Origin of the sequence: Agromyces kandeliae (genome assembly GCF_009674665.1) — a bacterium.
GTDB classification, from domain to species: domain Bacteria; phylum Actinomycetota; class Actinomycetes; order Actinomycetales; family Microbacteriaceae; genus Agromyces; species Agromyces kandeliae.
Genome location: NZ_WKJD01000018.1, coordinates 1 through 224,776 on the forward strand (window position 1 = coordinate 1; position 224,776 = coordinate 224,776).

211 protein-coding genes and 3 pseudogenes (1 of these 214 cut by a window edge) are annotated in these 224,776 nt (G+C 71.4%); 136 read left to right on the forward strand and 78 right to left on the reverse strand.

What is annotated here, in order from left to right:
• From GJR97_RS18325 to GJR97_RS12800, 4 genes and pseudogenes are all read left to right on the forward strand, one after another.
• Nucleotides 1-84: pseudogene (locus GJR97_RS18325) on the forward strand (L-ribulose-5-phosphate 4-epimerase); the annotation flags it as partial.
• Nucleotides 81-1,688, forward strand: coding sequence for a xylulokinase (locus GJR97_RS12790; protein WP_407643601.1), 1,608 nt, complete (start codon nt 81-83; stop codon nt 1,686-1,688). The pseudogene GJR97_RS18325 and the gene GJR97_RS12790, both read left to right, overlap by 4 nt.
• 145 nt (nt 1,689-1,833) lie before the next feature.
• Nucleotides 1,834-3,357, forward strand: coding sequence for an L-arabinose isomerase (araA, locus tag GJR97_RS12795; RefSeq protein ID WP_154347065.1), 1,524 nt, complete (start codon nt 1,834-1,836; stop codon nt 3,355-3,357).
• An 11-nt stretch (nt 3,358-3,368) separates the two neighbouring features.
• The gene (locus tag GJR97_RS12800; RefSeq protein ID WP_324613470.1) at nt 3,369-4,448 is read left to right on the forward strand and encodes a LacI family DNA-binding transcriptional regulator; all 1,080 of its coding nucleotides are present in this window, start codon (nt 3,369-3,371) and stop codon (nt 4,446-4,448) included.
• A 427-nt stretch (nt 4,449-4,875) separates the two neighbouring features.
• On the opposite strand, the gene GJR97_RS12805 is transcribed toward GJR97_RS12800, so the two are convergent.
• Nucleotides 4,876-5,256, reverse strand: coding sequence for a glyoxalase superfamily protein (locus tag GJR97_RS12805; RefSeq protein WP_154347067.1), 381 nt, complete (start codon nt 5,254-5,256; stop codon nt 4,876-4,878).
• Between the two features lie 293 nt (nt 5,257-5,549).
• On the opposite strand from GJR97_RS12805, the gene GJR97_RS12810 reads away from it, so the two are divergent.
• Nucleotides 5,550-6,137, forward strand: coding sequence for an HhH-GPD-type base excision DNA repair protein (locus GJR97_RS12810; protein WP_154347069.1), 588 nt, complete (start codon nt 5,550-5,552; stop codon nt 6,135-6,137).
• A gap of 15 nt (nt 6,138-6,152) precedes the next feature.
• Nucleotides 6,153-6,209: pseudogene (locus tag GJR97_RS18575) on the forward strand (NADPH-dependent FMN reductase); the annotation flags it as partial.
• A 20-nt stretch (nt 6,210-6,229) separates the two neighbouring features.
• Here the strand turns inward: GJR97_RS18575 and GJR97_RS12820 are convergent.
• Both GJR97_RS12820 and GJR97_RS12825 read right to left on the reverse strand, forming a co-directional pair.
• Nucleotides 6,230-6,958 (reverse strand): hypothetical protein, encoded by a 729-nt coding sequence (locus GJR97_RS12820; protein WP_154347071.1) that lies wholly within the window; start codon nt 6,956-6,958, stop codon nt 6,230-6,232.
• A 69-nt stretch (nt 6,959-7,027) separates the two neighbouring features.
• Nucleotides 7,028-7,846: an alpha/beta fold hydrolase gene (locus GJR97_RS12825; protein WP_195760708.1), complete on the reverse strand. Its 819-nt coding sequence runs from the start codon at nt 7,844-7,846 to the stop codon at nt 7,028-7,030.
• Between the two features lie 684 nt (nt 7,847-8,530).
• Between GJR97_RS12825 and nrdH the strand changes: the two genes are divergently transcribed.
• From nrdH to GJR97_RS12895, 14 genes are all read left to right on the forward strand, one after another.
• Complete coding sequence (gene nrdH, locus GJR97_RS12830; protein WP_154347074.1) at nt 8,531-8,764, forward strand: glutaredoxin-like protein NrdH; 234 nt, start codon at nt 8,531-8,533, stop codon at nt 8,762-8,764.
• Between the two features lie 52 nt (nt 8,765-8,816).
• Nucleotides 8,817-9,245: a class Ib ribonucleoside-diphosphate reductase assembly flavoprotein NrdI gene (nrdI, locus tag GJR97_RS12835; RefSeq protein ID WP_154347076.1), complete on the forward strand. Its 429-nt coding sequence runs from the start codon at nt 8,817-8,819 to the stop codon at nt 9,243-9,245.
• Nucleotides 9,246-9,280: 35 nt separating this feature from the next.
• Complete coding sequence (gene nrdE / locus GJR97_RS12840) at nt 9,281-11,386, forward strand: class 1b ribonucleoside-diphosphate reductase subunit alpha (protein WP_154347078.1); 2,106 nt, start codon at nt 9,281-9,283, stop codon at nt 11,384-11,386.
• Nucleotides 11,387-11,432: 46 nt separating this feature from the next.
• Nucleotides 11,433-12,452: a class 1b ribonucleoside-diphosphate reductase subunit beta gene (nrdF, locus tag GJR97_RS12845; protein ID WP_154347080.1), complete on the forward strand. Its 1,020-nt coding sequence runs from the start codon at nt 11,433-11,435 to the stop codon at nt 12,450-12,452.
• A 352-nt stretch (nt 12,453-12,804) separates the two neighbouring features.
• Nucleotides 12,805-13,617, forward strand: coding sequence for a hypothetical protein (locus tag GJR97_RS12850; protein WP_154347082.1), 813 nt, complete (start codon nt 12,805-12,807; stop codon nt 13,615-13,617).
• Between the two features lie 360 nt (nt 13,618-13,977).
• Nucleotides 13,978-14,946, forward strand: a complete 969-nt coding sequence (locus GJR97_RS12855; protein WP_154347083.1) for a hypothetical protein — start codon at nt 13,978-13,980, stop codon at nt 14,944-14,946.
• 266 nt (nt 14,947-15,212) lie between these two features.
• Nucleotides 15,213-16,382: a DUF262 domain-containing protein gene (locus GJR97_RS12860; protein WP_154347085.1), complete on the forward strand. Its 1,170-nt coding sequence runs from the start codon at nt 15,213-15,215 to the stop codon at nt 16,380-16,382.
• Nucleotides 16,372-17,058, forward strand: a complete 687-nt coding sequence (locus GJR97_RS12865; protein ID WP_154347087.1) for an MAE_28990/MAE_18760 family HEPN-like nuclease — start codon at nt 16,372-16,374, stop codon at nt 17,056-17,058. The genes GJR97_RS12860 and GJR97_RS12865 overlap by 11 nt, the downstream gene beginning before the upstream one ends.
• A 621-nt stretch (nt 17,059-17,679) precedes the next feature.
• Entirely contained in the window at nt 17,680-18,510 is an 831-nt protein-coding gene (locus GJR97_RS12870; protein ID WP_324613471.1) for an FAD-binding oxidoreductase, read from the forward strand.
• 83 nt (nt 18,511-18,593) lie between these two features.
• Nucleotides 18,594-20,615 carry a sensor histidine kinase gene (locus tag GJR97_RS12875; protein WP_154347089.1) on the forward strand — a complete coding sequence of 674 codons (2,022 nt, stop codon included), beginning with the start codon at nt 18,594-18,596 and terminating at the stop codon, nt 20,613-20,615.
• Nucleotides 20,608-21,291 (forward strand): response regulator transcription factor, encoded by a 684-nt coding sequence (locus GJR97_RS12880; protein ID WP_154347091.1) that lies wholly within the window; start codon nt 20,608-20,610, stop codon nt 21,289-21,291. Before GJR97_RS12875 ends, GJR97_RS12880 begins: the two co-directional genes overlap by 8 nt.
• 170 nt (nt 21,292-21,461) lie before the next feature.
• Nucleotides 21,462-22,298, forward strand: coding sequence for a hypothetical protein (locus tag GJR97_RS12885; RefSeq protein ID WP_154347093.1), 837 nt, complete (start codon nt 21,462-21,464; stop codon nt 22,296-22,298).
• 200 nt (nt 22,299-22,498) lie between these two features.
• Nucleotides 22,499-23,890, forward strand: coding sequence for an FAD-binding oxidoreductase (locus GJR97_RS12890; protein ID WP_324613472.1), 1,392 nt, complete (start codon nt 22,499-22,501; stop codon nt 23,888-23,890).
• Entirely contained in the window at nt 23,887-25,257 is a 1,371-nt protein-coding gene (locus tag GJR97_RS12895; protein WP_154347098.1) for a class I SAM-dependent methyltransferase, read from the forward strand. The genes GJR97_RS12890 and GJR97_RS12895 overlap by 4 nt, the downstream gene beginning before the upstream one ends.
• 258 nt (nt 25,258-25,515) lie before the next feature.
• Here GJR97_RS12895 and GJR97_RS12900 read toward each other — a convergent pair whose 3' ends face one another.
• The 3 genes from GJR97_RS12900 to GJR97_RS12910 are packed head-to-tail and all read right to left on the reverse strand — an operon-like array spanning nt 25,516 to nt 28,314.
• Nucleotides 25,516-26,358, reverse strand: coding sequence for an alpha/beta fold hydrolase (locus GJR97_RS12900; RefSeq protein WP_154347100.1), 843 nt, complete (start codon nt 26,356-26,358; stop codon nt 25,516-25,518).
• A 4-nt stretch (nt 26,359-26,362) separates the two neighbouring features.
• Entirely contained in the window at nt 26,363-27,211 is an 849-nt protein-coding gene (locus GJR97_RS12905) for an alpha/beta fold hydrolase (RefSeq protein WP_154347102.1), read from the reverse strand.
• On the reverse strand, nt 27,208-28,314 hold the full coding sequence (locus GJR97_RS12910; RefSeq protein ID WP_154347104.1) for an alcohol dehydrogenase catalytic domain-containing protein: 1,107 nt from the start codon (nt 28,312-28,314) through the stop codon (nt 27,208-27,210). Before GJR97_RS12910 ends, GJR97_RS12905 begins: the two co-directional genes overlap by 4 nt.
• A gap of 117 nt (nt 28,315-28,431) precedes the next feature.
• Here GJR97_RS12910 and GJR97_RS12915 point away from each other — a divergent pair, with 117 nt between their 5' ends.
• On the forward strand, nt 28,432-30,171 hold the full coding sequence (locus GJR97_RS12915) for a helix-turn-helix domain-containing protein (protein WP_195760709.1): 1,740 nt from the start codon (nt 28,432-28,434) through the stop codon (nt 30,169-30,171).
• Nucleotides 30,172-30,281: 110 nt separating this feature from the next.
• On the opposite strand, the gene GJR97_RS12920 is transcribed toward GJR97_RS12915, so the two are convergent.
• The 3 genes from GJR97_RS12920 to GJR97_RS12930 all read right to left on the reverse strand — a co-directional run bounded on the left by GJR97_RS12920 (nt 30,282) and on the right by GJR97_RS12930 (nt 33,749).
• Entirely contained in the window at nt 30,282-31,307 is a 1,026-nt protein-coding gene (locus tag GJR97_RS12920) for an LLM class flavin-dependent oxidoreductase (RefSeq protein WP_154347108.1), read from the reverse strand.
• Complete coding sequence (locus tag GJR97_RS12925; protein ID WP_154347110.1) at nt 31,304-33,181, reverse strand: glycoside hydrolase family 15 protein; 1,878 nt, start codon at nt 33,179-33,181, stop codon at nt 31,304-31,306. The genes GJR97_RS12920 and GJR97_RS12925 overlap by 4 nt, the downstream gene beginning before the upstream one ends.
• 160 nt (nt 33,182-33,341) lie before the next feature.
• Complete coding sequence (locus GJR97_RS12930) at nt 33,342-33,749, reverse strand: VOC family protein (RefSeq protein ID WP_154347112.1); 408 nt, start codon at nt 33,747-33,749, stop codon at nt 33,342-33,344.
• A gap of 112 nt (nt 33,750-33,861) precedes the next feature.
• On the opposite strand from GJR97_RS12930, the gene GJR97_RS12935 reads away from it, so the two are divergent.
• The 10 genes from GJR97_RS12935 to GJR97_RS12980 all read left to right on the forward strand — a co-directional run bounded on the left by GJR97_RS12935 (nt 33,862) and on the right by GJR97_RS12980 (nt 43,883).
• Nucleotides 33,862-34,911: a C-terminal binding protein gene (locus tag GJR97_RS12935; protein ID WP_154347114.1), complete on the forward strand. Its 1,050-nt coding sequence runs from the start codon at nt 33,862-33,864 to the stop codon at nt 34,909-34,911.
• Nucleotides 34,908-35,315, forward strand: a complete 408-nt coding sequence (locus tag GJR97_RS12940) for a cupin domain-containing protein (protein ID WP_154347116.1) — start codon at nt 34,908-34,910, stop codon at nt 35,313-35,315. Before GJR97_RS12935 ends, GJR97_RS12940 begins: the two co-directional genes overlap by 4 nt.
• A 66-nt stretch (nt 35,316-35,381) precedes the next feature.
• Nucleotides 35,382-37,172: an ABC transporter permease gene (locus tag GJR97_RS12945; protein ID WP_154347118.1), complete on the forward strand. Its 1,791-nt coding sequence runs from the start codon at nt 35,382-35,384 to the stop codon at nt 37,170-37,172.
• On the forward strand, nt 37,169-38,302 hold the full coding sequence (locus tag GJR97_RS12950) for an ABC transporter ATP-binding protein (protein WP_154347120.1): 1,134 nt from the start codon (nt 37,169-37,171) through the stop codon (nt 38,300-38,302). Before GJR97_RS12945 ends, GJR97_RS12950 begins: the two co-directional genes overlap by 4 nt.
• Nucleotides 38,303-38,428: 126 nt before the next feature.
• The gene (locus GJR97_RS12955) at nt 38,429-39,526 is read left to right on the forward strand and encodes an extracellular solute-binding protein (RefSeq protein ID WP_154347122.1); all 1,098 of its coding nucleotides are present in this window, start codon (nt 38,429-38,431) and stop codon (nt 39,524-39,526) included.
• A gap of 110 nt (nt 39,527-39,636) precedes the next feature.
• Complete coding sequence (locus tag GJR97_RS12960; RefSeq protein ID WP_154347123.1) at nt 39,637-40,599, forward strand: 2-hydroxyacid dehydrogenase; 963 nt, start codon at nt 39,637-39,639, stop codon at nt 40,597-40,599.
• A gap of 54 nt (nt 40,600-40,653) precedes the next feature.
• Nucleotides 40,654-41,484: a 5-dehydro-4-deoxy-D-glucuronate isomerase gene (gene kduI, locus GJR97_RS12965; RefSeq protein ID WP_154347125.1), complete on the forward strand. Its 831-nt coding sequence runs from the start codon at nt 40,654-40,656 to the stop codon at nt 41,482-41,484.
• 77 nt (nt 41,485-41,561) lie between these two features.
• Complete coding sequence (locus tag GJR97_RS12970; protein ID WP_195760710.1) at nt 41,562-42,368, forward strand: IclR family transcriptional regulator; 807 nt, start codon at nt 41,562-41,564, stop codon at nt 42,366-42,368.
• On the forward strand, nt 42,365-43,132 hold the full coding sequence (locus GJR97_RS12975; protein ID WP_324613474.1) for an SDR family oxidoreductase: 768 nt from the start codon (nt 42,365-42,367) through the stop codon (nt 43,130-43,132). The genes GJR97_RS12970 and GJR97_RS12975 overlap by 4 nt, the downstream gene beginning before the upstream one ends.
• Before the next feature lie 70 nt (nt 43,133-43,202).
• On the forward strand, nt 43,203-43,883 hold the full coding sequence (locus GJR97_RS12980; RefSeq protein WP_154347129.1) for an SDR family NAD(P)-dependent oxidoreductase: 681 nt from the start codon (nt 43,203-43,205) through the stop codon (nt 43,881-43,883).
• 34 nt (nt 43,884-43,917) lie between these two features.
• On the opposite strand, the gene GJR97_RS12985 is transcribed toward GJR97_RS12980, so the two are convergent.
• Nucleotides 43,918-45,672, reverse strand: coding sequence for an L-aspartate oxidase (locus tag GJR97_RS12985; protein ID WP_154347131.1), 1,755 nt, complete (start codon nt 45,670-45,672; stop codon nt 43,918-43,920).
• Nucleotides 45,673-45,765: 93 nt separating this feature from the next.
• On the opposite strand from GJR97_RS12985, the gene GJR97_RS12990 reads away from it, so the two are divergent.
• Together GJR97_RS12990 and GJR97_RS12995 are read left to right on the forward strand one after the other, a co-directional pair.
• Nucleotides 45,766-46,692, forward strand: coding sequence for a LysR family transcriptional regulator (locus GJR97_RS12990; RefSeq protein WP_154347133.1), 927 nt, complete (start codon nt 45,766-45,768; stop codon nt 46,690-46,692).
• Between the two features lie 170 nt (nt 46,693-46,862).
• Nucleotides 46,863-47,657, forward strand: a complete 795-nt coding sequence (locus tag GJR97_RS12995; RefSeq protein WP_154347134.1) for a Pr6Pr family membrane protein — start codon at nt 46,863-46,865, stop codon at nt 47,655-47,657.
• Between the two features lie 76 nt (nt 47,658-47,733).
• On the opposite strand, the gene GJR97_RS13000 is transcribed toward GJR97_RS12995, so the two are convergent.
• The gene (locus GJR97_RS13000) at nt 47,734-48,060 is read right to left on the reverse strand and encodes a YciI family protein (RefSeq protein ID WP_195760711.1); all 327 of its coding nucleotides are present in this window, start codon (nt 48,058-48,060) and stop codon (nt 47,734-47,736) included.
• 437 nt (nt 48,061-48,497) lie between these two features.
• Here GJR97_RS13000 and GJR97_RS13005 point away from each other — a divergent pair, with 437 nt between their 5' ends.
• Nucleotides 48,498-50,675 carry a beta-glucosidase gene (locus tag GJR97_RS13005; RefSeq protein WP_324613475.1) on the forward strand — a complete coding sequence of 726 codons (2,178 nt, stop codon included), beginning with the start codon at nt 48,498-48,500 and terminating at the stop codon, nt 50,673-50,675.
• A 171-nt stretch (nt 50,676-50,846) separates the two neighbouring features.
• On the opposite strand, the gene GJR97_RS13010 is transcribed toward GJR97_RS13005, so the two are convergent.
• Together GJR97_RS13010 and GJR97_RS13015 are read right to left on the reverse strand one after the other, a co-directional pair.
• Nucleotides 50,847-53,528 carry an alpha-L-rhamnosidase gene (locus tag GJR97_RS13010; RefSeq protein ID WP_154347138.1) on the reverse strand — a complete coding sequence of 894 codons (2,682 nt, stop codon included), beginning with the start codon at nt 53,526-53,528 and terminating at the stop codon, nt 50,847-50,849.
• A 50-nt stretch (nt 53,529-53,578) separates the two neighbouring features.
• A complete protein-coding gene (locus tag GJR97_RS13015) occupies nt 53,579-54,604 on the reverse strand; it encodes a LacI family DNA-binding transcriptional regulator (RefSeq protein ID WP_154347139.1) in 1,026 nt (341 codons plus the stop codon).
• Between the two features lie 228 nt (nt 54,605-54,832).
• On the opposite strand from GJR97_RS13015, the gene GJR97_RS13020 reads away from it, so the two are divergent.
• From GJR97_RS13020 to GJR97_RS13035, 4 genes are all read left to right on the forward strand, one after another.
• Nucleotides 54,833-56,155, forward strand: coding sequence for an ABC transporter substrate-binding protein (locus GJR97_RS13020; protein ID WP_154347141.1), 1,323 nt, complete (start codon nt 54,833-54,835; stop codon nt 56,153-56,155).
• A gap of 65 nt (nt 56,156-56,220) precedes the next feature.
• The gene (locus GJR97_RS13025; RefSeq protein ID WP_154347143.1) at nt 56,221-57,156 is read left to right on the forward strand and encodes a carbohydrate ABC transporter permease; all 936 of its coding nucleotides are present in this window, start codon (nt 56,221-56,223) and stop codon (nt 57,154-57,156) included.
• A complete protein-coding gene (locus GJR97_RS13030) occupies nt 57,153-57,983 on the forward strand; it encodes a carbohydrate ABC transporter permease (RefSeq protein ID WP_154347145.1) in 831 nt (276 codons plus the stop codon). The genes GJR97_RS13025 and GJR97_RS13030 overlap by 4 nt, the downstream gene beginning before the upstream one ends.
• A 3-nt stretch (nt 57,984-57,986) precedes the next feature.
• Nucleotides 57,987-60,098: an alpha-L-rhamnosidase-related protein gene (locus GJR97_RS13035; protein WP_154347147.1), complete on the forward strand. Its 2,112-nt coding sequence runs from the start codon at nt 57,987-57,989 to the stop codon at nt 60,096-60,098.
• Nucleotides 60,099-60,140: 42 nt separating this feature from the next.
• On the opposite strand, the gene GJR97_RS13040 is transcribed toward GJR97_RS13035, so the two are convergent.
• Both GJR97_RS13040 and GJR97_RS17915 read right to left on the reverse strand, forming a co-directional pair.
• Complete coding sequence (locus tag GJR97_RS13040; RefSeq protein ID WP_154347149.1) at nt 60,141-61,223, reverse strand: lipocalin-like domain-containing protein; 1,083 nt, start codon at nt 61,221-61,223, stop codon at nt 60,141-60,143.
• Between the two features lie 170 nt (nt 61,224-61,393).
• Nucleotides 61,394-61,537, reverse strand: a complete 144-nt coding sequence (locus GJR97_RS17915; protein ID WP_195760712.1) for a hypothetical protein — start codon at nt 61,535-61,537, stop codon at nt 61,394-61,396.
• On the opposite strand from GJR97_RS17915, the gene GJR97_RS13045 reads away from it, so the two are divergent.
• Together GJR97_RS13045 and GJR97_RS18815 are read left to right on the forward strand one after the other, a co-directional pair.
• A complete protein-coding gene (locus GJR97_RS13045; RefSeq protein ID WP_195760713.1) occupies nt 61,536-62,855 on the forward strand; it encodes a sensor histidine kinase in 1,320 nt (439 codons plus the stop codon). The two genes, GJR97_RS17915 and GJR97_RS13045, sit on opposite strands and share 2 nt — an antisense overlap.
• Nucleotides 62,849-63,490, forward strand: coding sequence for a response regulator transcription factor (locus GJR97_RS18815; RefSeq protein WP_324613476.1), 642 nt, complete (start codon nt 62,849-62,851; stop codon nt 63,488-63,490). Before GJR97_RS13045 ends, GJR97_RS18815 begins: the two co-directional genes overlap by 7 nt.
• Before the next feature lie 75 nt (nt 63,491-63,565).
• Here the strand turns inward: GJR97_RS18815 and GJR97_RS13055 are convergent, their stop codons facing one another.
• The 3 genes from GJR97_RS13055 to GJR97_RS13065 form a co-directional block, all read right to left on the reverse strand.
• Entirely contained in the window at nt 63,566-65,080 is a 1,515-nt protein-coding gene (locus GJR97_RS13055) for a PxKF domain-containing protein (protein ID WP_154347153.1), read from the reverse strand.
• 166 nt (nt 65,081-65,246) lie between these two features.
• Nucleotides 65,247-66,224 (reverse strand): zinc-binding dehydrogenase, encoded by a 978-nt coding sequence (locus tag GJR97_RS13060; protein ID WP_154347155.1) that lies wholly within the window; start codon nt 66,222-66,224, stop codon nt 65,247-65,249.
• A gap of 80 nt (nt 66,225-66,304) precedes the next feature.
• Nucleotides 66,305-66,772: a MarR family winged helix-turn-helix transcriptional regulator gene (locus GJR97_RS13065; RefSeq protein ID WP_195760714.1), complete on the reverse strand. Its 468-nt coding sequence runs from the start codon at nt 66,770-66,772 to the stop codon at nt 66,305-66,307.
• A gap of 236 nt (nt 66,773-67,008) precedes the next feature.
• On the opposite strand from GJR97_RS13065, the gene GJR97_RS13070 reads away from it, so the two are divergent.
• Nucleotides 67,009-68,403, forward strand: a complete 1,395-nt coding sequence (locus tag GJR97_RS13070; RefSeq protein ID WP_154347157.1) for a pyridoxal phosphate-dependent decarboxylase family protein — start codon at nt 67,009-67,011, stop codon at nt 68,401-68,403.
• Nucleotides 68,404-68,427: 24 nt separating this feature from the next.
• Here the strand turns inward: GJR97_RS13070 and GJR97_RS13075 are convergent, their stop codons facing one another.
• A complete protein-coding gene (locus tag GJR97_RS13075) occupies nt 68,428-68,814 on the reverse strand; it encodes a PPOX class F420-dependent oxidoreductase (protein ID WP_154347159.1) in 387 nt (128 codons plus the stop codon).
• A gap of 145 nt (nt 68,815-68,959) precedes the next feature.
• Here GJR97_RS13075 and GJR97_RS13080 point away from each other — a divergent pair, with 145 nt between their 5' ends.
• The 3 genes from GJR97_RS13080 to GJR97_RS13090 are packed head-to-tail and all read left to right on the forward strand — an operon-like array spanning nt 68,960 to nt 71,719.
• Entirely contained in the window at nt 68,960-70,102 is a 1,143-nt protein-coding gene (locus GJR97_RS13080) for a 3-oxoacyl-[acyl-carrier-protein] synthase III C-terminal domain-containing protein (RefSeq protein WP_154347161.1), read from the forward strand.
• The gene (locus tag GJR97_RS13085; RefSeq protein WP_154347163.1) at nt 70,099-70,818 is read left to right on the forward strand and encodes an iron-containing redox enzyme family protein; all 720 of its coding nucleotides are present in this window, start codon (nt 70,099-70,101) and stop codon (nt 70,816-70,818) included. Before GJR97_RS13080 ends, GJR97_RS13085 begins: the two co-directional genes overlap by 4 nt.
• 19 nt (nt 70,819-70,837) lie before the next feature.
• Nucleotides 70,838-71,719, forward strand: a complete 882-nt coding sequence (locus GJR97_RS13090) for a DUF6999 family protein (RefSeq protein ID WP_324613477.1) — start codon at nt 70,838-70,840, stop codon at nt 71,717-71,719.
• A gap of 73 nt (nt 71,720-71,792) precedes the next feature.
• On the opposite strand, the gene GJR97_RS13095 is transcribed toward GJR97_RS13090, so the two are convergent.
• The 4 genes from GJR97_RS13095 to GJR97_RS13110 are packed head-to-tail and all read right to left on the reverse strand — an operon-like array spanning nt 71,793 to nt 74,105.
• Nucleotides 71,793-72,557 (reverse strand): ABC transporter permease, encoded by a 765-nt coding sequence (locus GJR97_RS13095; protein WP_154347165.1) that lies wholly within the window; start codon nt 72,555-72,557, stop codon nt 71,793-71,795.
• Nucleotides 72,554-73,384, reverse strand: coding sequence for an ABC transporter ATP-binding protein (locus GJR97_RS13100; RefSeq protein ID WP_154347167.1), 831 nt, complete (start codon nt 73,382-73,384; stop codon nt 72,554-72,556). The genes GJR97_RS13095 and GJR97_RS13100 overlap by 4 nt, the downstream gene beginning before the upstream one ends.
• Nucleotides 73,381-73,755, reverse strand: a complete 375-nt coding sequence (locus GJR97_RS13105; RefSeq protein WP_154347169.1) for a DUF1048 domain-containing protein — start codon at nt 73,753-73,755, stop codon at nt 73,381-73,383. The genes GJR97_RS13100 and GJR97_RS13105 overlap by 4 nt, the downstream gene beginning before the upstream one ends.
• Nucleotides 73,756-73,757: 2 nt before the next feature.
• Nucleotides 73,758-74,105 carry a PadR family transcriptional regulator gene (locus tag GJR97_RS13110; protein WP_154347171.1) on the reverse strand — a complete coding sequence of 116 codons (348 nt, stop codon included), beginning with the start codon at nt 74,103-74,105 and terminating at the stop codon, nt 73,758-73,760.
• A gap of 257 nt (nt 74,106-74,362) precedes the next feature.
• Here GJR97_RS13110 and GJR97_RS13115 point away from each other — a divergent pair, with 257 nt between their 5' ends.
• The 3 genes from GJR97_RS13115 to GJR97_RS13125 all read left to right on the forward strand — a co-directional run bounded on the left by GJR97_RS13115 (nt 74,363) and on the right by GJR97_RS13125 (nt 76,873).
• Nucleotides 74,363-75,271: a lytic transglycosylase domain-containing protein gene (locus tag GJR97_RS13115; RefSeq protein ID WP_154347173.1), complete on the forward strand. Its 909-nt coding sequence runs from the start codon at nt 74,363-74,365 to the stop codon at nt 75,269-75,271.
• Nucleotides 75,272-75,300: 29 nt separating this feature from the next.
• Complete coding sequence (locus GJR97_RS13120; protein WP_154347175.1) at nt 75,301-76,047, forward strand: formylglycine-generating enzyme family protein; 747 nt, start codon at nt 75,301-75,303, stop codon at nt 76,045-76,047.
• A 112-nt stretch (nt 76,048-76,159) separates the two neighbouring features.
• Nucleotides 76,160-76,873, forward strand: coding sequence for a nuclear transport factor 2 family protein (locus tag GJR97_RS13125; protein ID WP_229276278.1), 714 nt, complete (start codon nt 76,160-76,162; stop codon nt 76,871-76,873).
• 17 nt (nt 76,874-76,890) lie between these two features.
• Here the strand turns inward: GJR97_RS13125 and GJR97_RS13130 are convergent, their stop codons facing one another.
• Together GJR97_RS13130 and GJR97_RS13135 are read right to left on the reverse strand one after the other, a co-directional pair.
• Entirely contained in the window at nt 76,891-77,061 is a 171-nt protein-coding gene (locus GJR97_RS13130; RefSeq protein WP_154347177.1) for a hypothetical protein, read from the reverse strand.
• Between the two features lie 180 nt (nt 77,062-77,241).
• Nucleotides 77,242-78,222 carry an oxidoreductase gene (locus GJR97_RS13135; RefSeq protein WP_154347179.1) on the reverse strand — a complete coding sequence of 327 codons (981 nt, stop codon included), beginning with the start codon at nt 78,220-78,222 and terminating at the stop codon, nt 77,242-77,244.
• 46 nt (nt 78,223-78,268) lie between these two features.
• On the opposite strand from GJR97_RS13135, the gene GJR97_RS13140 reads away from it, so the two are divergent.
• The 5 genes from GJR97_RS13140 (at nt 78,269) to GJR97_RS13160 (ending at nt 82,981) form a co-directional block, all read left to right on the forward strand.
• Entirely contained in the window at nt 78,269-78,694 is a 426-nt protein-coding gene (locus tag GJR97_RS13140; RefSeq protein WP_154347180.1) for a MerR family transcriptional regulator, read from the forward strand.
• Nucleotides 78,695-78,839: 145 nt separating this feature from the next.
• Nucleotides 78,840-79,595 (forward strand): ABC transporter ATP-binding protein, encoded by a 756-nt coding sequence (locus tag GJR97_RS13145; RefSeq protein WP_154347182.1) that lies wholly within the window; start codon nt 78,840-78,842, stop codon nt 79,593-79,595.
• Nucleotides 79,592-80,893, forward strand: a complete 1,302-nt coding sequence (locus tag GJR97_RS18820; protein WP_324613478.1) for an ABC transporter permease — start codon at nt 79,592-79,594, stop codon at nt 80,891-80,893. The genes GJR97_RS13145 and GJR97_RS18820 overlap by 4 nt, the downstream gene beginning before the upstream one ends.
• Before the next feature lie 85 nt (nt 80,894-80,978).
• Nucleotides 80,979-82,289 (forward strand): sensor histidine kinase, encoded by a 1,311-nt coding sequence (locus GJR97_RS13155; protein WP_154347184.1) that lies wholly within the window; start codon nt 80,979-80,981, stop codon nt 82,287-82,289.
• Nucleotides 82,286-82,981 (forward strand): response regulator transcription factor, encoded by a 696-nt coding sequence (locus GJR97_RS13160; protein WP_154347186.1) that lies wholly within the window; start codon nt 82,286-82,288, stop codon nt 82,979-82,981. The genes GJR97_RS13155 and GJR97_RS13160 overlap by 4 nt, the downstream gene beginning before the upstream one ends.
• Before the next feature lie 13 nt (nt 82,982-82,994).
• Here the strand turns inward: GJR97_RS13160 and GJR97_RS13165 are convergent, their stop codons facing one another.
• A complete protein-coding gene (locus GJR97_RS13165) occupies nt 82,995-83,354 on the reverse strand; it encodes an iron chaperone (RefSeq protein ID WP_154347188.1) in 360 nt (119 codons plus the stop codon).
• A gap of 292 nt (nt 83,355-83,646) precedes the next feature.
• Between GJR97_RS13165 and GJR97_RS17920 the strand changes: the two genes are divergently transcribed.
• Nucleotides 83,647-84,309 carry a hypothetical protein gene (locus GJR97_RS17920; RefSeq protein ID WP_195760715.1) on the forward strand — a complete coding sequence of 221 codons (663 nt, stop codon included), beginning with the start codon at nt 83,647-83,649 and terminating at the stop codon, nt 84,307-84,309.
• Entirely contained in the window at nt 84,306-85,082 is a 777-nt protein-coding gene (locus GJR97_RS17925; RefSeq protein ID WP_195760716.1) for a PspA/IM30 family protein, read from the forward strand. Before GJR97_RS17920 ends, GJR97_RS17925 begins: the two co-directional genes overlap by 4 nt.
• A 20-nt stretch (nt 85,083-85,102) precedes the next feature.
• Here the strand turns inward: GJR97_RS17925 and GJR97_RS13175 are convergent, their stop codons facing one another.
• Nucleotides 85,103-85,795, reverse strand: a complete 693-nt coding sequence (locus tag GJR97_RS13175) for a YdeI/OmpD-associated family protein (RefSeq protein ID WP_154347190.1) — start codon at nt 85,793-85,795, stop codon at nt 85,103-85,105.
• A gap of 311 nt (nt 85,796-86,106) precedes the next feature.
• Between GJR97_RS13175 and GJR97_RS13180 the strand changes: the two genes are divergently transcribed.
• The 6 genes from GJR97_RS13180 to GJR97_RS13205 all read left to right on the forward strand — a co-directional run bounded on the left by GJR97_RS13180 (nt 86,107) and on the right by GJR97_RS13205 (nt 91,798).
• Complete coding sequence (locus tag GJR97_RS13180; RefSeq protein WP_154347192.1) at nt 86,107-88,545, forward strand: M14 family metallopeptidase; 2,439 nt, start codon at nt 86,107-86,109, stop codon at nt 88,543-88,545.
• A gap of 84 nt (nt 88,546-88,629) precedes the next feature.
• Entirely contained in the window at nt 88,630-88,959 is a 330-nt protein-coding gene (locus GJR97_RS13185) for a nuclear transport factor 2 family protein (protein WP_154347194.1), read from the forward strand.
• Nucleotides 88,960-89,015: 56 nt separating this feature from the next.
• Complete coding sequence (locus GJR97_RS18345) at nt 89,016-89,372, forward strand: three-helix bundle dimerization domain-containing protein (RefSeq protein WP_229276279.1); 357 nt, start codon at nt 89,016-89,018, stop codon at nt 89,370-89,372.
• Between the two features lie 114 nt (nt 89,373-89,486).
• The gene (locus tag GJR97_RS13195; RefSeq protein ID WP_154347196.1) at nt 89,487-89,987 is read left to right on the forward strand and encodes a bifunctional nuclease family protein; all 501 of its coding nucleotides are present in this window, start codon (nt 89,487-89,489) and stop codon (nt 89,985-89,987) included.
• Nucleotides 89,988-90,044: 57 nt separating this feature from the next.
• Nucleotides 90,045-90,950, forward strand: coding sequence for a potassium channel family protein (locus tag GJR97_RS13200; protein WP_154347198.1), 906 nt, complete (start codon nt 90,045-90,047; stop codon nt 90,948-90,950).
• Between the two features lie 47 nt (nt 90,951-90,997).
• Nucleotides 90,998-91,798 carry an alpha/beta fold hydrolase gene (locus tag GJR97_RS13205; RefSeq protein ID WP_154347200.1) on the forward strand — a complete coding sequence of 267 codons (801 nt, stop codon included), beginning with the start codon at nt 90,998-91,000 and terminating at the stop codon, nt 91,796-91,798.
• A gap of 18 nt (nt 91,799-91,816) precedes the next feature.
• Here GJR97_RS13205 and GJR97_RS13210 read toward each other — a convergent pair whose 3' ends face one another.
• The 3 genes from GJR97_RS13210 to GJR97_RS13220 all read right to left on the reverse strand — a co-directional run bounded on the left by GJR97_RS13210 (nt 91,817) and on the right by GJR97_RS13220 (nt 93,978).
• Nucleotides 91,817-92,161 carry a CHY zinc finger protein gene (locus GJR97_RS13210; protein WP_154347202.1) on the reverse strand — a complete coding sequence of 115 codons (345 nt, stop codon included), beginning with the start codon at nt 92,159-92,161 and terminating at the stop codon, nt 91,817-91,819.
• A gap of 7 nt (nt 92,162-92,168) precedes the next feature.
• Nucleotides 92,169-92,924: a DUF6518 family protein gene (locus GJR97_RS13215; RefSeq protein ID WP_154347204.1), complete on the reverse strand. Its 756-nt coding sequence runs from the start codon at nt 92,922-92,924 to the stop codon at nt 92,169-92,171.
• A 76-nt stretch (nt 92,925-93,000) separates the two neighbouring features.
• The gene (locus GJR97_RS13220; RefSeq protein ID WP_154347205.1) at nt 93,001-93,978 is read right to left on the reverse strand and encodes a calcium/sodium antiporter; all 978 of its coding nucleotides are present in this window, start codon (nt 93,976-93,978) and stop codon (nt 93,001-93,003) included.
• Between the two features lie 109 nt (nt 93,979-94,087).
• Here GJR97_RS13220 and GJR97_RS13225 point away from each other — a divergent pair, with 109 nt between their 5' ends.
• On the forward strand, nt 94,088-95,011 hold the full coding sequence (locus GJR97_RS13225; RefSeq protein ID WP_154347207.1) for an oxygenase MpaB family protein: 924 nt from the start codon (nt 94,088-94,090) through the stop codon (nt 95,009-95,011).
• A 22-nt stretch (nt 95,012-95,033) separates the two neighbouring features.
• Here the strand turns inward: GJR97_RS13225 and GJR97_RS13230 are convergent, their stop codons facing one another.
• The gene (locus GJR97_RS13230) at nt 95,034-97,025 is read right to left on the reverse strand and encodes an MDR family MFS transporter (protein ID WP_229276280.1); all 1,992 of its coding nucleotides are present in this window, start codon (nt 97,023-97,025) and stop codon (nt 95,034-95,036) included.
• Nucleotides 97,026-97,141: 116 nt separating this feature from the next.
• Between GJR97_RS13230 and GJR97_RS13235 the strand changes: the two genes are divergently transcribed.
• Nucleotides 97,142-98,983, forward strand: coding sequence for a gluzincin family metallopeptidase (locus tag GJR97_RS13235; RefSeq protein WP_154347209.1), 1,842 nt, complete (start codon nt 97,142-97,144; stop codon nt 98,981-98,983).
• A 3-nt stretch (nt 98,984-98,986) separates the two neighbouring features.
• Complete coding sequence (locus GJR97_RS13240; RefSeq protein WP_154347210.1) at nt 98,987-100,285, forward strand: ComEC/Rec2 family competence protein; 1,299 nt, start codon at nt 98,987-98,989, stop codon at nt 100,283-100,285.
• An 18-nt stretch (nt 100,286-100,303) separates the two neighbouring features.
• Here GJR97_RS13240 and GJR97_RS13245 read toward each other — a convergent pair whose 3' ends face one another.
• Nucleotides 100,304-101,347, reverse strand: coding sequence for a DUF2235 domain-containing protein (locus GJR97_RS13245; protein WP_154347212.1), 1,044 nt, complete (start codon nt 101,345-101,347; stop codon nt 100,304-100,306).
• 189 nt (nt 101,348-101,536) lie between these two features.
• Between GJR97_RS13245 and GJR97_RS13250 the strand changes: the two genes are divergently transcribed.
• Both GJR97_RS13250 and nhaA read left to right on the forward strand, forming a co-directional pair.
• Nucleotides 101,537-104,032, forward strand: a complete 2,496-nt coding sequence (locus tag GJR97_RS13250) for an FAD-dependent oxidoreductase (protein WP_154347214.1) — start codon at nt 101,537-101,539, stop codon at nt 104,030-104,032.
• Nucleotides 104,033-104,119: 87 nt separating this feature from the next.
• Entirely contained in the window at nt 104,120-105,985 is a 1,866-nt protein-coding gene (gene nhaA, locus GJR97_RS13255; protein WP_154347216.1) for a Na+/H+ antiporter NhaA, read from the forward strand.
• Between the two features lie 21 nt (nt 105,986-106,006).
• On the opposite strand, the gene GJR97_RS13260 is transcribed toward nhaA, so the two are convergent.
• A complete protein-coding gene (locus tag GJR97_RS13260; RefSeq protein ID WP_154347218.1) occupies nt 106,007-107,872 on the reverse strand; it encodes a YhgE/Pip domain-containing protein in 1,866 nt (621 codons plus the stop codon).
• A complete protein-coding gene (locus GJR97_RS13265; protein WP_195760717.1) occupies nt 107,869-110,742 on the reverse strand; it encodes an MMPL family transporter in 2,874 nt (957 codons plus the stop codon). The genes GJR97_RS13260 and GJR97_RS13265 overlap by 4 nt, the downstream gene beginning before the upstream one ends.
• Nucleotides 110,743-110,971: 229 nt before the next feature.
• Here GJR97_RS13265 and GJR97_RS13270 point away from each other — a divergent pair, with 229 nt between their 5' ends.
• Entirely contained in the window at nt 110,972-112,531 is a 1,560-nt protein-coding gene (locus GJR97_RS13270; protein ID WP_154347221.1) for a SulP family inorganic anion transporter, read from the forward strand.
• A 78-nt stretch (nt 112,532-112,609) separates the two neighbouring features.
• Here the strand turns inward: GJR97_RS13270 and GJR97_RS13275 are convergent, their stop codons facing one another.
• Entirely contained in the window at nt 112,610-113,929 is a 1,320-nt protein-coding gene (locus GJR97_RS13275) for an MFS transporter (protein WP_154347223.1), read from the reverse strand.
• A gap of 194 nt (nt 113,930-114,123) precedes the next feature.
• On the opposite strand from GJR97_RS13275, the gene GJR97_RS13280 reads away from it, so the two are divergent.
• Nucleotides 114,124-114,597 carry an NUDIX hydrolase gene (locus GJR97_RS13280; RefSeq protein ID WP_154347225.1) on the forward strand — a complete coding sequence of 158 codons (474 nt, stop codon included), beginning with the start codon at nt 114,124-114,126 and terminating at the stop codon, nt 114,595-114,597.
• Nucleotides 114,598-114,644: 47 nt separating this feature from the next.
• Here the strand turns inward: GJR97_RS13280 and GJR97_RS13285 are convergent, their stop codons facing one another.
• From GJR97_RS13285 to GJR97_RS13315, 7 genes are all read right to left on the reverse strand, one after another.
• A complete protein-coding gene (locus GJR97_RS13285) occupies nt 114,645-115,574 on the reverse strand; it encodes an ROK family protein (protein ID WP_154347227.1) in 930 nt (309 codons plus the stop codon).
• 51 nt (nt 115,575-115,625) lie between these two features.
• Complete coding sequence (locus GJR97_RS13290; protein ID WP_324613480.1) at nt 115,626-116,201, reverse strand: GNAT family N-acetyltransferase; 576 nt, start codon at nt 116,199-116,201, stop codon at nt 115,626-115,628.
• Nucleotides 116,202-116,203: 2 nt separating this feature from the next.
• Nucleotides 116,204-117,145 carry a hypothetical protein gene (locus GJR97_RS13295; protein WP_154347229.1) on the reverse strand — a complete coding sequence of 314 codons (942 nt, stop codon included), beginning with the start codon at nt 117,143-117,145 and terminating at the stop codon, nt 116,204-116,206.
• Nucleotides 117,146-117,218: 73 nt separating this feature from the next.
• Nucleotides 117,219-117,722, reverse strand: a complete 504-nt coding sequence (locus GJR97_RS13300; protein ID WP_154347231.1) for an ASCH domain-containing protein — start codon at nt 117,720-117,722, stop codon at nt 117,219-117,221.
• Nucleotides 117,719-119,170 (reverse strand): carboxylesterase family protein, encoded by a 1,452-nt coding sequence (locus GJR97_RS13305; RefSeq protein WP_154347233.1) that lies wholly within the window; start codon nt 119,168-119,170, stop codon nt 117,719-117,721. The genes GJR97_RS13300 and GJR97_RS13305 overlap by 4 nt, the downstream gene beginning before the upstream one ends.
• 127 nt (nt 119,171-119,297) lie before the next feature.
• Nucleotides 119,298-119,588, reverse strand: a complete 291-nt coding sequence (locus tag GJR97_RS13310) for a DUF4287 domain-containing protein (protein ID WP_154347235.1) — start codon at nt 119,586-119,588, stop codon at nt 119,298-119,300.
• 37 nt (nt 119,589-119,625) lie between these two features.
• Entirely contained in the window at nt 119,626-120,018 is a 393-nt protein-coding gene (locus GJR97_RS13315; RefSeq protein WP_229276281.1) for a cupin domain-containing protein, read from the reverse strand.
• Between the two features lie 120 nt (nt 120,019-120,138).
• Between GJR97_RS13315 and GJR97_RS13320 the strand changes: the two genes are divergently transcribed.
• The 5 genes from GJR97_RS13320 to GJR97_RS13340 all read left to right on the forward strand — a co-directional run bounded on the left by GJR97_RS13320 (nt 120,139) and on the right by GJR97_RS13340 (nt 126,286).
• Nucleotides 120,139-120,627 (forward strand): GNAT family N-acetyltransferase, encoded by a 489-nt coding sequence (locus GJR97_RS13320; protein WP_324613482.1) that lies wholly within the window; start codon nt 120,139-120,141, stop codon nt 120,625-120,627.
• A 10-nt stretch (nt 120,628-120,637) separates the two neighbouring features.
• Nucleotides 120,638-121,627, forward strand: a complete 990-nt coding sequence (locus GJR97_RS13325; protein WP_154347239.1) for a DUF5937 family protein — start codon at nt 120,638-120,640, stop codon at nt 121,625-121,627.
• Between the two features lie 96 nt (nt 121,628-121,723).
• On the forward strand, nt 121,724-124,444 hold the full coding sequence (locus tag GJR97_RS18825) for a LuxR C-terminal-related transcriptional regulator (RefSeq protein WP_324613498.1): 2,721 nt from the start codon (nt 121,724-121,726) through the stop codon (nt 124,442-124,444).
• A gap of 109 nt (nt 124,445-124,553) precedes the next feature.
• A complete protein-coding gene (locus GJR97_RS13335) occupies nt 124,554-125,378 on the forward strand; it encodes an alpha/beta fold hydrolase (protein WP_154347243.1) in 825 nt (274 codons plus the stop codon).
• A gap of 62 nt (nt 125,379-125,440) precedes the next feature.
• Nucleotides 125,441-126,286, forward strand: a complete 846-nt coding sequence (locus tag GJR97_RS13340) for an alpha/beta hydrolase (RefSeq protein WP_154347245.1) — start codon at nt 125,441-125,443, stop codon at nt 126,284-126,286.
• On the opposite strand, the gene GJR97_RS13345 is transcribed toward GJR97_RS13340, so the two are convergent.
• Nucleotides 126,287-127,795, reverse strand: a complete 1,509-nt coding sequence (locus tag GJR97_RS13345) for a multicopper oxidase family protein (RefSeq protein WP_229276282.1) — start codon at nt 127,793-127,795, stop codon at nt 126,287-126,289. It lies immediately after the preceding gene.
• Nucleotides 127,779-128,264 carry a hypothetical protein gene (locus GJR97_RS13350; protein ID WP_154347247.1) on the reverse strand — a complete coding sequence of 162 codons (486 nt, stop codon included), beginning with the start codon at nt 128,262-128,264 and terminating at the stop codon, nt 127,779-127,781. The genes GJR97_RS13345 and GJR97_RS13350 overlap by 17 nt, the downstream gene beginning before the upstream one ends.
• 198 nt (nt 128,265-128,462) lie before the next feature.
• Here GJR97_RS13350 and GJR97_RS18830 point away from each other — a divergent pair, with 198 nt between their 5' ends.
• Together GJR97_RS18830 and GJR97_RS13360 are read left to right on the forward strand one after the other, a co-directional pair.
• Nucleotides 128,463-130,580, forward strand: a complete 2,118-nt coding sequence (locus tag GJR97_RS18830; RefSeq protein ID WP_154347249.1) for a sensor histidine kinase — start codon at nt 128,463-128,465, stop codon at nt 130,578-130,580.
• Between the two features lie 31 nt (nt 130,581-130,611).
• A complete protein-coding gene (locus GJR97_RS13360; protein WP_154347250.1) occupies nt 130,612-131,292 on the forward strand; it encodes a response regulator transcription factor in 681 nt (226 codons plus the stop codon).
• 22 nt (nt 131,293-131,314) lie between these two features.
• Here the strand turns inward: GJR97_RS13360 and ectB are convergent, their stop codons facing one another.
• Together ectB and GJR97_RS13370 are read right to left on the reverse strand one after the other, a co-directional pair.
• Complete coding sequence (gene ectB, locus GJR97_RS13365) at nt 131,315-132,589, reverse strand: diaminobutyrate--2-oxoglutarate transaminase (RefSeq protein ID WP_154347252.1); 1,275 nt, start codon at nt 132,587-132,589, stop codon at nt 131,315-131,317.
• Nucleotides 132,590-132,678: 89 nt separating this feature from the next.
• Entirely contained in the window at nt 132,679-133,251 is a 573-nt protein-coding gene (locus GJR97_RS13370) for a TetR/AcrR family transcriptional regulator (RefSeq protein ID WP_154347254.1), read from the reverse strand.
• 137 nt (nt 133,252-133,388) lie between these two features.
• On the opposite strand from GJR97_RS13370, the gene GJR97_RS13375 reads away from it, so the two are divergent.
• Nucleotides 133,389-136,001, forward strand: coding sequence for an MMPL family transporter (locus tag GJR97_RS13375; RefSeq protein WP_154347256.1), 2,613 nt, complete (start codon nt 133,389-133,391; stop codon nt 135,999-136,001).
• 139 nt (nt 136,002-136,140) lie between these two features.
• On the opposite strand, the gene GJR97_RS13380 is transcribed toward GJR97_RS13375, so the two are convergent.
• Both GJR97_RS13380 and GJR97_RS13385 read right to left on the reverse strand, forming a co-directional pair.
• On the reverse strand, nt 136,141-137,082 hold the full coding sequence (locus GJR97_RS13380; protein WP_154347258.1) for a DUF1254 domain-containing protein: 942 nt from the start codon (nt 137,080-137,082) through the stop codon (nt 136,141-136,143).
• 202 nt (nt 137,083-137,284) lie between these two features.
• Nucleotides 137,285-137,956: a superoxide dismutase family protein gene (locus tag GJR97_RS13385; protein WP_154347259.1), complete on the reverse strand. Its 672-nt coding sequence runs from the start codon at nt 137,954-137,956 to the stop codon at nt 137,285-137,287.
• A 195-nt stretch (nt 137,957-138,151) separates the two neighbouring features.
• Between GJR97_RS13385 and GJR97_RS13390 the strand changes: the two genes are divergently transcribed.
• Both GJR97_RS13390 and GJR97_RS13395 read left to right on the forward strand, forming a co-directional pair.
• Nucleotides 138,152-138,655, forward strand: a complete 504-nt coding sequence (locus GJR97_RS13390) for an SRPBCC domain-containing protein (RefSeq protein WP_229276283.1) — start codon at nt 138,152-138,154, stop codon at nt 138,653-138,655.
• Nucleotides 138,652-138,969, forward strand: coding sequence for an ArsR/SmtB family transcription factor (locus GJR97_RS13395; protein WP_129233485.1), 318 nt, complete (start codon nt 138,652-138,654; stop codon nt 138,967-138,969). Before GJR97_RS13390 ends, GJR97_RS13395 begins: the two co-directional genes overlap by 4 nt.
• A gap of 69 nt (nt 138,970-139,038) precedes the next feature.
• Here GJR97_RS13395 and GJR97_RS13400 read toward each other — a convergent pair whose 3' ends face one another.
• Nucleotides 139,039-139,872, reverse strand: a complete 834-nt coding sequence (locus tag GJR97_RS13400) for an alpha/beta fold hydrolase (RefSeq protein ID WP_129233484.1) — start codon at nt 139,870-139,872, stop codon at nt 139,039-139,041.
• A 244-nt stretch (nt 139,873-140,116) separates the two neighbouring features.
• On the opposite strand from GJR97_RS13400, the gene GJR97_RS13405 reads away from it, so the two are divergent.
• Nucleotides 140,117-140,572 (forward strand): recombinase family protein, encoded by a 456-nt coding sequence (locus GJR97_RS13405; protein WP_195760718.1) that lies wholly within the window; start codon nt 140,117-140,119, stop codon nt 140,570-140,572.
• A 37-nt stretch (nt 140,573-140,609) separates the two neighbouring features.
• Here GJR97_RS13405 and GJR97_RS13410 read toward each other — a convergent pair whose 3' ends face one another.
• A complete protein-coding gene (locus GJR97_RS13410) occupies nt 140,610-141,365 on the reverse strand; it encodes a FadR/GntR family transcriptional regulator (RefSeq protein WP_154347265.1) in 756 nt (251 codons plus the stop codon).
• A gap of 139 nt (nt 141,366-141,504) precedes the next feature.
• Between GJR97_RS13410 and GJR97_RS13415 the strand changes: the two genes are divergently transcribed.
• Genes GJR97_RS13415 through GJR97_RS13465 form a run of 11 tightly spaced genes read left to right on the forward strand, consistent with a single transcriptional unit; the run spans nt 141,505 to nt 153,853 of the window.
• Nucleotides 141,505-142,875 (forward strand): ABC transporter substrate-binding protein, encoded by a 1,371-nt coding sequence (locus GJR97_RS13415; protein ID WP_195760719.1) that lies wholly within the window; start codon nt 141,505-141,507, stop codon nt 142,873-142,875.
• 1 nt (nt 142,876) lies between these two features.
• Nucleotides 142,877-143,821, forward strand: coding sequence for a carbohydrate ABC transporter permease (locus GJR97_RS13420; RefSeq protein WP_229276284.1), 945 nt, complete (start codon nt 142,877-142,879; stop codon nt 143,819-143,821).
• Nucleotides 143,814-144,719 carry a carbohydrate ABC transporter permease gene (locus GJR97_RS13425; RefSeq protein ID WP_324613483.1) on the forward strand — a complete coding sequence of 302 codons (906 nt, stop codon included), beginning with the start codon at nt 143,814-143,816 and terminating at the stop codon, nt 144,717-144,719. The genes GJR97_RS13420 and GJR97_RS13425 overlap by 8 nt, the downstream gene beginning before the upstream one ends.
• Nucleotides 144,720-144,727: 8 nt before the next feature.
• Complete coding sequence (locus GJR97_RS13430) at nt 144,728-145,879, forward strand: mandelate racemase/muconate lactonizing enzyme family protein (protein ID WP_154347269.1); 1,152 nt, start codon at nt 144,728-144,730, stop codon at nt 145,877-145,879.
• Between the two features lie 19 nt (nt 145,880-145,898).
• The gene (locus GJR97_RS13435) at nt 145,899-146,861 is read left to right on the forward strand and encodes an MBL fold metallo-hydrolase (RefSeq protein ID WP_154347271.1); all 963 of its coding nucleotides are present in this window, start codon (nt 145,899-145,901) and stop codon (nt 146,859-146,861) included.
• Nucleotides 146,858-147,961, forward strand: a complete 1,104-nt coding sequence (locus GJR97_RS13440; protein WP_154347273.1) for a Gfo/Idh/MocA family protein — start codon at nt 146,858-146,860, stop codon at nt 147,959-147,961. The genes GJR97_RS13435 and GJR97_RS13440 overlap by 4 nt, the downstream gene beginning before the upstream one ends.
• Entirely contained in the window at nt 147,958-149,190 is a 1,233-nt protein-coding gene (locus GJR97_RS13445) for a CaiB/BaiF CoA transferase family protein (RefSeq protein WP_324613484.1), read from the forward strand. The genes GJR97_RS13440 and GJR97_RS13445 overlap by 4 nt, the downstream gene beginning before the upstream one ends.
• Nucleotides 149,190-150,332 (forward strand): type 2 periplasmic-binding domain-containing protein, encoded by a 1,143-nt coding sequence (locus GJR97_RS13450; protein WP_154347275.1) that lies wholly within the window; start codon nt 149,190-149,192, stop codon nt 150,330-150,332. Before GJR97_RS13445 ends, GJR97_RS13450 begins: the two co-directional genes overlap by 1 nt.
• A complete protein-coding gene (locus GJR97_RS13455; protein ID WP_229276285.1) occupies nt 150,329-151,111 on the forward strand; it encodes an enoyl-CoA hydratase/isomerase family protein in 783 nt (260 codons plus the stop codon). Before GJR97_RS13450 ends, GJR97_RS13455 begins: the two co-directional genes overlap by 4 nt.
• A 41-nt stretch (nt 151,112-151,152) precedes the next feature.
• A complete protein-coding gene (locus GJR97_RS13460; protein ID WP_154347277.1) occupies nt 151,153-152,319 on the forward strand; it encodes a fumarylacetoacetate hydrolase family protein in 1,167 nt (388 codons plus the stop codon).
• A 31-nt stretch (nt 152,320-152,350) separates the two neighbouring features.
• On the forward strand, nt 152,351-153,853 hold the full coding sequence (locus GJR97_RS13465; protein ID WP_154347279.1) for an aldehyde dehydrogenase family protein: 1,503 nt from the start codon (nt 152,351-152,353) through the stop codon (nt 153,851-153,853).
• Nucleotides 153,854-153,899: 46 nt separating this feature from the next.
• On the opposite strand, the gene GJR97_RS13470 is transcribed toward GJR97_RS13465, so the two are convergent.
• Genes GJR97_RS13470 through GJR97_RS13485 form a run of 4 tightly spaced genes read right to left on the reverse strand, consistent with a single transcriptional unit; the run spans nt 153,900 to nt 157,277 of the window.
• Nucleotides 153,900-154,868, reverse strand: a complete 969-nt coding sequence (locus tag GJR97_RS13470) for a sugar kinase (RefSeq protein WP_154347281.1) — start codon at nt 154,866-154,868, stop codon at nt 153,900-153,902.
• Nucleotides 154,865-155,476 carry a bifunctional 4-hydroxy-2-oxoglutarate aldolase/2-dehydro-3-deoxy-phosphogluconate aldolase gene (gene eda / locus GJR97_RS13475; protein ID WP_154347283.1) on the reverse strand — a complete coding sequence of 204 codons (612 nt, stop codon included), beginning with the start codon at nt 155,474-155,476 and terminating at the stop codon, nt 154,865-154,867. Before eda ends, GJR97_RS13470 begins: the two co-directional genes overlap by 4 nt.
• Entirely contained in the window at nt 155,473-156,231 is a 759-nt protein-coding gene (locus GJR97_RS13480; RefSeq protein WP_154347285.1) for an SDR family oxidoreductase, read from the reverse strand. Before GJR97_RS13480 ends, eda begins: the two co-directional genes overlap by 4 nt.
• A complete protein-coding gene (locus tag GJR97_RS13485) occupies nt 156,228-157,277 on the reverse strand; it encodes a zinc-dependent alcohol dehydrogenase (RefSeq protein WP_154347287.1) in 1,050 nt (349 codons plus the stop codon). Before GJR97_RS13485 ends, GJR97_RS13480 begins: the two co-directional genes overlap by 4 nt.
• 148 nt (nt 157,278-157,425) lie before the next feature.
• On the opposite strand from GJR97_RS13485, the gene GJR97_RS13490 reads away from it, so the two are divergent.
• A complete protein-coding gene (locus GJR97_RS13490; protein WP_154347289.1) occupies nt 157,426-158,397 on the forward strand; it encodes an aldo/keto reductase in 972 nt (323 codons plus the stop codon).
• A gap of 4 nt (nt 158,398-158,401) precedes the next feature.
• On the opposite strand, the gene GJR97_RS13495 is transcribed toward GJR97_RS13490, so the two are convergent.
• Nucleotides 158,402-159,121, reverse strand: a complete 720-nt coding sequence (locus tag GJR97_RS13495; RefSeq protein WP_154347291.1) for a FadR/GntR family transcriptional regulator — start codon at nt 159,119-159,121, stop codon at nt 158,402-158,404.
• A gap of 65 nt (nt 159,122-159,186) precedes the next feature.
• On the opposite strand from GJR97_RS13495, the gene GJR97_RS13500 reads away from it, so the two are divergent.
• From GJR97_RS13500 to GJR97_RS13515, 4 genes are read left to right on the forward strand one after another with little or no spacing between them, the layout of a single operon-like run.
• The gene (locus tag GJR97_RS13500; RefSeq protein WP_154347293.1) at nt 159,187-160,050 is read left to right on the forward strand and encodes an amidohydrolase family protein; all 864 of its coding nucleotides are present in this window, start codon (nt 159,187-159,189) and stop codon (nt 160,048-160,050) included.
• A complete protein-coding gene (locus tag GJR97_RS13505) occupies nt 160,047-160,901 on the forward strand; it encodes a fumarylacetoacetate hydrolase family protein (RefSeq protein WP_154347295.1) in 855 nt (284 codons plus the stop codon). Before GJR97_RS13500 ends, GJR97_RS13505 begins: the two co-directional genes overlap by 4 nt.
• Nucleotides 160,898-161,665 carry an SDR family NAD(P)-dependent oxidoreductase gene (locus tag GJR97_RS13510; RefSeq protein ID WP_154347297.1) on the forward strand — a complete coding sequence of 256 codons (768 nt, stop codon included), beginning with the start codon at nt 160,898-160,900 and terminating at the stop codon, nt 161,663-161,665. Before GJR97_RS13505 ends, GJR97_RS13510 begins: the two co-directional genes overlap by 4 nt.
• Complete coding sequence (locus tag GJR97_RS13515) at nt 161,662-162,021, forward strand: L-rhamnose mutarotase (protein WP_154347299.1); 360 nt, start codon at nt 161,662-161,664, stop codon at nt 162,019-162,021. Before GJR97_RS13510 ends, GJR97_RS13515 begins: the two co-directional genes overlap by 4 nt.
• Before the next feature lie 60 nt (nt 162,022-162,081).
• Here GJR97_RS13515 and GJR97_RS13520 read toward each other — a convergent pair whose 3' ends face one another.
• Nucleotides 162,082-163,221: a trypsin-like serine peptidase gene (locus GJR97_RS13520; protein ID WP_154347301.1), complete on the reverse strand. Its 1,140-nt coding sequence runs from the start codon at nt 163,219-163,221 to the stop codon at nt 162,082-162,084.
• A gap of 202 nt (nt 163,222-163,423) precedes the next feature.
• Here GJR97_RS13520 and trxA point away from each other — a divergent pair, with 202 nt between their 5' ends.
• From trxA to GJR97_RS13535, 3 genes are all read left to right on the forward strand, one after another.
• Entirely contained in the window at nt 163,424-163,867 is a 444-nt protein-coding gene (gene trxA / locus GJR97_RS13525; RefSeq protein WP_154347302.1) for a thioredoxin, read from the forward strand.
• Nucleotides 163,868-163,993: 126 nt separating this feature from the next.
• Nucleotides 163,994-164,593, forward strand: coding sequence for a TetR/AcrR family transcriptional regulator (locus GJR97_RS13530; RefSeq protein WP_129235175.1), 600 nt, complete (start codon nt 163,994-163,996; stop codon nt 164,591-164,593).
• Nucleotides 164,593-166,710, forward strand: a complete 2,118-nt coding sequence (locus GJR97_RS13535; protein WP_154347304.1) for an alpha/beta hydrolase — start codon at nt 164,593-164,595, stop codon at nt 166,708-166,710. Before GJR97_RS13530 ends, GJR97_RS13535 begins: the two co-directional genes overlap by 1 nt.
• Before the next feature lie 27 nt (nt 166,711-166,737).
• Here the strand turns inward: GJR97_RS13535 and GJR97_RS13540 are convergent, their stop codons facing one another.
• Nucleotides 166,738-167,649, reverse strand: a complete 912-nt coding sequence (locus GJR97_RS13540; protein ID WP_154347306.1) for a LysR family transcriptional regulator — start codon at nt 167,647-167,649, stop codon at nt 166,738-166,740.
• 96 nt (nt 167,650-167,745) lie between these two features.
• Here GJR97_RS13540 and GJR97_RS13545 point away from each other — a divergent pair, with 96 nt between their 5' ends.
• Nucleotides 167,746-168,768 carry an MBL fold metallo-hydrolase gene (locus tag GJR97_RS13545; protein ID WP_154347308.1) on the forward strand — a complete coding sequence of 341 codons (1,023 nt, stop codon included), beginning with the start codon at nt 167,746-167,748 and terminating at the stop codon, nt 168,766-168,768.
• Between the two features lie 44 nt (nt 168,769-168,812).
• A complete protein-coding gene (locus tag GJR97_RS13550) occupies nt 168,813-170,174 on the forward strand; it encodes an MFS transporter (protein WP_154347311.1) in 1,362 nt (453 codons plus the stop codon).
• 6 nt (nt 170,175-170,180) lie between these two features.
• Here GJR97_RS13550 and GJR97_RS13555 read toward each other — a convergent pair whose 3' ends face one another.
• The 6 genes from GJR97_RS13555 to GJR97_RS13580 form a co-directional block, all read right to left on the reverse strand.
• Entirely contained in the window at nt 170,181-171,206 is a 1,026-nt protein-coding gene (locus GJR97_RS13555) for a CNNM domain-containing protein (protein ID WP_154347313.1), read from the reverse strand.
• On the reverse strand, nt 171,203-172,567 hold the full coding sequence (locus tag GJR97_RS13560) for a hemolysin family protein (RefSeq protein ID WP_324613487.1): 1,365 nt from the start codon (nt 172,565-172,567) through the stop codon (nt 171,203-171,205). The genes GJR97_RS13555 and GJR97_RS13560 overlap by 4 nt, the downstream gene beginning before the upstream one ends.
• Before the next feature lie 173 nt (nt 172,568-172,740).
• The gene (locus GJR97_RS13565) at nt 172,741-174,693 is read right to left on the reverse strand and encodes an acyl-CoA dehydrogenase family protein (protein WP_324613488.1); all 1,953 of its coding nucleotides are present in this window, start codon (nt 174,691-174,693) and stop codon (nt 172,741-172,743) included.
• 66 nt (nt 174,694-174,759) lie between these two features.
• Nucleotides 174,760-175,755 carry a carbohydrate kinase family protein gene (locus tag GJR97_RS13570; RefSeq protein ID WP_154347315.1) on the reverse strand — a complete coding sequence of 332 codons (996 nt, stop codon included), beginning with the start codon at nt 175,753-175,755 and terminating at the stop codon, nt 174,760-174,762.
• Complete coding sequence (locus tag GJR97_RS13575) at nt 175,731-176,057, reverse strand: hypothetical protein (RefSeq protein ID WP_154347317.1); 327 nt, start codon at nt 176,055-176,057, stop codon at nt 175,731-175,733. Before GJR97_RS13575 ends, GJR97_RS13570 begins: the two co-directional genes overlap by 25 nt.
• Nucleotides 176,057-176,965, reverse strand: coding sequence for an SIS domain-containing protein (locus GJR97_RS13580; protein ID WP_154347319.1), 909 nt, complete (start codon nt 176,963-176,965; stop codon nt 176,057-176,059). Before GJR97_RS13580 ends, GJR97_RS13575 begins: the two co-directional genes overlap by 1 nt.
• A 176-nt stretch (nt 176,966-177,141) precedes the next feature.
• Here GJR97_RS13580 and GJR97_RS13585 point away from each other — a divergent pair, with 176 nt between their 5' ends.
• From GJR97_RS13585 to GJR97_RS13620, 8 genes are read left to right on the forward strand one after another with little or no spacing between them, the layout of a single operon-like run.
• The gene (locus tag GJR97_RS13585) at nt 177,142-178,437 is read left to right on the forward strand and encodes an ABC transporter substrate-binding protein (RefSeq protein ID WP_324613489.1); all 1,296 of its coding nucleotides are present in this window, start codon (nt 177,142-177,144) and stop codon (nt 178,435-178,437) included.
• Nucleotides 178,437-179,378 (forward strand): carbohydrate ABC transporter permease, encoded by a 942-nt coding sequence (locus GJR97_RS13590; RefSeq protein ID WP_154347321.1) that lies wholly within the window; start codon nt 178,437-178,439, stop codon nt 179,376-179,378. Before GJR97_RS13585 ends, GJR97_RS13590 begins: the two co-directional genes overlap by 1 nt.
• 9 nt (nt 179,379-179,387) lie before the next feature.
• Nucleotides 179,388-180,299, forward strand: coding sequence for a carbohydrate ABC transporter permease (locus tag GJR97_RS13595; RefSeq protein WP_229276286.1), 912 nt, complete (start codon nt 179,388-179,390; stop codon nt 180,297-180,299).
• Entirely contained in the window at nt 180,296-181,303 is a 1,008-nt protein-coding gene (locus tag GJR97_RS13600) for a D-2-hydroxyacid dehydrogenase (protein WP_154347323.1), read from the forward strand. The genes GJR97_RS13595 and GJR97_RS13600 overlap by 4 nt, the downstream gene beginning before the upstream one ends.
• On the forward strand, nt 181,275-182,066 hold the full coding sequence (locus GJR97_RS13605) for a DeoR/GlpR family DNA-binding transcription regulator (protein ID WP_154347325.1): 792 nt from the start codon (nt 181,275-181,277) through the stop codon (nt 182,064-182,066). The genes GJR97_RS13600 and GJR97_RS13605 overlap by 29 nt, the downstream gene beginning before the upstream one ends.
• Nucleotides 182,060-182,917 (forward strand): class II fructose-bisphosphate aldolase, encoded by an 858-nt coding sequence (locus GJR97_RS13610; RefSeq protein ID WP_154347327.1) that lies wholly within the window; start codon nt 182,060-182,062, stop codon nt 182,915-182,917. The genes GJR97_RS13605 and GJR97_RS13610 overlap by 7 nt, the downstream gene beginning before the upstream one ends.
• On the forward strand, nt 182,908-183,288 hold the full coding sequence (locus GJR97_RS13615) for a hypothetical protein (RefSeq protein ID WP_154347329.1): 381 nt from the start codon (nt 182,908-182,910) through the stop codon (nt 183,286-183,288). Before GJR97_RS13610 ends, GJR97_RS13615 begins: the two co-directional genes overlap by 10 nt.
• Nucleotides 183,285-183,965: a polysaccharide deacetylase family protein gene (locus GJR97_RS13620; RefSeq protein ID WP_154347331.1), complete on the forward strand. Its 681-nt coding sequence runs from the start codon at nt 183,285-183,287 to the stop codon at nt 183,963-183,965. Before GJR97_RS13615 ends, GJR97_RS13620 begins: the two co-directional genes overlap by 4 nt.
• Before the next feature lie 42 nt (nt 183,966-184,007).
• Here GJR97_RS13620 and GJR97_RS13625 read toward each other — a convergent pair whose 3' ends face one another.
• Nucleotides 184,008-184,703 carry a hypothetical protein gene (locus GJR97_RS13625; protein ID WP_154347333.1) on the reverse strand — a complete coding sequence of 232 codons (696 nt, stop codon included), beginning with the start codon at nt 184,701-184,703 and terminating at the stop codon, nt 184,008-184,010.
• Between the two features lie 52 nt (nt 184,704-184,755).
• On the opposite strand from GJR97_RS13625, the gene GJR97_RS13630 reads away from it, so the two are divergent.
• From GJR97_RS13630 to GJR97_RS13650, 5 genes are read left to right on the forward strand one after another with little or no spacing between them, the layout of a single operon-like run.
• Nucleotides 184,756-185,595 (forward strand): fumarylacetoacetate hydrolase family protein, encoded by an 840-nt coding sequence (locus GJR97_RS13630; protein WP_154347335.1) that lies wholly within the window; start codon nt 184,756-184,758, stop codon nt 185,593-185,595.
• A gap of 27 nt (nt 185,596-185,622) precedes the next feature.
• Entirely contained in the window at nt 185,623-186,990 is a 1,368-nt protein-coding gene (locus tag GJR97_RS13635) for a family 4 glycosyl hydrolase (RefSeq protein WP_154347337.1), read from the forward strand.
• On the forward strand, nt 186,987-188,750 hold the full coding sequence (locus tag GJR97_RS13640) for an IlvD/Edd family dehydratase (protein WP_154347339.1): 1,764 nt from the start codon (nt 186,987-186,989) through the stop codon (nt 188,748-188,750). The genes GJR97_RS13635 and GJR97_RS13640 overlap by 4 nt, the downstream gene beginning before the upstream one ends.
• On the forward strand, nt 188,750-189,220 hold the full coding sequence (locus GJR97_RS13645; protein WP_154347341.1) for a Rossmann-fold NAD(P)-binding domain-containing protein: 471 nt from the start codon (nt 188,750-188,752) through the stop codon (nt 189,218-189,220). Before GJR97_RS13640 ends, GJR97_RS13645 begins: the two co-directional genes overlap by 1 nt.
• Nucleotides 189,217-190,110: a 1-phosphofructokinase family hexose kinase gene (locus GJR97_RS13650; RefSeq protein WP_154347343.1), complete on the forward strand. Its 894-nt coding sequence runs from the start codon at nt 189,217-189,219 to the stop codon at nt 190,108-190,110. The genes GJR97_RS13645 and GJR97_RS13650 overlap by 4 nt, the downstream gene beginning before the upstream one ends.
• Before the next feature lie 217 nt (nt 190,111-190,327).
• Here the strand turns inward: GJR97_RS13650 and GJR97_RS13655 are convergent, their stop codons facing one another.
• Nucleotides 190,328-191,002 (reverse strand): hypothetical protein, encoded by a 675-nt coding sequence (locus GJR97_RS13655; RefSeq protein ID WP_154347345.1) that lies wholly within the window; start codon nt 191,000-191,002, stop codon nt 190,328-190,330.
• A gap of 189 nt (nt 191,003-191,191) precedes the next feature.
• On the opposite strand from GJR97_RS13655, the gene GJR97_RS13660 reads away from it, so the two are divergent.
• Both GJR97_RS13660 and GJR97_RS13665 read left to right on the forward strand, forming a co-directional pair.
• Entirely contained in the window at nt 191,192-191,797 is a 606-nt protein-coding gene (locus GJR97_RS13660; RefSeq protein WP_154347347.1) for a carboxymuconolactone decarboxylase family protein, read from the forward strand.
• Nucleotides 191,798-191,807: 10 nt separating this feature from the next.
• Nucleotides 191,808-192,701 (forward strand): RNA polymerase sigma-70 factor, encoded by an 894-nt coding sequence (locus tag GJR97_RS13665; RefSeq protein WP_154347349.1) that lies wholly within the window; start codon nt 191,808-191,810, stop codon nt 192,699-192,701.
• A gap of 4 nt (nt 192,702-192,705) precedes the next feature.
• On the opposite strand, the gene GJR97_RS13670 is transcribed toward GJR97_RS13665, so the two are convergent.
• Nucleotides 192,706-193,434 carry a TetR/AcrR family transcriptional regulator gene (locus GJR97_RS13670; protein ID WP_154347351.1) on the reverse strand — a complete coding sequence of 243 codons (729 nt, stop codon included), beginning with the start codon at nt 193,432-193,434 and terminating at the stop codon, nt 192,706-192,708.
• Between the two features lie 102 nt (nt 193,435-193,536).
• On the opposite strand from GJR97_RS13670, the gene GJR97_RS13675 reads away from it, so the two are divergent.
• Nucleotides 193,537-194,538 (forward strand): NAD(P)-dependent alcohol dehydrogenase, encoded by a 1,002-nt coding sequence (locus GJR97_RS13675; protein WP_229276287.1) that lies wholly within the window; start codon nt 193,537-193,539, stop codon nt 194,536-194,538.
• A 3-nt stretch (nt 194,539-194,541) separates the two neighbouring features.
• Here the strand turns inward: GJR97_RS13675 and GJR97_RS13680 are convergent, their stop codons facing one another.
• Complete coding sequence (locus GJR97_RS13680) at nt 194,542-196,092, reverse strand: PucR family transcriptional regulator (protein WP_324613490.1); 1,551 nt, start codon at nt 196,090-196,092, stop codon at nt 194,542-194,544.
• A gap of 137 nt (nt 196,093-196,229) precedes the next feature.
• On the opposite strand from GJR97_RS13680, the gene lysA reads away from it, so the two are divergent.
• From lysA to GJR97_RS13700, 4 genes and pseudogenes are all read left to right on the forward strand, one after another.
• Nucleotides 196,230-197,540 (forward strand): diaminopimelate decarboxylase, encoded by a 1,311-nt coding sequence (gene lysA / locus GJR97_RS13685; protein WP_154347355.1) that lies wholly within the window; start codon nt 196,230-196,232, stop codon nt 197,538-197,540.
• Nucleotides 197,541-197,600: 60 nt separating this feature from the next.
• Nucleotides 197,601-198,473: pseudogene (locus GJR97_RS18355) on the forward strand (transporter substrate-binding domain-containing protein); the annotation flags it as partial.
• A 70-nt stretch (nt 198,474-198,543) separates the two neighbouring features.
• Nucleotides 198,544-199,518 (forward strand): amino acid ABC transporter permease, encoded by a 975-nt coding sequence (locus GJR97_RS13695; protein ID WP_324613491.1) that lies wholly within the window; start codon nt 198,544-198,546, stop codon nt 199,516-199,518.
• On the forward strand, nt 199,515-200,318 hold the full coding sequence (locus GJR97_RS13700) for an amino acid ABC transporter ATP-binding protein (protein WP_154347428.1): 804 nt from the start codon (nt 199,515-199,517) through the stop codon (nt 200,316-200,318). Before GJR97_RS13695 ends, GJR97_RS13700 begins: the two co-directional genes overlap by 4 nt.
• 67 nt (nt 200,319-200,385) lie before the next feature.
• On the opposite strand, the gene GJR97_RS13705 is transcribed toward GJR97_RS13700, so the two are convergent.
• The gene (locus GJR97_RS13705; RefSeq protein WP_154347357.1) at nt 200,386-200,838 is read right to left on the reverse strand and encodes an Lrp/AsnC family transcriptional regulator; all 453 of its coding nucleotides are present in this window, start codon (nt 200,836-200,838) and stop codon (nt 200,386-200,388) included.
• A gap of 82 nt (nt 200,839-200,920) precedes the next feature.
• On the opposite strand from GJR97_RS13705, the gene GJR97_RS13710 reads away from it, so the two are divergent.
• The gene (locus GJR97_RS13710; protein WP_154347359.1) at nt 200,921-201,562 is read left to right on the forward strand and encodes a LysE family translocator; all 642 of its coding nucleotides are present in this window, start codon (nt 200,921-200,923) and stop codon (nt 201,560-201,562) included.
• Here the strand turns inward: GJR97_RS13710 and GJR97_RS13715 are convergent.
• Nucleotides 201,549-202,421, reverse strand: coding sequence for an SDR family oxidoreductase (locus tag GJR97_RS13715; protein WP_154347361.1), 873 nt, complete (start codon nt 202,419-202,421; stop codon nt 201,549-201,551). The two genes, GJR97_RS13710 and GJR97_RS13715, sit on opposite strands and share 14 nt — an antisense overlap.
• A 127-nt stretch (nt 202,422-202,548) precedes the next feature.
• Entirely contained in the window at nt 202,549-203,793 is a 1,245-nt protein-coding gene (locus GJR97_RS13720) for a hypothetical protein (RefSeq protein ID WP_154347363.1), read from the reverse strand.
• A gap of 167 nt (nt 203,794-203,960) precedes the next feature.
• Here GJR97_RS13720 and GJR97_RS13725 point away from each other — a divergent pair, with 167 nt between their 5' ends.
• Both GJR97_RS13725 and GJR97_RS13730 read left to right on the forward strand, forming a co-directional pair.
• Nucleotides 203,961-204,383 (forward strand): hypothetical protein, encoded by a 423-nt coding sequence (locus GJR97_RS13725; RefSeq protein ID WP_195760720.1) that lies wholly within the window; start codon nt 203,961-203,963, stop codon nt 204,381-204,383.
• Nucleotides 204,384-204,459: 76 nt separating this feature from the next.
• A complete protein-coding gene (locus GJR97_RS13730) occupies nt 204,460-205,110 on the forward strand; it encodes a GyrI-like domain-containing protein (protein WP_154347365.1) in 651 nt (216 codons plus the stop codon).
• A 24-nt stretch (nt 205,111-205,134) separates the two neighbouring features.
• Here the strand turns inward: GJR97_RS13730 and GJR97_RS13735 are convergent, their stop codons facing one another.
• The gene (locus GJR97_RS13735; protein ID WP_154347366.1) at nt 205,135-206,169 is read right to left on the reverse strand and encodes an NADPH:quinone reductase; all 1,035 of its coding nucleotides are present in this window, start codon (nt 206,167-206,169) and stop codon (nt 205,135-205,137) included.
• Nucleotides 206,170-206,835: 666 nt separating this feature from the next.
• Between GJR97_RS13735 and GJR97_RS18360 the strand changes: the two genes are divergently transcribed.
• From GJR97_RS18360 to GJR97_RS13750, 3 genes are read left to right on the forward strand one after another with little or no spacing between them, the layout of a single operon-like run.
• Entirely contained in the window at nt 206,836-207,594 is a 759-nt protein-coding gene (locus GJR97_RS18360) for a glycosyltransferase (protein WP_229276288.1), read from the forward strand.
• Between the two features lie 39 nt (nt 207,595-207,633).
• Nucleotides 207,634-208,338, forward strand: a complete 705-nt coding sequence (gene budA, locus GJR97_RS13745) for an acetolactate decarboxylase (protein WP_324613492.1) — start codon at nt 207,634-207,636, stop codon at nt 208,336-208,338.
• Between the two features lie 20 nt (nt 208,339-208,358).
• Nucleotides 208,359-208,709: a metallopeptidase family protein gene (locus GJR97_RS13750; protein WP_154347367.1), complete on the forward strand. Its 351-nt coding sequence runs from the start codon at nt 208,359-208,361 to the stop codon at nt 208,707-208,709.
• A 39-nt stretch (nt 208,710-208,748) separates the two neighbouring features.
• Here GJR97_RS13750 and GJR97_RS13755 read toward each other — a convergent pair whose 3' ends face one another.
• Nucleotides 208,749-209,102, reverse strand: coding sequence for a Fe-S protein (locus GJR97_RS13755; RefSeq protein WP_154347368.1), 354 nt, complete (start codon nt 209,100-209,102; stop codon nt 208,749-208,751).
• 149 nt (nt 209,103-209,251) lie between these two features.
• On the opposite strand from GJR97_RS13755, the gene GJR97_RS13760 reads away from it, so the two are divergent.
• Complete coding sequence (locus tag GJR97_RS13760; protein WP_154347370.1) at nt 209,252-209,941, forward strand: SGNH/GDSL hydrolase family protein; 690 nt, start codon at nt 209,252-209,254, stop codon at nt 209,939-209,941.
• Nucleotides 209,942-209,960: 19 nt separating this feature from the next.
• Here GJR97_RS13760 and GJR97_RS13765 read toward each other — a convergent pair whose 3' ends face one another.
• Nucleotides 209,961-210,842, reverse strand: a complete 882-nt coding sequence (locus GJR97_RS13765; RefSeq protein ID WP_154347372.1) for a CPBP family intramembrane glutamic endopeptidase — start codon at nt 210,840-210,842, stop codon at nt 209,961-209,963.
• A 215-nt stretch (nt 210,843-211,057) separates the two neighbouring features.
• Here GJR97_RS13765 and GJR97_RS13770 point away from each other — a divergent pair, with 215 nt between their 5' ends.
• Nucleotides 211,058-212,788, forward strand: a complete 1,731-nt coding sequence (locus GJR97_RS13770) for a hypothetical protein (RefSeq protein WP_154347374.1) — start codon at nt 211,058-211,060, stop codon at nt 212,786-212,788.
• A gap of 37 nt (nt 212,789-212,825) precedes the next feature.
• On the opposite strand, the gene GJR97_RS13775 is transcribed toward GJR97_RS13770, so the two are convergent.
• Both GJR97_RS13775 and sigJ read right to left on the reverse strand, forming a co-directional pair.
• Nucleotides 212,826-213,266, reverse strand: a complete 441-nt coding sequence (locus GJR97_RS13775; RefSeq protein WP_154347376.1) for a VOC family protein — start codon at nt 213,264-213,266, stop codon at nt 212,826-212,828.
• 31 nt (nt 213,267-213,297) lie between these two features.
• Entirely contained in the window at nt 213,298-214,173 is an 876-nt protein-coding gene (gene sigJ, locus GJR97_RS13780) for an RNA polymerase sigma factor SigJ (protein ID WP_154347378.1), read from the reverse strand.
• 124 nt (nt 214,174-214,297) lie between these two features.
• Between sigJ and GJR97_RS13785 the strand changes: the two genes are divergently transcribed.
• On the forward strand, nt 214,298-214,720 hold the full coding sequence (locus tag GJR97_RS13785) for a nitroreductase family deazaflavin-dependent oxidoreductase (RefSeq protein ID WP_154347380.1): 423 nt from the start codon (nt 214,298-214,300) through the stop codon (nt 214,718-214,720).
• Nucleotides 214,721-214,795: 75 nt separating this feature from the next.
• Complete coding sequence (locus tag GJR97_RS13790) at nt 214,796-215,356, forward strand: dihydrofolate reductase family protein (RefSeq protein ID WP_195760721.1); 561 nt, start codon at nt 214,796-214,798, stop codon at nt 215,354-215,356.
• On the opposite strand, the gene GJR97_RS13795 is transcribed toward GJR97_RS13790, so the two are convergent.
• Nucleotides 215,353-216,375 (reverse strand): LacI family DNA-binding transcriptional regulator, encoded by a 1,023-nt coding sequence (locus GJR97_RS13795; RefSeq protein WP_154347384.1) that lies wholly within the window; start codon nt 216,373-216,375, stop codon nt 215,353-215,355. The genes GJR97_RS13790 and GJR97_RS13795 overlap by 4 nt on opposite strands.
• A 165-nt stretch (nt 216,376-216,540) precedes the next feature.
• Here GJR97_RS13795 and GJR97_RS13800 point away from each other — a divergent pair, with 165 nt between their 5' ends.
• The 7 genes from GJR97_RS13800 to GJR97_RS13830 all read left to right on the forward strand — a co-directional run bounded on the left by GJR97_RS13800 (nt 216,541) and on the right by GJR97_RS13830 (nt 222,965).
• Nucleotides 216,541-217,821: an ABC transporter substrate-binding protein gene (locus GJR97_RS13800; protein ID WP_154347386.1), complete on the forward strand. Its 1,281-nt coding sequence runs from the start codon at nt 216,541-216,543 to the stop codon at nt 217,819-217,821.
• Nucleotides 217,818-218,756 carry a carbohydrate ABC transporter permease gene (locus GJR97_RS13805; protein WP_154347388.1) on the forward strand — a complete coding sequence of 313 codons (939 nt, stop codon included), beginning with the start codon at nt 217,818-217,820 and terminating at the stop codon, nt 218,754-218,756. Before GJR97_RS13800 ends, GJR97_RS13805 begins: the two co-directional genes overlap by 4 nt.
• An 8-nt stretch (nt 218,757-218,764) precedes the next feature.
• Nucleotides 218,765-219,622 (forward strand): carbohydrate ABC transporter permease, encoded by an 858-nt coding sequence (locus GJR97_RS13810; RefSeq protein WP_229276306.1) that lies wholly within the window; start codon nt 218,765-218,767, stop codon nt 219,620-219,622.
• Between the two features lie 56 nt (nt 219,623-219,678).
• Nucleotides 219,679-220,584 carry a nucleoside hydrolase gene (locus GJR97_RS13815; protein ID WP_154347390.1) on the forward strand — a complete coding sequence of 302 codons (906 nt, stop codon included), beginning with the start codon at nt 219,679-219,681 and terminating at the stop codon, nt 220,582-220,584.
• On the forward strand, nt 220,581-221,426 hold the full coding sequence (locus GJR97_RS13820; protein WP_324613494.1) for a PfkB family carbohydrate kinase: 846 nt from the start codon (nt 220,581-220,583) through the stop codon (nt 221,424-221,426). Before GJR97_RS13815 ends, GJR97_RS13820 begins: the two co-directional genes overlap by 4 nt.
• Complete coding sequence (locus tag GJR97_RS13825) at nt 221,423-222,427, forward strand: nucleoside hydrolase (RefSeq protein WP_324613495.1); 1,005 nt, start codon at nt 221,423-221,425, stop codon at nt 222,425-222,427. Before GJR97_RS13820 ends, GJR97_RS13825 begins: the two co-directional genes overlap by 4 nt.
• A 169-nt stretch (nt 222,428-222,596) precedes the next feature.
• The gene (locus tag GJR97_RS13830; RefSeq protein WP_154347392.1) at nt 222,597-222,965 is read left to right on the forward strand and encodes a nuclear transport factor 2 family protein; all 369 of its coding nucleotides are present in this window, start codon (nt 222,597-222,599) and stop codon (nt 222,963-222,965) included.
• A gap of 25 nt (nt 222,966-222,990) precedes the next feature.
• On the opposite strand, the gene GJR97_RS13835 is transcribed toward GJR97_RS13830, so the two are convergent.
• Together GJR97_RS13835 and GJR97_RS13840 are read right to left on the reverse strand one after the other, a co-directional pair.
• Nucleotides 222,991-223,359 (reverse strand): cupin domain-containing protein, encoded by a 369-nt coding sequence (locus GJR97_RS13835; protein WP_154347393.1) that lies wholly within the window; start codon nt 223,357-223,359, stop codon nt 222,991-222,993.
• A gap of 114 nt (nt 223,360-223,473) precedes the next feature.
• A protein-coding gene (locus GJR97_RS13840; protein WP_154347431.1) for an exo-beta-d-1,3/1,6-glucosidase crosses the window boundary here: on the reverse strand, nt 223,474-224,776 show its 3' portion. Its footprint extends 992 nt past the window's final position; only the last 1,303 of its 2,295 coding nucleotides appear in the window; the start codon falls outside the window, past its right edge; the stop codon is at nt 223,474-223,476.

A 224,776-nucleotide genomic window follows, 5' to 3' on the forward strand; every position in this document is an offset into this window, starting at 1 on the left:
ATCCCCATCCCGCAGGACTCGATCGACCGGCTGTACGACCGGTACCAGAACGTCTACGGACAGAGTGGAGACGCACGACGATGAGCGAGACCATGACCACGGATGCCGCGCGCGCCGCGATCCTCGACGGGCGCACGTCGCTCGGCATCGAGTTCGGGTCGACCCGCATCAAGGCCTGCCTGGTCGGGCCCGACCCGACCGAGGTGCTCGCCGTCGGCAGCAACGAGTGGGAGAACCAGTTCTTGGACCGTCGCTGGACGTACTCGCTCGAGTCGGTCTGGGCGGGCCTGCAGTCGGCGTACGCCGACCTCATCGCCGACCTCGGGCGCCGGTACGACGTCGTGCCGGACACGTTCGGCGCGATCGGCGTCTCGGCGATGATGCACGGCTACCTCGCCTTCGACGCCGACGGCGAGCTGCTGGTGCCGTTCCGGACGTGGCGCAACACGTCGACGGGGCCCGCGTCCGCCGAGCTCAGCGAGCGGTTCGGCGTGAACATCCCGCTGCGCTGGTCGATCGCCCACCTGCACCAGGCGGTCCTCGACGAGGAGCCGCATGTGCCCGGGATCGCGACCATCACGACCCTCGCCGGGTACGTGCACTGGAAGCTCACCGGGCGCAACGTGCTCGGCGTCGGCGACGCGTCCGGCATGTTCCCCATCGACTCGGCGACGAACGACTACGACGCGCGACTCATCGGCATCTACGACGACCTCGTCGCCGACCGCGCGCCCGGCGTGAAGGTCGCGGACCTCCTGCCCGAGGTGCTGCCGGCCGGGCGGGTCGCCGGCGAGCTCACTGCCGGGGGCGCCGCGCTCCTCGACCCGACGGGCGCGCTGCGCGCCGGCATCCCGTTCTGCCCGCCCGAGGGCGACGCCGGCACCGGCATGGTGGCCACGAACGCGGTCGCCCCGCGCACCGGCAATGTCAGCGCCGGCACGAGCATCTTCGCGATGGTCGTGCTGGAGCATCCGCTGTCGACTGCGCACGACGAGCTCGACCTCGTCACGACGCCCGCCGGCGACCCGGTCGCGATGGTGCACTGCAACAACGGAGCGAGCGAGCTCGCCGCGTGGGCGGGCGTCTTCGGGCGGTTCGCCGCGGCCGCGGGCGTCGAGCTCGACGGCGATGCGGTGTTCGGCGCGCTGTTCCGCGAGGCGCTCGAGGGCGAGGCGGATGCCGGTGGCCTCATCGCATACAACCACCTCGCGGGCGAACCCATCGCGGGCCTCGAGGAGGGGCGGCCGATGGTCGTCCGCACGCCCGACAGCCGGTTGACCCTCGCGAACCTGATGCGCGCCCACATCTACGGCGTGTACGGCACGCTGGCGCTCGGCATGCGCGTGCTGCACGCCGAGGGCGTCGGCCTCGACCGCATGTTCGCCCACGGTGGCATCTTCCGCACGGCGGGGGTCGCGCAGCGGTTCCTCGCGGGCGCGCTCGACGCGCCGGTCGCCGTCGGCGAGACCGCCTCGGAGGGCGGCGCGTGGGGCATCGCGGTGCTCGCCGACTACCTCGGGCACGCCGACGAGGCCGACCTCGGCACCTACCTCGACCGGCGCGTCTTCGCCGGTGCGGCGATCGACGTCGCCGAGCCCGAACCGACGGATGTCGCCGGCTTCGCCGCCTACCTCGACCGCTACGCCGCCGGACTCGCCGCCGAGGCGGCCGCCGTCGAGGCGCTGTGACGGCGCCGGCGCCCGAGACATTCCGCCCGAGGCATCCACCGACCGGCGCCCCGGAAATCCCAGACACCGCAGACATCCCAGACACCGCAGACATCCCAGACACCCCAGACACCGAAGCACCCGGAACCACACGAAGGACACGCACATGACCCGCACGCCGCTCACCACCTCGCTCGACGGATACGAGGTCTGGTTCCTCACCGGAAGCCAGCACCTCTACGGCCCCGAGACCCTCGCGCAGGTCGCCGACCAGTCGCGCACCATCGCCGGGACGCTCGACGCGGCGTCCGACGTGCCCGTGAAGATCGTCTGGAAGCCCGTGCTCACCGACTCGGCCGCGATCAAGCAGATCGCGCTCGAGGCGAACGCCGCGCCGAACGTGATCGGCGTCGTCGCGTGGATGCACACCTTCAGCCCCGCGAAGATGTGGATCGCCGGCCTCGACGCGCTGCAGAAGCCGCTCGCGCACCTGCACACGCAGGCGAACGTCGAGCTGCCGTACGCCGACATCGACTTCGACTTCATGAACCTGAACCAGGCCGCGCACGGCGACCGCGAGTTCGGGTACATCCAGACACGGCTCGGCGTGCCGCGGAAGACGATCGTCGGCCACGCCTCCGACCCGCGCGTGCAGCGCGAGCTCGGCACGTGGCAGCGTGCGGCGGCCGGCCTCGCGGCATCCCGCGACCTGAAGCTCGCCCGCTTCGGCGACAACATGCGCTTCGTCGCGGTGACCGAGGGCGACAAGACCGAGGCCGAGCTGCGGTTCGGCGTGCAGGTGAACACGTGGGGCGTGAACGAGCTCGCGGACGCCGTGCACGCGGCATCCGACGCCGACATCGACGCGCTCGTCGCGGAGTACGAGGAGCTCTACGAGGTCGCACCCGAGCTGCGGAAGGGCGGCGAGCGGCACGAGTCGCTGCGCTACGGCGCGGCGATCGAGATCGGCCTGCGCTCGTTCCTCGAGGAGGGCGGCTTCGGCGCGTTCACCACGTCGTTCGAGGACCTGGGCGCGCTGCGCCAGTTGCCGGGCCTCGCCGTGCAGCGCCTGCAGGCCGAGGGCTACGGCTTCGGCGCCGAGGGCGACTGGAAGACGGCGATCCTCGTGCGCGTCGCGAACGTCATGGGGGCAGGACTGCCCGGCGGCGCGACCCTCATGGAGGACTACACCTACGACATGACGCCCGGCGACGAGCTGATCCTCGGCGCGCACATGCTCGAGGTCGCCCCGTCGATCACGACGGCCAAGCCGTCGCTCGAGATCCACCCGCTCGGCATCGGCGGCAAGGAGGACCCGGTGCGCCTGGTCTTCACGGCCGACCCCGGCCCGGCCGTCGTCGTCGCGATGTCGGACATGCGCGACCGGTTCCGCCTCACGGCGAACGTCGTCGAGAACGTGGCGCCGCGCGAGCCGCTGCCCAAGCTGCCCGTCGGGCGCGCGATCTGGAAGCCCGCCCCCGACTTCCAGACGTCGGCCGCCGCCTGGCTGACCGCCGGCGCCGCGCACCACACGGTCATGTCGACCGCGGTCGGCGTGGACGTCTTCCGCGACTTCGCCGAGATGGCGCGCGTCGAGCTCCTCGTCATCGACGAGGAGACGACGCAGCGCGGCTTCGAGCGCGAAGTACGGTGGAACCAGGCCTACTACCGACTGGCGCAGGGCCTCTGAAGGAGGACCACGTGACCGGTGCGGATGCCTCGGCGCGGGTCGGCGACGGCCCGGCCGAGGCGTCCGGCCCGGCCGAGGCGTCCGGCCCGTCGGGCGTGCCGACCATGTTCGACGTCGCACGGCACGCCGGCGTCTCGCACCAGACCGTGTCGCGCGTGCTCAACGACCTGCCCGGCGTGGCCGCCGCAACGCGGGTGCGCGTGCGGCAGGCCATCGCCGACCTCAACTACACGCCCTCGCCGACGGCCCGCGCGATGGCGCAGCGGCGCTCGGGCTCGATCGGCCTGATCCAGGCGGGGCGCCCCGACTACGGGCCCTCGAGCGCGGCGCTCGGGTTCAACGAGGCGGCCCGCGAGGCGGGGTACGCCGTCAGTCAGGCGAGCATGCGCACGCTCGACCCCGACGTGCTCACGCAGGCCGTGCACCGGCTCGTGCTGCAGCGCGTCGAGGCGATCGTGCTCATCTCGGGCGAGCGCGACGGCGTCGACGTGCTGCGCGGCATCGACGCGGGCGTGCCCGTCGTGGCCGTGGCATCCGAGATCGAACCCGGCATGCACCGCGTCTCGTTCGACCAGGCCGCGGGCGGCGGGCTCGCGACCGAGCACCTCATCGGGCTCGGGCATCGGCGCATCGCCCACGTGGCGGGCCCCACCGACTCGATGGATGCCGCCGAACGCCGCCGCGGCTACGCCGCCGCGCTCGAGGCCCACGGGCTCGAGGTGCGCGAACCGATCGCGGGGGACTGGCTCGCGGCATCCGGCCACGCGGCGGGACGCCGCCTGCTCGACGACGGGTGGGCGACCGCCGTGTTCGTCGGCAACGACCAGATGGCCCTCGGCCTGCTGCACGCCTGCCACGAGGCCGGCGTCGAGGTGCCGGGCGAGCTCAGCGTCGTCGGGTTCGACGACATCCCCGAGGCCGCGTTCTTCACGCCGCCGCTCACGACGATGCGGCAGGACTTCGACTCGCTCGGACGCGACATCATGGCGACCGTGGCCGACGTGCTGCGCGACGAGGCGGCCGCGCCCGACCGCACCTCGCGGGTGCCCGAGCTGGTCGTGCGGGCGAGCACGGCGGCGCCGCGCGGCTGACGGCGCCGCGCCGCTGGCGGCGCCCGGCGGCTGACGGCGCGCGGGCCTGACGGTGCGCGGACCGCTGACGGCGCGCGGGCCGCTGGCGGTGCGCGGGCCGCGCGCGGCGCGGACGGGCGCACGCCGCGCCCCCCTCCCCGTACTGCGCGCGCCGCACGGTGCGACGGCTCGAGTTCGCAGGATGAGCCGCGCCATGGGGGCGTCTGAGGTGACATCCGCGGCGTCTTCCTGCGAACTCTCGCGTGGAGGGCGCGAGAGCGTGCATCGGGTCGGCTCGGCGTGGGCGAGTTCGCAGGATGAGCCGCGCCATGGTGAGGCCAGGGGCGGCACGCGCCGGGTCATCCTGCGAATTCGTGGTCGGATTGCGCGTGGGCGCGTGGGCGCGCCGGCCCGTGCGTGCGGCGCCCACCACGGGGCATCCGTCGCCTCAGGCGGCCGAGTAGTCGGGCAGCTGCTGGAGCGTCCAGCGGTTGCCGTCGGGGTCGGCGAGCGAGATGAAGCGGCCCCACGCCTGCTCGTCGACGCCCTCGGCCTCGACGCCCTTGGCACGCAGGTCGGCGAGGACGGCGTCGGCGTCGGGGATGACGACCTGGATCGTGTCCTGCCGGCCGGGCTCGAGCGTCATGCCGAGACCCTCGCCGATCGCGATCGAGCACGCCGAGCCGGGCGGGGTGAGCTGCACGAAGCGGAGGTCGTCGCTCACGCGCTGGTCGTGGTCGGCGGTGAAGCCGAGCGTGTCGACGTAGAACTCCTTGGCGCGGTCGACGTCGGTGACGGGCACGAAGATCAGCTCGATCTTCCAGTCCATGGTGGTCCTCCCGTTCGGGCCGGGCGACGGATGCCCCGGCTGCTTCCGCCAGTGTCCCGCGCTTTCCGGTCAGGTGCTGTCCGGAATTGGGATGGATCTGAACGCGCGGCGTTCGGGTCGTCGGAGATTCGGCGCGGCGCGCCGCGCGCATCCGGCGTGTCGTCGGGAATCTCCGACGGCGTGATCGCATCCATGCGCGGGCGCGCGCGCGGGCGGGCGGGGCGCCAAGCCAAGCCAGGCCAGACCGGGCCGGGTCGGCCGCCGACCGGCGAGCCGCGGCCTGCGGTGGGAGGATGGAGCCCATGACCACGCTCAACATCACCGGGGATGCCGCTGCCGACGACCTGCTGGGCAGCGACGCGTTCGCGCTGCTCACGGGCATGCTGCTCGACCAGCAGGTCGCGATGGAGACGGCGTTCGCGGGGCCGGCGAAGATCCGCGACCGCGTCGGCACGATCGAGCCCGCGGCGATCGCCGCCGTCGAGCCCGAGCGGTTCGTCGAGGCGTTCAAGCAGCCTCCCGCAGTCCACCGGTATCCGGGCTCGATGGCCGGGCGCGTGCAGGCGCTCGCCGCCGCGGTGCGCGACGAGTGGGGCGGCGACGCCGCCGCGATCTGGACGCAGGGCGACCCCGACGGCCCCGAGGTGTTGAAGCGACTCAAGGCGCTGCCCGGGTTCGGCGAGCAGAAGGCGAAGATCTTCCTGGCGCTGCTCGGCAAGCAGTGCGGGCTCGAGGCGAGCGGATGGCGCGAGGCCGCCGGCCATTACGGCGACGAGGGGTCGTACGCCTCGGTGGCCGACATCGTCGACCCGGAGTCGCTCGCGAAGGTCCGCGCCACGAAGCAGGCCGCGAAGGCGGCGGCGAAGGCCGCGAAGCAGTAGCGCAGCGCGCGAGACGGCTACCTCTTCGTCACGCCCGAGTACAACCACTCGACCTCGGGTGCCCTGAAGAACGCGATACCGGTGCCACGGCATCACCCGGCGCGACTGGTATCACTCGGCAAGGGGGCGGCGTCCGACCGGGAGTGGACCGACCCGGCGCGGCGGATCATCTCCTCGATCAGTCGCAGGTACTCGTGCTCGGGCGCGGGCCGGATCCACCACGCACGGTCGTCCAGCGGGCTGAGGCCGAGCAGGAACGCGTGGCCGTGGACGTCCGCGGCGACGAGGATGGCGCGCTCCGAGACATCCGCGAACTCGGCACTGCCGACCCGGATCGACTCGACGCTCGCCCACGGCACGAACGCGACCCCGCCGGGTCCGCCCGCGGGCCGCTCGCGGAGCTCGAACCCGTCGGCATCGAGCGTGAGCAGTTGGAAGGCGCGTCCGGGCTTGCGGCGCTCCTCGCGGAGATCCCGCTCGTGTGCCTTCGATGCCGCGAAGCCGGCGGTGCTGCGGACCGCGACGGCGCTCGGATCACCTGCCTGCTCGCGCAAGGCCCGCAATCGCGGGCGCGCTTCACCGAGGACGACGGCCTGCCGGATCCAGATGACCACGGCGCCGATCGTGAGACCCCCGGCGGCGGCGACCACGCCGTCCGCCGCGCCGTTCGCGCTGCCGACGCCGAACGCGAGCGTGGACGCGCCGATGACGATCGCGACGATCAGGGCGAGCGCGGGCCGCCGGGCCGCGGGCAGGCCGGTCGCCGAGCGGCTCCGCAGGCGCGGGCTCGCGCCGAAGTGGTCGGGTCCGTGGGGGGTCACGCGCACACGCTATCGCGACGGGGGACTCGGTCGAACCCGTGTCCGGCTGAGCCGCCGGGCGCTCGCCCGTCAGCGCTCCACGTGCGCGTCGAGGAAGTCGGCGATCGCGCCGGCCATGCTCTCGGGCTGCCACGAGTGCTGCACGGCGGGCACGGTGCCGCGCTCGGCGTGCGGCATCGCGGCGACGATCGCGTCGGCGGCCGGCGCCATCCCGTTCGGGGCCTCCTCCTCGCCGACGAGCACGAGCGTGGGCGCCTGGATCGACCCGAGCAGCTCGGCGTGCGGCGCGGACTGCGCCCAGGCGAGGGACTCGGCATCCGCCTCGAGGCTCGGGCCGATGCGCACCATCAGGGGCCACGCCGGGGTGCCCTTGGCCTGCTCGAGCCAGTCGGGCGGCATGTCCTTCATGAAGTACTCGACGACCGCGTCGGGGTCGTCGCCCGCGACGCGCTCGCGGATGCCGTCGAGGAACTCCGCGCCCTCGTGCCCCTGTTCGGCGCCGATCGGCACCTCGAACGCGACGATCGCGGTCACGGGCAGCCCATGCGCTGCGGCCGCGAGCGCGATGGCCCCGCCGGAGGAGTTGCCGAAGAGGGCGACCCCCTCGCCGAGCTCGTGGATGCGCTGCAGCTCCGCGACGATGGCGCGCAGGTCGGCGAGCGTCTCGTGCAGGCCCATCGGCACGTCGTGCGCGCTCTCGCCACGACCGCGCCGGTCGTAGTTCACGACCGTGTAGCCGCGCTTGGCGAGGTGGGTCGCGAGCTGCTTCGTGGCCGGGTCGAACGCGCGGAACTGGAACGCGCCGCCGACCAGGACGACGGGCGGGCCCTCGCCCTCGCGGTCGTAGGCGATCGAGGCGCCGTCGTGCGAGATCACGGTGTGGGACATGCGGTCCTCCCTCGCAGGCCGGGCCTGCGTCGGTGGTGGGCTGCGTCGGTCTGGTCTGCCGTCGGACTGGTCTGCATCGGAGCGCGGCGGCGTCGGTGCGTCGGTCGAGTCCGTCGTCAGGCTAACCCGCGTGGCCGCACGCCGGTAGGGCCCCGCGGTGCGGGCGCGGGCCTCCCCGTGAAGTGGGGGCGGGCGGATGCCACGACGCGCCGTGTCATCCGTCGCGGGAATGTCGGTGGGTGGTGGCAGCATTACCAGCGGACGCCACCAGATGTTGTGGTCGGCGGGCCGATGAGGGCCAGATGTCGGGTCGGGGGAGCCGGTATGTCGCGTGAAGCCGTCGCCAGCGGGGGTCGTCGCGTCGTCGCCAGGGCGGTGCGGATGCCTCGTGCCGGCGTGGTGCGTGGGCGACACGCCGACGACACGCCCGACATCCACTCACAGGCCGGCTCTGCACAGATGAGCAGGCCTGTGGAGAACCGAATCGCGAACCGCGAGAATCCGCCGATCAGACCGGCATCGACCTGTTGATGAACGGTGGAGAACGCGGTGGAAAACTACACGGATGTAACTACATCATCTTGTGGTCGTGCAATTGCCCAGACACAAGATGTAGTATCGATGAGTCGAAGCAACACCGGGGGAACGGCTCCTCCAGGAGCCTGAGAAAGAGGGGTCACAGAGATGACGGTCACGGTCTACACCAAGCCTTCCTGCGTCCAGTGCAACGCCACGTACCGAGCCCTCGACAGCAAGGGCATCGAGTACGAGGTGCTCGACCTGTCACAGGACGAGACCGCCCTCGCCGCGGTCAAGGAACTCGGCTACCTGCAGGCCCCGGTCGTCATCACCGACGAAGGTCACTGGTCGGGCTTCCGACCCGACAAGATCGACGAGCTGGCCTCTCGGCTCGCGTAACGGCTCCCGGGCGCATCGACCGGGGGGTCGAGATGCACGACCTGGAGCAGTCATGACGAACCTCATCTACTTCTCGAGCGTGTCGGGCAACACCGCGCGCTTCATCGAGAAGCTCGACCGGCCGGCGGCGCGCATCCCGCTCCATGCGAAGGATGCCGCGCTCGTCGCCGACGAGCCGTACGTGCTCGTCGTCCCCACCTACGGTGGCGGCGACGGCAAGGGCGCGGTGCCCAAGCAGGTCATCAGGTTCCTGAACGACCCGCAGAACCGCGGCCTCATCCGCGGCGTCATCGCCGCTGGGAACACCAACTTCGGTGCGGCCTACGGGCTCGCGGGCGACATCATCGCCGCGAAGTGCCACGTGCCGCACCTCTACCGCTTCGAAGTATTCGGAACACCAGACGACGTTCGCGCCGTCGACGAGGGATTGGACGCATTTTGGTCAACGCAGCAGCAGGCGCCGCAGACGACAGTGGCGTAGCGGTCATCGACGCACCGCGCTCGAGCAACTCGGGGATGGACTACCACGCCCTGAACGCGATGCTGAACCTCTACAGCGCCGACGGGAAGATCCAGTTCGAGAAGGACAAGGAGGCGGCGCGGGAGTACTTCCTGCAGCACGTCAACCAGAACACGGTCTTCTTCCACTCGCTGAAGGAGCGCCTCGACTACCTCGTCGAGAAGGAGTACTACGAGCCCGAGACGCTCGGCATGTACTCGTTCGAGTTCATCCAGAAGCTCAACGACCTGGCGTACTCGAAGAAGTTCCGCTTCGAGACGTTCCTCGGCGCGTTCAAGTACTACACGAGCTACACGCTGAAGACCTTCGACGGCAAGCGGTACCTCGAGCGCTTCGAAGACCGGGTCGTCATGACCGCGCTCGGCCTCGCGCAGGGCGACGAGCAGCTCGCGACCGATCTCGTGGAGGAGATCATCGCGGGGCGCTTCCAGCCGGCGACGCCGACGTTCCTCAACACGGGCAAGGCGCAGCGCGGCGAGCTCGTCTCGTGCTTCCTGCTCCGCATCGAAGACAACATGGAGTCGATCTCCCGCGGCATCAACTCGTCGCTGCAGCTGTCGAAGCGCGGCGGCGGCGTGGCGCTCCTGCTCTCGAACATCCGCGAGTCGGGTGCGCCGATCAAGCAGATCGAGAACCAGTCGTCGGGCATCATCCCCGTGATGAAGCTCCTGGAGGACTCGTTCTCGTACGCCAACCAGCTCGGTGCACGCCAGGGCGCGGGTGCCGTGTACCTGTCGGCGCACCACCCCGACATCATGCGGTTCCTCGACACCAAGCGCGAGAACGCCGACGAGAAGATCCGCATCAAGACGCTCTCCCTCGGCGTCGTCGTGCCCGATATCACGTTCGAGCTCGCGAAGAACAACGAGGACATGTACCTCTTCTCGCCGTACGACGTCGAGCGCGTCTACGGCAAGCCGTTCGGCGACGTGCCGATCACCGAGAACTACCGCGCGATGGTCGACGACCCGCGCATCAAGAAGACGAAGATCAACGCGCGCGAGTTCTTCCAGACGATCGCCGAGATCCAGTTCGAGTCGGGCTACCCCTACATCGTGTTCGAGGACACGGTGAACAAGGCCAACCCGATCAAGGGCCGGATCAACATGTCGAACCTGTGCTCCGAGATCCTCCAGGTCAACACGCCGACGACCTACAACGAAGACCTGTCGTACGCCCAGATCGGCAAGGACATCTCGTGCAACCTCGGGTCGATGAACATCGCGCTGTCGATGGACTCGCCCGATCTTGGCAAGACGGTCGAGACGGCCATCCGCGGGCTCACCGCCGTCTCGAACATGTCGCACATCTCGTCGGTGCGGTCCGTCGAAGACGGCAACGACAAGTCGCACGCCATCGGCCTCGGCCAGATGAACCTGCACGGCTACCTCGCCCGCGAGCGCATCCACTACGGCAGCGAAGAGGGCATCGACTTCACGAACATCTACTTCTACACGGTGCTCTTCCACGCGCTGCGCGCGTCGAACCGGATCGCGATCGAGCGCGGCGAGGCCTTCGACGGCTTCGCCGAGTCGAAGTACGCGTCGGGCGAGTTCTTCGACAAGTACACGGATGCCGCGTGGGTGCCCCAGACGGCTCGGGTCATCGAGCTGTTCGCCGACGCCGGCGTGCACATCCCGACGCAGCACGACTGGCAGGAGCTGAAGGCCTCCATCCAGGAGCACGGCATCTACAACCAGAACCTGCAGGCGGTGCCGCCGACCGGCTCGATCTCGTACATCAACAACTCGACGTCGTCGATCCACCCGATCGCGTCGAAGATCGAGATCCGCAAGGAAGGCAAGCTCGGCCGCGTCTACTACCCGGCGCCGTTCATGACGAACGACAACCTCGAGTACTACGAGGACGCGTACGAGATCGGCTACGAGAAGGTCATCGACACCTACGCCGCGGCGACGCAGCACGTCGACCAGGGTCTCTCGCTCACGCTGTTCTTCAAGGACACCGCGACGACCCGCGACATCAACAAGGCCCAGATCTACGCGTGGCGCAAGGGCATCAAGACGATCTACTACATCCGGCTGCGTCAGCTCGCGCTCGAAGGAACGAACATGTCCGAGTGCGTCTCGTGCATGCTTTGATGAGCATTTCTCACATTACGGATGACTCGAGAAGAGGAATGAACGGATGACCCTCACCGACCCGGTGAACTCGGCGAAGAGCGACCCGGCGCACGCCGGCCCGGTCAAGCTGGTCGACCACGTCAACGCGATCAACTGGAACCGCATCCAGGACGACAAGGACCTCGAGGTCTGGAACCGCCTGGTCAACAACTTCTGGCTGCCCGAGAAGGTACCGCTGTCGAACGACGTGCAGTCGTGGAACACGCTGTCGCCCGACGAGCAGCAGACCACGATGCGGGTGTTCACGGGCCTCACGCTGCTCGACACCATCCAGGGCACGGTCGGCGCGGTCTCGCTCATTCCCGACTCGCTGACCCCGCACGAAGAGGCGGTGTACACGAACATCGCGTTCATGGAATCGGTGCACGCCAAGAGCTACTCGTCGATCTTCTCGACGCTGTGCTCGACCAAGGACATCGACGACGCGTTCCGCTGGTCGGTCGAGAACGAGCACCTGCAGAAGAAGGCCTCCATCGTCATGGAGTACTACCGCGGCGACGAGCCCCTGAAGCGCAAGGTCGCCTCGACGCTGCTCGAGTCGTTCCTCTTCTACTCGGGCTTCTACCTGCCCATGTATTGGTCGTCGCGGGCGAAGCTCACCAACACGGCCGACCTCATCCGCCTCATCATCCGCGACGAGGCCGTGCACGGCTACTACATCGGCTACAAGTTCCAGCGCGGACTCGAGCTGGTCGACCAGGCCAAGCGCGACGAGATCAAGGACTACACGTTCTCGCTGCTCTACGAGCTCTACGACAACGAGGTGCAGTACACGCAGAGCCTCTACGACGGCCTCGGCCTCACCGAGGACGTCAAGAAGTTCCTGCACTACAACGCCAACAAGGCCCTCATGAACCTCGGCTACGAGTCGATGTTCCCCTCCTCGGTCACCGACGTGAACCCGGCGATCCTCGCCTCGCTCTCGCCGAACGCCGACGAGAACCACGACTTCTTCTCGGGGTCGGGCTCGTCGTACGTGATCGGCAAGGCGGTCAACACGGAGGACGAGGACTGGGACTTCTAGTGCATTGTGAGACGTCACGATAGTTGACCCATTGGGTACATCGAGATTGCGCTAGTTGGGACTTCTTGATCCTTTGGAAGGTTCTCGAGTCAGCGGACGGCCGAAGCGAGATCACGGCTGGGGTGCTCGAAAGGGTCGCACGTCGGGGTGCGGGCGAACTCGCGAGTTGATGACCGAGCGCATGGAGCTCAGCGATGCTGAGCGCGGGAAGCGAACTGTCCGCTAGTCGACGGTCCGAAGTTGGCGACGCTCCGGCGAGCATGTGACAGGGCCTCTACTCGTCGACGGGGACGCGAGCGGTTGAGCCTCTCAATGCTGACGCGGCAGCCGCACTATTGATGGGATCGACTAAATGCGTACCTATTCCTCAACTCAAGACGAGCGACGCGCAGTGGCTGATTGCCTCACCGCTCTGGTGTCTGCGAGCAAGACAGTCCAGCGCGCAATGCGCGGGACGTCGCCGCGGGGAGTCATTGCGCTCGATCCGACAAGGGAGATCAACGCCGCGGTGCGCTTGATCGCGCTTCACCAGTCCGTGGCGACGGACCACTTGGCGTCCTTCGCCGGATTGCTGACACTCCCCGGTTCGCACGGGCCAAGTCTCGCGACGCTCGACCGAAGCCTCTTGGAAACTTGGGCGCGCGCCTGGTGGGTGATGGATGCTCCGACGTCAACGCGAGCCGAGTACCGTGCGAGAGCCATGGTCGTGGCGGAGCTCGAAGCCGGCGCGGCGCGAGGCATCCAGATGCTGTCCACGGAGCCTATTGGCGTCGCCATTCAGCGGGCGATGCGTGAGCGGGACGAAATCAGAGTCGTTGTACGTGAGAAGGTGCCTCGGCCCACAGCCCTCGCGAAGCAAATGCTGCAGCAGATCGGCTCACCCGCGGGGGAGGCCGCCGCCATCTACTCGCACCTGTCGGGTGTTGCTCATGGCGAATCGGTCTTCACGGAATCGCTGAGCGAGAGGCCCGGCGGACCGGACTTCCCAGAGATCGCCTTACCCAGTGACAACCTTGCGAAGTACTGCACGACTGTATTCGGGGTGACCGTCATCGGCACGTCGCAGCTGATCCGAGTTTGGCAGTTGCCCGCCGCGGTTGGTGACGCCTTCGCACAGGCGACAGCAGATGTCGCGAGCATGCTAAGGACAGCAGAAAGCGGATGAACTGAATCTGTCGCGGCGCCGGCCGTCATGCGGCTGGCGCTACGAGTACGTCCGCGCCACGTCCGGCCCGGCGCAGTCAGCTCGGTACCAGCGGCTAACGCTGGTGTAGACCCTGCCCCAGTTTCCCAATCCGCCAAATTCCACCATGTGCGCTCATCCGAACCGCCAAGGAGTCCAGCCGCGTGCGACCGTCGACCTGCGGCCAGCCGATCGCCTTCGCCCATGGGAACAGCGGGCCGATCACCGCTCGGACTCATCAGAGATGACATCGGGCGACACGACATCAAGACTCACCCACGAAGTCACTGCCTCCTTTAGCAACACGGTCTATCGCGGCCGTTGAATGCGAGAATCGGGCTCGTGGTTCGTCGCCTGATGCTCGACAACAATATCTGGACTTTTCTCGTCAACGCCGATGCCGTCGAGGCCCTGCAGCTCGAGGCTTGGAGCAGGCGCGTTGAAGTCGTAGTGCCACCGGCGATCGTGATCGAGGCTTTACAGGCCCATCCACAGTCTGAAGAGGGTCAGGAGGCGAAGCTTCGTCGCATAGCGGCGATGACTAGCGCAGCATGGGTGCGTCTCATGCCGGAGGCCTATAAGGAAGCAAATGAGGTTCGCGGCGAAGTCGAGCGCCTCCGCCCGGAGTGGATCAACCCGCGCCCTCGCCTCGCGAGTTGGAACCATCACAGGAAGGACTGGCAGTCGGGTTGGTGGGACTTCGTCCGCAAAACCCCGGAGGAAGCCGCACGAATCCACGGAGAGTTATCGGACGCTAGGGTGACGCGCGCTCGCGCAGACGCCCGTCAGGCGCGCGAGGAGGCGAGGGCCACGGGAACTACGTTCGAGCGCGTTTCGTTCGCCGAGGCAGTGATGCTCGTCGGCGAAGAGCCTGGCTGGAGCAGCGATCCCTTCGATGCCTGGCGTGGGGAAGCCATGAACCGTTGGTATGCCGCGCTCAAACAAAGTGGCCCCGACCATGACTGGCTTGCGCCGTGGCTCAATGAGCAAGCGAGCGATCGAGGCCATTGGACACGGTTCTGGACTCGTGAAGTGGACCGCGATCGCGTCCCGCTGAATTGGCTTCGGTGGGCCTTCGGACGTGTCCAATCGACCCTCTCCACCAACGACGGCACACCCGTCGACAATCAGATTGCTACCTATCTCCCCGAGGCAGATGTCTTCTTGACGGCAGACAAGCGGTTCGCGGCCTGCATTCGCGCTGTGGCTCCGCACTCGCCGGTGACGCTCGCCCGCGTGATCACCGTTCCCGCCAATCAGCCCGCCGTACATGAGACGTTCGCCCAGCTCGCTGACCTGGCCGACGCCTGACTCACGGTGCACGCTTCCCAATCCCCATCTCGGCGCCTCATCTCGATCCAGTCAACCCGCCGACTCTGAGATCCAACTCGTAAACGATATGGGCAGCAGCGCGAGGCTGGTTGTGGTCTGCGAAATAGATCCACCTTGTCGTTCCAAGTTCGCACTCCCAGGCGAAGTACCGGCATGGTGTGCGCCCGCCGCGCAGCGTTTCGCTCTCGGAGCTTCACTCCACTGCTCGGACCGCTAGATTCGAGGAACGCATCGGGAAGGACAACATGACCACGTCGGAATACGAAGCCGAGCACTCCGTCGCGGACGAAACAGCCCCGACCAATCCGTTGGACGGTCCCGACGACAGCGACGACACCGAGCAAGCGGAGCCACTGGCAATCGCACCCGACGAACGCAAGCTCGTGACCCAGCCCTACGACCTCGGCGTGCGTTCCATCCGTGAGGACATCAGGAGTGGGCGAATAAGCCTCAATATTGCGTATCAACGCAAGTATGTGTGGGACAGCGGTAAGGCGTCGCGTCTGATCGAGTCGCTGCTGCTAAATGTGCCAATTCCAGTCTGCTACTTCGCTGAGGATGAGGAAGGTGTCTACGAGGTCATAGACGGCCTGCAGCGGCTCACCACCATTCGGAAGTTCTTAGACGATGAATTTGCGCTTACTGGTGTATCGGTGCTTTCGGAACTCAACGGCGACAAGTTTTCTGATCTTGCTCCGAAGGATCAGCGCCGACTAGAAAGTCGAACAATTCGTTGCATCGTCATTACCGCTGACAGTCATCCCGACATCAAATTTGATGTGTTCGAACGCCTCAATACCGGCGCGGCAAGCCTAACTGCGCAGGAGCTCCGCAACTCTGTCTACCGCGGGCCTTTCAACAACTCCCTAAAAGCGCTCGCGCAGGAGTCCTACTTCACCGAGCTGCTTGGCAGCTTCAACAACAAGCGAATGGGTCATGAGGAACTCGTTCTGCGCTTCTTTGCCCTGGTCAATGGGATTGCGTCTTATCGTCCACCATTGCGTCAGTTGCTCAATCAGTATATGCGCACTCATCGAAAGGACCCTATCCTCGATGAGGAGGCTGACCGCTTCGAGAGTGTGTGTAGGACCGTCAAGGATGTATTCGGGGATCGCCCTTTCATGGCCCAAGGTTCTCAGAACCCCGTAAATAAGGCATTGTTTGATGCAGTCATGGTGTCGGTCGCCTATAGCGACCATCGCGCGCTGATTCAAAATCGTGAGTCGGCTCGTGCGGCTCTTGAACTCTTGTCGTCCGAGGAGCGGTTTCAGCTCTCTATTGGAAGGGCAACTGCTGACCGCTCGCGGGTCCTCTATCGCGTCGCCGCGCTCAGCGAACGCCTACGCGAGGCTGGCGTTCCGACGACGCTTTCGACCAATCTCCTAGAAGAAGGCTTGTCTCCTCGTGGCGCTTGACGTTTTCGCGGACGGCACCACCGAGGTTGAACTGTTGCGCCAATTGGCCATCGATGCCGAGAGGCAGGGATCCGCCGAACAGACGAATGCGCTGTGTCGCGCGGCCGTGGTTCTCGTGGTTAGCCATTTTGAGGCGTATCTGAAGACGCTCGCCGAGGAATACGTTGATGCAGTCGGTACAGGTGAAATCGCATCGAGCCGTCTCCCGCGCGGCTTGAGGGAGGTGCACACCTTGCCGAAGCTGGAATCCATCCTCGCGGCGCGCGATGACGAACAGCGGGCATCATTGCTCAAGCGCCTGGGCACCGTCGCAGCTCTTTGGAACGATAACGCCAAGCCTCCGAAAGGTGCTCTGCAGGCCACCACGTTCGCGAGATTAGTTACCAGCGCAAAAGCTTCGGTCATCAACGACATCTTCGCGCGTATGGGAAATGCGGGAAACGTGTGTGATGGCGATATCGAGATGGTTGACGATACCGGCGACGTTCAGACGGCGAGCGTTGAATTGAGCCTGCGCGACATCGTCGACTGCCGCAACGACATCGCGCACGGGAAAGCGGAGCGAAAACCCACGCCGGATGACGTCGGCCGCTATCTTCACTTCTTGCGGACCTTCGCGGAGCGGCTTCAACGGAAAGCTGCCGCGCTGTCAGTCCAAGTTGTCTCCTCTGAATAGCAGGGCCTGAGCATCTCACAGCGGACTACGCGACTACCTTCGGGCAGGCCTCAGGACGCAATGGATCTCGCTTGTCGGCTGTCGGCCGGTCAGGGATGCTGGATGACTCCGAACAGCTGGGCATCGGTGCGATTCGGGTACGGCTCCACCGAGGCGTTCGGTCGCGCGTTCCGACTGCGGCGGCGCCGGGCCGGGCGCCCAAACGGTGAACCCTGCGTAGGCAACCGCCGCTCGGGCTATTCCAGGATGGACATCCGCTACCGGCGGACGTCGCCGCAGCGAGGGACGAGCGGCACCAAGGTCTGAAAGCGCCCGGCGACACCGAATCGGCGGGACTGATGCTAGTGAGCGCGGATGTGGATCCAGACACACCGGGGTTCGTGCGCGGTCGCCCGGTCGTGAGAGGCGAAGGTGGAAGAAGGCTGGCGACGTGAGCAGCGACGGTTGCGAGTAGAGATTCCCGCCGAACCCATGGAAGCTGGCGCTTAGACTTCGCTGTCGCCTCCGACGATGTCGGAGGCGACGTGCACGAGTGCGGGTACCGCCCCCGCGGACTACCGTGAGGGTGTGTCCGCTCCTGCGACCGACGCGATTGACGCACGGGCCGCTCACGCTGACGGCGTGGAGCGCCTGCTGGCGAGCTACCGGGCGCTGCCCGCCACGGCGACGGTGCGGCTGGCCAAGCCGACGTCGAACCTGTTCCGGTCGCGCGACCGGGTCGAGGCGCGGGGCCTGGACACGTCGGGGCTGACGCAGGTCATCGCGGTCGACGCGGAGGCGCGGACCGCCGACGTGGGCGGCATGTGCACATTCGAGGATCTCGTCGCGGCGACGCTGCCGCACGGGTTGGCGCCGCTGGTCGTGCCGCAGCTGAAGACCATCACCCTCGGTGGCGCGGTGACGGGCCTCGGGATCGAGTCGACGTCGTTCCGCAACGGGCTGCCGCACGAGTCGGTGCTCGAGCTCGACATCCTCACCGGCGCCGGCGAGATCGTGACCGCGTCGCCTACGGAGCACGCCGACCTGTTCCGCGCGTTCCCGAACTCGTACGGCACGCTCGGCTACGCGGTGCGGCTGCGCATCGAGTTGGAGCCGGTCGAGCCGTTCGTCGCGCTCACGCATCTGCGGTTCCACGCCATCGCCGACCTCATCGCCGCGATGGACCGCATCGTCGAGACCGGCGCCCTCGACGACGGCACCCGCGTCGACTACCTCGACGGGGTCGTCTTCAGCGCCGAGGAGAGCTACCTGTGCGTGGGCGTGCAGACCGCGGCATCCGGCCCCACCAGCGACTACACCGGACAGCGCATCTTCTACCGCTCCATCCAGCACGCGGAAGGCGCGACGCACGACCGGCTCACCATCCACGACTACCTGTGGCGATGGGACACCGACTGGTTCTGGTGCTCGCAGGCGTTCGGCGCGCAGCATCCACTCGTTCGCCGGCTCTGACGGAAGTCGATTGCGGTATTCCGGAATCGCCCCTTCCAGACCACGGCATCGCCAGTTGCGCCGAAGTGCGGGACGATGGCGGCATGGAAGCCCGCCGCGTCCACGGCCTCTGGGCCGAGGCTTCGGTGGCAACGGGGCTCGTCGCCACCGTCGCCGGGTTCGCGCTCGCCTTGGCGGGATGGCCCGTGAGCCTGCCCTGGCTGGTCGCATCGTTGTGCTCCGTGGTGATCGCGGGAATCGCGCGGCTGCGCTATCGGGGCGATCGAGTCATCAGTTGGATCGTCATCGGCACGGGCCTCGGCGCCGTCGGCACGGGCATCGATGTCTTCACCGACCAGGCTCTGCAGCTGGGAGTTGAGGCGTCGGCGGCCTGGCTCCTGCTCGCGCGGCGAAGCCTCACCGTCGGGGTCCTCCTGCTGATGCTCGTCGCGCTCCGGATCTACCCGGACGGGCGGCCGTTGCCGTACACCGTCCCGGTGCTCTGGGCGACGGGTTCGCTCATGTACGCAACCGTCGCCCTGGTCACCTTCGGAGCGGAGAACCTGCCCCTGGAGTGGTTCGTGCAGGTCTCGGGCGAACCGAATCCGCTTCACGTCCTGCCGTTCGCGATCGGTGACCGCACGGTGCAGGTGATCCTCGGCGCGCTGTGGCTGCCGGCCCTGCTTGCGCCGGCGTTCCTGATCGTGCGCTACGTGACGAGCGGGCCCCGCATCCGCCGCCGCCTGCGCTGGCTGCTCCCGCCGTTCGCACTCATCGGGGTCGTCCTCGTCGTGAACCTCGTCCTGCGGGAGAACGCGGGCGCGGTGACCGTCGCCGTGTACGCGGTGTTCGTGTTCTACCCGCCACTCCTGACCGCCGCGGCCATCCTCGGGGTGATCGATCCCCGTCGGTTCGACCCGGACCGGCTCCTGCGGCGCGGGCTCGTCGCCGCCGTGCTGTGGATCGTGATCGCCGCCGTCTTCGTCGGGGCGGCGTCCATCATCGGCGTCACCGCGAGCGAGTACCTCACCGTGCCGTGGGCGGTGCTCCTGGCCGTCGTGGTCGCGACCCTCTTCGCGCCGACGCAGCGTGTTCTGGGGCGCGTCGCCGATCGATGGCTGTTCGGCGCACGGCCCGATCCCGCCGTCGCCATCGCGCGGCTCGGGAGGACGCTCGCCGAGACCTTCGACCTTGGCACGCTCCTGCCGCGCATGGCGACCGCGCTCGAAGAGGGACTCGGCATCGCGTGGGTGCGGGTCAGCATCACCGATGACGACGCGCCCGGCCGGGCCCCTGATGAGGCGCCGGTCTTCGTCGTTCCGGTGGTGCTCGACGGCGCCCACGTCGGTGACGTGCTGTGCGGACCCAAGCGAGCCGGAGCATGGTCGGCCGAGGACCGCGCCGTCGTCATGACCTTCGCGCAGCAGGCCGCGCTCGCGGTCGCGAACGTGCGCCTCACCCAGCGGCTCGCCGCGCAGGCGGCCGAGCTGTCGGCGTCGCGCACCCGCCTCGTCCACGCCCAGGAGGGCGAGCGGCGACGCATCGAGCGCAACATCCACGACGGCGTCCAGCAGGACCTCGTCGCGCTCATCGCGCTCGTCGGGCAGTTCGACACGGAACCCGCAGTCCAGCCGACCGCGATGGACCTGCTCCGCGACGGCCTGACCCGCGTGCTGGACGACATCCGCGACCTGGCCACGGGGATCCATCCGAGCGTGCTCACCGACCAGGGACTCCTCGGTGCCGTCGAGGCCCTCGCGGCGCGACATCCGATTCCCGTCACCGTCCGGGCGGATGCCGACCTGCGCACGGCACGATTCGATGAGGCGATCGAAGGCGCCGGCTACTTCATCGTCGCGGAGGCGCTCGCGAACAGCCTGAAGCACGCCGAGGCGCATCGGGTGGAGATCACGCTCAGTCGCAACGGCGCGCGCCTCGAGATCGCCATCGCGGATGACGGGATCGGCCCGGGTGGCGACCCGCTCGGCATCGGGCGTGGCCTCGCGGGCGTGCGCGATCGGATCGAAGCGCTCGGCGGGTCGCTGACCGTGGCACGCAATGGGGGCGGGGGCACCCTCGTGCGCGCCTCACTGGACGCACGGGAGGTCGAGTTCGAGGATGCCTGAACCGCTGCGTATCGCGATCGCCGAGGACCACTACCTCGTCCGCGAAGGGGTCCGCCACGCCGTGGAGAACGGCGGGCTCACGGTGATCGCCGCGGTCTCGACCGCGGTCGAGCTCGCCCAGGTGGTCGAGCGTGAGCGACCCGACGCCGTCGTGACCGACATCAGGATGCCTCCGCATCATCGCACCGAGGGCGTGGACGCCGCGCTCGCGATCCGCGCCGCGCACCCTGAGATCGGAGTCGTCGTGCTCTCGCAGCACAACGATCCCGCCTACGCGATGTCGCTGTTCCGGGAAGGCACGCGCGGGCTCGCGTACCTGCTCAAGGAACGGGTCGGGCGACCCGCGCAGCTGCTCGCGGCCATTCGTGAGGTCGTCGACGGCGGGTCGGTGGTGGACGCCGACGTCGTCGCGACCATGGTGGCGCATTCACGCCGGAACGCGGACTCGCCGCTGCTCGCCCTCACCGACCGCGAGCACGAGGTGCTCGCCCTCGTCGCGGGCGGTGCCAGCAACCGTGCGATCGCCGAGCGGCTGCACCTCAGCCAATCCTCGATCGAGAAGTACCTGGGCTCGATCTTCACGAAGCTCGGACTCGCCGACGAGCCTGATGTGCACCGCCGGGTCGCCGCGGTGCTCGCGTTCTTCGACGACCAGCGTCGCGCGCGGCCCATCTGAGCCAGGCCCGCTGGACACCCCGATCGGGGTTCCGGGATTCCGCAACGCATCATGCGAATCCCGGATGTCGCGACGGTCGTCGGCGCCCGTAGCGTCGACGGTGAGCCGAGGTCGAGATCCGGACGCACGCGGACACGGCCGATTGAGGTCGCACTGGACGGAGGCAGCTCATGGAGAACCGCAGCAGACGTGGGTGGTGGGTCGCGGTGGCGATCGTCGCGCTCACCGTGAGCGTGCTCTCGTTCGCGCAGTCGATCGGATACGCGATCGCGTCCGCGGCGGCGGGCGGGCCGGTCCGCTGGATGTGGATCGACCACGCCGGGCCGGCGGTGACGTCGTCCTTGATCGCCGTTGCGACACTCGCGATCGGAATCGCGGCCGTGTTCGCGAGCCGGCGCCGAACCGACGGCACGTCGTCGTTCGAGACGGAGTCGAAGGAAATGCCCGCGATGAACGACACCGTCGCCTCCAGATTCGCGTATGCCGCCGCAGTCTTCTTCGTCCTCGGGATGATCGCGATCATCGGCCTCGGCGTGCGGAACGAGTTCGAAGGTTCCCCGCCGCCGAGCGTGATCATCTACGTGTTCGCCGGACTGGCGTTCCACTTCGCCCTGCTGCCCGTGATCTCCGCCCTTCCCGCCCCGACATGGGCGAGGGCATCAGGCTACGTCTGGGTCGTCGTCGACAACATGATCCTGATGCTGACGCTCTACAGCGTGGGTACGGAGATCATCGATCCGCTTCGCTGGGGAATCCATCTCGCCGCTGCGACGTGGTTGCTCGGCGCGAGCTGGGCCCAACACGGCGTTTCCCGCTGGGTCGGCCTCCTCGCCGCGTTCGGCCTGGCGGGCTCCTCCCTCGGGGGCGCCTTCACCGAGTCCGCCGTGGTGCTGCTCAGAGTCGCTGGTCCGCTCATGGTCGTCTGGCTCATCCTCGCTGGGATCCGACTCGGCAAGTCGGCGGCACCGGTACCGGCACCGGTGCCGGAGGAGCGGACGCGCGTATAGGCGGTGCGGACGTGGGGCGGGAGAGCCATCGCACGGCCCATCGCCAGACGGCCTCGACGTACCGCATCCGGACCGACGGCCCCTGATCCGACGACGCACCGCCGGCCCCATCGGCGCCGATGGACGCAGCGGAGCGGGGGCGTCGGTCGCCGAGGGAACTCCGCATGCGGACAGCGGCCCCTGCGGACTACCGTGAGGGTGTGTCCGCTCCTGCGACCGACGCGACTGACGCACGAGCCGCTCACGCCGACGGCGTGGAGCGCCTGCTGGCGAGCTACCGGGCCCTTCGCCCGACGGCGACGGTGCGGCTGGCCAAGCCGACGTCGAACCTGTTCCGGTCGCGCGACCGAGTCGAGGCCCGGGGCCTGGACACGTCGGGGCTGACGCAGGTCATCGCGGTCGATGCGGAGGCGCGGACGGCCGACGTGGCCGGCATGTGCACCTACGAGGATCTCGTCGCGGCGACGCTGCCGCACGGGTTGGCACCGTTGGTGGTGCCGCAGTTGAAGACCATCACGCTCGGCGGCGCGGTGACGGGGCTCGGGATCGAGTCGACGTCGTTCCGCAGCGGGCTGCCGCACGAGTCGGTGCTCGAGCTCGACATCCTCACCGGCGCCGGCGAGGTCGTGACCGCGTCGCCGACGGAGCACGCCGACCTGTTCCACGCGTTCCCGAACTCGTACGGCACGCTCGGCTACGCGGTGCGCCTGCGCATCGAGCTGGAGCCAGTCGAGCCGTTCGTCGCGCTCACGCACCTGCGGTTCCATGCCATTCCCGACCTCATCCGCGCTATGAACCGCATCGTCGAGACCGGCGCCCTCGACGACGGAACCAGCGTCGACTACCTCGACGGGGTCGTCTTCAGTGCCGACGAGAGCTACCTCTGCGTGGGCGTGCAGACCGCGGCATCCGGCCCGACCAGCGACTACACCGGACAGCGCATCTTCTACCGCTCCATCCAGCACGCGGACGGTGCGACGCACGACCGGCTCACGATCCACGACTACCTGTGGCGGTGGGACACCGACTGGTTCTGGTGCTCGCAGGCGTTCGGCGCGCAGCATCCGCTCGTCCGCCGGCTCTGGCCGCGGCGCTACCGGCGCAGCAGCGCGTACTGGAAGCTCATGAGGCTCGAACGGCGGTACGACATCGGAAACCGCATCGAGCGGTTGCGCGGGCGTCCGCCGCGCGAGCGCGTCATCCAGGACGTCGAGATCCCGATCGAGCGGACCGCCGAGTTCCTCGACTGGTTCCTCGCCGAGGTGCCGATCGAGCCGATCTGGCTGTGCCCGCTGCGACCGCGCGACGACACCGACTGGCCGCTGTACCCGCTCGAGCCGCAGCGCACCTACGTGAACGTCGGCTTCTGGTCGACCGTGCCGGTCGGCGCCACCGAGGGCGCGACGAACCGGCTCATCGAGCGCAAGGTCAGCGAGCTCGACGGGCATAAGTCGCTGTACTCCGACGCCTTCTACCCGCGCGACGAGTTCGACGCGCTCTACGGCGGCGACGCCTACCGCGCCGCGAAGCGGCGGTACGACCCCGACTCACGGCTCCTCGACCTCTACGCGAAGGCGGTGCAACGACGATGACGACGTTCAAGGAGCGCGGGCCCGGGTCGGCGACGTCGGCGACGACGGCGGATGCCACGCCGGCGGATGCCTCGCCGAAGCCGGATGCCTCGGGCAGGCTCACCCTCGCCGAGATCCTCGAGCTCGTCGCCGGCGGGCAGCTCCCGCTGCGATTCACCGCCTATGACGGCAGCTCGGCGGGCCCGCCCGACGCCCCGATCGGCATCGAGCTGAAGACGCCGCGCGGCACGACCTACCTCGCCACCGGCCGCGGCGACCTCGGCCTCGCGCGCGCCTACATCGCCGGCGACCTCGAGATCCACGGCGTGCACCCGGGCGACCCCTACGAACTGCTCCGCGCGCTCGCCGACGAACTGGTGTTCCGGATGCCGCCGCCACGGGCCATCGCGCAGATCCTCCGTTCGATCGGCGTCGAGCACCTGAAGCCGATCGCGCCGCCGCCGGGGGAGGCGCCGCCCCGGTGGCGTCGCGTCGCCACGGGGCGCCGGCACAGCAAGGCCCGCGACGCCGAGGCCATCCACCACCACTACGACGTGTCGAACACCTTCTACGAATGGGTGCTCGGACCGTCGATGACCTACACCTGCGCGTGCTACCCGCGCCCCGAGGCATCCCTCGACGAAGCCCAGGAGAACAAGTACCGGCTCGTCTTCGAGAAGCTGCGGCTGACGCCGGGCGACCGGCTGCTCGACGTGGGCTGCGGGTGGGGCGGCATGGTGCGCTACGCGGCGCGCCGCGGCATCCGTGTCGTCGGCGTCACGCTGTCGGAGGAGCAGGCCACGTGGGCGCAGCGCGCCATCGCCGAGGAGGGCCTGGGCGAGCTCGCCGAGGTGCGCCACGGCGACTACCGCGACATCGCCGACACCGGGTTCGACGCGGTGTCGTCGATCGGGCTGCTCGAGCACATCGGGGTGCGCAACTACGCGAAGTACTTCCGCTTCCTACAGTCGCGGCTGCGCACCGGCGGGCTGCTGCTCAACCACTGCATCACCCGCCCCGACAACCGGTCCGAACCCTCGACCCACGGGTTCATCGACCGCTACGTCTTCCCCGACGGGGAGCTCACGGGATCCGGGCGCATCATCACCGAAGCGCAGGATGTCGGCCTCGAGGTGCTGCACGAGGAGAACCTGCGCCCGCACTACGCGCTGACCCTGCGCGACTGGTGCGCCAACCTCGTCGAGCACTGGGACGAGGCGGTCGACGAGGTCGGCCTGCCGACCGCGAAGGTGTGGGGGCTCTACATGGCCGGCTCGCGGCTCCAGTTCGAGCGCGGCGGCATCCAGCTGCATCAGGTGCTCGCGGTGAAGCCGGACGAGCGCGGGGGAGTGGGGGAGCTGCCGCTGCGGCCGTGGTGGACGGCGTAGGCTCAGGCCCGCCGGAGCCGGTTCGGCGGCGCAGGGCGCGCCTCGGGCGCACGTTACCCACCTCGACGAGGTGCGGCGCGAAGCGCTCCACCAGGCCGATGCTGCGGACGTGCTCGTGGCGACACTGCCCGAGGGGCGACACTCGCGGGCGAGCGACCGTCGGTCGGCGGTGCGGCCGGATGGACGACTGAATGAATGACCGTCGCGGCGCCGGCGACCACGGTCACCGGCGCCGCGTCATTCGCGGTGCGATGCCGCCTAGGCCGCCGCTACCTCGTCCACAGTGCCGAGCGACTCCGCCGGCGTGCGCCCCTCCACGACGTCGGCGAGCGCGCCGTTCCACTCCGGACGGTTCTCGATGAACGCGACGTGGCCGCTGTTCTCGAAGTAGGTCAGCGTCGAGTTCGGCAGGAGCCGGTGCGCCTCCTCCGACCAGCGCGGATCCCAGATGAGATCGTGGCGTCCTGTGAAGATCGCGACTGGCACCTCGATCTCGGGCAGGTGCGGGCGCATGTCGACGTCGATCAGCGCCTGGAAGCTCGTCAGGCCGACGAACGCCGGCACGCGCCATCCGGCCTGCACGAACATCTCCTCGGTGGCCTTGAGGTCCGTCCGGTGGAAGTTGTTGGCGTAGAGGCCGGCGATGGTCTCGGTGCGCGCGACGCGCACGGCGTCGATGAGGCCCTGCACGTCGCCCGGCGGTGTGCCGTACGGGGCGTCCGGTGCCTGCCAGAACCGGGGACCGCTGCCCGTGATGACGAGTCGCGCGAGCCGTTCGGGGTGCTCGTGCGCGTACTTGAGCCCGAGGTGGCCGCCCATCGACCAGCCGACGAGCGTGACGTCCTCGAGGTCGAGGCCGACGATGAGCGCGTGCAGGTCGCGGGCGTACAGGTCGTAGTCGTAGTCGCCCCACGGCTTGTCCGACTCGCCGTGCCCGCGCAGGTCGACCGTGATGCAGCGGTAGTCCGGGGCCAGGTCGAGCACCTGGTAGTCCCACGCATCGCCGCTGCCGGCCCAGCCGTGGACGAAGACGATCGGCTTGCCCGTTCCGCGGTCCTCGTAGGCGAGCCGCACTCCGGGCTCCACTTCGATGTTCGGCATGGTGCTACTCCTTCGTGTTTCCGGGGGGATCTTGGGTGGGGGAGAGGAATCGGCGGATCTCGTCGGCGACCAAAGCGGGCTCCTCGAGGTGCAGCAGGTGTCCGGCACCGGGGGCCTCGACGTACCGGCATGCCGGCGCGGATGCCGCGAGGGCGCGGCCGTTGGGCACGGGCACGACGCGATCGGCGTCGCCGTGCAGGACCAGGATCGGCACACCGAGCCGAGCGGTCGCGGAGCCGGCGGCGAGGAACCGCTCGCACGCCTCGTACTGCGCCAGCCAGACCGCCGTCGGCGTCGGGTGCGCGAGCCGCGCGCGGATCATCCGCTCGTAAGCGTCGGGGTTCGCCTCGGCCCAGCCCTCGCGATAGGAGAGCGGCATCGTGAGTCGCGCATACGACTCCGGTGGCTCGCCGACGGCATCCAGCCATGCAGCGCGGGTCGCATGCGGCACGGGCGTCGCGCCGTCACCGCCCGCGCTCGTGGCGATGAGGACGAGCCGGTCGACCAGTTCGGGATGGCGCGCCGTGAGCGTCTGCGCCACGTATCCGCCCATCGAGTACCCGCAGACGGCGACCCTCCCGCCGAGCGCATCGATCGCGTGCGCGGCATCGTCGACGAGCACGTCCATCGTGATCGGTTCGCTGCCGTCCGTCGATCGGCCGGTGCCGCGGTGGTCGAGCGACCAGAGTCCGATCTCGTCGTCGAGCTCCGCGCGGAGCGCCTCCGCCGCCCAGGAGGCGTAGCCCAGGCCGTGCAGCATCAGGATGTCGCGACGACCGCCCCGCCCTTCGAGATGCAGCGACGCCCCGTCACGGGTCGCGAGTCGGATCGCGGTGAGCTCGCCCGTGCTCATGCGGGCATCTCGATCAGCTGCCGGATGGCTCGGCCGCCCGCGAGCTCGTCCATCGCGTGGTTCACGTCGTCGAGCCGGATCCGCGACGAGATGAGCTCGTGCAGCGGCAGGCGGCCCTCGCGCCAAAGCTGTTCGAAGCGCGGGATGTCGCGTGCGGGGACGGCCGACCCGAGGTAGCTGCCCACGATCTCGCGTGCTCCGGCCACGATCGACAGCGGGGAGACCTCGGCGCGTGCGTCGCCCGCCGGGAGCCCGACCGAGACGGTGCGTCCGCCGATCGCCGTGATCGCGACCGCCGTCTCGAAGGCCCGTGCCGAGCCGGCGGCCTCGATGACGGCGTCGGCCTCGACCGTCCCGACCGCGTCACGCGGCTCGACCGCCGCGGCGGCACCGAGGTCGAGGGCCTTCCGACGCTTGGCCTCGACGGGGTCGACGCCGATGACTCGGACGCCCGGGATGCTGAGCGCGACGAGGAGGGCCGCCATCCCGACCCCGCCGAGGCCGACAACGGCGAGCGTCTGCCCGGCGACCGGTCGTGCGGCGTTCAGGACCGCGCCGCCGCCGGTGAGCACCGCGCAGCCGAGCAGCGCGGCGATGTCGGGCGGCACGTCGTCGCCGACGGGGACGACGGAGCGGCGGTCCACGACGGCGTGGGTCGCGAACGCGGACACCCCGAGGTGGTGGGTCACCGCGCCGTCCGCGCCCATGAGTCGTCGAGCCCCCGAGAGCAGCGTGCCCTCGGCGTTCGCGTGGGAGCCCGGGCTGCACGGAAGGCGGCCGTCGGTCGCGCACGCCGCACAGTCGCCGCAGCGTGGCAGGAACGCCATGACGACCCGCCCGCCGACGAGTTCCGCGCCGCTGTCATCGCCCGCGAGCAGCACCCGACCGGCGGCCTCGTGCCCGAGCAGCATCGGCAGCGGGCGCGGCCGGTTGCCGTCGACGACCGACAGGTCGGAATGGCAGATCCCGGCGGCCTCGATCCGGACGAGCACCTCGGTCGGGCCGGGAGGGTCGAGCTCGAGCTCCTGCACCTCGATCGGCCGGGACCGGTCGAACGGCGCAGGACTGCCTGATGCCGTCAGCACCGCTCCGCGAATCCTCATCGACCTGCCCTCCTCGATGCGTCCGAGTGTGGTCGACGCGCGGGTGATCCGAAATGTATGCCAGCACCATTTCCGTGGAGGATCATGTACGAGACATCCATATCGAGAGGAGTGCGCATGGAATCGCGACGGCCGACGATCAGCTCGACGCTCACCGAGATCGCGCGGGACATCGCCACGCTGCGCTCGCCGGACCTCTTGCTCACCTCCATAGTGCGTCGGGCGCGCCTCCTGCTCGGCACCGACCTTGCGTACGTCAGCCTCAATGACGCGGAGCGGACCGAGACGTTCATCCGGGCCACCGACGGGGTGCGCACCGAGGCCTACGCCGCGATCCGGATGCCGCTCGGCACCGGGGTTCTCGGACTCGCGGCCGGCGGCGTCATCGCCGAGACGCCCGACTACCTGCCCGACGAGGGCAAGACCCACCTGCCCGCCATCGACCGGACCGTGCAGGAGGAGGGCGTGCGCGCGATCGCCGGCGCACCGCTCCGGGTCGCGGGAAGGGTCGTCGGTGCGCTCATGACCGCCAACCGCACGCCCGGCGCGTTCACCGCGCGGCAGCGCGAGCACCTCGAGCAGATCGCGTCCCTCGCGGCGGCCGCGGTCGAACTCGTCACCGCGAAGGGGCGCGAGGCGGCCGCGAGCGAGGTCGCCGCCGAGGCGGTCCTGGAGCGGGACCGCGCGATCGCCGCCGACGCGCTGCGCCGGGAACTCGAGTCCAAGCTGGCCGACGCACTCGCGCAGCACCGGGACCTCGACCACGTGGTCGCGCTCGCCGCATCGATCGCCGGGGCCGAAGTGCGGGTGACGGATGCCGCGGGCCAGGACATCTCCTCCTCCGGCGGGCCCGCCGGGATCGCCGGGTCCGGCGGCCCGAGGGGCTCCGCCGGCGCGGCGGTGGAGGAACGCGCGCCGCTCATCGGCGATGCCGCGCCCGGCGCCGTTGTCGTCCGTCACGCGGCGGAGCCCGCCGTTCCCGGGCTCGTCGCCTCATCCGTCGCCCGCTTCGCGAGCCTCGCGCTGCTCTACGACCGCATGCTCGATGACGTCCGCCACTTCCACGAGGACGAGCTCGTCCGTGCGCTCATCGCCCCGTCCGGGCAGGACCGCGCGGGCCTCTCGCCCACGACCGTGCAACGCGCGCTCGGCGCCGACGGCGAGACCTGCATCGCCGTGCTGTCGCCCGCGAGCCCCGACGGGTCGGGGCTGCGCCGGCTGCTCTCGCAGGCGAGGGCGCTCACCCGGGACGGCCGGACCGCAGTCGCCGGACACCTCGGCCGGGTGACCGTCGTCGCTCGGGGGAGTGAGGCCGAACTGCGCGCCCGACTGGAATCCTCCGTCCGCGATGTCCCGTTCTTCGGTGGCATCGCGGCGGCGCGCGACCTGAGGGGCACGCCTGCCGCGCACGCTGAGGCGATCGCGCTCGCCGGGGCCATGCGCGCCCTCGCACGACCGGGCGTCCTCGCCGGTGCGCCCCAGGCGGGAGTCGCCGGACTGCTGTTCGGCGCGGGCGAGTCGGCCGCGGCAGCAGCGTTCCTCGACGCCTACCTCGGGCCCCTCCTCCGTGCACCGCGCGGCGAGGTGCTGCTCTCCACCGCGCTCGTCCACCTCGACGCCAACGGCTCGATCGCCCGCACCGCCGAGGTGCTCGACATCCACCCGAACACCGTCCGGCAACGTCTGGATCGCATCGACGAGGCGCTGGGGTCCGGATGGCGGACCGGCCCGGCCCGACTCGACGTGCACGTCGCGCTGCGACTCCGCAGCCTCGCCAGCCGAACGGATCCCGCTGCCGCCGTCGCGCGTGCCTCCAGCACCTCACCCGCGAGATCTGGGAGACAAGTCGGGTTGTGAGTGTCGTGTGCCACTGGGGCTGCGGGCTGCTGAAGACCAGGCTCTTCGGCCAGAACCCCTGATCTGCGAACGAGACGGCGACGAAGCTCGCCGCGCTTCGGTGAGGAGAGTCACCGCCACCCCAGCGCCGGCGCCACGTGCGTGAGGAGCGACTCGAGCACGTGCGCGTTGTAGTCGACGCCGAGCTGGTTGGGCACGGTGAGCAGCAGGGTGTCGGCGGCGGCGATCGCCTCGTCCTCGCGGAGCTGCTCGATGAGGGCATCGGGTTCGGCGGCGTAGCTGCGGCCGAAGACGGCGCGGAAGTCGTCGATGACGCCGAACTGGTCCGACTCGTCGCGCTGGCCGCCGCCGAAGTAGGCGCGGTCCATGTCGTTCACGATCGCGAAGATCGAGCGGCTCACCGAGACGCGCGGCTCGCGCTCGTGGCCGGCCTCGGCCCAGGCGGCGCGGAACGCCTCGATCTGCTTGCGCTGCTGCACGTGGAAGGGCTCGCCCGATTCATCCTCCTTGAGCGTCGAGCTCATGAGGTTCATGCCCTGCTCGGCCGCCCACACGGCGGTCGAGTCGGAGCCGGCGCCCCACCAGATGCGGTCGCGCAGGCCGGGCGACTGCGGCTGGATGCCGAGCGGACCCGGGTGCGGGTTCGCGAACATGGGGCGCGGATTGGGCTCGGCGAACCGGGCGCCGTCGATGACCTGAAGGAACACGCCGGTGTTGTTGCGGGCGACGTCGGCCATCGTCGAGCCCTCGGGCGCCTCGTAGCCGAAGTAGCGGTACCCGTCGATGACCTGCTCGGGTGATCCGCGCGACACCCCGAGCTGCAGTCGGCCGCCCGCGATGAGGTCGGCGGCTGCGGCATCCTCGGCCATGTACAGCGGGTTCTCGTAGCGCATGTCGATGACGCCCGTGCCGAGCTCGATGCGACTCGTCTTCGCACCCGCGGCCGCGAGCAGGGGGAACGGGCTGGCGAGCTGGTTCGCGTAGTGGTGCACGCGGAAGTACGCGCCGTCGGCCCCGACCTCCTCGGCCGCGACCGCCAGGTCGATCGACTGGAGCAGCACGTCGGACGCCGATCGCGTCTTCGAGCCGGGGGAGTTCGACCAGTGGCCGAACGAGAGGAAACCGATGCGCTTCATACACGTCTCCAACGTCTGGCGCGGCGGGGCATTCCGCGGGATGCCGGGCGAGTCGCGGCCCGCTCCTCTGCGAGCGAGATCGCCCAGGCCGCGTTGACGAGTCCGACGTGGCTGAACGCCTGCGGGAAGTTGCCGAGTTGCTCGCCGGTGCCGGAGTCGACCTCCTCGGCGAGCAGTCCGACGTCATTGATGTGGGCGATGGCGCGCTCGAACGCGTCGCGAGCCTCCGGCACGCGATCGTCGTCCGCGAGGACGCGCGCGAGCCAGAAGGTGCAGAGCAGGAAGCTTCCCTCGGTGCCGGGGAGGCGATCGACGTCCGGTCCCGCCAGGTAGCGGCGCACCAGGCCGTGATCGTCGATGAGGTGAGCGGTGATCGCATCGACGGTGGAGCGCACACGCGGATCGTCCGGCGGCAGGAGTCCGACGAGGGGGATCATGAGCGCCGAGGCGTCGAGGTGATCGGACCCGAAGGACTGCGTGAAGGCCCCCACCCGCGGGTTCCACCCGTCAGCGAGGATGGCGTCCCGGATGCGATCGGCGGTGCCGCGCCATCCGTCGACGCGGTCGTGCAGGCCGAGTCGGTCGGCCAGCGCGGCGGCGCGATCGAGGGCCACCCAGCACATGAGCTTGGAGAAGAGGTAGTGCCGAGGCGCGCCGCGGATCTCCCAGATCCCGTGGTCGGGTTCGTTCCAGTGCGCGGCGGCGGCATCCGCGAGCGAGGAGAGGAAGTCCCGCAGGTCGGGCGGGAACGGCGCGAGCTGGTCGGCGAGGAGCGCGGCGGCATCCAGCAGTTCGCCGTACACGTCGAGCTGCGGTTGGTTCCACGCACCGTTGCCGATGCGGACCGGGGCGCTGCCGCGCCATCCGGCCCAGTGCGGCACCGTGCGCTCGGTCAGGTCGCGTTCTCCGCCGACCCCGTACATGATCTGCAGGTGGCCCCGGGGGAGCGCCGCAGCGCCGGCCGAGGCGATGAAGCCGAAGAAGTCGTTCGCCTCGTGAGGGCACGCGGCGACCCACAGCGCCCGCATCGTGAAGCTCGCGTCGCGGACCCAGGAATAGCGGTAGTCCCAGTTGCGCGCTCCGCCGACGACCTCGGGCAGCGACGTCGTCGCCGCCGCGACGATCGCCCCCGTCGGCTGGTAGCTGAGCGCCTTCAGCACCCGACCCGAATGATGGACGAGGTCGCGCCACGGCCCCTGGTAGGTCTGGTGCAGGTCCGACCAGTCGCGCCAGGCCGTGACCGTGGTATCGATCGCGGTGATGATCCGGCCCGCCGCGTACGGCGGGGACGGCGGGCTGCCGGCGTCCTGGAACTGCATCGCGAGTGCGATCTCATCGCCGTCGTGCATCCGGAACCGCGCGGTGGCCGTGCCGCCGGCGATGACGCAGGGCACGGTCGTCGAGAGCGTCAGCGTCTCGCCGCCGCCGGTCGCGACCAGCCCGCCGGGCACCGGATCGAGGTGCGCCACGACCGTGCCGTAGCCGGGACGGGGACGGAATTCCATCTCGAGGTCGATCGATCCGCCGGTGCATCGCAGGACGCGGAGGAGGGTGTGCGGTGCATCGACGCCGATCCGGTGCGGATCGGCGGGGGCGGGCAGCTCGAGCGCCTCGACGAGCTCGACCGAGCCCGAACCGGTCCGGTAGGTGCTGCGGAGGACCATGCTGCCGTCCACGTAGGCACGCTCGACGGATGTCGGTTCCGCAGGCCGGATCCACCAGTGCCCACCGTCGTCGTCGAGGATCGACGCGAAGACCGACTCGCTGTCGAACCTGGGGAGGCACAGCCATGCGACGCATCCGTCGCTCGTGACCACCGCCGCGGAATGCCGGTCGGAGAGCAGCGCGTGCTGGCCGATGGGCAGGTCGCTCATCGCGGGCCTCCTCGCCTCGTCGCACCGTCAGGATACGCAGTGCTCGGGTTCCTCCGCCGAGCTCGCGTCGCGGACGCACCGCCACATCCGTGAGCCGCCGGTCGCGACGGCGACGGGTCGATGATGGTCGGTCAGGGTGGCCCGCGGCCGGGCGATCCGGTCAGCCTGCGACCGGCTCGCGCGGCGGGTTGAACATGAACTCGATGCGGATGCCGTTGTCCTCCTCGACGAACGATGCGTAGTAGCGCTCGTTGAAGCGGGGGTAGGTCTTCGGCGCGCGGACGGCCGTCCAGCCGGCGCCCATCGCGATCTCGTGGAGGCGGTCGACCTCGTCGCGGGAGTCGACGGCGAAGGCGAGGTGCTGCCAGCCGACCCGGCCGTGCCGGTGGGGGCCGGTACCTGGCTCGCGGGCCGGGAGGAGGACCAGCTCCTCGCGGCCCTTGTACCAGGAGACCCCGTTGTCGGCGTCGAGCCGCGTGCAGCCGAGGGCGGTCATCACCGGGTCGAACTGTGCGATCGAGCGAGGCAGGTCCTCGACGCTGATGCCGAGGTGGTCGAAGAGAGGCATCCGGCCAGCCTAGTGAGCGCCGCGCTCCGGCGACTCGTGGTCGTGGGGTGCGCCTCTTGCGCGCAGTCCAGAAAATGAAATACCATTCCAAAATCGCACGGAAGGATCGGGAATGGCGACGACAGCGGGGTACGACGGTGGGGCACCGATGCTCGAGGTGCTCGACTCCTCCTACGGCGGCATCGAACTCGAGGCCGCGGCCGCTGCCCGATTCGACGTCGATGTGCGCGATGCCCGCGACGCGGACGGCAGCCGGATCGGCGCAGGGCCCGCAGACGGCGTCCTCGTGCAGTACGGTCCGATCACCGGGGCGGACATGGACGCGAACCCGAGCTGGAAGGTGATCGGCCGGTACGGCGTGGGCGTCGACACGGTCGACGTGGCCGCCGCATCCGCCCGATCGATCTCCGTCGTCAACGTGCCCGACTACTGCGAGGAGGAGGTGGCGACGCACGCCGTCGCGCTGATCCTCAACGCCGCCCGTCGGATCTCGGCGGCAGACTCGCTCGTGCACCGCGGCGGATGGGCCGACTGGACCAGGCTGCGACCGATCGCGCCGCTCTCGACGGCGACGCTCTCGCTCATCGGCGTCGGCCGTATCGGGAGCGAGGTGATCCGGATGATGCGGCCGTTCGTCGGTCGGATCATCGCGCACGACCCGTACGCGAGCGCGCTCGACGACGTGGAGCTCGTGGATCTCGACACCGCACTCGCCGACGGGGACGTGGTGAGCCTGCACTGCCCGCTCACCTCGGACACGCATCACCTGATCGGTGCCGACTCCATCGCGCGCATGAAGCCGACCGCGACGCTCGTGAACGTCTCGCGAGGCGGCCTCGTCGACGGTGCCGCGCTCGCCGCGGCCCTGCGCGAAGGGCGACTCGCGGCTGCCGCCCTCGACGTGCTCGAGGCCGAGCCGCCCACGGCCGACGATCCCCTGCTCTCCGCACCGAACGCGATCATCACGAATCACCTCGCCTGGTACTCCGAGGCGTCGGAGGCGCGCCTGCGGGAGCGCCTCGCCGAGCGGTGCGCAGCCGTGCTGCGTGGCCGCGAGGTCCCCTCGCTCGTCAATCGCGCCGCACTCGCGGATCGAACGGGTTCCGCATCGTCGACGCCCGCGCCCTCGCTCGAACCGACCGCATCCATGGAGCACGCATGAACCGCGCCACCGACTACTCGCCCATCGACCTCCTCGCACTCGCCCTCGAGCCGACGGGGGCGCCCGCCCGGGTGCTCGCCGGCGATCCGAGGACCTCGGAACACGTGCTCGCCGCGCACGACGGGGTCGAGATCGGGGTGTGGGAGGTCACGCCGGGCGAATTCGCGTCAGTGAAGCCCGAGAGCGGCGAGGTCATGCAGTTCCTCACCGGTGAAGGCTCGATCGAGCACGACGACGGGGCCGTGACCGGCATCGCGCCTGGCGCGGTGCTGGTGCTCCAGCCCGGTTGGAGCGGGAAGTGGCGAGTCACCGCGACCGTGCGCAAGGTCTACACGATCTTCGATGCCCCGGTCGCGGATCCGTCCGGGGGTGCGGAAACGCACCGGAACATCGCCGACATCTGATCGAAATCCAATTTCGGTACGGTGTTTCAAAATCAACCGATCGAACAGAACGCGAGAGGAGCTGACATGACCGCGACCGACGCCACGACCCCGACGACACCCTTGGCGATCAACGCCGACCCGGTCGTCCGGCGACGCATCGGCGCGATCACCGCGCGCGTCGCACTGCTCGCACCGGTCGTCGCGATCTACCTTCTCTTCTTCGTCTGGCCCGTGTTCAGCGTACTGCTGCGATCGCTGAGTCCCGACGGACGCTTCGACGCAGCGGCGCCGGTGATCGACCTCTCGAACTACCAGAAGATCTTCGTCGACGACTTCCTGCTGCGCATCGAGTGGCGCACTGTGCTGCTTGCGGTGAACTCGACGCTGCTCACCGTCCTCCTCGCGTTCCCGACGGCGTACTTCATCTCGAGGCTCTCGAAGCGCACCGCTGCCCTGCTGCTCCTGCTCATCCTCGTGCCGTTCTGGGTCTCCATCGTCGTGCGCCTCTTCGCCGTCACGTCGATTCTCAGCCCCAACGGCATCGTCAACCAGTTGAGCCTCGCACTCGGCCTCGGCGAGACGTCCCTGCTGTACACCCAGGCCGGCACGCTGGTCGGCACGGTCATGTACCTGCTGCCGTACATGGTGCTCGTGCTCTACGCGGGCATGACCTCGGTCGACGACAACCTCGTGCTCGCCGCGCGCACCATGGGCGCCTCGTCGGTGCGCACCTTCTTCACCGTCTACCTCCCCATGGTGCGGGGGTCGATCGTGAGCGGTGCGCTGCTCGTCTTCATCCTCGGCCTCAGCTTCTTCCTCGTGCCGGCGATCCTCGGCGGCCCGCAGGAGCAGACCATCTCGGTCTACATCCAGCAGCAGATCGACGTGTACCAGTGGGGCATCGCGAGCGCGATGGGCATCCTCCTGCTCATCGCGACCATCATCTGCTACGTCGGCGTGGTCAGGGTCGCGGGCAGCTTCCAGCCCGGCGGGATCGGCTCGGCGCAGGCGAAGGGCGTCAGCACGTCGCTGCCGTTCCGTTGGTCGCCGTGGATGGCCGGGTCGGCCGTCGTGAGCGTCGTCACCATCGCGTTCCTCGTGATCCCCGTGCTCTTCGTGTTCCCGCTCGCCGTCGGCGAGACGGGCACCGTCGTCTTCCCGCCGCGCGGCTTCACGCTGCGCTGGTTCGGCGAGGTCTTCACGAGCCAGACCTGGCTCGGACCGATCACGCAGAGCCTCATCGTCGCGCTCGGCACCGCCGTGCTCTCGGTCGGGATGGCGCTCGTGCTCGCCCGCATCACGAGCCGCATGACCTCGACCACCGGCAAGGCCGTCATCGGCGGCCTCGCCTTCGCGCCCATCGTCACGCCCGCGATCCTCCTCGCGATCGGCATCTTCGACGTCGAGCTCAGGCTCGGCCTCACCGGCACCGTGATCGGGCTCGTCTTCGCACACACGATCATCGCGTTCCCCCTGAGCTACGCCCTGATCAGCGCGGCGATGGGTTCGGCCGACCGCGGGATCGAAGCGGCCGCCTGGACGCTCGGCGCCTCGCGCGCCCGCGCCTTCTGGACCATCGTCGTGCGCGGCATCATGCCGAGCGTCGTCGGCGCCTTCGCCATCGCGTTCGTCACCTCGTGGGACGAGGTCGTGCTCGCACTGTTCGTCCAGACCGGACCCACCAAGACCCTCCCCGTCACGATCTACAAGTACCTCGAGAGCGGGATCGTGCCCACCGTGCCGGCCGTGGCCTCACTGCTCGTGCTCGTCGTCGTGCTCATCGTCGTCGTGCGCAGCGTGCTGAACCGCGCGACCGCCGACCGCGCCGCCCGCCGAGGGACCGTACGGCCCCCAGCCCGACAGGAGAAGCCATGACCCTCTCGACGCTCCGCCGTGCGAACGGCCCCCACGCCGCCGCCGTGGGCGAACGCCGCGGCGAGGTCGTCGTGTCCGACATCGGCCTCGACTACAACGGCGTGCCGGCCCTCGCCGACACCGACCTCCACGTGCACGCCGGTGAGTTCTTCACCCTGCTCGGCCCCAGCGGCTCGGGGAAGACGACCCTGCTCCGCATCATCGCGGGACTGCTCGACCCGGCGCGCGGCACCCTCCACATCGATGGAACGGATGTCACGCGCACCCCCACCCAGAAGCGCGACATCGGGTTCGTGTTCCAGAACTACGCGCTGTTCCCGCACCTCACGGTCGCCGAGAACATCGAGTACGGCCTCAAGGTGCGAAAGCTCCCCGCCGCGAAGCGCGCGGCCCGCGTCGCCGAGATGATCGAGCTCGTCGCCCTGGGCGGCTACGCCGGCCGCTACCCGGCCCAGCTCAGCGGCGGGCAGCAGCAGCGAGTCGCGCTCGGCCGCGCCCTCGCGCAGAACCCGCGCGTGCTGTTGCTCGACGAGCCGCTCGGCGCGCTCGATCGCGGCCTCCGCGAGGAGCTCGGCGCCGAGGTGCGACGGATCCAGCAGGAGTCGAACACCACGGCCGTCTACGTCACGCACGACCAGGAGGAGGCGTTCATCCTCTCCGACCGCATGGGCGTCATGCGCGACGGGCGCATCGTGCAACTCGGCACCCCCGAGCAGCTCTACCGCGAACCGAAGGACCTCTTCGTCGCGAAGTTCCTCGGCAAGACGAACCTGTTCCCCGGGCGCCTCACCGGGCGCGACGGGGCATCCGCACTCGTGCGCGTCGGCGACCACGACCTCGCCGCCCGCGCGAACCCCGCCATCCAGGGCGAGGACGTCGTCTGCTCGGTGCGCCCCGAGCAGCTCGTCCTCGGCGCAGTCGGCGACCCGGCGCAGCCCGGCCTCGAACGGCTCGCCGCCGCGACCGTGACCGAGGTCCGGTTCCTCGGTCAGCGCCGCAGCATCCACCTCGACGCCGACGGCATCGCCTGCGCCGCCGACCTCGACCCCTCGGCCCCCGTGCCCGTCGCCGGCGAGCATGTCTCGCTGCTCGTGCGGCCCGGCGAGGTCGCGCTCGTCGCGGCCGAGTAGTGCGCGGTCGCGGCATCGGCCCGACCTGCGTCACGTCCGCACCACCGCACCACCACAGCACGCACCACCACCGCACCACCACAGCACGCACCACCAACCAGCACCACGAGACACCTAGGAGCAGCCATGAGTACCATCCGTCGTCACCGCCTCCTCCTCGCAGGAGCGGCGACCCTCGCCTCGGCGATCGCCCTCACCTCGTGCGCGTCGAGCGGCACCGGCGCCTCGTCGGAGGACGGCGCCCTCAGCGGCGACATCCTCTTCTACGACACCAGCGGCGGGCAGGTGTGGGAGGAGCTCGACGCGACCCTGTTCGCCGACTTCACCGCCGCCACCGGCGTCACCGTGACCGACGACTACAACGAAGCCGCGACGAAGTTCTTCGCCGCCGCCGAGGCCGGTCAGGTGCCGTGGAGCCTCGCGTTCCTGCCCACCGTGAACGATGCCGAGAAGGCCGCCGAGGAGGGGTACCTCGCCGAGATCGATACGTCGATCGTGCCCGTCGACCAGCTCGTCGAGGGCACGTACAGCGACTACGGCATCGAAGTCGGCACGTTCGGCATGGTCCTCACGTGGGACGACGAGGCGTACCCCGGCGAGAAGCCGTCGGAGATGGCCGACCTCTGGGACCTCGACACGTTCCCCGGCAAGCGATGCTTCTTCAACAACCCCCAGTACGGTTGGACCCTCGAGGCCGCGCTCCTCGCTGACGGCGTCGCTCCCGACGCGCTCTACCCGCTCGACGTCGACCGTGCCCTCGCCAAGCTCGACGAGATCAAGGACGACATCACCTGGTGGACGAGCGGCGCCCAGTCGATCGAGTCCTTCGAGAACGGCTCGTGCGACATCGGCATCCTCTGGGCGAACCGCGCGTTCGTCGCGGCGTCCGAGAACGGCTTCCCCGCGTCGATCACGTGGAACGAGGCCGGCTACTCGAACTCCGTCTGGGCGATCCCCGCCGACGCGCCGAACGCCGCTGCGGCACAGGAGCTCCTCGCGAACGTCATCGAGAACACCGACGGGCAGATCGCCTTCGCGAGCAAGGTGCCCACGCCGATCCCCGCGTCGGTCGTCGGCCTCGAGCCCGCCTCGTTCCCCTCGGACGTGCAGCAGTTCCTCCCCATCGGCGACAACGTGACCGACTCGATCCGCCAGGACATCGGCTACTACTCCGAGAACATCGACGCCGTGCTCGACCAGTTCAACCGCTGGGTCGGCGAGTGACCTCGTGACCCCGTGATCCCGAACCGAGCGGATGCTGCGGCCGGCCGGCCGGTCGGCCGCGGCATCCGCGCGGCGCACCACACGAACCACCCCGAGAAGGAGCCACCCGGATGCGCATCGTCTGCATCGACACCGAAGCCCAGTACCGCGAGATCATCGAACGCGACGTCGTGACACCCCTGCGCGCCGCAGGCCACGAGTTCGCCTGGATCGAGGGCGGGCGATTCGACCGGCCCGAGGAGGCGATCGCCGCAGCACAGGGCTTCGAGGCGCTCTACATCATCGGCGACCAGGGCCCGCTGCCCGCAGGGCTGCTGGAGCAGACGCCGTCGCTTGAGCTCGTGAGCTTCGTCGGCACCGGTGCGCGCCGGTTCGTGGACATGGCCGAGGCCGAGCGCGCCGGCGTCACCGTGACGAACGTGCCCGACTTCGCGAGCCAGAGCGTCGCCGAGCACGCCATCGCCCTCATGTTCGCGGTCGCGCGCCGCGTCGTCGAGGGCGACGGCATCGTGCGCTCGGGCGGCTGGGCGAAGCACCAGGGGCTCAAGCTCGCGGGCTCGCGCATCGGCGTCGTCGGCGCCGGCGCCATCGGCGGCCGCGTCATCCGCCTCGCGAAGGGGCTCGGCATGGAGCCGGTCTACTGGAGCCGCACAGTCGACCCCGACCGCAGCGCCGCCCTCGGCGCCGAGCAGGTGAGCCTCGAGGAGCTCTTCGAGACCTCGCGCGTCGTGTCGGTCCACCTGACGCACTCGCCCGAGACTGATCGGCTCGTGAGTCGCGGGCTGCTCGAGCGGATGCGAGACGACGCGATCTTCGTGAACACCGCGCGCGCCGAGGTCGTCGACGGCCGGGCGCTCGACGACCTGCTCGCCGCAGGGCGCATCTTCGGCGCCGGGATCGACGTGTTCACGGAGGAGCCGCCCGCGACCGACGGACTGCCCGCGATCGCGAGCAACGCCGTGCTCACCCCGCACATCGGCTTCCACACCGACGAGGCCGACGACGTGTTCCGCCTCGCCGCCGAGAACATCCTCGCGTTCGCCTCCGGCGAGCCGACGAACGTCATCCGCTAGCGCCACCTACCGGCGACACCCACCGAGCACCATCCATCGAGGGAGCAACATCGCATGCAGATCCGACACGCCTCACACCCCGACGACGTCGCAGCACTGTCCAAGGCCGCGCTGCGCGAGCGCTTCGTCGCCGATGCGCTCTTCGTGCCGGGCGAGCAGGTGCTCGTCTACACCCACGAGGACCGCATGGTCATCGGCGGCGTCATGCCGATCCCCGGTGCCCCCATCGAACTCGAGGCGCCCGCCGCGCTGCGCAGCGAACGATTCTGCGATCGGCGCGAGCTCGCGGTGGTGCAGATCGGCACGGCCGGCACGGTCACGGTCGACGGCGTCGAGTACGCACTCGAGCACCGCGACGTGCTCTACGTCGGCCAGGGATCCAGGAGCATCACGTTCGGCGCCACGAGTGCCGGCGAGGCCGCGTTCTACCTCGCCTCGGCGCTCTCCTTCAGCGGTCACCCGACGACGCTCGTCCGCCTGCAGGACGCGCTCACCACGCGGACCGGGGATGCCGCGACCGCGAATCGGCGCACCGTGCACAAGCACATCCACGCCGACGGGGTTCGCAGCGACCAGCTGGTCCTGGGCATCACCTCGCTCGAGCCCGGGAGCGTGTGGAACAGCATGCCGCCGCACACGCACGACCGTCGCACCGAGATCTACCTGTACTTCGGCCTGCCGGAGGGTCATCGCGTCCAGCACGTGATGGGCGAACCCGACGACACGCGCACCCTCGTGCTGTCGGATCGGGACGCGGTGATCTCGCCGAGCTGGTCGGTCCACTTCGGCTCCGGCACGACCGACTACGCGTTCGTCTGGGTCATGGCCGGCGAGAACCAGGCGTTCACCGACATGGACCAGGTCGCCGTCACGGCACTCGCATGAGACCGGTGGCCGCTACCGTAGGGGCCACCCCGCGACATCCGGTCGGCACCACAGAACCCACTCCGAGAGGAACCCCGATGGTCGACACGTCTGCGAGCCGGCGCGATGCCGGAGGCACGACTGGAACGCAAAGCGTTGACCGCGCGCTGCAGGTGCTGCTCCAGGTCGCGGAGAGTCCGCCGCCGGGTCTGACGCTCGCCGCCTGCAGCTCGATCCTCGGCTACTCCAAGCCGACGACGATGCGCATCCTGAGGACGCTCGAAGCGCGGCAGTTCCTCCGATTCGACGACGAGCTCGGCGTGTACACGCTCGGCCTCGCGACGGTCCAGCTCGGGGCGGAGTACCTGAACCGGCTCGACCTGCGCAGGGCGGCCCTTCCCTCGATGCGGGCCCTCGTCGAGGAGACGCAGGAGACCGCGCACCTCGGCGTGCTGAGCGGAACCGACGTCGTCTACATCGAGCTCGTCGACAGTCCGCACCCCGTGCGCGTCTTCAGCCGTGTCGGTACCGCAGTGCCCGCATATGCGACGGCGATCGGCAAGGCGATCCTGGCCTGGACTCCCGAGAGCACGCGGTCGGCCCACGTGCCGCAGCCGCTCGTGGCCCGCACGCCGTACACCATCGACTCCGAGGCGGCGCTCGAGGCCGATCTCGCCGAGACGCGCGAGCGCGGGTACGCGATCGACGATCAGGAGAATCGGGAGGGCATCCGAGGGTTCGCCGCCCCCGTCTTCGACTTCCAGGGCCGAGCGATCGCCGCGGTCAGCATCGCCGGCCCGGCGACCCGGGTCACGCCCGACGCCGCCGGGGACCTCGGTGCTCGCATCATCGAGACCGCGGGGGAGATCTCCGCGTCGATGGGGGCTCCCGGGAACGCGGCGTGAACGCAGGGGCGGTCTCGGAGCGGACGCCACGTCTCGCGGTCGTGACGGGTGCGAGCAGGGGCATCGGTCGTGCGATCGCGCTGCGACTCGCTCGAGACGGTGCCGACATCGTCGGGGCGGGTTCATCGATCGACGGACTCGCAGCCGTCGCCGCGGAGGTGCGCCGTCTCGGACGGCGGTTCCATCCGATGGCCGCGGACCTGGCGGATCCGGACGCCGCGCTCGACCTCGCCGCGCGCATCGAGGATCACCACGGCACGCCCGACGTGCTCGTGCAGGCTGCCGGCATCAATCGTCGGGCACCGGCAGTGGAGCACTCCACGCTGGACTGGGACGACGTCGTCGGAGTCAACCTGCGCTCGCCGTTCATCCTCGCGCGCGAGTTCGGCCGGGGGATGGTGCGGCGGGGGAGCGGGAGGATCGTCTTCGTCGCCTCGCTGCTCAGCTTCCAGGGTGGACTCACGGTGCCCGGCTACGCCGCGAGCAAGGGCGGGGTGGCGCAGCTCACGAAGGCGCTGGCGAACGAATGGGCCGCATCCGGCGTGAACGTCAACGCCATCGCCCCCGGCTACGTCGCGACCGACATGAACGACGCGCTGCAGGCCGACCCGGTGCGCCATCGGCAGATCTCGGAGCGGATCCCTGCGGGACGGTGGGCGCGCCCGGACGACATCGCCGGCGCGGTGGCCTTCCTCACGTCGCCTGACGCCGACTACGTGCACGGGGTCGTGCTGCCCGTCGACGGAGGGTGGCTCGCGCGCTGAGCGCCGCGATCCCGTGACAAGACTCACGGCGCCGATCGCCGGGACCGAACCGCCCGGTATCGTCACGGGCATGGATCTTCAGCTGCAGGGTCGTGTCGTGCTGGTGGTCGGCGGCGCAGGGTACATCGGATCTGCGATCGTCTCGCGCCTGCGCGAGGAAGGCGCCGAGGTCGTCGCGGCGTCGCGTCGCGACACCGCCGACCTGGTGATCGACGGCGGCGACGACGCATCCGTCACGGCCGGGTTCGCCCGCCTCCTGGAGGACTTCGGGCGCCTGGATGCGCTCGTCGTGACGGCGGCGCCGTCTGCCCGCACGCTCGACCAGTCGAAGAACTCGGATCCCGCCCAGGTTCTGGAGGGGGTCGACCGCAAGGCGATGACCTTCCTGCGCCTGGCGAACGCCGCGCTCGGGCCGATGCGGGAGGCCGGGTTCGGCCGGATCGTCGGCATCAGCGGCCAGAACGCCCTGCTGACCGGCAACGTCACCGGATCGGTGCGCAACGCCGCATTGACGATCGCCGCCAAGGGCCTCGCCGACGCGGCGGCCGGCACGGGCGTCACCGTGAACGTCGTCAGCCCGGGCATGGTGACGGACACGCCGTCGGCCGAGGTCCAGCTCGCACACGGCGGCGAGTCGAGCCCGGAGCAGATCGCCGACCTCGTCGCATTCCTGGTGTCGCCCCGTGCGGGAGCCATCTCGGGCGAGACGGTCAACATCGGGCACCGCGTGCTCGGCGTGACCCACCTCTAGGGACCGCAGGCCGCCGCAGGCCGCGACGGCCCGCCTACTCCACGAGCTTCCCCACCGTCGACACCTCGCGCTCCATGAGCGCCGCGATCACCTCCGGGATCGGCGGGATCGACTCGCGCGTCACGCCCGTCGACGGCGACCAGACGAGGTTGACCTGCAGGGCGGCATCCGTCTCGGGGAAGTCGGAGCGGTTGTGGCACCCGCGGGTCTCGCGTCGCTCGAGTGCGGCCTCGAGGGTCGCACGGGCGGCGAGCGCCGCCGACTTCAGGTCGAAGGCGTGGGCGAGGTCCTGGTAGCCGGCGAGGTCGGGGTGCACGCCGATGTCGGCCATGCGGGCCACGATCGCGTCCAGTTCGGCGAGGCCTGCGCGCAGGCCGGCTTCGTCGCGGACGACTCCGGCGTGCTCGGTCATGGTGTTGCGGATGGCACGCTGGAGCGCGCGCACGTTCTCCGGGCCATCCGCCGCGAGGAGCGCGTCGATCTCGATCCGGGCGGCGTCGACCGCCGACGCCGAGCGCTTCTGGGCCGACAGCCCGCGCGAGTAATCCGCGGCGGCCTGCCCGACGATGCGGCCGAACACGAGCAGCTCGATGAGCGAGTTGCCGCCGAGGCGGTTGGCGCCGTGCAGGCCGGAGGAGGCCTCACCGATCGCGTAGAGCCCTGGGACATCCGTACCGTGGTCGTCGGGGCGCACCCACACGCCGCCCATCGAGTAGTGGGCGGTGGGTGCGATCTCGATCGGCTCCGTGGTGATGTCGCGCATCTGCAGTTCGAGCATCGTCTGGTAGACGCGGGGGAGGCGCCGCATGATCGTCTCGCGGGGCAGGTGCGAGACGTCGAGCCAGACGCCGCCGTTGGGCGTGCCGCGGCCCTCCTTGATCTCGGTGTACGCGGCGAGGGCGACGCGGTCGCGGGTCGAGAGCTCCATGCGCTCCGGGTCGTAGTTCGCCATGAAGCGCTCGCCGAGGGCGTTGGTGAGGATGCCGCCCTCGCCGCGGGCCGCCTCGCTGATGAGGGTGCCCGCCGCGTTCTCGGGCTCGAGGATGCCGGAGGGGTGGAACTGCACGAGCTCGGGGTCGCGCACGCGGCCGCCCGCCTCGACGGCGAGGCGCCACGAGTCGCCCGTGTTCTCGTCGCGTCGCGACGACGTGCGCCGCCAGATGCGGTTGTGACCGCCTGCGGCGAGGATCACGGCGTCGGCGTGGATGAGGTAGCGCGTGCCGTCCTCGAGGTCGAAGCCGTAGGCGCCGAAGACCGCGCCGTCGTCGTTCACGAGGATGCGCGTGACGTAGACCGTGTCGAGGATCGGCACGTTCAGCTGCGCGGCGCGGTTGACGAGCGTGCGCTGGATCTCGAGGCCCGTGTAGTCGCCCGCGAATGCGGTGCGGCGGAAGGTGTGGGCGCCGAAGAAGCGCTGCGAGATGCGGCCGTCCTCCTCGCGGGCGAACGGCATGCCGTAGCGCTCGAGGTCCTGGATGCCGCGGGCCGCGCCCTTGGTCACGGTCTCGACCGTGCGCGGGTCGGCGAGGAGGTAGCTCTCCTTCAGGGTGTCGGCGGCGTGCTGCTGCCAGCTGTCGTCGGCGTCCATGGTGCCGAGGGCGGCGTTGATGCCGCCGGCAGCGAGCGAGGTGTGCGCGTCGGACTTCGCGCGCTTGCCGAGCGCGAGCACGTCGACGCCGGCCTCGGCGAGCTCGATGGCGGCGCGCAGGCCCGAGCCGCCCGTCCCGATGACGAGGACGGTCGTGGAGATCTGGCGCTCAGGGGCGGTGGTGGTGCCGGGGGAGGTCATGCGCTCAACGGTAGGTTCGAGACGATGATGCGTCCAATGCATCTTCCGTCTACTGACGATGCATCAGCGCTATTGAACCCGTAGGCTTCCGCCATGAACCTCGAGCAGCTCCGGTCGTTCGTCGAGGTCGCGCGGTTCGGCAACTTCACGCGCGCCGCCGAGGAGCTCTACCTCGCACAACCGTCGCTCAGCCGCCAGATCGCGGCGCTCGAGCAGGACCTCGGCGCCGAGCTCTTCCATCGCGCGCGCGGCGGCTCGACGCTCACCGTCGCGGGGGAATCGCTGCTGCCGCTCGCGAGGCGCATGCTCGCCGACGCCGAGTCGGTGCGACGCGAACTCGCCGAGCTCGCGGGCCTCGAGCGCGGCCGCGTGCGGCTCGGCGCGACGCCCACGCTCTGCATCAGCCTCGTCGCCGAGGTGCTGAGCACCTTCCACGCCGAGCACCCGGCCATCGAGCTGCACCTCTCGGAGCAGGGCTCGCGGCGCCTGCTCGACGAGCTCGCCGGCGGCGAGCTCGACCTCGCGCTCGTGACGACGACGGATGCCACGGCCCCGGGCCGATTCACCGTGACGCCGCTCCTCGTCGAGGAGCTCGTCGTCGTGTCATCCGCCGCCGCCCCGCCGGTCACGTCACGCGAGACGATCTCGCTCGCCGAGGTCGCCCGGTTGCCGCAGGTCGTCTTCAGCTCGACCTACGACCTGCGGGCCGCGACGGATGCCGCGTTCCGTGCCGCGTCGCTCGAACCCGAGGTCGTCCTGGAGGGCGCCGAGATGGACGCCGTGCTGCGATTCGTCGAGCGCGGGCTCGGCGTCGCGATCGTGCCCGCGCTCGTGCTCATCGACCGCCCCGGGCTTCGGGCGGTGCGGCTCGCCGAGCGCGCGCTTGACCGCACGATCAGCCTGGCGCGACCGGCGGATGTCGCGCCGACCGCGGCCGTCGAGGTCATGCGGCGGACGATCGCGGCGGAGGCGACGGCGTTCGCGGCGCGCGCGGGGGAGACGATGCGGTCGGCGCCCTGACCACCGCGCGCTCGATGGTTCGTGGCGCCCGTTTGGAGCTATCCCACTGCGATGCTCGACTTCCATCGAGATTTCCTCAATCTTTCCGTCAGAGTTTCCATGGCCGAACGCCGCGAGGCAGTACAACTTCCCCCAACCCGAACTCGACTGCAGTGGAACTGGGGGGTCTCATGCGTTGGGTATGGTTCAGGGTCGCCGCCGCGATCGTCGCGGGAACGGGCGTCCTCGCCGGACTTCTGGTGAACGTCGACCGCGCGATGCGCGACGGCCAGGATCTCGGGCTCGTGCTGGCGAACTACTTCAGCATGTTCACGATCGTGTCGTCGATCCTCAGCATCGTGGTGCTGTCGGTCGCGGCGCACTGGATGCGCCGGCATCCGGGCACCTCGCCCGAGCCGGCCGGCATCGCGCTGGCGATCGCCGCCGTCACCGGTCCGGTGATCCTGCTCGGCGTGGTGTTCAACGTGCTGCTCCGCGGCGCGCCGCCCGCCATCGCGGCGACCGACCCGCTCTGGGTCGCGAACCTGGATTCGTGGGCCACGGAGACCCTGCACGTCGTCCTGCCCGCGTACTTCGTGTTCGACCTGCTCTTCGCCTCCAGGCGGCGCGGGCTCCGGTGGGGATCGCTCGCGGTCATCGTCAGCTATCCGCTGGTCTGGACGATCTACACGATGCTGCGCGGGGAGCTCGTGCCGAACCCGGACGGGAGTGCGGAGTGGTGGTATCCGTACGGGTTCCTGGACCCGCACATCGCCGGGTACGGGTCGGCGTTCGGGTACATCGGCGGCATCCTGTTCGCGTTCCTGCTGCTCGGGGTCGCGATCATCGGCATCGGCCGGTCCCGTGAACGCTACGCCGCCACCCATCCGGGGGTGGCACGGCTCCGGATCGGTGCGCTTCCCGGCCAGGTCGTCGCCTGGTTCCGCCGTCTTCGTCACCGGCCGTCGGGTCCGTCGGCGGGGTGATCGCCGACCCGAGTCGGACACGGCGGATGCCGCGGGGCTGACCCCGCGGCACCCGCTGCCGATCGGCGATCGGCGGTCACATCCCGGGGATCTCGAGCGCCTCGAGCACCTCGATCGTGCCGACCTTCAGGTGCGGGTGGCCGTCCATGAGGGCGACGGCCGCGTCGGCATCCGCGGCCTCGACGATCGAGTAGCCGGCGACGTCCGACGACGAGTCGGATGCGCCCGACGAGGCCACGGCGCGGCCGTTGCCGAGGGGCGAGCCGAAGTCGGCCAAGGCACCGCCGACCTTCCCTGCCCAGGCCATCCACTCCTGCATCTCGGCCTGGCCCTCCTCGGGCGACTGCTGCATCTGCTCTTCCGCGCTGACGTCGGCCCGGTACAGCACGAGGTACTTCGCCATCTCCTCTTCCCCTTCGTCAGGAGCGCGACGCCGACCTCGTGACGAGCCTCGGCGCGCGCCATCGGGGCCGACGCTACTCCGGTGCCGGTCGTGCCGCATCCGCCGCGATGCCCTCGGTGCTCGGCCCGCACCTCGGCGTTCGATGCGTCGGCGTGGGCGCGCCCGCCCGCGGGTTCCGCGTCATACGCCAGTGCTGCCGGCGTCATCCCCTTGACATCCGGACGCCGCGCTTGACACTGTAGAACGGTCAACAAAGTGTAGATCGATCTACGGATCGATGCCTTCGAGGAAGAGGGAAATCCACCATGAAGTTGCCCATCACACCACGACGCGTGCGTGACCGTGAAACGAATCAACCGGAGAAGACGCGGGCGGTTCCCGCCTTCGCTCGGCGGCGCAGGGGGGTGGTGGCGGCGCTCGCGGCATCCGCTCTCGCCGTGCCCGCACTCTTCACGGTCGCCGCCCCGGCGGCCGCCGAGGAGGTCGACTGCGCGACCGTGCCGTGGATGGACGCGTCGCTGAGCGCGGACGAGCGGGCGACCGCGCTGCTCGACGCCAGCAGCCAGCACCAGAAGTACCGGTGGCTCGTGGAGCAGCCGGCGAACGACCCGACCCGCACGACGTGGAACCCCGCGTTCGCCGGCGAGGCGAACGTCGTGTACCCGGCACAGCTGCCGTGCACGCCCGTCGTCGTCTACGCCAACGGACCCGACGGCGTCTACCTCTCGGCGGGCACGACCGCGTGGCCCGGGCCCATCGCCGTGGCCGCGACCTGGAACCTCGAACTCGGCGAGGAGAAGGCGATCGCGCACGGCAGCGAGTCGTTCGACAAGCGCAGCGCCGTCATCCTCGGACCGGGCATCGCCTCGGGCCGGACCCCGCTCTCGGGCCGCGGCTCCGAGTACTTCGGCGAGGACCCCGTGCTCTCGGGCCTCATGGCCGCGGCGAACGTGCGCGGACTCGAGGACGGCAACCCCGACAAGCCGATCATCGCGAACCTGAAGCACTACGTCGCGAACGAGCAGGAGGAGGCCCGCCAGTCGAGCTCGTCGAACATGGACGAGCGCACGTTCAAGCAGATCTACGACCTGCCGTACGAGATCGCCGTCCGCAACAGCGACCCCGGCAGCCTCATGTGCTCCTACAACCAGGTCAACGGCGTGTACGCGTGCGAGAACGACATCCTCACCACGAGCCTGCGGCAGGACTACCCGTTCGAGGGCTACGTGATGAGCGACTTCGGGTCGGTGCACTCGACCGCCCCGTCGCTCAACGCCGGACTCGACCAGGAGCTCAACCGCCCGCGCTGGTTCAGCCCCGCGCGACTCGACGCCGCACTCGCCGCGGGTGAGATCACCCAGGAGCGGATCGACGAGGCCGCCTTCCGCGTCGTGCACTCCTACATCGCTGGCGGGCTCTTCGACCACCCGGTGCCCGCGACGCCCGTCGCGGACGTGTCGACGCCCGAGCACAAGGCGCTCGCCAAGGAGATCGCCGAGCAGAGCACCGTGCTGCTGAAGAACGAGGGCGTGCTGCCGCTCGCCGAGGGCGACCTCACGGTCGCCGTCATCGGCCAGACCGCCTCGACGACGCCGACCGGCGGCGTCAGCGCCAAGACCGGCTGCGCGTGGGACTTCCCGTTCGGTCCTCCCGGAAATCAAGCGCTGAACTGCAACGCGATCGTGGACCCGCTGACCGCGCTCACCGAGCGCGTCGGTGACGCCGGCGGTTCGGTGGTCTACGACAACGGTGCCGACCCGGCGCAGGCAGCGGATGTCGCGGCGGCGGCCGACGTCGCCCTCGTCTTCGGGTACTACACCATGGGCGAGACCAAGGACCTCTCCGACCTGCGACTCGACGGCAACGGCGACGCGCTGATCGAGGCCGTCGCCGCGGCGGCACCGAAGACCGTCGCCGTGCTCAATGCCGGCTCGGCGGTCGAGATGCCGTGGATCGACGACGTCGACGCCGTGTTCCACGCCTGGCACTCGGGCGAGCAGTTCGGCCCGGCGCTTGCCGAGCTCGTGTACGGCGACGTGAACCCGTCGGGCAAGCTCCCGATGACGTTCCCGGTCTCCGTCGAGGACACGCCGACGGCGCAGTCCGAGGCGCAGTACCCGGGCATCGCCGATGCCGAGGGAACCCTCCAGGTCGACTACAGCGAGGGCCTGAAGGTCGGCTACCGCTGGTACGAGGCCGAGGGCATCGAGCCGCTGTTCGAGTTCGGACACGGCCTGAGCTACACCGAGTTCGCGTACGACAAGGTCAGCGTCACGCCGAAGTCGACCTCGGGCGACAAGGAGATCCGCGTGCGGTTCCGCCTCGCCAACACGGGTGACGTCGCGGGCACCGAGGTCGCGCAGGTCTACCTCGAGCTGCCGAGCTCGACCGGTGAGCCCTCGAAGCGCCTCATCGGGTGGGAGCGCGTGACGCTCGAGCCCGGCGAGCACCGCAACGTGCAGGTGACGCTGTCGGCCGAGGACCTCGCCGACATGCACCTGCTCGAGTACTGGGACACCGCGGCCGGTGACTGGGCCACTGCGGCCGGCACCTACGAGGTGACCGTCGGCGGCTCCGTCGACGCGGATGCCGCGGCCTCCTTCGCCGTGAAGTAGGCGCGGAGCCCGACGCCGGGTGGGCGGGAACGAGCTTCCCGCCCACCCGGCTTCGGCGTGCGGAGCCAGATCACCGAGCGGTCGCCACCCGCGAGCGCGTACGCGAGAAGGGCCGGTGCGGCAGATGCCGCACCGGCCCTTCTCCGTGTTCAGGCGAAGGCGTGAAGCCGGTCAGCCGGCCGCCGCGCTCGTCTCGATCGACGGGACCTCCGCGACGCGCACGGCGGTCGCCGCGATGCGGTGGCGACCGGGGCCCAGGCGGTCCGACACGAGGGCCACGCCGTCGACGGTGACCTCGGAGGCATCCGTCACCGGCAGGTCGAGCACCGCCTCGGCGCCGTACGGCACCTCGAGCTCGATCGCGAGGTCGCCGTCGGTCAGCGTCCAATCGATCGCGACGGGCCCGAGCCGCGATTCGACCGAGGCGCGAGCCCACGGGATCGACGCGGTCGGGCGCGGCGCCACGACGACGCGACGGTAGCCGGGGCGGTCGGTCGTGGGGGCGATGCCGGCGACGTACCGGTAGATCCAGTCGACGACCGCGCCATAGGCGTAGTGGTTGAACGAGATCATGCCCGAGCTGTCGCCCGTGGCCATCTCGCCCGAGTGGATGCTGCCGTCGGGGCCGATCGCGTCCCACCGCTCCCAGACGGTGGTCGCGCCCATCTCGACCTGGTAGAGCCACGACGGCGGTGCCTGGCGGAGGAGCATGAGGTAGGCCTCCTCGACGTGGCCCGTGTGCACGAGGGCGAAGAGCACGAGCGGCGTGCCGAGGAAGCCGGTCGCGATCCGGCCGTGCTCGGCGCGCACGTTGGCGGCGAGCGACTCGCCGATGCGCTCGCGGTCCGCCGAGGGGGCGAGGTCGAACTCGAGCGCGATCGCCGCGCCCGTCTGCGTCCGGATCGCGGCCTCGCCCCACTCCGCCCAGGTGTCGCGGGCCACGCGGTCGGCGATGCGGTCGGCGTCGGCGGCCCGGGCCGGGTCGCCCACGAGGCGCTCGGCGTCGGCCAGCAGGCGGGCACTCCGCGAGAAGAACGCGTTGGCCACGAAGTCCGACGACACCTTGGCCTTCCACGGCTGGTCGCCCGGGGCGTCCGGGTCGAGCCAGTCGCCGAACTGGAACTCGGTCGGCAGCAGCCCGCGATCGCCGGCCCTCCGCTCGAGGCTGTCGACGAAGCGCCGCATGGAGTCGAGCTGGCGGACGAGGACCTCCTCGCTGCCGTACGACTCGTAGACCGCCCATGGCACGATGGTCGCGGCATCCGCCCACCCGGCCCGACCCATCACGCTGTGCCCGCCGCCGTCGGCCGGGAAGTCGTCGCGCGTGAGGATGTTCGGGACGACGGCCGCGACGGCACCGTCGTCGTCCTGGTCGAGTTCGACATCGCGGAGCCAGCTCAGCCAGAACGACTCGACGTCGAACAGCGTCGACGCCGTGGGTGCGAAGGCCTGCGCGTCGCCGGTCCAGCCGAGGCGCTCGTCGCGCTGGGGGCAATCGGTCGGAAGGGACACGAAGTTGTCGCGCTGCGACCAGGCGACGTTCGAGTGCAGCAGCCCGAGACGCGGGTCCGCGCACTCGAACGTCGAGCGCGGCAGGTCGGCGCTCGAGATCGCGACGGCAGTCGCAGCGACCACCTCGGCTCCGGTGACGTCCGCGTACTGGAAGCCGTGGAAGGTGAAGGTCGGCTCGAGCACGCTCTCGCCGTCATGCGCGAGCACGTACGTGTCGGACGCGCGGGCGGTGCGCAGTGCCGCAGTGTGCAGCGTGCCGTCGATCTCGAGCACCTCGGCATGGCGCACCACCACTCGGTCGCCCGCGCGACCGCGCACGGTCAGCCGCAGCCAGCCGGCGATGTTCTGCCCGAGGTCGAGGAAGGTGTGCTCGCCGCGCGGCTGCGCCTCGACCGGCCATTCGCCGACGGTGCGAACGCCCGTCGTGATCCGGGGTTCGACGACGGACGCATCCACGGCGATCTCCAGCGCCGGCTCCCACGCCGCGGCGTCGAAGCCGGGCCGGTCCCAGCCGGTCGGCTCGGCGGCGAGGTCGACGTCCACCCCGTCGTAGAGGCTCGCGAAGCGGATGCCGCCGGTGGCGCGCTGCCAGTCCGGCCCGCTCCCGACGCGCACGTGCGTGCCGTCCGCGCACTCCACGTCGAGCTGGGCCAGCGCGGCGACCTCGGAGCCGTAGTGCTCGACCTCGTCCTCCCAGCCCAGGCGACCGCGGTACCAGCCGTCGCCGAGCAGCGCACCGAGGACGTTCTCACCCTCGCTGAGGGCGGAGGTGACATCCCACGTGCCGAGCACGATGCGGCCGTCGTACGCGGTCCACCCGGGAGTGAGATGCTCGCCGAGCGCGTTCGCGCCGTTGATCCGGATGTCGCCGACGCCCCAGAAGGTGGCGCGGAGCCGAGCGCGGACTGGCGTGGCCGGAAGGCGGAAGGCGGTGCGGAGGAGGGTGACCGGGTCGTCGACCCGCCCCGCTCCGCCGATCGGACGCGCGGTGAGGTCGGCGGGGTCGATCGCCGCCTCGACGACGGCCTCGTCGCTCCAGTCGGACCAGCCGTCGCGGGTGGCGATCCGCACGGAGTACCGGCGCTCAGAGCCGGATGCCAGGTCGCCTCCCGGTGCCGGCACGCCGATCGAGTCGTCGGACGCGACGACCTCGGCGACGCCCTCCGCGTCACCTGCCCAGCGGACCTGGAAGCCGAGTTGCGGCGCGGCGGCCTCCGCGCGCCACGAGAGTCGGATGCCCGTGCCGGGCACGCCGAGCAGGCCGTCGGGGTACTGGGTGCGCACCGAGTGCACGCGAGCGCTCGCGTCGGTCGAGTCGAAGGGGGGCAGCGTCGTGGACATCGACGTCCTTCCGGGGAGGTGGCCGGCGGAGCCGGCGATGGTTCGAGGGGTCAGCCGGTGCGAACGGCGCGCGTCGAGGCGCGCGCCTTCAGCACGGGGGTCACGGAGAAGTGCGTGGGTTCGATGCGTCCGTCGCGGATGCGTTCCAGCAGCAGGCGGATGGCGCGATCGCCCATCTCGACGCCCGACTGGTCGATGGTGGTGAGCGAGATCGCCGGATGGCTGGCGATGTCGACATCGTCGTACCCGACGACCGAGACATCGGCGGGCGTCAGGCCGGCCTCACCGACGGCGCGGAGCGCGCCGAGTGCGAGTTCGTCGTTTCCGACGAAGATCGCGGTGGGCCGGTCGTCGTCGAGAGCGGCCAGCGTGTCGACGCGGGCCGCGTCTTCGGTCATTCCGGTGCGGATGACGCGGATCTCGTGCTCGAGCCCGGCCGAACGCATGCTCGCGAGGTACTGCTCCAGTCGGACCGCGTGCGGTGTTCCCGACCCGGGATGCGTGACGTCCGCGCTGCGCGTGAGGTGTGCGATCCGTCGGTGACCGAGGTCGAAGAGGTGCGCCATGGCGAGCCGCGTGCCCTCCGCATCGTCGCCGGTCACCGTGTCGTAGTTCTCGGATCGGTCGTGACGACCGATCATGACGATGGGCATCCGGGTGCCGAGGCGCTCGAGCCACGCCGTCGACACGAGCGGGGAGATCGCGATGATGCCGTCGACCTGGCGATCGGCCAGTGCGCCGAGGGCGCGCACGCCCTCCTCGCCGTCGACGTCCGCCGGGGCGATGATCAGCTGGTAGCCGGTCCCCTGGAGGGCCGCGGTGGCGCCGGCGACGATCTTGGTGAAGAACGGGTTGCCGATGTGCGGCAGCTCGATGCCGAGCGTGAAGCTCGAGCCGCGCATGGCGCGGGCCGCGACCCGCGGTCGGTAGTCCAATGCCTCGATGGCGGCGGTGACGCGTTCACGCATCGCGGGGCTCACGCCGTAGGCGTTGCGGATGACCTTGGAGACCGCTGCGCGGGAGACGCCGGCGTGCCGAGCGACGTCCTCGATGGTCGCTGCTCTCGCGTCGGTCATGCCGCTCTCCTCTCGTCGTCGTCAGGAGCGAACTCGTTGTCACTGTACACGTTCCCGCCGGAAACGGTAGATCGATCTACGCCTACGGCCGTCTGATGTAGATCGATTCACGGTCAAACTGTGTAGATCGGTTGACAAACGCGCGGCACGCTCCTAACGTGGCAGGCGCCACAGCACCGAATCCTCGGCGCACCCCAACAGCGCAGTTGCTTTACATGGAGGTAAAGAATGGTCCCCCGTACGACGCGACGCTCGATCGTCGCCCTGGGCGCAGGCGGTCTCGCCCTGTCCCTCGCACTGGCCGGCTGCAGCGCCGGCGACTCCGACTCCGACGGCGGAGCGGTCGAGCTGTCGTTCCTCGTCGACAACGGCGAGTCGACGGTCTCCACGGCCGAGGCCCTCGCCGAGGCGTTCACCGCCGAGAACCCCGACATCACGATCACCGTCGAGACCCGCCCCCAGGGTGCCGACGGCGACAACGTCGTGAAGACCCGCCTCGCCACCGGCGAGATGGCCGACCTGTTCCAGTACAACTCCGGCTCGCTCCTCCAGGCCCTGAACCCCGACCAGACGCTCGTGAACATCGCCGACGAGCCCTACATCGACAAGCTCGACGAGAACTTCGTCACGAGCGTCGCGACCGACAACGGCGTCTACGGCGTCCCGATGGGCCAGTCGATGGCCGGCGCGATGCTCTACAACAAGGACATCTACGCCGACCTCGGCCTCGAGATCCCCGAGAGCTGGGACGAGTTCATCGCCAACAGCGAAGCGATCAAGGAGGCCGGCGTGGCCGCCCCGATCGTGCAGACCTACGGCGACACCTGGACCTCGCAGCTGTTCGTGCTCGGCGACTTCAACAACGTGCTCGCCGAGAACCCCGACTGGGCCGAGGAGTACACCAACAACGAGGCGAAGTACGTCGACCAGCCGGCGTTCGCGGGCTTCGAGCACCTGCAGGCCGCGTACGACGCCGGACTCTTCAACGAGGACTTCGCGTCGGCGACGTACGCCGACGGCGTCTCGATGGTCGCCACGGGCGAGGGTGCGCACTACCCGATGCTCACGTTCGCGGCCTCGCAGCTGGCGACGACGAACCCAGAGGCCACCGACACCGTCGGCTCGTTCCCGATCCCGGGCGACGACGCCTCGACGTTCGGCCTGACGGTGTGGATGCCGACCTACACGGTCTTCGTCCCGCAGTCGACCGAGGGCGCCAAGCTCGACGCCGCGAAGCAGTTCCTCGAGTTCCTCACGACGCCCGAGGCCTGCGACATCCAGGCCGAGGCCAACGCGCCGCAGGGTCCGTTCGTCGTCGAGGGCTGCAGCCTGCCCGACGACGTCCCGGCCATGGTCTCCGACCTGCAGCAGTACTTCGACGCGGGTCAGACGAACCTCGCGCTCGAGTTCCTCTCGCCCATCAAGGGACCGGCCCTGGAGCAGATCACGGTCGCCGTGGGCTCCGGCATCACCTCGGCTGCTGACGGCGCCGCCCAGTACGACGAGGATGTCAAGAAGCAGGCCCAGCAGCTCGGCATCGAGGGCTGGTAAGCCGTACCACTGAACTGCGGGGCCGGGCCGCGCCCGGCCCCGCAGCCATATCCGGGAGATCCACCATGACCACCGCGACGGCCACCGGCCGCACCGCCACGGGCAGGACGGCGACGTCGCCTCCGAAGCCCGCCAAGCGGAAGCCCATGAAGAGCCCCTACCCCTCGTGGTTCTTCATCCCCGCCGGCGTCTTCTACGTCGTGCTGTTCCTCGTTCCGACGGTCGCGTCGTTCTACTTCTCGCTGACGCGGTGGACGCTGTTCGACGTCGAGTTCATCGGGTTCGACAACTTCATCCGGTTCTTCCAGGAGCCGCAGCTCGTCACGGGCTTCATCAACACGTTCATCTACGCGTTCCTGACCTCGGGCGCGAAGGTCGTGCTCGGCCTCCTCTTCGGCGTCCTGCTCAGCTCGCAGATCATCGGCCGCGGCTTCCTCCGCGCCACGATCTTCTTCCCCGTGCTCGTCAGCACGATCGGCGTCGGCATCCTGTTCAAGGTCCTCATGGACCCCTTCGACGGCCCCATCAACGAGACGCTCGCGGCGATCGGGATCCAGGGCCCCGGCTGGCTGACCGACCCCTCGATCGCACTGCTCTCCGTCGCCCTCGTCGACATCTGGAAGGGCGTCGGCCTCGCCACGCTCATCTACATCGCCGGCATGGTCGCGATCCCCCAGGAGTACTACGAGGCCGCGAAGGTCGACGGCGCGGGCGCCTGGAACAACTTCCGCCACATCACGCTGCCGCTGCTCCGCCCCGCGACGGTCACCGTCGTGCTCCTCTCGCTCATCGGCGGCCTGCGCTCGTTCGACCTCATCTGGGCGATGACGGGCGGCGGCCCGGGCTTCACGAGCGATGTGCTCGCCTCGGTCATCTACAAGCAGTACCAGGCCGGGTTCTTCGGCCTCTCCACCGCGGGCAACGTCGTGCTGTTCCTCGTCGTGGCCGCGATCATCTTCCCGCTCTCGTGGTGGCTCAACCGCAAGGAGGCCGACCAATGAGAAACGTCGCCTGGAAGTGGGGCGGCGGCTCGGTCGCCATCCTCGTCGCGATCGTCATCTTCATCGTCCCGTTCACGTTCATCGTCTTCACGGCGGGCAAGACCCAGGCCGAGGCGTCCTTCCTGGAGTTCACCTGGCCGACCGAGTGGGTGCTCTTCGAGAACATCGCCACGGTCCTCCAGAACCGCGACTGGCTGCTGGTGCGTGCCTTCGTCAACAGCACCCTGCTCACCGTCGGCGCCGTGTCGATCATGGTGGTCCTCGGCGCGATGGTCGGGTACGTCCTGCAGCGCCGCAAGTCGCGGTGGAACCCCGTCGTGAACACGCTCGTGCTGGCCGGGCTCATCATCCCGCCGGCCGTCGTGCCCACGATCTGGGTGCTCCAGGGACTCGGCCTGTTCAAGACGCTCGTCGGCCTCATCGCAGTCCACGTCGCGTTCGGGCTCTCGTTCTGCATCCTGCTGTTCCGTGCGTTCGTCGCGACGATTCCGCGCGAGCTCGACGAGGCGGCCGTCATCGACGGCGCCGGGCCGGTCAAACTGTTCTTCCGCGTGATCTTCCCGCTGCTGCGGTCGGTCATCGTGACGGTCATCGTCGTGCAGGCCGTCTTCGTGTTCAGCGACTTCACGTACGCGCTGTACTTCCTGCCGGGCGATGCCAACGCGACCGTCCAGCTGACGACGTTCAACTACATCTCGCAATCGGCCAGCGCGTTCAACCTGCTCTTCGCCGACGTGCTGCTCATCACCATCCCGCCGCTGATCATGTACATCTTCTTCCAGCGCCAGATCGTCGCCGGCATGACCTCCGGCGCCGTGAAGGGCTGACGGATGCCGCAGCAGCCGCCGCGCTCCGCCGAGGAGGTGCGGCGGTGGGTCCGGGCCCGCTCGCCCCAGCCCTTCGAGGACGACGACGTGGTTCCGCGGGCGGCCGACCGCGGATGGGCGTACGCGCGCGACCAGTACGAGCTGGCCCTGCTCGGTCGACTGGTGGAGGACGGGTTCGCCGCCAATCGGCACGTGCACTATCCGCGCAACCACGGACGGCCGGTCGAGCGCGTGCGGTTCCGTGCGACCGCGGCGGAGCCCGGTCGGATCTCGGTGCGGGTGGCCGGGCGTGCCGAGGTCTCGGCGCGAGCGGATGCCGCGGGGTCGGCCGCGCCCGTGATCGCTCTCGTCCTGGGAGATGACGACCTCCGGTTCGAGGTGGCGGCCGCCGGCGCGGTCGTCGAGTTCGACGTCGTCGCCCGACCGGGCGACGTGCCGGCGCTCGGCGTGCCGGTCGGCGCCCCGCTCGTCGACTGGTCCGCCCGCGTCGGAGACGACTCGTGGGAACCGATCGTCCTGCGTCCGGGCGGCGCTCGCGCTCCGCACCTGGAAGGGCCGGGCCATGTCGAGGTCGCAGCGGTCCGGCGACCGGACGGGCTCTACGACCTCGGCGCTCCGCTCCTCGGGAGGCCGATCCTCCCCGCCGGCCCGGAACCGGTCGTCGGCAGCGGAGAGAGCCTGGCCGAGGCGCGCGCCGACGAAGCCGACCGCGAGACGCGCCACGAGGTGATCCCGACGGAGGGCGGCTGGACCACGAGCCATCCGCTCGGGTTCAGGTATCTCGCGGTCGAGTCGGAGGACGTGCCCGACGAGATCCGGGTGCGAGCCGACGTGACGCCGGTCGCCAGGCCGGGCGCGTTCGCATGCTCCGATGAACTCCTGACCCGGATCTGGGCGTCGGCGCAGTACACGCTGCGCGTCTGCGACCAGGGCCTCATGATCGACGGCATCAAGCGCGACCGGATGCCGTGGGCCGGCGACCAGGCGCTCAGCACCCTCGCGAACGCGTTCGCCCTGGGCGACGGCGGAGTCGTGGCCGACGGGCTCGTCGCCCTCGGCAGGCCCGACCACGGGTACGTCAACGGCATCGCGGACTACTCGCTCTGGTGGGTCGTCAACGCCGACCTCTACGTCCGGTACTTCGGCGACCTCGCCTTCGCGGAGCGCGAGGCCGACCACGTCGACGCGTTCGTCGCCGACCTCGCGCGATTCGCCGACGATCGAGGCGTCTTCCGCCCAGAGGCCCAGCGGGGCGGATTCGTCGACTCCGGTCCGGGATCGGTGTTCCTCGACTGGGGGCTCTCGATCGAGGACGGTCGCGATCCGGTGGCGCTGCAGATGCTGTGGTGCTGGGCGCTCCGCAGTGCGGCGAGGCTCCTCGGGCGAGTGGAGCACGCGGGCGCGGTACGGTGGCGGACGCTGGCCGACCGCGTCGAGGCGACCCTGCGGGCGGACGGATGGCTCGACGACACCGGCCGCTGGGCGGACTACCTCGGCGCGGATGCGACGACCTCCTCGCCCGCCCCGTACGCGAACTTCCTCTCGGTGCTCGCCGGGATGCATCCCGACGGCGTGCCCGACGGCGTCGCGTCATCGACCCGCACCGGGACGGCGGGCACGCCGTTCATGACGGCGTTCCGGCTTCGCGCGCGGCTCGAGGCGAGCGAGAACGAGGCGGTGCTCGTGGAGATCCGGCGGATCTGGGGCGCGATGCTCGAGGCCGGGCCGGGCACCTTCTGGGAGGAGGCGTCGTCGGCGGCGAACGACCTCGCGATGTACGGCCGTCCCTTCGGTCGGAGCCTCTGCCACGCCTGGTCGGCCGGACCCGCCGCACTCATCCCGGAGGCGGTGCTCGGCATCCGTCCCCTCGACGACGGATGGGCTCGATTCGAGGTGGTACCGCGCCTCGCCGGGCTGGACTGGGCGTCGGCGGTCGTTCCGACCCCGCTCGGCGACGTGGTCGTGCACGCCGACGCGACCGGGTCGACCGTCCGGATCCCGGCCGGCGCCTCGCTCGCCCACGGCGACCGCATCGACATCGGCCCGGCCGTGGTCGAGTTGGACGTCGCCGCGGCGATGCCCGGCGTGCAGCCCGGGTCGTCCCGCATCGGCTGATCTGCCGCATCGCCGACGACGAGTGGCTCCCACGCGCCATCCTCAGGTGCGCGCGCGCCCGAAGTACATGAGCTCCCAGATGGCCTCGTCGCTGTGCCGTTCGACGGTCGCGCCGTTGCGCCGGACCGTGACGGTGATCGGCCCGGCGAAGCGGAGGTAGGCGCCGTCGAAGCGGGCGAGCCGGGCGAGCAGTCGCTTGACGGGGGACAGTCCATCGGCCATGCGAGCCCGCACGAGGTCTCGCTCGCGCGTGAACTCGACCACGATCTCGTCGTCGCCGTCCGCATAGGTGTACCGAACGACGGATGCCACGGGCTTGCCGGTCACCTCATCGGTGAACACGTCGTCGATCCCGAAGCGCACGCGGGACGCGTCATCCGCCACGATCTCGCCGTCGCGGGCGAGCATGAAGACCGGGATCGCCTGGAATCCGAGCCTCTCGACCGACGTGATGTACGACGCGATCACGCTGTACGGGCCCGCCCGCCCGCGCGCCCAGTACCAGTCGTGCACGATGCGCGGCAGCGGCACGTTGCCCCAGTTGTGGTCGTGGTACCCGACCCCGGAGATCGACCGGGTCGCACCGTCGAGGGTGAGGCTGCCGCTCACGGTGCCCTGCGGCACCGACGGGAGCCAGGCGAAGACGTCCGTGCGCTCGGCGCCGAACACGAGGTGGCCGGTGCCCGGTCGCCACGGCGGGATGTCGCCGATGAGCGTCACGTCGATCGACACCTCGTCGACGGTGGCCGTGATGCGGTAGGTGTGCAGGTCGCCCTCGAAGCGGTTGGCACCGAGGTGGACGTCCGCATGGTCGGTCGCGGCCGACCACGAGTCGGCGGGCAAGGCGTGCAGCTTCTCGATCGTGCGACCGTCGGGCAGGTCGAGGTTGATGCGCAGCAGCGGCGACAGCCCCCGGTCCGGCGAGACGGCATCCTTGTTCTGGAACACCACGACCAGCTTCGAGCCGTCGTCGAGGTGCGCGTCGAAGTACCACCATTCGTAGGTGCCCGGGCTGTTCTCGGTGCGGGCGCCGTCCTCCCACGGCTCGATCGTGGCCGGGTCGAGTCCGAATCGCCGGTAGTCGTCGGGGCTGCCGGCTGTGGATGCCTCGGAAGCGCTGCTCATCGGGCCCTCCCCGCCCTCGATGGATGGCACGAGTCTGCCACCGCGCGCGGCCGGCCGCGCCCGACGGCGGCGACCACCACCAGTAGACTCGCCCCACCGAGCGGCGCCGCCGCCGCGCTGGGCGAACCGGGGGGTGCGTTCGTGGGTGACGACGTCGAGACGTCCTCCGCTCACCGGGAGACGTCGCGCCGGCCGGGTGCGGACGGCCGCGGAATGGGAACGTCGAGGTCGGCACCGGCGCCGAGGCATCCGCGGTCGTGGTCGTCGCGCACCGTCGCGACGTGGGTGTTCTGCATCCTCGTGACGGCGTTCATGCTCTGGAGTCCATACGTCGCATTCGGAATCCCGAACCGATCGCTGCATCTCGTGCTCGATTCGGTCGACAGCTGCGTCGCCCTGTTCGTCGCGTACCTGCTGCACAACCGCTTCCTGCGCCGGCAGCGACTCCAGGACTGGCTCCTGTGCGAGGCGCTCGTGCTCCTCGGCCTGGCGGGCCTCCTCGTCACCTACCTGATCGAGGATGTCGTGGGCATCCGTGACGGCCGGCTGAACGTCTGGCTGCCCCTGGTCGTGCGGGTCATGGGGGCGATCGTCGTGCTCGCCGCTGCGATCGCCGGCGATCGCATCGGCCCGCGGTGGCTTCGCCGGTGGACGCTGCTCGCACCGGTGCTCCTCATCGCCGTCGTCGCCGTGGTGCTGCGGGTGGCCGGTGGCACCCTGCCGGTCGCCCTCGGGGAGGACCTCACCGACAGCTCCGCGACGGCACCCGTGTTCGCGGGGCATCCGCTGCTGCTCAGCGGCCAGGCGGTCGGGGCGCTCTGCTTCCTCGCCGCGTCGATCGTCGTGGCGAGGCAGGCGGCACGCCGCAACGACGAACTCCTGCGGTGGCTCGCGCCCGCCTGCACGCTCGCGGGCTTCGCCCGGGTCAACTACCTCCTCTATCCGTCGCTCTACACCGACTGGCTGTACACGGGCGACGTGCTCCGCACCGCCTGCTACCTCCTGCTGCTCGTCGGGGCGCTCCGCGAGCTGCAGCTCTACTGGAGCGCGCAGACGCAGGTCGCGGTGGTCGAGGACCGCCGCCGGCTCGCGCGCGAACTGCATGATGGAGTCATGCAGGAACTGGCGTACATCCGCGTCGAGACCTCGATGCTGCCCGACCAGGCCGCATCGAAGCGCCAGATCTCCGACGCGGCCGTGCGCGCGCTCGACGAGGCGCGGGCCGCCGTGAACGCGCTCGGCAGCCTCGACGACGAGCCGCTCGGCTACGTGCTGCATCGCGCCGCGCGCGAGCTCGCGGCGCGCTACGACGTGCGCCTCGAGGTCGACGTCGACGACTCGATCGCCGCCGATCGCGACCAGCGGCACGCCCTGGTGCGGATCATGCGCGAAGCGGTCGTCAACGCGGTGCGGCACGGAGACGCCCGGCTCGTCCGCGTGCGACTCGACCAGGTCGACGGGGAGCGGCGACTCACGATCGAGGACGACGGATCGGGCTTCGACGTGGGCTCGGGCGAATCCGCGGGCGGGTACGGCATCGTCAGCATGCGGGACCGGGCGAAGGGCCTGCCCGGGTCGATGCGCATCGAGTCCGCACCGGGTGACGGAAGCACGGTGACCGTGACGTGGTAGCTGCGCCCATCACCGTCGTGCTCGCCGACGACCACGCGGCGATGCGATCGGTCGTGCGCCGCGGGCTCGAAGCGGGCGGATGCCGCGTGGTCGGCGAGGCCGCCACCGCCGACGAGGCCGTCGAGCTCGTGACCGGGCATCGGCCCGACGTGGCGCTGCTCGACATCCACATGCCCGGCAACGGCATCCGCGCCGCCGAGGCGATCAGCCGCGCCGTGCCGACGACCGCGATCGTCATGCTCACCCAGTCGCGCGAGGACGACGACCTGTTCGACTCGCTGCGGGCGGGCGCGGCCGGGTACCTGTTGAAGGATGCCGCGCCGCAGTCGCTGGCCGACACCCTCCGCGGCGTCCTGGCCGGCGAGGCGGCGATGCCGCCGGCGCTGGTGGCGCGGATCCTCGACGAGTTCCGCGGGCCCGCGCGGCGCCGGTTCGGGCGGGGCTCCGCCGCCGCGTCCAGGCTGAGCACGCGGGAGTGGGAGGTCATGGACCTGCTCCGGCGCGGTGACAGCACCGACGAAGTCGCGGCTCGGCTGTTCCTGTCGCCGACGACCGTGCGCGTGCACGTGTCATCCGTCCTGCGGAAGCTGTCGGTCACCGATCGGGCGAGCGCGTTCCGCCTGCTCGAGGAGTAGCGCGCGAACACCATCGAGGGGGCCGCGAGCGATGCTCCCGGCCCCCTCGATCCCGGGGGAGGGTTTCGACCCGACCTACTTCAGGATGAAGCCGGCGCTGATGCTCGAGCCGTCGTCGGTCGTCATCGTGACCGTGTAGCAGGCGCCCGGCTTCTTCGGGGTCGCCCAGTTCTGGACGAACTGGCCGGCCGTGGCGTCGTACCGGAGCGCCGTGCCGCCGGTCGTCGTGAACTCGATCGCGTCCATCGGTGCATCGGCGCCCGGGCAGGTCGTCGGCGTGGCGGTGAAGCGGTCGATCGCCGACGTGTCGGTGAACTCCTTGGCGCCCGCGAACACCTCGAACTTCAGCGGCACGGTGCTGCCGCCCTTGACCGTGTTCCACGTGCGGCCCATGTCCACCGGGCTGAAGAAGCCGCTCAGGTTCCAGGCGAGGACCGTGTACGCCAGTTCCGCCGTCGCCACGTTGCCGGCGCGGTCGGTCGCGGTCGCGGTCAGCGTGTGCGGCCCGACGGCCGTGCTGTAGCCCGAGACGGAGCACGCGGAGGCCAGGCCCGACAGCGCGTCGTCCGCCGTGCAGGCCGGAGCGGCGGGCACCTCGCCGAAGTAGTGCGACGAGCCGAAGACACCGGCGAACTCGACCGTCGGCTTCGTGAGGTCGACGTTGATGCCCGCCACGGTGTCGGTCGTGGTGTTGCCCGCCCAGTCGACGGCCGTTCCGGTGACCGTCTGGTTCGCACCCTCGCCCAGGAGCGCATCCGGGCCGCACGACTGGATGCCCGAGCCGCCGATGTCGGCGCAGTCGAACGTGACGTCGACCTCCGTCTTGTACCAGCCGTTCGCGTTCGGTGCGGCGGGGCTCAGCGTGTGGTCGATGGTCGGGGCGCCGGTGTCGACGATCGAGTAGATCACGGTTGCGGTGTCGGCCGCCAGGCCGCCCTGGTCGGTGTGGTCGCACGTGGCGGTCAGCGTGCCGAGTCCGTGCGCGAGGGTTCCCGTGACGACCGCGGGGAACGAGCTCGGGCCGTCCTCTGCATCGGTCACGGCGCAGGTGGGCGTCGGCTCCGAGCCGATCTCGTAGTCGCCCGCCGTCACGCCCTGGACCGAGACCGTCGGCTTGGTGTTGGACGGCGTCGGCGGCCGGGTGACGGTGATCGGGATGAGGACCTGGTTGAGGTAGGAGCCGCCACCCGCGGGGCCGGAGACGATGGCCACCGTGACGTTGCCGCTCACCGCGTCGGCTGCCGCGGAGAAGACGACGGTGAACTCGGTTCCGCACTCGGTGATCACCACCGGGTCCGGATTCGCGGTGATGCCGGTCGGCGTGATCACGTCGAGACGCAGCGGGCTCTCGCCGGCGTCGATGTTGCAGCCCGGGTCGTCGTCGCCCTGCGAGCTGTTGCCGATGAGACGGATGCCCGCGCTCTTCGTCGTCGAGCTTCCCGCCTGAAGGACGAGCGCGGCGTCGGCCGTGTCGGCGATCGTGTCCTGGATGTTGTCGGCGTGCGCGACCAGCGCACTGCCGAACACGGCGGCGGCGGTGAGGAGTGCTGCGGCGGAGGCCATGCCTGCACGCGTGATGCTTCGTTCCATGCGTCGTTCCACTTTCGAGTCCGTCCGGCGTGCCCCCCTCCGGGACGGCCGTCCATCCGACGGTAGGTACGGGGAACGGACGGGGGAATACGTCGCGCGTTCAAATCCCTGAACACGGACCCGAACGGGGGGCAGACGACGCGTCGCGGGCGACGGGATCGGGCCCTTACGGCCGCAGCAGCACCTTGCCGACGCGTCCGGGCGTCGTGCTCGCGACGACCGCGTCGCCGATCTCGTCGAGGGCGTAGACGCCTGCGACGGGCAGGGTGAGCGCGCCGGACAGCACGTGCTGCATGAGGTGCCCGAACAGCATCGATCGCGTCTCGGCATCCATGTCGCGGCTGACGCGGCTGCCCCAGAAGCCCTGGATCGCCAGCTGCTTGTAGATGACGTCGGACGAGGCGAGCTGCATGTTCGGGGAGTGCATGGCGCCGAACACCACGAGGGTGCCGTTCTCGGCGAGCAGGGACGCCAGGTCGCCGGTGGAGGTGCCGCCGACCGAGTCGACGCCGGCGACGATGGGCGCACCGCCGGTGAGGGCGGCGACCTCGTCGCGCCATCCGTCGCCGTCGGTGGCGACGACGTTCGCGATGCCCTGGTCTCGGAGTTCGTCGACGCCCGCGGCGCGGCGGACGAGCCCGATCACGTTGATGCCGCGGGCGGCGCCGATCTGGGCGACCATGCGGCCCACCGCGCCGTTCGCCGCGTTCTGCACCATCCAGTCGCCGGGCTTGAGGTCGAGCGCGTGCATCAGGCTCACCGCACTGAACGGCATCGACACGAGCTGCGCGGCGGCCTCGTCGGTCACGCCGTCGGGCACCGGGATGAGGCCCGCCGCGTTCGCCACGAAGTGCTCGGCCCAGACGCCGAACGTGCCGCCGGTGACGACGCGCTGGCCGGCCTGCACGTTGGTCACGTCGGCGCCGACGGCGTCGACGATGCCCACGGCCTCGGTGCCGGCGGGGGCCGGCAGCTCGGGCGTGAACCCGTAGTCGCCGCTCACGGTGAGCAGGTCGTGGTTGTGGATCGCCGCGAGCAGCGTGCGCACGCGGGCCTGGCCCGGCCCGGGCTCGGGGAGCGGGCGCTCCTCGACCTCGAGCACGGTGCCGGGCTCGCCGAAGGCGGAGTGGATGAGTGCGCGCATGACGCGGTTCCTTTCGTTCGTGTGCGATCGCGCGGCACGGGATGCCGCGGGCGACGACGTGAGTGGCGGTCGTCGCGACGTCAGCCGGTAGTGGCGGATGGCGCGTCGAGGTCGTGACCGGATGCCGCTGCCGTGTGCATCGACGCGGTGACCCGCTGGAGCGTGCGGATCAGCGATTCGGCGTCGCCCTCGCGCACGCCGGCCGCCTCGGCGATCCGCGACGGCAGGTGGGCCAGCTCGGCGCGGAGCGCGGTGCCGCGCTCGCCGAGGGCGACGGTGACCACGCGCTCGTCCTGGGCGCTCCGGGCTCGCACGACGAGCCCGGACTGCTCCATGCGTCGAAGCAGCGGCGAGAGCGTGCCCGAGTCGAGCTGTAGCAGGTCGCCGAGCGAGGTGACCGTCTGATCGCCCTCGCGCCAGAGTGCCACGAGCACCAGGTACTGCGGGTAGGTCAGGCCCCACGGTTCGAGCAGCGTGCGGTAGAGCTGCGTCGTCGCCCGGGAGGCGGCGTACAGCGAGAAGCACACCATCTCATCCGTCACGACCATGCAGAAAGACTTGCACACAATTCAGTTGTGCGCAATTCACTTCGCCGGCATCCGCAGGTCGAGGGGAGCGCGCGGTGGCGGGCGTGCCACCGGTGGCGAGACGCCATCGGTGGAAATCGCCGGAGAACGGCCCCGTGAAGCAATAGATGTGCGCTCAGCTGCGGTTCTGTGATCATGAGTTGCGCGATGGGCCCCCGTCGCGCACACTGTTCCGAGCTCTCACCGATCGGAGGAACATGTCGACCCCAGCCGCCCCGTCGTCCGCGACATCCATGCACGAGGTGTCGGGCAGCACCTCCGACCTCGTGCGGCTCGTGCTCCGGTACGCCGAGAACCGCATCCTCTCGAGCGACACGCCGCTCGACAAGCCGATCGCGCCGACGGACCTCGCGCGCCTCGCGGGGCGCAGCATCGACGAGCACGGCATCGGGGCCGAACGGGCGCTGGATCGATTCGAGCACGTGCTCGCGCCGGCGTGCATCACGACCGATCACCCGCAGTACCTCTCGTTCATCCCGACCGCCCCGACCAAGGCCGCCGTCGCCTTCGATCTCGTGGTCTCGGCGAGCGCGCTGTACGGAGGGTCCTGGCTGGAGGGCGCCGGTGCGGTCCACGCCGAGAACGAGGTGCTCTCATGGCTCGCGGCGGAGTTCGGCCTGCCGACGACCGCGGGCGGGGTGTTCGTGCAGGGCGGCACGCTCGGGAACCTCTCGGCGCTCGTCGCCGCGCGCCAGCACGCCCGTACGGTCGTCGCCCGGTCCGGCGCGGAGCCGCCTGCCCGATGGAAGGTCGTCTGCAGCGCCGAGGCGCACTCGTCGATCGCGTCGGCCGCCCGCGTGATGGACGTCGACGTCGTGCCCGTCGACCCGGGGGCGGACGGCGTGCTGCGCGGCGACGCGGTCCGCGCCGCGCTCGACGAGCACGGGGCATCCGTCTTCGCGGTCGTCGCGACCGCCGGGTCGACGAACTTCGGCATCGTCGACGACCTCGCCTCGATCGCCGCCCTGAAGGACGAGTTCGACGTGTGGCTCCATGTCGACGGGGCGTACGGCCTCGCCGGCATGCTCTCGTCGACGGCGCGCCACCGGTTCGCCGGTGTCGAGCGAGCGGACTCCGTGATCGTCGACCCGCACAAGTGGCTGTTCGCACCGTTCGACGCCTGCGCCCTGATCTACCGCGACCCCGAGGCCGGGCGCCGCGCGCACACGCAGCACGCCGAGTACCTCGACACCCTCACCGAGACGAGCGAGTGGAGCCCGTCGGACTACGCCGCGCACCTCACCCGCCGTGCCCGCGGGCTGCCGCTGTGGTTCTCGCTCGCGACCCACGGCGCCGCCGTCTACCGCGACGCCGTCACGGCCTCCATCCGGCTCGCGCACGACATCGCCCGCGAGATCGACCGCCGCGAGGGATTCCGACTCGTCCGCGAGCCGCAGCTCTCGGTGGTGGTGTTCGAGCGCGACGGCTGGGCGAAGGCCGACTACGCCAGGTGGTCCGCGCGGCTGCTCGACGAGCAGCACGCCTTCGTGACGCCGAGCTCGCACGCGGGCCGGCCCAACACGCGCTTCGCGATCGTCAACCCGCTGACGACGTTCGAGCACCTCACGGCGATCCTCGACACCATGGAGTGAGGCCCGTCATGACCCGCCCTGAGGTCAGTCGGCGCCGGTTCGCATGCCCGCCGAGCCGAGCACCCGCTCGACGGTCAGCTCGAGCACGATCCGCTTCGGATTGGGGCGCGGCTGCCGGTACCGCGCCGCATAGAGTTCGACGGCCAACGCGACCGACTCCGGATCCGACAGGATGCGGACCGGCCCCTCGAAGCTGATCCACCTCGCGCCGTCCACCGTGTTCACGCTCGCGCGCCCGCTGCGCTCGGCATTGACGAACTTCTGCGACCCGCGGCTGCCGATCACGCGGACGATGCCGTCGAGGTAGGTGATCCCGACCGGCACCGAGTGGATCCGGCCGTCGCGGCCGATCGTCGAGAGCGTCGCGAGGTGGCGCTCGGCCAGGAGCTCGCGTGCGGCGTCGGTGATCATCCGTTCTCGTGCTCCACTCTTCCTGGCGGTCGGGCGTCCGCCGCCGCATCAGTCTCTCATCCGCGAAACCTGTGCGATCTCGTTGCACGATGTGCCGCGGACGGGTGTCGCGATCGTGACACCCGCGTGCCCTACTGTCATCCCCATGGGCACGACGGCGTCTGCGTACCTCACCGGCTTCGGGCGGTACCTTCCGGGTGAGCCGGTCGACAACGACGGCATCGTGGCGCGCCTCGGCGGCGACGACCCGGTCACCTCACGCATCCGCGGCATGATCCTCGACCAGAACGGCATCCGGCAGCGGCACTACGCGCTCGACGAGCACGGCGAGCCGACCGAGCTCAACGAGGAGCTCGCGGTGAAGGCGCTCCGGGCGGCGCTCGACGACCGCGGCATCCGCCCCGACGACCTGCGCATGCTGGCGACCGCGACGACCATCGGCGACGTGCTCGTGCCGGGATTCGCATCGATGGTGCACGGCCGCCTCGGCGGCGGACCGATGCAGCTGCTCTCGGCGTCGGGCGTCTGCGCCTCGAGCCTGCAGGCCCTCGACGCGGCGGTGGGCAAGGTCAAGCTCGGCGAGCACCCGAGGGTCGCGGTCGTCGGCTCCGAGCTCGCGAGCCGCAGCCTCCGGCAGCGCCGGTTCGACGGCATCCGCGCGGGCATGGACTCCCACTTCCTCCGCTGGATGCTCTCCGACGGCGCGGGTGCCGTGGTCGTCGAGTTCCAACCGCACCCGACCCGCCCGTCGCTCCGCGTCGACTGGGTGCGCCACGTCTCGCTCGCGCACGAGCACGACGTGTGCATGCGCGCGGGGATGGACGGGCTCGAACCCGAGGTCGGACGCACCTGGCAGGACGTCGGCATCGGCGACGCCGAGGCATCCGGCATGTTCGTGCTCCGACAGGACGTCGGCGTGCTCGACGACCTCGCCGGCGCGGGGCTCCGCGAGTTCGAGCAGCTCGTCGACATCGGACTCGTCGACGTCAGCCACCTCGACCACGTCGTCTGCCACTACAGCACGAACGCCTTCCGCGACCTCGCCTTCGACGGGCTCCGCAAGCGCATCCCGACGCTCGACACCGATCGCTGGTTCTCGAACCTCGAGACCTGCGGCAACACGGGCGCGGCGAGCATCTTCATCGCGCTCGAGGAGGCGTGGCGCACCGGCCGGTTCTCGCCCGGCGAGACCATCCTCCTCGCCGTCCCAGAGTCGGGGCGGTTCTCGTTCGCCTTCGCCCATCTCACCGTGGTCGCCCCACCCGAACCGCAAGGAGCAACGACATGACGACCGACACGACCGCGACCGCGTCGACGGCGGATGCCCCCGGCTCGACCTCGCCCGGCGAATCCGCCGCACTCTCCGAGCGGCTCGCCGAGGTGTGGGTCGGGCTCGAGGAGCGCCTCGACCGCGTGCCGATCCTGCGGGCGCTCGCCGAGGGCACCGTGACCATCGACGACTACCGGCGGCTCCTCTTCAACCTGCGGCAGCAGGTCGTCGACGGGTCGCCGTGGATCTCGCGTGCGGCATCCAACTTCGACATCGACCACTTCACGTTGCGGGCGGCGGCGATCACGCACGCCGAGGAGGAGCACCGCGACTACCTGATGCTCGAGCGCGACTACGTCGCGATCGGAGGGTCGCTCGACGAGTTGCGCGCCGGCCGGAAGAACCTCGGCTCCGAGGCGCTCTCGGGCTACATGTTCACCTACGCCGACCGGCCGAACCCGGTGGGGCTGCTCGGGGCGATGTTCATCATCGAGGGCCTCGGCGCGAAGCGCGCGGCGGGCTGGGCCGCACGGTTCCAGGAGGTGCTCGGGCTCGCCGACAACCAGGTGCACTTCATGCAGTACCACCAGGAGGCAGACGGGGCGCACACCGGCGACCTGCAGGCGATCCTCGACTCGGGCATCATCGACGACGCGGCCGCCGACGAGATCGTCCGCTGCGCCGAGGTCGTGGCGCGGCTCTACGCCCTGCAGCTCGAAGAGCTGGACCGCTGACGTGGCGAGGATGCCGAAGGTGCCGGTGCCGAAGATGGCGGTGCCGCGGGTGCCCGAGTACGTCCGCTCCGATCCGAGCATGTGGCAGGCGGTCTACGCCGACCCGTCGGTGCCGCTCGACCGCGCGCTCGTGCGGCAGATCATCAACGACCAGCGCCGGCTGTCGCGTCGCTGGCTCTACCCGATCGCGCGCGTCGTCTCACGGGTGCTCGTCGCGCTCATCTCGATCGTCAAGCGCGTGCTGCCGTTCCGGTGGATGCCGCTGCACACGATGGACGTGCTCTGCGTGTGGTTCCTCCGCCGGTTCGTCTCGCCCGACGCGGTCGACCTGCTGATCCGGCACTTCGTCGTCGAGACGAACCTCGTGAACTTCATCATCCGGAACACCCCGGTCGACATGGAACCGGTGACGCTCCGGCCCGAGAAGCTCTCCGGGCTCGGCGACCAGGCCGTCGTCGAGCACGACGTCAACGTCTACGACGTGCTCATCGCCCTCGACGACGTGAAGCTCGCCAAGCCCGAGACTCTCGACTTCTCGCAGCTCGACGTGCCACCGCTCGACGCCGAGCGGGGTCGTCGCCGGCTGCTGCGCCTCGACATCCAGACCGCGCTCTGCTTCATGAACATCCCGTTCTCGATGGCGCTCACCGTCGAGGAGTACCGCCGCGCCGTGCACTCGATCCGCTTCGACGACTCGTTCCTCGAGATCCTCGCGCTCGTCACCGACGACGACACCTTCCGGCACTGGAAGCTCGCAGGCATGAGCCTCTGGATGGACTCCAACGTCGACGTGCCGCGCATGGTCTACCGGCACGCGCTCGTGTGCGAGTACGCGCACGCCCGGCTCGTGAAGCTCGCGGGCGGGGCGTACCCGCGCGACACCGACGTCGCGTTCGACTGAGCGGGGAACGACGACGACGGATGCCCCGGGGCCGGCGCCCCGGGGCATCCGCTCGCTCGCGGGTCGCCCGGGCCTACGCGGCCTTGCGCCGGTAGATCCGCATGGCGACGACGAACGCGACGGCCATGATGCCGAGGAGCCACGCGAGCGCGACCCAGATGTCGGTGCCGACCGGTCGGCCGGCGAAGAGCGCGCGCATCGTGTCGACGATCGAGGTGACCGGCTGGTTCTCGGCGAACCAGGCGACGGGCCCCGGCATCGAGTCGGTCGGCACGAAGGCCGAGCTGATGAACGGGAGGAAGATCAGCGGATAGCTGAACGCGCTCGCCCCGTCGACGGTCTTCGCCGAGAGCCCGGCGATCACGGCGATCCAGGTCAGCGCGAGCGTGAACAGCACGAGGATGCCGATCACCGCGAGCCAGGCGCCGACCGATGCGCCCGTGCGGAAGCCCATGACGAGGGCGACTCCCACGACTATCGCGACCGACACGAGGTTGGCGACGAGCGAGGTCAGCACGTGGCCCCACAGCACGCTCGACCTCGCGATCGGCATCGACTTGAAGCGCTGGAAGATTCCGCCCTGCAGGTCGAGGAACAGCCGGTACGCCGTGTAGGCGACCCCCGAGGCGATCGTGATGAGCAGGGTACCGGGGAGCAGGTAGTCGATGTACGACTCCGAGCTGCCGGTCCGGATGGCGCCGCCGAAGACGTAGGTGAACAGCAGCATCAGCGCGATCGGCGTGACCGCGGTGGTGAGGATCGTGTCGGGGCTGCGGACGATGTGGGTGAGCGATCGCACGGTGAGGACGCGGGTGTCGCTCAGGAGGTGGGTGGTCATCGTGGCTCCTTCCCGGTCGCCCGGTCGGGCTCGTCCGCCCGGGCGGGCTCCCCGACGAGGGCGAGGAAGACCTCTTCGAGGCTGGGCTGCTTCTCGACGTACTCGACCTTCGCGGCCGGGAGCAGGCGCTTGAGTTCGGCCAGCGTTCCGTTCCGGATGATCGCGCCCTCGTGGAGGATCGCGATCCGGTCGGCGAGCTGCTCGGCCTCGTCGAGGTACTGGGTGGTGAGCAGCACCGTCGTGCCGCCGTCGGCCAGGGCGCGGATGGTCTGCCAGACCTCGATGCGCGCCTGCGGGTCGAGCCCGGTCGTCGGCTCGTCGAGGAAGATCACGGGCGGGTCGCCGATCAGGCTCATCGCGATGTCGAGGCGGCGCCGCATGCCGCCCGAGTAGGTCGCCGCTCGGCGCCCTCCGGCCTCGGAGAGCGAGAACCTGTCGAGGAGGTCGTCGGCGGTGGCGCCCGGGTCCTCCACGTGGCGGAGCCGCGCGACGAGCACGAGGTTCTCGCGGCCGGTGAGCACCTCGTCGACCGCGGCGAACTGCCCGGTCAGGCTGATCGAGCGTCGCACCTCGGCGGGCGCGGCCCCGACGTCGAACCCCTGCACGGTCGCGGTCCCGGCATCGGCCTTCAGCAGCGTCGAGAGGATGTTCACCAGGGTGGTCTTGCCGGCCCCGTTCGAGCCGAGCAGGGCGACGATGCTGCCCGTGGCGACCTCGAGGTCGACGCCACGGAGCACGTGCAGGTCGGCGAAGGACTTCTCGATGCCCCGAATGCGGATCGCCTGCGCTGCCGGCGCCGCGGGTGCGGCGGGCGCTGCGGCGATCATCGCGGTTCCTCCTCGTCGCGCTTGGCGTCATCGATCGCCCTGGTCAGGCGTGCGCGCTCCTTGTCGATCCACTGCGTTCCGCCGTAGGCCTGGGTGAACGTCTCGGCGAATCCGACCGGGTCGTCGCCGACGATGTCGCCGATGGGCGTGCCGTCGATGGCGGCGCGCTCGAACAGGTCGGCGAAGTCGCCGAGCATGGTGACGAGGGTGTCGCCGTCGGTGATGCCGCCGTAGTACATGAAGTACCGCTCGAACGCCTTCGCGGCGCCGGCGTACGGCTCGGGCAGCGCGGCGACGCGCGCCTTGTACTGGCGGTACTGCTTCTTCTGCTCGAGCGATCCGGTGATCGCCTCGATCCACTTCGCGGCCATGGTCACTTCTCCTCTTCGTGGAGCGGTTCGATGTCGTGGAGCTGTTCGATGCGTGCTGCGAGGAAGCTCCACGTCCTCCAGAACTCGTCGAGGGAGTCGCGCCCCCGTGCGTTGAGCGAGTACACCTTGCGCGGTGGTCCCTTCTCCGACGGCACCTTCTCGACGTCGACGAGGCCGCGCTGCTCGATGCGTACGAGCAGGGCGTAGATGGTGCCCTCGGCGATGTCGGTGAAGCCCTGTTCGCGCAGCCACGAGGTGATCTCGTAGCCGTAGGCGGGCCGGCCGGACAGGACCGCGAGCACGATGCCCTCGAGCGTGCCCTTCAGCATCTCGGTCGCCTGCTTGCCCATCGGGCCTCCTCGACTAATCAGTGTTGCTGAGTACCGGTACATAGTAACCACGAGTACCGGTAGATAGCAACACTGAATACCGAACTCCTCGGCGGGTGTCTCGTGGCGCCGGACGTACGGCACCTTCTCAGGCGGTGTCGGACGGCGCAGGGGTAGCCTGAGGGCGGGTCGCGCCGCGATGCTCCGGCACGCGGCGAAGAGGTCGGCCCGCGGGGGCGCGAAGTCCGAACCATCGCCCGAAACGGAGCTGCTGACCGATGTCCTGGGACGACGACGAATCGACCGGCGACCGCCGGCGCGATTCGCGCCGCCGGACGTCCGCCCGCGAGATCCTCCTCCAGATCGCCGGCTACGTCGGCCTGGTGACCGCGGTCGTCGCCCTGGTGGTGGGCGCGGTGTTCGCGGTGACCGTCTGGGGCGTCGCGGCGAAGCCCGGGGGGTTCGCCGCTCCGTCCGCGTCCGGGCGCGGCGCCCCGCTCCCGCCGGTGACCGCGTCATCGGCCGACGGCGAGCCGGGAACGGGTGCCCGTGCCGAGTCGACGGCTGACCCGAACGCCCTGACCGGTTCGGAAGTGGCGCCGCTCGTCGAGCCCGAACCCGTGGCCGAACCGGAGGTCGAGGTCGACTGGCTCTCGGTGGTCGCCGAGGCGACGGGCATCCCCGCCCGGGCCCTGTCGGCCTACGCGCTCGCACACGTCGCGATCGCCGAGGAGGAGCCGTCGTGCGGGCTCGACTGGACGACGATCGCCGCGATCGGCGCGATCGAGTCCGGCCACGGCGGCCACGGCGGATCGGTCCTCGAAGCGTCGGGCATGGTCCGGCCCACGATCCTCGGCCCGGCGCTCGACGGCGACGGCGTGGCGGCGATCCACGACACCGACGGCGGCCTCCTCGACGGCGACGTCACGTGGGACCGCGCGGTCGGGCCCATGCAGTTCATCCCGTCGACCTGGGAGCAGTGGGGGGCCGACGCGAACGGCGACGGCGTCGCCGACCCCAGCCAGATCGACGACGCGGCCCACGCCGCCGCACGCTACCTGTGCGCCTCCGGCCCGATGACCACGCCCGACGGCTGGCGCGCAGCCGTCTTCTCGTACAACCACCTCGACTCGTACGTCGACAAGGTCGCGAGGATAGCGAACGGCTACGCCGACGCGATCGGGTAGGCCTTCGTCGAACGTGCAAGACTGCCTCGATGACCGCCGACATCGAGCTCGCACGCATCGACGGCGGCACCGTCGCGATGCACGACGCCCGCCGCAGGCTGCGGTGGAGCGTCGAGCTCGAGCCGTTCGAGATCGGCGTGTACCCGGTCACGCAGGAGCAGTTGGCCGAACTCCTCGGTGAGACGGCGACGCACCCGCGCCGACCCGCCACGGGCGTGAGCTGGCTCCGCGCCATCCGCTTCTGCAATGCCGCGTCGGAGTGGGAGGGGCTCGACCCCGCGTACACGTTCGACGGCGAGGAGGTGACCTGGCACGTCGACGCCGACGGGTTCCGCCTGCCGACCGAAGCGGAGTGGGAGTTCGCGTGCCGCGCCGGCTCGACGACCCCGCACTACGGCCCGCTCGACGAGGTGGCGTGGACGAGCGCCGACGGCGTGACCGCCCCGCAGGACGTCGGCGGCAAGCTGCCGAACCTCAACGGGCTGTTCGACACGCTCGGCAACGCGTGGGAGTGGTGCTGGGACCTTCTGGACCCGGCCCGCTACGACGAGTACCGGGTGTTCCGCGGCGGCGGCTTCGCCGACGACGCCTGGAGCGTCAGGGCGTCGGTGCGCCGCGGGGGAGCGCCGCGCATGCACCACGAGGACGTCGGCTTCCGGGTCGCGCGCGGCGGCTTCGATGCGACGGATGCCGCGCAGGGCTGGTCGGCGCAGGCCGACCTCGAGCGCGCGACGGTCGACGGTCCGCTGCCGCCGGGCTGGACGCCGCGCGGGTGATCCGCATCCGGCGGGGCCGCCCACGCCGCCCTTCCGCTCGCGGTGCGGGGTGCCTACGGTTGGGTGCGCGCCCGGTGCACCGGCCGGGTCGAAGTCCGAGGGAGGATCCGCCGTGTCGCCTCAGCAGACCGTGCTCGCCGCCATGTCCGCGCTGTTCGGGCGTCGGGACATCGCGGCGCTCGACGAGTACGTCGCCCCCGGAGCCGCGCTGCGCGCGTTGGTGAGCGGGCTGCCCCCGGCGTACCGCTTCGAGCCCGTGCGGGTGATCGCCGAGGGGGAGTTCGTCGTCGTCCATGGCCTGCACCACGGTCTCGGTCCGGTCCCGCTCGTCGGATTCGACCTCTTCCGCGTCGTCGACGAGCGCATCGTCGAGCACTGGGCCGCGCGCACGCCGGTCGTGGACGAACCGGTCGGCGGTCGATCGCAGACCGACGGACCGGTCGAGCCCGCCGACCACGAACGGACCGCCGAGAACCGGGCGCTCGTCGTCGGCTGGATCGATCGGGTGCTCATCGGCGGCGACCGCGCGGTGCGGGCGGAGTACGTCTCGACGGAGCGCTACGCCCAGCACAATCCGGAGGCCGGCGACGGACTCGACGGGCTGGCCGCGGCCGTCGCCGCGTGGGCGGACGCCGGTCGACGGCTCACCTACGTCGCTCGGCGGCAGGTCGTCGCCGAGGGCGACTTCGTGTTCGCGCGGTGCGAGGGCGACTTCGGCGGGCCGGTGGTGTTCAACGACCTCTGGCGGGTCGAGGGCGGCCGGATCGTCGAGCACTGGGACGTCATCGCCCCGACCCTGCGACCCGTGGACGGCGCCCGGGCCTGAGCCGGGCGCCGATCCGGCTACGGCAGCTGCAGCGCCGTGTCGCCGAGCACGACGGCGGCGACCGACAGGATCGCCCCGGCCGCGAGGACCAGCCCAGCCATCACGAGCACGAGCGCTGTGCCGAAGAGGGTGGCCTTCGATTCCTCCCGGATCGTCTGCGCGGGCGGTTTCGGGGTGTTCGAGGTCATCGCGGTTCCTGCTTCATGTCGGATCCCCTTCGATTCCGATTCGGAGGAGGGCGCTGAGGTGCTCTCCTCCCGGTTGGAGCACATGCTGCGCGCTCAGCGGCGAGGCCGAAACATACTTTCGGATGAACCGACCCGTGGATCGAGGGTCCGTCGTCGGGCGCGCCGCGGCAGCCCCGGGGATCAGCCCAGCGGGTCCACGCCGGTCGCCGAGACCGAGAGCTCCCACAGCCGCTCGGCCGACGGCACGTCGATCGCCCACTCCTTGACGCCGCCCGTCCGGAGGTCCGCGTGATCCGGGGGCACGACGCCCTTGAGGGAGCAGTCCTCGCAGTACACGCCGCCGCGCGACTCGAGCTCGGGCGCGGTCGCTGCCCACAGGCCGGTCGACGCACCCTCGGCCGGGGTCTTGAAGAGCGGATTGGGGTTGCCCTCCTCGTCGATCCACTGGCGGGCCAGCAGTTCCTCGCGCGGCATGTGGCGCTGGAGGTCGGTCATGATGCCGCCGGGGTGGGCCGAGTAGGCGTGGATGCCGCGGGACACGCCGCGCGCGTCGAGCCCGACGGCGAAGAGGGCGTTGGCGGTCTTGGACTGGCCGTACGCGATCCACGGGTCGTACGGGGTCGTCTCGAAGTCGATGTCCTCGAACCTGACGGGGGAGCGGTAGTGCGCCGTCGACGAGTACGAGACGATGCGCGCTCCGTCGACGAGCAGGTCGGCGACGCCGCCGACCAGGGCGAAGTGGCCGAGGTGATTGGTGCCGAACTGCCACTCCCAGCCCTGCGGCGTCTGCTGATGGGGCGACGCCATGACGCCGGCCACGTTGATCACGAGGTCGATCGGGTGGCCGTCGTCCCGGACGGAGGCGGTGAGCGTCGCGACCGAGTCGAGGTCGCCGAGGTCCATGGTGCGCACCTCGACGCCGTCGAGATCGGCCAGGGCGGCGGATGCCGCGTCCGGACGCCGAGCGGGGACCAGCACGGAGACCCCGGCAGCGGACAGCGCCTTCACGGTCTCGAGCCCGAGCCCCGAGTACCCGCCGGTGACGATCGCGCGCTTCCCTGCGAGGTCGTGCCCGGCGATCACCTCGGCGGCAGTGGTCCGATAGCCGAACCCGGCATCGAGCGGGTGCTGGCGGGCGATCATGTCCTGTGTAGTGACCATGTCCCGAGGCTAGGATCTCGAGTGCACTCGAAGTCAAGGAGGGGCGATGGCCATCGACGCGACGACCGCGGAGCGCACCTACAGCATCGGCGAGCTCGCCGACCGCACCGGGATGACGGTCCACACGCTTCGGTGGTACGAATCGCAGGGGCTCTTCCCGGCCGACGTGCCGCGCACCGCCACCGGCCGTCGCGTCTACGGCGAGGACGCCGTGCGCTGGCTGCGACTCCTCGCGCGGCTCCGGGAGTCCGGCATGCCGATCTCGGACATCGCGACGTACTCCGATCTCGTCCGCGCCGGGCGCGGGAACGAGGGTGAGCGGGTGGCGCTCATGGAGGCGCATGCGCGTTCGCTCGACGAGCAGATCGAGCAGCTGATCGCCGCGCGCGAGGTGATCCGCGCGAAGATCTCCGACTACCGGCGCGTGCTCGCGGGGCGGGGGATCGAACTGCCACCCGGCGAGCCCGCCTGACCGGGGCGGCGCGTGCCGCCGCCGGCGCGTACTGCGATCGCGGTACCCGAAGATCGGGCGATCGGAGGACGCGCCATCCGCTCGTACCGCGTTGACTCGAAGCACGGTCGCCGCACTCGGCGATCGCCCCGCCGAGAGGAGCACGATGTCCACCCCAGTCCTGCGTGTCGAGGGCCTCCACCGGGCCTACGGCCGCGGTCCGACCCGCTTCGAGGCGCTCAAGGGCGTCGACGTCGAGGTGCGCGCCGGCGAGTCGCTCGCGATCGTCGGCAAGTCCGGTTCGGGCAAGTCGACCCTGATGCACCTGCTCGCGCTGCTCGATCGTCCGACCTCCGGGAGCGTCGAGCTCAACGGCCTTCCGGCCGACCGCCTCCGCGGCCGCGAGCTCAACCGCGTGCGGAACCAGACCTTCGGGTTCGTGTTCCAGCAGTTCTTCCTCACCCCGAGCGCCACGGTGCTCGAGAACGTCATCCTCCCGCTGAAGATCGCGGGCGTCGGGCGGGGCGAGCGCAAGCGCCGCGGGATGGCCGTGCTCGAGCAGCTCGGCCTCGCCGACAAGGCGAAGAACAAGGCGATCGACCTCTCGGGCGGGCAGAAGCAGCGCGTGGTCATCGCCCGCGCACTCGTCAACGACCCGCAGGTGATCTTCGCCGACGAGCCGACCGGCAACCTCGACACGACGACCGGCGCCGCCGTCGAAGACCTCCTGTTCGGACTGAACCGCGAGCGCGGGATCACGCTCGTGGTCGTCACGCACGACGAGGAGCTCGCTTCCCGCTGCGACCGCCGGATCACCGTGCGCGACGGCCGGATCGAGGCATCCGCCACCGCGCCGACCGCCGCCGCGACCGCCGCCGCGCCCGGTGAACCCGGCCGCCCGACCGAGGGGGTGGCCGCGTGACCCCCGCCGACGTCGTCGGCTCGGCCGTCGCGAACACCTTCCGGTCGAAGACCCGCACCATCCTCACCGTGCTCGCGATCTTCATCGGCGCGTTCACGCTCACCATCACGACCGGGCTCGGCACCGGCATCAACCGCTACATCGACCAGACGGTCGCCGAGATCGGCGCCGAGGACGTCATGACGGTCGCGCACCAGGCCGAGGAGACGACGGATGACGGCCCGCGCGAGTACGACCCCGACGCCGTCACGGCCTCCGGGCTCGGCGCCGACGGACCCGGCGGCGGCGGGACCATCGACCCGATCACCGACGACGACCTCGTGACGATCGCGGCGATCGACGGCGTGGAGTCCGTCGAACCGCTCAAGCAAGTGTCGGTCGACTACATCCAGCACGACGACGGCACCCGCTACGAGGTCTCGGTCGGGTCGTTCATCCCGGGCATGGAGCTCGTGCTCGCCTCGGGCGAGCAGCCCGACCCCGACGCGGCCGCAGCCCAGGTCGCGATCCCCGTCGACTTCGTCGAGCCGCTCGGGTTCGACTCGCAGGCCGACGCACTCGGCAGCGAGGTCGCATTCGGCGTCGCGGATGCCACCGGCGTCGAGCACGTCGTCACGGTCGAGGTCGTCGGCGTCTCCGAGGCCGGCCTGATCGGCACCGGCAACAGCGTCTCGCCCAACACCGCGCTCACCGACGAGCTCTACGCCGCGCAGGCGACGGGCGCGATCGGGCAGACCGACCTCTACGGATCGGCGGTCGTCACGTTCGACCCCGAACTCGGCGAGACGGCGACGCAGGCGCTGAAGGACGACCTCGACGAGGCCGGGTTCACCGCGACCACGGTCGAGGACCAGATCGGCGCCTTCCAGTCGGTCATCGACGGCATCGTGCTCGTGCTCAACGCCTTCGCGGTCATCGCGCTGCTCGCCGCGGGCTTCGGCATCGTGAACACCCTCCTGATGTCGGTGCAGGAGCGCACCCGCGAGATCGGCCTGATGAAGGCGATGGGCATGGGCTCGGGCCGGGTGTTCGGGCTGTTCAGCACCGAGGCCACGTTCATCGGCTTCCTCGGCTCCGCCGTCGGCGTCGTGCTGGGAATGGTCGCCGGGACGGCCGTCGGCGACGCGCTCGCGACCACGATGTTCGCCGATCTCCCGGGCCTCACGCTCATCGCGTTCGACCCGACCTCGGTCGCATCGATCATCGTGCTGGTGATGGCGATCGCCTTCCTCGCCGGCACGATCCCGGCCGGGCGCGCCGCCCGGCAGGACCCCATCGAGTCGCTCCGGTACGAGTAGGAGACGGCGCGATGGATGAGCGGATGGGTCGGGCATGGGGGTGCCCGGCCCATCCGCGACGACGCGGATGCGCGAGGATCGAGGCATGAGCGACGGCGTCAGCGGGCTCGGCGCACCCGACCGGGTGGCAGCGCACCGGACCATGCCCGCCTGGGCGTGGGACGTCGTCGTCGTGGTCGTCGCGATCGCGTCGGCGTGTGCGCCCTACCGCGGGCCCACGCCCGCGTTCCTCGCGGTGGAGTCGCCGGTCGCCTTCGCGCTCGCGCTCGCGCAGGCGCCCGTGCTCCTGCTGCGCCGCCGATTCCCGCTCGTCGCGTACGGCGTGATCTGGGCGCTCATGGCCGCCGGCACGCTGGTCGTCGGAAGCGCACTGCCGTTCGTGGTGCCCGCCGCCATCGCGGCCTACGTCCTCGCGACACGGTCGCCGCGGCGCACCGTCCTCGTCGTCGTGCTCGCCTCGATCGTCCTCCTCATCGGCGTCGAACTCGTCGCGGGCGCGGGCGCCGGATTCGATCCGCGGTTGATCCCCGTGCCGGCGCTCCTCGCGTTCGCCGCCGCGGCGGGGGATGCCACGCGCTCGCGCCGTGCGTACGTGGCCGCGCTCGCCGAGCGCGCCGAGCGCGCCGAGGCGACCCGCGAATCGGAGGCCCGGCGTCGGGTCGCGGAGGAGCGGCTGCGGATCGCGCGCGACCTGCACGACGCCGTCGCCCACCAGATCGCCGTCATCAACCTGCAGTCGAGCGTCGCCGAGCGAGCGATCGCCGAGGGTCGCGAGCCCGACCTCCGACGTGCGCGCGATTCCGTCGCGACGGCGGCGCGGGCCGCACGCGAGGTGCTCGGCGAGATCGGCGACCTGCTCTCCACGCTCCGCACCGACTCCGACGACGCGACGCCCTCGGCCCCGCCGGCCGGCCTCGCCGACCTGGACCGGCTGGTCGACGACTTCGCCTCCGCCGGCCTCCGCGCGACCGTCCGCCTCGAGGTCGCCGACGACGCCGGCGACGTGCCTCCGACCGTCGACCGCGCGGCGTACCTCGTGGTCCGCGAGGCGCTCACGAACGCCAGCAAGCACGGTTCCGACGGTCGCGCCCACGTGCTCGTCGAACGGGGCGCGTCGAGGCTCGCGATCACCGTGACCAACGCCGCGTCGCGCGACGCGGAGCGCGGCGAGGTCGAGCGCGGCCGTCCGGAGCGGACGTCGGGCGGCCACGGACTGCTCGGCCTCCGCGAGCGGGTCGCCGCCGCCAGGGGCACGCTCGTGACGAGCGAGGACGACGGCGTCTTCCGCCTGCGCGCCGAGCTCCCCGTGGGGCCGCGTGGGGCGGTCGGGCAGGCGGATGCCCCGGGGCCGAATGCTCCGCCATCGGATGCTCCGCCATCGGAGGCCCGGCGATGACCGCCCGGATCCTCGTGGTCGACGACCAGCCGCTCATCCGGCAGGCGGTCGCCGCGCTGCTCGGCGCCGAGCCGACCCTCGAGGTCGTCGGCGAGGCCGCCGACGGGAACGAGGCGCTCGACCTCGTCCGTGGACTCCGACCCGATGTCGTGCTCATGGACATCCGGATGCCCGGACTCGACGGCATCGAGGCGACGCGCCGAATCGGCGCGGACCCGGACCTCGCCGACGTGCGGGTGCTCATCCTCACCACGTTCGAGGAGGACGAGAACGTCGTGCGTGCGCTGCACGCCGGGGCGTCGGGCTTCATCGGCAAGGGCACCGACCCCGACGCGCTCGTCGAGGCCGTGCACACGGTGCACGCGGGGGAGTCGCTGCTCTCGCCATCCGCGACCCGCGTGCTCATCGAGCGGTACGTGCGGCCCGGCCCGGTGCCGGCCCCGGCCGCGACGTCGGCGCTCGGCGCCGCGCTCGCGTCGCTCACCGACCGGGAGCACGAGGTGCTCGTGCTCGTCGCCGGCGGCCTGTCGAACGACGACCTCGCCGAGCGGTTGGTGATCTCCCGACACACGGCGAAGACGCACGTGAACCGGGTGATGGCGAAGCTCGGCGCCCACGACCGCGCGCAGCTCGTGATCGCGGCCTACGAAGCGGGGCTCGTCCGGCCGGGTGATAGCGCGGGCGGGGACTGAGCGCGCCGATGGGTCAGTCCGCGGACGCCCCGCGCATCGCGACGATCGCCGCCGCGATGCGGCCGACGAGCTCGACGGGCAGCTCGGCGCTGTGCGGGAGGTTCACCGTGTCCTTGGCGGTCCGCCGCGGCGCGACCTCGGACTCGAGCGGCTCGGGGAGCGCCGGCACCGGGTAGAGGCCGACGTGGTGCTTCCATCCGGCGAAGTGGATGGCGTACCTGCCGCCGATCATGACGGCGGCGATGCCGTAGCGGACCTTCTCCTCCACCGGCGGCGGGACCTCGGCGACGATCGCCGCCCGCACCTGCCGGAGGCGATCCGCGACATCGTCGGGAAACGACGCGATGTACTCGTCCACCGTCTGGGCTGCCATGCGGTCACGCTCGCACCGCTCGGCGGGATGCGCCAGAGCGATGAATCCATGGTGCCGACATGGCGCTCGCCGAGCGGGCCGGGGCGGGACACGGCCGGTGCGCCAAGCTGCGAATTCGCGCGCACCCCCTGCCGTTTCCGGCCGACCTGGCGTAGATTGCGATATATCGCGTCAAGACACGTTATATCGCGTCGTCGGCGCGACGACCGCAGGGACGACGCGACGGGGAGGGGCGGCGCATGGATTCGGATGGGCGCGGAGGCTTCCGCGCGAGCCGGCGGGGGAGCCGGCCATGACCGGGCTCGAGGTGGTGCTGGCCGCACTCGGCGTCATCGTGCTCATCGGCATCGCGAGCTTCGTGACCCTCGTGCTCCTGGTGCGGCACGTCTACCGACGCATCCGTCGCAGCCGACGTGTCGACGGTGCGCTCATGCGGGGCCGCGCCCGAGTGAGCCGCGGACCGCAGCGCACGATCCTCGACCTCAGGGTGCGACTCGACGACGCGCTCGCGAGCGGCCAGGCGGCGGTCGACCTCGCGGCGACCGGCCCCGGCCCGCGTGGGGAGTTCCCGGGCATCTTCCGACGCATCCGCGAGGAGGGCGCGTCGCTCGATGCGCAGCTGCGGTTGATGGAGAGCGAGATCGACCGGTCAGTGCTGACCTCCGAGCTTCCCGCCGCCGAGGAGCGGGTCGGCCAGGTCGAGGCGCTCGTCCGACGCATCCGCTCGGCCGTGGCATCCGCCCTCGCCGGGTCGAGCGACGACGGTCTCACGGGCCTCCGCGCCGACGTCGACCGCGAGGTCGCCGCGCTCCGCGCCGGCGTCGAGGAGCTCCACGCGCTCAGCCTGCGCGACATCGCGGCCGACCCGACCCGGCGGCCCACCACCTCGACGGTCCGCGACCCCGCGACCGTGCACGACAGCTCACCCGTCCGAGACAAGGGGAACCGATCATGAGCGACAACACCTCGCGGATGCGCACCATCTTCCGCAGCAAGACCACCAAGGCCCTCGACCGGATCGAGGACCCGCGAGACACCCTCGACGACAGCTACGACCAGCAGGTCAAGCTGCTGCACGAGGTGCGGCGTGCCGTCGCCGAGGTGGCGACGGCGAAGAAGCGGATCGAACTGCAGGGGCAGGAGATGGGCGGGCGCTACCAACGCCTCGGCGTGCAGGCCCGGGATGCGCTGACGCAGGGCCACGAGGACCTCGCCCGCGCCGCGCTCGAGCGCCGCGCGCTGCTCGAGGGCGAGGTCGCGAAGCTGCAGGCGCAGTACAGCTCGCTCGAGAAGCAGGCGTCGCAGCTGCAGGAGCGCGAGCGTCGACTGACCGACCAGATCGCCGCGTTCCGCGTGGAGAAGGAGACGATCAAGGCCACCTACACGGCGTCGGCCGCCCAGGTGCGGGCCAACGAGGCGGTCGCGGGTCTCAGCGCGAACATCGACGACATCGGCACGAGCCTGGACCGGGCCCGCGACCGTGTCGCGCAGATGCAGGCGCGTGCGGCCGCCACCGACGAGCTGCTCACGAGCGGCGTGCTGAAGGACCTCACCGCGGCGCCCGACGCCGACATCGAACGCCAGCTGGCCGCGATCACCGCGCAGGCCGAGGTGGAGCGGCGCCTCCAGTCGATGCGGGATGCCGCGGGGTCGGACGCCCCCGCCGCCGAACGCGGGGACCAGGGGCCCGACGGCTGGCTGAGCATCGGGCAGGGGCCCGCGAGCTGAGCCGGTTCGCGCGTCGGGCCTCAGGTCGACTCGGGCGCGCCCCCGCTCCGCCCTGACACCGCCCGTGCCGCCGCCGCGGCCCTCTCGACCCACTTGGGCGTCGCTCCGTAGCGCTGGAACGGCACGAGCTCGCCGGCTGCGCTGCACTCGACGAGCTGCGACATCCGTCGTTCGCGCGTGGCTTCCTGCTTCGCGGACAGCACCCAGTAGGCGACCACCTTGCGGTAGCTCGGAGTCGCGACCTCCCAGAAGGCGGACGCTGCGGCATCCGCCTCGAGCATGCGCGTGAACTCGGGCGGCATCGCCTGCTCGGGGTTCTCGAAGGAGTAGATCGACGACCGGTCGTCGCTGCGTCGCTCGTACGCGGCAATGCCCGCCGGCCGCATGCGGCCCTCGGCCGTGAGTCGTTCGACGTGCGCGATGTTCACGGCCGACCAGTTGCTCGTCGGCTTCCGCGGAGTCCAGCGCTGCCGGCGGGCGAGGTCGTCGATGCGCTGGGACACCGAGTCGATCCAGCCGAAGCACAGCGCCTCGGGCACCGCCTCCTCCCATGTGAGCCCCCGCTCGGGTGCGCCCTTCTTGTAGAGGCCCATCCACAGCTCGGTCTCGGTCTCGTGGTTGGCCTCGAGCCAGGCTCGGAATTCGTCGGGGCCGGAGAAGAAGATCGCGGGGCGGTCGGGCGTTCCGCCCGGCGTTCCGATGGAGCCGCTCATGCCACGAGTCTGGCAGGAGCCGCCGACGCCGGCACCGGCACGCGGGCGGGTCGCCGCGCCCGCACCGCACCGACGCCCCGCCGGGCCGATCGTCCACCGAGGTCGACGCAGAACGCGCAATTCGTCCCGAGAACTTTTGACATCGTTGACGCGAAAGTTGCCCGACCGATAGACAGAGCGCACGCTCGATCCGGCCGCGCACCTGCGGGGCCGGGCCGGCCGGCCGGAGTCGGGGGACGACGGTGTTCGCGGGTTCTCCCTTCGGCGCAGGCTCCATCTCAGGGTCCACCGCAACGAGGGGGAAGACATCGATGTCCACGATGAGACGCAGGGTGCTCGGGGGGTCGGCGGCGTTCGCGGCGCTCGCCGGGCTCGTCCTGACCAGCATGACGCCCATCGGTCCGGCCAGCGGCACCGAGCCGCTGCCCGAGCTCATCCGAGACGCCGGCGATGACGTCGCCGTCGTCGAGGTGATCGTCGCCGACGCCGCAGAGCTCGACCGCCTGGTCGACACCGGCGTCGACCTCGACCACGCCGCCCATGCCAACCCCGACGGCACGATCACCGCGCACGCGGTCCTCAGCGACGGCGAGGCCGACGCGCTCCGGGCGCACGGATTCGCGGTCGGGAAGTCCCTGCACGACGAGGACGACACCGCTGCCGTGCTCGCCGAGCGCGACGCGACCATCGCCGAGGCGGTCGCCGCGAACGAGGAGTTCGCCGAAGCGGCCGAGGCCGCCGACGTCTCCGACGTCAAGATCATCCGCGCCGATTACTACACCTCGTACGGCGTCGGCTACCTCTCGGTCGAGGCCAAGTGGGCAGAGGGCCAGACGAACTCGGCCCAGCTCACGGTCGAGCGCGACAGCGGTCCGGGCACCGACCTCGGCTCCGGCGGCAGCCAGAACATCAACCGCTTCGTCGACGCCGGCGTGTACCTGTACCACCGCGGCGCCGCCGTCGTCGAGACGCGGCCCGACATGATCCGCATCGTCAGCCCGACCGGCGACGTCGCCACCGCGAAGGTGAACGACTGGCTCCCGCTCGACGGCGACGACGCGTTCGGCCCGAACTACCAGAGCGACTTCATCACGTCGTACCTGACGCCGACCGAACTCTACGACCGCATCGCGGACCTGGCCGGGGAGTTCCCGCAGATCTCGGAGATCGTCGAACTGCCCTACAAGACGAACGGCTACCGCCGCCTCGCCCAGGCGGTGCTCGGCTCCAGCAGCAGCACCCGCGTCGCGGTCGACTCGATCGCCTGGGGCCATGAGGGCGGCAACGACCTCAGCGTCGCGACGGTCGACCCCGGAGCGCCGAACTCGGCGCTCTCGGTCTCCGTCACCGGCGACGACATCACGGTGTCGCTCGCGACGGACGCCGCCGGCGCGGTCACGAGCACCGCCGCGCAGGTCGTCGCGGCGATCAACGCCTCGCCCGAGGCATCCGCCCTCGTCGTCGCGTACACCTACCGCGGCAACTCCGGGTCGGGGGTCGTCGCCCCGGCGGCGGCGGACCTCACCGATGGCCTGTCGGCGCCCGAGACCGTCTCGCGCGACCCGCACCCGGTGTACGCGATCCGGATCGGCAAGGTGCGCGACGGCTCCAAGCCGGGGGTCCTCGCCTACGCCCAGGAGCACGCACGCGAATGGGTCCCGCCGCTCGTCGCGGTCGAGACCGCCGAGCGGATGCTGCGCAACTACGCGCAGGATGCCGAGACCAAGCGCCTCGTGAACAACCTCGACATCTGGATCGTGCCCTCGGTCAACCCGGACGGGGGCCACTACTCGTTCTACGACTTCAACTCGCAGCGGAAGAACATGTTCAACCACTGCGAGCGGACGGGCAGTGCCGACTTCCTCGCCAGGAACACTTGGGGCGTCGACAACAACCGCAACTACGACACGTACAGCCTCTTCGACGGCTACAACGGTGCATCGACGTCGTGCACGAGCAGCACGTACGCCGGGCCGAGCGAGCTCAGCGAGCCGGAGAGCGCCAACGTCGACTGGATCGCGGCCGAGAACCCGAACATCGAGTTCTCGATGAACCTGCACAGCTCGGGCAACTACTTCATGTGGTCGCCCGGTGCGTACATCACGCCGGGTCGCATCTCGGCGCCGCGCCCGACGGTCGAGGACGAGGCGTACTTCTGGGGCGCGTCGTCGCGGATCCTGTCCGAGATCAAGCGCTACCGCGGCCTGTCGGTGACGCCGGCGCGAACGGGACCGGTCTCCGACGTGCTGTACTCGGCTGCCGGCAACTCCGGTGACATGCTCTGGTACAAGTACGGCATCTACGCCTGGAACTTCGAGGTCGGGACGCAGTTCCAGCCGCCGTTCGAGAACGAGAACCCGATGGGCGCCTCCGCGCACGCCGAGTCGCAGGAGTTCGCGAACGGCCTCGTCGAGCTCATGCGCGTGGCGTACGACTTCGACAGGGACTCGCAGCGGCCCTCGAGCTCGGTGGTCGTCTCGGCGAGCGCCGAGGCGGGCATGGTCGACGTCGTCTTCGAGACGTCGGAGCCGGCGTCGGTGTTCTACACGGTCGACGGATCCAAGCCGACGTTCGCGTCGACGATGTATGCCTCCGCCGGCATCCGCGAGGGCGGTGAGACGGTCACCGTGCCCGCGGGCACCAGCATCAAGTGGTTCTCCGTCGACTCCGCCGGCAACATCGAGAAGAACTACAAGCCCGACGGGGGCGGGACCAACTTCAGCACGACCACGGCGAACGCGCCGAGCTGAGCCTCCCTGCCCAGGCCCGAACCGGCTGCGGCCGCGGCGTCCGAACGGATGCCGCGGCCGCGGTCGTCGGCGTAGGGTGTGCCCATGTCCGACACCGCCATGCCCGAGGCCGTCCGAGCGTTCGTCGACACCACCAACGCCGGCGACTCCGAGGGGTTCGTCGCCGCCTTCACCGAGGACGCGTACCTCAACGACTGGGGTCGCGAGTTCCACGGCCGCGACGGCGTCGCGAGCTGGAACGAGACCGACAACATCGGCAGGAACGCGCACTTCGACGTGCACGGCATCAGGGCGGGGCGGATGCCAGAGCAGTACCTGCTCACGGTGACCGTCTCGGGCGACGGGTACAACGGGCCGGGCGTCTTCACGTTCGACCTGCGTGACGGGCTGATCGCGCGCTTCCTCATCGCGTAGGCATGCGATCCGGACATGCGCTTGCACAGGGCGACGCGACGGCGCACACTGCAACCATGACCACTGAGGCCGATGAACAGCAGGCCGTCGAGCACGTCGTCTCGCGCCTGCTGGAGCGCTTCCCCTCCCTCTCCGAGGATCACGTGCACGCGATCGTCGACGAGGAGCACCACCGGTTCGACGGTCGACCGGTCCGCGACTTCGTGCCCGTGCTCGTCGAGCGCGAGGCCCGCAAGCGGCTGAAGGCGGAGGCGAAGAGCGTCGACGTCGAGCCGGACGCCGCGGCGCTCGCCGCGGCGGACGAGGTCCGGCGCGCCGACGGCGCCGAGGTCGACCCGATGGAGCTCGCGCGACGCCGCGAGGTCGACGGGAGCGACTTCCTCTTCGGGGACCTCGGCGGCCGCGCGTCCTGAGCCTCGCGGGGCGACTGCGCGGGGCGGCTGCGCGCGGGACCTTCCGCCGGTGGAGCCGACGCCGCCCGACGTACCATGGCAGGACCACGCCCCGAACCGCAGACGGGAGTCGCCATGGTCCAGGTCCGCGTCCTCGGGATCGCGCTCGACGCGGCCCGGCAGCACATCGTCCTGCTGAAACCGCTGGGTGAGGAGTCGGCCGAGGGGCGCGTGCTGCCGATCTGGATCGGCGAGCAGGAGGCGACGTCGATCCTCATCGCCCTGGGCGGCGACCATGCGCCCCGTCCGCTCACGCACGACCTGCTGGTCACCCTCATCGAGGCCGTCGGCGGCAACCTCGAGCGCATCGACGTGACCCGCATCGAGGAGGGCACGTTCTACGCCGAGCTCACGCTCGTCACGCCGACCGGACCGCTCGTGATCGATTCACGGCCGTCGGACGCCATCGGCATGGCCGTCCGCATCGACGCGCCCCTCTTCGTGGCCGACGCGGTGATGGATGACGCGGGGATCCCGGCGGAGATGGTCGAGCACCACGACAGCGAGGACGAGGAGAAGCTCGAGGAGTTCAAGAAGTTCCTCGAGGACGTCGACCCGGAGGACTTCCAGGGCTGATCGGGCGCGCGCCGGCGGAGTGGACGCCACCCGGCGGCGCGCTCGTAGCATGGGCGGGTGAGCGTGCTGTGGGTCGTCGCCGGGGTCGCCCTCATCGTGATGGGACTCGATGAGGTCTTCCACACGGTGCTGCACCCGACGGGCCGCGGCCGGCTCTCCCACCTCGCCGCCCGATCGACGTGGGCGTTGACCTCCCGCTTCGGACGTCGCGGGCGCACCGTGGCGGGGCCGGTCGCCGCGGTCGCCGTCGTCGCCGTCTGGGCGGCGCTCCAGGTCGTCGGATGGACGCTGGTCTACCTGCCGTTCGTGCCCGACGGCTTCGAGTACAACCCGGGCATCGACCCGGAGGCCTACCCGGCGATCGTCGAGGCGTTCTACTACTCGACGGTGAGCATGTCGACGCTCGGGCTCGGCGATGTGTACCCGACCGACCCCTGGCTGCGCATCTTCGCGCCCCTGCAGGGGCTGATCGGGTTCGCGCTGCTCACCGCTGCGGTGGCCTGGTTCCTCCAGCTCTACCCGGACCTCGGACGTCGGCGCACGCTGGCGCTGCGCATCGCGCTCATCGGGCGCGCCGACACGGCGGGGCACCTCCTCAACATGGAGTCGGCCACGTCGAGCGGACTGCTGGACTCGCTCACGGCCGCCCTCGCGCAGTCTCGCGTGGACGTGTGGCAGAACTCGGAGTCGTACTACTTCACCGAGGCGGAGGAGACGGCGTCGCTCGCCGCGCAGTTGCCCTACGCGCTCCACCTGGCCCGGCTCGCCCGGCGCTCGTCGGACCGGACCGTCCGCAACAGCGGCCAGATGCTCGAGGAGGCGATCGACGACTACGCGAGCGTGCTCCGCGATCGGTTCATGCGGGTGGGCTCCGATACCGGCGAGATCCTGCGCGAGTACGCGCGGCAGCATCGGCAGCATCCGACCGTGCCCGATGAACCGGCGGGATCGGCCCCCGCCTGAACCGGCCGCTCGCACCTCCGCCGGCGCCGCGCGGCAGAATGGCCGACATGGATGCCGCGTTCCCGTCGCTGACCGAGATGCCCGCGCCGCAGTTCGTCATGTCGGGGGAGGGGCGTCGCATCGCGACGTACTCGTGGGGCGAGGAGGACGCGCCGACCGTCCTCTGCGTGCACGGCTTCGCCTCGAGCTGCCGTGACAACTGGGCGAGCACCGGATGGGTGCGCGACCTGCTGCGCGCCGGATTCCGGGTGCTCGGGGTCGACCAGCGCGGACACGGGGCGAGCGACACGCCGCACGAGGCGTCCGCCTACGGCATGGACTCGTTCGTCGGCGACCTCGTCACCGTCCTCGACACCTACCTCGTCGACACCGTGCGCTACGTCGGGTACTCGCTGGGCGCCCGGGTCGGCTGGCAGGCGGCCGTGCAGGTGCCCCAGCGCATCGAGCGGGCCGTGCTCGGGGGCATCCCCGACGGGCGGCCGCTCGCGCGCATGCAGATCGAGCAGGCGCGCGCCTATGCCGAGCACGGCACACCCGTCGACGACCCCGTCACCCGCAACTACGTGACGCTCGCGGAGCGCGTCGCCGGCAACGACCTGCTCGCGCTCGTCGCGCTCGCCGAGGGCATGCGCGCCGGCGACGCCGATCCCGACCCCTCGAACCCGCCGCCGCAGCCGATCCTCTTCGCGACCGGCACCGAGGATGCGATCATCGAGCAGTCGCGCGCGCTCGCCGCGGCGACGCCCAGCGGGTCGTTCGCCGAGATCCCCGGTCGCCACCACTTCAACGCGCCCGGGTCGCGGGAGTTCCGGCGCGCCGCGATCGGGTTCCTGTCCGAGGCGCGGTGATCGGCGTGCGGCGCGATCTCAGCCCGCCGTCTCGAAGTACAGGTGCGTGTGCAGCCGGCAGCGCGGGTTGAACGCCGCGGCGCACTCCGGGCAGGCCTCGACCTCGAGGTAGGCGGCGATCGGGAGTTCGGCGCCGCACGCTCCGCAGAGGACGGCGCGCGCATCGCGTTCGGCGACGGGCCACTGCCGTGCGGTGTGCCCCGCGGCCTCCTCGTGGCAGAGGTGGCACGGGTAGTACTCGCCGCAGCAGGCGAACCGGATCGCGACGATGTCGACCTCGGTGCGGTAGTGCACGCAGCGGGTCTCGTCGTCGACCACCGCGCCGAGCACGCGCGGTCGTGCGGGCGGGGCGTCGTGCGTCATGCCTCCATCATCCCCGGAACACGAGGATCGGGAGCAGCACGAACGCCGACCAGAACAGGCCCGCGACGAGCACGGTGCCGGTGAGCGCCACCAGCGCGAGCCCCCATGGCCGCACGCGCAGCACGCCGGCGACCAGGACGGCCGAGCCGACCGCGACCTCGATCCACCACCACACGGGGCTCGTCGTGTCGGCGACGACCGTGAGCCCGTAGACGCCCTCGCCGACGAGGATCCCGGCGAGCACCGAGGTGCCGAGCGCGAGCTGCATGCCCCGGCGGCGGAGCGCGTGCGCCGCGCACCCGACGACCGGGCCCGCGAACACGCCGATGATCGCCCAGGTCGTCGGGTCGAAGGCGATGCCGCGCCAGCCGGATGCGACGGCGTAGCCGAGCGTCAGCGAGACGAACGACGCCGCGCCCGCGAGGGACGCCTCGGGGTACGTGCGCGCGAGGAGGAGGACGAGCAGCGCGGTCGGGATGGTCCAGCCCCCCGCCGAGTTCGCCGCCGACGCCGTCTCGGCGGGGAGCAGGAGCTGACCCCACGAGGTGAGCCCGCCCAGCACGACGGCGGCGACGGCGACGAGCAGGATCCGCCGCGCGGCGGCGAACCACGGATGCCGCGGTGCGTGCGCCGGGACCGGGCCGCCGATGTGTCCGTGGGCGTCCACGCGCGCGGCGCCCGGGCCGGGTGCCGCCGGACCGGGCACGCCACCGGGTGCTCCCGCGCCGCCCGGCGCAGGGGCCCGACCCGTGCTTCGTGCCATGCAACGCACGCTAGACGCCATCGGCCCGCCCCGCGTCATCCGCTCGGCTGACTCGCAGGTGGGCCGGCGCCTCGGCTCAGGCCCGGAACAGCAGGAGGCTCGCGAGGTACGCCAGGTAGGCGACGACGAACACGGCTCCCTCCACCCGCTGCATGCGCCGTCCCGTGAGGAACACCGGGATGCACGCGATCGTCGCCGCGACCATGACCGGCAGGTCGATGGCGAGGATCCCCGGGTCGACCCCGATCCCGTCGGCCGGGACGAGGCTCGTGATCCCGAAGATGAACAGGATGTTGAACACCGTGCTGCCGAGGAGGTTGCCCACGGCGATGTCGCGCTCGCGTCGGATGGTCGCCACGATCGCGGTCACGAGCTCGGGCGACGAGGTGCCGATCGCGACGATCGTGAGTCCGATGACCGAGACCGGGATGCCGAACCCCTCGGCCATCGCGACCGCGCCGCTCACGAGCCAGTCGGCGCCGAGGACCACGATGCCGATGCCCACGACGAGCTGGACGGCATCGCGCACGGCCCGGGTGCGCGCCGCGGCGACGCGTGCCCGAGGCTCGCCGAACTCGCGCGCGAACTCGGCGCGCGCGGCGAGGCCCTCCCGGCGCGCTGCGCGGACGATGGTCACCGTGTAGACGATGCCGAGCATCACGAGCAGTGCCCCGTCGAAGCGCGTCACGACGCCGTCGGCGCAGAGCAGCAGGAGGGTCACCGCGGCGACCACCATCGCCGGGAGGTCGAGCCGGATCGCGTGCGACCGCAACGTGAGCGGCCGGATGAGCGCGGCGATGCCGAGGATGAGGAGCACGTTCAGCGTGTTCGTCCCGACGATGTTGCCGAGGGCGAGCGAGCCGCTTCCCTGTGCGGCCGCATCGATGCCGATCGCGAGCTCGGGCGCGCTGGTGCCGAGCGAGACGACGGTCACGCCGATCACCATCGGCGAGACGCCGAGCCGCGCGGCGAGGCGCGTGCCGCCGCGCACGAGCAGCTCGGCGCCGCCGACGAGGGCGAGGAGGCCCGCGACGAGCAGCAGGGATTCGGACATGCCGCTCCCTCCGAGGCTCGCCGGTTCGCAGGTCCGTCCGTTCGACAGTAGGGCCTTTCGCAGCGAATCCGCAGGTGCAGGTCGGGAGCGAACGCCTAGCGTCGGAGGCATGAGCGACGGCGGGCGCGACGGCGCCGCGGCCCGCGCGGGGAGCGCGCGGTGGAGTCCGCTGCGTCGTCGTCGCGACGAGCCGCCCGCCTGGACGCGGGCGCTCGCGGAGGGCGACGATGCCGGGCTGTTCGGTCCGGGGAGCGCGGTGTGGGCGGTCAACGGCGCCCTTCCGACGCTCGTCGCGGGCATCCGCGCGCTGCTCCTGCAGACCCTGCACCCGGGCGCGATGGCGGGCGTCCACGATCACTCGCGGTACCGGGAGGACCCGCTCGGGCGGCTCGACGGCACCGTGCGGTGGGTCGCGACGACGACCTTCGGCGACCGGCGTGCCGCCGCGGCGGCGTGCGCCGCGGTGTCCCGACTGCACGAGCGGGTGACGGGGACGTACGTCGACGCCCGCGGAGCGACGCGCGCCTACGCCGCGAACGACGAGGAGCTGCTGCGGTGGGTGCACGACGCGTTCACCGAGGCGTTCATCGGCGCGCACGAGCGCTGGGGCGGTCCGATCCCGGGCGGCGCCGACGCGTACGTGCGCGAGTGGGCGGAGGTGGGGCGGCTGATGGGCGTGCGCGAGCCGCCGACGTCGCTCGACGCGCTGCGCGCCGAGCTCGACGGCTTCCTGGAGGGCGCCCGGCCCGACGAGCGCGTCGCCGAGGCCGTGCGGTTCATCCGGCGCCCCGGCCTCCCGGGGGTCGTGGGCGGTATCTACCCGATCCTGTTCGGGGGTGCGGTCGCCTCGCTCGACGCGCGCGAGCGCAGCCTGCTCGGCCTCCGGCGGCCGTGGTGGCCCGCGGTCACGCTCACGCGCGCGGTGCTCGCCATCGGCGCGCAGCGGTTCGGGCGGATGTCGCCGAGCGAGCGCAACGCGCGGCAGCGCCTCGCACGGCTCGCGGGCGCGTCGGAGTCGGCCTCGCGCGCCTGATCCGCGCCCCTCCCGACCCGGCTCAGTCGCCGGGGTCGTGCCCGCGGTGCAGGCTCGGATCCCCGCCGGGCTCCACCATCGCGCCGAACTCGTCGGCCGCGAGGGTCGCGATCACGCCCGTGTCGGCGCGCTCCTCGTCGTCGGCGCCGCCGACCGCGGCGGTCGCGCCGGCGCCGGCGCCGACGGCTCGACCGGAGCCCGCCGCCGCCCGCTCGTCGGCGGCTGCGCGTTCGTCGGCCGCCTCCTGCAGCGCCGACTTGGCGCGCAGCGGCGGCGTCCGGAAGAACAGCGAGAGCACGAACGCGATCAGCACCACGACGAGTGCGACCCAGTACACCTGCACGGCCGACTCGTTGAAGCCCACGAGGAACGGCTTCGCCAGCCTCGGATCAGCGCCGGTGAGGAAGGACGTGTCGTCGAGCGCGCTGCTGCCGACCGAGGCGCCATCGCCCTCGTCGCCGGACTGCGCGCCGTCGAACGCCTGCTGCACCGCGGGGAGCGCCTGCTCGACGACCTGCTGCCGTGCCGCATCGTCACCCAGGTCGACCTGCGGCGGCAGGCTCGCGACGATGGGCTCGACGATCGGCGTGTAGATCGTCGCCATGATCTCCTCGTTCGCGGGCGCCTCGGCGACCGTCGGATCGAGGGCCGCGTCGAGGGCGTCGGAGAGCGTCGCCTCGTCGGAGAGCGAGCCCGTGACGTTCGCGGGCATGAGCGTGAACAGGAGCGAGAGCAGCACCGCGGTTCCCGCGGTGCCGCCGATCTGGCGGAAGAACGTGGAGGCACTGGTGGCCACGCCCATGTCGCGCAGCCCGACCGAGTTCTGGCTGGCGATCGTGAGCGTCTGCATGAGCTGTCCGAGCCCGAGGCCGATGAGCAGCATCGCGCCGGCCATGACCCAGTACGACGAGTCGTACTGGAGGGTGGTGAGGTCGAGGAAGCCGCCCGCGAGCATCGCCGTGCCGAGGATCGGGAAGATGCGGTAGTGGCCCGTGCGCGCGATGATCTGCCCGCTCAGGATCGAGGCGATCATGAGGCCGAGGATCATCGGCAGCATCTGGAAGCCGCTCTCGGTCGGGGTCGACCCGAACACCAGCTGCAGGTACAGCGGGATCGTGAGCATCGCGCCGAACATGCCGAAGCCCACGAACACGCCGATGACGGTCGCCATCGAGAAGGTGCTGGAGCGGAACAGCTTCAGCGGGATCAGCGCGTCGTCGCCCATGGCGCGCTCGATGAGGACGAACGCGATGAGGCCGGCCGCGCCGACCGCGTAGCAGGCGACCGCGAGCGGGCTGGTCCAGCCCCAGTCGCGCCCCTCCTCGGCGACGAGGAGGAGCGGCACGAGCCCGATGATGATCGTGGCGGCGCCCCACCAGTCGATCCGCACCCCGGGGCGGGCGTGCTTCGGCAGGTGCAGGAAGCGCAGCACGATGGCGAGGGCGACGAGGCCGATCGGCACGTTGACGAGGAACACCCACCGCCACCCCGCGATGCCGAGGATCTCCTGGGCACCTGCGAACAGGCCGCCGACGAGCGGGCCGATCAGGCTCGAGATGCCGAACACGGCGAGGAAGTAGCCCTGGTACCGCGCGCGTTCGCGCGGGGCCAGCATGTCGCCCATGATCGCGAGCGGCATGGACATCAGGCCGCCGGCGCCGAGGCCCTGGATGGCGCGGAACGCGGCGAGCTCGAGCATCGAGGTCGAGAACGTCGCGAGCAGCGACCCGACCATGAAGATCACGATCGCCGCGATGAACAGCGGACGACGGCCGAAGATGTCGGAGAGCTTGCCGTAGATCGGCGTCGAGATCGTCGAGAGGATCAGGTACGCCGTCGTCACCCACGCCTGCTGGCTGAGGCCGTTCAGGTCGTCGCCGATGGTGCGGATCGCGGTGCCGACGACCGTCTGGTCGAGAGCCGAGAGGAACATGCCCGCCATCAGGCCGAAGATCACGAAGAGGATCTGCCTGTGCGACATCAGCGGCGTGGACGCCGGTGCTGGATTCGTCATGACAGGTCGATGCTAGCCCTCAGGGCGTTCCCTGTTGCCGCGCCGGTCGGGGGTCGATAGGTTCGGCCCTGCACGGCACGCATCATGCGTTCCAGCCTTGTCGAGGAGGCCCCGCGATGCTCTCCAACCACAACGTGCCCGCCGTCCAGGCACCCGATCGCCGCCTGCTGCGCGCCTTCGCGTTCGACCCGATGAGCTCCCGGCTCAGCGGCCAGTTCCTCACGGTCGACATCCCGTTCGAGACGGGCCTCCGGCCGGGCCCCGACGGCGAGCTCGTCCAGGTCGTCGACTACGACGCGACCCGGCGACGGTGGTACCACCCCGTCGACCTCGACGACCCGCCAGTGCTCGCGCAGGAGGGGCTCCGTCCGTCCGAGAGCGATCCGCGGTCGCACCAGCAGATCGTCTACGCGATCACGATGAGCGTCATCGAGCGGTTCGAGCGGTTCACCGGTCGTCGCTTCCGCTGGCGCGGCGACGACCGCCTCCGGCTCGTGCCGCACGCGTTCTACGGCCGCAACGCGTACTTCGACCCGGACCGGCGCGCGGTCCTCTTCGGGTACTACCGCGCGGACGACTCCGACTCGCAGGCGAACCTGCCGCACCAGCTGATGTTCACGTGCCTCTCGGTCGACATCATCGCCCACGAGGTCACGCACGCGATCGTGCACCGGATGCGGCCGCTCTTCACGATCGCGACGAACTCCGACGTCTTCGCCTTCCACGAGGCGTTCGCCGACCTCGTCGCGCTGTTCCACCACTTCCTGTTCACCGACATCGTCGAGGACTTCGTCGCCGGCTCGCGCAGCGAGCTCGCGGATGCCACGGCGCTGCTCTCGCTGGCGGACGAGTTCGGCCGCTCGACCGGGCGAGGCGGGCCGCTGCGCTCGGCGGTCGGCTCGACGCCCGACCCGGCCGACTTCCACGCGGCGCGCGAGCCGCATCGCCGCGGCGCGATCTTCGTGGCGGCCGTGTTCGACGCGTACCTCGCGACCTACCGATCGCGGATCGCGGACCTCCGACGGCTGGCCACCGGGGGCTCCGGCGTGCTCGCCGACGGCGAACTCTCGCCCGACCTCGTCCGCCGCATCGCCGGTGAGGCGGTGAAGAACGCCGACCGGATCCTCGGCATGGTGGTGCGCGGATTCGACTACCTGCCCGCCGTCGACGTCACGTTCGGAGATGTCGTGCGCGCCGTGATCACGGCCGACCGGGACCTCTTCCCCGACGACCGGGGCCATCTCCGCGGCCACCTCGTCGAGGCGCTGCGTCGCCGCGGGATCTTCCCGCCCGGCGTCGTCTCGCTCGCCGACCAGGCGCTGCTCTGGCGTCGCCCGACCATCCCGCTGAACCTCACCACGGGCGATGCGACGGTCGACCTCGGGCAGCTGATCCTCGACTCGACGATCAAGCTCGACCCCGCCGCGTCCTCGGTCACCGCGGCCGGCAACGCCGCCAAGGAGCGGTCGAAGGCGGTGTACGCGCAGACGGTGAACTGGGCGAAGGCGCACGCCGTCGAACTGGGCCTCGATCCCCACGCGGGTCGGATCCGGGTCCTGGGCATGCACGTCGGGTTCCAGAGCGGTGGCGACGGCCAGCCGCACCCGAGGATCTTCATCCAGATCGTGCAGCGGCGCGAGGACCTCGAGTCGGGAGCCGATCGGGACACCCGGACCCGACTCCACGCGGCCTGCACGGTGATCGCGAACGTCGACGGGCGCGTCGCCTGGCTGGTCCCGAAGCCCCTGCCGTTCACGCGCCCGGCCGAGCTCGCGAAGCTTCCGGAGTCGCTCCGGGCGCACGGCCGCCACCAGCACGCCGCCGGCGTGGCACGCCTCGAGGAGATCCACGAGTGGTTCGACGAGGTCGAGGACGGCGACCCGCTCGCGATCTGGCTCGACGAGCCCGCCGTCGGCCGGCTGACGTTCGCGAGCCTGCACGCACCGGAGGGGGACTGAGCCGTGTCCGAGGCGACCGTGACGATCCGGATGTACAACCCCGGCTTCGGCGACTGCTTCCTGGTGACCGTCGCCGACGCCGACGCGACCTGGCGGATGCTCGTGGACTGCGGGGTGCACAGCCACGGCCGTGCCCGGGTCGACGACGTGCCGCGGAAGATCGGCGACGTGGTCGACGCCGTCATCGCCCAGCTCGCGGGCGAGAGCGACGACGGGATGCCGCGGCTCGACGTCGTCGCCGCGACCCACCGCCACTCCGACCACGTCTCGGGGTTCGCGGACGACGCCTGGGCGGCCGTCGACGTCGGCGAGGTGTGGGTGCCGTTCGTCGAGGACGAGCACGACGCCGACGCGATCGGCCTCCGCCAGGGGCTCACCGTCGCGGCGACCGCCCTCCAGGGGCTCGTCGAGCAGGCCGCCGGCGGACGGCCCGTCGAATCGCTCGGACGTTCGATGGCGCTCGCGCTGGACTTCGCCGTGAACTCGGGCCCGAACCTCGCGGCGGCGAGGCGGCTCGTCGACGGCGGGTTCAAGGGGGGTGCCGAGCACCACGACGTGCGGTTCCTGCCGAAACGCGACGCGGCGGCCAACCGCGTCGAGCTGCCCGTCGAGGGAGCCGTGGTGCACGTGCTCGGGCCGAGCCGCGACGCCGAGTACCTCAAGCGGATGGACCCGCCCGCGGCCGTGCACTGGCTCGAGGAGGCGGCCGCAGAGCTCGGTCGCGACGAGGAGGAGGACATCTTCGACCGCATGTACGAGGTGCCGCGCGACGAGGTCTCCGCCCGGGTCCCGATCCAGCTCGTGCGCGCGCGGAACGCCATGCGCCTCGGGCAGCTGGCGCTCGACGAGGAGGCGCTGCTCCGCGCGGCATCCGTCCTCGAACGCTCGGTGAACAACACCAGCCTCTTCTTCGTCCTCGACGTCCGCGGCACCCGATTCGTCTTCGTGGGCGACTCGCAGCAGGGCGCGTGGGAGCACGTGCTCGACGACCCGGCGTCGAGGGCGCTCGTGACCGGCGCCGCGTTCTACAAGGTCGGGCACCACGGCTCGCACAACGCGACGCCCAAGCCGATCGCACGGGAGCTCGTGCACGCCGGCGGCGTCGCCATGGTTCCGGTCGGCACGGTGAAGGCATGGCAGGACAGCATCCCGAAGTCGGAGATCCTCGAGGCGCTCCACGAGAGCGGGGCGCACGTGATCCGCGCGGACGACCCGGAGGCGGGAGCCGAGGGCGACGACGACCTCGACTTCCACGCCGCCCCGGACGGGCTCTGGAGCGAGGTGCGCTTCCGGGTCCCCTGACGCCGGCGCGGACGACCGTCAGGGGATCCGCAGCGTCGCCCAGTCGTCGTCGACCCAGGTCGTGTCGGCGGGCAGTCGCGGCCGGTAGTCCGTCGCCGACATCCGATCGCGCACGCTGGCGTGGACCCGGACGCCCGGGGGGATCGGACGCCGACGCGGCACGAGGAGGCTCCATACGGCCCCGTTCCGGTGCGCCGCTCCGGCCGCGTGCGCGTCGGAGAACCCCTCGAAGGCCTTCGCGGTGCGCTTCGCGTCGAGCTTCAGCCCATGGTCGACCGCGCCCTCGAGCACCCACTTGAGGGCGATGGTCGAGAGCTTCGGGTCGTCGGCGTACGTGCCGCCGACGTCGGAGTGGATGCCCGCGAACCACGCCTCCTCGAGCGTCTCGGGCGCCTTGGTGCGGACCTCGTACTCGCGGAACGGGCGGCGCCGCTCGTCGATCGAGATCGCGTGCCGGACGTGGAGGGCGTTCGGCAGCTGCCTCGTGTACGGCCAGTCCGGGGCGATGCGCACCACGCCGAGGGCCTTCACGGTGTCCCACAGCCCGAGGTACTCGATCGGGATCGTGCTCCGACCGTCGACCTGGCGTGCGAACAGCCGTGAGAAGCGGTGGATCTCGTCCCACGGGATCCGCCCCTCTCCGCCACGGCGGGCGTACTTCGCCACCGCGTACTGCAGCTGGTTCTCGGAACCCTCTCGCATCAGCCCGACCAACCGGAGCATCCCGGTCAGCGCGCGGGCCGTGAACGCGCCGCGGCTGAAGCCGAACACGAAGATCCGGTCGCCGGGCTGCCAGGTCCGCATGAGCCACGCGTAGGCCTCGCCGAGGTTCTGCCGCATCCCCGCCCCGTAGATCAGTCCGCCGAGCCGGGAGAGGCCGCGCGCCAGCGGGGTCCACGCGCCCGGCGAGGCGAACGTGCCGACGCCGGGGTCGTAGTACGCGATCTGCACGGTCTCGTCGGAGAGGTCGAGCAGGTCGTAGACCCGCACGCAGTTCGAGTCGGCATCACCCCGCACCTGGCCGGCCGTCCCGTCCAGGCAGAGCACCAGATTCCGCGCCATGATCGCGTCCCCCCAGACGATCGGCACCCGCCGCCCCGCCCGAACGTCACGGTACTCCCCGAGCCCGCTCCCGCGGAAGGGAGCGCAGGCGGACCGCGGGACCGATGTCCCGGTCGACGGGTTCCAGGCCGCCTACCATCGGCCGCGAGGCGGGCCGGACCGCCGGCCTCGAGCGGATGGAGGCCCAGCATGAAGATCGTCGTCGTCGGAGGGGTCGCGGGCGGAGCGTCGGTCGCGGCGCGCGCACGCCGTCTCGACGAGTTCGCCGAGATCGTCGTGCTCGAGCGCGGCGACTACGTCTCGTTCGCGAACTGCGGCCTGCCGTACCACATCGGCGAGGTCATCACCGATCGCAGCCGACTCCTGCTCCAGACGCCTGAGAGCCTGCACGAGTCGCTCGCGATCGACGTGCGCGTCGGCGCCGAGGTCGTCGCGCTCGACCGCGAGGCGAAGACCGTCACCGTCCGCGAGGCCGCGACCGGTCGCGAGTACGTCGAGTCGTACGACCGGCTCGCGCTCTGCCCCGGCGCCGATCCGCTCAGGCCGCCGCTGCCCGGGATCGACCTGCCCGGCGTGCACGTGCTGCGCAACGTCACCGACATGGACGAGATCAAGGCGCAGCTCGACGAGGCGCTCGCGGCCGCGGCATCCGCACCGGGCCGCTCCCGCACGCCGGTGAAGGCGGTCGTGATCGGCGCCGGGTACATCGGCGTCGAGATGGCCGAGAACCTCCAGCACCGCGGCGCCTCGGTGACGGTCGTCGAACTCGCCGACCAGATCCTCCCGCCGCTCGACAAGGAGGTCTCGGTCCCGGTCGAGCAGCACCTGCGCAGTCGCGGCGTCGAGCTGTTCCTCTCGACCGGCGCGGCGGCGTTCTCCGAGCGCCCCGGCGGCGGGCTCACGGTCGAGCTCACGAACACCCGGTTCGTCGACGCCGACCTCGTGATCCTGTCGGCCGGCGTGCGGCCGAACGCCGGCCTGGCGGCGGATGCCGGCCTCGAGCTCGGGCCGCGCGGCGGCATCCGCGTCGACACGCACATGCGCACGTCGGACCCGTCGATCTGGGCGGCGGGCGACGCCGTCGAGACCCCGCACACCGTCCTCCCGGGCTCGTGGATCACGCCCCTCGCGGGCCCCGCGAACCGCGAGGCGCGCGTCGCAGCCGAGAACATCTGCGGGCGCGACACCGAGTACCGCTCGACGCAGGGCACGTCGATCGTGAAGGTGTTCGACATGGTCGCCGGCGGCACGGGCGCCACCGAACGCCAACTCCTTTCGGAGGGCATCGAGTACCGCGCGATCCACATCCACCCCTCCGGGCACGCGGGCTACTACCCGGGCACGGCGCAGATGCACCTCAAGCTCCTGTTCGCGCCGGGCGACGGACGCATCCTCGGCGCGCAGGTCGCCGGGTTCGACGGCGTCGACAAGCGGCTCGACGTGCTCGCGACGGTCATTCGCCTCGGCGGCACCGTGCACGACCTCGAGGAGCTCGAGCTCGCCTACGCGCCGCCCTTCGGGTCGGCGAAGGACCCCGTCAACATGGCGGGATTCGTGGCGGGCAACGTGCTCCGGGGCGACCTCGTGCTCTGGTACGCGAGCGACTGGCCCGAGCGGGTGGATGGCGCGAGGCTCGTCGACGTGCGCACGCCCGAGGAGTTCGCCATCTGGCACATCCCCGGGGCCGAGAACGTGCCGCTCGCGACGCTGCGCGCGGCCAGCGAGGACTGGGACCGATCGGTCCCGGTGCGCCTCTACTGCGCGGTCGGGTTCCGAAGCTACCTGGCCTACCGGCTGCTGGTGCAGCGCGGCTTCGCGGATGTCGCGACGCTGTCGGGCGGGTCGAACACCTTCCGGTTCCGGCACGAGGTCGAGCCGGCCTCGACCCTCGCGCCGCCGCCGGAGATCGCCTACGCCGAGGCGGTGGACCTCATCGCAGCGACCAAGGGGACGGGGAGGTCGGTCGACCTCGACTGCACCGGGCTCGCCTGCCCCGGCCCGATCATGCGGCTCTCGGCGACGATGGGCGACCTCGCGGCGGGCGACGAGGTGGTCGTGCGCGTCTCCGACCCGGGGTTCGTCAGCGACGGCCCGGCCTGGGCCGCGAGCCACGGGCACGAACTGCTCTCGATGACGCCCGACGGGCCGGGCTACGTCGCGGCCTTCCGCAAGGGGGGCGCCGCGGCATCCGGGACCACCGCCGTCGTCGAGCGGAAGAACCAGACGTCGTTCGTCGTGTTCTCGGGCGACCTCGACAAGATGCTCGCCGCGTTCATCATCGCCAACGGCGCCCTCGCGATGGGCCAGCAGGTGTCGATGTTCTTCACGTTCTGGGGGCTGAACGCCCTCCGGCGGGACCACGCGCCCAAGCGCGAGCACGGCGCGCTCGAGCGCATGATGGGCATGATGATGCCCTCCGGGCCCGACCGGCTGCCGCTCTCGCAGATGAACATGGCCGGCGCCGGACCGGCCATGATCAAGCACGTCATGAAGGAGCACGACGTGCAGTCGGTCCCGGAGCTCATGACCGCCGCACGCGAGGGCGGAGCGCGGCTCATCGCGTGCACGATGACGATGGACCTCCTCGGCATCGCCGAGACCGACCTGCTGGAGGACATCGAGTTCGGCGGCGTCGCGACCTTCCTCGGCGAGGCGGAGAAGTCCGGGACGACGCTCTTCATCTGAGTCCGCCCGCATCCGTCCCCCGAACGGGGTCGGACGTCGGAGTGGGAGTTCTCCCGTGTTCGGTTCATCCGCCCCTAGCATTGGCGCATGAGTGCGCCTGTCTCCGCACCCGACACCACGACGAGCCCCGCCCGTCGCAAGGTGCGGCTGCGCCGCGGTTCGAGCGACCGATCTGCGGCCGCGCTGCTGCTGACGGGCACCGTGCTCGCCATCCTCTGGGCGAACTCGCCGTGGGGCTGGACCTACGAGGCGTTCTGGGAGACCGAACTCGAGATCGGCCTCGGCGGATGGCAACTGCACGCCACGCTGCACGACGTCGTGAACGACGGGCTCATGACGCTGTTCTTCTTCGTGGTCGGCCTCGAGGTCAAGCGGGAGTTCACGGTCGGCGAGCTCACCGACCGGTCGCGCGCGATCGTGCCGATCGTCGCGGCCGTGGCCGGACTCGTGATCCCCGCCCTGCTCTTCGTGGTCATCGCCCTGCCGACCGGTGAGCTCAGCGCATGGGGCGTCGTGATCTCGACCGACACCGCGTTCCTGCTCGGCGCGCTCGCGATCATCGGTCCGCCGTTCCCGGCGAGACTCCGCACGTTCCTCCTCACGCTCGCCGTGGTCGACGACGTCGGGGCGCTGCTCGCGATCGGCATCTTCTACAACACCGGGCTCGACCTCGTGCCGCTCGCGGTCGCCGCCGTGCTCATGGTCGCGATCGCCCTCGTGCGGTACCTGCGGGCCGGTCGCGGCCTCGCGTACGGGGTGCTCGGCATCTCGCTGTGGGTTGCGATCGCGATGGCGGGCATCCACCCGACCCTCGCGGGCGTCGCGGTCGCGCTGCTCATCCCCGTGTTCCCGCCGCGTCGCACCGAGGTCGAGCGGACGGAGGAGCTCACGCGCGCCTTCCGCGAGTCGCCGAGCGCGCAGTACGCCGCCGCCGTGAACCGGAGCCTCCGCGAGTCGCTGTCGATCAACGACCGGCTGCAGGCCGAGTGGGGCCCGTACATCGCCTTCCTCGTGCTGCCGATCTTCGCGCTCGCCAACGCGGGCGTGCACCTCGACGCCGAGACGCTCGCGTCGGCATTCACCTCGCCGCTCACGTGGGCGATCATCGCCGGCCTCGTCGTGGGCAAGTTCGTCGGCATCACGGCGTTCACGGCGATCGTGCGGGCGACCGGCATGGGCCGGCTCGCACCGGGACTCGGGATGCCGCGCATCGCGGGCGGTGCGGCCCTGTCGGGCATCGGGTTCACGATCTCGCTGTTCATCGTGGGGATCGCGCTCCCCGACGGGGAGTCCCAGGACCACGGCCGGGTCGGCGTGCTCACGGCATCGCTCATCGCATTCGGGCTCGGGTGGGCGATCTTCGCCGTCGCGGATCGCCTGGACCCCCCGAAGGCGGTCGGCAAGGTGCTCGCGCGGCCGTTCGATCCCGCGCGCGACCACTACCGCGGGCGCCCCGACGCGCCGTACCAGATCGTCGAGTACGGCGACTTCGAGTGCCCGTTCTGCAGCCGTGCGACCGGCTCGATCGACCAGGTGATCCGGCGCTTCGGCGACGAGGTGTGCTGGGTCTGGCGGCACCTCCCGCTCGAGGGGGTGCACCCGCACGCCAAGCTCGCATCCCAGGCGTACGAGGCGGCGGCGTTGCAGGGCCGGTTCCTCGACATGGCGCGAACGCTCTTCCAGCACCAGGACGCGCTCGAGACCGACGACCTGTGCCGCTACGCCGAGGAGATCGGCCTCGACGTCCCCAGGTTCCTCGAGGACCTGCAGTCGCCTGCCGTGGTGCGGCGCGTGGAGGACGACCAGATCGACGCCGAACTCATGGACCTCCATTCGACGCCGACGTTCTTCGTCAACGGCCGCCGCCACATCGGGCCGTGGGACTCGCGGAGCCTGATCCGCTCGCTCGAGGCGTCGGCCGCGACGCCCCCGGAGGCCGCGGCCGAGCGCTGACCCGAACTCCTGCGGGCCCGCTCAGTCGGCCGCGGTGCGGTGCCGGGACACCCCGACGACCACGAGCGCCGCGCCGATCGCCGCGTAGATGACGAGGGCGACGAGGTCGCCCCAGCCGGAGCCGACGCCGAGGCCCGCGAGGAGGAGGCTGTGGCCGGGGCCCGTCGGGACGAGGTTCGCGGGCCCGGCGATCGCGGCGGGCACGGTCGAGGAGACCCCGGCCGCGAGCCCGATGACGCCGGCGATCGCGGCCGCGGTCCGTCCCGGCCCGCCGAAGCCGGCGGCGAGCCCGTGGTTCACGAGGGCGAACACCGTGCCGATGAACACCGCGGCCGCGGCGAAGCCCACGCGCGCGGCGGCGTCGGCGTCGAGCGCGGGCTGCAGTGCGAGCCCGACGAGCAGGCCCTGTCCGGCGCCGAGCGCCGCTCCGGGCCAGATCGAGCGCCCGGCGATCGAGACGGTCGACGCGGACGTGAGCAGGCGACGCTGCGGTACCGCGCGGCGACCGAGGGCGAGGACGATCGCGCCGACCCAGAGCGCGAACGTCGCGAACAGCGGCACCGACTGCGTCCCGTTCGCGGGGACCGCGACGTCGGTGCGGGCGGGCTGTGCGACGACCGAGGAGAGCGTCGCGATGTCCGAGTCCGAGTACGTCGGGATCTGCTCGACGGCCTGCGCGAGCCCGTCGGAGAGCTGAGCGGCACCCGACGAGGTCTCGTCGGCCCCGGACGCCACCTCCTGCGCGCCCGAGTTCACCTGTTCGCCGCCCGCCGCGCTCTCCGCGGCTCCGGCCGCGACCTCGTTCGCCCCCGCCGACGACGCGTCGGCACCCGCGACGAGGCCGGGCATGCCGGCTGCGAGCTGGGCGTTGCCCGCCGCGACCTGATCGGCGCCGGAGGCGAGTGCGTCGACGTCGCCGTCGACCGCCTGGACCCGGGCGAGCACGCTCCGTCCGCGTTCGCAGATGGCACCGGGACGCGCGGCGCACAGGTCGTCGACGACGCGGGCGACGTCCGCGGTGGCCCCGTCGAGTGCGGCGGCGATGGCGTCGAGCGCCGCGGCGACCTGCGCCGAGCCCGTCGCGAGCTGCGCGGTGTCGGACGGCAGGGACTGCACCGAGGCATCGAGCTGCGCGAGGCCCGCGGCGAGCGAGGCGGCGCCCGCGTCGAGCGAGTCGAGCCCGGACGCGAGCTGCGACGTGCCGTCGGCGAGCGAGGCCGCGCCGCCCGCGAGCGACGATGCGCCCGATGCGAGTTCGGCGGCGCCGTCGGCGGCCTGGCCGATCTGCTCGTTGATGGTGTTGAACCCCTGGTAGACGTTGCCGAGGTAGCGCTCGGTGAGCTGGGCGTTGAACGTCGCGACGGCCGCCTGCGTGATGACCTCGGTGAGCGCGGGGTCGAGGTAGGCCGACGCGGGCGTCGTCTGGACGTGCAGCGTCGCGTGCACGGCATCCGCCGCCGGCCCCGAGATCGACGTCGCGTTCGCCGAGAAGGACGGCGGGATCGTGAGCACGGCGGCGTAGCGTCCGTCGCGGAGGCCCGCGGCGGCGTCGTCGTCGTTCGTCAGGATCCACGTGAAGTTGGGACCGCTCGGAGCCGGAGTCGCCGTCGCGTCCGGCCCGGGGTCGTCGGGAGCCCCTTCGCCCGCGATGCCCCCGATGAGGCCGGCGGCGAACTCGCGGCCGAGCGGCACGGTCTGCCCGTTGAGCTGCACCGGCTCGTCGTCGTTGACCACCGCGGCGGTGACCCGGTCGAAGTCGCTCACGGGCGCGGCGAGCCCCCAGGCGAGCAGCCCGGCGATCGCGAGGGGGAGCAGCAGCACGCCGACGATCCCGAGGGCACCGAGGCGTTCGGCGCCCTGCGCCGACGAGAACGAGGTGTCGGTCATGTCGTCGTCCCCGTCGTCGCCGCCTCCCTGGCGGGGCGTGCGGACGGGGCCGGCTCGAGCACCGTCCGGCCGAGCCCGTGCGGCAGCACCGCGTCGGCCGTCGACGCCAGCTCGCACGAGACGAGCAGGGTCAGCGGATGCCCCGTCCGACGCTCCGCGCCGCGTGCGGCTCCGGTGAGCACCTCGAGCAGTTCGTCGCGCGCCGCGGGATCGGCGAGGAGGTCGACGCCGTCGATGGCGAGGAGCTCGGGGCCGTCGGCAGCGGCATCCACCACGGCGGAGATCGGGTCCGGGGTTCGGGCGAGCTCGACGACCGCGCTCCGCGCCCGCACGCTCTGCGCCCGAACGGGCAGCACGAGCCCGAGGCACTTCAGCCGGCCCTCGACGACGGGGCGGCGTCCCGTGAGCGCGAGCAGCACCGCGCGCCGCTCCTCGGGGGTCGCCCCGGCGACCACGAGCGCCTCGCCGGCCGGCACGCGCACGTCGAGGTCGACCAGGCGCGGCTCGCGCCGTACCGCGACTCCCTCCCCGACGATCGCGTGCGCGTCGCCCGGCTCGGGCCAGTCGGCGAGCTCGTCCTCTCGTGCGAGTCCCTCGCCCTCGACGTCGAAGCGGGGGAGCACCCGATCGAGCCCGGCGGGGAACCACCAGGCGTGCCGCCCGAACCAGGCGAGGACCGCGGGCGTCAGCGTCATCCGCACGATGAACGCGTCGATCGCGACGCCGGTCGCGAGCCCGAAGGCGATCGGCTGCATCGACGCCTCGCCGTTCAGGATGAAGCCGCCGAACACCGTGAACATGATGATCCCGGCGGCCGTCACCACGCGCGCCGAGGCGTGGAACCCGCGCTCGATCGCGGGCCGCGGCTCGCCGTGCTTCAGGTAGTCCTCGCGCATGCGGCTGACGAGGAACACCTCGTAGTCCATCGCGAGCCCGAAGAGCACGCCCATCACGATGATCGGCATGAAGCTCGTCACCGACCCGACCGATTCGACGTTCAGCGGGCCGGCGAGGACGCCGTCGACGAACACCAGGCTCGTGAGGCCGAAGGCGGCGCCGATGGAGAGCACGTACCCGAGCGCCGCGGTGATCGGCACGACGATCGAGCGGAACACCATCGCGAGCAGCACGAGCGACAGCCCGACGACGAGCGCCCCGAACGGCAGCAGCGCGCCGCCGAGGCGCTCCGAGATGTCGACGCCGAGCGCCGTGTAGCCCGTCACCGAGAGGTCGACCGCGTAGTCCTCGAGGAACGCGTCGTGCATCGCGCGCAGCCGGTGCACGAGCTGCTCGGTCTGCTCGGAGTCCGGCGCGCCGTCGGGGATCACCTGGATCACGGCGGTGTCGCCCGTCTCGTTCGGCGTCGCGAGCGGCACGGCCGCGACGCCCTGCACGCCGGCGACCTCGGCGGCGATGTCGTCGACGAGGTCGACCGGATCGGTGCTCTGGATGACGGAGCCCGTGAGGATGAGCGGCCCGTTCGCGCCGGCGCCGAAGTGCTCGGCGATGAGGTCGTAGGTGACCCGCCCCGGGGCGCCCTCGGGCAGCGAGCCCGAGTCCGGAAGGGCCAGTCGGAGGTTCGCCGCGGGCATCGCGGCGAGGGCGAGGAGCGCCGTGATGAGCACGACGGTCACCGGGGGCCAGCGGATGGCGGCGCGCACCCAGTGCCCGAAGAACCCGCCGGGCCTCGACTCGGCCGCGGCCTCCGGCTGGTCCGTCCCGGCCGACTCGGCTGCCTCGGCCGCGGCCTCCGGCTGGTCCGTCCCGGTGGGCTCGGCGTCGTGGTCCTCCGGTTCGTCCTCCGCCTCGGCCCCGTCCGCGGGTGCCTCGTGCCCCGGACGGTACCGCTTCGGCACGACGTGCCACCCCGCGAACGACAGCAGCGCCGGCGTGAGCGTCAGCGCGACGAGCGCGGCCGTCGCGACGGCGAGCGCCGCGGAGAGCCCCGTGACGGTGAGGAAGGGGATGCGCGCGACGGAGAGCCCGAGCAGCGCGATGATCACGGTCGTCGCCGCGAACATGACCGCGGAGCCCGCGGTCGCGACCGCGCGCGGTGCGGACTCGGCGGGCGGCATCCCGCGCTTCACCTGGTCCTGGTGGCGGGAGACGATGAACAGGGAGTAGTCGACGCCGACCGCGAGCCCGAGCATGACGGCGAGGAGCGGTGCGGTCGAGGTGACCGTGAGCCAGCGCGTCGCGGTGAGGACCACAGCGACCGAGGCGCCGACGCCGACGAGCGCGGTCGTGATCGGCATGCCCGCGGCGACGAGGGAGCCGAACGTCACGATCAGGACGACGAGGGCGATCAGGATGCTCGTGAGCTCGCTGATGCCGATCCCCGGGTTCACCTGCGAGTACAGGGAACCGCCGACGGCCACCTGCGACCCGTCGGGGAGGTCTCCCTGGAGCGTCGAGCCCTCGGACTGCAGTGCGTCCGACGTCGAGGGCAGCACGTCGACGGCGCCGACCGACAGCTGGATCGTGACGAGGACGGCCGACGAGTCCGATGCGATGTCGGCCGACGACCCGTCGTCGTACGGCGAGCTCACGCCGGAGACCTGGGGGATCGCCTCGATGGCGGTGATCGCGTCCTCGACCGCCGACTCGAAGTCGTCGTCGGTGACGTCGCCGCCGTCGGGGGCGACCGCGATGAGCTGCGCCGAGGTGCCTGAGAACTGGGGGAACGTGCGCGCGAGGGCGTCGAGTGCGTCCTGCGATTCGGTTCCGGGGAATGCGTAGGTGTTGTTCGTCCCGGTGCCGACGAGCCCGGCGATCGTGAAGAGCACGGCGAGGATGCCGACCCAGACGAGCACGACGAGGAGGCGGGCGCGGTAGGCCCATCGTCCGAGCGCGTGCAGAGCCGAGGACACGTCTCTCACTCCCCCCGAAGTGGAGTTGAATGACCTCAACCTAGGGTGCGGCGCGGGGGGACCGCAACGATGCCGCGCGGCGCCGAGTCGGCCCGCGCGGCGTCGAGCAGGTAGGGTGGCACGTCGGCTCGCGACATCCGGGCCCACCCACGGCCATCGCGGCCGCGCGCGACGGGGCGCTCGTACGACACCATCCGGCTCGAACGAGCCCCGCCGATAGGAGACCCACATGCCAGCGCCCGCGCGACCTCCTGCCGACCCCGCCCCCGAGACCGGCGACGCGCGCGCCGCCGCCCTCGCCCGGGCCCGCGCCCAGCCCTCGGTGCTCACCGCACTCCGCACGCCCCGGTTGCTCACCCGCGAGGTGCTCGCGGGCCTCGTCGTCGCGCTCGCCCTGATCCCCGAGGCGATCTCGTTCTCGATCATCGCCGGCGTCGACCCGCGCGTCGGCCTCTTCTCGTCGTTCGTGATGGCGGTGTCGATCGCGTTCCTCGGCGGGCGTCCGGCGATGATCACGGCCGCGACGGGCGCCGTCGCGCTCGTCATCGCGCCCGTCGCGCGCGACTACGGCATGGACTACTTCATCGCGACGGTGATCCTCGCGGGCGTGTTCCAGCTCGTGCTCGGCGCCTTGGGCGTGGCGAAGCTCATGCGCTTCATCCCGCGGAGCGTCATGGTCGGATTCGTCAACTCGCTCGCGATCCTGATCTTCGCCGCGCAGCTGCCGCACCTCGTCGGGGTGCCGTGGCTCGTCTACCCGCTCGTGGCGGCCGGACTCGTGATCATGGTCGGCGTCCCGCGGCTCACGAAGGCCGTTCCCGCGCCGCTCATCGCGATCGTCGTGCTCACGGTCGTGGTCGTCGCGGCCGGCTGGCAGGTGCCCACCGTCGGCGACGAGGGCGAGCTCCCGGAGAGCCTGCCCGAGCTGTTCATCCCGAACGTGCCGCTCACGTGGGAGACCTTCGCGACGATCGCGCCGTTCGCGCTCGCGATGGCGCTCGTCGGCCTCCTCGAGTCGCTCATGACGGCGAAGCTCGTCGACGACATCACCGACACCCGCTCGCGCAAGACGCGCGAGGCGCTCGGCCAGGGCGTCGCCAACATGCTCTCCGGCCTCTTCGGCGGCATGGGCGGCTGCGCGATGATCGGCCAGACGATGATCAACGTGAAGGTGTCCGGCGCGCGGACGCGCATCTCCACGTTCCTCGCGGGCGTCTTCCTGCTCGTCCTCGTCGTCGGGCTCGGGGACCTGGTCGCGATCATGCCCATGGCCGCGCTCGTCGCCGTCATGATCATGGTCTCGGTCGCGACCTTCGACTGGCACTCGGTCCGCTGGTCGACGCTGCGGCGGATGCCGAAGTCGGAGACGACCGTCATGGTCGCGACCGTGGTGGTCGTCGTCGCCACGCACAACCTCGCGATCGGCGTCATCGTCGGCGTGCTCGTGGCGATGGTCGCATTCGCCCGTCGCGTCGCGCACTTCGCGACCGTCACGCGTCGGGTCTCGCTCGACGAGCCGGTGCCGACCGCGCACTACCGCGTCGACGGCGAGCTCTTCTTCGCCTCGTCGAACGACCTGACCACGCAGTTCGAGTACGCGGATGACCCGGACCGGGTCGTGATCGACATGTCGGGCTCGCACATCTGGGACGCCTCGACCGTGGCGGCGCTCGATGCGATCACGACCAAGTACGAGCACCATGGCAAGCGCGTCGTCATCGAGGGGCTGAACGAGGCGAGCTCGGCGATGCACGCGCGCCTCGCCGGTCAGCTCGGCGCCGGGCACTGACGTCGGGCGCGTCCGCGCGCCGCGGAGACGACGAGAGGCGGATGCCACGCGGCATCCGCCTCTCGCCCGATCAGGGGGTCAGACGCTCAGGTCGACGTCCTTCGTCTCCTTGACCAGCGAGACGCCGATCAGGGAGATGACCGCGGCGATCGCGATGTAGAGGCCGATCGTCCACGACTGGCCGGTCTCGCCGAGCAGTGCCGCGGCGATCATCGGGGCGAACGCGCCGCCGAGGATGGCGCCCAGCGCGTAGCCGATCGAGACGCCCGAGTAGCGCACCTTCGCCGGGAACATCTCGGCGTAGAGCGCGGCCTGCGGGCCGTACGAGAGGCCGAGGCCGAACGTCATCAGGAACAGTGCCACGAAGTACCAGACGATGTTCCCGGTGTCGATGAGGAACCACATCGGGATCGCCCACAGCGCGAGGAAGGCGTACCCGATCTGGAAGGTGCGGATGCGACCGAGGCGGTCGGAGAGGCGTCCGCCCCAGAGCGTGAAGACGAGCCAGCCGAACGACGCGAAGGTCGTGGCGAGCAGCACCGTCGGCCGGTCCATGCCGAGCGCGGTCACCGCGTAGGTCGCGAAGTACGCGATGAGCAGGTAGCCCGCGGCGTTGTTGGCGATGAAGATGACCGCGGTGAGGACGACGTTCTTGGTGTTGCTGCGGAACAGCTCCTTCAGCGGCGCCGAGGACTCCTGCTTGCGTTCCTGGAGCTCCTTGAAGACCGGGCTCTCCTCGACCGCACGGCGGATCAGGTAGCCGACCACGATCAGCACGATCGAGAGCATGAACGGGATGCGCCAGCCCCACTCCATGAACGCCTCGGGCGACATGGACGAGGTGATGATCCAGAGCGTGAAGGTCGCGAGGATCATGCCGACGGGCACGCCGATCTGGGGGAAGGCGCCGAAGAAGCCGCGCTTGCCCTTGGGGGCGTGCTCGACCGACATCAGCGCCGCGCCGCCCCACTCGCCGCCGGCCGAGAAGCCCTGCAGGATCCGGAGCAGGATCAGCAGGATGGGCGCCGCGATGCCGATCGCGGCGTACGTCGGCAGGAAGCCGATGAGCGACGTCGACAGGCCCATGAGGATGAGCGTGAAGACCAGCATCTTCTTGCGACCGAGCTTGTCGCCGAGCCAGCCGGCGACGACCGCGCCGAGCGGGCGGAAGAGGAACGAGATGCCGATCGTCGCGAAGGCGAGGACCTGCGCGAGCGTGGCGTTCGCCTCGGCGAGCGGGGCGAGGAAGAGCGGGGCGAGGACGAGCCCGGCCGCCTGTGCGTAGATGAAGAAGTCGTACCACTCGATGGACGTGCCCACGAGGGTGCCGGCGAGGACCTTGCGCTCCTCGGTGGACATCCTCCCGGTGCGCGCGGATTCCTGGACGGTTGCGGTCATGCGAACTCCGTTGTTCTGTGCAGGGTGAATCGGGGATCGACGCGGGGGTGGTGCGCCGTTGCGGGTTTCCCGACCGATCGTTCGGTTGGAAATCCGACCATAGCGCACCGGCCGCGCCGAGCGGTAGCCCCCTGCGACGAACGGCGGTGTCTGCGCGACGAACGGATGGAGCGACCGCGCGTACGCTGTTCGCCATGCCCACGCCCGACTTCGTCCTCGAGCTCCGGCGCCATGTCGGGACCGCGCCCCTCCCGCTCGTCGGCGTGACGGCCGTGATCGTCCGCGACGGACGCGTGCTGCTCGGTCGCCGCGCCGACACCGGCGCGCTCACGCCCATCACCGGCATCGTGGATCCCGGAGAGGAGCCGGCCGTGGCTGCGGCGCGCGAGGCGCACGAGGAGGCCGGTGTCCGGATCGCCGTCGATCGGCTCGCGTGGGTGCACCAGGTGCCCCGCGTCGTCTACGGCAACGGCGACCAGGCCGACTACCTCGACCTCACCTTCCGCTGCACCTGGCTCGACGGCGAGCCGTACCCCGCCGACGGCGAGATGACGGACCTCGGATGGCACGACCCGGCCGACCTCGACGGCGTGAACGCCGAGCACCTCCGCCGCATCGAGGCCGCGCTCGCGGCCGGCGACGGTCCGGCGCGGTTCGAGGTCGGCTGACGCCGGCCGCACCGCGGCCGGCGATCCCGCGGCGGGTCCCCGCCCGGTCAGTCGTCGAACGCGAGGAGGGCGGCACCGACCAGCGGTGCGTCGTCGCCGAGCTCGGCGGGCACGACGCGCACCTCGCGCGCGGCGGGCAGGACCGCCGTGCGGTGCGCCGCCGCCTCGACGAGGGGCAGGTAGTCGTCCGCGACCCGCGAGAAGCCGCCGCCGATGGCGACGGTCGTGACGTCGAGCAGTGCGCCGAACGACGCGATGGCCTGCCCCACGGCATCCGCCGAACGGTGCACGGCCTGCACGGCGACCGGATGGCCGGCGCGGTAGTCCGCCGCGAGTGCGAGCCCGTCGGCACCCGTCCAGCCGTGGGCGATCGCCCACCGCACCGTCCCCGGTCCGGACGCGACGGCTTCGACCGTCGCGGCGACCGGATCGTCCGGGGACGGCTGCCGCACCCACGCCTGGCCGACGTGCCCGGCGTTGCCGGCGTCGCCCCGGATCACCCGGCCGTCGGCGATGATCCCGCCGCCGATCCCCGTCGACACGACCATCGCGATGCCGTTGCGCACACCGCGCAGCGCGCCGAACCGCGCCTCGGCCAGGGCGATGCACGTGCCGTCGAGCGCGACGCGCACGCGCGTGCCGCCCGCGAAGCGTTCGACGGTCGGCACGAGCGGCAGGTCGCGGATGCCCGGCATGTTGAGGGGCGACACATGCGTCCCGTCGCCGAGCAGGGGGCCGGCCGTGCCGACGCCGACGCCGACGAGCCGGTGCGCCACGCCCGCGGCATCCGTCGCCTGCTCGCACACCGAGGCGATCGCGATCGAGAAGGTCTCGGGCCTCTGGCCCGCACCGGTCGGGGCGCGGTGGCGGCTTCCCGGCACGATGCGGCCGTCCGCGCCGACGAGCGCCGCATCGACCTTCGTGCCGCCGATGTCCACGGCGAGGGCGACGGGGATCTCGGACGCGGTCGCAGGCATGAGTCGATCATGCCGGATGCCGCGACCGCGCCGAGCGGCACCACGGCATGATCACCGCAGGTCGATCCGCATCAGGACGCGCGGGAAGCCGTTCAGCACGCTCGTCGTATCGGCGGCCTTCTCGAATCCGGCGCGCTCGAACGCCGCGCGGGTGCCGACGTAGGCCATCGTGAGGTCGACCTTCTCGCCGCGATTGTCGACAGGGTACGCCTCGACGATCGGGGCGCCATGCTCGCGCGCGAACGCCACGGCGCCCGCGATGAGGTGGTGCGAGATGCCCTGCTTCCGGTGCCCGGGCCGAACGCGCACGCACCAGAGCGACCACACGTCGAGGTCGTCGAGGTGCGGGATGCGCCGGTTGGTCGCGAAGCTCGTGTCGGCCCGCGGATGCACGGCCGCCCAGCCGACGGGCTCGTCGCCGTCGTAGGCGATGACGCCCGGCGCCGGATCCTGTGCGCAGAGCTGCCTGACCCGCTCGCCGCGAGCGGGACCTCGGAGCGACAGGTTCTCCTTGGACGAGGTCAACCGGTAGCTCAGGCAGAAGCACACGTTCGCGTCGGGTCGCTTGGGCCCGAGGACCGCGGCCACGTCGTCGAAGACGGATGCCGCCCGAACCTCGATGGCCACGGTCAGTCGATCGACGCGGGGTCGGCCCAGCGCAGCACGCGCAGGGCGCGGAGCGTGTTCCACGGGCTCGGCTCGCCGGCCGGCGCATCGATCTCGTACCGGTTGCGGCCGGGCCAGCGATCGCCGGCGCGCCACCGGCCGTCGTCGTCGCGCTGGCCCAGTACCAGGTCGAGCGCGGGCCGCAGCCGCGCGTCGGGACGGCCGCCCGCGTCGCGGAAGTGATCGAGCGCCCGCAGGACGTCGTAGAACCAGTACGTCGGGAATGAGAAGTTCGTGTAGCGCGGCTTCACGAGCTCGCCCGTCGACTTGCGGCGGAACAGGCTGCGCTCGAGCAGGTACTCCTCGCCGCCGCGTCGGGCGTCCGTCACCGCGGCATCCGTCGACCCGGTCGCCCGCTCGTACGCGAGGAGCCCCTCGACGACGCACAGCGTCGAGTCGAACGACGAGCGCTGCGACTCGTCGGCCGGCTCGCAGTTCCACCCGCCGTCGGGGAGCGTCTCGTCGAGGAGGCGCGCGACGATCCGGTCGCTGCCCGCGCCGAGGACGCCGAAGTACGCGGCGTTCGCGAGGACCCCGCCGTTCACGCACTCCTCGACCTCGCCGCTGAAGTAGGGCAGGTCGTCGAACTCCGCCCAGACCACGCCGTCGACGACTCGGTCGATCGCGGCCCGCACGGGTGCCGCACCGGGTGGCGCACCGAGGTTCCGCAGGACCTGCAGGGTCCACATGACCGAGTCGCGTTCGCGACCCGAGCCGTAGACCTGGCCGCCCCAGTAGCCGTCGTCGCCCTGTTCGGCGAGGAGGCGCGCACCCCAGCCCTCGGTCGCCACGCGCGCGCGTTCGGTGGCGACGGCGTCGTCGGGCGCGTCCTGCAGGTCGCGCATGACCTGCCAGCGCACGCTCGGGTCGCCGCCGAGGAGCCAGGTGATCACATCGTCACGCATACGGCCATGTTCGCCCATGCCGCCGACACCGACGAGCGGGCGATGGATGCCGCGGTACTGCGCTCGCGCGACGTCAGTCGTCTGCGACCTCCGGGGGCCACGCCACCTCGAACCGCTCGAACAGCACGTCGAGATCGTCGTGCCACTCGACGCCGATCCCCGGGCAGACCCGCTGCCAGTAGCGTCGGTGGTTGTCGCGCCACGACTCGAGCGTGCGGTCGTCCTCGCCCTCGTCGAACGCGAACGCGGCGTCGACGCTCGAGAACGGGCCGATCCGCAGCTCGGTGCTGCGGAGGATCGCGCGCGGTCGGCCCGCCGAGTCGCAGGCGATCCAGTGGCTGCCGACGCGGGGGAGCGGCTGCCCCTCGTGGCGGAACTCGGCGACGAGGGTGGCGGTCGCGCGCTTGGTGCCGTCGAGCACGAGGCCGAGCAGTTCGTCGGTGAGTGCGGGGTGGTCGCCGAACACCTCGACGCTCGGCGGTTCGGCGTCGAGGGCGCGATCCGGGCGAGCCGCGCGGTACTCCGCCCAGAACTCGTCGGCGGCCGCTCCGTCGACGGGGGCGTTGGCCCCGCTCATACCCGCCTCGCCAGCAGGCTGCCCGCCCATCCGTGGCCGGTCGGCACGTAGCCGGCGGGGAACGCGCCGCTCCGGGCGAACGCCGCCCAGGCGGCGCGGAGCGCGGCCCCGGCGGCGACGAGGTTCCGGGCGCCGTCAGGTGCGAGCAGCGGCGTGCCCTCCCAGGCCGCCGTCGCGGGGAAGAGCAGCGCGACCTCGATCGCGTGCGCCGACCCGATCCGGCTCCCGTCGGGATGCCCGTCGAACTCGGCGACGCGTACGTCCGCGCCGCCGCCGGCGACGATGTGCGCGAAGCGACGGGCACCGCCGACGTAGACGGCCCGCGTGGTGCGGCGGGTGATCACGCGACGCAGCAGCGGGCCGATCACCGGTCGGGCGGCGAGCGCCGCGAGCCTCGGGTCGACCTCGAAGAAGAACGCGGTCTCGTCGCGGTTCCACGTGACGAGCACGTCGAGGTCGGCGGCGTGCTCGCGCCACGCGGCCTCGATGTCGCCCTCCGCGGGGAGCGGCGCCGCCCCGGCGCGCGGCCCGAACGGCATCGCCGAGCGGAGGCCGGATCCGGCGGCGGCCTGCTTCGCCCGCGCCTGCGCGGCGAAGAGGTCGTCGAGTGAGGCGTCCGGGGCGAGCGGGCCCGCGGCCTCCGCCATGCGCCGCTGCATCTCGGCCCGTCCGGTGCGGATGCCGAGGGGCGCGCTCTGCAGGATCACGCGATGGAAGAGCCCCCGGGCGCCCTCGGCGGCGATCAGGTGCGCGAGCGCGTCACCGCCCGACGACTGGCCGACGGCGGTGATCCGCTCGGCATCGCCGCCGAAGGCGGCGATGTGCTCGCCGACCCACCGGAACGCCGCGATGAGGTCGAGCAGCCCGAGGTTCGCGGGGTGCGCGTCATCCGTCGGGTATCCGAGCAGCCCGAGACGAGACGTGACGGCGACGACGATGACCCGCTGCTCGCGCACGATGGCGGCAGGGTCGTAGCCGGCGAGGTCGCCGGCACCGGAGACGTACGACCCGCCGTGCACCCAGACGAGCACCGGCATCGGCCCGTCGGGAGCGTCCTCCGGGATCGTGATCGTGAGCCGCAGGCAGTCCTCGTCGAACTCCACGCCGCGGAGCGGCCGTCCGAGCAGTTCGTCGCTCGGGCTCGCCGGCTGCGGGCACGCGAGCCGCTGGAATCGTCGATCGGATGACTCGTCGGGGCGCACCTCGGCGGGAACGGGGGCCTCGAATCGGCGCGCGGTGGCGTACCGGACGTTGCGCACCCGGACGACTCCGTCGCCGGCGACCGCGGGGAACGTGCCGAGCGGCGTCGCCAGTTCCGTGGGCGTGCCGAGAGGAGGCGGGTCGGCCGGCGCGGTCGGCCCGTCGGCCTCGGTCGGGTCGGTGGTGTCCAGGTCGGTGGTGTCCGGGTCGGTGGTGTCCGGGTCGGTGGTGTTCGGGTCGGTCTGCATCGGGTGGACTCCAGTGGGCGCCCGCCCGGACCCTCCGAGCGGGGTGCGTCGCCAGCGTAGCCGGACCCCTGGACGCGCGGCGCGGCGCGACGGCCCCGCGCTCCTCGCCCCGGGCCCGGACCGGGGGTCACCGGTTCGGGTTCGTCGCCGTGCCGTCGAGCCAGAGCGTGTCGGTCGGGTCGCTGTGCGTTCCGCCGCTGTCGACGTGCTTCGCGCTGATCCCGGGTCCCTTGGTGATGACGTGCACGAGTGCCATCGCGTGCCCGCGGCCCAGGTCGTAGTCCTCGGCGAGCCACTGCACGATCGGCGTCGCCTTCGTGCCGGGTCCGAAGCCCTTCGCCTCGGCGAGCGCGACGAACTCGCGCGGGGTGAGCCCGGTCTTGGCCTCGATGTTGTCGAGGTAGGCCTGGAACGACATGGCGTGCTCCTTCGTTTCGGTGGTCGTGGTGGTGGATTCAGTCCTCGTCGGCCCAGGTCTGCACGATGACGGCGGACGCGTGGATGCAGAGCACCTTCAGCCGGCCGTCGCCGACGTTCTCGAAGCGGTGCCATGTGCCGGCGGGGACGGTCGCGGTGTCACCCGTCGTGGCGATGATCCGGCGATCGCCCAGGGTGAGCTCGGCCGTGCCCTCGAGCACGACCCAGGTCTCGGGGTACGGATGCCAGTGCAGGCCGGGCCCCTCGCCCGGCTCGTTGTCGACGAAGAAGTACGAGATGCCGGCGCCGTGGTCGAGGCCGACGAAGCGGCGCGTGCGACCCGTGCCGATGCGGAGCGACTCGGCCCGCACGACGACGTCGCCCATGGGCGCGGTCGTGTTCGGCGCGAGCGTGATCTCGGCCGGGTTCATGGTGCCCTCGATTCGTGGTGGGTGATGACGGCTGCTGCAAGGCTCCCGCCGCGGCATCCGCTGGGGGAACTGTTTCGATCTGCATCGAAACCCCATCGCCGGCCGTGGCATGCTGGCCGGGTGGGACCAGCGACGATCGAGGCCTCCGGCTCGGCCTTCGTGCTCCGCCGCGCCGGGCGGCACGACGTCGATGCGCTCGTGGCACTGCTCGCCGCGGACGCCCTGCGGGCCGCGGAGTTCGGCTCGACGTCGGAGGAACGGGCCGGCTACGTCGCCGCGTTCGAGGCGATCGACGCGGATGCCGCGCAGCTGCTGGTCGCGGTCGACGGCCCGGACGGCGACGTCGTGGCCACGATGCAGCTCACGTTCATCCCCGGCCTCTCGCGGGGCGGTGCGACGCGCATGCAGATCGAGGCGGTGCGCGTCGCCGATTCGGTGCGGGGGCGCGGTCTCGGCTCGGCGATGATCGCGTGGGCGGTGGACCACGCGCGCGAGCGCGGCGCGCGTCTGGTGCAGCTGACCTCCGACGCGCGACGCGACGACGCGCACCGGTTCTACGAGCGGCTCGGGTTCACCGCCTCCCACGTCGGGTTCAAGCGGTACCTGTAGGGCGGGCCGGATGGAGCATCGCTACGTGGACTTCCGGCTCGCACCGGGCGACGTGTCGGCGATCCGCTTCGGCGTCTCGCCCGGGCACGAGGTGTGCCACGCGGTCCGGGTCGTGCAGCGTCCGTCGGAGCATCCGCTGCAGTGGGGGTGGCTGCGGAGCGTGCGCGACCGCGTCCCGCGGGAGGCGTTCGAGCTGTTCACGCTCCTCGTGCGCGAGTCGGGGTACTTCCCCGACTTCCTCACGACGACGCCGACGTGGGACCTCGAGCCGGCCGACGAGGCCGCGCGGCTCCGCGAAGTGCCCGACGAGCTGATGCGGGTCGACCTCGGCAAGGTCGTCGTCCGCTCCACCGGTGCCCGGCGGCAGGCGGTGCTCCGCATGCTCGACGACCTCCCGCGCGCCAGGGCGATGATCGGCGACGCCTGGCTGGAGCTGTGGTCGGCCCTCGTCGAGCCCGTGTGGCCGCAGCTCGAGCGGATCGTCCGCGCCGACATCGCCGTCCGCGCGCGCCGCATCGCGACCGACGGCATCGCTGCCATGGCCGCCGGCCTGCACCACACCGTCGAGTGGCACGACGGCGCCCTGCGGGTCGAGCTCACGCAGCACTCCGAGGTGCTCGACTGCCGCGGGTCGGGCATCGTCCTCGTGCCGTCGGTGCTCGGCGGCGGGCGCTGCATGGTGCTCACCGAACCGCCCGCGCAGCCGACGCTGTTCTACCCGGCGCAGGGCGTCACCGAGAACTGGGCGACGGATGCGACGGCGCTCGCCGAGGCGCTCGCCGCGCTCCTCGGGCCCGCTCGGGCCGGCATCCTCCTCGCCGCGCACGAGGCGCGCACGACCTCGCAGGTCGCGGCCGACTCGGGCCTCGCGATCTCGACCGCCTCGCACCACCTCACGGTGCTGCGCGACGCGGGCCTCATCGCGAGCCGCCGCGACGGATCGCGCATGCTGCACCAGCGCACGCCGCTCGGCGAGGCGCTCGTCGGCACGGCGCTCTGATCCGACCGCCAGGGGGCGAGCAGCCGGTCGGGCAAGCCCTATCCGCACCGTCGACGGACGGGTAGGTTATGCCGCATCGACGCCCCCTCGCCCCAGATCCTCGGGCGCACCGACGAGCTCGAACGGCTCGGTGCGCTGCTGGGCGGCGCGCGCAACGGGCACGGCGGCGCCCTCCTCATCCGCGGCGAACCGGGCATCGGAAAGAGCACGATCCTCGACGGGGCGGTCGACGCGGCGCGCGGCCTCAGCGTCGTGCGCGCCGACGGCTACGAGGCCGAGGCGGCGATGCCCTTCGCCGCGCTGCAGCGGCTCACGGCGCCGCTCGCGGAGCACCTCGCCTCGATTCCGCCGCGGCAGGCCGAGGCGCTCCGGATCGCCGCCGGACTCGACCGCGGGGCACCGCCCGACCGCTTCCTCGTCGGGCTCGGCACGCTCTCCCTGCTCGCCGCGGCAGGGGAGGAGGAACCGCTCGCCTGCCTGGTCGACGACGCCCACTTCCTCGATCCGGAGTCCCTCGACGTGTTCGCGTTCGTCGCCCGGCGCCTGCAGGCCGAGCGCGTCGCGCTCCTCCTCGCGGCGCGGGCCGACGCGCTCCCTGAGGCGCGGACCACGGGCGTGACCACGCTGCGCCTCGATGGGCTCGACCCGCTCGACGCCGTGCAGCTGCTCACGCGTTCGGCGGACGAGCCGATCGACCCCTACCTCGCGGTGAGGATCGCCGCGGACACCGGCGGCAACCCGCTCGCGCTCGTCGACCTCGCGCACGAGCTCACGGCCCACCAGTTGATCGCGTCCTCCCTCTCGGAGGAGCCGCTGCCCATCGGCGAGCGACTCGAATCCCACTATCGGGAGCGCCTCGCCGCCCTGCCCGTGCCGACACGGCTCTGGCTGCTTGCGGCGGCGGCCGAGTCGACGGGCGACCGGACCGTCATCAATGCCGCCGCGCGCCGGCTCGAGCTGCCCGGGGACGCGTCGTCGGCGGCCGAACGCGCCGACCTCGTGACCGTCCACGACACGATCCGGTTCCGGCATCCGCTCGTGCGGCTGGCCGCGTACCACGGCATGCCGGCCGCCGACCGTCGGCGGGTGCACGAGGCACTGAGTTCGCTGCTGGCCGATCACGGTCGCGAGGATCTCGGCGCGTGGCACGCGGCATCCGCCACGGTCGGTCCCGACGCCGAGGTCGCGGCCCGGATGGAGCGGGCCGCCGATGCCGCCGGTGGCCGCGGTGGCCTGGTGTCGCGTGCACGGCTCCTCGCTCGCGCGGCCGAACTGACGCCCGACGGACCCGGCCGGGACCTCAGGCTGCTCGCCGCCGCCGAGACCGCCACCGCCGCAGGTGCGGCACAGCTCGCGGCCGAGCTGGTCGGCCGCATCGACGTGTCGCGCCTCGACCCCGTCAGCCACGGCCGTCTGCTCATGCTCCGCGTCGGGATGGCGCTGTTCCTCGGCGACGCCGAAGGCGTCCTCACCGCCTCGGCGACCATGCTCCGCGCCGCGGAGCTCTTCCACGGCCTCGTCCCGGATCTCGAGCAGCGCGCACTCCTCGCGGCATTCGAGGTCCTCCTGACGGCCGAGTGGGCGGCGCGCGACGTCACCCTGCCCGACCTCGGGCGCCGCGTGACCGAGGGCGCCGACCTCGTCGACGGCCCGCGCGCGGTCGCCCTGCGCGCCATCGGCGCCCACATGCTCCTGCCGTACCCGGAGGCCGTGCCGATCATGCGCAGGGCGGTCGACCTGCTCGTGGCCGCCGACGACGCCGAACTGCTCGAGTTCGGCAACTTCGGCGTCGCCCTCACCATGGGGCTCTGGGACGTGGAGACCTGCGTCCGTCTGCTCGAGCGGACCGCGGCCGCGGCGCGCGACGCCGGCGCGATCCAGGTGCTCGACACGACGCTCTGGCTGCTCAGCCTGCTCGAGCTCCTGCACTCCGGGCCGGCGGCATCCGCGCAGTACACCGCTCAGGTGCGCGACCTGCGGCATGCGATCGGCTACGACAGCGAGCAGGTGGTGAACGTCTCGTACCTGGCCTGGTCGGGTGCGCCCTACGAGGTCGTCGAGCAGGTGGGGGAGCAGGCCCTCGCCGCAGGGTTCGGCGGCGTCTGGTCGCTCGCGATGACGGGCCTCGGCATCCGGGAGATCGCCGACGGGCGGTACCGCGACGCCTTCCATCGGTTCGAGCCCATGGTCGCGCGGCCGTTCCTCCAGGTCACCTACCAGCAGCTCCCCGAATACGTCGAGGCGGGCGCGCGGGCCGGTCGGCACGAGGCGGTGCGGCCCGCCCTCGCGCGCCTGCAGCTCTTCGCCGCGGAGAGCCGCACGCCCTGGATCCTCGGCGTCGCCGAACGCAGCGCGGCGCTGCTCGCCGGCGACGACGAGAGCGAGCGCCACTACCGCGCGGCGATCGAGCATCTCACCGGGTCCGCGGCCCGTGCCGACCTGGGCCGCGCCCACCTGGTGTACGGCGAGTGGCTGCGTCGGACGAAGCGCCGCCGCGAGGCGCGCGAGCAGCTCCGCCTCGCGCTCGACCTCTTCACGCGCATCGGCGCCCCAGCCTTCGCGGAGCGGGCGCGCCGCGAGCTGGCGGCGACGGGCGAGCACGTGCCGCACCGCGAACCGGGCGGCTCCGCCGCGGACGCGCTCACGCCCCAGGAGGAGACCGTCGCCCGCATGGCCGCCGACGGTCGCACCAACCCCGAGATCGGCGCGACCCTGTTCATCAGCGCGAACACGGTCGACTACCACCTCCGCAAGGTGTTCCGGAAGCTCGGCGTCACCTCGCGACGGCAGCTCGCGGATCGGCTGCCCGCGACCTGACCGGTCACGACTACGAGCCCCACGTGGTTCGGTCGGGTGCGCTCCGGCGGGAGCATCGAGGCATCCGCTCGTCCCACCGCCACGAGCTCGATGCAACCGGGAGGCCGACATGCCGTACGTCACCGCCGATGACGGCGCCGAGATCTTCTACACCGACTGGGGCACCGAGGGCACGCCGGTCCTCCTCAGCCACGGGTGGCCGCTGAACTCGGATGCCTGGGCGGCCGCCGCCCGCTTCCTCGCCGAGCACGGCCATCGCGCCATCGCCCACGACCGGCGCGGACACGGTCGCTCGAGCCGCACGTGGCACGGCAACGAGATGGACACGTACGCCGACGACCTCGCGTGCCTCATCGACCACCTCGACCTCGCCGACCTCGCGCTCGTCGGCCACTCGACGGGCGGCGGCGAGATCGTGCACTACCTCGGCAGGCACGGCAGCGCGCGCGTCTCCAAGCTCGTGCTCGTCTCGGCGGTGCCGCCGCTCATGCTCCGCACCGACGACAACCCGGAGGGCCTGCCGATCGACGTGTTCGACGGGATCCGCGCCGGCGAGGCATCCGACCGGGCGCAGCTCTACCGGGACCTCGCGGACGGGCCGTTCTTCGGCAACAACCGCAACAACGACGTCTCGCAGGGCACGCGCGACGCGTTCTGGCTGCAGTCGATGGCGTGCGGGCACCGCGCCGCCTACGAGTGCATCGCGGCGTTCTCGGCGACCGACTTCCGCGACGACCTCGCGAAGGTCGACGTGCCGACCCTCGTGATCCACGGCGACGACGACCAGATCGTGCCGTTCGAGGTCGGCGGCAAGCGCTCCGCCGCCATGGTCGACGGCGCCATGCTCCTCGTCTACGAGGACGGCGCGCACGGCCTGCCCGACACGGACCGCGACCGGCTGCACGCCGACCTGCTCGCGTTCATCGACTCCTGACGCGGATGCCTCGGCATCCGCCCGCACGCCCGACCCGACGACCCCACGGAAGGACACCGACCATGACCGACGAGACCACCCCCGACGCCGCCGCACCCGACACCATCGTGCTCGTGCACGGCCTCTGGATGACGCCGCGCAGCTGGGAGGGCTGGAAGGCGCACTTCGAGGCGAAGGGCTACACCGTGCTCACCCCCGCCTACCCGGGCTTCGAGATCGAGGTCGAGGCGCTGCGCGAGAACCCCGACGTCATCGCGAAGCTGACGGTGCCCGAGACCGTCGACCACCTCGCGGGCGTCATCGAGGCGCTGCCGACGCCGCCCATCATCATGGGGCACTCGTTCGGCGGAACGCTCACCCAGCTCCTGCTCGCCCGCGGGCTCGGCGCCTCGGCCGTCGTGATGGACTCCGCCCCCACGGAGGGCGTGCGCGTGACGCCGCTCTCGCAGGTGCGTTCGCTCTTCCCGGCGCTGAAGAACCCCGCGAACCGGCACAAGGCCGTCGCCTTCACCCGCGAGGAGTTCCACTACGCCTTCGCGAACACGCTCTCGCGCGAGGACTCCGACGCGGTGTGGGAGAAGTACGCGATCGGCGCGCCCGGCGAATGGATCTGGGCGTACGGCCTCATCGCGAACTTCAAGCCCGGCATGCAGGAGACCTGGGTCGACTACGCCAAGGACCGTGCGCCGCTGCTGTTCATCGGCGGCGAGAAGGACCACATCATGCCGCCATCGGTCAACAGGTCGAACGCGAAGCACTACGCCACGTCGCCGGCGATCACCGAGTACGTCGAGTTCCCCGGGCGCTCGCACTGGATCTGCGCCGAGCCCGGCTGGGAGGAGGTCGCCGACCACGCGCTCGAGTGGGCGCTGGCGCACGCGCAGCCCGTCACGGTCGCCACGACCTAGTCAATCCGGCCGGTTGCCCGACTCGGGCCCGATCGTGAAGGGCGTCGTCACGCCCTCGTACATCACGTGCGTGATGAGGCCGTCGACCGCGTGCTGCAGGGTGTGGCAGTGATCGCTCCAGATGCCGGGGTTGTCGGCGAGGAAGGCGATGTCGTAGCTCTCGCCGGGGTGCACGTCGAGCGAGTCGATGATCCACGGGCTGCCCGAGGTCGCGACGCCGTCGCGCGCGACCACGACCACGTGGTGCCCGTGCAGGTGCATCGGATGCACCTCGCCCGAGTCGTTCCGGATGCGCATGGCGACCACGTCGCCCTCGGCGACCCCGAACATGGGCACGTCGGGGAACATGCGGCCGTTGATGGTCCAGAAGTACCCCGGGCGGCCGTCGATGAGGCCGGGCCGGCGGCCGATCGCGTACTCGTAGCTGCGGTCGGGCTCGGTCGGGTCGAAGTCGATCACCGTCGGGTCGGGCGTGCCGTAGTCGAGCAGGTCGAGCGTCTCGGACGGCTGCGGGGCGGATGGCGCGGGGGCCGACGGGTCCCCGACGACGACGCTCCGCGCGCCGCCCGTGCGCAGGCGCAGTGCGCTGCCCTCGGGCGGCACGGTGACGGTGACGTCCGCCCGCCCTCCGGCGGGGACCAGCAGGCGCTCCCTGTCGACATCGGTCGGCTGGTTCACCTCGCGGCCGTCGATCGCGACGACCCGGAACGGCGACGACGACCAGACGGCCGCCGTGCCGGAGTCGGTGTTGACCACCCGGACGCGCACGGTCGAACCGGGTTCGGCCGCGACCCGCTCGTCCTCGGCGCCGCCGTTCAGCGTGTGCTGGCCGCCGTAGACGTGCAGCACCGCCGTGACGTCGAGGTCGGCCGGGTGGGCGTCGGCCGGATCGGCGGGATCGATCACGATCGCGCCGAGGAGGCCGCGGAGCACCTGGTCGTGCGAGACCTGGTGGGAGTGGTACCAGTAGGTGCCCGCGTCCTCCGCGACGAAGCGGTACGTGAACCGGCCGCCGACGGGCACCGCGTCCTGCGTGATGCCCGCGACGCCGTCGGCCGCATTCGGCACGTCGATGCCGTGCCAGTGCAGCGTCGCGCCGGCCGCCACGGACTCGTTCTCCAGCGTCACCTCAACGAGGTCGCCCTCCGTCGCCCGGATCTCCGGGCCCGGCGACGTGCCGTTCACGGTGAAGCCCTCGACGGGCCGTCCGCCGTCGATGTCGATGGTCTCGGCGCGCGCGACGAGGTCGACGCGCACGTCGGCCGGGCGGTCGGGATCCGCCACGAGCTCCGTCACGTCGACCTCGCCGCGGGTTCCCGCGGCCGTTCCGGTGCCGGACGCCGCGGTGCCGTGGGTGTTCGCACCGTCGCCGTGACCGCCCGCGCCCATGTCCATGACCGAGTACTCCCCGAGCAGCGTGGAACTCCATGCGAGCGCGCCGGCGCCGAGCGCGGTCACGACCGCGAGGGCGACGGCGCCGAACCGCAGGAGGTCACGCCGCGACGGCATCGGACGTCGCCTCCTCGCCGGCGGTCGGTGCGGAGGCGGCGGCCAGGCGGCCGCGCCGGACGCGCAGCGCCGCAATCGAGGCCGCGGCGACCACCGCGAGCGCATTCGCGCCGTGGATGAGTCCGAGGTACGGCACGTCGGTGATCGAGAACCCGAGCGTGACCTGCAGCGCGACGAGTCCGAACGTGATCGCCGCCCACAGCTTCGCGCCGCGCACGCGGACGAAGAAGGAGATGATGAGCAGCACGAGCGCGACGAGCGGGATCACCATCCCCCCGACGATGCCGTGGATCATGAGGCCGGGCTCGCCCACCCCGGCGGCCTGGTAGCTCTCGAGCAGCGCCTTGTCGACGACGCCGCCCTCCGAGACGAGGTTCAGCATGCCGCCGAACGCGAAGGCGATCGCCGCGGCCTGCACGACGACGGCACCGGCGACGGTCCAGGCGAGGCCGATGTAGAGCTTCTGCATGATCCCACTCCCTGTTCGTGCGGGCCGCCGGATGCGGCATCCGCTCGAGGGAAAGGGTCCTCGTGCGGATCGGCGGCCGGATCGCGGGGAACCGGAGCCGGCCTTGCGGCGGCCCGCAGGACGGGTGGGGGGCAGCCTCCAAGGGCGGACGCGGAGGACCCCCTCCCATGGAGGCGCCGACAGGAGGACCATGGAGTCGTGGAGCGCAGGTGGGTGTGCCTGGCCGTACTCGGCCCGATCGGGGTCGCGTCGCTCGCGTACGTCGTCGTCGTGCGCGGATTCGTGGACGGCAACGCCGATCACCGGCTGGCGTGGCCGATGCTCGGCGTGCTGCCGCTCTTCGTGTTCGGGATGTGGCTGCTCACCGTGTCGAGGTCGCGGACCGCGGTGTTCATCGCGCTCGCCGCGACGGCGCTGCTCGCGAGCGCGGCGTACGAGGCGTTCGTGCAACGCAACGTCGAGGTCATCGGCGAGCCGTGGTTCCCCCTGCTCAATGCCCTCGGGCTCACCGCGGACGGCGTCTCGGCCGCGGCGTTCCTCGTCGTGTTCGCGGCGTTCCCCGACGGGGTGCCCGAGCGGCGCTGGCAGCGCGCCGTGATGCCGATCCTCTGGCTCCCCGCCCTGATGGGACTCCTCCAACTCCTGACCACGCCCCACGTGGTGATCTCGCGGTACGTCGGCGTGAGCGGCGACGCGATCCCCAACCCGTACGCGGTGCCGTGGCTGGAGTGGGCGGCGCCCGCGGTGGAGGTGCAGCCATGGCCCGCGGTGGCGCTCGGGCTCGCCGTGCTCGGCAGCCGTGCGCTGTTCGGAACGCCCGACGTGCGGACCCGGACCCGCGTGATGGCGATCACCGCCGCCGCGGCGATGGTCGCCATGGGGCTCTGGGTGCTCATCCCCGGCATACTCGGCGTGGACCTGCTCGTCTACGCGTCGCTCATCGCCCTGCCGCTCGCCGCGATCCACGGGATCCTCCGATACGGCGCGTTCGACATCGCGCCGGGCGACCGCGGCCGGCTCGTCGCGCGATCGTCGGGCCTGCTGATCACCGTGGTCTACGCCGCCGCCGTGGCGACGCCCGCCGTGCTGCTGACGCCGCCGCTCAGGGCGATCCCCGCGATCCTGCTGACCACGGGGGTCGCGGTCGCCCTGCTCCCGGTCCGCGCGTGGCTGAACCGGCGACTCCGTCGCGTGCTCTTCGGCGATCGCGACCGCCAGGTCGCGATGCTCGCCGAGCTCGGCACGCAGCTCGAGCATGCGGGCGAGCCGCGCGACCTGTTGGCCCGGCTCGCGGAGGCCGTGCGCGTGGGGCTCGACGCGACCTGGGTGCGCATCCGCGCGTCGGCGGGGGAGGGCACGTCGGCGCCGGTCGACGGGATCGCCGCCGGCGACGTCCTGCCCGACGTCGTCGCCGGTCGTCTCGACGCTGCCGCCCCCGACCCGGTCGAGTCCTGCGACCTCGTCCACGGAGACGCGGTGCTCGGGCGCATCGAGCTCGGTCCGCGCCGCCGCGGCGACTACTCGGAGGACGAGCGGACGCTGCTGCGCACGGTCGCCGGCCAGGCCGCGGCGTCCGTCGCGACCCTGCGACTGACCGCGCAACTGGCGGCGCAGCTCGACGAGTTGACCGCGTCGCGCGAGCGTCTCGTCGCGGCGCAGGACGATGAGCGGCGTCGGCTCGAACGCGACCTGCACGACGGAATCCAGCAGGACGTGGTCGCGCAGATCGCGGGCCTCCGGCTCGCGCGCAATCGCCTCGGGCGCGGCGAGCTGACCGCGGCCGAGCTCACGGAACTGCAGGACCAGGCCCGTGCGACGCTCACCGACCTGCGCGAACTCGCCCGCGGCATCCACCCGCCGGTGCTCAGCGACAACGGCCTGGTCGCCGCGGTCGAGTCGGGCGTCGCGCGATTCCCGATCCCGCTCGAGGTCGAGGCGGATGCCGCGATGCGGGCCGAGCGGTTCGCAGACGACGTCGAGACGACGGCGTACTACGTCGTGCGCGAGGCGCTCGCGAACACCGCGAAGCACGCGCACGCGACGCATGCGAGCGTCGCCCTCACGCGGCGCAACGGCACCCTGCGCATCGCCATCAGCGACGACGGATGCGGGATCGACGAGGCGGAGGGCGAGGGCGGCGGGGCCTCCGGGACGGCGGTGCTGCGCGCGTCGCACGGCGGGCTCGCGAACATCCGGGATCGCGTCGCCGCACTCCGCGGCACGGTGCGCGTCGGTCCGAACGAGCCGTCGGGCACGCGGGTGCTCGTCGAACTGCCGGTGGTCGCTCCGCGTGGACCGGGTGGTCCGCGTGGATGAGCGCCGGACGCCCCCCGCGGATGAGCGCCTGATGCTCCGCGTGGTGATCGCCGAGGACAACTACCTCGTGCGCGAGGGCGTGCGGCGACTGCTGGAGGACTCGGGCGAGGTCGACGTCGTCGCGTCGGTCGGCAACGGCACCGAGCTCCGCGATGCGGTGCGGCGGATGTCCCCCGACGCGGTGCTCACCGACATCCGGATGCCGCCGGGCCACCACATGGAGGGCATCGAGGCCGCGCACGACATCCGGGCCTCCTCGCCGCAGACCGGTGTCGTCGTGCTCTCGCAGCACGCCGACGAGAGCTACGCGATGGCGCTGTTCGCCGACGGATCGGCGGGGCTCGGCTACCTGCTGAAGGACCGGATCGGCGACCTCGAGGACCTCGTGCACGCCCTGCGCGAGGTGCGAGCGGGCGGTTCGGTCATCGACCCGCAGATCGTCGACACGCTCGTGCGGCGTCGCAGCGCGGCCGCGTCGAGCCCGCTCTCGGCGCTGTCGCCGCGCGAGCTCGAGGTGCTGCGCGAGATGGCGCGGGGGCGCACGAACGCCGGCATCGAGCAGGCGCTGTTCCTGTCGTCGTCCACCGTCGAGAAGCACGTCAACGCGATCTTCACGAAGTTGCGGCTGCCGGAGACGGGCGTGCATCGACGGGTCGCGGCCGTGCTCGCGTTCCTCCAGGGCGGCGGGGAGCAGGACGCGCCCCCGCAGTAGGCGGTACTGCGACGCGTCGCGATCAGCCCGCGAGCACCGCGGCGAGGCTCTCCCGCACGATCGCGAGGCCCCGGCGGAGCTCCTCCTCGGTGATCGTGAGCGCGGGCAGGAACTTCAGCACCTCGTCGTGGGCGCCCGACGTCTCGATGACCAGGCCGCGCTCGAACGCGGCCTTCGAGACGCGGCCGGCGAGCGTGCGGTCGGCGTCGCACGCGATGCCGTGGAACAGGCCGCGGCCGCGGACGACGAAGCCCTGCTCGGGGTGCTCGGCGGCGATCTGCTCGAGCTCGGCGCGGAGCAGCGCCGACTTCGCGGCGACGCCCTTCATGAACGCGTCGTCGGCCCAGTACGTCTCGAGCGCGACGCGCGCCGACACGAACGCGAGGTTGTTCCCGCGGAAGGTGCCGGTGTGCGCGCCGGGCTTCCAGACGTCGACCTCGGGGCGGAGCAGCACGAGCGACATCGGGAGGCCGGATCCCGAGATCGACTTCGACACGGTCACGATGTCGGGCACGATGCCCGACTCCTCGAACGCGAAGAACGCGCCGGTGCGGCCGACGCCGGCCTGGATCTCGTCGAGGATGAGCAGGATGCCGCGGGCCTCGGTGATCGCGCGGAGGCGCTGCAGCCAGGCCGGTCTCGCGACGTTGATGCCGCCCTCGCCCTGGACCGCCTCGACGATGACCGCGGCGGGAAGGTCGAGCCCCGCGCCCGGGTCGTCGAGCATCTTCTCGAACAGGTCGAGCGTGTCGACGTCGGGGCCGAGGTAGCCGTCGAACGGCAGGCGCGAGACGTCGTCGAGCCCGACGCCGGCCGCTGCGCGGTAGTGGCTGTTGCCGGTCGCGGCGAGGCCGCCGAGGCTCAGCCCGTGGAAGGCGTTCGTGAAGGCCACGACGTTCGACCGGCCGGTCGCCTGGCGCGCGACCTTGAGCGCCGCCTCGACGGCGTTGGCCCCGGTCGGGCCGGTGAACTGCAGCTTGTGGTCGAGGCCGCGCGGGGCGAGCACGAGGCGCTCGAACGCCTCGATGAACGCCTTCTTGGCCGAGGTGGCCATGTCGAGGCCGTGGATGATGCCGCCGCGCTCGAGGTACTCGATGAGCGCGCCCGTGAACGCGGGGTTGTTGTGCCCGTAGTTGAGCACGCCGGCGCCGGCGAAGAAGTCGAGGTACTCCCGGCCGTCGGCGTCGACGAGCGTCGAGCCGGACGCCCGGTCGAACACGGTCGGGAAGGCGCGGACGTACCCGCGCACCTCGGACTCGCGGCGGTCGAAGACATCCAGGGCGGTGGCGCTGCTCATGGCAGGGCGACTCCTCTCGAGGAACGGACGGTGAGATGAGACTACGTCCTCCGCCCGGGAGTCCCGTGCACGCGGCGATCCGTCGGGGATCAGCGTCCCGTGGGTGCCTGCCATGGGCCGCCGGGACCGAGCAGCACGCGCCAGAGCCAGTCCGCCGCCGTGGTGACGGGCGGGCGCGGGTCGCGCGCGAGCCACGCCTCGATGACGCCGAGCGCCGAGCCCGCGATGCCGGCGCCGACGACGTCGAGGGGGAGGCCCTCGAAGGCCGGGGTGCTCGTCCTCGCGATGCCCTCCTGCACGATCGACTCGAGGCGGCCGCGAAGGCGCGCCATCACGATCGCGGAGCCGTGGGGCCCGAGCACGCGGCGGTAGACCTCGGCGTTCTCGTCGAGGTGGACGAGGTAGTCGAAGAGGGCCTGCGGCGGGCCGGCGAGCGGCTCGGCCATCTCGGGCAGGTCGGCGCCCGCGAACTCGGCTGCCGCGTCGAGCGCGTCGGCGAGCAGCGTCTCCTTGTCGGAGTAGTGCTGGTAGAAGCTGCTCCGGTTCACGCCCGCGCGCGTCACGATGTCGGCGACCGTGACCTCCTCGAGCGGGTGCTCGCGCGCGAGTGCGAACAGCGCTTCCTGGAGTGCGCGGCGCGTGCGCTCGACCCGGACGTCCATAGGGGGATTCTGCCAGCCGTCATCCACGGAGGCTGCGCGTTCACCGACGAATGTCGGATTTCCGACATTCGTCGGTTATCCTCGATGCGGCTCGACGGCGCGCCGAACCATTCACGCGACCCGAAAGGCAGCTCGGCATGGCTGAACTCCTGTACCGCCTCGGCAGGTTCTCCTCGCGACGATCCTGGACCGTGATCACCGGATGGATCGTGGCGCTCGCGCTCGCCGCCGGCGCATTCCTCGCGTTCGGCGGCACGCTGACCACGAGCATGAGCATCCCCGGCACCGAGACCGACCGGGTGAACGCCCAGCTCGCGGACGAGCTCGATGGCCTGGGCGGCGCGGCCGGCACCGTGGTCTTCCAGGCCGACGGCGGCTCCGCCTTCACGGATGCGCAGCAGGAGCAGATCGGCGAGGTGCTCGACGACCTCGCCGCAATCGACCGCGTCGACGACGTCGTGAACCCGTTCGACGCGGCATCCGACCGCGCCGACCAGGAGCAGCAGCTCGCCGACGGCGTCATCCAGCTCGACGACGCCGAGCAGCGGATCGCCGACGGCACCGCGCAGCTCGACGCCGCCGAGGCGCAGCTCGATGCCGGACGGGCCCGGCTCGACGCGGCGATCGCCCAGGCGCAGGCCGACGGCACGTACGCGTTCGCGGAGGAGCAGTTCAGCGCACAGCAGGCCGAGCTCGACCAGAACCGCGCGCAGCTCGACGCCCAGCGCGCCGAGCTCGACGCCGGGGCCGCCGAGCTGCCCGACCGGCGCGCGCAGCTCGATGCCGGGCAGCGGCTCGTCGACGCGGCATCCGAGATCCGGACCGTCTCGACCGACGGCGCGACCGCGACCGGCGTCGTGATGTTCGAGGACGACCTCTTCACGCTCCCCGCCGAGACCAAGGCGGCCGTCGCCGAGACCCTCGACGCCGCCGACATCGACGGCGTGCAGGTCGACTACTCGTCCGAGATCGCCGCGAGCACCGACGGGCTCCTCGGCCCGGGCGAGATCGCGGGCGTCGTGCTCGCGCTCCTCGTCCTGATCATCATGTTCCGTGCGCTGCTGCCCGCGGTGCTGCCGATCATCTCGTCGATCGTCGGCGTCGGCGTCGGCGTCGCCGGCTCGCTCGCGTTCTCGGGTCTCATCGACATGTCGTCGGTCACCCCGGTGCTCGGCGTCATGCTCGGGCTCGCGGTCGGGATCGACTACGCGCTGTTCATCATGAACCGCCATCGCAGCCAGGTGCTCGCGGGCATGGAGATCCGCGAGTCGATCGCGCTCGCCAACGGCACCTCGGGCAACGCGGTGGTGTTCGCCGGCTCCACCGTGCTCGTGGCACTGCTCGCGCTGAACATCACCGGCATCCCCTTCCTCGGGGTCATGGGCACCGTGGGCGCCGCCTGCGTGCTCATCGCGGTGCTGCTCGCGGTCAGCTTCACGCCCGCCGTCCTCGGGCTCATCGGCATCCGGATCGTCAACCGCCGCGCCCGGGCGCAGATCGGCCACGAGGCGCACGCGCGGCCGGAGCTCACGCCCATGACGACCGGGCGCGCGCTGCTCCGCGCGGCCCTCGCGATCGTCGTGCTGCTCGTCGTCGCGATCCCCGCGCTGTCGATGCGCCTCGGCCTGCCCGACGGCTCGTCCGAGGCCACGGACTCGACGCAGTACCGGGCGTACACGGCCGTCGCCGACGCGTTCGGCGCAGGCCAGAACGGCCCGCTCCTGGTCACCGCGGCCCTCCCCGCGGGTGTCGCCGAGGACGCGGTCGTGGCGACGCAGGCGGACCTCGCCGAACTGCTCCTCCAGCAGGAGGACGTCGTCGCGGTCGCACCGGTCGGCGTCTCGGACGACCGCGACTTCATCGCGTTCCAGGTGGTGCCGGTCGACGGCCCGTCGAGCGTGTCGACCGAGCAGCTCGTGCACGACCTCCGCGACCTGTCGCCGCTGTCGGCCGACGCGGCCGGCGGCATCGCGGGCGTCGACGGCGACATCGACCTCGGCGTCGCCGGCCAGGCGAGCGGCAACATCGACATCTCCGAGAAGCTCGCGGGCGTGCTGCCGACCTACCTCGCGCTCGTCGTCGGACTCTCGCTCATCATCCTGGTCCTGGTGTTCCGGTCGATCCTGGTTCCGCTCGTCGCGACCGCCGGGTTCGTGCTCTCGCTGTTCGCCGCGTTCGGCGCGATGGTCGCGATCTTCCAGTGGGGATGGCTCGGCTCGGTGTTCGGCGTGCACGACCCGGGCCCGGTCCTGAACTTCGCGCCGATCATCATCATGGGCGTGCTGTTCGGCCTCGCGATGGACTACCAGCTGTTCCTCGTGTCGGGCATGCGCGAGGCGTACGTGCACGGCGTCCCCGCCCGCACCGCGGTCGTCGCCGGCCTCCGCAACGGCCGAGTCGTCGTCACGGCGGCGGCGATCATCATGACCGCGGTGTTCGGCGGGTTCGTCTTCTCGCACCTCACGATGGTCCGCCCGCTCGGCTTCGGCCTCGCGATCGGCGTGCTGTTCGACGCGTTCATCGTGCGGATGCTGCTGATCCCAGCGGTCATGCACCTGCTCGGGAACTCCGCGTGGCGGCTGCCGAAGTGGCTCGACCGGATCCTGCCGAACGTCGACGTCGAGGGCGCCGCACTCGAGCGCAGCCACCCCGTGCACGGGTCGTCGGCGACCGCGGGTGACGCGGCGGGCGACGCCGTCGCCGGCGCGCCTGCGGAGTCGGCGGAGGACGAGCGGCAGCCGGTCGGATAGTCGCCGACGGATGCCGCGGGCGCGCGCTCGCGGCATCCGCCTTCGCCCCCGCCGGAGGCGGCGGTCACGGGGCGGAGCGAACGCTGAGCGTCGTTGGGAAATGCGCCCTGACCGGCTATTGTGCTGCCCGCCGCAGCGCTCAGGTGATCACCGTCTCGAGCCGCTGCGCGCGCAGCGCGCCGACGTAGGCGCGCGCCCGGTCGACCCCCAGCGGTCGTCGGATCCGCATCGCGTACCGGAATCGCTCGCCCGGCGCCGCCGGGATCACGTTCGGCCGCGCGGCGCACGACGCGTCGCCGAACCAGATGCTGATGCTGCCGTCCCCGTTCCTGATGAGGTCGCGGCCGGCGTAGCCCGAGCGGACGGGATCGAGGTGACCCGCCTCGTCGAACTTCAGGACGGAATAGGAGCCGCCGACGGGATCGACGGGTGGCGGCTCGAACGTCCAGATATCGCACCCGCTGCTCGTCGCCGCCGCCTCGAAGTAGACGCCGTGCTCGGCCGGAAGGCTGCCCCAGCCGAAGGCCGTTCCGACGCGGTGCGCGTCGCGATCCGTGTCGCGCCGGGTGCCGAACGCCATCGTCAGGTCGACGTCGTCGGCGCGTCGCACGAGGCCCGCGGCGACCGATCGTCGCGAGGCGTCGTCGTAGGACCGCGCGCGGTACGGGTACGACGTCGCCGCGTCGATCCGGCGGGCGTCCTGCAGCTCGTTGGCGCGCTGGAGCCCGCCCTCGACGCCGGTGCGCCCGAGCACGTACAGGTGCGTGCCGCGGGTGAGGTCCGCGTTCGCGACCGTCACCGATTCGCCCGGTCCGACGACCGCGAGCACGTAGTGGGCCTCGTCGATGAGCGCATCGGCCTGGTACTCGTCGGATGGCGCGACCGACACGGTCGCGCGCTCGGTCACGTCGACGACGGCGTGCGAATGCAGCACGTCGGGATCGGGGCGGACCGTCGACGACTCGACGAGCGGCTCGCGCTCGTGGTGGAAGCGGTTCACCGGCGTTCGCCGCGCCTGCGCCGCGAAGTGGTGCGCGGACTCCGCGCGTGTGAAGTTCCGGTTGGTGACGCGACGCGGCATCGGCGACCTCCCTGCCTGGTGGGCTCCGCCCGTCGGGCTCGGCCCGGTGGGCTCGGGTGCAGTCTGGCAAGGATGCGGCGGGACGGGTAGGCCTTGCGGTCCGCGGCGTCGACGACCTGAGGGTCGGCTCGGCTGCTCCGCGCAGACGGATGCCGCGGGGATCCCCCTCCCCGCGGCATCCGTGGCCCTCATGCCGGGTCGATCAGTTCGCGACCCCGCCGCAGAGCACCGGCACCGTCGCCTCGAGCGGGATGCCCGCGCCGAGCGACGACGAGCGGCTCGAGAACGGGTCGGCCGGGTTGAAGGCGTACGACCCGCTGCCGTCGAAGTCGATGCCGTGCACGACCACCTGCACGGTGCCCGCGTCGGTGTAGCCCGGCATGTCGGTGAACGTGCGCTGGTAGTACAGGTAGCCGTTCGCGTCCGCCATCGCGAACCGATCGAGCGCCAGGGCGCTCGCGGGCGAGACGTCGCCCGTGGAGGTGAGCGAGGTCAGGATGCCGCCGTAGAACGGAGCGCCGTCGAGGACCGTGACGACGCCGTCGGGACCGGCGGCCGCGGGTCCGGGGCAGGCCATGTCGGTCGCGTCCCCGGGCACGCCGTGGAGGTGCATGGCGTGGGGGAGGTTCGGGGAAAGGCCCCACGCCTCCACGGTGACCTGCAGCTTGCCGTTGGGCAGCGCCTTGACCCGGGTCGTGCCGCTTGCACGGCTCTCGGGCACGTCGGCGGGCTGCACGGCGTCCAGGCTGTAGCTGTAGCTCGCGACCTTCTCCGACGGGTTGGCGTCGTGGCCGGCGTAGGCGGCGGTCGCGCCGCCGAGTGCCAGGGCGATGCTCGCCGCCGTGGCGACGATGATGCGTGGTGCGTTCCTCATGTCGTACTCCCTCGTAGCGTCGGGCGTCGGGTCCGCGCCCGTGCAGGGGATTCGGAGCGGGGCCGCATCCGGATGGGATGGAGGCGGGCGACCGCGGCCTCCAGCGATGAAATGCAACCGAAAGGTTGCGTTTGGGGCTCACGCTGTGCAACTCTAGAGTTGCAGTTCGATTCGAGAGGAACCATCATGGTGAGCATGACCGACAACCAGCCCTCCATCGTCGACGAGGGCACGTACTCCGTGCGACGCACCATCCGCATCGCCGCTCCCGTCGAGAAGGTCTGGGCCGCCGTCACCGAGCCCGAGCACATCTCGCGCTGGTTCGGGCGGACGGTGCTCGACGGCGCCGGCGTCGGCGCCGAGGGCACGATGACCTTCGAGGGCTACGGTGCCGTGCCGATCCGGGTCGAGGCGATCGACGCCCCGCGCTCGGTCACGTACCGCTGGGGCAACGACGACGCGCTCGGGCACCTGCCCGGCCGGGTCGAGGAGGCCACCTCGACGGTGTTCACCTTCACGCTCCACCCCGTGCCGGATGGAGGAGGCGCGGAGGATGCGGCGAGCGGCGGCACCGAGCTCACGGTGGTCGAGACCGGGTTCGACCGCACCTCCGACCCCGCGAAGAACATGGCCGAGCACGCCAAGGGCTGGGTCGGCGAGCTCGACAAGCTCGTCGCGCTGCTCGAGGGCGCCGCATGACCACGGGAACGCTGGTCCCGGTGTTCGCCGCACTCGGCGACGAGACCCGGTGGAGCATCCTGGCGGCACTCGGCGAGGGGGACGCGTCGGCGTCCGCCCTCGCCGGGCGCCTGCCCGTCACCAGGCAGGCCATCGCGAAGCACCTGGCCGTGCTGCAGGAGGTCGGCCTCGTCGAGCCGATCCGCGTCGGCCGCGAGGTGCGCTACCGCGTGCTCGGGTCGCAGCTCGGCGAGACCGCTCGCCGGCTCGAGGCCATCGGCGCCGAGTGGGACCGCCGCCTGGCCGCGATCAAGGAGATCGCCGAGGGACTGTAGGACCCGCTCGACCAGGCGCTCGCCGGCGGCCAGACCGATGCGGCCCGTCCTCCTGTACGGCCGGCCGGGTCATCCCGCTGCGTCGAGGATGACGTCGGCGACCGCGCCCGGATGGCTCATCATCGCGACGTGCGAGCTGTCGAGCTCGATCGTCGTCGCGCCGGCGCGCTCGGCCATGACCCGCTCCGCCTCCGGAGGGATGGTGTGGTCCTGCGAGGCGACGACGTACCAGCTCGGAATGCTCTCCCACGCGGGCTCGCCCGACGGGGTGAACAGCGCCTGCAGCGCCGCAGGGCGCTGCGAGGCGGCCATCACCGCGGTCTGCTTCCTGGGCAAGTCGGCGGCGAACAGCTCGTGGAAGTACGCCGGGTCGATGTAGCCGTCGGCGTCGCCCTCGGGCGCGCCGGGGTACGGCCGGATCACGATGTGGTCGGCGAGGTCGGTGTGCCCGCCGCCCAGCGCGTTGGCATCGACCAGCCGCTCGCCCTCGTCGAGCGCGTAGGCCGCGACGTAGACGAGCGCCTCGACGTGCTCGAGGCCGGTCGCGGCGTTCGTGATGACCGCGCCGCCGTACGAGTGGCCGACGAGCACGATCGGGCCCTCGATGCTCTCGAGGATCGAGCGGACGTACGCGGCATCCGCCATCAGCCCGCGCAGCGGGTTGGACGCGGCGAGCACCGTGTATCCGCGCTTCTGCAGCCGCTCGGTCACGTCGTTCCAGCCCGACGAGTCGGCGAACGCCCCGTGGACGAGCACGATGGTCGGCTTCGGTTCGGACGGTGCGCGCGCGACATCGGCCGCGGCTGGGATCGCGACCGAGATCGCCGTCGCGGCGGCGACGGCCGCGACGGCGATCGCGACGCGGATCGGGCCACGACGGGACTTCTGGTTCGTGGCGTGCATGATGGACCTTCCTCACACTCCGGGACGGCGTTCTCAGCCCGGATGGGCGCGGCCGTCGGGATCCACACTCCTGCGAGGCGGAGGCACGCCGAACCACGCACGGCACGTAGTCGTGGTGGACGTGCGGCGTCCGAAGCGGCTTGGTCCGGCGTTCGGCGCGGCGATCGGGGGTCGGCGTACGCCGAAGGAGCGTGCGTCGGCGAGAATGGAACGAACGTTGACGATGACGACGAGGGTGATCGACATGGGTGAGCAGCAGGTGGATGCCACGACGGATGCCTCCGGCGGCATGCACACGCCCGGGCATCACGCGATCGGCTGCCCCGAGTGCTTCGTCGAGCTGCAGCAGAACCACGACTGGTGGAAGGCGCGTCCCGAGGGATCGCGGCTCGTCGGGCTCGTGGTGCCACGCGACGACATGCCGCCGATCCTCGAACAGCGCACCGCGCTGACGCGGTTCGGCGTTCAGATCCTCGACTTCCGGTACCCCACGCCCGACATGCCCGAGACGTGGGAGCAGCGCCTCGGCCGCCTGTTCGCCACGCTGCGGGCCGGCGACGTGCTGGTCGTCGTCAACGAGCTCGCACTCGGCCGGTCGCCCGAGGAAGTCGCCCGCACCATCCGCACGTTGCGTCGCCACGACCTCGTGGTGAAGGTGCTCGGCCGGGGCGCGCCGCACCTGGAGGACGCGCGCGCCTGATCGCGCGGCGAGCGTCGACCTGGCCGGCCGTCGCTCCCTAGCGTCGCGGGCTCGGCGGACGCCGGCGTTCCCACGCGTCGGCGATGTGGGAGCGCATCGCCCGCTCCGCGGCATCCGGATCGGCCGCCTCGATGGCGGCGAACACGTGCTCGTGTTCCTCGAGGGTGGTCTCGAGGCGGCTGTGCAGGTGGAAGCGGGCGCTCTCGCGAGCCTGCCCGAAGAGGATGTTCACGAGGTTGACGGCGAGCCGGTTCGTGCTCATCTCGCCGACGGTCGCGTGGAAGACCACGTCCGCGGCGTTGAACGCCGGTTCGTCCTCGATGGTCTCGCGCATGAGCTGGAGCGCCTCGCGGAGCCGCTCGAGCTCCTCCGGCGACCTGCGCGCGGCCGCGTCGCGGGCGATCACGCCCTCGAGCGAGGCGCGCACGACGCTGAGGTCGTCGAGGATCCCGAGCGTCGCGTCGTTCGCGACGAGCGCCGAGAGCACGGTCGCGTCGACCATGTTCCACGACTCGGCGCCGAGCACCTGGGTGCCGCGACCCTGGGCGACCGTGACGAGGCCCTTCTCCTCGAGTCGCTTGACGGACTCGCGGATGACGGTGCGGCTCACGCCGAACTGCTCGCAGAGCACGGCCTCGGGCGGCAGCGAGGTGCCGGGCGCGAGGTCGCCGCGCACGATGGCGTCGACGAGGTCGGCGACGACGGTCACGCCGAGGCGTGGCGTCCGCGGGCGCGCGGCGATCGTCGGGTAGGCGGCGGATCGCTCCGCGTCGGCGCGGGTCTCGAAGGACATGTCGACAGCATAACCGCGAAAAGTGATCACACCTATGATCTTTCCTTGCGACTTTGTAAGACGTATGATGTAATCGCTTCAAGCCCACCCCGGGCGTGCCCAGTCGTCAGAGACGCCGACCAGAACAGGAATGCGCGACATGTCACAGCACTCGTCCTTCCGACGCCGAGCCACTCGGCTGATCACCACCGGGGCCATCGCGGCCACCGGACTCCTCGTCCTCAGCGCATGCTCCACGGGTGCCGAAGCCGGGGGTGACGACACCTACGGCTTCGCCGCGGCGGAGCAGGTCGCCGACAGCCCCATCACGGTCTGGGTCGACGCCTCGCGCGAACCCGCCGTGACCGCATTCCAGGAGGCGTACCCCGACATCGAGGTCGTGCTCGAGACCTACGACGGCAACGCCGGCGGCAGCGGCTCGTTCCAGAGCAAGATCTCGCTCATGGACCAGGCCGGCGACGGCTGGCCCGACGTCGTCTTCTCGACGCAGCAGAACGACGCCATCTGGGCGTCGAAGGACACCCCGAACGGCGAGCCCGGCTTCGCGGCACCGCTCAACGAGGGCCTCATCGACCAGGACTTCCTCGACGGGTTCGCCGAGGGATCGCTCGACTACGCCACCATCGACGGCACCGTCTACGGCCTCCGCAACGACCTCGCGCAGACCGTCTTCTACTACAACCAGAAGCTCCTCGACGAGTTCGGCTACGACGTGCCCTCGACGTGGGAGGAGTACGCCGAGCTCGGCGACGCCCTCGCCGCCGAGCACCCCGGGTACATCCTGGGCAGCATGGGCGACAGCTTCATGACCTACATCTACTACGGCGGTTCCGAGTCGCCCGTCTTCCAGTCGCCCGAGCCCGGCGTGTTCCACTCCGACACGTCGGCCGAGAACGCCCAGGACATCTCGGCGATCATCGACGGGATGCTGGAGAACGGCACGCTCGTGCAGGACAGCTTCTTCAGCGCCGAGTTCGCCGCGAACTACGCCGACAAGCTCGTCGGCGTGCCGGGTCCGGTCTGGTACACCGGCGCGATCTTCCAGGGCGGCCTCGCGACGCCCGCAGGCGAGATCGGCGTCGCGCCTCCGCTGAAGTGGGAGGGCGGCGACGTCGCGGCCGGCAACGTCGGCGGCGGCATCTGGTACGCCTCGCGCCACTCCGCGAACCTCGACGCGGTCGCGACGTTCCTCGAGTTCGTGACCAGCGCCGACGAGTTCCAGGTCGAGGCCTCCTCGGGATACCCCGCCTATACGTCGGCCGCCGAGAAGTGGCTCGACAAGCAGGCCGAGGCCGGCTACTTCGTCAACGACGACTTCGAGACCGTCATGTCGGATGCCGCGGGCCAGATCTGGAGCGGCTGGAACGTGACCCCGTGGAGCCCCGAGACCGCGTGGGCCAAGGTCGTCATCCCCGGCATGGCCGAGGGTGAGACGGTCGTCTCCCTCCTCCCCGCCTGGCAGACGGAGCTCGAGAACGAGGCCACCGTCAACGGATACACGGTCGAGTAACGTGACCGTCACCGCACCTCCGGCTCCTGCCGGCGTCGTCCCCTCGGGTCGGCGCCGGCCGGAGCGCCGGCGCGCGAGCCGGTCGAACGCCGGCCAGTCGCGCTTCGGGTACGTCTTCGTCAGCGGCTACACGCTCCTCCTCGTGGCGTTCGGCCTGCTGCCCACGCTCTACGCGCTCTTCCTCTCCTTCACCCGCAACGGCGTGTTCGTCGGGTTCGACAACTTCGTCCGGGTCTTCAACGACTACCGGTTCCTCCCCGCCGTCGGCCACGTCGCACTGTACGTCGTGTTCTGGCTCGTCAGCCTGATCGTGCTCGTCGTGATCCTCGCGATCGTGGTGCACAGCATCCGGGTCCGCTGGCTCGGCGACACCGCGCGCTTCCTCTTCTACATCCCGGGCGCCATCGCGGGCGCCTCGAGCGTGCTGCTCTGGCTGTTCGTGCTCGACCCGTCGGTCAGCCCCGTCTCCGCGCTGCTGCGCTCCATGGGCTACGAGTCGCTCGTCAACGTGGTTGCGGTCGGCAACCTCCCCGTGGTCTTCACGGTCATCGCCTTCTGGGCCGGCGCCGGCGGATGGATCGTCATCATGTACGGGGCGCTCAACAACATCAGCGCCGACATCATGGAGGCCGCGCGCATCGACGGCGCCGGCGCGCTCCAGGTGGCCTGGCACATCCAGCTGCCCATGCTGACCAAGTGGATCAGCTACATGGGCATCATGTCGCTTGCCGCGGGCACCCAGCTCTTCGTCGAGCCGAAGATCCTCGCGCAGGCGACGAAGAACGTGGTCCCCGAGGACTACTCGCTGAACCAGCTCGCCTACCTGTACGCCTTCCGCCAGGGCGACTTCTCGGGCTCCGCCGCGATCTCGGTCATGCTCCTCGTCGTGGCGCTCGGCCTCTCCACCATCTTCATCTTCCGCGGAAGGCTGTTCGAACGTGACTGACCTCGCCGTGCGCCGCCGGCGGCGCGCACTCACCCCCGGACAGTGGATCGGTCGCGCCTTCGTGGCCGTCCTGCTCCTCACCTTCGCCGCCTTCTTCATCCTGCCCATCATCTGGCTCGTGCTCGCACCGACGAAGACGAACTCCGAACTGCTGCTCGACGGCCCGTTCGCCTTCGGCTCGTTCGAGCAGCTGGTCGCCAACTGGAACGAGCTGTTCGCGTTCGGGAGCGGCGTGTTCGCCGTCTGGCTCGGCAACTCGGCGTTCTACTCGTTCGCCGCGCTCGCGATCACGCTGATCGTCAGCATCCCGGCGGGGTATGCCCTCGCGCTCATCGAGTTCAAGGGCCGCAGGCTGCTCCTCGTGACGACGCTCGTGGTCATGCTGATCCCGAACACGGCGCTCGTGCTCCCGATCTTCCTCGAGCTCAGCGCCGTGCGCCTGATCGGCAGCCCGCTCGCGGTGATCCTGCCGTTCTCGTTCTTCCCGTTCGGCGTCTACCTCACCTACATCTACTTCTCGACCGCGGTCTCGCGCGACCTGCTGAACGCGGCGCGCATCGACGGCGCCGGGGAGCTGCGGGTGTTCGCCCAGGTGGCGATGCCGCTCGCGACGCCGGTCATCGCGCTCGTCGGCTTCTTCAGCTTCGTGGCCAACTGGAACAACTACTTCCTGCCGTTCCTCGTCGTCGGCGGGCAGAAGATCCCGGTGCAGGTGGGCCTCGCCAACCTGCTCTCGAACGTGCCCGCGTTCAACCCGACGACCGCCTCGAGCATCGTCATCCAACTGCCGACGCTGGCCCTCGCGACCCTCCTCTCGGTCGCGCCGATCCTGCTGATCTTCCTGTTCGCCCAGCGATTCCTCGTCGAGGGCATGACGGCCGGCGGGACGAAGGAGTAGGGGATCCCATGAAGATCACCGGGTACCGCACCCTCACCGCCCAGCAGCACTGGCGGCGCGCCATCGGCGACGTCAACGGCCACATCGTCGAAGCCGTCACCGAGGTGCCCATCGTCGTCGTCGAGACGGATGCCGGCATCGAGGGCGTCGGCATCGGATCGCACGCCGACCTCGCGCGGCTGTTCCCCGCCCTCGAGGGCGAGGACCCGCGAGGCGTCGCGGCGCTCTTCGACCGCATGCTCGCGCAGGTGTTCAAGTCCGGCCACGCCGGTGCCACCTACGGCGGCGTCGCCACGCTCGACGCGGCGCTGTGGGACATCAAGGCGAAGGCCGCGGGCGAGCCGCTCTGGCGCCTGCTCGGCGGGCGCGACAGGTTCGTGCCCGGCTATGCATCGGGACTCGACATCGCGCTCGGAGACGAGGAGCTCGCGGCCTTCTACGCGGAGTTCGCCGCTCGCGGCTTCGTCGCGGGCAAGCTCAAGGGCGGGCTCGACTTCGACGCCGACCTGCGCCGCCTCGGGATCCTGTCCGACGCCCTCGCGGCGAACACGTCGCGGCCAGGCCTCATGCTCGACGCGAACGAGTCCTGGCAGGTCAAGCAGGCCGTCCGCTACGTCAGCGCGCTCGAGGAGCACGTCGACCTGCTGTGGGTCGAGGAGCCCCTCCGCCGCTGGGATGCAGCGGGTCACGCGCGCCTCAGCACCGCGATCCGCGCGGCCGTCGCGACCGGCGAGAACCTCACCGGCGTCGACCAGTTCCGGCCGCTCTTCGAGGCCGGCGCACCCGACGTCGTGCAGGCGGGCGCCATCTGGGGCGTCAGCCACATGCACCGCCTCGCGCTCGCCGCTGCGGCGCGCGACCTGCCGATCAGTCCGGTCGGCTACAACGCCAACCCGGCGGTCGCGCACGTCATGACGGCGGTGCCGAACCACCTCACGACGGAGGTCCAATCGGTCGACTTCGCCGACGGCGTGCTGGTCGACCACGAGTTCGCCGACGGCGGCATCGTCCTGAGCGACGCGCCGGGAGCCGGCATCCGCGTCGACGAGGTGGCGATCGCGGGCGCGCGCAACGGCGACGGCTGGGCGAACCCGGCCGGGCCGCACATGCGCCCCGTGCGCGCCGGACTGCGCGTCGTGCTCGACGGCGTCGAGCGCTGAGAGGGAACGGGAGATCCGGATGGAGATCAGGCCAGGCCTGCACCGCGTCCAGGCGCCGCTCGGCGAGCGCTTCGTGGCGCTCTACCTGCTGGTCGGCGAGAACGCCGCACTGCTCGTGGACACGGGTGTCCGCGAGAGCATCACCGAGACGCTGCTGCCGTACCTCGACGGGGCCGGCATCCCGCGCGAGATGCTGCGGTGGGCGGTGAACACGCACTGCGACTTCGACCATACGGGCGGCAACGGCGCGCTGAAGGCCGCGATCCCGTCGGTCGAGATCCTGGCGCACGAGCTCGACACCGAACTGGTCGAGGACGTGCAGCGGCTGATCGACGTGCGCTACGGCGAGTTCCGCGACACCGACGGCTTCGACGACCCGCCCGAGACGACGGCGTACCTGCGCAGCGTCTCCGACCTGGTTCCCGTCGACCGGCGGCTCGCCGGAGGCGAGGAGTTCGACCTCGGCGGTCGGAGCGTCCGGGTGCTCCACGTGCCCGGGCACAGCCCCGGCCACGTCGCGGTGCACGATCCGGCGAACCGTGCGCTCATGATCGGCGACGCGACCCTCGGCACGACCGTGCCGTACGCCGACGGCAGCGCCGCCTTCCCGCCGACGTACCGGGATGTCGAGCCGTACGTGGCGAGCCTCCGGCACTTCCGCGAGCTCGACGCCGACCTGCTGCTCACGGCGCACTACCCCGTCTACGAGGGCGCGGGAGTCCGGGCGTTCCTCGACGAGAGCGAGGCGTACACCGAGCGCATCGACGAGGTGCTCTTCGACGTGCTGGAGGCCGCCGACACCCCGCGCACCACGCTCGAGCTGGTCCGCGCGGCGGGCTCCGAGCTCGGCCCGTGGACGGCCGGCGCGCTCGACTACGCCGTCTTCCCCGTGACGGGCAACCTCGAGCGCCTCGCCGCGCGCGGCGTCGTGCGCGAGCAGACGGATGCCGCGGGCCGCCGTCGCTGGAGCCTCGTCCGATGACGGCGCGGGTGCGCCTCGGCGCCGTGGGCGCCGGCTGGTGGGCGACGAGCAACCACTTCCCGATCTTCGCGGGCCGCGACGACGTCGACCTCGTCGGCGTGTGCGGCATCGGACCCGAGCTCGACGACGTGCGCGAGCAGTTCGGCTTCGGCATGGCGACGAACGACTACGACGAACTCCTGGACCAGGACCTCGACGCCGTCGTGATCACGACCCCGCACGACCTGCACCACCCGCAGGCGGTCGCGGCGATCGAGCGAGGGCTGCACGTGCTCGTCGAGAAGCCCGTGACGCTGACGGCCGAGCAGGGCTGGGACCTCGCCGACCGGGTGCGAGAGGCGGGCGTGCACTTCCTCGCCCCCTACGGCTGGAACTACACGCCCTTCACGGTCGAGGCGAAGCGCCTCGTGGAGGCCGGCCACCTCGGCGACATCCAGCACGTGCTCTGCCACATGGCCTCGCCGACGCGAGGGCTCTTCGCGGGCGACACGAACCACATCCGCTCCCTCTGGGACTCGAAGACGAGCGGCCCCGACCCGCGCACCTGGCAGTCGCCCGCGCGGGGCGGCGGATACGCGCACGGACAGGTCACGCACTCGAGCGCCCTGCTGTTCTGGCTGAGCGAGTTGCGCGCGGCATCCGTCATGGCCAAGGTCTCGACCGGCGGCGCTGCGGTCGACCTGTTCGACGCCGCCGTGATCACCTTCGACGGTGGCGCCCTCGGATCGCTCTCGGGCGCGGCCACCCTGCCCGACGGCAACCCGTACCAGGTCGACCTCCGCATCTTCGGCACCGAGGGCGTGCTGCTGCTCGACACCGAGCGCGAGCGCGTCTCCCTGCACCGCTACGACGGGCAGCAGTGGGACCTCGACATCGAGCCCGGCGCGGGCGCGTACGAGTGCATCGTGCCGCCCAACCGCTTCATCGACCTCATCACCGGCGCGAGCACCGAGAACAACTCGGACGCCGACGTCGCCGCGCGCTCCGTCGAGCTCATCGACGCGATGCTGCGGAGCGCCGCCGCCGGCGGGGCCGAGGTCGCCGTCCACGACGATGCCGCCCTCACGGGCGGCGCCAGCACCCACGAGGAGTCCGCGTGACCCAGAACCCCGGAGTGCTCGCGGGCTACCGCGTGCTCGACTGCTCCATCGCCATGGCAGGGCCCTTCGCCGCCCAACGACTCGGCGACCTCGGCGCCGACGTGATCAAGGTCGAGCCGACCACGGGCGAGTGGCAGCGCCACGCCGCGGCCGGCGGTGCGACGGGCAACGAGATCAACGTGTCGTTCCTGTCGCTGAACCGCAACAAGCGCTCGGTCGCGCTCGACCTCAAGAGCGAGGAGGGCCGGGCCGCGCTCCGCGAGCTCGTCGCGGGGGCCGACGTCTTCCTGCAGAACTACCGCCCGGGCGTCGCCGGACGTCTCGGCGTCGACTACGAGTCGCTCCGCGCGATCAACCCGTCGATCGTCTACGTGTCGATCTCGGGCTACGGCGAGGACGGCCCGTATCGCGATCGCCCGGGCCAGGACCTGCTGCTGCAGGCGATGTCGGGCGCGATGCTCTCGGCCGGCCGCCACGGCGACGAGCCGTCGCCCGCCGGCCAGTACCTCGCCGACGCCGTGACCGCGTCGACCGCGTTCGAGGGCGTGCTCGCCGCGCTGCTGCACCGCGAGCGCACGGGCGAGGGCCAGCTCGTCACGGTCAACATGCTCGATGCGCTGACGACGCTGCAGATGCAGGAGCTCTCGGTGTTCACCGTGGGCCGCAAGACCCAGGAGCGCTCGGCCGAGCCGCACGCGCACGTCTACATCCGCGCCCCCTACGGGGTGTTCGAGACGAGCGACGGGTTCGTCGCGCTCGCGTTCGCCGACCTGCACGAGCTCGGCCGCCTCATCGACGAGCCGGTGTTCGAGGGGTGGCGGAGCGAGGTCGAGGGCTGGACCCGGCGCGACGAGATCCACGAGCGCACCGCGGCGAAGCTCCGCGAGAAGCCGGCCGGCTACTGGATCGAGACCCTCGGCGCCGCCGGCATGTGGATCGGACCGGTGTACGGCTACCAGGAGCTCGTGGACGACCCGCAGGTCGCGCACAACGGCACGTTCGTCGAGTACGACCATCCGACCGAGGGGCACGTGAAGACGCCGGGCTTCCCGTACCGCTTCTCGGCGACGCCGCCGCAGGTCTACCGCGGTGCGCCGCTCGTCGGCGAGCACACGCGCGAGATCCTCCTCGAGGCGGGCTTCGACGACGCCGCCGTCGATGCGCTGCTGGCGTCGGGCGCGGCTCGTGCGACCGCGACCGAGGCGGCGCCGGTCGCCGCGAGCGCGTGATGCCCGCCCGCTACCGGGGCCTCACGTGGGACCACCCGCGAGGTCGGCTGGCGCTCGAGCGGGCCGCCGAGACGGCGACGGATGCCGCGGGCGCACCGCTCATCGCCTGGGACGTGCACCCCCTCGAGGGCTTCGAGTCCAGCCCGATCGAGGACCTCGCGGCGCGCTACGACGTCATCGTGCTCGACCACCCGCACCTCGGTGACGCGCTCGAGGCGGGGGCGATCCGGCCGCTCGACGAGTGGTTCGCGCCGGAGTTCCTCGACGCGGTCCGCGTGGGCGCGGTCGGGCCGAGCGCCGCGTCGTACACGCTGGACGGCCGGCTCTGGGCGCTCCCGCTCGACGCGGCGACGCAGGTCGCGGTGCGGGTCCCCGAGCTCGTGCCGGTCGCGCCGGAGACGTGGGCGGAGGTGCTCGAGCTCTCGACGACGGCCCCGGTCGCGCTGAGCCTCGCGGGTCCGCACGCGTTCCTGACGTTCGCGTCGACCTGCGTCGCGCTCGGCGGCGAGCCCGCCGTCGAGCCGGGCTCCGGACTCGTCGACCGCGCCGTCGGCGCGCAGGCGCTCGGCATCATGGCCGAGCTCGCCGCGCGCATGCCCGAGCGCGCCGCCGACCTCAACCCCATCGCCCTGCTCGAGCGGATGCGACGCGAGCGCGACATCGCGTACGTCCCGCTCGTCTACGGGTACGTGACCTACGCCTCCGGTCCCGGCGCACTCGCGTTCGACGACGCGCCCGCCGCGAGCTCGGGCAGACGCCGCGGCTCCACGATCGGCGGCACCGGCATCGCGCTCTCGACGCGCTCCGAACCCGATCAGGCGCTCCTCGCGCACCTCGCGGGGCTGCTCGACCCCGTCGCGCAGCGCACGTCCATCCCCGAGCACGCGGGGCAGCCCGGACTGCGGAGCGCCTGGACCGACGACGCGGTGAACGCGGCATCCGCCGACTTCTACCGGTCGACGCTCGCGACGATCGACGACGCGTGGGTGCGCCCGCGCGTGCCCGGGTACATCCCCTTCCAGTCCGCCGCCTCGGCGATCGTGCGACGCGCGCTCCTGGAGGGCGGTCCGGCGGATGCCGCGCTCGCCGACCTCGACCGCGGCTTCGACGCCCTCGCCCGCGAAAGGAGCACCGTCAGATGATGGAGCCCGCCAGCCCGAACATCCGCCTCGAGGTCGACGGCCACGTCGCGATCATCACCATCGACCGGCCCGAGAAGCTCAACTCGGTCACGCCCGAGATGTCGTACGCGCTCGTCGAGGTCGTCGAATGGGCGGATGCCGCGGACGAGATCCGCGCGATCGTCATCACCGGGGCGGGGGAGCGGGCGTTCTGCGCCGGCTCCGACATCCGCACCCTCGACACCTACGCCACGCCGTGGGAGTTCCGGAACCGCACGGACTACTGCGACGCGATCCGCGACGCACGCAAGCCCGTGATCGCCGCGATCAACGGATACGCGTTCGGCGGCGGGCTCGAGACGTCGCTCATCTGCGACATCCGCCTCGCCTCGACGACCGCGAGCTTCGCGGCGCCCGAGATCAAGCTCGGCTGGATCGGCGGCGGCGGCATGTCCACATTCCTCGCGCACTCGATCGGCCCGTCGAACGCGGCGGTCATGCTCATGACCGGCGACCCGATCGACGCCGAGACCGCGCTGCGCTGGGGCCTCGTGAGCGAGCTCGTCGAGCCCGAGCGGCTCGTGGCCCGCGCGATGGAGCTCGCTCGGGTGATCGCCTCGCGACCGCCGATCGCGGCCGAGACCGCGAAGGCGAACCTGCGCGCGGCCTTCAACATGACCCAGGACGAGGCCATGCGCTACGAGCGCGACCTGCAGACCGTCACCTTCGCCACCGCCGACGCGCACGAGGGCCGGGCGGCCTTCGCCGAGAAGCGCGCGGGCGTCTTCCACCGGCGCTGAGGCGCCCGATCGAATCGACCGGACCCATGAGGAGCCCCACCATGACCTGGCCCGATGCCCGCGGCATCCTGCCCGAAGACGCCGACCGCGCGACCCTCGTCGGCCGCGCCTGGACCGCGGGCGGCCCGAGCGTCGTCGTGCTCCGCCCCGAGGGCGTCGTCGACGTCTCGCGCGCGTTCCCGACGATGCGCTCGCTCACCGAGCGCGCCGATCCGGTCGCCGCGCTCGCCGATGCCGACGGCCCCGTGCTCGGCAGCCTCGACGACCTCGTCGCGAACACGCCGCCCGAGACCCGCGACCCCGTGCGGCCGTGGCTGCTCTCGCCGATCGACCTCCACGTCGTCAAGGCCGCGGGCGTGACGTTCCCCGTCTCGATGCTCGAGCGCGTCATCGAGGAGCGCGCGCGCGGAGACCAGGACGCGGCCGCCGCCATCCGCGCCGAGATCCTCGGCACCATCGGCGGCTCGCTCGACACGCTGAAGCCCGGCTCCGAGGAGGCGGCCGCCCTCAAGGCGCTGCTCATCGAGCGCGGCTGGTGGAGCCAGTACCTCGAGGTCGGCATCGGTCCCGACGCCGAGGTCTTCACCAAGGCGCCGGTGCTCGCGACCGTCGGACCGTGCGTCGACGTGGGCGTGCACCCCGCCTCGCAGTGGAACAACCCCGAGCCGGAGGTCGTCCTCGTCGTGAGCTCGACGGGTCGCATCGTGGGCGCGAGCCTCGGCAACGACGTCAACCTGCGCGACGTCGAGGGTCGGAGCGCCCTGCTCCTCGGCAAGGCGAAGGACAACAACGCGTCGGCGTCGCTCGGCCCGTTCATCCGCCTGTTCGACGACGGCTACGGCATCGACGACCTGCGCGCGTCGGTCGTGCGGCTCTCGATCGAGGGCGAGGAGGGGTATCGCCTCGACGGCACGAGCGAGCTCGCCCGCATCAGCCGCGACCCGGTCGACCTCGTCGGCCAGGTCGTCGGCGCCCACCACCGGTACCCGGACGGCTTCGTGCTCTACCTCGGCACGATGTTCGCACCGGTCGACGACCGCGACGTGCCCGGCCGCGGGTTCACGCACCGTGACGGCGACCTCGTGCGCATCGCGGAGCCGCGCCTCGGCGCGCTCGTGAACCGCGTGCGCTCGACGGACGCCGCCGAGCCGTGGACGTTCGGGATCGACGCCCTCTACCGATCGCTGTCCGCGCGCGGACTGCTCTGACACCGCGCACCATCCCGACCCCGGAGACACCATGCTCACCAGCACGAACCCCCGCACCGGCGAGACCCGGCCGACCGGCATCGCCGCCTGCACGCCCGACGAGGCCGATGCCGTGATCCGGGCGGCGGATGCCGCGTTCGCGGCGGCATCCGCCCACGACCGCCTCTGGCGGGCCGACCTGCTGGACGCGCTCGCGGACGCGCTCGACGCGAACCGCGACGACCTCGCCGCCGTCGCCGACCGGGAGACCGGGCTCGGCCTGCCGCGGCTCACCGGCGAGGTGGGTCGCTCGAGCTTCCAGTTCCGGATGTTCGCCGAGGCGCTCCGCGACGGCGGTGTCCTCGAGGCGACGATCGACCACGCCGGCACGACCCCGCTCGGCCCGCAGCCCGAGATCCGGCGCATGCTCGTGCCGCTCGGCACGGTCGCCGTGTTCGGCTCGAGCAACTTCCCGTTCGCGTTCTCGGTCGCCGGCGGAGACACCGCGTCGGCGCTCGCCGCGGGCAACGCGGTCGTGCTGAAGGCGCACTCGTCGCACCTCGAGACGTCGCGGGCCTCGCACGCCGTGCTGCGCGACGCCGCCGCGGCGTACGGCGCGCCCGACGGGCTCATCGGCATCGTGTACGGCACCGAGGCGGGCCGGGTGCTCGTCTCGAACCCGCACGTGCAGGCCGTCGGCTTCACCGGTTCGCTGCACGGCGGCCGCGCGCTCATGGAGCTCATCGATGCGAGGCCGCGACCGATCCCGTTCTACGGCGAGCTCTCGAGCCTCAACCCGCTCGTGGTCACCCCCGCCGCCGCCGCCGCGCGCGGCGACGCGATCGCCGACGGGCTCTACGGCTCGTTCACGCTCGGGAGCGGTCAGTTCTGCACCAAGCCGGGGGTGGCGTTCGTGCCGACCGGCGACGCGGGCGATGCGCTCGTTGCGCGCATCGCGGCGAGGGCGACGGATGCCGCGGCCACGGTGCTGCTCAACGGACGCATCGCCACGTCGTTCGACGAGATCCGCGACCGGCTGGTCGCGGACGGCGCCGTCGAACTCCTGGCCAGGGGTGCGGCGGGCGACGCCGGCTTCACGGCCGCGCCGACCGTGCTCGTGACGTCCGCCGCCGCATTGACGGCCGAAGCGACCGAGGAGGCGTTCGGGCCGCTCATCGTGCTCGTGCGCTACGACGACGACGCCCAGGTCGTGCGGGCGCTCGACGCCGTGCCCGACTCCCTGACCGCGACGATCCACAGCGAGGCATCCGAGGCCGCCGCCGTCGCCTCGCTCGTGCGCGAGCTCTCGCCGCGCGTCGGACGTCTCGTGTTCGACGGCTACCCGACGGGCGTGCGCGTCTCGTGGGGCCAGCACCACGGCGGACCGTGGCCGGCGACGAACTCGCAGCACACGTCCGTCGGGGTGAGCGCCATCCGCCGCTTCCTCCGGCCGCTGGCATGGCAGGACGCGCCGGAGGCACTGCTTCCTGCCGAGCTCCGCGACGGCTACGAGGGGATCCCGCGGCGGGTCGACGGGGTGCTGCAGCTGGGCTGACCGCAGTCCGGTCGCGTCCGGAGTGCCTGGCGCGTCCGGCGTGCCGTCAGCGCTGCACGGGGTCCGCGCCGAGGTCGCGCTCGAGGTCGCGGCGCGTGGGGAAGCCCTCCCAGTCGCCCGGGTGCGTGCACGCGGCGGCCCCGGTGCGGACCGCGAGGTCGAGCCGCCCGTCGAGATCCTCGCCCGCGAGGCGCGCGGCGAGGTATCCGGCGACGAACGCGTCGCCCGCGCCGACGGTGTCGACGACGCGCACCGGCACGGCCGCGCGCTCGTGAGCTGCGCCGTCGGCGAAGGCGATCGCGCCGTCCTCGCCGAGCTTGACGACGACCTCGGACGGCCCGAGCCCCGCGATCGCGCGCGCGAGGTCGTCGGCGGGGGCCCCGGCGAGTCCGGCCAGCAACTCGGCCTCGTCGACGCCCGCGAACACGAGGTCGGCCCGGGCCGCGAGGGATCGGTACACGGCCGCGGCGTCGGCCGGGTCGGCCCAGAGCGAACTGCGGTGGTTCACGTCGAACGAGACGGGCACCCCGGCGGCGCGGGCGCGATCGACCGCCGCGTCGATCGCCGCGTGCGCCGTCGCCGAGAGTGCCGGGGTGATGCCGGTCACGTGCAGTAGGTCGAACGCGCCGATGTCGACGAGGTCGAGGTCGGCGGGCGAGAGCCGGCTGCCGGCGCTGCCGGCGCGGTGGTAGGTCACGAGCGTGCGCCCCGGTGCGGGGGTCTCCTTGATCAGCAGCCCGGTGGCCGCAGCGTCGAGCGGGGCGACGACGGTGACGCCCTCGGCGCGCAGCTCGCGCGCGACCCGCGTGCCGAGTCCGTCGTCGCCGACGCGGCCGAGCCAGGTGACCGCGGTGCCGAGTCGGGCGAGGCCGATCGCGACGTTGCCCTCGGCGCCGCCCGTGCCGACGACGAGGTCGGTCTCGTGGGCGAGCGAGCCGAGCCCGCGCGTGCGGAGGACGCCGAGGCCCTCGCCGAGGGTCAGCACGCCCCGCGTGCCGCGGTCGCCGGTGCTCATCGCGTCACCGCCGCGACGGCCTCGCGGCTCAGCCGCTCGATGGCCGCGACGTCGCCCGCCGCGATCAGGTCGCGGGTCGCCATCCAGCTTCCGCTCACCGCGAAGACGTTCGGGTCGGCGAGGTAGTCCGCGGCGTTCGCAGGGTTCACGCCGCCGCTCGGCAGGAACCGCACGTCGGGGAACGGCCCGGCGAGCGCTCGGATCAGCCCGAGCCCGCCGAGCTGGGCCGCGGGGAAGAGCTTCAGGCGGGTCAGGCCGAGCCGGACGGCGCGCTGGACCTCCGTCGCGGTCGCGACGCCCGGGACGACGTCGACGCCGCGGGCGAGCGCGCGCTCGACGACGTCGTCCGCGAGCCCGGGGCTCACCACGAACCGCGCACCGGCGTCGACGACGCGGTCCACGTCGTCGGGGGTGAGCACGGTGCCGGCCCCGACCGTGAAATCGGGCAGGTCGCGGAGCGCGGCGATCGCGTCGATGCCCGCCGTGGTGCGGAGCGTGATCTCGGCGCAGCGGATGCCGCCGCGCTGCAGCGCCTCGGCGACCGGCACCGCCCGGGCCGCGTGGTCGAGCACGATGACCGGGACGAACCGCTGGCCGTGGAGGGTCATCGGCCGAGCCACCCGCCGTCGACGGGGATGACGATGCCCGACACGTAGTCGGCGGCGGGGGAGGCGAGGAACACCGTGGCGCCCGCGATGTCGTCGGCGCGGCCCCAGCGGCCGGCGGGGATCCGCTCGAGGATCGCCTTCGAGCGATCGGGGTCGTCGCGGAGGGCCTGCGTGTTGTCGGTCGCGATGTAGCCCGGTGCGACGCCGTTGACGGTGACGCCCTTCGCGGTCCACTCGTTCGCGAGCGCCTTGACGAGCCCGGCGATGCCGGACTTCGCCGCCGTGTACCCGGGCACGTTGATGCCGCCCTGGAAGCTCAGCAGGCTCGCAGTGAAGATCACCTTCCCGCGACCGCGCTCGAGCATCCCCTGGGCGACGGCCTGGGTGAGCACGAACTGGCTCGACAGGTTCACCTCGAGGACGCGATCCCAGAGTTCGAGCGGATGCTCCGCCGCGGGCGCCCTCGCGATGGTGCCGGCGTTGTTGACGAGGATGTCGATCCGGCGGCCGCGGAGCGACTCGCCGAACGCCAGTACGGCGTCGCGGTCGGCGAAGTCGACCGCGTGCGCCTCGAAGGTCCGCCCGTGCGCAGCGACGGCTGCGCCGATGGCGCTGCCCTCGGCCTCGAGGCTCGCGCTCACGGCGATGATGTCGGCGCCCGCGGCGGCGAGCGCCTCGGCCATCGCGAAGCCGATGCCGCGCTTGGCGCCCGTGACGAGTGCGGTGGTCCCGGTGAGGTCGAAGCTGACGCTCATGCCGCGGCCTCCTCGCCGGTCGTCTCCTGGCCCGCCTGCACGTCGACCAGCACCTTCATGGCGCGACCGCCCTCGAGGTCGTCGAACGCCGCCCGCGTCTCGGCGAGCGGCACGACCTTCGTGATGAGGAGGTCGCTCGGGATGGTGCCGTCGGCGACGAGCTCGACGGCCTTCTCGAAGTCGGTGCGCTGGTAGACGCGCGCGCCGAGGATCCGGAGCTCGCGCCAGAAGACGCGCTGCAGGTCGATCTCGCGCGGCCGGGGGTGGATGGCGACGACGACGAGCGTGCCGCGGACCTTGGCCAACGAGGTCGCGCCGAGCACCGCGGCCGCGGCGCCGGAGACCTCGAAGACGACGTCCGCTCCGGCACCGCCGGTCCACTCCTCGACCCAGGCGACCTGGTCGACCTCGCGGGGGTCGAGCGTGGCGAAACCGAGGCCCGCGATCTGCGCGCGGCGGTTCGCGTCGAGCTCGATCACGGCGACCTCGGCGCCGAAGGCGCGCGCGACGGTCGCGATGAGCACGCCGATGGGCCCGCCGCCGATCACGACGGCCTTCTCGCCGATCGCGATCTCGGAACGGCGGACGTCGTGCACGGCGACCGCGACGGGCTCGACGAGGGCGGCGGCGTCGAGCGCGATGCCGTGGGGGAGTGCGACGAGCACGTCGGCGGGCACGTTCCAGACCGCCTGCAGGGCGCCGGGCGAGTCGATGCCGATGAAGTCGAGGTTCTGGCAGATGTGCTCGTTGCCCGCGAGGCAGGCGGGGCATGTGCCGTCCCACGCGAGCGGCATGACGGTGACGGCATCGCCGAGATCCCATCCGGTGACGCCCTCGCCGAGCGCGGCGATGGTCCCGCTCATCTCGTGGCCGAACACCAGCGGGGTCCGGACGCGGGCGTCCATGCTGCCGTGGAGGATGTGCAGGTCGGTGCCGCAGAGGCCGACGTAGGCGACGCGGATCTGCACCTGCCCCGGGGCCGGCGGTCGGGGTTCCGCCTCCGAGACGGTGATGGTCGAGTCGCCCGTGTACGCGGCGGTCAGCATTGATCCTCCAAGCGGATGTCCGTGGTTCGACGCGAGGAATTGAGGAGACCTTTGCGTCGTGCTCCCCACCATTGTGACAGAGAAATGGAATATCGACACCAAATCATCTAACCTTTACGGAGTCATGTCGCCCCATGGAGGTCCCTCGATGTTGAGTCGCACCCTGAGGTCCGGCGCTGCCCTCACCGAACTCGGGTTCGGCGCCGCGCAGCTCGGCAACCTGTACCGGCCGACGGGCGACGACGAGGCGCGGGCGGCCGTCGATGCGGCCTGGGCTGCAGGCATCCGCTACTTCGACACCGCGCCCCACTACGGCCTCGGGCTCTCCGAGCGACGGCTCGGCGAGGCACTGCGCGACCGCCCCCGCGACGAGTTCGTGCTGTCCACGAAGGTCGGACGACTGCTCGTCCCGAGCGGCTCCCCCGAGGGCACCATGGACGACGGCGGCTTCGCCGTGCCGGCGACCCTCCGACGCGAGTGGGACCTCAGCCGCGACGGCATCCGCCGATCGGTCGACGAGAGCCTCGAGCGACTCGGCCTCGACCGGATCGACATCGCCTACCTCCACGACCCCGACGACCACGGCTCGCAGGCGCACGCCGAGGCGATCCCCGCGCTGATCGAACTGCGCGACGAGGGGGTCGTCGGTGCGATCGGCGCCGGCATGAACCAGTCGGCGATGCCCACCGAGTTCGTGCGCCGCCACGACGTGGACCTGATCATGCTCGCCGGGCGGTACACCCTGCTCGAGCAGGGCGCGCTCGACGACCTGCTCCCGCTCGCGCTCGAGCGCGGCGTCGGCATCGTGGCCGCGGCCGTCTACAACTCCGGGCTGCTCTCGAAGCCGCGCCCGGCCGCCGACGCCACCTACGACTACGGTCCGGCGCCGGCCGACGTGCTCGCGCGGGCGAACGCGATCGCCGACGTCTGCGAGGAGTTCGGCCTGTCGCTGCCCGACGCCGCCGTGGCGTTCCCGCTGCGCCATCCGGCCGTCGTCTCGGTCGTGGTGGGCATGCGCACGGCCGACCAGGTGGCGAGCACCGCCGACCGGTACCGCGCGGAGATCCCCGAGGAGTTCTGGCGGGCGCTCTCCCGACGGGGGCTGGTGCGCGATGCGTGAGTCGTCAGTCGACGTCGTCGACGGGCTGCTCGTCGACGTGCCGCTCGGTGTAATCCTCGACGCCGAGTACGTGGACGCTCATGCGGATGCGCGCCCGGTCGGGGTCGTGCGCCTCGAGCGCGTCGAGGATGGCGCGGTGCTCTCGCTGGGTGTCGTGCACCGCACCGTGCTGGTGGATGGCGCGCCAGAGCCGAGCGCGGGCCGTCCGGCCGACGAGCGCGTCGATGATCGCGGCGAACGCGGGGTTGCCGCTCGCGGTCGCGATCAGGCGATGGAACTCGGTGTCGACGTCGATCGTCGCCTCGAGGTCGACGTCGTCCCCGACCGAGAGGATCGCCTCGCCGCGCTCGAGGATCCGGCGCGCCTCGGCGAGCTCGTCGTCGGAGATGCGCAGCGCCGCGTGCGCCGCGGCCTCGGGCTCGAGCACGCGCCGCACGGCGAGCAGGTGCACGCTGTTCTCGGGGCTCTGGAGCTCGGCGAGCATGCCGAGCGGCTCGAGGAGCTGTCCGGGTTCGAGCGAGGTGACGTAGGTGCCGTCGCCCTGCCTGGTCTCGAGCACCCCGAGCACGACGAGTGCACGGACGCCCTCGCGCAGCGGCCCGCGCGAGACGCCGAGCCTGGCGCCGAGCTCGCGCTCGACGGGCAGCCGGGAGCCGGCGACGAGCTCGCCGCTCGTGATCATCTGGCGGATTCCGTCGATGACGACGTTCGAACGCGATCCCATGGGCTCAGCATAGGTGCTGCGCTCGAAGTCATCAGACCTTTCACCATGACCCGCAGGGAGGCGGCATGAGCGCAATCATCGACACCCACCAACACGTCTGGGACCTCGACCGGGCGCGCTACAGCTGGCTGACGCCCGAGGCCGGCGTGCTGTACCGGTCGATCGGCATGGACGAGGTGCTCCCGTCCATCGCCGCGACGGGCGTGACCGGCACCGTGCTCGTGCAGTCCGCCGACAACGACGAGGACACCGACCTCATGTTCGAGGTCGCGGCCGGCGAGCCGCTCGTCGTCGGCGTGGTCGGCTACGTGCCCCTGCACGAGCCGGAGCGCGCGGCGGAGCGACTCGAGGAACTGCGCAGTCGGCCCCTCTTCCGCGGCATCCGCAACCTCATCCACGACCGGCCCGACCCGCGCTGGCTGCTGCGCGACGACGTCGACGCCGGCCTCGGCGTGCTCGAGGCCGCGGGCGTTCCGTTCGACGTCGTGGGCGTGCTGCCCGAGCACCTCGAGGCGGTGCTCGAGGTCTCCCGACGGCATCCCGAGCTCGACCTCGTGCTCGACCACCTGAACAAGCCGCCGATCGGCGCCGGCGACCTGGAGCCGTGGGCCTCGCTCATCGCGCGCGTCGCCGAGAACCCGCGCGTGCACGCGAAGGTCTCGGGCCTCTACTCGGCCGTGGGCGACCCCGCCGACTGGACCGTCGAGACCGTGCGCCCCGCGTTCGAGCACGCGCTCGACGTGTTCGGCCCCGAACGGCTCATGTACGGCGGCGACTGGCCCGTCTCGCTCATCGCGGGCGGCTACGAGCGGGTGTTCGCGGGCATCGAGGCCCTGCTCGCCGACCTCGACCCGCGCGAGCGGGACCTCATCCTCGCCGGCACGGCACGCCGGTTCTACTCGCTCCCCGACACGGAAGGCACACGATGACCGACAGCTTCACCCTCGCCCGACTGGGCGCCCCCGGCGAGGAGGTGCCCGTCGTGCGCGTCGGCGACCGCGTGCTCGACGCCCGAGGCGTCACGGCCGACTACGACGGGGCGTTCTTCGCCGGCGACGGCATCGCGCGCCTCGGCGCGGCGCTCGACACGCTCCCCGAGTTCGACGGCGACACCGCGCGCGTGGGCGCGCCCATCGCCCGCCCCGGCAAGATCGTGTGCATCGGCCTGAACTACCGCGACCACGCGGAGGAGACCGGGGCCGCGCTGCCCGCAGAGCCGGTGATCTTCATGAAGGACCCGTACACGCTCGTCGGCCCCAACGACGACGTGCTGATCCCGCGGAACTCGACGAAGACCGACTGGGAGGTCGAGCTGGGCGTCGTCATCGGGCAGACCGCGCGCTACCTCGACTCGCCCGAGGACGCGCTCGCGCACGTCGCGGGCTACGCGGTCTCGCACGACGTCTCCGAACGCGAGTTCCAGCTCGAGCGCGGCGGCCAGTGGGACAAGGGCAAGAGCTGCGAGACGTTCAATCCGTTCGGTCCCGACCTCGTGCCCGCGGCCCGGGTCGACGACCCCCAGCGGCTCGGGCTGCGGCTCTGGGTCAACGGCGAGCTGCGCCAGGACGGCTCGACCGAGAACATGCTCTTCTCCGTCGCCCACGTGATCTGGTACCTCAGCCAGTTCATGGTGCTCCAGCCGGGCGACGTCATCAACACCGGCACCCCCGCGGGCGTCGCACTCGGCCTCCCGGGCACCCCGTACCTGCGCGACGGCGACACCGTCGAGCTCGAGATCGACGGCCTCGGCCGCGCCGGCCAGCGGATGGTGCAGGCATGAGCGCCGCGGAGTTCGACGGGCTCGTCGCGGTCGTGACCGGCGGCGCCTCGGGCATCGGCCTCGCCGCGGCGCAGGAGCTCGCCGCCCGCGGCGCGCGCGTCGCCGTGCTCGACCGGTCGATCGAGGGCCTGCCGGAGCCGCTCGTCGGCTTCCCCGCCGACGTCTCCGACCGCACGTCGGTCGCCGACGCCGTCGCGGCGATCGCGGAGCGGCTCGGCGGCATCGACGTCGTCGTCAACAACGCCGGCATCAGCGCCGTGGGCACGGTCGAGGACAACGACGACGCCGAGTGGTCGCGGGTCCTCGACGTCAACGTCGTCGGGATGGCGCGCGTCACCGCCGCGGCGCTGCCGTGGCTGCGGCGCTCGGAGGCGGCATCCGTCGTCAACCTCTGCTCGATCGCCGCGCTCAACGGCCTGCCGCAGCGGGCGCTCTACTCGGCCTCCAAGGGCGCCGTCCTCGCGCTCACCTACGCGATGGCGACCGACCACGTGGGCGAGGGCGTCCGCGTCAACTGCGTCAGCCCCGGCACGGTGTCGACCCCGTTCGTCGAGCGGATGCTCCAGGGCTTCGCGGACCCCGTCGCCGAGCGCGCCGCACTCGACGCCCGCCAGGCCACGGGCCGCATGGTCACGCCCGAGGAGGTCGCCGGGGCGATCGCCTACCTCGCCAGCCCGCGTTCGGGTTCGACCACGGGCACCGCGCTCGAGGTCGACGGCGGCGTCTCTCACGTCCGGGCCCGCGCGGCGGGGGCGCGCGCATGAGCCGCGAGGAGCGCATCGTCGGCGAGACGCGCGTGCGTCGCCTCGCGTCGGTGATCGGCCTGCCCGCGGCGAACCGCGCGGAGTACGAGCGCCTGCACGCCGCCGTCTGGCCGAAGGTGCTGGAGCGCCTCGCGCTCAGCAACATCCGCAACTACTCGATCTTCCGCCACGGCGAGGTGCTCTTCGCCTACATGGAGTACGTCGGGGACGACCTCGAGGCCGACATGGCCGCGATCGCGGCCGATCCCACGACGCAGGAGTGGTGGTCGGTCTGCGAGCCGCTGCAACGGCCGTTCGCGGAGCGCGCGGAGGGGGAGTGGTGGATGGAGATCCCGGAGATCTTCCACCTGGACTGAGGGTCGGCCGGATGCCGCGGGGCCGACGCCCCGCGGCATCCGCTGCCGCACCCGTCGCGGTCACGCCGGCCAGTTGCTCCGGGCCCAGGCGACGAGCGAGTTGAGTGCGCCACCGCCGGCGCCGACGTTGGTGTCCTCGATGGTCCACCAGAGGAACGTGGTCTTCGAGCCGCCGCTGTGCGTCGCGATGGCGTACGGGAGGCCGCTCCAGAACCCGAACACGGGTCCGCCGGAGTTGCCGGGCGTCGAATCGGCCTCGTACTCGACCTCCTCGGCCGAGCCGCTGCCGTCGTCGTCGAGCACCGGCCACCACATCTGGCGCGACGGGCGATTGCCGCCGGCCACAGCGCCGGGGTATCCGGCGAGGGTCCAGTAGTTCCCGCCCTCCCAGGCGCTGTCGTAGTCCTTCGTGCCGAAGTAGCCGTAGTTGACGCCGAGCGGCGTGTAGAGCCGCAGCACCGCCATGTCCCAGGCGGACACCGTGTCGTCGGTGTCGTAGCCGTAGTAGTCCGACACGTACGAGCTCACCCCGCGGCCGAGCGTGGAGACGCCGTCGTAGTACGCCGGGACGAACTGCATCGCCCAGTTGCCGGAGCCCCACGGGCACATGTGTCCTGCGGTCAGGACCGTACGATCGCCGATGAGGACGCCCGAGCCGGACCACGCCGGGTACGGCGAGCCCCAGTCGTCCCACACGTACACCTTGCCGACGCACGTCCACGGGTAGCCGCCGGGGTAGTACACCTGGCGGTCGTCGGCTCCGAAGACGCCGTAGTGCGGTTCGAGGATCGTCCCGTCGAGCCGACGGAGCACGGTGGTCCGCGCTGCGGAAACCTTCGCGTGCGGCTCGTAGTCGACCCAGGCGGGGCGGGATGCCGCGAGCTCGCCGGACTCGCCGAGTTCTCGAACCGCGGCCCTGCCGACCTCGTCGACCGAGAGCCGCCCCGACGTGCGGCCGGGCATCACCAGGCCGGTTCCCTCCGGCAGCTTCACCTGCCATCGGTCGCCGTCGTAGGGCACCGGCTCGACGGACCTGAAGTCGAACTTCTCTCGCGTGGTGATCGAGAGCGTCCGACCCTCCACCAGCGCCGCCAGCTCCTTCGGCATGCGTTCGCCGCTGCGCTCGTTGTCGAGTCGTATGAATTCGTCGGCGCCGACGGGCGGCTCCTGCGCGGCGTTCGCCGATGTGCGTTCTTCCATGAGTCTCACCTCCGGGCATCCGGGGTGCGTTCCCCGGATGCAGGCGAGGACGGCTCCTCGTCGGCGGCGCGCCGCGGGGCCATCTCGGTCCGCGACATCGTCGCGGAACCGCCCTTCCGAAGACGACGATGCCGTCGCCCGGTGATGGCGTCATCAGGGGACGCCCTCGGCCGGGGTCGGGGTGGCCACGTAGGCTCGAGACATGGCGACGAGCAACCGGCCGGGCAAGGTCGTCAGCTGCCCGGCGTGCGCGACGAGGAACCGCGTCCCGTTCACCGGCCGCGGTCGCGTGCGCTGCTCGAACTGCCATGCCGACCTGCCGTGGCTGGTCGAGGCCGACGACGTGAGCTTCGACCAGGCCGTCGCGAGCCGCATGCTCGTGCTCGTCGACGTCTGGGCGGTGTGGTGCGGCCCGTGCCGTGCGATCGCTCCCGTCGTCGAGCAGCTCTCGCGCGAGCTCGCCGGGCGCCTGAAGGTCGTCAAGGTCGACGCGGACCGGTCGCCGGTCGTGTCGAGCCGCCACGCGGTGACCGCGATCCCCACCCTGCTGCTCTACCGCGACGGCGCCGAGGTCGGTCGGCAGGTCGGCGCCGTGCCCGCGGCGCAGCTGCGCGCGTGGGTCGAGTCGGCGCTGCCGTCGAGCTGACCACGGGCGGGCCGGGAGGCCGCCGACGCACGTCGTCACGGCCGGGTCTTGACGTCGCGTGGCCGCCGGAGTACGTTGACCCATGAAATCGGTCGATCGACCGAACGAAATGAGGGGGAATGCGAGATGCCGACCAACACGACCGTCGCCAGCATCCTGGACGCGACCCGCCGACTGGTCGTCGACCAGGGGTACGCGGCGCTCTCGACGCGCAAGGTCGCCGACCTCGCGGGCGTGCCGCTGTCGCAGATCCACTACCACTTCGGCTCCAAGGAACTGCTCGTGCTGAGCATGCTCGACGCCGAGAACGCGCAGCTGCTCGAGCGTCAAGGGGCCATGTACGCCGAGGACGAGCCGCTGTCGCAGCAGTGGGCGACCGCGTGCGACTACCTCGACGACGACCTCGCCTCCGGGTACGTGCGCGTGCTGCTCGAGATGATGGCCGCCGGCCTGTCCAACGACCTCATCGGCGAGCGCGTGCACGACATCATCCACGGCTGGTCCGAGGTGCTCACCACCGCCGCCCGCCGGCACGCCGACCAGGGCTTCTCGTTCGGGCCGCTCAGCATCGAGGAGGTCGTCGCGCTGACCTCGGCGGCGTTCGTCGGGGCCGAGCTCCTGATCCTCTCCGGCCACGAGGAGGACCTCCCGCTGCGCCCTGCCCTTCGCGCGATCGGCACCCTCATCGAGGCCGGCGAGCGCGCCATGGCTCGCCAGGTGGCGTGATGGAGGTCGCCACGCCCACGCACGAGGGCGACATCGAGCGCGCCGGTGCGTCGATCCACTACGAGGTCTACGGCGACGACGGACCGACGATCCTGCTGCTGCCCACGTGGGAGCTCGTGCACGAGCGCGTCTGGAAGATGCAGGTGCCCTACCTCGCACGCCACTTCCGCGTGGTCGTCTACGACGCGGTCGGCGCCGGCCGCTCGTCCCGCCCGCTCGACCCCGCTCGCTACACGTTCGGCCACCGGGTGGCCGACGCGATCGCCGTGCTCGATGCGACCGGGACGGATGCCGCGGTGGTCGTCGGGTACTCGATGGGCGGGGAGATCGCGATCAACCTCGCGGCGATGCACCCGCAGCGGGTCCTCGGGATGGTCTCGATCTCCGGCCACCACCCGTGGATCGCGCCGCTGCCGGAACGGGCCCCCGACGTCCCGTACGACCCCGTGGCGAACCCGGAGCCGCGAGGCTGGGCGAAGTTCGACTTCGACTACTGGCAGCGCGACTGGCCCGACTTCGTCGAGTTCTTCATGTCGCAGGTGGCCTCCGACCCGCACTCGACGAAGGCCTGGGACGACCTCGTCGAATGGGGGCTCGACCAGCGGCCCGACGTCCTCGCCTGGTCGATCACCGACGACTACGACGAGCTCACGGTCGAGGAGCTCCGAGACCGCCTCGAGACGCTGGAGACCCCGGCCCTGCTCATCCACGGCACCGAGGATCGCATCACGTCCTTCGAGTCCTCCCGGGTCATGCAGGAGATCCTCCCCGACGCCGAACTCCTCGCCGTCGAGGGCTCCGGGCACGCTCCGCAGGTGCGCTACCCGGTCCGCGTCAACCACGCGATCCGTGCGTTCGCCGACCGCATCTTCGGCACGACCCGGCTCGACGGCAGCTGGTGGGTGGGTCCCGGCCGCGAGAAGACGGTGCTGTACCTCTCGTCGCCGATCGGGCTCGGCCACGCCCGTCGCGACCTCGCGATCGCGCAGGAGCTCCGCGCGCTGCATCCGGAAGCGCGCATCGACTGGCTGGCACAGGACCCGGTGACGCGCGTGCTGGACGTCGCGGGCGAACGCCTGCACCCGGCATCCGCCGCCCTCGCCAGCGAGTCCTCGCACATCGAGCACGAGAGCGGCGACCACGACCTCGCGGTCTTCCAGTCCCTGCGCAACATGGACGAGATCCTCCTGCACAACTTCATGGTGTTCGAGGAGGTCGTCGCGGCGGGCGAGTACGACCTCGTCATCGCCGACGAGTCGTGGGAGGTCGACCACTACCTGTTCGAGAACCCGAACCTCAAGCGCGGTGCGCTCGCCTGGATGACCGACTTCGTCGGCTACCTGCCGATGCCCTCGCGCGGGCCGCGCGAGGCGGAGGTGGCCGCCGACTACAACCTCGAGATGATCGAGCACGTCGCCCGGTACGGCCGCATCCGCGACGCCGCGGTGTTCGTCGGCTCGACCGACGACATCGTGCCCGACACGTTCGGCCCCGGCCTCCCGAGGATCCGCGACTGGACGGAGGAGCACTTCGACTTCTCCGGGTACATCACCGGGTTCGATCCGGCGGCACTCGGCGAGAAGGCCGAGCTGCGCGAACGGCTCGGGTACCGCGACGACGAGCGCGTCGTCATCGCCGCGGTCGGCGGTTCGGGCGTCGGCGCCTCGCTGCTGCGGCGCATCGTGGCCGGCGCCGAGGCGGCGCACCGGGCCATCCCGGGCCTGCGGATGATCGTCGTGACCGGGCCGCGCATCGACCCGGCGAGCCTGCCGCAGGTGCCGGGCGTCGAGTACCGCGCGTACGTCCCGAACCTGCACGAGCACCTCACCGCGTGCGACCTGGCGATCGTGCAGGGCGGACTCACGACGACGATGGAGCTCACCGCCGCGAAGGTGCCGTTCATCTACGTCCCGCTGCAGGAGCACTTCGAGCAGCGCTTCCACGTGCGCGCGCGCCTCGATCGCTACCGGGCCGGCCGCTTCATGGAGTACGACGACCTCACGCCCGAGGCCCTCGCCGCGGCGATGGCCGAGGAGATCGGCCGCACCGTCGACTACCGCGATGTCGAGACGGATGGCGCGGCGCGCGCGGCGGCGATGATCGGGCGGTTGCTCTGAGACGGATGCCGGATGCCGGGCCGGCCGTCAGCCCATCGCCTCCTGCATCCCCGCTTCGCCGAGCAGGGCGACGAGCGCGTCGAGCCGCGCGGTGCGGCGCTGTCCGTGCGGCATCGCCAGGACCACGTCGTTCGGCTCGACGGCGTCGCGCACGCGCACGTACGCGACGTGCCGTCCGTCGAAGCTCTGGGTCCCGCGCGGGCGTCCGCTGAAGACCGAGTAGCCGAGTCCGCGTGCGACCATCGCGCGCACCGTCTCGGGGTTGGCGAACGCCCAGCCCGCTCGCGGCACCACTCCGGCCTCCTCGATGAGGGTCTCGATCACGCCCCGCGAGCCGGCGGGTTGGACCAGGATGAGCCGCTCGTCCGCGAGGTCGGCGAGCGCGACGTCGTCGGCCCGCGCCAGCGGATGCTCCTCCGGAAGCACCGCGTACGGTGCGAGGGAGCGGATCGTCCGTGCCTCGACGCCGGGAAGCAGCTGCCGCCGGTACAGCAGCGCGGCATCCGCCGTGCCGTCGCGCACGAGGTCCTGGACCTCGCTCGCGAGCCCGTCGACGAGGTCGAGCACGACGCGCGGATGCCGCTCGGCGAAGGCCTCGGCCAGGGGCGGGAGCACGCGCGGCGAGAGGGCGACCGTGCAGGCGACGCGGAGCGGGCCCGCCACCTCGTCCTGCTCGGCACCCGCGAGCTGGGAGAGCTCGCCGAGGTCGTCGAGGATGCGGCGTGCGACGGGCAGCATCCGCTCGCCGGGACGCGTGAGCACGACGCCCTTGGCCGGCCGTCGCACGAGCAGCTGGAGGCCGAGGGCGCGTTCCATGTCGGCGAGCCCCGTCGACACTGCGGCCTGCGACGCGAGGCACCGGTCGGCGGCGGCGCTCAGGGTGCCGAGGTCGGCGGCGGCGACGAAGTACTCGAGCTGTCGCACGGTCACGCCATTCATCGGTTCTCCTTATGAAGAGCTTTGGAAACCTCCGCTGTACAGAACATTACGCGCCGCCGACGATGGTCTCATCAGGCACGTCGAAGGAGACACCGCATGACCGAGCACCGCATCGTCACCCTGGGCACCGCAGGAGGCCCCCGCTGGTGGACGCCGATCGACGCGCACTCCCGGTTCGGCATCTCGACGGCGGTCGCCGTCGGCGACCGGGTCTACCTGGTCGACGCCGGACTCGGCGCCGGCCGCCAGTTCGCCCGAGCCGGGTTCACGATGGATCGCCTCGGCGGCGTGTTCCTCACGCACCTCCACTCCGACCACACCACCGACCTCGCGAACCTCGCCCTGTTCGGCATGTTCGGCCTGAGCGGCGACGCCGCGCCGATCCCGATCGTCGGCCCCGGCGACCGCGGCGTCCTCCCTCCGGTCTCGCCGCGGGCGACCGTGCCGCCGCGTCCAGTCGCCCCGCACCTGCCGACGCCCGGCACCGCCGACCTGTTCCGCCTGCTGATGGAGGCGCAGGCCACCGACCTCAACGACCGCGTGCTCGACGCGCTCCGGCCGTCCCCGACCGACCTGTTCGACGCGCGCGACATCGTGATCCCCGCCGGCATCGGGTACCACCCGAACGACGCCCCGACGCCCGACATGGACCCGTTCACGGTCTTCGAGGACGACCGAGTGCGCGTGGACGCGATCCTCGTGCAGCATCCGCCCATCGCCCCCGCCTTCGCGTTCCGGTTCACGACCGACGAGGGCTCGGTCGCGATCTCCGGCGACACCGCGCCATGCGCGAACACGGTCCGCCTCGCCGAGGACGTCGACCTGCTGCTGCACGAGGCGATCAGCTTCGAGTGGGTCGCCGAGGCGTACGGGTCGCGCGAGGACGAGACCTCGCGCGCCTCGATCGACCACCACCGCAAGTCGCACACCAGCGTCGAGGAGGCGATCGCCCTGGCCCAGGAGGCCGGCGCGCGGCGCCTCGCCCTGCACCACCTCGTCCCCGGGCACCTGCCCGCGGACGACTGGCTCCGCGCCGCCGCAGGAGCCGACCTCGAGGTCCTCATCCCCGACGACCTCGACCGCATCTCCTTCGCCCGGGAGCGCGTGCTCGCGGCCTGACCGCACTCGCACGCCGTGACACACTGATACGAGAGAGGTCGACGATGACCCAGATCACCCGCACCGCACCGCCCGAGACGACGGCGCCGACCACGGCCGCCGACGGCACGCAGCTGTCCATGACCACGAAGGACATGCGACGCGTCATCGCGTCGAGCTTCATGGGCAGCATGATCGAGTTCTACGACTTCATCCTCTACGCGACGGCGGCCAGCCTCGTGTTCGGGCAGGTCTTCTTCGCCGGCCTCGGGCCCGCCTTCGCCACGTTCGCCTCGTTCGCGACCTTCGCCGTCGGCTACCTCGCCCGGCCCCTCGGCGGCATCGTCTTCGGCCACTTCGGCGACACCCGCGGCCGGAAGGTCGTGCTGATCCTGACCATGGTCCTGATGGGCGTCGCCTCGACCATCATGGGCCTGCTGCCGCCGACGGACTCCGTCGGCATCATCGCGCCGATCCTCCTCGTGCTGCTGCGCGTCGTGCAGGGCATCTCGGTCGGCGGCGAATGGGGCGGCGCCATCCTGGTCGCCCTCGAGCACGCGCCCAAGAAGCACCGCGGGCTCGCGGCGAGCTTCGCGAACGCGGGCGGCCCGGTCGGCGCCGTGCTCGCGACGCTGATGCTGAGCCTGTTCTCGCTGCTGCCCGAGGACCAGTTCCTCGCGTGGGGATGGCGCGTGCCGTTCCTCTTCAGCATCGCGCTCGTCGCCGTCGGCCTCGTCATCCGCCTCCGAGTCGCCGAGACCCCCATGTTCCAGCAGCTCGAGCAGATCGGCGCTCGCCGACGCGTTCCGATCCTCGACGTGCTGCGCAACCACTGGCGGGCCGTGGTCATCGCGTTCGTCGCCGTCCTCTCGTTCACGACCTCGCAGGGCCTGATGACCGTGTGGGGCGTCTCGGAGGCCGTGAACAGCGGTGCCGACAGCACCGGCGTCCTCAACTGGAAGGCGGCCGCCGCCGTCGTGACCGTCGTCGTCTCGATCCTCGCCGCCCGCGCGAGCGACCGGCTCGGCCGGCGCACGATGATCGTCGCCGGGTGCGTGCTGGGCATCGTGCTCGCGCTGCCGATCATCGGCCTGCTCCAGACCGGCACGGTATGGGGCTTCGCGATCGCGATCATCCTCGGCAACGGACTCGTGCAGGGCATGGTCTACGGTCCGATCGCCGCCTTCGTGGCCGAGCAGTTCCCGACCTCCCTGCGGTTCTCGGGGGCCTCCGCGGCCTACCAGTCCGCATCGACGATCGGCGCCGGCTTCTCCCCGCTGATCGCCACGAGCCTCGTGATCGCCTTCGGTGCGACGTGGCCGGTCGCGGTCTTCTGGATGGTCGTGTTCGTCGCGAGTGCCGGCGCCGTGCTACTGGCCCGGGAGAGCAAGGACGTCGACATCCACGCCACCCGCGGGGAGCGCTGACCGGCGTCAACCGTTCTCGGGGAGGTCCCCGGCGACCGGCAGGACGCGCTGGATCACATCGGTCAGCGTGACGACGCCGAGCAGCTCGCCGTCGCGTTCGACGACGGCGAGCTGCACCTGCTGCTCGCGCATGCGACGGAGGAGCTCGTACGCCGGGGTCGCCGAGTCCACCCGGAACGCCGGTCGTCCGAAGTCGGTCGCGGGCTCGCCGTCCGCGGCGAGCAGGGTGTCGCGAACGTGCACGACCTCGCCCATCCGACCGGTGCCGTCGTCGAGCAGGATGCGCAGGTGGCCCGACGCGAGCGCCGCGGCGCGCACGTCGCCGACCGAGGCATCCGCCGGTGCGGCGGTCGGGGCGCCGTCGGGCCTGGTGATGTTGCCGACGGAGAGCTCCTGCAGCGCGATCACCTCGGTGATCTGCGACTGCAGCTCCGGCTCCAGGACGCCGACCTGCGTGGAGTACTCGACGAGGTTGCGGATGGTGTCGGCGTCGCGCCCGCCGACGGCGGCGCGATCGACGGGCTCCACCCCGGTCCTCGCCACGAGCGCGTTGGCGATCCGGTTCACCCACAGCAGGAACGGGCGGAAGACGCGGATGAAGCCTCGGGAGGGCAGGCCGATGAGCTTCGCGGCCCGCTCCGGATGCGCGATGGCCCAGGACTTCGGCGCCATCTCGCCGACGACCAGGTGCAGGAACGTGACGATGAGCAGCGCCAGCGCGAAGGCGGCACCGCCCGCGAGCCACTCGGGCAGGCCCCACGCGAGGAACACCGGACCGAGCCACTCGTCCACCGCGGGCTTCGTGACCGCGCCGAGCGCGAACGTCGAGGCCGTGATGCCGAGCTGGGCTCCGGCGAGCATCACGGTGAGTTCGTTCATGCCGCGCAGTGCCGCCCGGGCGGACGCGCTGTCCGCGGCCTCCTGCTCGAGCCGGTGGCGTCGGGCCCCGATGAGCGCGAACTCGATGATCACGAAGAAGGCGCTGAGCACGATGAGCCCGACGGTGACCGGGATGACGATCCACGGGTTCATCGCTCGACCTCCGGTTCGATCAGGGCGACCCTCACGACGGATGGCACGTGCCGATCGATCTCGGCGACCTCGATGCGCAGTCGGACGGCCACGGGCTCGTCCTGCTCCGCGAGGTCCGCACCGCTGACGGGAAGCTCGACCTCCACGACGTCGCCCGGGCTCGGCAGGCCGCGGAGCTCCGAGATCATGAGCCCCGCGACGGTCTCGTAGTCGCCGCGCGGCAGCCCACGGCCGATGATGCGCGCGACCTCGTCGAGGTGCACGTCCCCGTCCATGACCCAGACGCCCTCGGCGTCGCGTTCCGCACCGGCGGTCGTCTCGACGTCGTGCTCGTCGGCGATCTCGCCGACGAGTTCCTCCGCCAGGTCCTCGATCGTCACGACGCCGCTGAAGCCGCCGTACTCGTCGATGACGCACGCGAGCTCGTTGCGCGACTCCGTCAGGGCGTCGAGCGCGTCGGGCAGCGGCATCAGGGTCGGCACGACGAGCGGGTCCCGCATGATCTCGCGCACCGCCCGACGGTCGTCCGGGTCGGCGCGCAGCACGTCGGCGAGGTGCACCACGCCGATGGGCTCCTCGCGGTCGCCGATCACCGGGTACCGCGTGTGCCCGCTCGCCATGATCGTCCGCAGGTCGGCGATCGGCGCATCGGGCGCGACGACGTCGACACGCACCCGCGGCACCATGGCGTGCTCGACGTCGCGCCGGGGGAAGTCGAGGATGCGATCGAGCAGGATCGACAACTCGTCCGGGAGGTCGCCGCTGGCCCGCGAGTCGTCGATGATGTGCTCGAGGTCCTCGGCGGTGGCGCTCGAGTCGACGTCGTGCACGGGCTCGACGCGGATGAGGCGGAGGACGGCGTTGGATGCCGCGTCGAACAGCGCGATGAGCCATCCGAACGCGCCGAGGTAGACCTGGGTCGACCTCGCGAGGCCACGGGCCAGTGGCTCCGGATTCGCGATGGCGAGGTTCTTCGGGAACAGCTCGCCGAAGATCATCTGCGCGACCGTCGCGAGCGCGAGCGCGAGCACCGTGCCGACGGCGATGCCGACGGCCGGCGGCACGCCGACCCCGCCGAGCAGCACGCCCAGCGACTCGCCGATGAACGGCTCGGCGACGTACCCCGCGAGCAGGCCGGTGACCGTGATCCCGAGCTGCGCGCCCGAGAGCATGAACGACGTGCGCCGGGTGACGGAGAGCGCCCGCTCCGCAGCCGCGTCGCCCTGCTCCGCGCGCGCACGGAGGCGAGCCCGGTCGACCGACATGTACGCGAACTCCTGCGCGACGAAGTAGCCGTTCACGGCGATGATCGCAGCGGTCAGCACGAGGCCGACGAGCAGGAGCAGCAGGGCCGCGGTCACGACCGCGCCTCATCGGCACGTGAAGGATGACGGCGTGGACCATCGACGGGGTAGGGCACGGGGTGCTCGACGCCTCCAGGACTCGGTGGACTCACCCGAGCGTACCGATGGCGGCTCGGAAGGCGCTGTGGCGACACCGCGGGCGACCCGATCCCACCTCCGCCGCGCGGCGATCAGGTGTCCCGGGTCGACCCGATCACGCGACGATGCACGTCCTCCATTGCGTCGGCCGGGATCGCCTCCGTGATCCACGGCCCGGTGCCCTCGCTCGGGTCGAGGATCCCGTCCTCGAGCCAGGCGTAGTCGCCGTCGAGCACGCGCGACGCGAGGCGCTCGTCCGTGGCATCCGTGTTGTGCCAGAGCTCGTCGAGCAGGCGCTCGGTGCGGTGCCGCGACTGCTCGGCGAACGTGTGCGCGAGCTGGAAGGCCGACTTGCCCTGGTCGGGGGTGTCTGCGGCGAGCATCGCGGCGCGCACGCACGAGGCCGCGACGGCGAACAGCTCCGCGCCGACGTCGACGACGCGGGCGAGGAAGCCCTGCTTGCGCTCCAGCCCGCCCTGCCAGCGCGCCATGCCGTAGAACGTGGCGCGCGCGAGCTTGCGGCTCGTGCGCTCGACGTAGCGGAGGTGGGGCGCGAGCGGGCCGAACTCGTCGTACGAGGCGGGCAGGTCGCCCTTCCCGGCGACGAGCTGCGGCAGCCAGCGCGCATAGAACCCGCCGGCCGAGACGGCGGCCCTCAGGCGATCGGCGAGCTCGAGGTGCGGGTCGATGAGGTCTCCCGCGGCCGTGAGGTGCGCGTCGACCGCCTCGCGCGCGATCAGCAGGTGCATGATCTCGGTCGATCCCTCGAAGATGCGGTTGATCCGGAGGTCGCGCAGCTGCTGCTCGGCGCCGACCGCGCGCTCGCCGCGGGCGCGGAGGGATGCGGCGGTCTCGAAGCCGCGCCCGCCGCGGATCTGGACGAGCTCGTCGGCGATGCGCCACCCCATCTCCGACGCCCAGAGCTTCGCCAGTGCGGCCTCGATGCGGATGTCCTTGCGGTCCTCGTCGGCGAGCATGCCCGAGAGGTCGACGACCGCCTCGAGCGCGAACGTCGTCGCGGCGATGAACGCGACCTTGTGCGCGACCGCGGCGTGCTCGCCGACCGGGTGCCCCCACTGCACGCGCGCCTTCGACCACTCGCGGGCGATCTTGAGGCTCCACTTGCCGGCGCCCGCGCAGATCGCCGGGATGGCGAGCCGGCCGGCGTTCAGGGTCGTCAGCGCGATCTTCAGTCCCTCGCCCTCGCGGCCGACCAGGTTCCCGGCCGGGACCCGCACGCCCTTCAGCGACGTCAGCCCGTTCTCGATGCCGCGCAGGCCCATGAACGCGTTCCGGCGGTGCACGGTGATGCCCGGGGCATCCGCCTCGACGATGAAGGCGCTGATGCCGCCGCGATGGCCGTCGGACTTCGGTACGCGCGCCATGACGACGAGCAGTTCGGCGACGACGCCGTTCGTGGTCCACAGCTTCGTGCCGTCGAGCACGTACTCGGACCCGTCCTCCGACGGGACCGCCGTCGCCTGCAGTCGCGCGGGGTCGGAGCCGACCTCGGGTTCGGTCAGGAGGAATGCGCTCACGGCACCCGCCGCGCACCGCGGCAGCCACCGTCGCTTCTGCTCCTCGGTGCCCGCGAGCATGAGCGGCTCGGGCACGCCGACGGACTGGTGCGCCGACAGCAGCGCGCCGATGCTCGCGTTCACCGAGCCGACCATCGTGAGGGCGTGGTTGTAGTAGCTCTGGCCGAGGCCGAGCCCGCCGTACTCGACGGGGATCTTCATGCCGAACGCGCCGAGGTCGGCGAGCCCCTGGAAGACGGCATCGGGGATGCGGGCGTCGCGCTCGATCCCGGCGGCGTCGACCGTGCGCAGGAACGCCTCGAGGTCGGCGAGGAACGCCTCGCCGCGTTCGACCCGCTCGGCGTCGGGTCTCGGGTGCGGATGGATCAGCGACAGGTCGAACTGCCCCAGGTACAGGCCCTTGGCGAAGCTCGGCTTCCGCCACTCCTGCTCGCGCGCGGCCTCCGCGACCGCTCGCGATTCCTGCTCATCGACGGGGGAGACGGTGGACTCTCGGGTGGTGCTCACGCGAACCTCCTCGTTCGAGATCCAACGTACGCCGGGGCGGGGAGCCGGGCCAGCCCTTGCGCCGGCTCACGCCTCGGCGCGGTCGACCTCGACGAGCGCGGCGAGGCGTTCGGCCTCCTGGATTCCCGGCTGCGCCCCGACTCCTCCGGCTCCTCGCGTCGACGCGGTACCGCACGCGACGGCGAAGGCGAGCGCGTCCTCGGTCGATGCGCCTCGAATCGTCGCGGCCAGGAACCCGGCCGCCAGCGTATCGCCGGCTCCGACCGTGTCGACGAGCGGCGCGTCGACGACCGGAGGACGTGCGATCACGCGGACGGAACGTCCGTCGATCCGGCGCTCGGCGATCGCCCCGTCCGCCCCGAGCTTGCCGACGACGATCGCCCCGGGAGGCATCGCGTCGAGGGCCGCCGCCATCGCCGCGTCCATGCTCGAGGCACCGGTGATGCCACGGAGCTCCTGGTCGTTGCCGAACAGGATGTCGACCTCGCGGAGGGCATCGAGGATGCCGCCGTCCCACCGCTCGCTCGGGTCGAAGTTGCCGTCGAGGGAGGTGGTGGCGCCCAGTTCCCGCGCACGTGCGAAGAGCGCCCTCGCGTCGGCCTGGAGCGAGCCCTGAAGGAAGTAGCTGCCGACGTGAAGGTGCGCCGCACCCTCGAGGAGCGGCTCGGGGACATCCGCTGCGACGACCGTCCCGATGGAGCCCATGGAGGTCAGGATGGCGCGGTCGCCATCCGGCCGGGTCAGGTGCGTCGAGGCACCGGTGGGCATGGTCTCGTCGATGCGGACGTGCGTCGGGTCGACGCCGCGGCGTTCCAGTTCCGAGATCAGGTAGCTCCCGAACGTGTCCGGACCGCAGACGCTCACGAGCGTCGTCGGCACGCCCAGCGCGGCGGCCCCGCAGGCGGTGATCGCCGAGGAACTGCCCATCGTCATGGTCGTGCGGCCGACGATCTGCTCGTGCTGGCCGAAGCGGAGTTCGCTTCCGCCGAGCTCGACGATCAGGTCGACGCAGAGCTCGCCGACCACGAGCAGGCGATTCAGCGCGGCTGGGGTGCCAGCCATTCGCACCACACTCCCTCCAGTTCGAGCGATTGCGCGGACGCCCAGCGCGCGACGGCGTCCTGGGCGGCCTCGCGAGCGCGTCCGATGGCCGCATCGCCCCGGTCCGACCCGTGGATCGTGACGACGATCCAGGTTCCGGCATCCGATGCGCCTCCACCGGCGACGCTACGCGATGATTCGACGGACACCGCGAGGACGTCGCGTTCGCCGAGTCCGAGCGAGGAGGCGATCGCGCCCGCGATACCGGCGAGCAGTTCCCGGCCGGCAGGGTGGGCGGGTGCGGTGACGGAGACGATCGGCATCACTCGGTCACGAGCACGGAGCGGTTCAGGAAGGGAGGAGTGTCCGGATCCCGGTCGCGGATCGCGGCGAGTTCGACCGCGAGGCGGTGCACGAGCGGAAGATCGGCCTGAGGGTCGAGGTCGTCCACGTACACGTCCGCGCCCGTGGCGCGGACGTCCGCGACCACGGACTCGGGGGCGTCGCTGAGGAACCAGACCAGGCTGCCTGGACCGGCGCATGAGATCGGCCCGTGCTGGTACTCCCAGACGGGATAGGCCTCGGTCCAGAATCCGGCCGACTCGCGAACCTTGAGCGCCGCTTCGTGCGCGAGGCCGGTGGTCCATCGATGGCCGAGGAAGACGACGTGGCGGAGGGCCGCCGGGTCGATCGGGAGGTCGAGTTCGAGGGCACGGCGACCGTCGGCGACCAGCTTTCCGTCGATCGCCCCGATCGATGCCCGGAGCACGGTGAGCCCCGTGGTGGCGAACCTCGTCTGCACGATGGAACGCTCGTCGGCGAAGTCGAGGTGCACCGTCCGATCTGCGCAGAGCCGGCCGAGGGGCGTCTCGACGTCGCCGATGATCGCAGTGATCCGGTTCGTCGAGCGGTGTCGCTCGACGAAGTCGACCACGTCGGCCGTCGTGCCCGAGCGGGAGACCACCACGAGATGCTCGTCGGGATCCACCCAGGTCACTTCGCTCGGGATCGCGGCACGAGTGCGTCCCAAGCCGGCATCGTTGCGGAGGTAGGCGTAGGCGTCTCCGACGTAGTACGACGTCCCGCACCCGACCACGAGCACCCGCTCGCCGCTCTGGGGGAGCAGCGTCCGGTGTCGTTCGGAGAGTTCGATGGCGCGCGCCCACATCTCGGGCTGGCTCGCCAGCTCGGCGCGAGTGATCGCGCCGTGCTCGGGTGTGCTGTCGTTCATCGCATTCGCCTTCGTGCTCGGACACCGCTCGGTGCGGTGATCTGAGCAAATTCAATCAGAAATGAGCAAAGAATGAAAGTTCTTGACGGATTGCGACTGATGCTGAATACTGCCGGATACCAAGTGGCGCAGCGAAGCTCCGTGGCTCGCCCGTCCGATGAGAAGGAGATCACAGCGTGAAACTCAGCAGTAAGCGGATGCTCGGCGCCGCCGCCGTCGTCACCGCGGGCAGCCTCGTGCTGACCGGGTGCGCCGGATTCGGGGGCGGCGGCGAGGAGGGCGGCGATCAGGCGCTGACCTTCACCACGTGGGGCAGCGAGGCGGAGGAGGCGAGCTTCACCGAGCTCATCGACCAGTTCGAGGCCGAACACGATGGTGCGGAGGTCAAGCTGAACGTCGTGCCGTACGACCAGATGTTCTCGAACATCGATGCGCAGCTCTCCTCCGGCGATGCCCCCGACCTGTTCCGCGTCGACTACGGCAACCTCGGCGTCTACTCGAGCCAGGGCCAGCTGCTCGACCTGAGCCCCTACTTCGACAACGCCGAGGTGGACGAGTTCGTACCCGCGATGTGGGAGGCCGTGTCCTACGAGGGGGTGCCCTACGGCGTCCCGCACCAGACCGACGTCTCCGCCGTCCTCGTGAACACCGCGATGGTCGAGCAGGCCGGCATCGACCCGTCGACGCTGCCACAGACGCAGGAGGATGCCTGGACGTGGCAGGAGTTCGCCGACGTCGCCGAGCAGCTCCGCGCGTCCCTTCCCGCCGACAAGTACCCCTTCGTCTACAACTGGCAGCTCGGCGGTGCGCCGCGGTGGCTCAGCTGGCTCTTCCAGGCCGACGGCACGTTCCTCGACGGATCGACCGCCACGATCGACTCCGCCGAAGGCGAGCAGGCGCTCGACTTCACGAAGAGCTTCTTCGAGAACGACTGGGTGCCGCCGACGAGTTCGACGAAGGGAACCGTCTACGCGGACTCCCTGTTCACCGAGGGCACGGCCGCGATGGCGTTCATCGGATCGTTCCTCGTGCCCGACGTCGACTACCTCGCCGAGTTCGAGTGGACCGCCATCCCGATGCCGAGGGACGTCCGGGGAGCGACCGACCTGGGCGGCAACGCGCTCGTCGCGACCAAGGACACCGACAACCCCGATCTGGCTGCCGAGTTCCTGAAGTTCATGACGTCGGCTGACGCGATGTCGCTGTTCTGCGCGAACACCAACGAGCTGCCGACCCGACTCGACCTCGAAGGCGACGCCGTGCAGTTCGTGATCCGCCCCGACGTCATGCCCGTCTTCGTCGACCAGGCTGCGACGATCGAACCCTCGGACGTGAAGCAGCTGACGTCGCCCGCGATGGCGGCGGTCAACACGGCGCTCCAGGACCAGCTGGAAGCCGCCTTCATCGGTGGCCAGTCGACCGCTGACACGCTGTCGAACCTGTCCGCCGCCATCGAGGAGGCTGCGCAGTAATGACCACCCTGACCGCCCGCGGCCGTGGGCACGCGACCGCGTCCTCACGGCCGCGGGCGGCGCGCCGCACCGCCCGCCTCCGGGAGTCGCTCGTCGGGTGGGGGTTCGCCGCGCCGAACCTCGTCCTGATGACCCTCTTCCTGTTCATCCCGATCGTCTGGGCGCTGATCCTGTCCCTGCAGGAGACGAAGGGATTCGGGGACCCCGAGTGGGTCGGCGTCGACAACTACGCCAAGCTCGTCGGCGATCCTGTGTTCTGGCAGAGCCTCGCGAACACGATCGTCTTCACGATCGCGACCGTCCCGATCGAACTCGCCGGCGGCCTCGGGCTCGCCGTCCTGCTGAACTCGGTGCTGCCGGCTCGCGGCGTGTTCCGTACCATCATCGTCCTGCCGATGGTCATCTCCGGCGTCGCATCCGGAATGATCGCCGTGATCCTCTTCTACGAGTCCAACGGCCTGCTCAACAAGGTGCTGACCGCGATCGGCCTCGGCCCGGTGGCGTGGCAGTCGCAGGGTGTCCCGGCGATGATCTCGGTCGTGATCGCAGCCATCTGGCTCAGGATCGGCTTCAACATGATCATCTACCTCGCGGGGCTCCAGAACATCTCGCCGGAACTGTACGAAGCGGCGCGCATCGATGGCGCGAGCCGTTGGCAGCAGTTCCGATCGGTCACCGTCCCCCTCGTGGGACCGTCGACCTTCTTCCTGCTGATCATGAACGTCATCGCGTCGTTCCAGGTGTTCGACCTGATCTTCGTGATGACGGGCGGAGGCCCCGGCAACGCGACCTCCGTGCTCGTCACCTACGCGTACCGGAACGGCTTCCAGATCCGCGAACAGGGGTACGGCGCCGCGATCGGCATCGTCATCCTCGTCATCACGCTCGCCTTCACCTTCATCCAGTGGAAGACGAGCCGGACCCGCGACCTGGCCGAATAGGAGGACCAGATGGCACAGACCACCGCCATGCTCGAGATCGCCGAAGCCGATCTCCTCGGCCCGCGGCAGGCCGCGCGGCTGCGCCGCCGCCGCCGCAACCGGAGCGGCGACCGGCGCGGGATCATCCTGCGAACGCTGATCGCCGTCGTCGTCGCCGCCGTCGTCGTGTTCCCGCTCTACTGGATGCTCGTCGTCGCATTCTCGCCCAGGGGCGAGGTGTTCGAGCCGGGCCTGCGGCTGTGGCCGAGCACCTTCACGCTCGAGAACTTCGTCAAGGTCTTCGATCGCGTCCCGGTGGTCGACTGGTTCGGCAACTCGGTCGTGATCGGGGTCTTCGTCACCGCCTTCACCGTCGTCGTCAACCTGCTCGCCGGATACGCGTTCGCCCGGCTGCGATTCGCCGGACGCAACGGCATATTCCTCCTGGCGCTCTCGACGATGATGATCCCCGTCCAGGCGATCATGGTCGCGCAGTTCAAGCTGGTCACGGGGCTCGGCATCTACGGCACCTACTGGGGCGTGATCCTCCCTGCAGCCGCCGCGGCCTTCGGCATCTTCCTCGCACGCCAGTTCTTCATCAGCATCCCCGACGAGATCATCGAGGCGGCGCGCATCGACGGGGCTGGGCACCTGCGGATCTTCATGCAGGTCGTGCTGCCCCTGTGCAAGCCGCTGATCGCCGTGCTCACTCTGCTCACCCTCATGGGGAGCTGGAACGACTTCGCCTGGCCGCTCATCGCCCTGAAGGACAACGATCTCTTCACGCTTCCGATCGGGCTGCTCTACCTGAAGAACCAGACCTCGCCCGACTACAACGCCATCATGGCGCTCGCGCTGATCTCGGTCCTCCCGATGGTGCTCCTCTTCCTGTTCTTCCAGCGCTACTTCGTCCAGGGATTCGCAAGGAGCGGAATCAAGTGACCCAGACCTACCTCTGCACCTTGCCCCTCCCCGAGGAGTGGTTCGGTGAACTGCGGCGCCGGTTGCCCGACGTGGAGATCCACCGCGCGTCCGTCGATCGCCCGCCCGAGCCCGACGTCCTCGCCCGCGTCGACTTCCTGCACACGAGCGAGTGGTTCCCCGACCGTGCCGACGCCCCGGCCCTGCGGTGCATCCAGCTCGACACCTCGGGCGTCGACCACGTCCGCTCCACATCGCTCTGGGACACGACGATCCCGATCACCACGCTCGGGGGGATCGCACCGGTGCCGATGGCCGAGTACGCGATGATGGCCATCCTCGAGCTCGCCCATCGCATGCCGCTGATCGAACGACATCGCGCCGAGCGGAGCTGGCCGTCCAACGCAGAGCGACTCGCGAACCTGACGCCCGTCGACCTCCCAGGTGCGACCGTCGGCGTGGTCGGCTACGGTCGGATCGGCCGGGAGATCTCGCGGCTCGCCGGTGCGTTCGGCATGAACGTGCTCGGCGTGAGCCGATCCGGACGGGCAGGCGCGGGCGGCGACAAGTTCGACACCGGACGCTCGACGGCTGGTGAGGATCGAGCCGAGCTCTTCCCGGTGTCCGAACTCGACGAGGTCCTGCGTCGCAGCGACGTCCTCGTTGTGGTGGTCCCGCTCACGGAATCGACGCGCGGGCTCATCGGCGCGGGGCAGCTCGACCAGCTGCGCCCGGGATCGTTCGTCGTGAACATCGCGCGCGGTGGCATCGTCGATGAGGCCGCACTGCTCGATCGACTGCGCGACGGCCGTGTCGGCGGGGTCGCGCTCGACGTGTTCGACGACGAACCTCTTCCCCCCGACTCACCCTGGTGGTCGGAATCCGGCGCACTGATCACGCCGCATGTTGCGGGCCTCGCGCCGCAGTACCATGCACAGACACTCGACCTCGTCGTCGAGAACCTGACCCGGCTGGCCGAGGATCGGCCCTTGGTGAATGAGGTGGACCGTGTCGCCGGCTACTGAACCCCTGCTCGGACCGAAGCGCCAGCGCGAGCTCCTGAACTTCATCCGCGCCACCGGAGCGGGGTCGGTCAACGAGATGGCCCGGATGCTGGGGGTGAGCGCCTCGACGGTGCGACGCGACCTCAACGACCTGCAGGAGCGAGGGCTCATCGAGCGCGTCCACGGCGGGGCTGCGCATGTCGATGACGATGTCGAGCCGTTGCGTCCGCTGCGCGAGACCGTCAACGCAGAGCAGAAGCACCGGATCGGGCAGGCCGCCGCCGCGCACGTCCGGGCCAACTCGACGGTCCTGATCACCGGCGGCACCACGACCGAGGCGATGCTGCCGTTCCTCGGCGGCGTCCGCGGGCTCACCGTCCTGACGAACAGCCTGACGGTGGTCAATCGCCTGGCGCAGTTCCCTGAGGTGGACATCATCGTGCTCGGTGGCCTCCTCCGACGCCAGGAGATGAGCCTGCTCGGTCACCTGACGATCTCGGGACTGAGCGAGTTCGGCATCGACCAGGTCTACACCGGCGCGTTCGGCGTCGACGCGGACATGGGCGTCACGGGCACGAACCTGTCCGAGACCCAGACGGACCGCTCGCTCGCCTCGTCCGCGCGAGAGGTGATCGTGCTCGCCGATCACTCGAAGCTCTCCCAGCGTGGACCGGCGCGGCTGATCCCGATCACCGGGATCTCGACGCTGATCGTCGACGCCGACGCGGATCCGGCCGACCTCGCGCGGCTTCGTTCGGCGGGGGTGAACGTCGAGACATGCTGATCCGGACCTCCCGCCTCGCGGCGGAGGTGGGCGCGAGCCTGCCTGCGATCGCCGCATTCAACGTCATCACGCTCGAGTTCGCCGAGGGGATCGTCGTGGGTGCCGAGCGTGCCGGACTGCCGGTCCTGCTCTCGGTGAGCCACAACGCCGTCCGATTCCACGGAGGCCTCTCGCCGATCGCCTCGGCCTGCCGTGCGGTCGCAGAAGGCGCATCGGTCCCCGTCGGCCTCCACCTGGACCACTGCGAGTCGGAAGACCTCGTGCGCGAGGCGGCCGACCTCGGCTTCGGTTCGGCGATGTACGACGCGTCGACGCTCGACTACGGCGCGAACGTCGCGGCGACTGCGCGGGTCGCGGAGCGCGGCCGCGAGCGCGGACTCTGGATCGAGGCCGAGCTCGGCGAGATCGGTGGTAAGGGCGGCGCCCACGCTCCGGGCGTCCGCACCGACCCGGAAGAGGCGAGCGCGTTCGTCCGCGCGACCGGGGTGGACGCGCTCGCCGTCGCCGTCGGCACCTCCCATGCGATGACGACACGGACGGCTCGGCCGGACATGGCGCTCATCGCCCGTCTCGCTGCCGCGGTACCCGTACCGCTCGTCCTCCACGGCTCGTCAGGCGTGGACGACGAGGGAATCCAGGCGTCGATCGTCGCCGGAATCCGGAAGGTCAACGTCGGTACGCAGCTGTCGGCGGCGTACACGACCGCCTTGGTGGAGCGCCTCGGCGATCGACCCGACCCGCGGCCCGGCCTCGCCGCGGCACGCGACTCCATCGCCGAGATCGTCGAGCGCCTGCTCGGCGTGATCTCCGCACCCCGACCCGTCGAGAGTAAGGAACCAGTATGTCCGTGACCGTGTCCGGTCCCTCGTCCCATGAGGGCGAGCCGTCTGCCGCCGAGCTGTTCGAGGCAGGCGACCTCATCGGCCTCCTGCGAGCCTGCAACGACCGCAGACTCGAGCGTGAGGGCATCCCGATGGTGCTCGGGCTCGCGGACGAGCGAGGAGCGATCCCGGCGGCGGCCACCGCCGAGCAGCTCGCCGAGGGCCGCGCGTTCGCCGAGGGCTTCGACCTCTACGCGAACGCACTCGTCCCGTGGGCGCGGGACGACGACGAGGGTGCCGTGATCGTCGCCATGGGCGCCCTCGGCTTCACCCACTTCGCACCGGGTGCGGCGCCCGGCACGGACGCCGCCCGATCCAGCCGAGAAGGAGCACCGGAATGACTCACCCTTCGTTCCAGACACAGCGAGCGCAGCTCGAACGCGGCCACTTCATTCGCGTGGTGAACTACCACTCGACGCCGACCGCCGCCCGTGATGAACTCGCCGCGGAGCTCGCCGGGTTCGCGCGCGACTACGCGGCAGTCACGCTCGACGACCTCGACCGCCTGTTCGAGACCGGAACCTGGCACAAGGACAAGCCCGGCCTGATCCCGGTCTTCTACGAGGGGTACCGCAACTCCGCGACGGTCGCCGCCCCCCTGTGCGACGAGCTCGGCCTCACCGGTTGGTTCCCGATCGCGACCTCGTTCGTCGACTGCGACCCCGAGTACCAGGAGGCCTTCGCGAGGGCGCATTGGATCTCGCTCGTCGAGGAGGACACCAGGGGCGGTCGCATCGCCATGAGCTGGGACGAGGTCGCCGACATCTCAGGGCGTCACGTCGTCTTCCCGCACACGGCGCACCACGAGGGATTCGACACCGTCCTCAGCGACGCCGACATCGATCGGGAGGTGGTCGAGTCGAAGCGTCGACTCGAGGCGGTCACCGGACAGCCCGCCCCCGCATTCGTCTGGCTCCACGGTTCGTCCTACGGCCAGAGCCCGCGGCACGACCACGCCGTGAAGGATGCCGGCTACCGGTACCAGTTCGCGAACACCATGATCCACCGCGTGAACTGAAGCGTGGGGCGCGCCCGGTGGCGCGCCCCACGCCCCGTGCGCTCAGGGACTCGGGATGCCGAGATGGCGGATGCGGCCCTGCGCGTCGCGCCACGTCGCCTCGATGGTTCCGCCGTCTCGCGAGGAGCGCACTTCGCGGAGCCCCGTCGCTCCGGTCTCGCGGGCGTCTGCCACGTCGACGGTCGGCCCCGGCTCGTCGAGTCCCGGGCCTCCCTGAACGGTGGTCCACGTCCGCTCCGGATACCCGGAACCGTCCGAACGCACGTGGGCGATCAGTCCACCCCGCTGCATCGCGCTGACGCTCAGCACTCCGTCCGAGTGCACGGCGCGGAATGCCGTCACGCCTCGCGCGGCCGGCTCGGCCCGGAGCCGGAAGCCCGGGCCAGGCGACCAGTACCAGCTCTGCAGCTCGCCGTGGTCGGCGAGAGCGAGCACCTCGAGGTGGTCGGGGCCGAGAGCCGACTGCAGGATCTGCGCCGCGACGAACCGCGTTCCCGGGGCGAAACGCAGGCCGGAGCTCCAGCTTCCCGGCGGCACCTCAGGAGTCTCGAGCGGGTCGGATTCGAGGTCGGCATTGAACCAGAACACCCAGAGTCCCTCCTGTCCGTCGCAGGCGACGAGTTCGAGGTTGCCGCGGCGCCCGTACGCGCCCTGCACCAGTGACGGGACTCCGATCGTCTCGCGATCGCATCCGACGATCGCGGCTGTTTGTGAATGCATATGCTCATTCTTGCTCATTTATGATTGGATATGGCAAGATTACCGAACCAGCCCATCTCGGAGGAATGACATGAGAACCGCTCGAGCCGTCGTCGACGGAAGCCCCCGCATCGTCGTGAAGGACGCCGACGGCGTGCGTGTCGCGCCGGTGGATCACCCCGACGATGCGCTCCAGGCGCTCGAATCCGTGGCATCCGGCCGGTCGGCCGATTGGCAGCCCATCGACCTTGAGGGGCTGGAACTGCTCGCGCCGGTGGCCGGTGCTGGCAAGATCATCGCGGTCGGCCTGAACTACGTCGACCACACCGCGGAGACGGGCATCGCCCAGCCCGAGCGGCCGCTGACGTTCGCCAAGTACGCCACCTCCCTCACGGGCCCCGCCAGCGACGTCGTGATCCCCGACCACATCACACAAGGCGTCGACTTCGAGGCCGAACTCGCGCTGCTCATCGGCCGTCGATGCGGCGGCGACACCCCGGCCACGCTCGAGGACGTCGCGGCATACACCGTGGCGAACGACGTCTCGGCCCGAGACGTGCAGTTCGGCGACGTCCAGTGGACCCGCGGGAAGTCGTTCGACACGTTCACGCCGCTCGGTCCGTGGCTCGTGGCAGCCGACGAATTCGGCGACCCGAGCGGTCACCGGATCTACGCAGAGGTCGACGGCGAGCTGCTCCAGGAGGACGACACTGCCGAGATGATCTTCGACGTGCCGACGATCCTCGCGTTCGTCAGCGACGGCGTCACACTGGAGCCCGGTGACCTGGTCCTGACGGGAACTCCGGCGGGCGCGGGCGGCTTCCGCACTCCGCCGCGCTACCTCCAGCACGGCCAGACGGTCGTGGTCGGCGTCGAGGGCATCGGGGAATTGCGCAACCGGTTCGTCCACCGCTCGCGGACCGCGGCCTAACATCTGCATCGACTGCGAAGGAGCATCATGACCACCGATCGCCGCGTGCTCGTCCTCATCGGCGCCGGATCCGCCGTGTTCACCCGCGGCCTGCTCGCCGACCTCATCGGCGCTCGAGACCTGGGGGGGTGGGAGATCCGACTCGTCGACGTCGACCCCGTCGCGCTTGACGTCGCGGCGGATCTCGCCGAGTCGATGGTCGCCGCACGCGGCGTGGGCGAGGACATCCGGGTCGTCCGCAGCGCGGATCGGCGTTCGGTGCTTCGCGGCGCCGACTTCGTCGTCACCTGCGTGGGCGTCGGCGGACGGCCGGCGTGGCAGCTCGACCACGAGATCGTGCAGCGCCACGGGATCTTCCAGCCCGTAGGCGACTCGATCATGCCGGGCGGCATCTCCCGACTGCTCCGGACCACACCGGTGCTCGTCGACATCGCTCGCGACATCGCGCAACTCGCCCCGGAGGCGTTCTTCTTCAACTACTCGAATCCAATGACGGCCAACGTCCAGGCCATCCACGCGGAGACCGGGCTCGAGGTCGTCGGACTCTGCCACGGCATGCACCACATCCAGCGCGAGCTCGCCCAACTCATCGGAGCGCCGTTCGAGGAGACGTCCACCCTCTACGCGGGCATCAACCACCTGACCTTCATCTACGACTTCCGGTGGAGCGGCCGGGACGCTTGGCCGCTCATCCGCGAGCGCGTCTCGGCGGAGCTCGCGGCGGGGCCCGACTCCTCCGACATCGGGAACATCTTCTACGACTCGCCGACCGCCTGGCACAATCCGTTCGCGTGGGAGCTCTTCGAGCGGTATGGCGCATTCGCTGCGGCGGGTGATCGCCACGTCGTCGAGTTCTTCCCCGAGCGCTTCGCGTCCGGGGACTACTACGGCAAGAAGCTCGGCATCGACGCGTTCAGCCTGCCGGAGATCCTCGAGTGGGGCGAGGCGCGCTACCAGGCGATGAAACGGCAGGCCGTGGGCGAGGAACCGCTCGACCAGTCGATCTTCGACCGCTCCGGAGGTGAACAGGAGCAGCTGATCGCCATCCTCCGATCCATCACGTTCGACTCGCGCGAGATGTTCAGCTGCAACGTCGTGAACCGCGGGCTCGTCCCCGGACTGCCCGAGTGGTCCGCGGTCGAGATCCCGGGGGTCGCCACGGCCCGTGGCATCCGTCCCGTGGCGGTGCCCGACCTCGGCAGGCCGCTTACCGCGATCCTCGCTCGGCGGCTCTCGTCCGTCGACGTGGCGGTCGAGGCGGCACTCACCGGCGACCGCGATCTGGTGGTCGAGGCGATGATCGCGGACGGGGCCGTCTCGGACACCGACCTCGCGGCCTCCCTCACCGACGAACTCCTGGCCGCGCAGGCGCGGTACCTTCCGAGGTTCGCATGAGCGCGCGGAACCTCGGCAGGGAGGAACGCGAGGCGGTGGCAGGCAGCGGTCTGCGCAGCGCTCGCTGGTTCGGGGCCGAGGGCAAGACGGGGTTCATGCATCGGTCTTGGATGCGGAGCGAGGGGCTCCCCGACGACACGTTCCGCGGACGTCCGGTCATCGGCATCGCGAACTCGTGGAGCGAGTTGACGAGCTGCAACATCCACCTCCGTGCGCTCGCCGAGCACGTGAAGCGGGGGATCTGGCAGGCGGGAGGGGTTCCCTTCGAGTTCCCCACCACGTCCGCGGGCGAACCCATCGTGCGCCCGACGGCCATGCTCCTCCGGAACCTCATGGCCATGGACCTCGAGGAGACCCTCCGGGCCAATCCGCTCGACGGCGTCGTGCTCCTCGCGGGGTGCGACAAGACGACGCCCGCCTACCTCATGGGCGCGGCATCGGTCGACCTCCCCGCACTGCTGATCACCGGCGGACCGATGCTGAACGGGAAGTACCGGGGCGGCGACATCGGATCGGGGACCTCGGTCTGGCGGTTCACCGAGGCGTACCGGGCAGGGCAGATCGACGCATCGGCGGTGACCGAGGCGGAGGGCTGCATGGCGAGGAGCCAAGGGCACTGCATGACGATGGGCACGGCGTCGACCATGGCGTGTGTCTCCGAGTTCATGGGGATGCAGCTGCCCGGCACTGCGGCCCTCCCCGCGAACGACTCCCGGCGCGCGACGGCAGCGCACCTGGCCGGGCGGCGCATCGTCGAAATGGTGGCCGAGGACCTGAGGCCGTCGAAGATCCTGACGCGGAAGGCGTTCGAGAACGGCGTCCGTGCGAACGCGGCTCTCGGCGGATCCACGAACGCGGTCATCCACCTGCTCGCACTCGCGCGACGCGTCGGGGTCGAGCTCACGCTCGACGACTTCGACCGACTCGTGCGGGACGTCCCGGTCCTCGCCGACCTGATGCCGAGCGGCCGGTTCCTGATGGAGGAGTTCGCGTATGCGGGCGGGACCGCGGGGTTCGCCGAGACGCTCGGCGACCTCCTCCACCGAGACGCCCTCACGATCACCGGCACGACGCTCGGCGAGAACTACGCGGGTGCCGAGGTCTTCGATCGCGAGGTCATCCGTCCCCTCGACAACCCCGTGAAGCCCGTGGGCAGCGGCATCGCGGTGCTCACCGGCAACCTCGCACCTCGGGGCGCTGTCATCAAGCAGTCGGCGGCGACGCCCGCACTGATGGTGCATCGCGGCCGCGCACTCGTCTGGGACTCGCTCGACGAGTACCTGGCCGACGCGGACGACCACGACCTCGATGTGGTCCCGGAGGACATCCTCGTCGTGCGCAACGTCGGGCCGAAGGGGTACCCCGGCATGCCGGAGGTGGGCAACCTGCCGCTTCCGAGGAAGCTGCTCGAGGCGGGCGTGACCGACATGGTGCGCATCTCCGACGCCCGCATGAGCGGAACCTCGTACGGGACGGTCGTGCTGCACGTCGTCCCGGAGGCTGCGGACGGCGGGCCGTTGGCACTCGTGCGCACGGGGGATCTCATCTCGCTGGACGTGCCGAACCGGAGCCTCGACGTCGAGGTCCCGGCCGGGGAGCTCGAGTCGCGACGCCGGGAGTGGCGCCCGCGCGAGGTTCCGGGCGGTGAGCGCGGCTGGACCAAGCTCTACATCGACCACGTCACACAGGCCGACGAGGGACTCGACCTCGACTTCCTGCAGGGCCGGAGCGGGGCTGCGGTCCCTCGGCAGGCGTTCTGATGGGCGACGACGTCCTGATCGTCGGCGCGTCCGGAATCCTCGCGCCCGCGGCGGCCGAACTGGCAGCACGCGGGCATCGGGTGACCGGGATCGCGATGCGGCGAGACGTCCCAGCAAGCGTCGCGGCGCTCCGGGTCGACGTTCGGGACGCGCACGCACTCGGCGTTGCGCTCGGATCGCGGCGCTGGGGGTCGGCGATCGTGTACGAGCCGGCGACCACCAGCGAGTCACGCGTCCTGCTCGAGGCTGCGGTCGACGGAAACCTCGTCCTGGTTCGGACGAGCGCTGCCGCCGATCCGGCCAACGGCGAGTTCCGCCCGCCGAAGGGCACGCTCCAGCTCGGCTGGATCGCAGGTCCGCCCCCACGCTGGCATGACGCCGAGGAGGTCTCGAGCGCAGCGCTCGAGGTGCTCGCCGACGGTCGCTCGCGGGTCCTCGGGGTCATCCGGCCGTGGGAGGAACGTCCGTGATCCTCGCCCTCTCGCTCTCGACGAGCCTCGACCTCACGTACGAGGTCGACGCGCTGCGGGTCGGCGCGATCACCCGCCCCCGGCAGGTCACGCCGGTCGCCGGCGGAAAGGCCCTGAACATGGCGCGGGCGGCAGTTGCCCTCGGAGGTGAGGTGCATGCGGTCGCCGCGGTGGGCGGGTTCACCGGGGAGCGCGTCGCCCGGCTGCTGCGGAACGACGGTGTCGGACTCACCGCCGTTCCCGTGTCCGGTGAGACCCGGACCTGCATCGCCATCGTCGAGCCCGCCGGCGGCGCCACGAGCACCGACATCTACGAACCGCCGGCGGCCTTCGCCGACTGGGACTGGCGGGCATTCGCGGACGCGGCGATCGCCGCGGTCGGCGAGCTGCGTCCGGGTTGGATCGTCGTGTCGGGCTCGGTGCCGCGGGGCATCGACCTCGACGGGCTCGCCGGGGTCGTCCGCGGATTCCGGGTCGCCGGCGCGCGGGTCGCGCTCGACACCTCGGGTGCCCCCCTGGCCGCCCTGGTCGAGGTCGCCGATCTCGTCAAGGTGAACCTCGAGGAGGCGTCCGACCTCGTCGGCCGGGCACTTCCGGACGCCGCCGAGGCCTGCCGAGAGCTCGGCGGGTCGTACGGGGTCGATGCCGTCGTCACGAACGGCGTCCGCGGTGCGGCCGCCATCGTCGACGGCGGTGCCCACGTGGTCGGGCCGCCGCGCGCGCGGGGACGCTTCCCCGCGGGCAGCGGTGACGCATTCTTGGCGGGGTTCATCGTCGCGCTGCATCGTGGTATTCCGGCGGCCGGCGCTCTCGCTCTGGCAGGGGAGGCGGGCGAGCGCAATGCGATGACTCCGGGCCAGGGAAGGCTCGGCGCCGCGCCGCAGCCATAGCGGACCCGCCTCGCCTCGGCCCCCGGTGGGCGGGCACGGGTGTCACACCCGCCGTCCGCCCGGTGGCGCCCTCGCGAGGTTCGGCGCCCGGCGCCTGATCGGCCGCGTGCCCGACGCGGTCGGCGTCATCACGCCGGGGCGGGGAGCCGGGCCAGCCCTTGCGCCGGCTGCCTGTGCGGCCCGGGGAGTCGAGGAGGTGCTGTCGTGCCGGATCGGACTACCGCGGGGTGCCAGACGGTGACCGCATGTCCCGCAACGCCCGCCCGTAGGCATCGCGGAGTCGTCCGTAGTCTCCGTCATCCCGCAGGAACGCTCCGATCCTGCAGAGCTTCTGAAGCTCCGACCATGCGTCGTCGCGCGCCGCGCCGTCGTCCCCGGCCCGGGTCCACGCGTCCATCAGATGACGCTTCTCTTCGCGATACTCATCGACGAGCCCGACCAGATACGCTTCCATGCTCTTGATCTGGTCCAGGATGTCGTCCCACCTGCCGAACAGCGGCCGGCCGGTCGCCGAGAACGTCGTCACGTCGTGTCGGACATCACGGAGCTCGACGTAGGCCCGGATGATCCGACGCATCTGCCGGTCCCAGGTCGCAACCGAGCGATCCGCCCACATGTAGGTCCGAGCGAGCTCGATGGCATGACTCGCGTCAACGAGACGACGGGCGTACCCGGCGCGACGGAGGTCGTCCTGCTCACGCCTGGCGCGATCGGCCTGCGCGCTGTCGACGACAGCCTTGACGACCACGCCGAGGATGACGATCACGATGGCCTGGACGGCAAGCTTCAGCATCTCGATTCGAGCCTGCTGCTGGCCGGCGGGTCCGAGCCCGAACCACGCCCCCAGTCCGATCGCGACGGCGATCGCCGTGATCGCGATGGCCGCGATCACGTAGCCGCTGCTTCGCCACGTCCTGCTCATGCGCTGCATCGGCGCCTCGGGGCGCCCCTAGAAAGCGGAGCATACTCGCGTTCAGCCGTCTCCGCCGAGTACCGGTGAGCGATTCCGGATCGGATGTCACACCCGCCGTCCGCCCGGTGTCTCCATGTCATCGACCCCGCTCGAGACCACAGAGGAGCCATGACCGACACCACGACCGACACCACGACCCGCGTCCCCGTCGCAGAGCTCACCGGCCCGCTCGGCGCCCTCGCGAGGTTCGGCGCCCGGCGCATGATCGGCCGCGTGCCCGACTCGGTCGGCGTCATGTGGCACAACCGTCGCGTGCTCCTCGACCTCATGGGCATCGGGCGCAAGGCGGAGAAGTGGAGCGCGCTCGACGCGAACCTGGGCTCCTACGCGTCGATGGCGGCCGCGGCCGCGATCGGATGCGGCTTCTGCCTCGACTTCCACTACTTCCTGTCGCACGACCACGGCCTCGACGAGGAGAAGGCGCGCGAGGTGCCGCGGTGGCGCGCGTCATCCGTCTTCACCCCGCTCGAGCGCCGGGTCATGGAGTACGCCGAGGCGATGTGCGAGACGCCGGTCGCCGTGACGGACGAGTTGTCCGATGCCCTGCTCGCCGAGCTCGGGCCGGCGGCGTTGGTCGAGCTGAGCGCGAAGGTCGGCCTGATGAACGCGACCGCGCGGGGCAACATCGCGCTCGGCATCCGTTCCGAGCACTTCGCGGATGCCTGCGGCCTCCCGCCGCTCGCGACCGGCTCGGCCGTCGTCGAGGCCGCGTAGGGTGGCGCGCATGAGCACGCACGACGGCGCCGGTGCCGACCCGTTCGTGACGCACCGCAACCTGCTCTTCACCGTCGCGTACGAGTTGCTCGGCTCGGCCGCCGACGCGGAGGACGTGCTGCAGGAGTCCTGGCTGCGGTGGGCCGAGGTCGACCGGGCCGAGGTGCGCGATCCGCGCGCGTACCTCGTCCGGGTCGTGACGCGGCAGTCGCTCAACCACCTGCGCACGCTGTCCCGGCGGCGCGAGGACTACGTCGGCGAGTGGCTGCCCGAGCCGCTGTTGACCAGTCGCGACGTCGCGGAGGACGTCGAGCTCGCCGAGTCCCTCTCGATCGCGACGCTCACGGTGCTCGAGACCCTCGGCCCGGCGGAGCGGGCGGTGTTCGTGCTGCGCGAGGTGTTCGACCTCGGCTACGACGAGATCGCGGACGCCGTGGGCAAGACTCCGGCGGCGGTGCGCCAGATCGCGCACCGGGCGAAGGAGCACGTCGCGGCCCGGCGTCCGCGCGTGCGCGTCGAGCCCACCGAGCAGGAGCGGGTCGTTCGGCGGCTCATGCTCGCCTTCAACACCGGCGACGTGCAGGCGCTCATGGACGTGCTCGCGCCCGACGTCGTCGCGATCGGCGACGGCGGGGGCAAGGCGCGCGGGGCGGCGCGGCGTCCGATCAGGGGTGCGCAGAGGATCGTCGCGTTCCTCATCGGCGCGACCGAGAAGTGGGGCCTGCGCCCCGTCGCGTCGATGACCTGGATCAACGGCGCGCCCGCGCTGCGGGTCGAGGTCGACGGGGAGCTCGCCGGCACGGTCAGCGTCGCGATCGAGCACGGGCTCGTGACGCGGATCTACTCGGTCGCGAATCCCGACAAGCTCGCGAGGCTCGACTCGGAGGCGCCGCTCGCGCGCTGAGCGCTCACCGGTCCGCGGGGCCGGAGCGCTCGGCAGCCTCGGCGAGCCGCCGCCGCTCGATTCCCTCGAGCAGCAGGTCGAGGCCGAACTCGAACTCGGTCTGGTCGTCGCACCAGCCGAGCGTCGACTCGGGGTCGACGTGGGCGACCTCGGCGAGCATGGCGGCGAGGTGCGGCGCGAACGACTGCATCTGCTCGAGCTGCCCGGGGGGCGGGGCCTGGCCGTCGTCGGAGAGCTCCTGCACGTACCCGTAGACGCGATTGCCGATCGCGTGGAGCGAGTGGTGGATGAGGTCGTGCGACATCCCGCTGTCGCGCATGACACCGACGATGCCGTCGACGTGCCGCACCATCGCGGGTGAGAAGGACTTGCGCTGATCGATGACGACGGGGGCCCATGGATGCCGCAGCAGCACGCGGCGCGCCCCGAGGATGCGCGCTCGGACCGCGGCGGACCAGCCCGCGGCGTCCGCTCGTGCCGGCCCCTGCGCTGCTGCCTCTGCTGCGATCTCGGCGAACGTCAGCTCGACGACGCCGTCGAGGATCGCGTTCTTGTTGGGCAGGTGGTAGTAGATCGACATCGCCTCGACGCCGAGCTCGTCGGCCAGGGCGCGCATCGTGAGGGCGTCGAGGCCGTCGCGGTCGGCGAGGTCGGAGGCGGCCCGGAGCACGCGCTCGCGGGTGAGCGGCGTGCGCGGCGCGCTGGTCCGCGTTTCGGCTGCCTTCGGCCCCATGTCCTCACCTTACAACGTGAGGTTTCATCCCCCGGGGTATGGACACGAGGGCCACGACCGGCGTATCTTACGTCGTAAGACTTACGATGTAAGGGAGCGATCATGACCAGCACCGACACCCGCACCATGCGAGCCGCCGTCGTCGAGCGGTTCGGCGGCCCCGAGACCGTCGCCATCGCGGACCGGTCCCGGCCGGAGCCCGCCGACGACGAACTGCTCGTGCGCGTGCGCGCCTCGACCGTGAGCATCGCCGACCATCGCCTGCGCACGCGCGAGGTGCCGCGAGGGCTCGGGCTCCTCGTCGGACCGGCGATCGGATTCCGCCGCCCGAGGCACGCGGTGCTCGGCATGGAGGCCGCCGGCGTCGTCGAGGCCGTCGGGTCGCGGGTGACGCGCTTCGCGCCCGGCGACGAGGTGATCCTCATGCGCGGCGCGCGCTTCGGATGCCATGCCGAGTACGTCACCGTCGCCGAGGGCGGCGAAATCGCCCGGAAGCCCGCGAACCTGTCGTTCGAGGAGGCGGCCGCCGTGATCTTCGGCGGGCACACCGCGCTGCGGTACCTCGACCTCGTCGACCTCGGCCCCGGCAGCGAGGTCCTCGTCAACGGCGCATCCGGCGCCGTCGGCACGGCCGTCGTCCAGCTCGCCGCACGCCGCGGTGCGCGGGTCACCGCCGTGACGAGCGGGCGGAACGCCGAGTTCGTGCGCTCGCTCGGGGCCGACGACGTCATCGACTACACGCGCGAGGACTTCGCCGCGGCCGGTCCCGGGCCCCGATACGACGTCATCGTCGAGTGCGTCGGCAACGCGCCGTTCGGCCGTGTCGGTCGTCTCATCCGCCCGGGCGGTGCGCTGCTCCTCGTGATCGCGGACCTGGCCGGCATGATCGGCGCCGCCGTCCGACCGCGGCGTCGCGGCATCCTCGTGAACCAGGCCGGCGGGTCGATGGGCGCGGGCGGGATGGCCCGGCTCTCCGAGCTCGCCGAGGCGGGCGACCTGCGCCCGGTCATCGATCGCACCTACGACCTCCACGACATCGTCGAGGCGCACCGCTACGTCGACACGGGGCGCAAGCGGGGGAGCGTCGTGGTGCGGGTGGGGTGAGGTTCAGCGCGCCCGCAGCTGCAGCCAGGCGGCCAGTCGCTGGTCGGGCCGCTCGAGCCGGATCCCGTGCTCGTCGGCCGCGCGACGGAGTCGGTGGCGGACGGTGTTCTGGTGCACGCCGAGGCGCTCGGCGGTCTGGGCGATGTTGCCGAACGACTCGAGCCAGGTGAGCAGGGTCTCGGCGAGCGGACGGGTGGCCTCGAACTCGAACAGCGCGTCGATCGCGGGGTCGCGCATCTCCTCGCTTCCGGCGAGCAGCTCGGCGACGCGCGTGACGACGAGCCTCGGACGGACGGAGTCCACCGTCACGATGCGCATCGCCGTCGTCGCGTCGCCCGGCGCGGCGACCTCGAGCAGGCGATCGGCGAGTTCACGGGCCCCGGCGACGTCGCCCGACCGATGCGCCGGACCGACGACCGCGATCCGCACGCCGTCGCCGACGAGGCGGTCGAGGAGCGGCAGCATCGGCTCGGCGATCGTCACGGCCTCGCCGACCGCCGCTGCGGCGAACAGCGCGTAGACGTGGCCGCGATGCGCGACCGCGACGGTGTCGGGCCGGTGCAGCACGAGGTGGCGGATCACGGTCGAGCGGAGCTGTGCGATGGCGGTCGGCCCGGCAGCGGGAACGTCGAACGCGAGCAGCGCGGCACCGCGCTCCTCGGGGATGCCGAGTTCGGCGAACTCGGTGCCCGTGAGGTCGATGCCGGTCAGCAGGGTCCGCAGGCGGTCCTCGCGAGGGCGCTGGTTCGTGGCGTGCGTGCGCAGGTCGTCGAGGAGGTGGGCGCCCGCGAGGGCGCTCGCGCGTCGGATCCGCTCGTCCTGCTCGTCGGTGATCGGCCCGTCGCCCGAGGCGTCGATCGCCCAGATCGTGCCGAGCGGGAGCGCTCCGGCTCGGATGGCGAACGCCACCCGCGGCTGCTCGTCGCCGAGCCGCGGGTACTTGATCGGCCCGTCGGCGCGGAGGACGGTGCGGTACTGGTCGTCGTTGTAGGGCGAGGCCGGAACCTGGCGCGCGAGGATGCCGTGCGTGCGGAGCTCGTCGATGAGCTGCCCCGGCACCGACGAGTAGGCGAGGATGTTGCGGCTCAGGTCCTCGATCGCGACGGAGCCGCCGAAGTGCTCGGCGAGCTCGTTGGCGATGGCGAAGAGCGGTTCGGCGCCGCGATCCTGCGGTCCGGTGAAGCCCGCGTCCGACTCGCCGATCAGGTGGGTGAGCTGCGCGTCGAGCAGGCGCCAGCTGATCCGGTCGGCGACCCGCAGGACCGCGAGACCGCTCGACTCGGCGATCGCCGCGAGCGCCGGCACGCGGTCGGCGCTGCACTTGACGACGAGCCCCACCGCGCCGCGATCGGCCGCGGATGACGCGAGCGCCGCCATGCGGGCCGTGCTGAGCGAGGCGGTCGAGGGGGCGAGCAGCAGGGTGCCCGCGGCATCCGTCACCTCGTCCGCGATGTCGAGGAACTCGGTGCCCGTGACCGCCTCGTGGCCGGGGATCGCCCCGAGCGACGTCAGCGTCGCGGGCCCCAGCTGGTCGACGAGTTCGCCGACCGTCACCCGCGGAATGATCGACGGGGATGGAGGAATCACTGCATCCATGAGGCAAAGTTATCTGGAATCTCCAACCACGGACAGGATCGATCTTCCTAGGCTGGCCCCGCGACGGCGCATCGGTGCCTCGCGAAGGAGGAACGATGACCGCGAACCGGCCGGCTCCCGCAGGCACCCGCCTCGGCGACCTGTGGCGCATCCTGCCCGAGGAGGCGACCGCGACCGACGACGGCGTGCTCGAGATCGGGGGCGTCGCGGTCACCGAGCTCGCGGAGCGCTTCGGCACCCCGCTGCACGTCTACGACGAAGCCGGCTTGCGCCGCCAGATCCGTCGATTCATCGACGGCCTGCACGCCCGCTGGGCCGATTCGGAGGTGCTCTTCGCCTCGAAGTCGCTGCCCGCCGTCGGCATGTACCGCATCGCGCAGGAGGAGGGGCTCTCGGTGGATGTCGCGGGCGGCGGCGAGCTGCGGCTCGCGCTCGCCGCGGGCGTCGACCCCGGCCGGATCCACATGCACGGCAACGCCAAGACCGACGCCGAACTGCGCATGGCGATCGAGGCCGGCGTCGACACGATCATCGTCGACAACGAGGATGAGCTCGACCGGCTCGAACGACTCCTCGAGCGCCCGCAGAAGCTGCTGCTCCGCGTCATCCCCGGCGTCGAGGCCAAGACCCACGCGTCGCAGGCGACCGGCGGGGCGACCTCGAAGTTCGGGCTTCCCATGGACCAGGCGGAACGGGCCATCGGCCGCATGCAGGCGCATCGGCTCATGCGGTTCGAGGGCGTGCACCTGCACATCGGCTCGCAGATCCTCGACACGGCGCAGTTCGGCGAGGCCGTCGCCAAGATCTCGTCGGTCGGTTCGTTCGGCACGTACGACGTCGGTGGCGGCCTCGGCATCGCCTACACCTACGACGAGCAGGCCCCGACCGTCGAGGACTACCTCGACGCCGTGGTCGCGGCAGCGCGCGCGAACCTGCCCGCCGACGCGCGGCTGCTCATCGAGCCCGGGCGCTCGATCGTCGGCCGGTCGGGGGTGACGCTCTACCGCGCCACCACGGTGAAGCGCACGGGCCGCACGTTCGTCGCGGTCGACGGCGGCCTCGCCGACCAGATGGACATCGCCCTCACCCAGCAGCGCTACGAGGCGATCCTCGCCGATCGGCTGCTCGAGCCGTGGACCGAGACCGCGCAGGTCGTCGGCCGCCAGTGCGAGTCGGGCGACCTGCTCGTCGACGGCGCGGCCATGCCGCCTGCGAGGGTCGGCGACCTCGTCGTGATGCCCGCGACCGGCGCGTACGCCTACACGATGTCGAACAACTACAACGGCGCGCTGAAGCCCGCGATCGTCTTCGTGTCGGATGGCGCGACCCGCGTGGTCGCGCGTCGCGAGACCTACGACGACCTGCTCGCGACGCACGCGCCCGCGACGGCCCCGGCGTACGCCTGAGCACGGAGCCGTCGCCCCGTACCCCACCCCGAACGCCACACCTCCAACGAAGGAGCCACCATGGCACTGCGCACCACCATCACCACCACCGCACTGCTCGGCGCGACTGCGGTCCTCGCCTCGCTCGCGCTCACCGGATGCTCGGGCTTCGGCACCGCTGCGGCCGGCGCCGCCGCGGGCGGCCCCGATGTCCCGATCGGCGACGAGGTCTCGACGACCGCCGACCCCGAGATCGCTGCGCTGCTGCCTGCGGCGATCGTGGAGAAGGGCCACCTCGACATCGCGGTCGACATCCCCTTCCCCCCGATGGCGATGTACGACGACACGAACCGCGAGGTCGGATTCGACCCCGAGCTCGCACGCCTCATCGGACAGAAGCTCGACATCGACGTCTCGATCAACAAGCAGGCGTTCGACTCGGTGATCCCGTCGCTGCAGGCGGGCAAGAACGACCTCATCATGAGCGGCATGAACGACACCGTCGAGCGGCAGGAGACGCTGAACTTCGTCGACTACACGCATGGCGGCTTCGCGATCGTCGTGAAGGCCGGCAACCCCGCCGGCATCGCCACCCAGACCGACCTGTGCGGTGCGACCGTGGCCGTGCAGAAGGCGACCGTGCAGGGCGAACTGCTCCGGGCAATGGCGTGCGGCGGGTCGCCCGTCGTCGTGACCGAACTGCCGTCCGACCTCGACGCGCAGACCGCGCTTCGCGCGGGCAAGGCCGACGCCTACGTCTCCGACGCGGTCGTCGCCGAGTACGCCGCCGCGACCACGGACGACGGCGATGCCTTCGACGTCGTCCGCGACCCCGAGAACCCTGCCGGGTTCGCACCCGTCTACAGCGGCATCGGCATCCTGAATGACGAAGACGAGCTCACCGAGGCCATCCGGCAGGCGTTCCAGGCGCTCATCGACGAGGGCGCGTACCAGCAGGTGCTCGACCGCAACAACATCGGCGCCTATGCGGTCGAGTCGGCGGAGCTGAACCGGGGGCGGGATCGTGACGGCCATCCACCAGGTGTCGCCCGTCGACGCGTCGGGGACCGACGACGACGTCGTCGCCGTTCCGCTCCGCCGACCGTGGCGGTGGGTCGGGGCCGTCGCGGTGCTCGTGCTCGCGGGTGCGTTCGCGGCATCCGTCGCCACCAACCCGAACCTCGACTTCGACGCGATCGGCGCCTTCCTCGTCGACCCGCGGATCCTCGAGGGCGTCGGCCTGACGCTCCTCATCACGTTCATCTCGATGGTCGTCTCGACGTTCCTCGCGATCGTGATCGCGGCGATGCGACTCTCGTCGAACCCGGTGCTCTCGTCGGTCGCGTGGTTCTACGTCTGGGCGTTCCGCGGCACGCCGCTGCTCGTGCAGATCGTGCTCTGGGGCTACCTCGGACTGCTCTACGACCGAATCACGATCGGCGTCCCGTTCACGGACATCGTGTTCTGGTCCGTCGACACCAACGTCCTGATCAGCGCCTTCACCGCCGGCCTCCTGGCACTGACGCTGAACCAGGCCGCGTACTCGTCCGAGATCGTCCGCGCCGGCATGATGTCGGTCGACGAGGGGCAGCGCGAAGCCGCCACCTCGCTCGGCATGTCGCCGCTGTACACCTTCCGTCGGGTGCTGCTCCCGCAGGCGATGCGCGTCATCATCCCGCCGATGGGCAACGAGACGATCTCGATGCTGAAGAACACGTCGCTGCTCTCGGTGATCGCCGTGCTCGAGCTCTACACGCAGGCGAGCGTGATCTCGTCGCAGAACCTGAAGCAGGTCGAGCTCCTCATCGTGGCGAGCCTCTGGTACCTGCTCATGACGAGCCTGCTCTCGATCCCGCAGTACTACCTCGAGCGCCGGTTCGGCCGCGGTGCGAGCCGCACGCTGCCGGCGACGCCGATGCAGCGACTCCGTCGAGCCATCGCCTCGCGCAGGCCCGCGCCGGACCCGGCGCCCGTGACCAAGGAGGTCGGAGTCGTATGACCATCACCGCTCCCGCAGACGCCGTGGAACGCGCCGTCGCGCGCCCGCTCGTCGAGATCCGCCGCGTTCGCAAGAGCTTCGGCGCCCACCAGGTGCTCCGCGACATCTCGCTCGATGCGCCGGAGGGCACGGTCACCGTGCTGCTCGGGCCGTCGGGCTCCGGCAAGTCCACGCTGCTGCGCTGCATCAACCACCTCGAGACCATCGACGGCGGACGCATCATGGTCGACGGCGAGCTCATCGGCTACCGCCAGACCGGGCACACGACGCACGAGATGACGCCGCGGCAGATCGCACGCCAGCGGCGCGGCATCGGCATGGTGTTCCAGCGCTTCAACCTCTTCCCGCACATGACCGCGCTCGAGAACGTCACCGAGGCGCCGACCGGCGTCGCGGGCGTGCCGGCGGCCGCGGCGAAGGCGCGCGGGCTCGACCTGCTCGACCGCGTCGGCCTCGCCGACTTCGCCCGGCACTACCCGGCGCAGCTCTCCGGCGGCCAGCAGCAGCGGGTCGCCATCGCGCGGGCGCTCGCGATGAGCCCCAAGCTCATGCTCTTCGACGAGCCGACGTCGGCGCTCGACCCCGAGCTCGTCGGCGACGTGCTCGACGTCATGCGCGAGCTCGCGCGCGACGGCATGACGATGATCGTCGTGACGCACGAGATCGGCTTCGCCCGCGGGGTGGCCGACCAGGTCGTGTTCATGGACGGCGGCGTCGTGGTCGAGTCCGGCGACGCCGCGGCGGTCATCGATGCGCCGCGGCGGCAGCGGACGCGGAACTTCCTCGAGAGCGTGCGCTAGGGGTCGCACGCCGAGATCGAGGGGGCGAGCGGATGCCGCGGGGAGGGGACCCCGCGGCATCCGTGTTTCAGACCGGCAGCGGCCGGTCGTCGACGATCGTCTTCATCACGAGCGTCGACTCGACGCGGCGCACGCCCGGCAGGGCCGACAATCGCTCGTCCCACAGCCGCTGGTAGGCGGGCAGGTCGGGCACGGCGACGCGCAGCAGGTAGTCGGGGTCGCCGAAGAGCCGCAGCGCCTGGATGACCTCGGGGATCTCGGCGACCGCCTCGTCGAACGCGGGCACGGTCGCCCGGTTCGCCTGGTCCATCGTGACGAACACGAGGGCGCCGAACCCCATGCCGACCGCGTCCGGGTCGATGATCGCGCGGTACCCCGTGATGGCGCCGGACGCCTCGAGCGCGCGCAGCCGGCGGTGGGTCGGCGACATGCTGAGCTGCACGCGCTCGGCCAGTTCGGTGAGGCTCAGCCGGCCATCGTGCTGCAGCTCGGCAAGGATTCTCCGATCGATGGCGTCCATGAGGAGGATTCTTCCACGGGTGCGGCGCGGCGGGGTGGAACTGGGCAGCGGCTTCCACGCGATCCTCCCTAGGTTCGTTCCCATGGACGTGCAACTGCTCATCGCGTGCTCGGTGATGATGACCCTGATGGTGATCCTGCCGGGGCCCGACTGGGCGTACCTCATCGCGGCGGGCACTCGGGAGCGCACCATACTGCCGTCGCTCGCGGGCATCCTCCTCGGCTACCTCGCGACCGTGGCGGCGGTGGCGATCGGCGTCGGCGCCGCGGTGGCGGCCGTGCCGTGGATCATCGTCGGGCTGACGTTCGCGGCGGCGGTCTACCTCACCTACCTGGGCGTGCGCGTGCTGCGCGAGCCGCCCGTCCTGGTCGCCGTGGCGGGCGGTGCTCCCGCCGAGGCATCCGCTCGCCCCTGGCTTCGCCTGCTGCAGGGCGCCGGCGTCTCGGGGCTCAACCCCAAGGGCCTGCTGGTGCTCGTCGTGCTGCTGCCCCAGTTCACGGATGCCGCGGGCAGCTGGCCGATCCCGGTGCAGCTCGCGGTGCTCGGCCTCATCTTCGTCGCGGCGTGCGCGGCCGTGTACACGGTCGTCGGGTACGGCTCGCGAACGGTGCTGCGGCTGCGCCCGTCGGCGATGCGGATCGTGTCGCGCGTGTCGGGGGCGGCGATGATCGTGCTCGCGGCGGTGCTCGTCGTGGAGCAGGTGGTGCACCTCACCCGAGGCTGAACCCGCCGTCGCTCGTGATGACCTGCCCGGTGACCCACGCGCCGCTCGGCGTGGCGAGCCATCCGATCAGGTTCGCGACATCCTCGGGTCGGCCGACCCTGCCGAACGGGGTGGTCGCGAGGTGCGCCTCGAGCTCGTCGAGCGGCCGGTCGGACGTCTCCGGGTCGAGGTACCCCGTGTTCACCGGCCCGGGGTCGATCGTGGTGAGCAGCACCCCCAGCTCGAGCAGCTCGGCGGCGACGGTCGCGGTGACGCCGGCCAGTGCCGCCTTGCTCGTCGCGTACGCGACCTCCCCGCGCATCGGGCCGTGCACCTGGCCGGAGGTCATCCAGAACACGCGCCCCTGCGGTTCGGCGAAGGGCGCGTCGCGTCGGATGCGTTCGCCGGGGCGGAGCGGCGGCGCATCCGACCGAGGTCGCTTCGAGCGCGCGAACGCGGCGGTGAGGAGCAGCGTCGACCGCGTGTTGACGTCCCAGAACGCGTCGAGCGCCTCGGGCGTCATGTCGAGGATGCCGCCGTCGCCGCCGCTCTTCGCGTGGTTGCAGACGAGGAGGTCGAGCTCGCCGGTGAGCCCTCGTGCCGCCCCGATCACTCGCTCGACCTGCGAGGCGTCCGCGAGGTCCGCGGCGACGTCGTCCATCCGGGCGCCGGGGGCGAGCGACGAGCGGATGCCGGCGCGGACCGCGTCGAGGTCGTCGCCGCCCCACGGCTGGTCGAGGTCGTGCGGGCGGTGGTGGTGGATCACGACGTTCGCGCCGAGGGCGGCGAACCTGGTCGCGACCGCGTAGCCGATCCCGCGGCGCCGGGAGACGCCGGTCACGAGGGCCGTCCGGCCGGAAAGGGCGAGAGGTGCATGCATGGGTGAGCCTTTCGCTGCGCGCGGAGCGCGCTGGGGAATCAGGGAACGAGCGGAGGCGGCTCACCGGCATTGCATGGCGTCACCGTAGCGCATGCGTGACGTCCCGAGGTGCCCCAAGGGTGACGGGTCAGGGGCTAGACAGTTGCGCCGCGTAGACGTGCTCGCGGATCACCGCGCCGGCGAGATCGTACTTCTGCCAGTTCTCGAGCTTCGTGAAGAAGGTGTGCGAGAACCACGCGTCCGGGTTCGCCCAGTGGAGTTCGACGGGCTTGTGGGGCAGCTTCGCTTGATCGAAGCGCTGCGTGCTGCCGTTGACAAGCCCGTCGGCCAGTACGACGTGATCCAATCGCGTGCGCATCACCACGGCGCGGCCGACGTGGTCGCGGATCCGCCCCCATTCGTCGTCGGACCTCGGAAGCACGGGCGTGTGCATGAGGACGAACATCCGCACGACCTCACCGTTGCCTGAAGCGGTGAGCGCGACATTCCCGCCATGGCTGTGGGTGAACACGGTGTCGAACGGCGGGAGTGCGAGCGCATCGTGCCAGACGCGCAGCTCCGATGCTCCGGCATCGCGCGCTTCCTGGGAGAACACGCCGCTCCATGTGAAGTACGTGACCTCGTCGTAGAGGTTCGGTGTGCACGCGTCGAGGAGGTGCGAGTGGAGGGGGCTTCCGGGAACGTACCAGGAGTCCTTCGCGACCTGGGCCCATGTGCCGTGGATCGCGAGGCTGACCTCGGCCCCGGTCGCCGGGGGAGCCGCTCCTCCAGCCGCGCTCGTCGGACCGCCCGTGGCTGTGGGGCCCTCTTCACCGAGGACGGCACGGGCCATCATCGCGACGTGATCGTCCTCCGACTCCAAGGACTGCGTCAGAACACCGCTCGCACCGACGAGCCCCTCACCACCGAACGCCCGGAGCCCGGCGGCCGCAGCGACGCGCTCGACCTCCGCCTCACTTCCGAGCGTGTAATTGAGCAGAGCGAGCAGGGCCGTGGGCGCATGCGTGAACTCGACGTTGCGCCAGAGCGCGATCTCTTCCTCCTTGCGCGTCGGCGCACCGAGATACCAGCCTTCGGGCCCCGACACGCCATGGTCCCGCAGCGCGAACCTCGTCAGGTCGTCGAGCCGCTCCTGATCCCGCCAGATCGCGAGTTCCTCGCCGGCCGGCTCGACGTACGGAACGCCGAGAGCTTCGGCGTCGTCGCGGATGTCCGCGACCTGTGACGGGGTGCCGAACGCTTCGGTCGACATCGCCAGCGACTGCGCAGCCCTGCTGCTCTCGGCGCCGAGGGTGTCGGTCTCGTAGGCGTCCTGTCCGAAGACGGGCGTGAATCGGTCATCCGGGCCCGGGGGCGGTTCGAGGGTGGTCATCGCTGCTTCGTTTCTCTCGCGAACGGCGTCGACGGTCGAGCGCGACGCTCGAGGTGAGTATCGTCCTCAGTTCATCGATGCGTGACCCCCGTTCGGGCCACATATCTGAATCGATCCTGACTGGATAGGGGGGATTCGGGTCCGCGACGAGCCCGTACCCTGTCCGGGTGGATGCCTGCGCCGCCCTCGCCGACTCGATCGAGCGCCTCGCCGAGCGCGGCTACGCGAACCGGCGGTTCCTCAAGGAACTGGGCCGCGCTGCCGGGGTCGGTCGCGGTCCGCGGTGGTTGTTCGACGCGGCATCCGGTGGCAGCAATCGCCTGCGCGGGCGCGGCTTCCGGAGGCACGTCGACGACCGCACCGACGGACAGGCGCGCCACTTCGCCGGGACGGTCGCCGTCGCCGCCCGCATCGGTGGGCCGCTGACGCGGTGGCTCACGACGGTGGTGCTGCGCGATCCGCCGACCACGCCCGACGGGAGGCTCAGCGACGAGGCGATCGAGTTCGCGCGACTCGTCCGGTCGGGCGAGCTCGCCCAGACGGATGCCGCGGGGTGGGTGCGCGACCGGCTCTGCCACGCGGCGGCGTAGCCGGCCGGCGACGCGTGCGCGGTCGGCCCGCGCGGGCGCGACGCCGCGGCGCGGAGGGTGGGCGTAGCCTGCACGCATGGGCGACGCGAACACCGGCGACCGGGCGTACGAGAAGTACGACGTGAAGCGCGCGCATCGTGAGCTGTACGCTCCGTCGGCGAAGGACTTCGCGCTCGTCGACGTGCCGCCGATGCAGTACCTCGCGATCGACGGGCACGGCGACCCGAACACGGCTCCGGCCTACTCCGAGGCGGTCGAGGCGCTGTTCGGGGTCGCGTACGCGGTGAAGTTCGCGAGCAGGAGATCGCTCGGTCGCGACTTCGCGGTGGCGCCGCTCGAAGGGCTCTGGTGGGCGGACGACCCGGCGGCGTTCGCCGCGAACGACCGCGCCGCGTGGAACTGGACGATGCTGATCGCGCAGCCCGACTGGATCGACGAGGCGGCCGTCGCGGCCGCCGTCGACGCGACTCGGGCGAAGGGCCGGGGCTCGCCGTCGCTCGACGCGCTCCGCCTCACCCGCCTCGCGGAGGGCAGGTCCGCGCAGATCATGCACCTCGGTCCGTTCGCGGACGAGGCGCCCACGCTCGCTCGCCTGCATCACGAGTGGATGCCGCAGCACGGACTGACCTTCAACGGCCCGCATCACGAGATCTACCTCAGCGATCCGCGGCGCACCGCGCCGGAGAAGCTGCGGACGGTGCTCCGGCAGCCGGTGCGGTCGGAGTGACCGTGGCGTGTGCCGGTGCCGCGATCAGGCCTCCGTCACGTCGATCAGCACCTTCCCGATGGTCCCCGCCTCGACCGCGTCGTGCGCCTCGGCGGCGCGCTCGAGGGGGAACCGCGTGAGCGGGAGCCCGGCGTCCTCGCCGACGGGCAGCGCGCCGTCCTCGAGCGCACGCGTGAGGTCCTCCGCCGCGGCGGCGAGCGCCGCGTCGCCGACGGTGTAGAGCAGGAGGAACTGGTACCGGGCGTTGAGTGCGAAGTGGTGGCGCACGTCGAGCGTCATCTCGGCGCCGCCGTCGGTGGCGTACACCGAGATCGAGCCGTGGTTGGCGATGACCTTCGCGTTCAGCGCCGCGTTGCGGGCGGGGGAGACCTCGACGACCTGGTCGACGCCGTCGGGCGCGATGGCGCGGATGGCGCGGGCCGCGTCTTCCGTACGGTAGTTCACCACGTGGTGGGCGCCGGCCGCCGTGGCGAGTGCGGCCTTCTCGGGCGAGCTGATGGTGGTGATGACCCGGGCGCCCGCCCAGCGGGCGAGCTGGATGGCGGCGTGTCCGACGGCGCCGGCGCCGCCGGCGACGAGCACGGTGCGGCCGTCGAGCGTGCCCGGGCCGAGCCGCGCCGGGCCGCCGTCGTGCACGGTGAGGGCCCGGTGGGCGGTCATGGCGGGGACGCCGAGGGATGCGCCGACGTCGAAGCCCGCGGCATCCGGAAGGCGCACGACTCGGCTCGCGGGGACCACCGTGAACTCCTGCGCGGTCCCCGTCGGCCGCTCGTGCGCGGCGAGGAGGATCCAGACCCGGTCGCCGACCGCGAACCCGGTCGCCCCGTCGCCGACCGCATCGACGACGCCGGCGCCGTCCTGGTTCGGCACGACCTCGGGAAAGGGCGTGGCCGCGCCGGGCGCTGCGCCGATGCCGATACGCGCCTTCCAGTCGGTCGGGTTGACGCCCGAGACCGCGACGCGCACCCGCACCTCGCCAGGGCTGGGCTCCGGGATGTCGCGCTGGACGAGCTGGAGGACGGACGACGGGCCGGTCGAGGAGTAGGCGATCGCTCTCATGCATGGGGCAACGCGTCAGGGGCGGTGAATCTTCCGGCCCCCGATCGATGGCGCGCGTCGGCGGCGGACGGACAGTGCCAGCACCGAGGCATCCGCCCGCCCTCGAAGGGTACGCTCGCGGCATCGAGCCCCGATCGGACCGGATCCGGGCCGATCCGGACGGTGATCCTCGATGACGAACCCGAACGCCCGCACGTACCTCTTCGCGCTGACCGACGCCGGCGGCACCGTGCCGCCAGAGGTCGGGGTCGTGCGTCGGGTCGTCGATCGCGGGCACCGGGTGACGGTCCTCGCCGACGAGACGATGGCGCCCGTCGTCGAGAGCGCGGGGGCGGCGGTGCGGATCTGGCGGCGGCCGTTCGAGGAGTTCCGCGACTGGGAGCTCAGGACGCCGATCGCGTTGGCCCGGGGCATGGCCGAGCACATGCTCGTCGGCCCGGCCGCCGAACAGGCCGATGACACGGGCGTCGCGATCGACGAGATCGAGCCCGACCTCGTCGTGACCTCGGGCTTCGCGCTCGGCGCGATGATCGCGGCCGAGTCGCGTGGGGTGCCGTTCGACCTCCTGATGCCGAACGTCTACGTGCTGCCCGCCGACGGAATGCCGCCGTTCGGCGCGGGCTCGCGCCCGCGCACGGCGCGCTCGGACGCGCTCGCGACCGCGCGATGCGCGCGGGATCCGCTCGCCTCATCGATCACTCCACGCTGCGGGAGCTCAACGAGGTCCGGAATCGTGCGGGGCTCCCGCCGATCCCGACGCTCTGGGCGCAGATGCGGCATGCCCGGATGCAGCTCGTCCTCACCTCGGCGGCCTTCGACTTCCCCGCGACCCTGCCCGGCAATGCGCGCTACGTCGGGCCGATCCTCGACGACCCCGAGTGGGCGGATGCCGCGGGTTGGAGCCCACCCGACGGCGACGACCCGCTCGTGCTCGTCGCGATGTCGTCGACCTTCCAGAACCACGTCGACTGCATGCAGCGCATCGCCGACGCGCTGGGCGAGCTGCCCGTGCGCGGACTCGTGACGACCGGCCCGGCCGTCGAGCCGGGCAGGATCCGTGCGCCGACGAACGTCGAGGTCGTGGCATCCGCGCCGCACGCCGAGGTGCTGCCGCGCGCCGACCTCGTCGTCACGCACGGCGGCCACGGCACGGTCATCAAGGCGCTCGCCGCCGGATGCCCGCTCGTGATCCTGCACCACGGACGGGACCAGGCCGACAATGCGGTGCGCGTGACCCGGCGCGGTGCAGGGGTCGCCGTCCCGCGCACGGCGTCGAGCGCGCGCATCGCGCGGGCCGTCGCGGAGGTGCTCGGAGATGCGAGCTATCGCGAGGCGGCGGCGCGGTTGGGGCGCGCGATCGTGCGGGATGTCGCGGAGTCGCCGCTGCTCGATGAGCTCGAGCGGGTGCCGGCGCGCCGGGGGTAGTCTCCAAGCGTGCCCCCGACACCTGTTCCCGGTGCGGCTGTGACGCAGTTCGCGGTGCTCGACGCGCTGCTCGCGGGCGCCTACGAGTCCGGCCTGCGCGTCGGCGAGGCGTGCGCGATCGGGGACTTCGGCCTCGGCTGCGTCGAGCAGCTGGGCGGCGAGGTCGTGATCCTCGACGCGGCGGCGATCGAGTGCACGCTCGACGGCCCGCCCGCGGTGATGCGCATGGATGAGACCCTGCCGTTCGCGATCGTCTGCCGATTCCCGGACATCCCGTCGACCGACGTGCACGGTCGCGACCTGGCCGGCTTCGCGGCATCCGTCGACGAGGCGCTGACGAGCCGGAACCTCTTCCATGCCGTCCGCTTCGACGGCGTCCTGTCGGAGGTTCGCGTGCGTGTCACGCCGCGCCAGCGGCATCCGCTCCCGCCCCTCGCCGAGGTGACGGAGCAGCAGGTCGAGACGGTGGCGCTCGGCATCCGCGGCACGCTCGTCGGGTTCTGGACGCCCGCGATCTACCAGGGCATCGCGGTCGCCGGCCTCCACCTGCACTTCCTCAGCGACGACCGGAGCTTCGGCGGGCACGTGCTCGACCTCGCCGTCGAGGCCGGCGAGCTGCGCGTCGCGGCGTTCGCGCGCTTCGACCTGCACCTGCCGACCGACGAGCTCTTCCTCCGCACCGAGCTCACGCACGCCGAGGACCACCGCATCGTCGCGGTCGAGGGCGGCGGGGCGACGTCGTGAGAGCGCGAGCGGATTGACCCATGGTCGAGATCTCCGATGACGACTTCGAGCGGATGCTCGGCGAGGTCTTCGACGCGCTCCCCGACGACATGGTCCGCGGCCTCGAGAACGTCGCGATCTCGTTCGAGGACCAGCCGATCGCGCAGCGACCTCGGCTCTTCGGCCAGTACCGGGGCCACCCGCTCACGACACGCGGCGTCTACGGGTTCGGCGAACTGCCCGACCGCATCACGCTCTACAAGAACAACCTCGAGGAGCACAGCGCCGACCTCGACGCCCTCCGCGCGCGGATCCGCATCACGCTCGTCCACGAGATCGGGCACTACTTCGGGCTCGACGACGCGCGGCTCAGGGAGTTGGGCTGGGCGTAGGTGCGCGCGTCGGGCCCGGTGCCGCGACCGGTGCGCAGGTCAGCGCCAGAGCACCGCGATCGCGGCGTTCGCGAACGTCAGGATGCCGATCAGCCAGAAGATCGCAGGCGGCACCGAACCGGTCTTGCGCTGACGCCCGGCGCCGATGCCGAGGAGCGCGCCGATGACGATCAGGATCACGAGCTTCGTGCCGATCTTGGCGTAGTTCAGGTCGTATTCGATGCCCCACGGCGCGGCGAGCGCGAGGCCGGCCACGCCGGCGATCGCGAGCCCCCAGTTCATGAGGCGCGTGATGCCCCGCTTGCCGTTGACGAGTTCGACGACCCACGCGCCGAAGAGCACGGCGAAGCCGACGAGGTGGATGAGCACGACGAGGTGGCGGAGGAATTCCATGCGGTCACGCTATCGCCCGTCGCGCCGTGGGAGGCAGACCCCTCGCCGCTCGGCGCGCCGGGCTACGCTGGCCGCATCGACGGCTCGGGGGAGGACGGGATGCGCGTGCTCGGACAGGTCCTGATCACGAAGTCGGCGACCCCTCGATCGTGACGACGGACGTACGTCATCCCCGCGCGGGCGGACGCGCGCGTCGCGCCGGCGCCGCGCTCGCCGTCGCCGCCGGCGCGAGCCTGATCGCCGGCTGCGCCCCGACCGGGGCATCCGACATGACGGACGCGCCCGAGGCATCCGCCGTCGCCGCACTCGGCACGTTCGCCGCCGTCGGCGACTCGATCACCGACGCCGACAGCCGCGACTTCGCGGCCGGCGACCTCGGTGCCGCGTCGTGGGCGACCTACGTCGTCGACGACGGGTTCGCGCTCGCCGGCGGATGGGCGCAATGGGGCGCGACGACCGAGCGGATGGCCGAGTCGGTCGCGCCCGTCGAGGCGGACGTTCTCGTCCTACTCGCCGGCACCAACGACGTCGCGTTCGGCGTCCCGTTCGACGAGTCCGCGGCGAACCTCGCTCGAATCGTCGACGCGGTCGGCATCACGGACGTGGTCGTCGCCTCGATCCCGCCCATGGACGCGTTCCCGGAGCGCGCTGAGGACTACAACGCTCGCCTCGACGACCTGTCCGGCGATCGCGGATGGCGGTTCGTCGACGCATCCGCGGACCTGCGGACCGCCGACGGGCGGTTCGAGTACGGGATGAGCTCCGACGGCCTGCATCCGACGGCGGAGGGCGCACGGGTCCTCGGCGCGGCGATCGCCGCGGCGCTGCGAGAGGGGTGAGCGCGACCGCGCCGGCGGCTCAGCCCGATGTCGGCGTCGCGACCCGCTCGGGTTCTCCCATGGCGGCGCGACCGCGGGCGTTGCCGCGGATGAAGATCAGCAGCACCAGCGCGCCGATCATCATGAGCACCGTCGCCGGCGAGACCAGGGTGATGAAGACGTTCGTCGTGCCGGAGTTCAGCTCGTCGACGCCGCCGCTCGCGAGCATCGTGGTCGGATCGGTGAGCCCGTGGAGCACCATCGCCCAGATGATCGTGCCGGTCACGCGCATGATCAGGTACATCATGATGCCGAAGCAGAACGTGTAGGCGAGCGTGAAGCCCACGGTCGCCACCTCCTGGCCGGTGAAGAAGTTGGCGCTGTGCAGCGCGGAGAAGAGGAGGGCGCAGAGCGCCGCCACGACCCACTCGTTGTAGCCGCCGCGCCGGAGCAGCACGACCACGACGCCGCGGGTGAGCAACTCCTCGGAGAAGCCCACGAACGCCGCGGAGAGGAAGACCATCAGGATGACCCCGACCGAGTAGCGGCTGTAGTCGGTGCCGAGCGCGCGCAGGACGATCGGGATGAGCACGAGCACCACGGCCAGCCACATCCACCAGCGCCCGCGCACCGGTTGGCGCCCGAAGAGCGGCTTCGGCAGCCACCGGACGGTCAGTGCGAAGACGATCAACAGCACCGAGCCGACGAGCAGCGAGAACGTGATCGCGACGAAGACGCTCTCGGGTGTCGCGAACACGTCGTCCTGGTCGATCGCCCCGCGGAGGACCGGCGCCGCCAGCAGCGGCAGGAACTGGTATGCCGCGAGGTAGACGACCACGAACCCGAGGGCCTTCCACCACCCGCCGCGATCCCAGAACGCCCGCCAGGCATTGGTGCGGGCGGGGGTGCTGGTCTCGGTCATCGCCACTCCACTCGTCGAGGTGCGGGGCTGGAACGATCGGTGGGGCGACTGCGTCGTCGCCTCACGAGGTCACGCTATCGAAGGCTCGGGACCAATGTCACCTCGGCCGGGTCGACCCGGGTCTAGGTTCTGGGGCCGTGCACGACCGCCGGTCGTGACGGCGGGGCGCGTCGGGGGAGACGAGCGCGCCCCGCAGATCTCAATGGGGTGATCTGATGAAGTCCTCGTCGATGCAGTGGGCCGCGCAACTGGCGCTCGTGGGGCTGGTCCTCACGACCGCCGCGATCGATTCCGGGGCGAGAACGGGCCCGTCGGCCGACGCGGCGCAGGCGGTCGCCGCCGGTGCGCAGGGCGCGGTGGGGAACGCGTCGACGAAGGTGCCGGAGGGCACCGGGAACCTGGCCGAGGACATCCGGATCATGCTCCTGCGGTCGTACGTGCCCAAGGACGGGCGCCTGTCCATCGACGCGGATCCTCCGCAGATCACGATCGTGAAACGCGATCCGTCCTCAGGGGACCTGAAGCGGTTCGAGCTGCCGGACTGCCCGAAGCGCATCACCGACACCGACGCGTTCACCGACCTCTTCAACGACACGAAGAGCGAGACGGTCGAGGAGCACTTCCGCGACATGGCCGCCGATCTCGGGTTCAAGAAGAAGGACCTCGCACGCGCGGGCACCGCGTTCCCGTACTGCAGCTGGTGGGCGCGCATCAACACCAAGGTGTACGACAGCCGCGACTACACGCGGAACACGACGCCGGTTCAGGACGGCATGGACATCTTCCTCCCGGACTCGGACGCCACGTACTGGGCCGTGCCGTTCGACGCGAGCACCGAACCCGATCGCCGCGGCCTGGTGCTCGACCACGTCGAGATCCACGGCCAGTTCCAAGAGCAGCTCTTCATGTCGTACGTGCTCTACGACTCGACCATGGACTTCTACTACTACGAGAACGCCGCCGGCACGACCTGCCAGTCGTACAACACCGACTTCCAGATCGCGCCGGACCCGGGTTCCGTCAACCCGTGGGTCACCGAGAGCACGGCCTACGACGACACCTACACCCTCCAGCTCGTGCCCGACCCGCAGGGCACCGACTGCAGTGGCGGCGGCCCCGGCGCGTTCGCGAGCGGCGGCACGGACTTCAACGTGCTGCCGCTGGGCCGCACGGGTTCCGGGTACGGGCCGACGTCGCCGAGCGGCAGTCCGGTGCAGGGCGACTTCTTCGGGGCGGCCGCGGACGGCTCGGTCCCGCGCGCCTCGAACGCGTGCGCCTACGTGGGCGCCGACCTCACGCCGTGCTCGACACCGCTGATGTTCGTCGCGCCGACGGCCGCGGCGCAGAACAGCGTGTGGTCGAACCCGGTCGCCGGGTACCTCGCCGCCGGGTTCATCCCGGCGCCGGACGAGGTGTACGTCTTCCGCGGGAAGGCGCCGCGCGTCCCGGTGGGTGCGAGCCCGGTGCCGTGGAACGACAACGATCCGGCGGAGTACGACATGCGGTACTTCTCGCTCTGCCTCGACAAGAAGGTCTGGCCGTACCCGGCGCAGGACGCGAACTGGTCATGCGCCAACGGCTCGTTCGGCAGCGGGGAGTACAACCCGGACACGAACCCCGACGGCCTGACACGGCTCGCCATCGGCGCGGACGGGTACTGGACCGTGATCGTGTCGTCGGCGGACCTCACCGACAGTCAGGAGGTCGGCGATGCGACCGTGCTCCGCGTGCAGGCCGGCGTCCCGGCGGCGATGATCATGCGCCACATGGTCGTCAGCGACGACTTCCACAACGCGGTGCAGGACGTCCCGCGCGACGGGGCGTGGACCTCGGCGTTCGCGACGCTCGGCGAGTACTACCCGGTGAACTCGGTCGTCTGCAACCTGGGCCAGTTCGAGCAGAGGGGCTGGCAGGAGGGCGGATGCTTCGTGCCGCCCGTGAACTGAGCCGGGTCACCGGCGCGCGCAGGGCCGAGCGGGCGGGTCACCCGACCTGCTCGGCCAGCGCGACGATGATGCCGGCGGGCCCGCGCAGGTAGCAGAGACGGTACTCGTCCTGGTAGTTCGCGACCTCGCGCAGCAGTTCGGCGCCGTGCGGACGCAGGCGCGCGAGGGTGTCGTCGAGGTCGTCGACGGCGAACATCACGCGGTGCAGCCCGAGGGTGTTCGGCGGCGGCACCGCGGGTGACGGCGCGGATGCCTCGGGGTGCAGGTACCTGGTCAGCTCGAGCCGGCCGTGGCCGTCGGGCGTGCGCATCATCGCGATCTCGCTGCGGATGCCGTCGAGGCCGACGGCCCGGTCGGCGAAGTCGCCCTCGATGTGCGCGCGCCCCTCGAGTTCCATGCCGAGCTCGGCGTAGAAGCCGATCGCCGCACCCAGGTCGTCGACGACGACGGCGACGTTGTCCATGCGCTGGATGGTCATGCGGTGAGCCTAGGGCGAACGTCCGACGCGCTCACCGCACGTGCCCGAGCTTCGCCGGGTTCCCGACACCGTGGATGGTCGCGATCCGATCGCCGGCGAACTCCAGCGCGAGTACCGAGACGATGCGGTCGCGACGGCGCACCACGACGCCGGGCTCGCCGTTGACCTCGGCGACCCGGAACTCGAGGCCGAGCCCGCCGACCCCCGCCAGGAACTGCCGCGCAACCTGCTCGGCGCCGCGGACCGGCTCGGTCGGAGCGCCCGGGTAGGCGCCGCCGGAATCGAACCAGCCCGTGGCATCCGTCGCGAGCACCGCGACCAGGCCCTCGAGGTCGCCGTCTGATGCCGCGGCGGCGAAGCGTTCCGACAGGCGGCGGGCCGCAGCGGGGTCGACCGTGAACCGGGCCTCGCCCTGCGCCGCGACCCGCCGGCGGGCACGCGACGCCGACTGCCGGGCGGCGGCCGGGCTGACGCCGAGCACGTCGGCGATGCGGTCGAAGTCGAGGTCGAAGACGTCGTGCAGGAGGAAGGCCGTCCGTTCGGCCGGCGTCAGTTGCTCGAGCACGACGAGCAGCGCCATCCGCACCGAGTCGTCGAGCGTGATGCGGTCCTCGGGCAGGATTCGGTCGTCGGTGACGATCGGCTCGGGCAGCCACGGCCCGACGTAGGCGCGCCGCGAGTGCTCGTGCGCGCGCAACCGGTCGATCGCGAGCCGCGACGCGACCGTCACGAGCCACGCGCGCGCGTCGTCGAGCGGCGCGGCATGGGGATCGTCGTCGCGGGCGAGCAGGCGCAGGTACGTCTCCTGCGTGACGTCCTCGGCCTCGGCGACGGAACCGAGCACCCGGTAGGCGACGTCGCGGACGACGTGCCGGTGCGTGGTCCACAGGTCGGCGAACTCGGTCATGACATGGAGACGATCCACCCGCGGCGGATGTGACGCAAGGGCGGATGCCGCGGATGCAGCGGATGCCGCGGGCCGATCCTGCTCCGGCGTGTCACATCCGTGCCGACTCGATCGTCCCCTCTGCATGAACGAGACGTCCGAACGGTCCCGATCCGCCCGGCCACGCGCCACCGCCGGCCCGCCCCGTGGGCTCGTCGACGCGACGGCGCCCGTCGCGCGCGCCCTCGCCGGGCGGCGGTGGATGCCGCTCTGGGCGGTGATCCGCCACACCGGGCGACGCAGCGGCACCCCCTACGAGACCCCGATCGCGGTCGTGCCCACGACGGATCGCGGCATCGTGATGATCGGGCTGCCGTGGGGCGCCCGGACCAACTGGGCGCGGAACGTGCTCGCGACGAGCGGGGCGTCGCTGCGGTGGCGAGGGCGCGAGGTCGAGCTGGTGCGCCCGCGCATCGTCGAGGGCGCCGAGGCGTCGCAGCTCGCGCGGGCCGCGTTCCGGCCGGTGCTCCGACGGTTCCCCGCCGCGGTCGTGTTCGATCGGGGGTGACCCCGTGCGCGGGGGATGCCGGCCGCACGGCCGCAACCCCGTGACATCCGCCGCGGTTCGGCGCAGTCTGGCGACATGGGAACCGTGACGATCTCGTTCGAGATGACGCTCGACGGCGTCTTCGACCGGATGGAGCAGTGGTTCGACCCGAACGAGCCGTCGGTGCAGCACGCGTCGGACGAGCTCGTGTTCGGCGCCGACGCGGTGCTGATGGGCCGCGCGAGCTACGAGTTCTTCCGCGAGTACTGGCCGAAGCAGACGGATGACCGCGGCTTCGCCGACCACTACAACGCCCTGCCGAAGTTCGTCGCCTCGACGACGCTGGAGGGCCCGCTCGACTGGAACGCGACGCTGATCGAGGGCGATGTCGCGGAGTACGTGCGCGGCCTCCGCGAGCGGTACGGCTCGATCGTCTCGCACGGGTACGGCGCGCTCGCCGCCGAGCTCGTCGACGCCGGCCTGGTCGACGAGATCCACGTGGGCGTCCATCCGTTCCTCTTCGGCGACGGAGAAGGCGACGGCGACGGTGACGATCGGCTGCGGTCGCCGCATCCGGTCGGGCTGCGGCTGCTCCGCGTCGCGCCGTCGGAGTCGGGGATCATCCACGCGCGGTACGCGCCGACGTCGAGTCCCTAGGCGGGCGGTGCGGCGGGTGCCGCATACGACATCCCGGCCCCGCACCCGCACGACTCGCGCAATTCGAGCTCATAGCCGAGCACGTCGTGCACCGGATCGCCGCGGGCCTCCGCGAGGAGGCCCACGGCCCGCTCGGCGATCCTGGGGATCGGCTGGCGGACGGTGCTGAGCGCCGGCACTGCGTATGCCGAGTGGCCGGTGCCGTCGAAGCCCATCACGGCGAGGTCCTGCGGCACGCGCAGGCCGAGTCGGTGCGCGGCGTGCAGCACGCCGTAGGCCTGCTCATCGGTGGCGCACGTGACGGCGCGGGGGCGGTCGGGTCGGGCGAGCCAGTCGAGGGCCCTGGCCGCGGCATCCGCTCGTGAGGTCGCCGAGTTCACTTCCGACGTGCGTATCGGAGCGTCTGCGCGTTCGACGGCGGCGCGGAACCCGCGACGGTGCTGTCCGGCGCCGACCGAGTCGTACGGGCCGTTGAGCAGTGCGATCGAGTCGTACCCGTGGGACACGAGGTGCTCGGCGGCGGCGCGCGCGGCCGCCTCGTAGTCGATGGTGACCGAGGATGCCGCGGACCCGCGGTCGACCGGGTGCAGCGCGACGACCGGAATGCCGGCCTGGGTGAACGCGCTGAAGTCGGGGTGTTCGCGGATCGAGACCATGACGACCGAGTCGACCCTGCGCTCCACGAACGCGGCGATGATCTGCGCTTCGCGGTCCTCGTCGAGGGCGGAGTCGCCGATGAGCAGCAGGTCGCCCCGGGCGATGGCCGCGTCCTCGAGCGCTCGTGCGAGCTCGCCGAAGAAGGGGTTCGCGATGTCGGGGACGATGAGGCCGACCGAAGCGGTGCGGCCGAAGCTCAGTGCGCGGGCGAGCGCGTTCGGCCGGTAGTTGAGCTTCTCGGCTGCGGCGAGCACCTTGGCCCGCGTCTCGTCGGAGACGTTGCGCGGGCCGTTGTTGAAGACATAGCTGACGACGGCGGTGGAGGTGCCCGCCAGCTGCGCCACGTCGCGTCCTGTCGCCATCCGTTCCCCCTGTTGACGCTAACCGGTTAGATGTCTGGCAATGCTAGCACCGAGATCGCGGGAATCCGGTTGTTGCGGGAAATCCCGGCTGCGCCTATAGTGCCATCTAACCGCTTCGTCTATCCGCTTAGATGACGGCGATACACTGCAGGAAGGTGCATTTCAATGAAGCGATCACATCTGCTCCTCGCGGCTGCCGCGGCCGGCGCGCTGGTGCTCAGCGGCTGCTCGTCGGCGAGCGAATCGGCGTCCACCTCGGGCACGGTGAACCTGCTCGGCCCCGAGGACCCGGCCACATTCGCGCCGGTCATCGAGGCGTTCGAGGCGGACCACCCCGACATCACCATCGAATACACGCAGGTGCCCTTCGACCAGTACTCGAACACGCTCCAGCAGCGCCTCGGCGCCGAGGACGACAGCATCGACGTCTACGCCGTCGACCAGCCGAACCTGTCGCAGCTCGCAGCGCAGGGCTTCCTCGAGGACCTCAGCGACCTCGAGGACGAGGCGCGCGCGGCGACCTCAGCGGCCCAGTTCGACATCAACGTCTACGACGGCAGGATGTGGGCGCTGTCGATCTGGAACTCGACCCAGATGCTGTTCTTCAACCGCGACGCCCTCGCCGCGGCCGGCGTCGAGGCGCCCTCCGTCGCTCCCGCCGAGCGCTGGACCTGGGAGCAGATCGTCGACGCCGGCCGCGCAACGCAGGACGCCGGCATGGAGTACGGCCTGCTGTTCGAGCAGGTCGAGGCCTACTACCAGCTGCAGCCGCTCGCCGAGTCGCTGGGCGGAGGTTCGGGCATCACCGGCGATGAGATGCTCACGGTCGACGTCACCGATGACGGCTGGCAGGAGGCCATGGACTGGTATGCCGACACGTTCGAGAGCGGCCTGTCGCCGCGCGGCGTCGGCGGCTTCCAGACCTCGCCGGTCTTCATGGACGGAGACGTGACGTTCTTCGTCGGCGGGCCGTGGGACGTCGGTCGCTTCGCGAGCGACGTCGACTTCGACTGGGGCGTCGCGCCGATGCCGTACTTCGAGGGCGGCGAGGTGGCCACTCCGACCGGCTCGTGGTCATGGGGGATCAACACCGCCTCCAAGAACGCGGATGCCGCGCGGAAGTTCCTCGAGTTCGCCGCGCTCGACGCGGCCGGCAACCTCGCCACGACCGAGGCGACGACCATCATCCCCGCGAACTCCGAGGCGGCGGCCGAATACCTCCCCGGCCTCGAGGCGCTCGGCGGTGAGCACACGGTCGGGGTCGCGGACCTCGTCACCTACGAGGTCGAGAACACGGCGGTTGCGCGACCCGTGTCCGTCGGGTACGTGCAGTTCGAGTCCGCGATGAACCGCGCCTTCGCCGACATCCGCAACGGATCGCCGGTCGCGAGTCGCCTCGACCAGGCGACGACGCAGATCGAGGATGCCTGGAGCAAGTTGCGATGACCATCCAGTCGACCCGTGCGGGCGCGCGCGACACGCGCGCCCGCACGGGAAGCCCCGGGCCGCGCGCGCGGCGGCCGCTCCGGCAGCATCCCGCGTTGATCGCGCTGGCCTTCCTCGCGCCCGCGCTCGTCGCGCTCATCGTGCTGCGCCTCGCGCCCGCAGCCGTCGCGCTGTGGGACAGCCTCTTCCGCACCAGCCTCCTCGGCGGCACGCAGTTCGTCGGCGCGGGCAACTACCTCGACCTCGCGACGAACCCCGACTTCCAGAACGCGGTCGGCGTCACGCTGCTCTTCACCATCCTGATCAACCCGCTCCAGGTGGCCACGGCGTTCCTGCTCGCGGTGCTGTACACCCGGCGTGCGGCGGGCTCGAAGCTCTGGCGCTCGCTCGTGATCCTGCCCATCGCGGTGCCGCCGGCGGTCTCGGCAGTGATCTGGAGCGTGATCTACCGCCCCGACGGCCTGGCGAACGCGTTCCTCGACCTGTTCGGCATCCCGGCGCAGCCCTTCCTCACGTCGCCTCAGCAGTCGCTCGCGTCCATCATGGTGCTGCTGTCATGGATCGGCGTCGGCTACTGGATGATGTTCCTCATCGCTGGGATCAACGACATCCCGGGCTCGTACTACGAGGCCGCATCGCTCGACGGGGCATCCGGATGGCGCCAGCTGTGGACGATCACGTTCCCGCTCGTGCGACGGCCGCTCGCCTTCGTTCTCGTGGCCGACACCGTCTCGAACCTCCTCGTCTTCGCGCCGGTCCAGATCCTCACCAAGGGCGGACCCGAGGGTTCGACGAACCTGCTCATGTACGACATCTTCACCCGGGCCTACACGCTCGGCGACCTGAACACCGCGCAGGCGGAGGTCGTCATCCTCGTGCTCATCACGATCGCGATCGTGGCCGTGCAGTTCCGCCTGCTGAAGTCGGAGGACTGACCGTGGCCATGCAACTCGCCGGTACCCGCCGCACTCCGCGCCGCTGGGTCATGCGCGCCTTCACCGCGTTCGCCGCCGCCGTCGTCGGGCTCGCGTTCCTCATCCCGATGTGGTGGTCGTTCGTCAACTCGCTTCGGCCGGGCGACGAGACGTTCAGCTACCTGAACCCGCTGAGCTGGCAGACGTTCTTCACGCTGACCCCGACCTTCGAGAACTACGCGGCGTTGTTCGATACCGACCTGGCGCGCGCGATCGGCAACTCGTTGTTCATCAGCCTCGTCACGGTCATCGTCGGCCTCGCCATCTGCGCGACCGCGGCGTTCGGGCTCGCGGCGTTCCGCTTCCGCGGTCGGGGCCTCATGTTCTCGGTGATCATCCTGTCGTTCCTCATCCCGTTCGACGCGATCGCGATCCCGCTGGCCGACATGTTCCGCGACTGGAACCTGCAGAACACGTTCTTCGGCCTGATCCTGCCGGGCCTCGGCAACGGCATGGCGATCTTCCTGCTGCGCACGTTCTTCCTCGCGATCCCGGAGGAGCTCGTCGAAGCGGCGCGGCTCGACGGCCTCGGTTGGTGGGGCGTCTTCCGCCGCATCTACCTTCCGCTGTCGGTTCCAGCGCTCATCGGCGCGGGCCTGATGCTCTTCCTGTTCCAGTGGCAGGCGTACGTCTGGCCCCTGCTGATGGGCACCGACCGCGACCACATCGTCGGACCCGTCGCGCTGTCGAACCTGCAGGGCCAGTTCGCCGTCGACTACGGCGTGCTGTTCGCGGCCTCCATGATCCTGATCCTCATCCCGCTCGCGATCATCCTCGGATTCCAGCGCTACTTCATCCAGTCCGTCTCCACGACCGGCATCAAGTGATCATGCGGTCGCACGGCGACCGCACGAGTCCACGCACCACTGAAAGGAGTGCAGCCATGCGTGCTGCCCACCGAGTCATCCTCGACACCGACATCGGCACCGACGTCGACGACGCCATGGCGCTCAGCCAGCTCTTCGGCCTGGCCGAGGTCGACCTCGTCGGCATCACCACGGTCTACGGCGACACCCTGCTGCGGGCGCGCCTGGCGCGTCGCCTCGCTCGCCTGGCGGGTCGTGAGGTTCCGGTTCACGCCGGCCGCCGCGATCCGCTCTCCGGTCGTGAGGTCTGGTGGGCCGGCCACGAGGGCGCCCTCTACGAGGACCTCGAGCGCGAATCGATCGAGCCGACGGATGCCGTGGCATTCCTGGTCGAGCGGGTGGTCGCGAACCCCGGCGAGATCGACGTCGTCGCGATCGGACCCCTGACGAACGTCGCCGAGGCGATCGCGGCCGATCCGCGGTTCGCCGGCGCCGTGCGCCACCTGTGGGTCATGGGCGGCGCCTTCACGACCGACGAGCCCGAGCACAACTTCCGCAGCGACACGCACGCGGCCGAGGTCGTGTTCGCCTCGGGCATTCCCATGACGGTCACCGGACTGGAGGCCACCCGCCAGGTCGAGATCCGCCGAGACGAACTCGCGCGCATCGGAGCGGCGGGCGAGCTCGGGGCGATGCTCGTCGCGGAGATCGAGCAGTGGTGGCGGTTCTGGAACGAGGAGTGGAACGTGCCGCACGACCCCGTGACGGTGCTCACCATGGTCGAGCCGGGGCTCTTCGAGTTCTCGCCCACCGGCCGAATCGAGGTGGAGCTCAACGGCGACGACGCCGGGCGCAGCCGGTTCGTCACGGGCGACGGCTCGGCGTGCATCGTGACGGGGCTGGACGGCCCGACGGTCGCCGCACGCGTCGTCGACGCCATCGAGCGGGCGGGGATCGCCGCGGCGGTCGAGGCGGCACCGTGACCGGTCGGGCACGACTGGCAGTCGTCGGCTCGCTGAACGTCGACGTCGTCGCGACGGCGCCACGGCTGCCGGCGCCCGGCGAGACGATCGGCGACGGCGTGCTGCGTCGCGAGCCGGGCGGCAAGGGCGCGAACCAGGCGGCCGCTGCGGCACGCCTCGGTGCTGTCACGCGCATGTTCGGTTGCGTCGGGCGCGACGCCGACGGCGACCTGCTCGTCGGTGCGCTCGGCGCGGCGGGCGTCGACGTCGCCGGCATCGGGCGCGCGGACGCCGCGACCGGCACCGCCATCATCATGGTCGACGCCGCGGGGGAGAACAGCATCGTCGTCTGCCCGGGCGCGAACGCAGCGGTCGACTCCGACGCGATCGGCATCGGCGGCGACGAGGCCGTGCTCATGCAGCTCGAGGTGCCGCTCGAGGTGGTGCGCCGCGTCGCGACATCCGCCCCCGGGTTCGTGGCGCTGAACGCCGCACCGGCCAGGTCAATCCCGACGGACCTCGTCGAGCGCGTCGACCTCTTCGTCGTCAATGAGACGGAGTACGGACTCATCCCGGAGCTCGCCGGCGCTCGCCGCGTCGTCGTCACCCTCGGCGCCGACGGCGCGGAGCTGCGCGAGCGCGGTGAGGTCGTCGCACGAGCCGCGGGGATCCCGCCCGCGGCGGTGCGCAGTACCGTGGGCGCGGGCGACGCGTTCGCTGCGGCACTGGTGGTCGCTCTGCTGGAGGGCGACGAGCCGGCCGCCGCACTGGGGGTCGCCTGCCGTGTGGGCTCGGCTGCCGTCGAGCACCTCGCGGCGCAGCCGCCCTTCGACCGACTCGACCACTACCGGAGCCACGCGTGACCGACGCAATCCCCGTCTACCTCGACTGCGACACCGGCATCGACGACGCCGTCGCCCTCGCCTACCTGATCGCCCACCCCGGGGTGCGCGTGGTGGGCATCGGCACGGTCTCCGGGAACGTCTCGGCCGAGCGTGCGGCATCGAACACGCTCGCGCTGCTCGCTGCCGCTGGCGTCGACGACGTGCCGGTCGCGGTGGGCGCGGCCGACCCGCTCGGTGGGTCGTTCCACGGTGGTGCGCCGCGGGTGCATGGCGAGGACGGTGTGGGCGGAGTCGGCGGGATCCTACCGTCCGCGACACGGCAGCCCGAGACGGCGACGGATGCCGCTGGGCTGCTGATCCGGCTCGCTGCGGACTACGGGGCGGAGCTCCGCGTGCTGGCGGTTGGGCCCCTGACGAACTTCGCGGTCGCCCTGCGGCGCGACGCCTCGGTGGCCTCGCGCGTGCACTCGGTGACCGTCATGGGCGGTGCGCTCGACGCGCCGGGCAACGTCTCGCTCGTCGCCGAGGCGAACCTCCGAAACGATCCCGCCGCCGCCGCCGAGGTGCTCGCCGCACCGTGGCCCGTGACGCTCGTTCCGCTCGACGTGACGACGCAGCACACGTTCGGCGAAGCGCATCGGGCCGAGCTGCTCGCAGCGCCCGGGCAGGTTCCTCGCCTGCTCGGGGCGATGCTCGATACGTACTTCGGCTTCTACACGGCGCGGTACGGCGAGCGGAGGTGCGCGCTCCACGACCCGCTCGCGGCGGCCGCGGTCGTCGGTGACGTCGGGGAGCCGGCCTGGCGACGCGGCTGGTTCGATGTCGTGGACGACCACGCGCACGCCGATCACGGGAGGGTGATCGAGCTCGAGCCGGTTCTGCCGCACGACCATGACGGTCCGAGCCGACCGGCGAGCCGGGCGCTGATGGGCGCGGACGCCGCGGTCGCGGATCGGATCCTGCGACGAATCCTGCAGCACGACTGGCCCGTCGCGGCCACCGGGTCGCGCGAGGGCTGAGCCCCGAAGTACTCCCGCGTCGGCAGGCAGGTGGAGTGCCCGTCGGCGCGGGACCCAACGGGATTCGGGCGTCATCCGACCGACGACGTCTTGACGCGGCGGCTCTGCGGGGCGAGGGTGATCTCGTCAACCGCAATGGCGCGGGATGCCGCGCGAGGGAGCGAGCCGCATGGAGACCACGACCGACCTCACCACCGAGCAGATCGCCCGAGCGTTCTCGGGCCATCGATTCGACCTCGCCCTGCAGCATCTCGCCGACGACGTGATCTGGACCTCCGTCGGCGGCGGGCCGCTGGTCGGGAGGAAGGCGGTGGCGAAGGCGATCGAGCGCACTGCCGCCGACCTCGCCGACGTCACGACGGAGTTCCAGCGGTTCCGTTCGGTCGTGGGTGAGGAGAGCGTCGTCGTCGACAGCCTCGCCCGCTACACCGACACCGACGGCGGGGTCTCGATCGTGGCGTCCTGCGACGTCTTCGACTTCGCGGCCGACGGCCGGATCACGGAGATCGTGTCGTACATGATCGAGCTGCCGAACTGAGGCGCCGGCCGCGCTCGGCGCCGGGTCAGTCGAGTTCGCGGAGCTCGGTCGTGCGCTCGCTCGGGGTGTCGCCCGTGTTCACGACGCCCTCCGGCTCGATGAGGATCGCCGAGACCTCGCCCGCGGCCTTCGGGCAGTGCTCGACGCCGCGCGGCACGACGTAGACGTCGCCCGGCCCGAGCTCCACGTCGCCGGCCCGCAGCTGGATGACGAGCTGCCCCGAGAGCACCATGAACAGCTCGTCGGTGTCGGGGTGCGAGTGCCAGGTGAACTCGCCGAGGAGCTTCACGACCTTCACGTCGTAGTCGTTCACGCTCGCGAGCCGGTGGGGCTGCCAGTGCTCCGTGAACGAGTCGAGGGCGTCGTGCACGTTGCGGATCCGGGCGTCGCTCATGGTCCGATCCTCTCTTCGTCGATCGCCCACCGCAACGCGCGCATTCCCCCCGTCGCCCACGTCGGAGGAATGGGGGCGACGACGAGACCGGAACCCGTCGTCGCCCCCTCACCGTCACCCCTCCGTCGCCGCGACCGGCGCGACCACCACGGCGAAGGATGCCGCGAGCAGCGCCTCGTCGCGCGAGGAGGGCCCGACCAGCAGCTCGAACGTTCCCGGCTCGACCACGCGCGTGCCGTTCGCGTCGACGAGCGTGCAGTCGGCGACGGCGAGCTCGATGGACACGACGCGCGACTCGCCCGGCTCGAGGTCGACGAGGCGGTAGGCCTTCAGCTCCTTGTCCGCCCAGCTCACCGACGTGACCTCGTCGCGGAGGTACGCCTGCACCAGCTCGCGCGACGGGCGGGCCCCGGTGTTCGTGACGCGGACCTCGGCGCGCACGGAGCCGTCCGGCCCGACCACGTGGTCGAGGATCCGGAGGTCGTCGTACTCGACGGTGGTGTAGGTCAGGCCCTCGCCGAACGCGTGCGCCGGGCTCTGCGTGAGGTCTGCGTACCGGGTGCCGTGCTGCCCGCGGACCTGGTTGTAGTAGGTCGGCTGCTGCCCCGCGTGCCGGGCGAACGAGATCGGCAGGCGCCCGGTCGGCTCGACGAGTCCGAGCAGCAGCTCGGCGATCGCGCGGCCGCCCTCCATGCCGGGGTTCGCCGCCCAGACGAGCGCCGAGGCGCGCTCGGCCGACGGCGGGAGCACGAGGGGCTTCGAGGCCAGCAGCACGACCACGAACGGCTTGCCGGTCTCGGCGACCGCGTCGAGGAGGGCGACCTGGTCGCCGACGAGTTCGAGCGTGGCGGTCGAGCGGCCCTCGCCGACGAGCTCGATGCGGTCGCCGACGACCACGACCGCGAGGTCGCTGCGGCGGGCGGCGTCGGCGGCCTCGGCGATGAGCACCTCGTCGGGCGCGCAGGGGACGACCACCTGCGGTCGCGGCTGGCCGTCGGGGAAGAACGCGCCCGCGGGATCCTCGTCGAGCGTCAGGATCCGCGCACCCTCGGCGTGCTCGACCGTCCAGTCGCCCGGCGCGGTTCCGCGCAGTCCGTCGAGGACGGTCGTGATCATGCCGCGCGGGTGGCCGTCGGGCAGCCAATCCGCCTGGCCCGAGGATCCCGCCCAGTCGCCGAGCTGCGTCTGCGCGTCGTCGGCGAGCGGCCCGATCACGGCGACGCGACGGGGCGTGCCGTCCGAGACCGCGCGGCCCGCGGCATCCGGAACCCGACCGGGGAGCAGGGGAAGCACGCCGTCGTTGCGGAGCAGCACCAGCGAGCTGCGGGCCGCCTCGAGGTTGAGCGACGCGTGCGCCGTGTTGCCGACGACCGCCTCGATGCGCGCGAGGTCCGGCTTCCGGGGGTTCTCGAAGAGC

Excerpts from the sequence above, each read along its gene's own strand:
- GJR97_RS12790 (WP_407643601.1), top strand. The coding sequence starts at position 81 with ATGAGCGAGACCATGACCACGGATGCCGCGCGCGCCGCGATCCTCGAC.
- araA (WP_154347065.1), top strand. The coding sequence starts at position 1,834 with ATGACCCGCACGCCGCTCACCACCTCGCTCGACGGATACGAGGTCTGG.
- GJR97_RS12805 (WP_154347067.1), bottom strand. The coding sequence starts at position 5,256 with ATGGACTGGAAGATCGAGCTGATCTTCGTGCCCGTCACCGACGTCGAC.
- GJR97_RS12810 (WP_154347069.1), top strand. The coding sequence starts at position 5,550 with ATGGAGCCCATGACCACGCTCAACATCACCGGGGATGCCGCTGCCGAC.
- GJR97_RS12825 (WP_195760708.1), bottom strand. The coding sequence starts at position 7,846 with ATGTCCCACACCGTGATCTCGCACGACGGCGCCTCGATCGCCTACGAC.
- nrdH (WP_154347074.1), top strand. The coding sequence starts at position 8,531 with ATGACGGTCACGGTCTACACCAAGCCTTCCTGCGTCCAGTGCAACGCC.
- nrdI (WP_154347076.1), top strand. The coding sequence starts at position 8,817 with ATGACGAACCTCATCTACTTCTCGAGCGTGTCGGGCAACACCGCGCGC.
- nrdE (WP_154347078.1), top strand. The coding sequence starts at position 9,281 with ATGGACTACCACGCCCTGAACGCGATGCTGAACCTCTACAGCGCCGAC.
- nrdF (WP_154347080.1), top strand. The coding sequence starts at position 11,433 with ATGACCCTCACCGACCCGGTGAACTCGGCGAAGAGCGACCCGGCGCAC.
- GJR97_RS12850 (WP_154347082.1), top strand. The coding sequence starts at position 12,805 with ATGCGTACCTATTCCTCAACTCAAGACGAGCGACGCGCAGTGGCTGAT.
- GJR97_RS12860 (WP_154347085.1), top strand. The coding sequence starts at position 15,213 with ATGACCACGTCGGAATACGAAGCCGAGCACTCCGTCGCGGACGAAACA.
- GJR97_RS12875 (WP_154347089.1), top strand. The coding sequence starts at position 18,594 with ATGGAAGCCCGCCGCGTCCACGGCCTCTGGGCCGAGGCTTCGGTGGCA.
- GJR97_RS12880 (WP_154347091.1), top strand. The coding sequence starts at position 20,608 with ATGCCTGAACCGCTGCGTATCGCGATCGCCGAGGACCACTACCTCGTC.
- GJR97_RS12885 (WP_154347093.1), top strand. The coding sequence starts at position 21,462 with ATGGAGAACCGCAGCAGACGTGGGTGGTGGGTCGCGGTGGCGATCGTC.
- GJR97_RS12895 (WP_154347098.1), top strand. The coding sequence starts at position 23,887 with ATGACGACGTTCAAGGAGCGCGGGCCCGGGTCGGCGACGTCGGCGACG.
- GJR97_RS12900 (WP_154347100.1), bottom strand. The coding sequence starts at position 26,358 with ATGCCGAACATCGAAGTGGAGCCCGGAGTGCGGCTCGCCTACGAGGAC.
- GJR97_RS12905 (WP_154347102.1), bottom strand. The coding sequence starts at position 27,211 with ATGAGCACGGGCGAGCTCACCGCGATCCGACTCGCGACCCGTGACGGG.
- GJR97_RS12910 (WP_154347104.1), bottom strand. The coding sequence starts at position 28,314 with ATGAGGATTCGCGGAGCGGTGCTGACGGCATCAGGCAGTCCTGCGCCG.
- GJR97_RS12915 (WP_195760709.1), top strand. The coding sequence starts at position 28,432 with ATGGAATCGCGACGGCCGACGATCAGCTCGACGCTCACCGAGATCGCG.
- GJR97_RS12920 (WP_154347108.1), bottom strand. The coding sequence starts at position 31,307 with ATGAAGCGCATCGGTTTCCTCTCGTTCGGCCACTGGTCGAACTCCCCC.
- GJR97_RS12925 (WP_154347110.1), bottom strand. The coding sequence starts at position 33,181 with ATGAGCGACCTGCCCATCGGCCAGCACGCGCTGCTCTCCGACCGGCAT.
- GJR97_RS12930 (WP_154347112.1), bottom strand. The coding sequence starts at position 33,749 with ATGCCTCTCTTCGACCACCTCGGCATCAGCGTCGAGGACCTGCCTCGC.
- GJR97_RS12935 (WP_154347114.1), top strand. The coding sequence starts at position 33,862 with ATGGCGACGACAGCGGGGTACGACGGTGGGGCACCGATGCTCGAGGTG.
- GJR97_RS12940 (WP_154347116.1), top strand. The coding sequence starts at position 34,908 with ATGAACCGCGCCACCGACTACTCGCCCATCGACCTCCTCGCACTCGCC.
- GJR97_RS12945 (WP_154347118.1), top strand. The coding sequence starts at position 35,382 with ATGACCGCGACCGACGCCACGACCCCGACGACACCCTTGGCGATCAAC.
- GJR97_RS12950 (WP_154347120.1), top strand. The coding sequence starts at position 37,169 with ATGACCCTCTCGACGCTCCGCCGTGCGAACGGCCCCCACGCCGCCGCC.
- GJR97_RS12955 (WP_154347122.1), top strand. The coding sequence starts at position 38,429 with ATGAGTACCATCCGTCGTCACCGCCTCCTCCTCGCAGGAGCGGCGACC.
- GJR97_RS12960 (WP_154347123.1), top strand. The coding sequence starts at position 39,637 with ATGCGCATCGTCTGCATCGACACCGAAGCCCAGTACCGCGAGATCATC.
- kduI (WP_154347125.1), top strand. The coding sequence starts at position 40,654 with ATGCAGATCCGACACGCCTCACACCCCGACGACGTCGCAGCACTGTCC.
- GJR97_RS12970 (WP_195760710.1), top strand. The coding sequence starts at position 41,562 with ATGGTCGACACGTCTGCGAGCCGGCGCGATGCCGGAGGCACGACTGGA.
- GJR97_RS12980 (WP_154347129.1), top strand. The coding sequence starts at position 43,203 with ATGGATCTTCAGCTGCAGGGTCGTGTCGTGCTGGTGGTCGGCGGCGCA.
- GJR97_RS12985 (WP_154347131.1), bottom strand. The coding sequence starts at position 45,672 with ATGACCTCCCCCGGCACCACCACCGCCCCTGAGCGCCAGATCTCCACG.
- GJR97_RS12990 (WP_154347133.1), top strand. The coding sequence starts at position 45,766 with ATGAACCTCGAGCAGCTCCGGTCGTTCGTCGAGGTCGCGCGGTTCGGC.
- GJR97_RS12995 (WP_154347134.1), top strand. The coding sequence starts at position 46,863 with ATGCGTTGGGTATGGTTCAGGGTCGCCGCCGCGATCGTCGCGGGAACG.
- GJR97_RS13000 (WP_195760711.1), bottom strand. The coding sequence starts at position 48,060 with ATGGCGAAGTACCTCGTGCTGTACCGGGCCGACGTCAGCGCGGAAGAG.
- GJR97_RS13010 (WP_154347138.1), bottom strand. The coding sequence starts at position 53,528 with ATGTCCACGACGCTGCCCCCCTTCGACTCGACCGACGCGAGCGCTCGC.
- GJR97_RS13015 (WP_154347139.1), bottom strand. The coding sequence starts at position 54,604 with ATGACCGACGCGAGAGCAGCGACCATCGAGGACGTCGCTCGGCACGCC.
- GJR97_RS13020 (WP_154347141.1), top strand. The coding sequence starts at position 54,833 with ATGGTCCCCCGTACGACGCGACGCTCGATCGTCGCCCTGGGCGCAGGC.
- GJR97_RS13025 (WP_154347143.1), top strand. The coding sequence starts at position 56,221 with ATGACCACCGCGACGGCCACCGGCCGCACCGCCACGGGCAGGACGGCG.
- GJR97_RS13030 (WP_154347145.1), top strand. The coding sequence starts at position 57,153 with ATGAGAAACGTCGCCTGGAAGTGGGGCGGCGGCTCGGTCGCCATCCTC.
- GJR97_RS13035 (WP_154347147.1), top strand. The coding sequence starts at position 57,987 with ATGCCGCAGCAGCCGCCGCGCTCCGCCGAGGAGGTGCGGCGGTGGGTC.
- GJR97_RS13040 (WP_154347149.1), bottom strand. The coding sequence starts at position 61,223 with ATGAGCAGCGCTTCCGAGGCATCCACAGCCGGCAGCCCCGACGACTAC.
- GJR97_RS13045 (WP_195760713.1), top strand. The coding sequence starts at position 61,536 with ATGCTCTGGAGTCCATACGTCGCATTCGGAATCCCGAACCGATCGCTG.
- GJR97_RS17915 (WP_195760712.1), bottom strand. The coding sequence starts at position 61,537 with ATGAACGCCGTCACGAGGATGCAGAACACCCACGTCGCGACGGTGCGC.
- GJR97_RS13055 (WP_154347153.1), bottom strand. The coding sequence starts at position 65,080 with ATGGAACGAAGCATCACGCGTGCAGGCATGGCCTCCGCCGCAGCACTC.
- GJR97_RS13060 (WP_154347155.1), bottom strand. The coding sequence starts at position 66,224 with ATGCGCGCACTCATCCACTCCGCCTTCGGCGAGCCCGGCACCGTGCTC.
- GJR97_RS13065 (WP_195760714.1), bottom strand. The coding sequence starts at position 66,772 with ATGGTCGTGACGGATGAGATGGTGTGCTTCTCGCTGTACGCCGCCTCC.
- GJR97_RS13070 (WP_154347157.1), top strand. The coding sequence starts at position 67,009 with ATGTCGACCCCAGCCGCCCCGTCGTCCGCGACATCCATGCACGAGGTG.
- GJR97_RS13075 (WP_154347159.1), bottom strand. The coding sequence starts at position 68,814 with ATGATCACCGACGCCGCACGCGAGCTCCTGGCCGAGCGCCACCTCGCG.
- GJR97_RS13080 (WP_154347161.1), top strand. The coding sequence starts at position 68,960 with ATGGGCACGACGGCGTCTGCGTACCTCACCGGCTTCGGGCGGTACCTT.
- GJR97_RS13085 (WP_154347163.1), top strand. The coding sequence starts at position 70,099 with ATGACGACCGACACGACCGCGACCGCGTCGACGGCGGATGCCCCCGGC.
- GJR97_RS13095 (WP_154347165.1), bottom strand. The coding sequence starts at position 72,557 with ATGACCACCCACCTCCTGAGCGACACCCGCGTCCTCACCGTGCGATCG.
- GJR97_RS13100 (WP_154347167.1), bottom strand. The coding sequence starts at position 73,384 with ATGATCGCCGCAGCGCCCGCCGCACCCGCGGCGCCGGCAGCGCAGGCG.
- GJR97_RS13105 (WP_154347169.1), bottom strand. The coding sequence starts at position 73,755 with ATGGCCGCGAAGTGGATCGAGGCGATCACCGGATCGCTCGAGCAGAAG.
- GJR97_RS13110 (WP_154347171.1), bottom strand. The coding sequence starts at position 74,105 with ATGGGCAAGCAGGCGACCGAGATGCTGAAGGGCACGCTCGAGGGCATC.
- GJR97_RS13115 (WP_154347173.1), top strand. The coding sequence starts at position 74,363 with ATGTCCTGGGACGACGACGAATCGACCGGCGACCGCCGGCGCGATTCG.
- GJR97_RS13120 (WP_154347175.1), top strand. The coding sequence starts at position 75,301 with ATGACCGCCGACATCGAGCTCGCACGCATCGACGGCGGCACCGTCGCG.
- GJR97_RS13130 (WP_154347177.1), bottom strand. The coding sequence starts at position 77,061 with ATGACCTCGAACACCCCGAAACCGCCCGCGCAGACGATCCGGGAGGAA.
- GJR97_RS13135 (WP_154347179.1), bottom strand. The coding sequence starts at position 78,222 with ATGGTCACTACACAGGACATGATCGCCCGCCAGCACCCGCTCGATGCC.
- GJR97_RS13140 (WP_154347180.1), top strand. The coding sequence starts at position 78,269 with ATGGCCATCGACGCGACGACCGCGGAGCGCACCTACAGCATCGGCGAG.
- GJR97_RS13145 (WP_154347182.1), top strand. The coding sequence starts at position 78,840 with ATGTCCACCCCAGTCCTGCGTGTCGAGGGCCTCCACCGGGCCTACGGC.
- GJR97_RS13155 (WP_154347184.1), top strand. The coding sequence starts at position 80,979 with ATGAGCGACGGCGTCAGCGGGCTCGGCGCACCCGACCGGGTGGCAGCG.
- GJR97_RS13160 (WP_154347186.1), top strand. The coding sequence starts at position 82,286 with ATGACCGCCCGGATCCTCGTGGTCGACGACCAGCCGCTCATCCGGCAG.
- GJR97_RS13165 (WP_154347188.1), bottom strand. The coding sequence starts at position 83,354 with ATGGCAGCCCAGACGGTGGACGAGTACATCGCGTCGTTTCCCGACGAT.
- GJR97_RS17920 (WP_195760715.1), top strand. The coding sequence starts at position 83,647 with ATGACCGGGCTCGAGGTGGTGCTGGCCGCACTCGGCGTCATCGTGCTC.
- GJR97_RS17925 (WP_195760716.1), top strand. The coding sequence starts at position 84,306 with ATGAGCGACAACACCTCGCGGATGCGCACCATCTTCCGCAGCAAGACC.
- GJR97_RS13175 (WP_154347190.1), bottom strand. The coding sequence starts at position 85,795 with ATGAGCGGCTCCATCGGAACGCCGGGCGGAACGCCCGACCGCCCCGCG.
- GJR97_RS13180 (WP_154347192.1), top strand. The coding sequence starts at position 86,107 with ATGTCCACGATGAGACGCAGGGTGCTCGGGGGGTCGGCGGCGTTCGCG.
- GJR97_RS13185 (WP_154347194.1), top strand. The coding sequence starts at position 88,630 with ATGTCCGACACCGCCATGCCCGAGGCCGTCCGAGCGTTCGTCGACACC.
- GJR97_RS18345 (WP_229276279.1), top strand. The coding sequence starts at position 89,016 with ATGACCACTGAGGCCGATGAACAGCAGGCCGTCGAGCACGTCGTCTCG.
- GJR97_RS13195 (WP_154347196.1), top strand. The coding sequence starts at position 89,487 with ATGGTCCAGGTCCGCGTCCTCGGGATCGCGCTCGACGCGGCCCGGCAG.
- GJR97_RS13205 (WP_154347200.1), top strand. The coding sequence starts at position 90,998 with ATGGATGCCGCGTTCCCGTCGCTGACCGAGATGCCCGCGCCGCAGTTC.
- GJR97_RS13210 (WP_154347202.1), bottom strand. The coding sequence starts at position 92,161 with ATGACGCACGACGCCCCGCCCGCACGACCGCGCGTGCTCGGCGCGGTG.
- GJR97_RS13215 (WP_154347204.1), bottom strand. The coding sequence starts at position 92,924 with ATGGCACGAAGCACGGGTCGGGCCCCTGCGCCGGGCGGCGCGGGAGCA.
- GJR97_RS13220 (WP_154347205.1), bottom strand. The coding sequence starts at position 93,978 with ATGTCCGAATCCCTGCTGCTCGTCGCGGGCCTCCTCGCCCTCGTCGGC.
- GJR97_RS13225 (WP_154347207.1), top strand. The coding sequence starts at position 94,088 with ATGAGCGACGGCGGGCGCGACGGCGCCGCGGCCCGCGCGGGGAGCGCG.
- GJR97_RS13230 (WP_229276280.1), bottom strand. The coding sequence starts at position 97,025 with ATGACGAATCCAGCACCGGCGTCCACGCCGCTGATGTCGCACAGGCAG.
- GJR97_RS13235 (WP_154347209.1), top strand. The coding sequence starts at position 97,142 with ATGCTCTCCAACCACAACGTGCCCGCCGTCCAGGCACCCGATCGCCGC.
- GJR97_RS13245 (WP_154347212.1), bottom strand. The coding sequence starts at position 101,347 with ATGGCGCGGAATCTGGTGCTCTGCCTGGACGGGACGGCCGGCCAGGTG.
- GJR97_RS13250 (WP_154347214.1), top strand. The coding sequence starts at position 101,537 with ATGAAGATCGTCGTCGTCGGAGGGGTCGCGGGCGGAGCGTCGGTCGCG.
- nhaA (WP_154347216.1), top strand. The coding sequence starts at position 104,120 with ATGAGTGCGCCTGTCTCCGCACCCGACACCACGACGAGCCCCGCCCGT.
- GJR97_RS13260 (WP_154347218.1), bottom strand. The coding sequence starts at position 107,872 with ATGACCGACACCTCGTTCTCGTCGGCGCAGGGCGCCGAACGCCTCGGT.
- GJR97_RS13270 (WP_154347221.1), top strand. The coding sequence starts at position 110,972 with ATGCCAGCGCCCGCGCGACCTCCTGCCGACCCCGCCCCCGAGACCGGC.
- GJR97_RS13275 (WP_154347223.1), bottom strand. The coding sequence starts at position 113,929 with ATGACCGCAACCGTCCAGGAATCCGCGCGCACCGGGAGGATGTCCACC.
- GJR97_RS13280 (WP_154347225.1), top strand. The coding sequence starts at position 114,124 with ATGCCCACGCCCGACTTCGTCCTCGAGCTCCGGCGCCATGTCGGGACC.
- GJR97_RS13285 (WP_154347227.1), bottom strand. The coding sequence starts at position 115,574 with ATGCCTGCGACCGCGTCCGAGATCCCCGTCGCCCTCGCCGTGGACATC.
- GJR97_RS13295 (WP_154347229.1), bottom strand. The coding sequence starts at position 117,145 with ATGCGTGACGATGTGATCACCTGGCTCCTCGGCGGCGACCCGAGCGTG.
- GJR97_RS13300 (WP_154347231.1), bottom strand. The coding sequence starts at position 117,722 with ATGAGCGGGGCCAACGCCCCCGTCGACGGAGCGGCCGCCGACGAGTTC.
- GJR97_RS13305 (WP_154347233.1), bottom strand. The coding sequence starts at position 119,170 with ATGCAGACCGACCCGAACACCACCGACCCGGACACCACCGACCCGGAC.
- GJR97_RS13310 (WP_154347235.1), bottom strand. The coding sequence starts at position 119,588 with ATGTCGTTCCAGGCCTACCTCGACAACATCGAGGCCAAGACCGGGCTC.
- GJR97_RS13315 (WP_229276281.1), bottom strand. The coding sequence starts at position 120,018 with ATGAACCCGGCCGAGATCACGCTCGCGCCGAACACGACCGCGCCCATG.
- GJR97_RS13325 (WP_154347239.1), top strand. The coding sequence starts at position 120,638 with ATGGAGCATCGCTACGTGGACTTCCGGCTCGCACCGGGCGACGTGTCG.
- GJR97_RS13335 (WP_154347243.1), top strand. The coding sequence starts at position 124,554 with ATGCCGTACGTCACCGCCGATGACGGCGCCGAGATCTTCTACACCGAC.
- GJR97_RS13340 (WP_154347245.1), top strand. The coding sequence starts at position 125,441 with ATGACCGACGAGACCACCCCCGACGCCGCCGCACCCGACACCATCGTG.
- GJR97_RS13345 (WP_229276282.1), bottom strand. The coding sequence starts at position 127,795 with ATGCCGTCGCGGCGTGACCTCCTGCGGTTCGGCGCCGTCGCCCTCGCG.
- GJR97_RS13350 (WP_154347247.1), bottom strand. The coding sequence starts at position 128,264 with ATGCAGAAGCTCTACATCGGCCTCGCCTGGACCGTCGCCGGTGCCGTC.
- GJR97_RS13360 (WP_154347250.1), top strand. The coding sequence starts at position 130,612 with ATGCTCCGCGTGGTGATCGCCGAGGACAACTACCTCGTGCGCGAGGGC.
- ectB (WP_154347252.1), bottom strand. The coding sequence starts at position 132,589 with ATGAGCAGCGCCACCGCCCTGGATGTCTTCGACCGCCGCGAGTCCGAG.
- GJR97_RS13370 (WP_154347254.1), bottom strand. The coding sequence starts at position 133,251 with ATGGACGTCCGGGTCGAGCGCACGCGCCGCGCACTCCAGGAAGCGCTG.
- GJR97_RS13375 (WP_154347256.1), top strand. The coding sequence starts at position 133,389 with ATGGCTGAACTCCTGTACCGCCTCGGCAGGTTCTCCTCGCGACGATCC.
- GJR97_RS13380 (WP_154347258.1), bottom strand. The coding sequence starts at position 137,082 with ATGCCGCGTCGCGTCACCAACCGGAACTTCACACGCGCGGAGTCCGCG.
- GJR97_RS13385 (WP_154347259.1), bottom strand. The coding sequence starts at position 137,956 with ATGAGGAACGCACCACGCATCATCGTCGCCACGGCGGCGAGCATCGCC.
- GJR97_RS13390 (WP_229276283.1), top strand. The coding sequence starts at position 138,152 with ATGACCGACAACCAGCCCTCCATCGTCGACGAGGGCACGTACTCCGTG.
- GJR97_RS13395 (WP_129233485.1), top strand. The coding sequence starts at position 138,652 with ATGACCACGGGAACGCTGGTCCCGGTGTTCGCCGCACTCGGCGACGAG.
- GJR97_RS13400 (WP_129233484.1), bottom strand. The coding sequence starts at position 139,872 with ATGCACGCCACGAACCAGAAGTCCCGTCGTGGCCCGATCCGCGTCGCG.
- GJR97_RS13405 (WP_195760718.1), top strand. The coding sequence starts at position 140,117 with ATGGGTGAGCAGCAGGTGGATGCCACGACGGATGCCTCCGGCGGCATG.
- GJR97_RS13410 (WP_154347265.1), bottom strand. The coding sequence starts at position 141,365 with ATGTCCTTCGAGACCCGCGCCGACGCGGAGCGATCCGCCGCCTACCCG.
- GJR97_RS13415 (WP_195760719.1), top strand. The coding sequence starts at position 141,505 with ATGTCACAGCACTCGTCCTTCCGACGCCGAGCCACTCGGCTGATCACC.
- GJR97_RS13430 (WP_154347269.1), top strand. The coding sequence starts at position 144,728 with ATGAAGATCACCGGGTACCGCACCCTCACCGCCCAGCAGCACTGGCGG.
- GJR97_RS13435 (WP_154347271.1), top strand. The coding sequence starts at position 145,899 with ATGGAGATCAGGCCAGGCCTGCACCGCGTCCAGGCGCCGCTCGGCGAG.
- GJR97_RS13440 (WP_154347273.1), top strand. The coding sequence starts at position 146,858 with ATGACGGCGCGGGTGCGCCTCGGCGCCGTGGGCGCCGGCTGGTGGGCG.
- GJR97_RS13450 (WP_154347275.1), top strand. The coding sequence starts at position 149,190 with ATGCCCGCCCGCTACCGGGGCCTCACGTGGGACCACCCGCGAGGTCGG.
- GJR97_RS13455 (WP_229276285.1), top strand. The coding sequence starts at position 150,329 with ATGATGGAGCCCGCCAGCCCGAACATCCGCCTCGAGGTCGACGGCCAC.
- GJR97_RS13460 (WP_154347277.1), top strand. The coding sequence starts at position 151,153 with ATGACCTGGCCCGATGCCCGCGGCATCCTGCCCGAAGACGCCGACCGC.
- GJR97_RS13465 (WP_154347279.1), top strand. The coding sequence starts at position 152,351 with ATGCTCACCAGCACGAACCCCCGCACCGGCGAGACCCGGCCGACCGGC.
- GJR97_RS13470 (WP_154347281.1), bottom strand. The coding sequence starts at position 154,868 with ATGAGCACCGGCGACCGCGGCACGCGGGGCGTGCTGACCCTCGGCGAG.
- eda (WP_154347283.1), bottom strand. The coding sequence starts at position 155,476 with ATGACCCTCCACGGCCAGCGGTTCGTCCCGGTCATCGTGCTCGACCAC.
- GJR97_RS13480 (WP_154347285.1), bottom strand. The coding sequence starts at position 156,231 with ATGAGCGTCAGCTTCGACCTCACCGGGACCACCGCACTCGTCACGGGC.
- GJR97_RS13485 (WP_154347287.1), bottom strand. The coding sequence starts at position 157,277 with ATGCTGACCGCCGCGTACACGGGCGACTCGACCATCACCGTCTCGGAG.
- GJR97_RS13490 (WP_154347289.1), top strand. The coding sequence starts at position 157,426 with ATGTTGAGTCGCACCCTGAGGTCCGGCGCTGCCCTCACCGAACTCGGG.
- GJR97_RS13495 (WP_154347291.1), bottom strand. The coding sequence starts at position 159,121 with ATGGGATCGCGTTCGAACGTCGTCATCGACGGAATCCGCCAGATGATC.
- GJR97_RS13500 (WP_154347293.1), top strand. The coding sequence starts at position 159,187 with ATGAGCGCAATCATCGACACCCACCAACACGTCTGGGACCTCGACCGG.
- GJR97_RS13505 (WP_154347295.1), top strand. The coding sequence starts at position 160,047 with ATGACCGACAGCTTCACCCTCGCCCGACTGGGCGCCCCCGGCGAGGAG.
- GJR97_RS13510 (WP_154347297.1), top strand. The coding sequence starts at position 160,898 with ATGAGCGCCGCGGAGTTCGACGGGCTCGTCGCGGTCGTGACCGGCGGC.
- GJR97_RS13515 (WP_154347299.1), top strand. The coding sequence starts at position 161,662 with ATGAGCCGCGAGGAGCGCATCGTCGGCGAGACGCGCGTGCGTCGCCTC.
- GJR97_RS13520 (WP_154347301.1), bottom strand. The coding sequence starts at position 163,221 with ATGGAAGAACGCACATCGGCGAACGCCGCGCAGGAGCCGCCCGTCGGC.
- trxA (WP_154347302.1), top strand. The coding sequence starts at position 163,424 with ATGGCGACGAGCAACCGGCCGGGCAAGGTCGTCAGCTGCCCGGCGTGC.
- GJR97_RS13530 (WP_129235175.1), top strand. The coding sequence starts at position 163,994 with ATGCCGACCAACACGACCGTCGCCAGCATCCTGGACGCGACCCGCCGA.
- GJR97_RS13535 (WP_154347304.1), top strand. The coding sequence starts at position 164,593 with ATGGAGGTCGCCACGCCCACGCACGAGGGCGACATCGAGCGCGCCGGT.
- GJR97_RS13540 (WP_154347306.1), bottom strand. The coding sequence starts at position 167,649 with ATGAATGGCGTGACCGTGCGACAGCTCGAGTACTTCGTCGCCGCCGCC.
- GJR97_RS13545 (WP_154347308.1), top strand. The coding sequence starts at position 167,746 with ATGACCGAGCACCGCATCGTCACCCTGGGCACCGCAGGAGGCCCCCGC.
- GJR97_RS13550 (WP_154347311.1), top strand. The coding sequence starts at position 168,813 with ATGACCCAGATCACCCGCACCGCACCGCCCGAGACGACGGCGCCGACC.
- GJR97_RS13555 (WP_154347313.1), bottom strand. The coding sequence starts at position 171,206 with ATGAACCCGTGGATCGTCATCCCGGTCACCGTCGGGCTCATCGTGCTC.
- GJR97_RS13570 (WP_154347315.1), bottom strand. The coding sequence starts at position 175,755 with ATGGCTGGCACCCCAGCCGCGCTGAATCGCCTGCTCGTGGTCGGCGAG.
- GJR97_RS13575 (WP_154347317.1), bottom strand. The coding sequence starts at position 176,057 with ATGCCGATCGTCTCCGTCACCGCACCCGCCCACCCTGCCGGCCGGGAA.
- GJR97_RS13580 (WP_154347319.1), bottom strand. The coding sequence starts at position 176,965 with ATGAACGACAGCACACCCGAGCACGGCGCGATCACTCGCGCCGAGCTG.
- GJR97_RS13590 (WP_154347321.1), top strand. The coding sequence starts at position 178,437 with ATGACCACCCTGACCGCCCGCGGCCGTGGGCACGCGACCGCGTCCTCA.
- GJR97_RS13595 (WP_229276286.1), top strand. The coding sequence starts at position 179,388 with ATGGCACAGACCACCGCCATGCTCGAGATCGCCGAAGCCGATCTCCTC.
- GJR97_RS13605 (WP_154347325.1), top strand. The coding sequence starts at position 181,275 with ATGAGGTGGACCGTGTCGCCGGCTACTGAACCCCTGCTCGGACCGAAG.
- GJR97_RS13610 (WP_154347327.1), top strand. The coding sequence starts at position 182,060 with ATGCTGATCCGGACCTCCCGCCTCGCGGCGGAGGTGGGCGCGAGCCTG.
- GJR97_RS13615 (WP_154347329.1), top strand. The coding sequence starts at position 182,908 with ATGTCCGTGACCGTGTCCGGTCCCTCGTCCCATGAGGGCGAGCCGTCT.
- GJR97_RS13620 (WP_154347331.1), top strand. The coding sequence starts at position 183,285 with ATGACTCACCCTTCGTTCCAGACACAGCGAGCGCAGCTCGAACGCGGC.
- GJR97_RS13625 (WP_154347333.1), bottom strand. The coding sequence starts at position 184,703 with ATGAGCAAGAATGAGCATATGCATTCACAAACAGCCGCGATCGTCGGA.
- GJR97_RS13630 (WP_154347335.1), top strand. The coding sequence starts at position 184,756 with ATGAGAACCGCTCGAGCCGTCGTCGACGGAAGCCCCCGCATCGTCGTG.
- GJR97_RS13635 (WP_154347337.1), top strand. The coding sequence starts at position 185,623 with ATGACCACCGATCGCCGCGTGCTCGTCCTCATCGGCGCCGGATCCGCC.
- GJR97_RS13640 (WP_154347339.1), top strand. The coding sequence starts at position 186,987 with ATGAGCGCGCGGAACCTCGGCAGGGAGGAACGCGAGGCGGTGGCAGGC.
- GJR97_RS13645 (WP_154347341.1), top strand. The coding sequence starts at position 188,750 with ATGGGCGACGACGTCCTGATCGTCGGCGCGTCCGGAATCCTCGCGCCC.
- GJR97_RS13660 (WP_154347347.1), top strand. The coding sequence starts at position 191,192 with ATGACCGACACCACGACCGACACCACGACCCGCGTCCCCGTCGCAGAG.
- GJR97_RS13665 (WP_154347349.1), top strand. The coding sequence starts at position 191,808 with ATGAGCACGCACGACGGCGCCGGTGCCGACCCGTTCGTGACGCACCGC.
- GJR97_RS13670 (WP_154347351.1), bottom strand. The coding sequence starts at position 193,434 with ATGGGGCCGAAGGCAGCCGAAACGCGGACCAGCGCGCCGCGCACGCCG.
- GJR97_RS13675 (WP_229276287.1), top strand. The coding sequence starts at position 193,537 with ATGACCAGCACCGACACCCGCACCATGCGAGCCGCCGTCGTCGAGCGG.
- lysA (WP_154347355.1), top strand. The coding sequence starts at position 196,230 with ATGACCGCGAACCGGCCGGCTCCCGCAGGCACCCGCCTCGGCGACCTG.
- GJR97_RS13700 (WP_154347428.1), top strand. The coding sequence starts at position 199,515 with ATGACCATCACCGCTCCCGCAGACGCCGTGGAACGCGCCGTCGCGCGC.
- GJR97_RS13705 (WP_154347357.1), bottom strand. The coding sequence starts at position 200,838 with ATGGACGCCATCGATCGGAGAATCCTTGCCGAGCTGCAGCACGATGGC.
- GJR97_RS13710 (WP_154347359.1), top strand. The coding sequence starts at position 200,921 with ATGGACGTGCAACTGCTCATCGCGTGCTCGGTGATGATGACCCTGATG.
- GJR97_RS13715 (WP_154347361.1), bottom strand. The coding sequence starts at position 202,421 with ATGCATGCACCTCTCGCCCTTTCCGGCCGGACGGCCCTCGTGACCGGC.
- GJR97_RS13720 (WP_154347363.1), bottom strand. The coding sequence starts at position 203,793 with ATGACCACCCTCGAACCGCCCCCGGGCCCGGATGACCGATTCACGCCC.
- GJR97_RS13730 (WP_154347365.1), top strand. The coding sequence starts at position 204,460 with ATGGGCGACGCGAACACCGGCGACCGGGCGTACGAGAAGTACGACGTG.
- GJR97_RS13735 (WP_154347366.1), bottom strand. The coding sequence starts at position 206,169 with ATGAGAGCGATCGCCTACTCCTCGACCGGCCCGTCGTCCGTCCTCCAG.
- GJR97_RS18360 (WP_229276288.1), top strand. The coding sequence starts at position 206,836 with ATGCGCGCGGGATCCGCTCGCCTCATCGATCACTCCACGCTGCGGGAG.
- GJR97_RS13750 (WP_154347367.1), top strand. The coding sequence starts at position 208,359 with ATGGTCGAGATCTCCGATGACGACTTCGAGCGGATGCTCGGCGAGGTC.
- GJR97_RS13755 (WP_154347368.1), bottom strand. The coding sequence starts at position 209,102 with ATGGAATTCCTCCGCCACCTCGTCGTGCTCATCCACCTCGTCGGCTTC.
- GJR97_RS13765 (WP_154347372.1), bottom strand. The coding sequence starts at position 210,842 with ATGACCGAGACCAGCACCCCCGCCCGCACCAATGCCTGGCGGGCGTTC.
- GJR97_RS13770 (WP_154347374.1), top strand. The coding sequence starts at position 211,058 with ATGAAGTCCTCGTCGATGCAGTGGGCCGCGCAACTGGCGCTCGTGGGG.
- GJR97_RS13775 (WP_154347376.1), bottom strand. The coding sequence starts at position 213,266 with ATGACCATCCAGCGCATGGACAACGTCGCCGTCGTCGTCGACGACCTG.
- sigJ (WP_154347378.1), bottom strand. The coding sequence starts at position 214,173 with ATGACCGAGTTCGCCGACCTGTGGACCACGCACCGGCACGTCGTCCGC.
- GJR97_RS13785 (WP_154347380.1), top strand. The coding sequence starts at position 214,298 with ATGAACGAGACGTCCGAACGGTCCCGATCCGCCCGGCCACGCGCCACC.
- GJR97_RS13790 (WP_195760721.1), top strand. The coding sequence starts at position 214,796 with ATGGGAACCGTGACGATCTCGTTCGAGATGACGCTCGACGGCGTCTTC.
- GJR97_RS13795 (WP_154347384.1), bottom strand. The coding sequence starts at position 216,375 with ATGGCGACAGGACGCGACGTGGCGCAGCTGGCGGGCACCTCCACCGCC.
- GJR97_RS13800 (WP_154347386.1), top strand. The coding sequence starts at position 216,541 with ATGAAGCGATCACATCTGCTCCTCGCGGCTGCCGCGGCCGGCGCGCTG.
- GJR97_RS13805 (WP_154347388.1), top strand. The coding sequence starts at position 217,818 with ATGACCATCCAGTCGACCCGTGCGGGCGCGCGCGACACGCGCGCCCGC.
- GJR97_RS13810 (WP_229276306.1), top strand. The coding sequence starts at position 218,765 with ATGCAACTCGCCGGTACCCGCCGCACTCCGCGCCGCTGGGTCATGCGC.
- GJR97_RS13815 (WP_154347390.1), top strand. The coding sequence starts at position 219,679 with ATGCGTGCTGCCCACCGAGTCATCCTCGACACCGACATCGGCACCGAC.
- GJR97_RS13830 (WP_154347392.1), top strand. The coding sequence starts at position 222,597 with ATGGAGACCACGACCGACCTCACCACCGAGCAGATCGCCCGAGCGTTC.
- GJR97_RS13835 (WP_154347393.1), bottom strand. The coding sequence starts at position 223,359 with ATGAGCGACGCCCGGATCCGCAACGTGCACGACGCCCTCGACTCGTTC.